This is a genomic window from Corynebacterium sp. 22-2729 (assembly GCF_053479475.1).
Genome location: NZ_JBRBCA010000002.1, coordinates 1 through 230,686 on the forward strand (window position 1 = coordinate 1; position 230,686 = coordinate 230,686).

The 230,686-nt window shown below is 59.6% G+C and carries 202 protein-coding genes, 9 tRNA genes, 1 other RNA gene and 1 pseudogene (1 of these 213 cut by a window edge); 80 read left to right on the forward strand and 133 right to left on the reverse strand.

Going from position 1 to position 230,686, the window contains the following annotated elements; genetic code table 11:
• The coding region (locus ACUY2T_RS01480; protein ID WP_434821247.1) for an IS3 family transposase at positions 1–92 on the forward strand (92 nt) is incomplete at its 5' end.
• Positions 93–188: 96 nt separating this feature from the next.
• On the opposite strand, the gene qcrB is transcribed toward ACUY2T_RS01480, so the two are convergent.
• The 4 genes from qcrB to ctaE form a co-directional block, all read right to left on the reverse strand.
• Positions 189–1,823, reverse strand: a complete 1,635-nt coding sequence (qcrB, locus tag ACUY2T_RS01485) for a cytochrome bc1 complex cytochrome b subunit (RefSeq protein WP_293791360.1) — start codon at positions 1,821–1,823, stop codon at positions 189–191.
• Positions 1,820–3,025 carry a cytochrome bc1 complex Rieske iron-sulfur subunit gene (gene qcrA, locus ACUY2T_RS01490; protein WP_448307169.1) on the reverse strand — a complete coding sequence of 402 codons (1,206 nt, stop codon included), beginning with the start codon at positions 3,023–3,025 and terminating at the stop codon, positions 1,820–1,822. The genes qcrB and qcrA overlap by 4 nt, the downstream gene beginning before the upstream one ends.
• Positions 3,022–3,921 (reverse strand): cytochrome bc1 complex diheme cytochrome c subunit, encoded by a 900-nt coding sequence (gene qcrC / locus ACUY2T_RS01495; RefSeq protein WP_293791362.1) that lies wholly within the window; start codon positions 3,919–3,921, stop codon positions 3,022–3,024. Before qcrC ends, qcrA begins: the two co-directional genes overlap by 4 nt.
• Before the next feature lie 98 nt (positions 3,922–4,019).
• The gene (gene ctaE / locus ACUY2T_RS01500) at positions 4,020–4,631 is read right to left on the reverse strand and encodes an aa3-type cytochrome oxidase subunit III (RefSeq protein ID WP_293791363.1); all 612 of its coding nucleotides are present in this window, start codon (positions 4,629–4,631) and stop codon (positions 4,020–4,022) included.
• Between the two features lie 387 nt (positions 4,632–5,018).
• Between ctaE and trpD the strand changes: the two genes are divergently transcribed.
• On the forward strand, positions 5,019–6,122 hold the full coding sequence (trpD, locus tag ACUY2T_RS01505; protein WP_448307172.1) for an anthranilate phosphoribosyltransferase: 1,104 nt from the start codon (positions 5,019–5,021) through the stop codon (positions 6,120–6,122).
• A gap of 76 nt (positions 6,123–6,198) precedes the next feature.
• On the opposite strand, the gene ctaF is transcribed toward trpD, so the two are convergent.
• The 3 genes from ctaF to ACUY2T_RS01520 form a co-directional block, all read right to left on the reverse strand.
• Positions 6,199–6,630 carry an aa3-type cytochrome oxidase subunit IV gene (ctaF, locus tag ACUY2T_RS01510; protein WP_448307173.1) on the reverse strand — a complete coding sequence of 144 codons (432 nt, stop codon included), beginning with the start codon at positions 6,628–6,630 and terminating at the stop codon, positions 6,199–6,201.
• A 39-nt stretch (positions 6,631–6,669) separates the two neighbouring features.
• The gene (gene ctaC / locus ACUY2T_RS01515) at positions 6,670–7,779 is read right to left on the reverse strand and encodes an aa3-type cytochrome oxidase subunit II (RefSeq protein ID WP_448307175.1); all 1,110 of its coding nucleotides are present in this window, start codon (positions 7,777–7,779) and stop codon (positions 6,670–6,672) included.
• 283 nt (positions 7,780–8,062) lie between these two features.
• The gene (locus ACUY2T_RS01520; protein ID WP_448307177.1) at positions 8,063–9,823 is read right to left on the reverse strand and encodes a pyruvate dehydrogenase; all 1,761 of its coding nucleotides are present in this window, start codon (positions 9,821–9,823) and stop codon (positions 8,063–8,065) included.
• A 170-nt stretch (positions 9,824–9,993) separates the two neighbouring features.
• On the opposite strand from ACUY2T_RS01520, the gene asnB reads away from it, so the two are divergent.
• On the forward strand, positions 9,994–11,931 hold the full coding sequence (gene asnB / locus ACUY2T_RS01525) for an asparagine synthase (glutamine-hydrolyzing) (protein WP_448307178.1): 1,938 nt from the start codon (positions 9,994–9,996) through the stop codon (positions 11,929–11,931).
• 93 nt (positions 11,932–12,024) lie between these two features.
• On the opposite strand, the gene ACUY2T_RS01530 is transcribed toward asnB, so the two are convergent.
• Positions 12,025–12,369 (reverse strand): HesB/IscA family protein, encoded by a 345-nt coding sequence (locus tag ACUY2T_RS01530; protein WP_293791760.1) that lies wholly within the window; start codon positions 12,367–12,369, stop codon positions 12,025–12,027.
• Between the two features lie 205 nt (positions 12,370–12,574).
• On the opposite strand from ACUY2T_RS01530, the gene ACUY2T_RS01535 reads away from it, so the two are divergent.
• Both ACUY2T_RS01535 and ACUY2T_RS01540 read left to right on the forward strand, forming a co-directional pair.
• The gene (locus ACUY2T_RS01535; protein ID WP_448307180.1) at positions 12,575–13,312 is read left to right on the forward strand and encodes a DUF3043 domain-containing protein; all 738 of its coding nucleotides are present in this window, start codon (positions 12,575–12,577) and stop codon (positions 13,310–13,312) included.
• Positions 13,313–13,333: 21 nt separating this feature from the next.
• Complete coding sequence (locus ACUY2T_RS01540; RefSeq protein WP_448307181.1) at positions 13,334–14,338, forward strand: nicotinate-nucleotide--dimethylbenzimidazole phosphoribosyltransferase; 1,005 nt, start codon at positions 13,334–13,336, stop codon at positions 14,336–14,338.
• Here the strand turns inward: ACUY2T_RS01540 and ACUY2T_RS01545 are convergent.
• The gene (locus ACUY2T_RS01545) at positions 14,305–15,483 is read right to left on the reverse strand and encodes a branched-chain amino acid aminotransferase (RefSeq protein WP_293791764.1); all 1,179 of its coding nucleotides are present in this window, start codon (positions 15,481–15,483) and stop codon (positions 14,305–14,307) included. The genes ACUY2T_RS01540 and ACUY2T_RS01545 overlap by 34 nt on opposite strands.
• 237 nt (positions 15,484–15,720) lie before the next feature.
• Here ACUY2T_RS01545 and ACUY2T_RS01550 point away from each other — a divergent pair, with 237 nt between their 5' ends.
• A complete protein-coding gene (locus tag ACUY2T_RS01550) occupies positions 15,721–17,421 on the forward strand; it encodes a leucyl aminopeptidase (RefSeq protein WP_448307183.1) in 1,701 nt (566 codons plus the stop codon).
• Positions 17,422–17,442: 21 nt separating this feature from the next.
• On the opposite strand, the gene ACUY2T_RS01555 is transcribed toward ACUY2T_RS01550, so the two are convergent.
• Positions 17,443–17,841 carry an oxidoreductase gene (locus tag ACUY2T_RS01555; protein ID WP_293791766.1) on the reverse strand — a complete coding sequence of 133 codons (399 nt, stop codon included), beginning with the start codon at positions 17,839–17,841 and terminating at the stop codon, positions 17,443–17,445.
• A 183-nt stretch (positions 17,842–18,024) separates the two neighbouring features.
• Between ACUY2T_RS01555 and sucB the strand changes: the two genes are divergently transcribed.
• From sucB to ACUY2T_RS01575, 4 genes are all read left to right on the forward strand, one after another.
• On the forward strand, positions 18,025–20,202 hold the full coding sequence (gene sucB / locus ACUY2T_RS01560; protein WP_448307185.1) for a 2-oxoglutarate dehydrogenase, E2 component, dihydrolipoamide succinyltransferase: 2,178 nt from the start codon (positions 18,025–18,027) through the stop codon (positions 20,200–20,202).
• Positions 20,203–20,704: 502 nt separating this feature from the next.
• Positions 20,705–21,526, forward strand: coding sequence for a lipoyl(octanoyl) transferase LipB (gene lipB / locus ACUY2T_RS01565; RefSeq protein WP_448307187.1), 822 nt, complete (start codon positions 20,705–20,707; stop codon positions 21,524–21,526).
• Positions 21,527–21,551: 25 nt separating this feature from the next.
• Positions 21,552–22,601, forward strand: coding sequence for a lipoyl synthase (gene lipA / locus ACUY2T_RS01570; protein ID WP_448307189.1), 1,050 nt, complete (start codon positions 21,552–21,554; stop codon positions 22,599–22,601).
• Between the two features lie 135 nt (positions 22,602–22,736).
• On the forward strand, positions 22,737–23,516 hold the full coding sequence (locus tag ACUY2T_RS01575; protein WP_287862450.1) for a DUF4191 domain-containing protein: 780 nt from the start codon (positions 22,737–22,739) through the stop codon (positions 23,514–23,516).
• Between the two features lie 3 nt (positions 23,517–23,519).
• Here ACUY2T_RS01575 and ACUY2T_RS01580 read toward each other — a convergent pair whose 3' ends face one another.
• On the reverse strand, positions 23,520–23,996 hold the full coding sequence (locus ACUY2T_RS01580; RefSeq protein ID WP_287862448.1) for an RDD family protein: 477 nt from the start codon (positions 23,994–23,996) through the stop codon (positions 23,520–23,522).
• A 154-nt stretch (positions 23,997–24,150) separates the two neighbouring features.
• Here ACUY2T_RS01580 and glnA point away from each other — a divergent pair, with 154 nt between their 5' ends.
• The 4 genes from glnA (at position 24,151) to ACUY2T_RS01600 (ending at position 29,729) form a co-directional block, all read left to right on the forward strand.
• The gene (gene glnA, locus ACUY2T_RS01585) at positions 24,151–25,587 is read left to right on the forward strand and encodes a type I glutamate--ammonia ligase (protein WP_293791769.1); all 1,437 of its coding nucleotides are present in this window, start codon (positions 24,151–24,153) and stop codon (positions 25,585–25,587) included.
• A 465-nt stretch (positions 25,588–26,052) separates the two neighbouring features.
• Complete coding sequence (locus ACUY2T_RS01590) at positions 26,053–26,553, forward strand: VIT1/CCC1 transporter family protein (protein WP_448307472.1); 501 nt, start codon at positions 26,053–26,055, stop codon at positions 26,551–26,553.
• A 171-nt stretch (positions 26,554–26,724) separates the two neighbouring features.
• Positions 26,725–27,597 carry an ATP-binding cassette domain-containing protein gene (locus tag ACUY2T_RS01595; RefSeq protein WP_293791775.1) on the forward strand — a complete coding sequence of 291 codons (873 nt, stop codon included), beginning with the start codon at positions 26,725–26,727 and terminating at the stop codon, positions 27,595–27,597.
• On the forward strand, positions 27,597–29,729 hold the full coding sequence (locus ACUY2T_RS01600; RefSeq protein WP_448307192.1) for a YhgE/Pip family protein: 2,133 nt from the start codon (positions 27,597–27,599) through the stop codon (positions 29,727–29,729). The genes ACUY2T_RS01595 and ACUY2T_RS01600 overlap by 1 nt, the downstream gene beginning before the upstream one ends.
• Here ACUY2T_RS01600 and ACUY2T_RS01605 read toward each other — a convergent pair.
• The 3 genes from ACUY2T_RS01605 to ACUY2T_RS01615 all read right to left on the reverse strand — a co-directional run bounded on the left by ACUY2T_RS01605 (position 29,726) and on the right by ACUY2T_RS01615 (position 32,484).
• Positions 29,726–30,361: a DUF421 domain-containing protein gene (locus tag ACUY2T_RS01605; protein ID WP_293791778.1), complete on the reverse strand. Its 636-nt coding sequence runs from the start codon at positions 30,359–30,361 to the stop codon at positions 29,726–29,728. The genes ACUY2T_RS01600 and ACUY2T_RS01605 overlap by 4 nt on opposite strands.
• An 11-nt stretch (positions 30,362–30,372) precedes the next feature.
• On the reverse strand, positions 30,373–31,602 hold the full coding sequence (locus tag ACUY2T_RS01610) for a YkvI family membrane protein (protein ID WP_448307194.1): 1,230 nt from the start codon (positions 31,600–31,602) through the stop codon (positions 30,373–30,375).
• An 81-nt stretch (positions 31,603–31,683) separates the two neighbouring features.
• Positions 31,684–32,484, reverse strand: a complete 801-nt coding sequence (locus tag ACUY2T_RS01615) for a fructosamine kinase family protein (RefSeq protein ID WP_448307196.1) — start codon at positions 32,482–32,484, stop codon at positions 31,684–31,686.
• A 159-nt stretch (positions 32,485–32,643) separates the two neighbouring features.
• Here ACUY2T_RS01615 and ACUY2T_RS01620 point away from each other — a divergent pair, with 159 nt between their 5' ends.
• The 5 genes from ACUY2T_RS01620 (at position 32,644) to ACUY2T_RS01640 (ending at position 36,542) form a co-directional block, all read left to right on the forward strand.
• On the forward strand, positions 32,644–33,120 hold the full coding sequence (locus tag ACUY2T_RS01620) for a cupin domain-containing protein (protein ID WP_448307198.1): 477 nt from the start codon (positions 32,644–32,646) through the stop codon (positions 33,118–33,120).
• A 218-nt stretch (positions 33,121–33,338) separates the two neighbouring features.
• Complete coding sequence (gene bioB / locus ACUY2T_RS01625; RefSeq protein WP_448307200.1) at positions 33,339–34,367, forward strand: biotin synthase BioB; 1,029 nt, start codon at positions 33,339–33,341, stop codon at positions 34,365–34,367.
• Positions 34,368–34,377: 10 nt separating this feature from the next.
• Positions 34,378–34,665: a biotin synthase auxiliary protein BsaP gene (gene bsaP, locus ACUY2T_RS01630; RefSeq protein WP_448307202.1), complete on the forward strand. Its 288-nt coding sequence runs from the start codon at positions 34,378–34,380 to the stop codon at positions 34,663–34,665.
• A gap of 74 nt (positions 34,666–34,739) precedes the next feature.
• Positions 34,740–35,132, forward strand: coding sequence for an SRPBCC family protein (locus ACUY2T_RS01635; RefSeq protein WP_448307204.1), 393 nt, complete (start codon positions 34,740–34,742; stop codon positions 35,130–35,132).
• Between the two features lie 15 nt (positions 35,133–35,147).
• Positions 35,148–36,542: a hypothetical protein gene (locus tag ACUY2T_RS01640; RefSeq protein WP_448307205.1), complete on the forward strand. Its 1,395-nt coding sequence runs from the start codon at positions 35,148–35,150 to the stop codon at positions 36,540–36,542.
• Here ACUY2T_RS01640 and ACUY2T_RS01645 read toward each other — a convergent pair.
• Positions 36,472–37,740, reverse strand: a complete 1,269-nt coding sequence (locus tag ACUY2T_RS01645; RefSeq protein WP_448307206.1) for an MFS transporter — start codon at positions 37,738–37,740, stop codon at positions 36,472–36,474. The genes ACUY2T_RS01640 and ACUY2T_RS01645 overlap by 71 nt on opposite strands.
• Positions 37,741–37,784: 44 nt before the next feature.
• On the opposite strand from ACUY2T_RS01645, the gene ACUY2T_RS01650 reads away from it, so the two are divergent.
• Entirely contained in the window at positions 37,785–38,591 is an 807-nt protein-coding gene (locus ACUY2T_RS01650) for a sortase (protein WP_448307207.1), read from the forward strand.
• Here the strand turns inward: ACUY2T_RS01650 and ACUY2T_RS01655 are convergent.
• Together ACUY2T_RS01655 and ACUY2T_RS01660 are read right to left on the reverse strand one after the other, a co-directional pair.
• A complete protein-coding gene (locus ACUY2T_RS01655; protein WP_448307208.1) occupies positions 38,588–41,632 on the reverse strand; it encodes a bifunctional [glutamine synthetase] adenylyltransferase/[glutamine synthetase]-adenylyl-L-tyrosine phosphorylase in 3,045 nt (1,014 codons plus the stop codon). The genes ACUY2T_RS01650 and ACUY2T_RS01655 overlap by 4 nt on opposite strands.
• Positions 41,633–41,694: 62 nt before the next feature.
• Positions 41,695–43,032, reverse strand: coding sequence for a glutamine synthetase family protein (locus ACUY2T_RS01660; protein ID WP_448307210.1), 1,338 nt, complete (start codon positions 43,030–43,032; stop codon positions 41,695–41,697).
• Between the two features lie 132 nt (positions 43,033–43,164).
• Between ACUY2T_RS01660 and panB the strand changes: the two genes are divergently transcribed.
• Positions 43,165–44,016 carry a 3-methyl-2-oxobutanoate hydroxymethyltransferase gene (gene panB / locus ACUY2T_RS01665; protein WP_448307212.1) on the forward strand — a complete coding sequence of 284 codons (852 nt, stop codon included), beginning with the start codon at positions 43,165–43,167 and terminating at the stop codon, positions 44,014–44,016.
• Between the two features lie 262 nt (positions 44,017–44,278).
• Here the strand turns inward: panB and ACUY2T_RS01670 are convergent, their stop codons facing one another.
• The 8 genes from ACUY2T_RS01670 to ACUY2T_RS01705 form a co-directional block, all read right to left on the reverse strand.
• Complete coding sequence (locus tag ACUY2T_RS01670; RefSeq protein ID WP_448307213.1) at positions 44,279–45,097, reverse strand: hypothetical protein; 819 nt, start codon at positions 45,095–45,097, stop codon at positions 44,279–44,281.
• 102 nt (positions 45,098–45,199) lie between these two features.
• Positions 45,200–45,529 (reverse strand): DUF202 domain-containing protein, encoded by a 330-nt coding sequence (locus ACUY2T_RS01675; protein ID WP_448307215.1) that lies wholly within the window; start codon positions 45,527–45,529, stop codon positions 45,200–45,202.
• A gap of 60 nt (positions 45,530–45,589) precedes the next feature.
• On the reverse strand, positions 45,590–46,045 hold the full coding sequence (locus ACUY2T_RS01680; protein ID WP_448307217.1) for a YidH family protein: 456 nt from the start codon (positions 46,043–46,045) through the stop codon (positions 45,590–45,592).
• On the reverse strand, positions 46,035–46,226 hold the full coding sequence (locus tag ACUY2T_RS01685; RefSeq protein ID WP_448307219.1) for an SPOR domain-containing protein: 192 nt from the start codon (positions 46,224–46,226) through the stop codon (positions 46,035–46,037). Before ACUY2T_RS01685 ends, ACUY2T_RS01680 begins: the two co-directional genes overlap by 11 nt.
• A 38-nt stretch (positions 46,227–46,264) precedes the next feature.
• Entirely contained in the window at positions 46,265–47,821 is a 1,557-nt protein-coding gene (locus tag ACUY2T_RS01690; RefSeq protein WP_448307221.1) for an RNB domain-containing ribonuclease, read from the reverse strand.
• 59 nt (positions 47,822–47,880) lie between these two features.
• Positions 47,881–48,348, reverse strand: an RNA gene (gene rnpB, locus ACUY2T_RS01695) — RNase P RNA component class A.
• A gap of 28 nt (positions 48,349–48,376) precedes the next feature.
• Positions 48,377–49,696 (reverse strand): bifunctional RNase H/acid phosphatase, encoded by a 1,320-nt coding sequence (locus ACUY2T_RS01700; RefSeq protein WP_448307223.1) that lies wholly within the window; start codon positions 49,694–49,696, stop codon positions 48,377–48,379.
• A 108-nt stretch (positions 49,697–49,804) separates the two neighbouring features.
• Complete coding sequence (locus tag ACUY2T_RS01705) at positions 49,805–50,986, reverse strand: Nif3-like dinuclear metal center hexameric protein (RefSeq protein ID WP_448307225.1); 1,182 nt, start codon at positions 50,984–50,986, stop codon at positions 49,805–49,807.
• A 68-nt stretch (positions 50,987–51,054) separates the two neighbouring features.
• On the opposite strand from ACUY2T_RS01705, the gene ACUY2T_RS01710 reads away from it, so the two are divergent.
• Together ACUY2T_RS01710 and ACUY2T_RS01715 are read left to right on the forward strand one after the other, a co-directional pair.
• A complete protein-coding gene (locus ACUY2T_RS01710; protein WP_448307227.1) occupies positions 51,055–51,771 on the forward strand; it encodes an HAD hydrolase-like protein in 717 nt (238 codons plus the stop codon).
• A gap of 103 nt (positions 51,772–51,874) precedes the next feature.
• Positions 51,875–52,430: pseudogene (locus ACUY2T_RS01715) on the forward strand (low molecular weight protein-tyrosine-phosphatase).
• 290 nt (positions 52,431–52,720) lie between these two features.
• Here the strand turns inward: ACUY2T_RS01715 and ACUY2T_RS01720 are convergent.
• From ACUY2T_RS01720 to ACUY2T_RS01730, 3 genes are all read right to left on the reverse strand, one after another.
• Positions 52,721–53,803: an SURF1 family cytochrome oxidase biogenesis protein gene (locus tag ACUY2T_RS01720; RefSeq protein ID WP_448307229.1), complete on the reverse strand. Its 1,083-nt coding sequence runs from the start codon at positions 53,801–53,803 to the stop codon at positions 52,721–52,723.
• Positions 53,804–53,921: 118 nt separating this feature from the next.
• A tRNA-Val gene (locus ACUY2T_RS01725) sits at positions 53,922–53,994 on the reverse strand.
• 154 nt (positions 53,995–54,148) lie between these two features.
• Positions 54,149–54,526 carry a DUF3052 domain-containing protein gene (locus ACUY2T_RS01730; protein ID WP_448307473.1) on the reverse strand — a complete coding sequence of 126 codons (378 nt, stop codon included), beginning with the start codon at positions 54,524–54,526 and terminating at the stop codon, positions 54,149–54,151.
• Positions 54,527–54,874: 348 nt separating this feature from the next.
• On the opposite strand from ACUY2T_RS01730, the gene aceE reads away from it, so the two are divergent.
• On the forward strand, positions 54,875–57,631 hold the full coding sequence (gene aceE, locus ACUY2T_RS01735) for a pyruvate dehydrogenase (acetyl-transferring), homodimeric type (protein ID WP_448307231.1): 2,757 nt from the start codon (positions 54,875–54,877) through the stop codon (positions 57,629–57,631).
• Here aceE and ACUY2T_RS01740 read toward each other — a convergent pair.
• On the reverse strand, positions 57,628–58,641 hold the full coding sequence (locus ACUY2T_RS01740; RefSeq protein ID WP_448307233.1) for an alpha/beta fold hydrolase: 1,014 nt from the start codon (positions 58,639–58,641) through the stop codon (positions 57,628–57,630). The two genes, aceE and ACUY2T_RS01740, sit on opposite strands and share 4 nt — an antisense overlap.
• A 161-nt stretch (positions 58,642–58,802) precedes the next feature.
• On the opposite strand from ACUY2T_RS01740, the gene ACUY2T_RS01745 reads away from it, so the two are divergent.
• On the forward strand, positions 58,803–59,159 hold the full coding sequence (locus tag ACUY2T_RS01745; RefSeq protein WP_448307235.1) for an acyl carrier protein: 357 nt from the start codon (positions 58,803–58,805) through the stop codon (positions 59,157–59,159).
• Positions 59,156–60,028, forward strand: coding sequence for a serine hydrolase domain-containing protein (locus ACUY2T_RS01750; protein WP_448307237.1), 873 nt, complete (start codon positions 59,156–59,158; stop codon positions 60,026–60,028). Before ACUY2T_RS01745 ends, ACUY2T_RS01750 begins: the two co-directional genes overlap by 4 nt.
• Positions 60,029–60,063: 35 nt before the next feature.
• Here ACUY2T_RS01750 and ACUY2T_RS01755 read toward each other — a convergent pair whose 3' ends face one another.
• Genes ACUY2T_RS01755 through ACUY2T_RS01775 form a run of 5 tightly spaced genes read right to left on the reverse strand, consistent with a single transcriptional unit; the run spans position 60,064 to position 63,544 of the window.
• Positions 60,064–61,002 (reverse strand): amino acid ABC transporter permease, encoded by a 939-nt coding sequence (locus ACUY2T_RS01755; protein WP_448307239.1) that lies wholly within the window; start codon positions 61,000–61,002, stop codon positions 60,064–60,066.
• Positions 61,002–61,688 carry an amino acid ABC transporter permease gene (locus ACUY2T_RS01760; RefSeq protein WP_293791814.1) on the reverse strand — a complete coding sequence of 229 codons (687 nt, stop codon included), beginning with the start codon at positions 61,686–61,688 and terminating at the stop codon, positions 61,002–61,004. The genes ACUY2T_RS01755 and ACUY2T_RS01760 overlap by 1 nt, the downstream gene beginning before the upstream one ends.
• Positions 61,689–61,705: 17 nt before the next feature.
• Complete coding sequence (locus ACUY2T_RS01765) at positions 61,706–62,602, reverse strand: glutamate ABC transporter substrate-binding protein (RefSeq protein ID WP_448307241.1); 897 nt, start codon at positions 62,600–62,602, stop codon at positions 61,706–61,708.
• Between the two features lie 20 nt (positions 62,603–62,622).
• Complete coding sequence (locus ACUY2T_RS01770; protein ID WP_448307474.1) at positions 62,623–63,351, reverse strand: amino acid ABC transporter ATP-binding protein; 729 nt, start codon at positions 63,349–63,351, stop codon at positions 62,623–62,625.
• 37 nt (positions 63,352–63,388) lie between these two features.
• Complete coding sequence (locus ACUY2T_RS01775) at positions 63,389–63,544, reverse strand: hypothetical protein (protein ID WP_434817488.1); 156 nt, start codon at positions 63,542–63,544, stop codon at positions 63,389–63,391.
• Between ACUY2T_RS01775 and ACUY2T_RS01780 the strand changes: the two genes are divergently transcribed.
• Positions 63,543–64,220: a nitroreductase gene (locus ACUY2T_RS01780; RefSeq protein ID WP_448307244.1), complete on the forward strand. Its 678-nt coding sequence runs from the start codon at positions 63,543–63,545 to the stop codon at positions 64,218–64,220. The genes ACUY2T_RS01775 and ACUY2T_RS01780 overlap by 2 nt on opposite strands.
• An 84-nt stretch (positions 64,221–64,304) precedes the next feature.
• Here the strand turns inward: ACUY2T_RS01780 and ACUY2T_RS01785 are convergent, their stop codons facing one another.
• Both ACUY2T_RS01785 and ACUY2T_RS01790 read right to left on the reverse strand, forming a co-directional pair.
• A complete protein-coding gene (locus ACUY2T_RS01785) occupies positions 64,305–66,419 on the reverse strand; it encodes a restriction endonuclease (protein WP_448307246.1) in 2,115 nt (704 codons plus the stop codon).
• A 369-nt stretch (positions 66,420–66,788) separates the two neighbouring features.
• Positions 66,789–66,862: transfer RNA gene (locus tag ACUY2T_RS01790), tRNA-Ile, on the reverse strand.
• Between the two features lie 213 nt (positions 66,863–67,075).
• Between ACUY2T_RS01790 and ACUY2T_RS01795 the strand changes: the two genes are divergently transcribed.
• Positions 67,076–67,148, forward strand: a tRNA-Asn gene (locus ACUY2T_RS01795).
• Positions 67,149–67,238: 90 nt separating this feature from the next.
• Here ACUY2T_RS01795 and ACUY2T_RS01800 read toward each other — a convergent pair.
• Entirely contained in the window at positions 67,239–70,061 is a 2,823-nt protein-coding gene (locus ACUY2T_RS01800) for an exonuclease domain-containing protein (RefSeq protein ID WP_448307248.1), read from the reverse strand.
• Positions 70,062–70,317: 256 nt separating this feature from the next.
• Between ACUY2T_RS01800 and ACUY2T_RS01805 the strand changes: the two genes are divergently transcribed.
• Positions 70,318–70,929 carry an Ltp family lipoprotein gene (locus ACUY2T_RS01805; protein WP_434818937.1) on the forward strand — a complete coding sequence of 204 codons (612 nt, stop codon included), beginning with the start codon at positions 70,318–70,320 and terminating at the stop codon, positions 70,927–70,929.
• 46 nt (positions 70,930–70,975) lie between these two features.
• Here the strand turns inward: ACUY2T_RS01805 and ACUY2T_RS01810 are convergent, their stop codons facing one another.
• From ACUY2T_RS01810 to ACUY2T_RS01825, 4 genes are read right to left on the reverse strand one after another with little or no spacing between them, the layout of a single operon-like run.
• On the reverse strand, positions 70,976–71,254 hold the full coding sequence (locus ACUY2T_RS01810; RefSeq protein WP_448307249.1) for a metal-sensitive transcriptional regulator: 279 nt from the start codon (positions 71,252–71,254) through the stop codon (positions 70,976–70,978).
• Positions 71,254–73,371, reverse strand: a complete 2,118-nt coding sequence (locus tag ACUY2T_RS01815) for a heavy metal translocating P-type ATPase (protein ID WP_448307251.1) — start codon at positions 73,369–73,371, stop codon at positions 71,254–71,256. Before ACUY2T_RS01815 ends, ACUY2T_RS01810 begins: the two co-directional genes overlap by 1 nt.
• A 25-nt stretch (positions 73,372–73,396) precedes the next feature.
• A complete protein-coding gene (locus ACUY2T_RS01820) occupies positions 73,397–74,038 on the reverse strand; it encodes an MBL fold metallo-hydrolase (protein WP_448307253.1) in 642 nt (213 codons plus the stop codon).
• Between the two features lie 41 nt (positions 74,039–74,079).
• Positions 74,080–75,180 carry an S-(hydroxymethyl)mycothiol dehydrogenase gene (locus ACUY2T_RS01825; protein WP_448307255.1) on the reverse strand — a complete coding sequence of 367 codons (1,101 nt, stop codon included), beginning with the start codon at positions 75,178–75,180 and terminating at the stop codon, positions 74,080–74,082.
• Between the two features lie 94 nt (positions 75,181–75,274).
• Here ACUY2T_RS01825 and ACUY2T_RS01830 point away from each other — a divergent pair, with 94 nt between their 5' ends.
• Positions 75,275–75,598 (forward strand): hypothetical protein, encoded by a 324-nt coding sequence (locus ACUY2T_RS01830; RefSeq protein ID WP_034977113.1) that lies wholly within the window; start codon positions 75,275–75,277, stop codon positions 75,596–75,598.
• A 12-nt stretch (positions 75,599–75,610) separates the two neighbouring features.
• Here the strand turns inward: ACUY2T_RS01830 and dnaG are convergent, their stop codons facing one another.
• Positions 75,611–77,584 (reverse strand): DNA primase, encoded by a 1,974-nt coding sequence (gene dnaG, locus ACUY2T_RS01835; protein ID WP_448307257.1) that lies wholly within the window; start codon positions 77,582–77,584, stop codon positions 75,611–75,613.
• 158 nt (positions 77,585–77,742) lie between these two features.
• Between dnaG and ACUY2T_RS01840 the strand changes: the two genes are divergently transcribed.
• Both ACUY2T_RS01840 and ACUY2T_RS01845 read left to right on the forward strand, forming a co-directional pair.
• A complete protein-coding gene (locus ACUY2T_RS01840) occupies positions 77,743–79,560 on the forward strand; it encodes a GMC oxidoreductase (RefSeq protein WP_448307259.1) in 1,818 nt (605 codons plus the stop codon).
• 10 nt (positions 79,561–79,570) lie between these two features.
• A complete protein-coding gene (locus tag ACUY2T_RS01845) occupies positions 79,571–80,038 on the forward strand; it encodes a ribonuclease domain-containing protein (protein ID WP_448307261.1) in 468 nt (155 codons plus the stop codon).
• A gap of 34 nt (positions 80,039–80,072) precedes the next feature.
• On the opposite strand, the gene ACUY2T_RS01850 is transcribed toward ACUY2T_RS01845, so the two are convergent.
• Together ACUY2T_RS01850 and ACUY2T_RS01855 are read right to left on the reverse strand one after the other, a co-directional pair.
• Positions 80,073–81,371, reverse strand: a complete 1,299-nt coding sequence (locus ACUY2T_RS01850; protein ID WP_448307263.1) for a deoxyguanosinetriphosphate triphosphohydrolase — start codon at positions 81,369–81,371, stop codon at positions 80,073–80,075.
• A 10-nt stretch (positions 81,372–81,381) separates the two neighbouring features.
• Entirely contained in the window at positions 81,382–82,005 is a 624-nt protein-coding gene (locus ACUY2T_RS01855) for a YdcF family protein (protein ID WP_448307265.1), read from the reverse strand.
• A gap of 50 nt (positions 82,006–82,055) precedes the next feature.
• Here ACUY2T_RS01855 and ACUY2T_RS01860 point away from each other — a divergent pair, with 50 nt between their 5' ends.
• Positions 82,056–84,056: a TPM domain-containing protein gene (locus ACUY2T_RS01860; protein WP_448307267.1), complete on the forward strand. Its 2,001-nt coding sequence runs from the start codon at positions 82,056–82,058 to the stop codon at positions 84,054–84,056.
• A gap of 398 nt (positions 84,057–84,454) precedes the next feature.
• Here the strand turns inward: ACUY2T_RS01860 and ACUY2T_RS01865 are convergent, their stop codons facing one another.
• From ACUY2T_RS01865 to ACUY2T_RS01875, 3 genes are all read right to left on the reverse strand, one after another.
• Positions 84,455–86,035: an inorganic phosphate transporter gene (locus ACUY2T_RS01865; RefSeq protein WP_448307475.1), complete on the reverse strand. Its 1,581-nt coding sequence runs from the start codon at positions 86,033–86,035 to the stop codon at positions 84,455–84,457.
• 192 nt (positions 86,036–86,227) lie between these two features.
• On the reverse strand, positions 86,228–86,872 hold the full coding sequence (locus ACUY2T_RS01870; protein WP_448307269.1) for a hypothetical protein: 645 nt from the start codon (positions 86,870–86,872) through the stop codon (positions 86,228–86,230).
• A gap of 2 nt (positions 86,873–86,874) precedes the next feature.
• Positions 86,875–88,254, reverse strand: a complete 1,380-nt coding sequence (locus ACUY2T_RS01875) for a glycine--tRNA ligase (RefSeq protein ID WP_448307271.1) — start codon at positions 88,252–88,254, stop codon at positions 86,875–86,877.
• Between the two features lie 510 nt (positions 88,255–88,764).
• Between ACUY2T_RS01875 and ACUY2T_RS01880 the strand changes: the two genes are divergently transcribed.
• Positions 88,765–89,202, forward strand: coding sequence for a Fur family transcriptional regulator (locus ACUY2T_RS01880; RefSeq protein WP_293791376.1), 438 nt, complete (start codon positions 88,765–88,767; stop codon positions 89,200–89,202).
• Here ACUY2T_RS01880 and ACUY2T_RS01885 read toward each other — a convergent pair.
• From ACUY2T_RS01885 to ACUY2T_RS01955, 15 genes are all read right to left on the reverse strand, one after another.
• On the reverse strand, positions 89,199–90,359 hold the full coding sequence (locus ACUY2T_RS01885; protein WP_448307273.1) for a VIT1/CCC1 transporter family protein: 1,161 nt from the start codon (positions 90,357–90,359) through the stop codon (positions 89,199–89,201). The two genes, ACUY2T_RS01880 and ACUY2T_RS01885, sit on opposite strands and share 4 nt — an antisense overlap.
• Positions 90,360–90,364: 5 nt before the next feature.
• Positions 90,365–91,114: an isoprenyl transferase gene (locus tag ACUY2T_RS01890; RefSeq protein WP_293791377.1), complete on the reverse strand. Its 750-nt coding sequence runs from the start codon at positions 91,112–91,114 to the stop codon at positions 90,365–90,367.
• 92 nt (positions 91,115–91,206) lie between these two features.
• Positions 91,207–91,956 carry a DNA repair protein RecO gene (recO, locus tag ACUY2T_RS01895; protein WP_448307275.1) on the reverse strand — a complete coding sequence of 250 codons (750 nt, stop codon included), beginning with the start codon at positions 91,954–91,956 and terminating at the stop codon, positions 91,207–91,209.
• 17 nt (positions 91,957–91,973) lie between these two features.
• Complete coding sequence (locus ACUY2T_RS01900; RefSeq protein ID WP_448307277.1) at positions 91,974–92,363, reverse strand: DUF4282 domain-containing protein; 390 nt, start codon at positions 92,361–92,363, stop codon at positions 91,974–91,976.
• Between the two features lie 3 nt (positions 92,364–92,366).
• A complete protein-coding gene (locus ACUY2T_RS01905; RefSeq protein ID WP_448307279.1) occupies positions 92,367–93,026 on the reverse strand; it encodes a DUF4282 domain-containing protein in 660 nt (219 codons plus the stop codon).
• Between the two features lie 171 nt (positions 93,027–93,197).
• On the reverse strand, positions 93,198–94,154 hold the full coding sequence (gene era / locus ACUY2T_RS01910; protein ID WP_448307476.1) for a GTPase Era: 957 nt from the start codon (positions 94,152–94,154) through the stop codon (positions 93,198–93,200).
• 64 nt (positions 94,155–94,218) lie between these two features.
• Entirely contained in the window at positions 94,219–95,610 is a 1,392-nt protein-coding gene (locus ACUY2T_RS01915; RefSeq protein WP_448307281.1) for a hemolysin family protein, read from the reverse strand.
• Between the two features lie 22 nt (positions 95,611–95,632).
• Positions 95,633–96,181, reverse strand: a complete 549-nt coding sequence (gene ybeY, locus ACUY2T_RS01920) for an rRNA maturation RNase YbeY (protein WP_293791383.1) — start codon at positions 96,179–96,181, stop codon at positions 95,633–95,635.
• A 35-nt stretch (positions 96,182–96,216) separates the two neighbouring features.
• Positions 96,217–97,212 (reverse strand): PhoH family protein, encoded by a 996-nt coding sequence (locus ACUY2T_RS01925; RefSeq protein ID WP_448307284.1) that lies wholly within the window; start codon positions 97,210–97,212, stop codon positions 96,217–96,219.
• Positions 97,213–97,223: 11 nt separating this feature from the next.
• Positions 97,224–98,036: a 16S rRNA (uracil(1498)-N(3))-methyltransferase gene (locus tag ACUY2T_RS01930; protein ID WP_448307286.1), complete on the reverse strand. Its 813-nt coding sequence runs from the start codon at positions 98,034–98,036 to the stop codon at positions 97,224–97,226.
• Positions 98,037–98,039: 3 nt separating this feature from the next.
• On the reverse strand, positions 98,040–99,182 hold the full coding sequence (dnaJ, locus tag ACUY2T_RS01935; RefSeq protein WP_293791386.1) for a molecular chaperone DnaJ: 1,143 nt from the start codon (positions 99,180–99,182) through the stop codon (positions 98,040–98,042).
• Positions 99,183–99,251: 69 nt separating this feature from the next.
• Positions 99,252–100,277, reverse strand: coding sequence for a heat-inducible transcriptional repressor HrcA (gene hrcA / locus ACUY2T_RS01940; RefSeq protein ID WP_293791387.1), 1,026 nt, complete (start codon positions 100,275–100,277; stop codon positions 99,252–99,254).
• Positions 100,278–100,310: 33 nt separating this feature from the next.
• A complete protein-coding gene (gene hemW, locus ACUY2T_RS01945) occupies positions 100,311–101,534 on the reverse strand; it encodes a radical SAM family heme chaperone HemW (protein ID WP_448307288.1) in 1,224 nt (407 codons plus the stop codon).
• A gap of 50 nt (positions 101,535–101,584) precedes the next feature.
• The gene (locus ACUY2T_RS01950) at positions 101,585–102,391 is read right to left on the reverse strand and encodes a hypothetical protein (RefSeq protein ID WP_448307290.1); all 807 of its coding nucleotides are present in this window, start codon (positions 102,389–102,391) and stop codon (positions 101,585–101,587) included.
• Positions 102,392–102,513: 122 nt separating this feature from the next.
• Positions 102,514–104,352, reverse strand: a complete 1,839-nt coding sequence (locus tag ACUY2T_RS01955) for an AMP-dependent synthetase/ligase (protein WP_293791390.1) — start codon at positions 104,350–104,352, stop codon at positions 102,514–102,516.
• 323 nt (positions 104,353–104,675) lie between these two features.
• On the opposite strand from ACUY2T_RS01955, the gene ACUY2T_RS01960 reads away from it, so the two are divergent.
• Positions 104,676–106,844 carry a 4-alpha-glucanotransferase gene (locus ACUY2T_RS01960; RefSeq protein ID WP_448307293.1) on the forward strand — a complete coding sequence of 723 codons (2,169 nt, stop codon included), beginning with the start codon at positions 104,676–104,678 and terminating at the stop codon, positions 106,842–106,844.
• 89 nt (positions 106,845–106,933) lie between these two features.
• Here the strand turns inward: ACUY2T_RS01960 and ACUY2T_RS01965 are convergent, their stop codons facing one another.
• Positions 106,934–107,191 carry a hypothetical protein gene (locus ACUY2T_RS01965; RefSeq protein ID WP_448307295.1) on the reverse strand — a complete coding sequence of 86 codons (258 nt, stop codon included), beginning with the start codon at positions 107,189–107,191 and terminating at the stop codon, positions 106,934–106,936.
• Positions 107,192–107,200: 9 nt separating this feature from the next.
• Positions 107,201–109,381, reverse strand: a complete 2,181-nt coding sequence (locus tag ACUY2T_RS01970) for a M3 family metallopeptidase (RefSeq protein ID WP_448307297.1) — start codon at positions 109,379–109,381, stop codon at positions 107,201–107,203.
• Here ACUY2T_RS01970 and ACUY2T_RS01975 point away from each other — a divergent pair.
• The 4 genes from ACUY2T_RS01975 (at position 109,380) to ACUY2T_RS01990 (ending at position 115,459) form a co-directional block, all read left to right on the forward strand.
• Positions 109,380–110,807 (forward strand): carboxylesterase family protein, encoded by a 1,428-nt coding sequence (locus ACUY2T_RS01975; RefSeq protein ID WP_448307299.1) that lies wholly within the window; start codon positions 109,380–109,382, stop codon positions 110,805–110,807. The genes ACUY2T_RS01970 and ACUY2T_RS01975 overlap by 2 nt on opposite strands.
• A gap of 168 nt (positions 110,808–110,975) precedes the next feature.
• Entirely contained in the window at positions 110,976–112,142 is a 1,167-nt protein-coding gene (locus tag ACUY2T_RS01980) for a MalY/PatB family protein (protein ID WP_448307477.1), read from the forward strand.
• An 11-nt stretch (positions 112,143–112,153) separates the two neighbouring features.
• Positions 112,154–114,061, forward strand: coding sequence for an ABC transporter ATP-binding protein (locus ACUY2T_RS01985; protein WP_448307301.1), 1,908 nt, complete (start codon positions 112,154–112,156; stop codon positions 114,059–114,061).
• Positions 114,062–114,070: 9 nt separating this feature from the next.
• Positions 114,071–115,459 (forward strand): aminotransferase class III-fold pyridoxal phosphate-dependent enzyme, encoded by a 1,389-nt coding sequence (locus ACUY2T_RS01990; protein ID WP_448307303.1) that lies wholly within the window; start codon positions 114,071–114,073, stop codon positions 115,457–115,459.
• A gap of 98 nt (positions 115,460–115,557) precedes the next feature.
• Here the strand turns inward: ACUY2T_RS01990 and ACUY2T_RS01995 are convergent, their stop codons facing one another.
• The 6 genes from ACUY2T_RS01995 to ACUY2T_RS02020 form a co-directional block, all read right to left on the reverse strand.
• Positions 115,558–115,755 (reverse strand): CsbD family protein, encoded by a 198-nt coding sequence (locus ACUY2T_RS01995; protein WP_448307478.1) that lies wholly within the window; start codon positions 115,753–115,755, stop codon positions 115,558–115,560.
• Between the two features lie 91 nt (positions 115,756–115,846).
• A complete protein-coding gene (locus tag ACUY2T_RS02000) occupies positions 115,847–116,701 on the reverse strand; it encodes a 3-hydroxybutyryl-CoA dehydrogenase (RefSeq protein WP_293791398.1) in 855 nt (284 codons plus the stop codon).
• Positions 116,702–116,800: 99 nt separating this feature from the next.
• Entirely contained in the window at positions 116,801–118,708 is a 1,908-nt protein-coding gene (locus tag ACUY2T_RS02005; RefSeq protein ID WP_448307306.1) for a BCCT family transporter, read from the reverse strand.
• Between the two features lie 372 nt (positions 118,709–119,080).
• Complete coding sequence (locus ACUY2T_RS02010; protein ID WP_448307308.1) at positions 119,081–119,980, reverse strand: hypothetical protein; 900 nt, start codon at positions 119,978–119,980, stop codon at positions 119,081–119,083.
• Positions 119,981–120,076: 96 nt separating this feature from the next.
• Positions 120,077–121,033, reverse strand: coding sequence for a hypothetical protein (locus tag ACUY2T_RS02015; RefSeq protein ID WP_448307310.1), 957 nt, complete (start codon positions 121,031–121,033; stop codon positions 120,077–120,079).
• 130 nt (positions 121,034–121,163) lie between these two features.
• The gene (locus ACUY2T_RS02020; protein ID WP_293791402.1) at positions 121,164–121,820 is read right to left on the reverse strand and encodes a metallophosphoesterase; all 657 of its coding nucleotides are present in this window, start codon (positions 121,818–121,820) and stop codon (positions 121,164–121,166) included.
• A 135-nt stretch (positions 121,821–121,955) separates the two neighbouring features.
• On the opposite strand from ACUY2T_RS02020, the gene ACUY2T_RS02025 reads away from it, so the two are divergent.
• From ACUY2T_RS02025 to ACUY2T_RS02045, 5 genes are read left to right on the forward strand one after another with little or no spacing between them, the layout of a single operon-like run.
• Entirely contained in the window at positions 121,956–122,921 is a 966-nt protein-coding gene (locus tag ACUY2T_RS02025) for a bile acid:sodium symporter family protein (RefSeq protein WP_448307313.1), read from the forward strand.
• Between the two features lie 21 nt (positions 122,922–122,942).
• Positions 122,943–123,872 carry an NADP-dependent oxidoreductase gene (locus ACUY2T_RS02030; RefSeq protein ID WP_448307314.1) on the forward strand — a complete coding sequence of 310 codons (930 nt, stop codon included), beginning with the start codon at positions 122,943–122,945 and terminating at the stop codon, positions 123,870–123,872.
• Between the two features lie 57 nt (positions 123,873–123,929).
• Positions 123,930–124,448: a hypothetical protein gene (locus tag ACUY2T_RS02035; protein WP_448307316.1), complete on the forward strand. Its 519-nt coding sequence runs from the start codon at positions 123,930–123,932 to the stop codon at positions 124,446–124,448.
• Between the two features lie 34 nt (positions 124,449–124,482).
• On the forward strand, positions 124,483–124,782 hold the full coding sequence (locus tag ACUY2T_RS02040) for a recombinase family protein (RefSeq protein WP_448307318.1): 300 nt from the start codon (positions 124,483–124,485) through the stop codon (positions 124,780–124,782).
• Positions 124,736–124,996, forward strand: a complete 261-nt coding sequence (locus ACUY2T_RS02045; RefSeq protein ID WP_249024838.1) for a recombinase family protein — start codon at positions 124,736–124,738, stop codon at positions 124,994–124,996. The genes ACUY2T_RS02040 and ACUY2T_RS02045 overlap by 47 nt, the downstream gene beginning before the upstream one ends.
• A 205-nt stretch (positions 124,997–125,201) precedes the next feature.
• Here ACUY2T_RS02045 and ACUY2T_RS02050 read toward each other — a convergent pair whose 3' ends face one another.
• The 4 genes from ACUY2T_RS02050 to ACUY2T_RS02065 form a co-directional block, all read right to left on the reverse strand.
• Positions 125,202–125,591, reverse strand: coding sequence for a hypothetical protein (locus tag ACUY2T_RS02050; RefSeq protein WP_143336417.1), 390 nt, complete (start codon positions 125,589–125,591; stop codon positions 125,202–125,204).
• A gap of 12 nt (positions 125,592–125,603) precedes the next feature.
• On the reverse strand, positions 125,604–127,148 hold the full coding sequence (locus ACUY2T_RS02055) for a hypothetical protein (protein WP_448307320.1): 1,545 nt from the start codon (positions 127,146–127,148) through the stop codon (positions 125,604–125,606).
• Positions 127,149–127,506: 358 nt separating this feature from the next.
• Complete coding sequence (locus ACUY2T_RS02060) at positions 127,507–127,806, reverse strand: hypothetical protein (protein WP_448307322.1); 300 nt, start codon at positions 127,804–127,806, stop codon at positions 127,507–127,509.
• A gap of 302 nt (positions 127,807–128,108) precedes the next feature.
• Positions 128,109–128,639 (reverse strand): hypothetical protein, encoded by a 531-nt coding sequence (locus ACUY2T_RS02065; RefSeq protein WP_448307324.1) that lies wholly within the window; start codon positions 128,637–128,639, stop codon positions 128,109–128,111.
• Positions 128,640–128,788: 149 nt separating this feature from the next.
• Between ACUY2T_RS02065 and ACUY2T_RS02070 the strand changes: the two genes are divergently transcribed.
• Positions 128,789–130,537, forward strand: coding sequence for an FUSC family protein (locus tag ACUY2T_RS02070; protein ID WP_448307326.1), 1,749 nt, complete (start codon positions 128,789–128,791; stop codon positions 130,535–130,537).
• A gap of 2 nt (positions 130,538–130,539) precedes the next feature.
• On the opposite strand, the gene lepA is transcribed toward ACUY2T_RS02070, so the two are convergent.
• Positions 130,540–132,390, reverse strand: a complete 1,851-nt coding sequence (gene lepA, locus ACUY2T_RS02075; protein ID WP_293791407.1) for a translation elongation factor 4 — start codon at positions 132,388–132,390, stop codon at positions 130,540–130,542.
• Positions 132,391–132,506: 116 nt separating this feature from the next.
• Here lepA and ACUY2T_RS02080 point away from each other — a divergent pair, with 116 nt between their 5' ends.
• The 3 genes from ACUY2T_RS02080 to ACUY2T_RS02090 all read left to right on the forward strand — a co-directional run bounded on the left by ACUY2T_RS02080 (position 132,507) and on the right by ACUY2T_RS02090 (position 134,839).
• On the forward strand, positions 132,507–133,106 hold the full coding sequence (locus tag ACUY2T_RS02080) for a type II toxin-antitoxin system PemK/MazF family toxin (RefSeq protein WP_293791408.1): 600 nt from the start codon (positions 132,507–132,509) through the stop codon (positions 133,104–133,106).
• 230 nt (positions 133,107–133,336) lie between these two features.
• Positions 133,337–133,600 carry a 30S ribosomal protein S20 gene (gene rpsT, locus ACUY2T_RS02085; RefSeq protein WP_005296442.1) on the forward strand — a complete coding sequence of 88 codons (264 nt, stop codon included), beginning with the start codon at positions 133,337–133,339 and terminating at the stop codon, positions 133,598–133,600.
• 201 nt (positions 133,601–133,801) lie between these two features.
• Positions 133,802–134,839, forward strand: coding sequence for an ADP-ribosylglycohydrolase family protein (locus ACUY2T_RS02090; protein WP_448307329.1), 1,038 nt, complete (start codon positions 133,802–133,804; stop codon positions 134,837–134,839).
• 18 nt (positions 134,840–134,857) lie between these two features.
• Here the strand turns inward: ACUY2T_RS02090 and holA are convergent, their stop codons facing one another.
• From holA to nadD, 7 genes are all read right to left on the reverse strand, one after another.
• Positions 134,858–135,847 carry a DNA polymerase III subunit delta gene (gene holA / locus ACUY2T_RS02095; RefSeq protein WP_448307331.1) on the reverse strand — a complete coding sequence of 330 codons (990 nt, stop codon included), beginning with the start codon at positions 135,845–135,847 and terminating at the stop codon, positions 134,858–134,860.
• Between the two features lie 35 nt (positions 135,848–135,882).
• On the reverse strand, positions 135,883–137,733 hold the full coding sequence (locus ACUY2T_RS02100) for a ComEC/Rec2 family competence protein (RefSeq protein WP_448307333.1): 1,851 nt from the start codon (positions 137,731–137,733) through the stop codon (positions 135,883–135,885).
• A 133-nt stretch (positions 137,734–137,866) separates the two neighbouring features.
• Positions 137,867–138,787, reverse strand: coding sequence for a ComEA family DNA-binding protein (locus ACUY2T_RS02105; RefSeq protein ID WP_293791412.1), 921 nt, complete (start codon positions 138,785–138,787; stop codon positions 137,867–137,869).
• A 134-nt stretch (positions 138,788–138,921) separates the two neighbouring features.
• Complete coding sequence (locus ACUY2T_RS02110) at positions 138,922–139,914, reverse strand: DegV family protein (RefSeq protein WP_293791413.1); 993 nt, start codon at positions 139,912–139,914, stop codon at positions 138,922–138,924.
• A 3-nt stretch (positions 139,915–139,917) separates the two neighbouring features.
• Entirely contained in the window at positions 139,918–140,727 is an 810-nt protein-coding gene (locus ACUY2T_RS02115; RefSeq protein WP_448307336.1) for a histidine phosphatase family protein, read from the reverse strand.
• Between the two features lie 14 nt (positions 140,728–140,741).
• Positions 140,742–141,215 carry a ribosome silencing factor gene (gene rsfS, locus ACUY2T_RS02120; protein ID WP_293791415.1) on the reverse strand — a complete coding sequence of 158 codons (474 nt, stop codon included), beginning with the start codon at positions 141,213–141,215 and terminating at the stop codon, positions 140,742–140,744.
• Positions 141,216–141,269: 54 nt separating this feature from the next.
• A complete protein-coding gene (gene nadD, locus ACUY2T_RS02125) occupies positions 141,270–141,908 on the reverse strand; it encodes a nicotinate-nucleotide adenylyltransferase (protein WP_293791467.1) in 639 nt (212 codons plus the stop codon).
• A gap of 132 nt (positions 141,909–142,040) precedes the next feature.
• Here nadD and ACUY2T_RS02130 point away from each other — a divergent pair, with 132 nt between their 5' ends.
• Positions 142,041–142,883, forward strand: coding sequence for a YwiC-like family protein (locus ACUY2T_RS02130; RefSeq protein ID WP_448307338.1), 843 nt, complete (start codon positions 142,041–142,043; stop codon positions 142,881–142,883).
• 57 nt (positions 142,884–142,940) lie between these two features.
• Here ACUY2T_RS02130 and ACUY2T_RS02135 read toward each other — a convergent pair whose 3' ends face one another.
• The 3 genes from ACUY2T_RS02135 to obgE form a co-directional block, all read right to left on the reverse strand.
• A complete protein-coding gene (locus ACUY2T_RS02135; RefSeq protein ID WP_448307339.1) occupies positions 142,941–144,245 on the reverse strand; it encodes a glutamate-5-semialdehyde dehydrogenase in 1,305 nt (434 codons plus the stop codon).
• Between the two features lie 19 nt (positions 144,246–144,264).
• A complete protein-coding gene (proB, locus tag ACUY2T_RS02140) occupies positions 144,265–145,524 on the reverse strand; it encodes a glutamate 5-kinase (protein ID WP_448307341.1) in 1,260 nt (419 codons plus the stop codon).
• A 140-nt stretch (positions 145,525–145,664) separates the two neighbouring features.
• Positions 145,665–147,176 carry a GTPase ObgE gene (gene obgE / locus ACUY2T_RS02145; protein ID WP_448307343.1) on the reverse strand — a complete coding sequence of 504 codons (1,512 nt, stop codon included), beginning with the start codon at positions 147,174–147,176 and terminating at the stop codon, positions 145,665–145,667.
• Positions 147,177–147,376: 200 nt separating this feature from the next.
• On the opposite strand from obgE, the gene ACUY2T_RS02150 reads away from it, so the two are divergent.
• Genes ACUY2T_RS02150 through ACUY2T_RS02160 form a run of 3 tightly spaced genes read left to right on the forward strand, consistent with a single transcriptional unit; the run spans position 147,377 to position 150,551 of the window.
• Positions 147,377–148,558, forward strand: coding sequence for an ABC transporter substrate-binding protein (locus tag ACUY2T_RS02150; protein ID WP_448307345.1), 1,182 nt, complete (start codon positions 147,377–147,379; stop codon positions 148,556–148,558).
• A gap of 37 nt (positions 148,559–148,595) precedes the next feature.
• A complete protein-coding gene (locus tag ACUY2T_RS02155; protein ID WP_448307347.1) occupies positions 148,596–149,762 on the forward strand; it encodes a FecCD family ABC transporter permease in 1,167 nt (388 codons plus the stop codon).
• Between the two features lie 3 nt (positions 149,763–149,765).
• Positions 149,766–150,551, forward strand: coding sequence for an ABC transporter ATP-binding protein (locus tag ACUY2T_RS02160; RefSeq protein WP_448307349.1), 786 nt, complete (start codon positions 149,766–149,768; stop codon positions 150,549–150,551).
• 183 nt (positions 150,552–150,734) lie between these two features.
• Here ACUY2T_RS02160 and rpmA read toward each other — a convergent pair whose 3' ends face one another.
• From rpmA to ACUY2T_RS02175, 3 genes are all read right to left on the reverse strand, one after another.
• A complete protein-coding gene (gene rpmA, locus ACUY2T_RS02165; protein WP_005296479.1) occupies positions 150,735–151,001 on the reverse strand; it encodes a 50S ribosomal protein L27 in 267 nt (88 codons plus the stop codon).
• Positions 151,002–151,046: 45 nt separating this feature from the next.
• Entirely contained in the window at positions 151,047–151,349 is a 303-nt protein-coding gene (gene rplU / locus ACUY2T_RS02170; RefSeq protein ID WP_273353719.1) for a 50S ribosomal protein L21, read from the reverse strand.
• A gap of 308 nt (positions 151,350–151,657) precedes the next feature.
• The gene (locus ACUY2T_RS02175; protein WP_448307351.1) at positions 151,658–154,981 is read right to left on the reverse strand and encodes an Rne/Rng family ribonuclease; all 3,324 of its coding nucleotides are present in this window, start codon (positions 154,979–154,981) and stop codon (positions 151,658–151,660) included.
• A gap of 151 nt (positions 154,982–155,132) precedes the next feature.
• On the opposite strand from ACUY2T_RS02175, the gene ACUY2T_RS02180 reads away from it, so the two are divergent.
• Positions 155,133–155,900 (forward strand): hypothetical protein, encoded by a 768-nt coding sequence (locus tag ACUY2T_RS02180; RefSeq protein WP_448307353.1) that lies wholly within the window; start codon positions 155,133–155,135, stop codon positions 155,898–155,900.
• Between the two features lie 86 nt (positions 155,901–155,986).
• Here the strand turns inward: ACUY2T_RS02180 and ndk are convergent, their stop codons facing one another.
• From ndk to ACUY2T_RS02215, 7 genes are all read right to left on the reverse strand, one after another.
• Positions 155,987–156,397 carry a nucleoside-diphosphate kinase gene (gene ndk / locus ACUY2T_RS02185; protein WP_293791427.1) on the reverse strand — a complete coding sequence of 137 codons (411 nt, stop codon included), beginning with the start codon at positions 156,395–156,397 and terminating at the stop codon, positions 155,987–155,989.
• A gap of 51 nt (positions 156,398–156,448) precedes the next feature.
• Positions 156,449–157,759, reverse strand: a complete 1,311-nt coding sequence (locus ACUY2T_RS02190) for a peptidoglycan recognition protein family protein (RefSeq protein WP_448307355.1) — start codon at positions 157,757–157,759, stop codon at positions 156,449–156,451.
• A gap of 112 nt (positions 157,760–157,871) precedes the next feature.
• Positions 157,872–158,360: a DUF4233 domain-containing protein gene (locus ACUY2T_RS02195; RefSeq protein ID WP_434824887.1), complete on the reverse strand. Its 489-nt coding sequence runs from the start codon at positions 158,358–158,360 to the stop codon at positions 157,872–157,874.
• 127 nt (positions 158,361–158,487) lie between these two features.
• On the reverse strand, positions 158,488–160,011 hold the full coding sequence (folC, locus tag ACUY2T_RS02200) for a bifunctional tetrahydrofolate synthase/dihydrofolate synthase (protein ID WP_448307357.1): 1,524 nt from the start codon (positions 160,009–160,011) through the stop codon (positions 158,488–158,490).
• Positions 160,008–162,779 carry a valine--tRNA ligase gene (locus ACUY2T_RS02205; protein WP_448307359.1) on the reverse strand — a complete coding sequence of 924 codons (2,772 nt, stop codon included), beginning with the start codon at positions 162,777–162,779 and terminating at the stop codon, positions 160,008–160,010. Before ACUY2T_RS02205 ends, folC begins: the two co-directional genes overlap by 4 nt.
• 36 nt (positions 162,780–162,815) lie before the next feature.
• On the reverse strand, positions 162,816–163,931 hold the full coding sequence (locus ACUY2T_RS02210) for an alpha/beta hydrolase (RefSeq protein ID WP_448307361.1): 1,116 nt from the start codon (positions 163,929–163,931) through the stop codon (positions 162,816–162,818).
• A gap of 68 nt (positions 163,932–163,999) precedes the next feature.
• On the reverse strand, positions 164,000–164,992 hold the full coding sequence (locus ACUY2T_RS02215; RefSeq protein WP_448307363.1) for a malate dehydrogenase: 993 nt from the start codon (positions 164,990–164,992) through the stop codon (positions 164,000–164,002).
• Positions 164,993–165,176: 184 nt separating this feature from the next.
• Here ACUY2T_RS02215 and ACUY2T_RS02220 point away from each other — a divergent pair, with 184 nt between their 5' ends.
• Complete coding sequence (locus ACUY2T_RS02220) at positions 165,177–165,986, forward strand: hypothetical protein (protein WP_448307365.1); 810 nt, start codon at positions 165,177–165,179, stop codon at positions 165,984–165,986.
• Here the strand turns inward: ACUY2T_RS02220 and clpX are convergent.
• From clpX to ACUY2T_RS02255, 7 genes are all read right to left on the reverse strand, one after another.
• Complete coding sequence (clpX, locus tag ACUY2T_RS02225; RefSeq protein WP_293791437.1) at positions 165,983–167,257, reverse strand: ATP-dependent Clp protease ATP-binding subunit ClpX; 1,275 nt, start codon at positions 167,255–167,257, stop codon at positions 165,983–165,985. The two genes, ACUY2T_RS02220 and clpX, sit on opposite strands and share 4 nt — an antisense overlap.
• 129 nt (positions 167,258–167,386) lie before the next feature.
• Entirely contained in the window at positions 167,387–169,465 is a 2,079-nt protein-coding gene (locus tag ACUY2T_RS02230; RefSeq protein WP_448307367.1) for an alkaline phosphatase D family protein, read from the reverse strand.
• Between the two features lie 137 nt (positions 169,466–169,602).
• On the reverse strand, positions 169,603–170,232 hold the full coding sequence (locus tag ACUY2T_RS02235) for an ATP-dependent Clp protease proteolytic subunit (RefSeq protein WP_005296507.1): 630 nt from the start codon (positions 170,230–170,232) through the stop codon (positions 169,603–169,605).
• A gap of 3 nt (positions 170,233–170,235) precedes the next feature.
• Positions 170,236–170,802 carry an ATP-dependent Clp protease proteolytic subunit gene (locus ACUY2T_RS02240; RefSeq protein ID WP_293791439.1) on the reverse strand — a complete coding sequence of 189 codons (567 nt, stop codon included), beginning with the start codon at positions 170,800–170,802 and terminating at the stop codon, positions 170,236–170,238.
• A 189-nt stretch (positions 170,803–170,991) separates the two neighbouring features.
• Positions 170,992–172,569, reverse strand: coding sequence for a trigger factor (gene tig / locus ACUY2T_RS02245; protein ID WP_448307370.1), 1,578 nt, complete (start codon positions 172,567–172,569; stop codon positions 170,992–170,994).
• 291 nt (positions 172,570–172,860) lie between these two features.
• A tRNA-Pro gene (locus ACUY2T_RS02250) sits at positions 172,861–172,934 on the reverse strand.
• A gap of 153 nt (positions 172,935–173,087) precedes the next feature.
• Positions 173,088–173,162: transfer RNA gene (locus ACUY2T_RS02255), tRNA-Gly, on the reverse strand.
• A 221-nt stretch (positions 173,163–173,383) separates the two neighbouring features.
• On the opposite strand from ACUY2T_RS02255, the gene ACUY2T_RS02260 reads away from it, so the two are divergent.
• Positions 173,384–173,620, forward strand: a complete 237-nt coding sequence (locus ACUY2T_RS02260) for a hypothetical protein (protein WP_448307371.1) — start codon at positions 173,384–173,386, stop codon at positions 173,618–173,620.
• Positions 173,621–173,635: 15 nt separating this feature from the next.
• On the opposite strand, the gene ACUY2T_RS02265 is transcribed toward ACUY2T_RS02260, so the two are convergent.
• Complete coding sequence (locus ACUY2T_RS02265) at positions 173,636–174,109, reverse strand: ribose-5-phosphate isomerase (protein ID WP_293791442.1); 474 nt, start codon at positions 174,107–174,109, stop codon at positions 173,636–173,638.
• Positions 174,110–174,198: 89 nt separating this feature from the next.
• A complete protein-coding gene (locus ACUY2T_RS02270) occupies positions 174,199–174,861 on the reverse strand; it encodes a mycothiol-dependent nitroreductase Rv2466c family protein (protein WP_448307373.1) in 663 nt (220 codons plus the stop codon).
• A 52-nt stretch (positions 174,862–174,913) separates the two neighbouring features.
• Between ACUY2T_RS02270 and pepN the strand changes: the two genes are divergently transcribed.
• From pepN to ACUY2T_RS02285, 3 genes are all read left to right on the forward strand, one after another.
• Positions 174,914–177,601 carry an aminopeptidase N gene (gene pepN / locus ACUY2T_RS02275; RefSeq protein ID WP_448307375.1) on the forward strand — a complete coding sequence of 896 codons (2,688 nt, stop codon included), beginning with the start codon at positions 174,914–174,916 and terminating at the stop codon, positions 177,599–177,601.
• Positions 177,602–177,671: 70 nt separating this feature from the next.
• Complete coding sequence (locus tag ACUY2T_RS02280; RefSeq protein WP_448307377.1) at positions 177,672–178,061, forward strand: globin; 390 nt, start codon at positions 177,672–177,674, stop codon at positions 178,059–178,061.
• A 2-nt stretch (positions 178,062–178,063) separates the two neighbouring features.
• The gene (locus ACUY2T_RS02285; RefSeq protein WP_448307379.1) at positions 178,064–178,858 is read left to right on the forward strand and encodes a TSUP family transporter; all 795 of its coding nucleotides are present in this window, start codon (positions 178,064–178,066) and stop codon (positions 178,856–178,858) included.
• A 21-nt stretch (positions 178,859–178,879) separates the two neighbouring features.
• Here the strand turns inward: ACUY2T_RS02285 and ACUY2T_RS02290 are convergent, their stop codons facing one another.
• From ACUY2T_RS02290 to ACUY2T_RS02310, 5 genes are all read right to left on the reverse strand, one after another.
• Positions 178,880–179,596 carry a hypothetical protein gene (locus tag ACUY2T_RS02290; protein ID WP_448307380.1) on the reverse strand — a complete coding sequence of 239 codons (717 nt, stop codon included), beginning with the start codon at positions 179,594–179,596 and terminating at the stop codon, positions 178,880–178,882.
• An 83-nt stretch (positions 179,597–179,679) separates the two neighbouring features.
• The gene (locus ACUY2T_RS02295) at positions 179,680–180,162 is read right to left on the reverse strand and encodes an acyl-CoA thioesterase (protein WP_448307382.1); all 483 of its coding nucleotides are present in this window, start codon (positions 180,160–180,162) and stop codon (positions 179,680–179,682) included.
• A gap of 113 nt (positions 180,163–180,275) precedes the next feature.
• On the reverse strand, positions 180,276–181,946 hold the full coding sequence (ettA, locus tag ACUY2T_RS02300; RefSeq protein ID WP_448307383.1) for an energy-dependent translational throttle protein EttA: 1,671 nt from the start codon (positions 181,944–181,946) through the stop codon (positions 180,276–180,278).
• A gap of 165 nt (positions 181,947–182,111) precedes the next feature.
• Positions 182,112–182,651, reverse strand: a complete 540-nt coding sequence (locus ACUY2T_RS02305) for a single-stranded DNA-binding protein (RefSeq protein WP_448307385.1) — start codon at positions 182,649–182,651, stop codon at positions 182,112–182,114.
• Positions 182,652–182,834: 183 nt separating this feature from the next.
• On the reverse strand, positions 182,835–185,045 hold the full coding sequence (locus ACUY2T_RS02310; RefSeq protein WP_448307387.1) for a cytochrome c oxidase assembly protein: 2,211 nt from the start codon (positions 185,043–185,045) through the stop codon (positions 182,835–182,837).
• A gap of 130 nt (positions 185,046–185,175) precedes the next feature.
• Between ACUY2T_RS02310 and ACUY2T_RS02315 the strand changes: the two genes are divergently transcribed.
• Positions 185,176–185,252, forward strand: a tRNA-Arg gene (locus tag ACUY2T_RS02315).
• A 178-nt stretch (positions 185,253–185,430) separates the two neighbouring features.
• Positions 185,431–186,936 (forward strand): ABC-F family ATP-binding cassette domain-containing protein, encoded by a 1,506-nt coding sequence (locus tag ACUY2T_RS02320; protein ID WP_448307389.1) that lies wholly within the window; start codon positions 185,431–185,433, stop codon positions 186,934–186,936.
• Between the two features lie 172 nt (positions 186,937–187,108).
• Here the strand turns inward: ACUY2T_RS02320 and ACUY2T_RS02325 are convergent, their stop codons facing one another.
• Entirely contained in the window at positions 187,109–187,963 is an 855-nt protein-coding gene (locus ACUY2T_RS02325; protein ID WP_448307391.1) for a DUF6882 domain-containing protein, read from the reverse strand.
• A 132-nt stretch (positions 187,964–188,095) separates the two neighbouring features.
• Here ACUY2T_RS02325 and ACUY2T_RS02330 point away from each other — a divergent pair, with 132 nt between their 5' ends.
• The 5 genes from ACUY2T_RS02330 (at position 188,096) to ACUY2T_RS02350 (ending at position 191,045) form a co-directional block, all read left to right on the forward strand.
• Positions 188,096–188,740, forward strand: coding sequence for a CPBP family intramembrane glutamic endopeptidase (locus ACUY2T_RS02330; RefSeq protein WP_448307393.1), 645 nt, complete (start codon positions 188,096–188,098; stop codon positions 188,738–188,740).
• A 113-nt stretch (positions 188,741–188,853) separates the two neighbouring features.
• The gene (gene cmrA / locus ACUY2T_RS02335) at positions 188,854–189,657 is read left to right on the forward strand and encodes a mycolate reductase (protein ID WP_448307479.1); all 804 of its coding nucleotides are present in this window, start codon (positions 188,854–188,856) and stop codon (positions 189,655–189,657) included.
• 58 nt (positions 189,658–189,715) lie between these two features.
• Entirely contained in the window at positions 189,716–190,348 is a 633-nt protein-coding gene (orn, locus tag ACUY2T_RS02340; RefSeq protein ID WP_448307395.1) for an oligoribonuclease, read from the forward strand.
• Between the two features lie 96 nt (positions 190,349–190,444).
• Positions 190,445–190,520 (forward strand) — tRNA-His (locus tag ACUY2T_RS02345).
• Between the two features lie 27 nt (positions 190,521–190,547).
• Complete coding sequence (locus ACUY2T_RS02350; protein WP_434827891.1) at positions 190,548–191,045, forward strand: flavin reductase; 498 nt, start codon at positions 190,548–190,550, stop codon at positions 191,043–191,045.
• A gap of 29 nt (positions 191,046–191,074) precedes the next feature.
• On the opposite strand, the gene ACUY2T_RS02355 is transcribed toward ACUY2T_RS02350, so the two are convergent.
• A complete protein-coding gene (locus tag ACUY2T_RS02355) occupies positions 191,075–191,296 on the reverse strand; it encodes a heavy-metal-associated domain-containing protein (protein ID WP_448307397.1) in 222 nt (73 codons plus the stop codon).
• Between the two features lie 382 nt (positions 191,297–191,678).
• Here ACUY2T_RS02355 and ACUY2T_RS02360 point away from each other — a divergent pair, with 382 nt between their 5' ends.
• Positions 191,679–192,554 carry a phytoene/squalene synthase family protein gene (locus tag ACUY2T_RS02360; RefSeq protein WP_448307399.1) on the forward strand — a complete coding sequence of 292 codons (876 nt, stop codon included), beginning with the start codon at positions 191,679–191,681 and terminating at the stop codon, positions 192,552–192,554.
• 20 nt (positions 192,555–192,574) lie between these two features.
• On the opposite strand, the gene ACUY2T_RS02365 is transcribed toward ACUY2T_RS02360, so the two are convergent.
• Positions 192,575–193,771, reverse strand: coding sequence for a L,D-transpeptidase (locus ACUY2T_RS02365; protein WP_448307401.1), 1,197 nt, complete (start codon positions 193,769–193,771; stop codon positions 192,575–192,577).
• 310 nt (positions 193,772–194,081) lie between these two features.
• On the opposite strand from ACUY2T_RS02365, the gene ACUY2T_RS02370 reads away from it, so the two are divergent.
• Positions 194,082–194,154, forward strand: a tRNA-Lys gene (locus ACUY2T_RS02370).
• Positions 194,155–194,311: 157 nt separating this feature from the next.
• A complete protein-coding gene (locus ACUY2T_RS02375) occupies positions 194,312–195,334 on the forward strand; it encodes an LLM class flavin-dependent oxidoreductase (protein ID WP_448307403.1) in 1,023 nt (340 codons plus the stop codon).
• A 21-nt stretch (positions 195,335–195,355) separates the two neighbouring features.
• Here the strand turns inward: ACUY2T_RS02375 and ACUY2T_RS02380 are convergent, their stop codons facing one another.
• Both ACUY2T_RS02380 and ACUY2T_RS02385 read right to left on the reverse strand, forming a co-directional pair.
• Positions 195,356–196,519, reverse strand: a complete 1,164-nt coding sequence (locus ACUY2T_RS02380; RefSeq protein ID WP_448307405.1) for an AbrB family transcriptional regulator — start codon at positions 196,517–196,519, stop codon at positions 195,356–195,358.
• Positions 196,520–196,529: 10 nt separating this feature from the next.
• Positions 196,530–196,808, reverse strand: a complete 279-nt coding sequence (locus tag ACUY2T_RS02385) for a DUF3618 domain-containing protein (RefSeq protein WP_293791462.1) — start codon at positions 196,806–196,808, stop codon at positions 196,530–196,532.
• Positions 196,809–196,896: 88 nt separating this feature from the next.
• Here ACUY2T_RS02385 and bcp point away from each other — a divergent pair, with 88 nt between their 5' ends.
• Together bcp and ACUY2T_RS02395 are read left to right on the forward strand one after the other, a co-directional pair.
• Positions 196,897–197,388 carry a thioredoxin-dependent thiol peroxidase gene (bcp, locus tag ACUY2T_RS02390; RefSeq protein ID WP_448307407.1) on the forward strand — a complete coding sequence of 164 codons (492 nt, stop codon included), beginning with the start codon at positions 196,897–196,899 and terminating at the stop codon, positions 197,386–197,388.
• Between the two features lie 147 nt (positions 197,389–197,535).
• Positions 197,536–198,878, forward strand: a protein-coding gene (locus ACUY2T_RS02395; RefSeq protein ID WP_448307408.1) for an IS3 family transposase whose coding sequence is annotated in 2 segments (ribosomal slippage) — positions 197,536–197,977 and positions 197,977–198,878 — 1,344 coding nt in all. Because the reading frame shifts where the segments join, the coding sequence is not laid out codon by codon here.
• Between the two features lie 58 nt (positions 198,879–198,936).
• Here the strand turns inward: ACUY2T_RS02395 and ACUY2T_RS02400 are convergent.
• A tRNA-Leu gene (locus ACUY2T_RS02400) sits at positions 198,937–199,018 on the reverse strand.
• Positions 199,019–199,137: 119 nt separating this feature from the next.
• On the opposite strand from ACUY2T_RS02400, the gene ACUY2T_RS02405 reads away from it, so the two are divergent.
• Together ACUY2T_RS02405 and ACUY2T_RS02410 are read left to right on the forward strand one after the other, a co-directional pair.
• Positions 199,138–199,602: a hypothetical protein gene (locus tag ACUY2T_RS02405; RefSeq protein ID WP_448307410.1), complete on the forward strand. Its 465-nt coding sequence runs from the start codon at positions 199,138–199,140 to the stop codon at positions 199,600–199,602.
• 3 nt (positions 199,603–199,605) lie between these two features.
• Entirely contained in the window at positions 199,606–199,971 is a 366-nt protein-coding gene (locus tag ACUY2T_RS02410; protein WP_448307412.1) for a DUF3817 domain-containing protein, read from the forward strand.
• A 50-nt stretch (positions 199,972–200,021) separates the two neighbouring features.
• On the opposite strand, the gene ACUY2T_RS02415 is transcribed toward ACUY2T_RS02410, so the two are convergent.
• The 8 genes from ACUY2T_RS02415 to clpS all read right to left on the reverse strand — a co-directional run bounded on the left by ACUY2T_RS02415 (position 200,022) and on the right by clpS (position 206,897).
• The gene (locus ACUY2T_RS02415; protein WP_448307413.1) at positions 200,022–201,416 is read right to left on the reverse strand and encodes an amidohydrolase; all 1,395 of its coding nucleotides are present in this window, start codon (positions 201,414–201,416) and stop codon (positions 200,022–200,024) included.
• A 106-nt stretch (positions 201,417–201,522) separates the two neighbouring features.
• Positions 201,523–202,176 carry a non-canonical purine NTP pyrophosphatase gene (locus ACUY2T_RS02420; protein ID WP_448307415.1) on the reverse strand — a complete coding sequence of 218 codons (654 nt, stop codon included), beginning with the start codon at positions 202,174–202,176 and terminating at the stop codon, positions 201,523–201,525.
• 46 nt (positions 202,177–202,222) lie between these two features.
• The gene (gene rph, locus ACUY2T_RS02425) at positions 202,223–202,984 is read right to left on the reverse strand and encodes a ribonuclease PH (protein ID WP_448307417.1); all 762 of its coding nucleotides are present in this window, start codon (positions 202,982–202,984) and stop codon (positions 202,223–202,225) included.
• Between the two features lie 32 nt (positions 202,985–203,016).
• Complete coding sequence (locus ACUY2T_RS02430; protein ID WP_448307419.1) at positions 203,017–203,853, reverse strand: MBL fold metallo-hydrolase; 837 nt, start codon at positions 203,851–203,853, stop codon at positions 203,017–203,019.
• Positions 203,854–204,015: 162 nt separating this feature from the next.
• The gene (murI, locus tag ACUY2T_RS02435; RefSeq protein ID WP_448307480.1) at positions 204,016–204,858 is read right to left on the reverse strand and encodes a glutamate racemase; all 843 of its coding nucleotides are present in this window, start codon (positions 204,856–204,858) and stop codon (positions 204,016–204,018) included.
• Positions 204,859–204,875: 17 nt separating this feature from the next.
• Positions 204,876–205,994 carry a P1 family peptidase gene (locus ACUY2T_RS02440; protein ID WP_448307421.1) on the reverse strand — a complete coding sequence of 373 codons (1,119 nt, stop codon included), beginning with the start codon at positions 205,992–205,994 and terminating at the stop codon, positions 204,876–204,878.
• Entirely contained in the window at positions 205,991–206,563 is a 573-nt protein-coding gene (locus tag ACUY2T_RS02445; RefSeq protein WP_293791860.1) for a DUF2017 domain-containing protein, read from the reverse strand. The genes ACUY2T_RS02440 and ACUY2T_RS02445 overlap by 4 nt, the downstream gene beginning before the upstream one ends.
• 28 nt (positions 206,564–206,591) lie before the next feature.
• Positions 206,592–206,897 carry an ATP-dependent Clp protease adapter ClpS gene (gene clpS, locus ACUY2T_RS02450; RefSeq protein WP_011273166.1) on the reverse strand — a complete coding sequence of 102 codons (306 nt, stop codon included), beginning with the start codon at positions 206,895–206,897 and terminating at the stop codon, positions 206,592–206,594.
• A 63-nt stretch (positions 206,898–206,960) separates the two neighbouring features.
• On the opposite strand from clpS, the gene ACUY2T_RS02455 reads away from it, so the two are divergent.
• Both ACUY2T_RS02455 and ACUY2T_RS02460 read left to right on the forward strand, forming a co-directional pair.
• A complete protein-coding gene (locus tag ACUY2T_RS02455; protein ID WP_293791861.1) occupies positions 206,961–208,304 on the forward strand; it encodes a nicotinate phosphoribosyltransferase in 1,344 nt (447 codons plus the stop codon).
• An 8-nt stretch (positions 208,305–208,312) separates the two neighbouring features.
• Entirely contained in the window at positions 208,313–210,376 is a 2,064-nt protein-coding gene (locus ACUY2T_RS02460) for an ATP-dependent DNA helicase (protein WP_448307424.1), read from the forward strand.
• 34 nt (positions 210,377–210,410) lie between these two features.
• Here ACUY2T_RS02460 and ACUY2T_RS02465 read toward each other — a convergent pair whose 3' ends face one another.
• A complete protein-coding gene (locus ACUY2T_RS02465; RefSeq protein ID WP_448307425.1) occupies positions 210,411–211,724 on the reverse strand; it encodes a hypothetical protein in 1,314 nt (437 codons plus the stop codon).
• Between the two features lie 321 nt (positions 211,725–212,045).
• Here ACUY2T_RS02465 and ACUY2T_RS02470 point away from each other — a divergent pair, with 321 nt between their 5' ends.
• The 3 genes from ACUY2T_RS02470 to ACUY2T_RS02480 all read left to right on the forward strand — a co-directional run bounded on the left by ACUY2T_RS02470 (position 212,046) and on the right by ACUY2T_RS02480 (position 217,556).
• Positions 212,046–213,917: a dynamin family protein gene (locus ACUY2T_RS02470; RefSeq protein ID WP_293791866.1), complete on the forward strand. Its 1,872-nt coding sequence runs from the start codon at positions 212,046–212,048 to the stop codon at positions 213,915–213,917.
• Between the two features lie 13 nt (positions 213,918–213,930).
• Positions 213,931–215,403 carry a GTPase gene (locus ACUY2T_RS02475; RefSeq protein WP_293791867.1) on the forward strand — a complete coding sequence of 491 codons (1,473 nt, stop codon included), beginning with the start codon at positions 213,931–213,933 and terminating at the stop codon, positions 215,401–215,403.
• 71 nt (positions 215,404–215,474) lie between these two features.
• Complete coding sequence (locus ACUY2T_RS02480; protein ID WP_448307428.1) at positions 215,475–217,556, forward strand: Hsp70 family protein; 2,082 nt, start codon at positions 215,475–215,477, stop codon at positions 217,554–217,556.
• A gap of 114 nt (positions 217,557–217,670) precedes the next feature.
• Here ACUY2T_RS02480 and ACUY2T_RS02485 read toward each other — a convergent pair whose 3' ends face one another.
• Both ACUY2T_RS02485 and ACUY2T_RS02490 read right to left on the reverse strand, forming a co-directional pair.
• The gene (locus tag ACUY2T_RS02485) at positions 217,671–218,243 is read right to left on the reverse strand and encodes an RNA polymerase sigma factor (RefSeq protein WP_293791869.1); all 573 of its coding nucleotides are present in this window, start codon (positions 218,241–218,243) and stop codon (positions 217,671–217,673) included.
• Between the two features lie 12 nt (positions 218,244–218,255).
• Positions 218,256–218,807, reverse strand: coding sequence for a hypothetical protein (locus ACUY2T_RS02490; RefSeq protein WP_448307430.1), 552 nt, complete (start codon positions 218,805–218,807; stop codon positions 218,256–218,258).
• A 321-nt stretch (positions 218,808–219,128) separates the two neighbouring features.
• Between ACUY2T_RS02490 and ACUY2T_RS02495 the strand changes: the two genes are divergently transcribed.
• Positions 219,129–220,706 (forward strand): AMP-binding protein, encoded by a 1,578-nt coding sequence (locus tag ACUY2T_RS02495; RefSeq protein WP_448307432.1) that lies wholly within the window; start codon positions 219,129–219,131, stop codon positions 220,704–220,706.
• Here the strand turns inward: ACUY2T_RS02495 and serB are convergent.
• From serB to nrdF, 3 genes are all read right to left on the reverse strand, one after another.
• Positions 220,703–222,067: a phosphoserine phosphatase SerB gene (gene serB / locus ACUY2T_RS02500; RefSeq protein WP_293791872.1), complete on the reverse strand. Its 1,365-nt coding sequence runs from the start codon at positions 222,065–222,067 to the stop codon at positions 220,703–220,705. The genes ACUY2T_RS02495 and serB overlap by 4 nt on opposite strands.
• A gap of 504 nt (positions 222,068–222,571) precedes the next feature.
• Positions 222,572–224,269: an aa3-type cytochrome oxidase subunit I gene (gene ctaD, locus ACUY2T_RS02505; protein WP_293791874.1), complete on the reverse strand. Its 1,698-nt coding sequence runs from the start codon at positions 224,267–224,269 to the stop codon at positions 222,572–222,574.
• Positions 224,270–224,517: 248 nt separating this feature from the next.
• Positions 224,518–225,513: a class 1b ribonucleoside-diphosphate reductase subunit beta gene (gene nrdF / locus ACUY2T_RS02510; RefSeq protein ID WP_034975901.1), complete on the reverse strand. Its 996-nt coding sequence runs from the start codon at positions 225,511–225,513 to the stop codon at positions 224,518–224,520.
• Between the two features lie 342 nt (positions 225,514–225,855).
• Here nrdF and ACUY2T_RS02515 point away from each other — a divergent pair, with 342 nt between their 5' ends.
• Complete coding sequence (locus ACUY2T_RS02515) at positions 225,856–226,344, forward strand: ferritin (RefSeq protein WP_011273156.1); 489 nt, start codon at positions 225,856–225,858, stop codon at positions 226,342–226,344.
• Positions 226,345–226,465: 121 nt separating this feature from the next.
• Here ACUY2T_RS02515 and nrdE read toward each other — a convergent pair whose 3' ends face one another.
• From nrdE to ykgO, 4 genes are all read right to left on the reverse strand, one after another.
• Entirely contained in the window at positions 226,466–228,628 is a 2,163-nt protein-coding gene (gene nrdE / locus ACUY2T_RS02520) for a class 1b ribonucleoside-diphosphate reductase subunit alpha (RefSeq protein WP_448307435.1), read from the reverse strand.
• 139 nt (positions 228,629–228,767) lie between these two features.
• Positions 228,768–229,211, reverse strand: a complete 444-nt coding sequence (nrdI, locus tag ACUY2T_RS02525) for a class Ib ribonucleoside-diphosphate reductase assembly flavoprotein NrdI (protein ID WP_448307437.1) — start codon at positions 229,209–229,211, stop codon at positions 228,768–228,770.
• Positions 229,212–229,300: 89 nt separating this feature from the next.
• On the reverse strand, positions 229,301–229,531 hold the full coding sequence (nrdH, locus tag ACUY2T_RS02530) for a glutaredoxin-like protein NrdH (protein ID WP_034984644.1): 231 nt from the start codon (positions 229,529–229,531) through the stop codon (positions 229,301–229,303).
• 466 nt (positions 229,532–229,997) lie between these two features.
• Positions 229,998–230,120, reverse strand: coding sequence for a type B 50S ribosomal protein L36 (gene ykgO / locus ACUY2T_RS02535; RefSeq protein ID WP_005511141.1), 123 nt, complete (start codon positions 230,118–230,120; stop codon positions 229,998–230,000).
• A 161-nt stretch (positions 230,121–230,281) separates the two neighbouring features.
• Here ykgO and nadE point away from each other — a divergent pair, with 161 nt between their 5' ends.
• Positions 230,282–230,686: the 5' end (the start) of an ammonia-dependent NAD(+) synthetase gene (nadE, locus tag ACUY2T_RS02540; protein WP_448307439.1), read on the forward strand. It continues 516 nt past the right edge of the window; the window shows 405 of its 921 coding nt (coding positions 1–405); its start codon is at positions 230,282–230,284; its stop codon lies off the right edge, out of view.

Consider the following 230,686-nt stretch of genomic DNA (forward strand, 5'->3'; position numbering starts at 1 on the left):
GGTGGTACAACACCGAACGCATCCAACAACGACTAAAGGGCCTGACCCCGATGCAATATCGGAATCAGACCCTTGAACCCCTCACCGCCTAGAATTAAACTAGTCCAACTTTCGGGGGCTAGTTCATCTTGGTGGACGGGATCTTCTCGAGCCTTATGTGAGAGCAGTTGAATCAGCTCGATGCGAGGTTACTTGTCGAGCTCCTCGTGGCGACGACGGTTCTCCTCGTTGAGACGCTCGAACATTTCCTTCTGCTCTGCGTGATTGTCGTGCTCGATGCGCTCCGCCTTCTCCACGATCTCTGGGGAATCCGGGGAGAAGAAGCCACCGCGACCAGGGTGACCGGCAGCGCCGAGCTCGTTCATGGTCTTCGGAACGTATGCACCCTGGTACTCCAGCGGAATCGGGTGGCCGTGCTCGTCGACCGGCCCCAGCGGCTGGTGGACCTCGATGAAGCCACCGGATGGCAGCTGGCGGATGGTACCGGTCTCAATGCCGTGCTCCAGAACCTCGCGGTCGGAGCGCTGCAGGGAGACGCACAGGCGGTACGTGATGAAGTACGCGATCGGAGGCAGCAATACCAGGCCGATACGACCCAGCCACGTCATCAGGTTCAGCGAGATCGTGAAGTGCATCGCCAGCAGGTCGTTACCACCGGAGATAGTCAGCAGCACGTAGAAGGTCAGTGCCATGACGCCCAGGGCGGTACGAACCGGAACGTCGCGCGGACGCTGCAAGAGGTTGTGGTGGGCGTCATCGCCGGTGAACTTCTGCTCGATCCACGGGTAGGTGAACAGCAGCACAACCAGGATGCCCAGCAGCAGAGCTACCCAGAACACAGCCGGAATGGTGTAGTTACCGAGGTACAGCTCCCATGCCGGCATGACACGCGCAGCACCGTCAGTCCACAGCATGTAGATATCCGGCTGAGAACCAGCAGAAACCTGGGAGGGGTTGTACGGGCCGAGGTTCCAGATGGCGTTGATCTGGAACAGACCAGCCATCAGAGCAACCACGCCGAAGGTGATCAGGCCGAAGGAAGCTGCCTTCAGACCGAACACCGGCAGAATACGAACGCCGACTACGTTGTTTTCGGTACGACCCGGTCCAGGGAACTGGGTGTGCTTCTGGTACCACACGAGTGCAAGGTGGGCAGCGATCAGTGCCAGCAGGATGCCCGGGATCAGAAGAACGTGGGCGATGTACAGGCGAGGAATAATGATCTCACCCGGGAAGTCGCCAGCGAACATGATCCAGTGCAGCCAGGTGCCGATAACCGGCAGGCCAACCATGATGGCGGACATAATGCGCAGACCAACACCGGAAAGCAGGTCATCCGGCAGGGAGTAGCCCATGAAGCCCTCAGCGACAGAGAGCAGAAGCAGGACACAGCCGATAACCCAGTTCGCCTCACGCGGCTTGCGGAATGCACCGGTGAAGAAGATGCGCAGCATGTGAACCATGATCGACACGGCAAACAGCAACGCAGCCCAGTGGTGAACCTGGCGGATGAACAAACCACCACGAACCTCGAAGGAGAGGTTCAGAGCGGTCTTGTAGGCGGCGGACATCTCTACACCATTTAGAGGTGCATAAGCGCCGTCGTAGATCACCTTCGACATGGAGGGGTCGAAGAACAGCGTCAGGTAAACACCCGACAGGATCAGGATGATGAAAGAGTACAGCGCGATCTCACCGAGCATGAACGACCAGTGAGTCGGGAATACCTTGTTGATTTGCGGGCGGATCAGGCCAGAGGCTGTGTACCGCTCGTCGATGTTGTTGGCCGCTTTAGCAGCGCGGCTCTGTTGTTTAGTGGTCATGAACGACGCTCCCAGAATGCCGGGCCGACAGGCTCGATGAAGTTACGGTCGGCGTACATGTATCCCTCTTCGTCAACCGAGATCGACAGCTCGGGCAGAGCACGGGCTGCCGGTCCGAAGATCGGCTTACCATGCTGCAGTGCATCGAACTGGGACTGGTGGCACGGGCAGAGGATGCGGTTGGTTTGCTGCTCATACAGGGACGTAGGGCAACCGATGTGAGTACAGATCTTGGAGTAGGCGAAGTAGTCGCCGTAGTGGAAGTCCTCCTGGCCTTCGCGCAAGATCGCCTTTGCGGCGTCTGCCTGGCGCAGGCGAATCAACATCACGGCGTTACGCGGGCCGTGGATGGAGTGCATGTGCTCCTCGTAAACGTCGCGGTTCTTGTCGAACTTGTCTCCGTCGTTGACCATCTCCTCGGTCAGCGGGAACACGGTCTCCATCGAAGCCGGATCCAGATCTTCCGGACGCATGCGGATCAGGCGGGAAACACCCTGAGTGCTGTAGTGCCCCTCGTGCTCCTCGGCAATTGCACCGGTATCGCGGCCCAGGTAGACCTTCTCGCCATGCTCCACCAGCGTCCAACCAGTAGTCCACAGGGTGCCGTCACCCTGGATACCCATGGCCTTGGCCTTCCAAGGGTTCTTAATGATGCCGCCGAGCGGCAGAGCGATGGTCAAGCCAGCCAGCACTGCACCAGCACCGGCCAGGCCAGCGATTACCGGACGACGACCCAGTGTGGAGGTCTTCCAGGAATCATTCAGCAGAGCGACCAGAGTACGACGGTCAACTTCCTCAGACGGACCATCGTGGCGAGTCTGCACCGAAATCTCTTCCGGAACGAAGCTCTTGGTGTAGGTAATGATGGCCGCACCCAGCAGCGTGATGCTCAGACCCGCGGTGAGGCCCAGTAGCGGGGTGTAGATCGAGTAGAGCCAGACGCCATCTTCAGCGAGGTGCTTGTACTCCCACGGCCAGAACAGGTAGACACCGATGAAAGCGATACCGAACAGAACCGACAGGGCCAGCATGATGGTGACCTTGCGGCTTGCGCGCTTTTCAGCGGGGTCGTTGGCGATCGGGAAGCGCTCCTTACGGTAGGCAACCGTTACACCGTCGAGCTCAGTACCCAGGCGGGCCAGCTCGTCATCGTTCATCTTCGACAGCTCTTCGTTGCTGTACTTCTTGTTGTGCTCACTCATGACCGCGATCCAATCCACATAGCGAAGGCAACGAGAACCACGATGCCAACGAACCACATCATCATGCCTTCAGTCACCGGGCCGATACCGCCCAGACCAAAACCACCCGGGTTCGGGGTTTCCTTGGCCGACTTCAGGTAGGCAATGATGTCCTTCTTCTCGTCAGCAGTCAGCTGGCGGTCAGAGAACTTCGGCATGTTCTGCGGGCCGGTCAGCATTGCCTGGTAAATCTCCTGCTCGTTGGCAGGAGCCAGAGCCGGAGCGTACTTACCACTGGACAGTGCGCCGCCCTTACCGGTGAAGTTGTGGCAAGATGCACAGTTCAGGCGGAACAGATCAGAACCACGGGCAACATCAGCCGGATCGATCTCGCCGTTCTTGTTATTGGAGCCACGCAGGGACTCCATTGCAATCTCACCGTTAGAGTCGCGGACAATACCCGGGCCGCCACCGTTTGCATTTACGTATGCGGCCAGCGCCAGAGCCTGCTGCTCGGAGTAGCGCGGGTTCTTGCGGCTTGCCTGAGCCTCGTTACGCAGCATCGGCATGCGGCCAGAGTGTACCTGGAAGTACACAGCGCCCTCACCGACACCGATCAGAGAAGGACCACGGTCCTTAACACCCTGCAGGTTTCCACCGTGACAGGTGATACAAGCAACCTCGTAGAGTTCCTTACCCTGCTTGGCCAGTTCCTCCGAGCTCTGCTCAGCAACGGCATTCTGTGCGTCAGGGGTCAATGCGTTGGCTAGGAAGCCCGCGCCCGTCAGCGCGAACAACAATGCCAACGCGCCAGCAAAGGCCTTACGGACCTTCCGGCGGCGGCGTGCCTTGGCGGCACTGCCCTTCGAACCAACGGAGCTCTGCTCCGTGGTCGCGTTGGTGGAGTTGATATCCATCTTGTTCCCTTATTAGTTAGTCAATGGAATTGCGATGGGCTGTAGGCCGACCCTCTTAAGCGAATGTCTTCGTGTTAAGAGGCACCGACCTGGCCGGCCTACTGAATGAAGTAAATAGTGATCCACAGGCCGATCCAGACGACGTCGACGAAGTGCCAGTAGTAGGACACAACGACGGCGGCGGTGGCCTGTGCCGGGGTGAACTTCGACTTGGCGGTCCTCAGCAGCACCACGATGAAGGCAATCACACCGGCGAGCACGTGCGCGCCGTGGAAGCCTGTCGTGATGAAGAAGACCGAACCATAGACGGAGCCCGGGATCGTCGTTCCATGCTGCACCAAGTGAACGTACTCGTAGCCCTGGCCAATAAGGAAGATAGTTCCCAACAGCGCGGACAATGCGTACCACTTGCGAAGCGCGAAGACGTCACCCCTCTCCGCCGCGAAGACGCCCCACTGAGCAGTGAACGAAGAACTGATCAGAATAATCGTGATCGCTGCCGCGAATGGCACGTTCAGCTCAGTGGGCTCAGACGGCCAATTGCCGCCAGAGTTGGCCTTGGACACGAAGTACATCGCGAAAAGGCCAGCGAAAAACATCAATTCCTGAGACAGGAACACAATCGTGCCGACACTGACCATATTGGGTCGGTTCAGTGTCGCAACACGATGTGGTGCTGCCATACCTGGGTTTTCAACTGCGCTCGTCACGCATAACAGTATGGCCGTTTAAAGCCCGATAGTCGATTCACTCCAGCAGTTTTCTGGAAGCTATCTGTAAAATCGCAGGTAAAACCTTGGATAACGCTTAAAGCCCACCCCGTTAGGGGTTAGCGGGAACTTTTATCCTCCCCCATCCGACGAGCTACATAACGACAGGTCAAAACCTACTTTCGTCAAGGGCGGACACGCCGCATACCCCACGATGGGGCTGCTCCCCTCCTACCCCTTTCACCTGAGCGGAACCTTCGAATATCTCCCCTGTAAGGGCGTCAACCCAAAAACTCCCCGTGCTACTACCCAACTAATAGACTGGTTAGTACAGAGCGATTTTGCTTATCACTTCTTTCTAGGACAGAAAGGCGCGTCGAAAGAACCATGGCCCCCACTACCCCACGTCCCGCAGACATCAGCGGTCTCTCCCCCGAACAACTACCGCCAAGCTACTTCACCCGGCCCGGCGTACTGGGGCGACTGGGCAATGGCCAGGAGCTGAGCGAATCGCAGGTGCGCTGGGCAATGCAACAGATCATGGAGGGTCACGCAACCGACGCACAGATTTCGGGATTTGCCTTCGGAATTCGAGTGCGCGGTATTACCGCTGCCGAGCTTGCCGCCGCTGCCGAGACAATGACCAGCTTCGCTACTTCAGTTGACTTTTCGGACGTGCCGAATTGCGTGGATATCGTCGGCACTGGCGGCGACGGTCATCACACTGTGAACATTTCCACAATGGCTTCGTTTATTGTTGCCGCCACGGGTGTTCCGGTAGTGAAGCACGGTAACCGCGCGGCAAGTTCGAAGTGTGGCGGTGCGGACATGTTGGAGGCTCTGGGCCTCGATATCGAGCGCTCTCCAGAGGCTATTCGCGACGACGCACACGAGACAGGTTTTGCCTTCATGTTCGCCAAAACCTACCACCCTGCGATGCGCTTCGCCGCCCCGGTACGCAGCCAGCTGGGCGCGCCAACCATCTTTAACCTCCTTGGTCCAATGACCAACCCCGCCTACCCCAAGTACGGTCTCATTGGCTGCGCTTTCAAGGAGTTCATGCCGATCATGGGTGGCGCTTTTGCCCGTCAGGGCAGCCGCGTACTCGTCGTTCGCGGCATGGACGGTATGGACGAAATCTCGGTGTGCACTCCTACCGAGGTCGTTACTGTTGACGCCGCAGGCCGCACCGGTGAAGAAGTCATTAACCCTCGCAATGTCGGACTCGACTTCTATGAGGATGGCAGCCTTGCCGGTGGCGATGCCAGCTATAACGCGGATGTGGCTGTGCGTCTGATGAAGGGCGAAATCACTGGCGCAATCAAGGATGCTGTCTTGATTAACGCCGCTGGTGCTTTGACGGCTGTGCGCGGATGGGAGGAGAAGGGATTCCAGGAGTCCCTATCTGAGCAAGTAGAGCACGCCCGGGAAGCACTGGAGTCCGGGGCTGCGTGGAAGCAGATGGAAAAGATCGTGGGACGGAAGTTCTAGCACACATAAGGAACTCCCCCTTCCGCTGCAACCTCGTGGGTTGGCGGAAGGGGGAGTTTTTAGTGAAGTGTGAAGTTTAGTGCTTCTCCGGCGGCAGGCCATACTGCAGGTTCAGCATCGTGGTTGCCCAGATCAGCATTGCTGCACCGAAGACAACCAGCCACAGGTGCCACCAGGCCAGACCTGCGCCCATCACGACGATGGAGACGGTCATCCAGAAGGGCCAGATGGAGCTTGCGGAGAAGAAGCCCAGCACACCAGCGCCGTCCTCGATCTCAGCCTCTTCCCAATCATCCGGGCCAATGTCGGTCTTAGACGACGTCAGGTGGAGGTAGCCAGCGAGCATGAAAGCCAGCAGGGTTGCCATCACCAGGCCGGTGCCACCGGCCCATTCAACGCCCATGACGTTGCCTGCATCGCTAACGGAGTGCGTAACGATGAAGTAGAACACCGTGACCACGGTGAAGAAAGTACCTATGCCGTAGAAAAGCTTTGCACCAGAAGTCATTTGCTTTATCTCTCTTTCTTCTTAACCTTGCGCTGCCACTTAAGCGGCGTTGCGATCCTTGTGGTTCTCTTCCGGGCTCCTGGTACCAGTGCGGTCGGAATTGAACGGGTGGGTGGAGGTTGCGTACGGCTGCTCGCCGATGGACTTCAGAGCCTCCGAGTTCGGTGCCTCAGGGTTGTCCTGGCGGAACTTCATGTACTGCTCGAACTTCTCCGGGGAGACAACGCGGAGTTCGAAGTTCATCATTGCGTGGTAAGTACCACACATCTCGGCACAGCGTCCGACGAACGCGCCTTCCTGATCGATGGACTCAACCTGGAAGATACGCTCAGAGCGGTTTGCTTCCGGGTGCGGGAAGACGTCGCGCTTGAACAGGAACTCCGGGATCCAGAAGGAGTGGACAACGTCAGCGGAAGCCAGGTTGAACTCAATCGGAGTGCCGGACGGGACGACCAGAACCGGAATCTCCTGGGTGGTGCCCACGGTCTCGATCTTGTCGAAGTTCAGATAGCTGTATTCATCCTTCGCGCGGCCGTGGATCGGCCCCGGAACCTGCTCGCCGTGCTTGTCCAGCTTCTTAGCGGGCTTCTTGGAATCCTCGGCGCGAGCCTGTGCTTCCTTGTCGGTGCCCTTGTACTCCTGGCCACCGTTCAGCTCTGCAGCAACGTGGCTGTAGCCGAACTTCCAGTTCCACTGGTAGCCAGTGACGTCGACGGTAACCTTCGGATCCTTATCCAGTGCGGTCGCACGATCCTGGGTCTGAACGTTGAAGAAGAACAGGGTACAGATGATCAGAACTGGCAGGGTGGTTAGAACGAGCTCCAGCGGAACGTTGTAACCAGTCTGGCGCGGGAACTCGTCCTCACCGCGCTTGGCGGCCTTCTTCGCGCTCGAGCGGCCCATGTTGACGAACAACAGAACCCACATGATGATGCCAATGATCCAGGCGACAACCCAGACCCATACCCACATGTTGCCCATTTCCTTGGACTCCGGGGTAATGCCCTTCGGCCAGCCCATTCGCAGAGCATCGAAGAACTTGTTTTCCGGTGGGGCGACAGTACAACCAGTCAACACTAGGCCAGCAAGACCCAGTACGCCGGCGAGGCCAATACGGCGAGTCAAACCGTGCTTATTTCGCTGTTCCACGCGAGTTTGCCTTCCTCATTCACACGTCACTTGCGTTGCAAGAACTGGGCTCTCACGCACACCTGCAGTTCGCGCGCGTTAGATAGTCTTACAACAACTTCACTTAAAGAACCTTAGACCATTGACAGGACATTGCCACCATCACGGAAGCGGAAATTCCCTTTTCGGGGTTGGCTACCGCTCCCATTGCCCCCACACGGGTTAGGCGGGAGCCCACACATGTGTGACTCCCGCCATAGGTAGGCCTGAAGAGGCACTCCTCAGAGTGCCTCACCCTTCTTGCTTAGAGCTTGTTGATCTCAATTGTGCCCGCCGCTCCGATGTTCCGGAGGTTGGCGCGTGCTAGGTCGACCATGCGTCCCACGCCACCGTCAAACACAGTGCGCGTAGCGGAGCGTGAGAAGCCCATCATCATCTCCCAGGTGATGTTCGGCGGCAGGCTCAGAGCGTTCGGGTCAGTAACGACATCCACCAGCACCGGCCCGTCATAAGCCAAGGCTTCCTTGATGCCCTTCTCGACATCCTGCGGATCCTCGATTCGGATCGTTTTAATGCCAATGGCCTCAGCGATCTTGGAGAAGTTCACGTGCTCGTGGTCAGTCTCATGTTCCGGCAGACCAGCGACCATCATCTCGAGCTTCACCATGCCCAGCGAGGAGTTGTTAAACACTACGATATTGACGGGCAGATCGTGGAGCTTTGCGGTCAGTAGTTCACCCATCAGCATGCCCAAACCACCGTCGCCGGAGAAGGAAATCACCTGGCGGTTCCGGTCCGCAGCCTGTGCGCCGAGTGCCTGCGGCAGCGCATTGGCCATCGTGCCGTGGCGGAAGGAGCCGATCTCCGTACGCTTACCATTCGGCGTGATGTAGCGAGCGCCCCATACATTGCACATACCGGTATCGATAGTGAAGATGGCATCTTCAGCTGCAAGACGGTCAATGGTATCCGCCACATACTCCGGGTGGATCGGCTTAGACTTGCCAGCCTTCTTCGTGTAGGCATCCACCACATGGTTCAGTGCACGAGCATGGTTACGCAACTGCTTATCCAGGAAGCTACGGTCAGTCTTTTCCTCGATGTGAGGCAGGATCGTATCAATCACAGCTCCGACGTCACCGACGACCGGGTAATTAATGGTTGTGCGGCGGCCAATGTGCGAGCCGTCGATATCCACCTGCGCCACGTTTCCGCTTGGCAGGAAGTCGTTGTATGGGAAGTCTGTGCCCAGCAGGATCAGCAAATCCGCGTCGTACATCGCTTCTCGGGCTGCTCCATAGCCCAGCAGACCGGACATACCGACGTCGAACGGGTTGTCGTACTGAATGTGCATCTTGCCGCCGAAAGCGTGGCCAATGGGAGACTTAATCTTCTCCGCAAGCTTGAGCACTTGCTCTCGGGAGTTCTTGACGCCCTCACCGCAGAACAAGGTGACAGTCTTAGCATCGTTAATAGCCTTGGCCAGGCGGGCTGCTTCCTCAGCATCCGGGTACAGCACGGGGCGACCCTTGGCATACACCGAACCGATAAAGCCTTCTTCCTCGATCGCCTGGGAGGATACATCGCCGGGGATAACCAGCACGCTTACACCGTTGCCAGCAAGGGTGGACTGGATCGCGTTGTGCAATACCTTGGGACCCTGCGCGGCAGAGTTAATCATCTCGCAGTATCCAGAGCACTCCTGGAAAATCTGCTCCGGGTGAGTCTCCTGGAAGAACTGGGTGCCGATCTGCACGCTCGGGATGTGAGAAGCAATGGCCAGAACCTTTGCACCATTTCGATGGGAATCGTATAGCCCCTGGATCAGGTGAGTATTGCCAGGGCCACAGGAAGCAGCACATACTGCCAATTCACCGGTAACGAGGGATTCAGCACCAGCGGCGAAGGCCGCAGATTCCTCGTTCCGAACGTGGATCCATTCAATAGAGGATTGACGAACCTCATCCACAATGGGGTTGAGGCTATCGCCTACCAATCCGAAGATTCGCTTAACGCCTTGATTTTCAAGAGTCTTTACTAATTGTGCTGCGAAGTTTGTTGCCATGCCACAAGGTTACGCGTGGCTATTCGGTAGCGCATTGGTTGCTGTAAAGTCTCACAGAATCCCAATTCTGTAATACAAATCACTTTTGAACGTAGGGATCCCCAGCAAACGAGCTTTCCCCGCCGTGGCAACTAGCCCACCTCTACCCCGCCCGCGTAAAGTCTGAACGCATGTGTGGATTGCTTGGAATCATTGCGGCGAATAACGACGCGGAAAACTTTGTCGATGCAGTAGAGGGTGCACTGCCCTGCATGCACCACCGTGGCCCGGACGATAGTGGCACCTGGCATGACCAAGATGTTGTCTTCGGCTTTAACCGGCTCTCCATCATCGATCTGGAGCACTCTCACCAGCCACTCCAGTGGGGCCCAGAGGACGAACCAAACCGTTATGCACTGACGTTTAACGGCGAGATCTACAACTATGTGGAGCTTCGAGAGGAACTCGAGCAAGCGGGCTATTCCTTTAATACTGAGGGTGACGGAGAGCCGATTGTTGTTGGCTTCCACCACTGGGGTGCCGACGTGGTGAATCATCTCCGCGGCATGTTTGGCTTTGCTGTGTGGGATTCCAAGGAAAAGAAGCTCTTTCTGGCTCGCGACCAATTCGGCATCAAGCCGATGTACATCGCCACTACAGAGGCGGGCACCGTTTTCGCCTCGGAGAAGAAGTGCATCCTGTCGATGGCCGAGCAGCTGGGGTTGAACCTCGACCTGGATATCCGCGCAATCGCTCACTACACGGATCTGCAGTACGTGCCGGAGCCGGAGAGCCTGCACAAGCACATTCGCCGTTTGGAATCCGGCAGCTATGGCTTCGTGGCACCCGGTGGCCAGATCGAGGAAACTCGTTGGTTCGAGCCTCGCTTCCCCGTTAAGAAGGTTGCAGCAGGCGATGAAGAAGCCGTTTTCCAGCGTATCGCGGAGGCCTTGGAGGATTCCGTGGCCAAGCACATGCGCGCAGACGTGACGGTCGGCTCCTTCCTTTCGGGAGGCATCGACTCCACCGCCATCGCCGCACTGGCAAAGCGTCACAACCCGGATCTGCTGACCTTCACCACCGGTTTCGAGCGTGAGGGGTACTCCGAGGTAGATGTAGCCGCCGAATCTGCCGCCGCCATCGGAGCCGAGCACATCGTGAAGGTCGTGAGCCCCGAGGAATATGCCGAGGCTATTCCGAAGATCATCTGGTACCTGGACGATCCGGTGGCCGATCCTTCTCTGGTTCCCCTGTACTTCGTTGCAGCCGAAGCCCGCAAGCACGTGAAGGTCGTGCTCTCCGGCGAGGGCGCCGACGAGCTCTTCGGCGGCTACACGATCTACAAGGAGCCGCTCAGCCTGGCACCTTTCGACAAGATCCCCTCCCCGCTGAAGCGAGTACTGGCTAGCGTGGGTAACGCGCTCCCCGAGGGCGTGCGCGGCAAGTCCCTGCTGCAACGCGGCACCATGCCGATGGAGGATCGTTACTACGGCAATGCGCGTTCCTTTAACTACCAGCAACTGGAGCGCGTGCTCCGCGAGATCCGCCCAGAGTGGGATCACCGCGAGGTCACCGCGCCGATTTACGCGAAGTCGCAGGACATGGATCCGGTTGCCCGCATGCAGCACCTGGATCTGTTTACCTGGATGCGCGGAGACATCCTGGTTAAGGCCGACAAGATCAACATGGCTAACTCCCTGGAGCTACGCGTGCCTTTCCTGGACAAGGTCGTTTTCGACGTGGCAGAGACTCTCCCCCACGAACTGAAGATCTCCCACGGCACTACCAAGTACGCCCTTCGTAAGGCTCTGGAACGTATCGTTCCCCCGCATGTTCTACACCGCAAGAAGCTGGGCTTCCCCGTGCCTATGCGCCACTGGCTCGCGGGCGATGAACTCTACGGCTGGGCCAAGGAGAACATCGAAGCTTCCCAGACCGACCACCTTTTCAACAAGGCCGAAGTCTTAAAGATGCTGGACGAGCATCGAGTGGCCATGAATACCGGCTCCGGCCCGGATCACTCGCGTCGCCTGTGGACCGTCATCGCGTTCATGGTCTGGCACGGTATCTTTGTCGAGGATCGTATCCACCCGAAGATCGATCAGCGCCAGTACCCGGTCGACCTGTAGAAGACCCCAAAACGCCCCCGAAGGAGTTCATCCCTCGGGGGCGTCAATAGTTTAAGGGCCTAAGCGAACTAGGCTAGCTGTTTAACTAGCTGCTTAGCTGAAGGAATCACCACAGGCACAGGAACCGGTGGCATTCGGATTATCGATGGTAAAGCCCTGAGACTCGATGGTGTCCGCAAAATCGATCTTCGCGCCCACCAGGTACGGGGAAGACATGCGGTCTACGACCAGATTCACGCCGTCGTACTCGTCAACTAGATCGCCATCCAGGGAACGATCATCGAAAAACAGCTGGTAACGCAGGCCGGCGCAGCCACCTGGCTGCACTGCGATACGCAGGGAAAGATCGTCGCGGCCCTCCTGTGCCAGCAGTGCGCTGGCCTTCTGCTGAGCGGCCTCGGTCAGCTCCACACCGGTGACCTTCTCCGGAGCAGTCATGTTGGTCCTCCTCATTCAACAAAAATGGCTTTACTCACAAGCCTTTGTTCACAAGCTACGCTTCATTGTTTCACAACGCCACTGCCCGTCCGCTTTATTCCCATGTTTGTTTCCTTCTTTATTGCAGTCTTAATTGCAGTAACTCCGCCACTGGGTTTTGGGTTTTGTTCCTCTGTGCTCCTGATCTAGCCTGTTACATGTGAAAATGCCATGGACAAAGCAGGAAAAGGCCACCACAACGGCTGACGTAGTTAGCGACGCAGACGAGGGCGTCGCAAAGCCAGAAGCAAAGGCAGAGGCAGAGACAAAAGGCGCGGCAGAGTCTCAGGAAAAGACCTCCAAGGCATATACGCCGAAGAAGGGCAAAGCGACCCCGAAGCGCAACGACCAGGAGCGCAAGCACGGCGTACGCCGTAGTGCCTACTCCGCCCCCAAAACGCCGGGCGAGGCCCGTAAGCAGCGCAAAGAACTCAAGGCCTCCATGTCCAAGGAAGAGTACAAGGCCATGAAGCAGCGCCAGCGGGACGAGGCGAACCGCGAACGCCGCCGCGCCAACGAGCGCATGATGGCTGGCGACGAGGACTACATGATGGATCGCGACAAGGGTCCGGAAAAGCGCTTTGTCCGCGATTGGGTCGATTCCCACCGTTACTTGTTGAACTTCTTCCTGCCGATGGCTGTGTTCGTTATCGCCATCATGATCTTTGGCATGTCCAATCCGAACGTGGCCAACTTGGCTTCCCTGGTGATGATGGTCGTGTTCCTCATCATGCTCGCCGAAGGGTTGTGGCTCGGTCGCCGCGTTAACCGTGAAGTCAACGAGCGCTTCCCGGATAACCCACACGGCAAGTTCTCGCTGGGCATGTACGCCTTTACCCGCGCGACTATGATCCGCCGCCTGCGCACCCCCGCCCCGCAGAAGCAGGTCGGCGACAGCGTCTAGTCAACATCTACACTTGTCCCCATGGCACCTTCGACCTCCGCTCCGATTTTCCCACCGATCGTCCCTCCGGACGAGGCAGCTCGTAGTCGTGCTGCGCAGCTCCGCAGTACAGCGCCGACTGGCGCAGGAATTCCGGCTGGGTCGCTAGGGAAGCTCGAAGATATTGCAGCTTGGGTGGCGGCGTGCCAAAACACCGCTCCCGCCGCCGCGCTGGATGCTGCGCGGATGGTGCTGGTCACGGGCGATCACGGAGTGGCCGAAGCACACCCGGAGATCTCAACTCTTCCCGCTGATTTCAACTCCCAGGTGCGCGACGGCATTCTCGACGGGCAAGCTCCACTCGTGGATGCCTGCAGGTCGGCGCAGGTCGCTCTTTCTCTTATCGACGCCGCACCGGATAAGCCCTCCGGTTCCATCGATACCGTGGATGCTTTGAACCCAGAAGAGTATGACGTTCATCTGGCGCGTGGCGTGCGGATCGCTGACGAGGAGGCTGACCAGGGCACATCGATCCTTTTGTTGGGTGATTTTGGACGCGGGCTCACCACCGTCGCCGCTGCCGTGATCGGCAGCGTGTGCAGCGTGGAGCCGGTGAAAATCATCGGCCGTGGTTCCGGTATCAGTGATGAATCGTGGAAGACGAAGGTCGCGGCTATCCGCGACGCAATGTTCCGCGTGCGCGATGACAAGGCTGTAGCTGCACGAGTTTTGCAGCGAATCGGTTCGGCGGATCTGGTGGTAATGGCGGGCATTTTGGCGCAATCCGCGGTCCGCCGCACGCCGGTGATTTTCGACGGCGTGGGCGCGACTGCTGCCGCTTTGTGCGCGCAAATGTTGGCGCCGGGTGCGGCTGCGTGGTGGATGGCCGCCTCACCGGGAACGGAGCCCGCTACTCTTTCCGCACTGAATGCGCTGGGGCTGGAACCGCTACTGGACTTGAAGATCGGCGCTGGCCAGGGACTCGGCGCCGTATTGGCGCTCCCTATGGTGCGCTACGCGGTGGCTGCCTGCTCTACCAACGTATAAAGCCAGCCGTGCTTATCGGCGACGCGGCCGTTCTGAATGCCCGTCAGCTGCTCGCGCAGGCGCATCGTCACAGGGCCAGTCTGGCCACCATTCACCTGGAACTCGCCGGACTTGTCCTTGACAGTACCGACCGGCGTAACGACTGCAGCGGTGCCACATGCAAATGCTTCGGTCATGACTCCGGACTTGGCAGCTTCCTTCCACTCGTCGGTGGAGATACGACGTTCCTCGACTTTGTATCCCAGGTCGCGTGCCAACTCCAGCAGGGACAGGCGGGTAACGCCCGGGAGTAGCGAACCGGACAGTTCCGGAGTAACTAGCGTGACCCCGCTGCTCCCCTGCTCGCCGTCTTCGCTACCGAAGACAAACGCCAGGTTCATGCCACCCATCTCCTCGATGTACTTGTGCTCGGTTGCGTCCAACCACACGACCTGGTCACAGCCTTCCTTCTGCGCGGAAGCCTGTGCCGCCAGGGATGCTGCATAGTTTCCAGCGAACTTCGCCGCACCGGTGCCACCGGGGGCGGCACGGGTGTAATCAGTGGACAGCCACACACTGACGGGGTTGATACCACCGGAGAAGTAGGCGCCAGCCGGGGAGGCAATCACGAAATAGGTGTAGCTGCTGGCCGGGTGCACGCCCAGGCCGATTTCGCGAGAGATCATGAAGGGGCGCAAGTATAGGGATTCCTCGCCGCCTCCTTGCGGAACCCAGCACTGGTCGATCTCCACGATCTGTCGCAGGGACTCCAGGAACAGCTCTTCCGGCAGCTCCGGCATGGCCATGCGGGTAGCGGAGTTCTGGAAACGACGAGCGTTTTGCTCCGGGCGGAAGGTGACAATCTTGCCATCCTCACCGCGATAAGCCTTCAGGCCTTCAAAGATGGCCTGCCCATAGTGGAACACGCTGGATGCTGGGTCCATCTGAATCTGCTGGTAAGGCTCCACACGGGCGTTGTGCCAGCCTTCGTCGACCGTCCAGTCGATAGCAACCATGTGGTCGGTGAAGTGGTTGCCGAACCCCGGTGCGGTGAGAATTTCGGCGATTCTCTCCTCAGTTGTCGGGTTCTCGTTGCGAGTAACGGTGAACTCCACCGGAGAAGCGTTCTGCTGTGCCTGTGAGTCTGTCTTCGGAGTGCTAGTCATGCACACCAGCGTACTCCGCCCCAGTTGAAAAGTGTGAGGAAGCTAACAATTCTTTTCATTAACCCCAGGGTTTTTGCACCCTCAGCCGTCGCGCAACTGTTTCTGGGTATTGTGAAAACAGTGAATAGAGACAGTGAATAGAGATCTTGTGCAGACGCACAAGCCGGCGCACAAGACGGCGCACAGAGCGACGTCATTAACGCCGTCCAAGACTTCGAAGGAGCAGTCGAAACAGTTATGACCACCAACATCACTGGCCTTCCCTCCCGTGGCCACATCCCGCAGATGTCGCTGGTTCAAACCAATTCCACGTTGGACGATGGCGCGACCGAAACCCCCTCGGTCATCGATACGCTGGTCATCCCGGTCTTCGAAGGTGAGGCTGGTCTGGAGCTCACCGGTGCTCCTATTGACGCCCTCACGGCCGAACAGCAGCTGGAAATGTGGAAGCTGCTGATCTCCGTAGGCGCAAAGGGCACGGCTGGTGAGGTCACGGTGGTACCGAACCTGTCAGCTGCGTCGCGAACCGATGTCGTTTCCACTGGCACCCTCTCCGCACAGCTACAGGAGTCCACGCAAGATCCGCAGACCGCCGGGGGCGTCGTCGAGGCCGGCGATGGAGTGCGTGGCCCGGAGAAGATCCTGGCAATCGGTATGGGACCAGCAGATGAAGTATCCGCGGAAGACGTCCGCGTGGCCGCAGGCGTGGCGTCGCGAAACATTAAGAACCCCAGCGCCAACCCTGCTGAAGGTGCCGACGGCGCACAGGGACAGGCACGTGGTGCGCGCGTCGTAAGTGCACTAGGGCTTCTCGGCGCAGAAGCCGCTTTGGTCGGCCATGCACTGGGCGCCTACGAATACCGCGGGCTGAAGTCGGTGACATCAACCCCGGCAATTGAATCGATCGAGGTGCTAACCGCTGAGGATCCGGCAGAGCTCCTCGAGCACGCGCTGGCAACGGTGCGCGCGGTGGCACTGGCGCGCGACCTCGTGAATACTCCCTCCAACGTGCTGTACCCCGAAAGCTATGCTGCCATCATCTCCGAGGCTGTTCAGCACGCGGACATCAGCGTCGAGGTGCTAGACGACGCAGCGCTGGAAGAGCAGGGGTTCGGCGGCATTCTGGGAGTAGGTAAGGGTTCTGCCCGTGGGCCGCGCCTGGTGCGTCTGGACTACAATCCTGACAAGATCGCCGATGATTCCCCGCGTGTGGCGCTGGTCGGCAAGGGCATCACCTTCGATACCGGCGGCATTTCCCTCAAGCCACCGGCAAAGATGTGGAACATGATCTCGGACATGGGCGGCTCCGCAGCAGTAGTTGCAGCAGTGATTGCCGCCGCCGAATTGAATATTCCCGTTCACGTCACCGCGACCATCCCGCTGGCAGAGAATATGCCCGGTGGAAATGCCACCCGGCCAGGCGACGTGCTTCGCCACTACGGTGGCACCACCACCGAGGTGTGGAACACCGACGCGGAAGGCCGCCTAGTACTGGCCGACGCAATCGTGCGAGCCTGCGAGGACAAGCCGGACTACCTGATTGAAACCGCCACCTTGACCGGTGCGCAGATTGTGGCCCTGGGCGAACGCACCCCGGGCATTATGGGGTCCATGGATTTCCGCGATCGGGTAGCGATGGTCTCCCAGCGGGTCGGCGATGCCGGTTGGCCCATGCCCCTGCCCGCGGAGCTGGGCGAAGCGCTGAAATCTGACGTGGCAGATATCAAGAACATCTCTGGTAACCGCTGGGGTGGCATGTCCGTGGCCGGCCACTACCTAAAGAAGTTCGTCCCCGAAGGCGTGCAGTGGGTGCACATTGACGTTGCTGGCCCGGCATACAACGATGGCGCCCCCTACGGCTACACACCGAAGCGCGCCACCGGCTCTCCAGTACGCACGATCATCGCGGCACTGGAAGACATTGCGCTTAAGGGCTAGCGTTCAAGGGCTAGGCAGGGGCTAATCGCCCTCTAGCTCGCTGCGTCGCTGCTCGAATTGGGCGCGCCGTTCGCGCTGTTCCAGACGCTTCTGGATGAGCCGATCGCGCTCAATGCGATCGCGCATCCGCTGCGGATAGCCGGTCTCCTCCGCGAAATACAGCGGAATCCCCACAGCCTGGGCCACCTTATCGATTCCCTTCGGCCCGCCGATGCGGCGACGCGTCCACTCCCCTTCGCTATCGACCAGCACCACGGACATCTCGTTAACGATTGTCTCGGGTTCCACGAAGCCTTCCACGCCGCGGCGTGCCCCCGCCCATTGCTGGAGGTAACTGAGGTCCTTGGGTCGGATAGTCTCCCCCGGTGCACGCGGTGGTCTGGTGGAGCTGTTTTTGTTCCGGCCGAAAAGATTAAACACGCTTAGCGATTCTAGTTCACGGACCCAGCGGTTCCCCAAAGGTGCGCGGGGCGTGAGGTGGCGTCAACAAAGAAGGGGTGAGGGGGCAGACAACGGTGGTGGGTCAAGGCGCGTAGACTTATGTAGTATTTCAACCAAATAACCACAGCTGATTTTCGTTTAGCTTGAGGAGCTTCAAACACCATGGCGTACTCCGTCGAAATGCCCGAACTGGGCGAGTCCGTAACCGAGGGCACCGTTACTCAGTGGCTGAAGAAGGTCGGAGACAAGGTCTCCGTTGACGAGCCGTTGCTTGAGGTATCGACCGACAAGGTTGATACGGAGATCCCTTCCCCCGCGAGTGGTGTGCTGCTGAAGATTATTGCCGAGGAAGACGACACCGTGGATGTCGGTGCCGTCATCGCGGAAATCGGCGAGGAGGGCGAGGAGCCTTCTGGTTCTGACGCCGACAGCTCCAGCGACGACGATTCCAGCGACGCTGCCGAGGAGTCCGGTGCTGAGAAGTCCGACTCCGACGACTCCGAGTCCGAGTCCTCTGACGACTCTGGCGCTGAATCCGGCTCTGGCTCCGGCGAGGCTGAGGACGTCACCATGCCGGAGCTCGGCGAGTCCGTCACCGAGGGCACCATCACCCAGTGGCTGAAGAAGGTCGGCGACAAGGTCGAGGTCGACGAGCCACTGCTGGAGGTCTCCACAGATAAGGTCGACACCGAGATCCCCTCCCCGGTCGCAGGCACCCTGGTAGAGATCCTGGCTAACGAAGACGACACTGTCGACGTCGGCGCAGTCATCGCTCGCATCGGCGACGAAAACGCTACTGCATTCAGCTCCAAGTCCGAGGACAAGAAGCAGGACGACAAGGCTGACGAAGCTAACAAGGCTGAGGAGAAGGCCGAGCCACAGGCCGAGGAGAAGAAGACTGACGAGGCTTCCGATAACTCTGGTTCCGCTTCCGGCGAGGCTGAGGACGTCACCATGCCGGAGCTCGGCGAGTCCGTCACCGAGGGCACCATCACCCAGTGGCTGAAGAAGGTCGGCGACAAGGTTGAGGTCGACGAGCCGCTGCTGGAGGTCTCCACCGATAAGGTCGACACCGAGATCCCCTCCCCGGTCGCAGGAACCCTGGTAGAGATCCTGGCCAACGAAGACGACACTGTCGACGTCGGTGCAGTCATCGCCCGCATCGGCGACGAAAACGCCAGTGCATCCAGCTCCAAGTCCGAGGACAAGAAGCAGGACGACAAGGCTGACGAAGCTAACGAGGCTGAGGAGAAGGCCGAGAACAAGAAGGCCGAGGACAAGGCCGAGCCACAGGCCGAGGAGAAGAAGGCAGAAGCTAAGCAGGCCGAGAAGAAGGCCGAAGCTAAGTCATCCAAGACGGATGCAAAGAAGTCGAAGCCTGCCGAGGGCAACCTCCCTTATGTCACTCCGCTGGTACGCAAGCTTGCTGAAAAGCATGGCGTCGATCTGTCTAGCGTCGAGGGAACCGGCGTCGGCGGCCGTATCCGCAAGCAGGACATCCTGGCAGCGGCGGAAGGCACCTCCGCATCTGGCTCCGCTGCATCTGATTCCTCTGCGAAGTCCGCTTCCCCAGCTGGTCCGCGAGCTTCCTCCTACAAGGTCGACCCGGCCAAGCAGGAGCTGCGTGGCACGACCAAGAAGGTCAGCCGTATCCGCGAGATCACCGCAAAGACCACCCTGGATTCCCTGCACGCAGCTGCTCAGCTGACGCAGGTTCACGAGGTCGACATGACTCACATCGCAGAACTGCGCAAGGCCAACAAGCAGGCCTTTGCAGATAAGCACGGTGTGAACCTGACCTACCTGCCGTTCTTCGCGAAGGCAGCGGTCGAGGCGCTGATCTCCCACCCGAATGTCAATGCTTCCTACAATGCAGAGACCAAGGAAATGACCTACCACGAGCGGGTGAACCTGGGCATTGCCGTGGATACGGAGGCTGGCCTGCTGAGCCCGGTTATCCACGATGCGCAGGATATGACCCTGCCGGAGCTGGCCAAGGCCATCGTGGACATTGCTGACCGCGCGCGCAACAAGAAGCTGAAGCCGAATGATCTGTCCGGCGGCACCTTCACCATCACCAATATCGGTTCTGAGGGAGCCCTGACAGATACTCCGATCCTGGTTCCGCCGCAGGCTGCCATGATCGGCACGGGTGCCATTGTGAAGCGTCCGGTTGTGCTGAGTGAGGATGACGGCGAGGCTATCGCCATCCGCCAGATGGTCTTCCTGCCGATGACCTACGATCACCAGGTGATTGACGGTGCCGATGCAGGCCGCTTCATGTCCACCCTGCGTGATCGCCTGGAGAACTCGGACTTCACCGAGGATCTGGAGCTCTAGGCTGTTAGCTGCTGCCCGCCATTAAGCGCCAGCTATCCTGGCAAAGCGTCGACCCCGCTTCCCGCGGGGTCGGCGTTCTGCATTGCGCGGCCTTTCCTGCCACTTCCCACCAGCCTCACCAGCCCCACCAACCTCACCAGCCTTGCCAGACAGACCCTCAGCCCGGTCACAGTAGGTGCCCGGACCCCCAAATGTCGTTAGATCGGGAATCTGTTAAAGACAACTATTCCCACTTATCCAAACGTGCAGGTCAGAGAGTTTCAGAATAATTGAATCCGGGTTCCCTTTTTGCAGAATCCCGATTCAACGACATTCGTCCGTTTCTCGGCCGCAAATGACGAGCACATGGTGACCTACAAGGTGCTTAACCACTCCGACAGTGATCACTCTCCGACAATGCCCACCCTCTGACAATGCTCACCCTCAGACAGCGCTCACCACCTGCGCCCTAACCTGCACCACCAGATCCAAGGCTCTTAACCGCTGGAGTACTATCGCCACCATGGGATTCCAGCAAGGCAGCATCCGCAAATCCAATGCAATCAGCAAATTCGGCGCAGGTAGTCCAGCCACCACACCCGCCGCAGGTACACCAGCCACCACACCTACCGCAGGCACACCAGCCACCACACCTGGCGCAGACACGCCAACCAGCGCCCCCGCCGCAGACATCGACATCCGCGACCTCGGCACCGTCGACTACGAATCCACCTGGCACCTCCAGGCGGATCTCGCCGCTCAGCGCGCCGAGGACAAAATCCCCGACACCATCCTTCTCCTCCAGCACCCGCCGACATACACCGCCGGCAAACGCACCCAAGATTCCGACCGCCCGACCAACGGCCTACCAGTCGTTGACGTCGACCGCGGAGGACGCATCACCTGGCACGGCCCCGGCCAGCTAGTCGCCTACCCCATCATCCAACTTGCCGACCCGGTGGACGTAGTCGACTACGTTCGCCGCCTCGAACAGGCGCTAATCCAAACCTGCGAAGACCTGGGCCTCCATGGCACGGGCCGCGTTGACGGACGTTCGGGCGTGTGGCTGCCTGCGGGCGTCATCAATAACGAGCTCAAGCCCGCACGAAAGATCGCCGCAATCGGCATCCGCGTCACCCGCGGCGTGACCATGCACGGTGTATCCCTGAACTGCGACAACACCATGGAGTACTACGACCACATTGTGCCCTGCGGACTGGCGGACGCGGGGGTCACGACCCTTACCGAAGAGTTGGGACGCAAGGTTAGTGTTTCTGACGCCCAGCCGCTGCTCGCCCGGCATCTCGTCGACGCGCTGAACGGCGACTTGCAGGTGGATTCCTAGGTACCCCCGGCGTAGGCTAGTCGCCATGAGTGTGACCGCAGATGGACGCCGGATGCTCCGCATCGAGGCGAAGAATGCCGAAACCCCCATCGAGTCGAAGCCTCGGTGGATCCGCACGACCGCCAAGGTCGGCCCGGAGTATCGGGACATTAAAAATCGCGTGAAGGGCGCTGGCCTACACACCGTGTGCCAGGAGGCTGGCTGCCCCAACATCAACGAGTGCTGGGAAGACCGCGAGGCGACATTCCTCATCGGTGGCGATACCTGCTCGCGACGCTGTGACTTCTGCCAGATTAAGTCTGGCCGCCCGTCCCCGCTGGATCGGGATGAACCGCGCCGCGTGGCGGAGAATGTGCGCGAGATGGGACTGCGTTACGCCACCATCACCGGCGTGACCCGCGATGACCTCGACGATGAGGGTGCATGGCTGTATGCCGAGGTCGTCAAGAAGATCCACGAGCTGAACCCCAACACGGGCGTGGAAAATCTGACGCCGGACTTCTCCAACCGCCCGGAACTGCTGAAGGTTGTTTTCGATTCTCAGCCGGAGGTGTTTGCACACAACCTGGAGACCGTCCCCCGTATCTTTAAGCGCATCCGCCCGGCCTTTAAGTACGACCGCTCCCTGGAAGTCATCCAGGCAGCACACGACTACGGTCTGGTGACGAAGTCCAACCTGATCCTCGGCATGGGCGAGAAGAAGGAGGAGGTGCGCGCGGCGATCAAGGATCTGGCCGATGCCGGCACGGATATTCTGACGATCACCCAGTACCTGCGCCCGTCTTCCATGCACCATCCGATCGAGCGCTGGGTTAAGCCGGAGGAGTTCATGGAGCATACCGATGCCGCTTACGAGTTGGGCATCAAGGCTGTCATGTCCGGCCCGTTGGTGCGTTCCTCCTACCGCGCTGGCCGCCTATACGCACAGGCCAAGCAGGCGCGTGGCGAGGCTATCCCAGAGAACCTGAAGCACCTGGAGGACACCCTGGATTCCACTACCTCCCAGGAAGCTTCTACTCTCTTGGAGCGCTACGGAGCTTCGGAAGATACGCCAGTTACCGCTTCGCGCCGCTAGGCCGGAGCCACAGTTCGCACTGAGGCTTCGTAGGCACTGAGGTCGGCGCCCACACCAGCGTCTGACCGAGGCAGCCAGTTAATCCACGGCGGGGCACTTTCGCCCCGCCTTTATTCATGCCTTATTGTTAAGTCCATGGCGAAGGATAAAAAGGACGTAAGAGTCAAGGAAGATAAGAAGGCTGCCAAGGCTGCAAAGAAGGAGCAGCGCAAGCAGACGCGCTCCCAGCTGTGGCAGGCCTTTAAGCTACAGAAGGGACGGGATAAGAAGCTTATCCCGTTCATGGTGTTGGCCTTCCTGATTCCCGTTGTGCTGATGCTGCTACTTAGCCTGGTGTTCGGCTGGTGGTGGCTGAACCTGATCGTAGGTATCTTCATCGGCGTCATCGCGGCAATGTGGACATTCTCCCGTCGTCTGCAGACCGGCGTGTACGACCAGATTGAGGGCGAAGCGGGAGCCGCTGCATGGGCTCTGACCAACATGCGTGATGGCGTAGGCATGAAGTGGATTACGGAGACCGGCGTGGCGTCGAACACCCATATGGACGCAGTGCACCGCGTGGTAGGCACCCCCGGCGTCGTGCTGGTTGGCGAGGGCTCCCCGCACCGACTGAAGCCGATGATGGCGCAGGAGCGGAAGAAGCTCGCCCGCATCCTCGGCAAAACCCCCATCTACGACGTCATCGTCGGCAATGAAGAGGGGCAGGTGCCGGTAAAGAAGCTGCAGAACCACCTGATGCGCATGCCGCGCAACATCAAGAAGAATGAGGTTGACGCCCTTAACTCCAAGGTTGAGTCGATCTCGCGACTAAGCAGCCCGAATAGCAACATGCCGAAGGGCCCCATGCCGAAGGGCGCAAAGATGTCCGGCATGAATCGCCGTGCCCGTCGCGCAGCGCAGCGCGGAAAGAAGTAACCCCTAGCGGGTGCGGATGACCGCGGTGCCGGTGGCGCGGTCATGCATGCCACGGCCATCGGTGTCTTGAATAATCGGGGGGAACAGGAAGACTGTCAGCAGCGCGCGGACTGCTGCGCGCCATAGGCCTACGCGCTGGTCGGGCTGATCAATGCGAGCCACACCGATGCCAAGGATGGCGTGCCCGGGTGACTGGGCGAACAGCCAGACGGTGAGGATGCGCCACACGATAAAGAAGATGATCGTGGCGGTAGCTGAATCGCCCAGCGCGGAAGTCATGGAGACGACAAACCACGCCAGGGCGTAGCAGGCCAGCCAGTCGATGGCCAGGGCACCGATGCGGGGGAACAAGGGGGAAAGAGAACCAGGTCCGTCCTTAGGGAGCCCGAGGCGGGCACCGGGGTATGGACTCAGTTCGGCGAGGTCTTCGTTTTCGCCTGGAACAAGGGGGCCTTCAAGCCAGCTACGCGATTCACTCATGATGGTTTAGAGCCTAGCGTCCCCCATGTTGGTGGCATAATTTTGTATATTTTTGCCTGAACCTTCGCCCAGTATGCGTAGGATCGATGGTGTTGCTTTTATATATTGTCGCAACAGTTTGAGATTCCCACTGCAAGGAACGGAAGAAAATACAGTGTCATTCAAGAGTGCAGAAGAAGTCGTCAAGTACATCAAGGACAACGACGTCGAGTTCGTGGACGTTCGCTTCACCGATGTGCCCGGTATCGAGCAGCACTTCACCATCCCTGCTTCGGAATTCGACGAGGATGCGATTGAGGAGGGCCTGGCCTTCGACGGTTCGTCCGTCCGTGGGTTCACGACCATTGAAGAGTCGGACATGAACCTGCTGCCAGATCTGCAGACTGCCCGGATCGATCCGTTCCGCAAGGCTAAGACGCTGAACGTGAAGTTCTTCGTCCACGATCCTTTTACCCGCGAGCCGTTCTCCCGCGACCCGCGTAACGTTGCCCGCAAGGCGGAGCAGTACCTGACCTCCACGGGCATTGCGGATACCTGCTTCTTCGGTGCAGAGGCCGAGTTCTACCTGTTCGACTCCGCTCGCTTCGAGACGGACACGAACCGTGCGTTCTACGAGCTGGACTCCGTTGAAGGTTGGTGGAACCGCGGTGCGGAGGTCAACCCGGACGGCACCCCGAACCTGGGCTACAAGACCCGTATGAAGGGCGGCTACTTCCCTGTTGCCCCGTACGACCACTACCAGGATCTCCGTGACGACATGTGCCGCAACCTGGCAAATGCCGACTTCAAGCTGGAGCGCGCCCACCACGAGGTTGGCACCGGTGGCCAGCAGGAGATCAACTACCAGTTCAACACCCTGCTCCACGCTGCGGATGATCTGCAGTCCTTCAAGTACATCATCAAGAACACCGCATGGCAGGCCGGCAAGTCCGCGACCTTCATGCCGAAGCCGCTGGCTGGCGACAACGGTTCGGGTATGCACGCCCACCAGTCGCTGTGGAAGGACGGCGAGCCGCTGTTCTACGATGAGTCCGGTTACGCCGGTCTGTCCGACATCGCTCGCTACTACATCGGCGGCATCCTGAAGCACGCTGGTGCGGTGCTGGCCTTCACCAACCCGACGCTGAACTCCTACCACCGTCTGGTTCCGGGCTTCGAGGCTCCGATTAACCTGGTTTACTCGCAGCGTAACCGCTCTGCTGCGGTCCGTATCCCGATCACCGGCTCCAATGCGAAGGCTAAGCGCATTGAGTTCCGCGCTCCGGACCCAAGTGGTAACCCGTACTTCGGCTTCGCCGCAATGATGCTGGCTGGCCTGGACGGCGTGAAGAACCGCATCGAGCCGCACGCTCCGGTGGATAAGGACCTCTACGAGCTGCCGCCGGAGGAAGCTAAGGATATCCCGCAGGCTCCGACCAGCCTGGAGGCTTCTCTGAAGGCTCTGGAGGAGGACAACGAGTTCCTGACCGAGGGCGGCGTATTCACCGACGATCTGATCGATACGTACATCTCCTACAAGTTCGACAATGAGATCGCACCTGTACGCCTGCGTCCGACCCCGCAGGAGTTCGAAATGTACTACGACTGCTAGTTGGCTGCTAGTCGTTTTTGCACCGACCGGTTGCCAGGCCGGTTGGTGCTCTGGCTTAGAGGCGAACTAAGGACTTTCGCCTAAGCCACCCCCGCCGAACAGCGAGCCCGTTCCATAAGTCAGCGCCAGCGCTGGTAGCTGCCAGGCTCGTTACCAAAATGGCCTCCCCCAACCCCAGCGTCACCTAACAAAAGATACCCTGACCTGCGTGAAGGTAGCCTTCCAATGCTTGTGGCGCCTCTCCAACCCGGCAATACTTGAGCCATGAGCACTTCAGTATCTTGTCCTTGTGATCGCTACTACGACGGCAGCTGCGTGGCCGTCGACGCGTGCGAGTGCCAGACCGTCACCATTGCGACGACTGAAGTGACCACCTCTGCCGCACGTGCCAAGCACACTGGACGCGCCGTGCAGGCCGAGCACGCCGCACATACAGAAACCCCCGAACAGAACGCGCACGCCACCGTGGACGACAACCACGGCGAAAGCCTCAACCGTCTGCGCGCGGCCGTCCTCGGCGCCAACGACGGTATCGTCTCCACCGCTGCTGTTCTCGTTGGTGTAGCCGGCGCCACCAGCAACCCGCAGACTATTGCCATGTCCGGCCTGGCAGCCGTCATCGGCGGTGCCGTCTCTATGGCCCTGGGCGAGTACGTCTCCGTTTCCTCGCAACGCGATTCCGAGCGCACCATGGGAATGAGCCAGCTCGTTAACCCATGGTCGGCAGGCATCGCCTCCTTCATTTCCTTCATCCTGGGCGCCGCATTACCTTTTGCTGCTGCCCTCTTCGCTCCCGTCGCCGTCATCTTCGGCGTGACCCTCGTGGCTCTGGCGCTCACCGGCGCCCTGTCGGCTCACCTAAGTAACGTGCCAAAGACCCGCGCAATACTGCGCATCGTGATTGGCGGAATGCTCGCCTTGGCGGTGACCTTCGCGGTCGGCAGCATCTTCGGGGCGGCAATATAGCCAAGCGGCTACTGCCCAACACACTATAAACTAAGCGCTATACGGCAACGTATAGCGCTATTTCGCCACACCACAACGAAAATTGACGAAATCGTCAAAATCTACAAAAATACCCAGGGTGTCTGATGAAATAGACCGCGCTTCCCACTCTCCAAGAAATCAGGTAAAGCCATGTCTTCCTATGCAGTAGAAGCCCAGGATCTCGAGCTTAAAGGCGATGAGGGCAAAGTATTCGGCCCCCTTAGCTTCGCCGTGCCCAGCCAGGGGCTAACCAATCTGCTCGGCAAGGGCGGCTCCGGCCGCACGGCTCTCGCCCTGGTTCTTTCGGGTCGCATGAAGCCCACGGGCGGCTCGCTGAGTGTTCTCGGCGAATCCAAGCCTCGCCCAATTCGCTCCCGCGTCGCCATCGCCGGCGTGGAGCAAATCGACCTATTAGAGCGTTCAGTTACTGTCCAGGACATCCTCACCGAGTCCCTGTCGTGGTCAAAGCACTGGTTCATGCCAATGGGTAAGGCCACCCAGGAAGATCTGGAGCGTATCTGCTCCCACGTCTACGGCGATCGTGACCTTCCCCCGCTGGATGCCTACATCTCCCAGTTGGACAATCTCGACAAGATCATGCTTCGCATCAGCTTGGCTTTATCGCCCGCTGATAACAAGCCCGTCGAACTGCTGATCATGGACGATATTGAGCAGGTACACGAAAACGATGACCGAGCAATTCTGCTACAGGTGCTCGAACGCCTGTCGGAAGATATTCCGGTGATCGTCAACTCCGCTAACCCAATTGTTGGCCCCGTTGCACCGAACAAGGTTATTGAAATTGACGCCAACGCTGGCCACACGCACCCGATTCATACCGGACTGTGCGAATACAGTGACCCGATGGATAGTGAACCGGCCTATAGCGGTTCCCAAGACAGTCCACATGACAATTCGGAACCCAATCCGGAAAACGATCCGGAATACGATCCAGAACTAGACGACCTCGACATCCCCGAAGACACCTCCACCCACATCGCAGAGCCAAAGGAGAACCGTTAATGCTCGCCGGATTCAAACTCAACAGCGAAATCCGCAGCTTCAAGCGCAACCGGTTGACGCGAATTGCACTCGTGATCCTGGTACTCATGCCGCTGCTGTACTCCGCCCTGTACCTCTGGGCGTTTTGGAACCCTTTTGGGCACCTCAACTCGCTTCCCGTCGCCCTGGTCAACAGTGATAAGGGCGCGAATGTGAAGGGCGAGCAGCTCCGCGCCGGCGATAAGGTGATCGAGGGCTTAAAGGAAAACGATCAGATCAGTTGGATCGAAACCGACGCCGAGGATGCCCGTAAGGGCGTGGAATCCGGCGAATACTATTTCTCGCTTGAGCTACCGGAGAACTTCTCCGAAGCCGTGGCCTCCCCCACCTCTGAAACCCCGGAGAAAGCCAACCTCATCAGCACGTACAACGACGCCAATGGCTATCTGTCCACCATGATCGGCCAGAACGTCATGCGTGAGGTCATCAGTGTCGTTGGCGACAAGATCAGCACCGAGGCCGTGGACAAGGTCCTGGTCGGCGTGGTCGATGCCGGCAGCGGTATGCAAAAGGCTGCTCTCGGAGCAGGTAAACTCGCCGACGGCACCGCTGAACTGAAGGACGGCTCCAGCAAACTCGACGACGGCGCGAACAAACTCTCCGACGGCATCTCCAAGGCCAAGGATGGCTCCGGCAAGTTGCGCAAGGGCGCGACTGAACTCGACGATGGTATTTCCAAGCTGCACGACGGTGCCGGCAAACTCTCTGACGGCACGGGCGAGCTGGCCACGAAGGTAAACGCTGCGGCAAACAAGCTCAACGGTCAAAGTGGAAAGCTAAATCAGCTGGAAACTGGCGTCGATAAGCTCGGCGACGGTGCAAGCCAGGTGAACGACGGCGTACAGAAGCTACGCAACAAGCTCGGCACCGTCACGAAGGTGCAAAGCGACCAAGCAACAAACCTGCGCAATATCTCCCGCGACCTGCGAGCCACCGGTCTGCCCTCCGCCATCAATGCGGCAAATGAACTGGACAAGGCAGCTAACTCTTTGGATACCCAGGGGCTGGGGCCGAAGTCTCAAAACGCGGCCGACCTCAAACGTCTGGCCGATGGCTCGGCGCAGCTGTCCTACCAGCTGAATGACCCGAATGCCCCACTGCGCAAGGGTGTCGGCGAGCTTTCCGGCCTGCCGGCACAGTTCAAGCAGCTGCAAGACGGCGTAAACAAGATCGACGATGGCGCGCAGACCCTGAACACCAAGCTCGGCGATGCCTCGGACGGCGCTGGCAAGTTGAAGGATGGCATCATCCAACTCGACGACGGCAACACCAAGCTAAAGGATGGTGCCGACCAGCTCACCGACGCAACCTCCAAGGCCAAGGATGGCACCGTCAAGCTCAATAATGGCGCCACCGAGCTGCGTGACAAGCTCTCCGATGGTGCCAAGCAGGTGCCGAAGTGGAACGAGGGGCAGCGCCTCGCCACCGCATCCACCATCGGCGGACCTGTGCAGATGCAGTCCGACAACGATTCCGGCACCAACACCTTCGGCGCCGGTATGGCACCGTTCTTCTTCAGTATGGCGCTCTTCATCGGCGGCATCATGGTGTACGTCATGATTAAGCCACTGCAGGCTCGCACGGTGAACTCCGGCGTGCACTCGTGGCGCGCGGCACTCTCCGGCTTCCTGCCAACCGGCATTATCGCCGTCCTGCAGGCCTGTGTAGTCGTGGCGGTAACTATCTGGGGCGTGGGTATGGATACCGCCAACATCCCAGGGCTATTCCTCTTCGCCGCACTCGTGGCGCTCGTGTGGATGCTGATGAACCAGGCCTTTATCGCCTTCCTGGGCCCCGGGCCAGGCAGAGTGGCGGCACTGGCGGTGCTAATGCTGCAAATCGTTGCCTCGGGTGGCCTCTACCCCATCGAGACCCAGAACAAGTTCTTCCAATTCCTGCACCCATTCGATCCGATGACATACACAGTCAACGGCTTCAGGCAGCTGATCTACGGCTTCTACGATGAACGCCTACCGATCGCAGTCGGAGTGCTGATACTGGTCGGACTCGGCGCCTTCCTGGTCACCACGCTATCGGCGCGCAGCCAGCAAACGTGGACCATGAAGCGACTGCATCCAGTACTGAACGCCTAAGGTTCGCTGGGCCGAGGGGGCGTCACTACCCTTTCGGCACCCTCCACTCCCAACAACAAAGAAGGGTCGATCTCGTGACCCTCGCGCAGGGTGGAGATGGAACCATTGGACTCCAGCACCATGCAAGCGACTTCGCTCATATCCCGCACCCCAGCCTTGCGCAACGCAGTAGCGATTGCATTGTCGGTAATGTGCTGACGCTTGAGTGTCTCCTCGACCAACTCGCCGTGAGCGACCAACACCGTCGGGGGCGGGTTAATTGTGCGACGCAACCCCACAACGTCCTGCACCACCCCGAAGATGGCCTCCATGCCCATGAGGGTAAGAAGGCCAATGACGCCCGCAGCTAATGACGGCGGGTGCCCCAGCACGGCACGGCCCGCTACAGCGCCGAACATAAAAATAACGACGGCATCGAAGCCCCCTAGCGGGCTCAAAATGCGCTGGCCAAAGAGCCTCACCGCAATGAGGAAAGTGAAGTAGATGCCGATTGCGGCGACCATCACAATCGGAATACGCCACAGTTCGATGCCGAGTTGTTCCTTCAGCACCGGCCCCCATCCCTGTGGCGGGGCGAGATCCGCAGAACTGATTGCAGCCGTCACATATGCGTCACAAATCTCGCCCAACATGGATATTTAGCCTACTGGTCGATCTCGTCTTTCACCTCGTCGGTGATGGTCTTGTGCAGCGTTTTATCGTCGATATTGGATTCGCCAACCAGCTTGCGCATCTCCTGGCGATCCTTTTCCGTGTAGTCGCTATCCTTATGCTCGCGCGCGTGGGCGAGCTCGTGGATACGGTCGCGGCGCTTAGCCTCCACGAAAATGCGACGGCGGGAGCGCACCCACCACGCGATCATGATGACGATCATCACAATGCCGATGTAGCCGATCACCGGGTAGACGTACGTCATCAAGGTGTCGAAGCCTACGAAGCTGATGCCATAGCCAATCAGCGTCACCACAACGAACACCGGACGGAAAGACTTGTCCGTGCTGGCGGTTAGGCGCTTACCCAGGGCATAAAACATGCCGATCGCCGTGTTGAAGATCATGAAGAAGATGATGATTGCCATGATCACGCCCAAGGTCGGGTGGACCTGATTCATCAATTCCAACATCGGCACATCGCTGCCGGACACCTTCTCAATGTTGAGGTACAGCGTGATAGCCGCGATGATCAGCATTACCGTGTACAGCGCGCCACCCATCAGGCCACCGATACCGGCCTCCTTCGGCGAGGCATAGTTACCGCCGATCACCAGGGACATCGATACACCCAGCAGTAGAGCCAGACCGTTGTAGTTCACGGCAGATAGGAACCACGGGGAAACCGGCGAATCTTCCGCCATAGCAGCTTCGCTCAGGTGGGAAGTATCGGCGGGCATGTGCATCATCGTGTAAACGAAGGCGAACACGACAGCCACGATGATCAGCGGAGTGAGCGCTCCGATCACCTGGCTAACCTTCTCCACATCCAGCATTCCGGCTGCTAGCACCACGCCGGTCATGATCAGCGCACCCGCCCAGGCTGGCAGGCCAAATTGCTGTTCCAGGTTGGAGCCCGCACCGGCGAGCATCACGAAACCAACGGCGAAAAGGGTCAGCGTTACAGAGATATCGAGGAACCGCGACACAATCGGATGCGCTACATTGCGGAACACCATCCGGTGCTCGTCGGCCAGGAAATAACTGCCGACCTGCAGGATCACACTGCCCGCGATAGTCATGACGATGCCGGCGAGCACGGCACCCCAGATTCCGTTCATTCCGAAGGAAACGAAGTACTGGATGACTTCTTGGCCAGTAGCGAAACCCGCGCCGACGGTTAGTCCGACGAAGGCCATAGCGATGGAGAATGTTCTCTTCACGCTTCAGGAACCCCTTTACGAAGATAGTTGTATTTTTAGTCCGAGAGTCGACCTTACTCCGCGGCCGCCTCTCGGGCACCTTTACAATGTGCGAATCACACGCGCCGCCGCCGCTTTAGCCTCCCCCACGTAGCCACCACCGAAAACTGCCGCATGGAGCCATAGAAGGTGCTGTTGATGCAGGTCAACACTTCGTGAACCTGTACCCCAACCAGGCTCTTCTGCACCCAGCACGCCCTGTTCACTTGCCACCTCAAAGTACGCGCCCTCGATGCAGCTTAAGTGCGGTGCACCGAATAGCCGTAGCGCCGCCAGATCAGCACGCGGATGCCCACCATGCGCGCTCGGGTCGATAAGGATTCCTCCTGTCCTATTTGTTGACGCCACCTTCCCCCACAACACATTCCCCGCCCACAGATCGCCGTGGATGCGGGCCGGAGGTGTGCCGTCATCCAACTGCCCGGCGCGCAAACTTTCTAGTAGCTGCGTGATCTCTGCTGGAGCATTGTCGAAGACTCGCTCGATCAGCGGTGCCAGGCACACGTTGGCATAAAACTCGCCCCAGTTTTCGTAAGGCTTGAGGGGAAGCTCCAAGAGGTTGTCGTTGGGGCCTTGGAATCCTGACTCTCCCGTCGGCGAGAAACCGAAGTGTGGCGCGGCCGCGGCGTGGGTTAACGCCAGCTTTCTTCCAAAATCTTCGGCCATGGCGCATGTGGGCGTCATCGAAGAAACACGATCAATCCCCAGACCGCGTTCATTGTGTTCGTGAACAGTGACGACGGGCACTCCGCTCGGAGCGTCGGCGAGCCAACGCAGGCCCGCGACTTCCCAGGCGCCAGGACGGCCGGGGTTGTCCTTCCAATAGATGTCAGAAGTAGCCATGCCTCCAGTGTTACAGGTTTGGCAGGACCAGGTAGCGGAGCTGCTACGCATCTGAGGCTCCTGAATCATCGACCTAGTATGGGTGGTGGAGGACGTCGCACCGGTAGGAGCTGGACGGTCAGCTCAACATCACCGGTGGGGCAATTCGGAAGGAGAATCATGAAGATTGTCGATAACGGACCAGAAGCCAACGTCTTTGACATTGAAACTGCCACCCGAGAAAACACCAACTACCGAACCACCGCATGGACGGGTAAGTACCTGCAGGTAACCCTCATGTCTATCGCTCCCGGCGATTCGATCGGCCTGGAGGTGCACCACGATACCGACCAGTTCCTGCGCCTAGATGCGGGAGTTGGCAAGTGCATCATGGGCCCCGACAAGGACAACATGACCATCCAGCAAGAGGTCTCCGACGGCTGGGCCGTACAGGTTCCGGCGGGCGTATGGCACGACATCATCAACACTGGTGAAGAGCCGATGCAGGTGTACGCCATCTACGCACCGAGCCACCACGCCAAGGGCATCGTTCAGGAAACGGCCGAGCAGGCAGAGCAGGACGAGGAATCCGGCAAGGACGTGCCACCGGAGTGGACGGTTCAGCCTTCCAACCAGCAGGCTGACGAGCACGCATAAAACTCGCTTGAGTTCTTTAATGTGGCGCTTCTTCTTGGGGAGGCGCCACATTTTCTTTGCACCGCGCATGTTCCCCGCTTGCTTCCCCACCCCCGCGAAGTTCCCTGAGCGCCCGGTATGTCGCACGCCGCAATGGCAGTAAGTTAGCATGTGAAACTAAACAGCGTTCAAGAGCGATACGCCACCATAACTCGCACGAGAACTAGAGGAGACCGACGATGACGACCACTGAAGCTACCAAGGCCACCGATACCCCCGAGATTCTAAAGCTCGCGCGCACGAAGGTGCTGGAAAATGGCGAGCCCCTGAACTACGAGGAAACCCTGCAGGTTCTGCAGCTCGGCGATGAGCACCTGGACGAGCTGCTAGACCTCGCCCACCAAGTGCGTCTGAAGTGGTGTGGTGATGCCGTGGAGATGGAGGGCATTATTTCCCTGCAGACTGGTGGCTGCCCCGAGGATTGCCACTTCTGCGCACAGTCGGGACTATTCGAATCTCCAGTGCGTTCCATCCAGTTGGACATTGCCCAGCTGATCGAGGCCGCAAAGCAGACCGCCAAGACCGGCGCCACTGAGTTCTGCATCGTCGCCGCCGTTAAGGGGCCTGACGAGGATCTGATGAACCAAATGGCTAAGGCTATCGCCGCCATCCAGGCAGAGGTGGACATCAACATCGCCGCCTCCATCGGCATCCTCACCCAGGAGCAGGTTGACCGCCTCAAGGAACTCGGTGTGCACCGCTACAACCACAACTTGGAGACCTGCAAGAGCTACTTCCCGGAAGTTGTTACGACCCACACGTGGGAGGAGCGCACCTCCACCCTGGAGATGGTGCGCGACGCAGGTATGGAAGTGTGCTGCGGCGGCATCGTCGGCATGGGCGAGACGGTCGAGCAGCGTGCAGAGTTCGCCATCGACCTGCAGAACCTCGATCCCACCGAAGTTCCGCTGAACTTCTTCGACCCGCGCCCGGGCACCCCCTTCGCCGATATCGAACCAATGCCCGTCAATGATGCGCTGCGCACCATCGGCGCCTTCCGTCTGGCGCTACCCCGCCAGCTTCTGCGTTTCGCCGGTGGTCGCGAGCTGACTCTGGGCGACCTGGGCGCAGAAAAGGGTCTACTCGGCGGCATTAATGCTGTTATTGTGGGCAACTACCTGACCACGCTGGGCCGCCCCGCTGAGCGCGACGTGGACATGCTCGGCAAGCTGCAGCTGCCGATCAAGGCTCTGAACGCAACGCTGTAGGCTCACCGCAATGTCCTCTAGTACTCCCCTCAGCGAACTCACCGCTCTCTATGTTCTCGGCGGTACTCCGCTGTATGACGCCCATACGGGCCAACCCCTCGATTCTTCTGATAAGTCTTTGCGCGTCGGCCGCGGGGCACTTGCACAGGCGAGTCGTGGGGCGGTGGCGGGTTTGGAACCGCCGCGCTTCTGCCCACTGTGTGGCCGCCGCATGAAGGTTCAGGTGAACCCGATGGGATGGACCGCAGAGTGTTCCCGGCATGGCGAGATGGATTCCGCACTGGTCATGGACGTTTAACGCGAACCCGACAGATTCTGCAGCGCGTTATCAACCTCACCGCAATGGGAGACCGCAGCCCACAGTGCAAGAAAATGATTGTGCTAAACCGTAAGCGCTCCAGCGGTTCGGGCAACTCGAGCAACTCCGGCAGCACCCCTACGCCAGGTACGATCTACCTCAACATCAATCGCCAAGGCTTATTGTGGTGGCCGACGTGGGCAGTAGTCACAGAAGTCGTGCCGGAGAAAGTCTTCGAGTTCAAGATCCCCCTCAACCGCTCGCGTTGGCGTTTCGAACTAGAGACTTCCGCCGACGGAACCGCCACGCTCACAGAGAAGCGGATCGTGGCAGGAGGGAAGACCTCACTGGTGTCGCGAGCGTTGGTGGCTGCATTTCTCGGTGGGGAGGAAAAATTCGAAGCTGGCCTTGCTCAAGGAATTCAGCAGACCATCCGTGCCATTGCTATGGAAGCAGAAGAGTCTTAGGTACAGTTCACTTCTGTGCATGATCAGCAAAACCTATCCTCCGCCCACTGGACTCGATCCCGAATCATCGGCGCGTGGGCGTTGGTGCAGGCGATTCTGATCAGCGTTTTGGTCTTCTGGCCTTTCGCCAAGGGCGATCCGCTGTATTACTTCCGTAATTCAGTACATGAGCCCACGAAACCACTCCACGGAGCGGTGCCACTCACTGAGTATCCGGATGCGGGATTATGGCCGGTACGCGCCATCGTGTGGCTGTGCGGCGACCACACCCACACATTCCTCGTCGTTTTTTCGGGCTTCTTGATCCTGCTCAGCACCGCATTCTTCTTCTATCTGCTGAATCAAAGCCATCGGGCGGCGTTATTCTGGACGGCTTTTTGCGCGGCTACAGGCCCCATTGCGTATTCCCGTCTGGATCTCATCCCTGGCCTCTTGGTGGCTATCGCTGCTGCTGCATTGTTCAATCACCCCAAGGTAGCCTCCGCACTATTGGGATTTGCGGCGATGTCGAAACTCTGGCCTGCTGCCCTTGCTGCCGGGCTCGTGGATAAGTGGAATCGCTCCACCACGTGGGCCCGTCTGGCCACGTTCGCCGGCACCATGGTGGTTGTCGGCCTGGTCACAGTACTGACGTCTGGTTGGGATCGTCTGGTCTCCCCACTCACTTACCAGGACGTCCGCGGCTTGCAGATCGAGTCGGTCCTCGCCACTCCCCTCATCCTCGCTGCTGTCTTTGCACCCGGCCAATGGCATATCGCGAAAGCCCCGTCGAAGAGCTTTGAGATTTTCGGCCCCGGCGTGGATCAAATGCTCACACTGAGTAGCATCCTTATGCTCGCCACAATGCTGTTCGGCCTGGGGTGGGCCTTGTGGCGCTTTATTTATGACGGCTGGTCCCCGCGAAGCACCAGCGCGTTCCTCCTGACGATGGTGCTACTCCTGATCGTCTCCAACAAGGTGTTCTCGCCACAGTACGTGGTGTGGTTCGGCCCCGTGCTGGCCGTGATGATCGCCAAGTTGCCGGCAGCTGCCCCTTCCGAGCAGGGCACCTCGGCACCACTATCCCGGTCAATGGTGTTCGGTAAGCACGAGATTCTCGGCTACCTGCCAGGCCTTAGCGTGCTCGCGGCAGCACTGACGATGGTGGTTTTCCCCTTCACCTATAACCTCCTTTTCGAAGGTCCACACTGGTTCGCAGCACTTGTGCTCACGGCACGGAACATCCTTATGGTCGTCATTACTTTCTCGACGCTGCGCCTCGCCATCCGCGAAGGGTTTAAGGACCTTCCGACAACGGAGGCGGTGGGCGTCCTCAAGAACAACCCCCTGAGAAACAGCCCTAAGAATGGCGCCGAACGTTTCGATCACGTGAAAGCCACATTCCGCAGAAGCCAAACGCCCACACAGTAGCCACGGCAATCCAGGCCACACCGAAGTCGCCCCACGTGTAATGCCCATCCGGAGCCCGCAGGTTGAGCAGCACGCCAACTGCCTGGGCGCCGATCATGCCCGCGATCCAGCCACCCATATTCGCCAAGCCGGTGCCGGTGGCGACGAAGCGGCGGTCCACTTTCTCGCGCACAGAATCAAAGCCCAGGTTCGCGACGGGGCCGGTGAAACCCATGATGATGTTAATCAGGCACGCAGCCCACAACACACCGGTGGGAGCAGCGGTAAAGAACCACAACCAGCCCAACCATCCGGTAACAGAAAAGAGCATCACGACCTGCATGCGGTGGTTGTAGAAGCGTGCAGAAAGCAGACCCACAATCGGCCCCACCATCACCGAGGCCAAGGTGCCAAGGGATAGTGCCAATCCAGCCTTATCCGCGGTCAGCCCCAGGCCAAGAGTCATGATCGGAAGCCCCCAGAGCAGGGTGAACACCACCAGCGCACCCAGACCCGTCCAGTGAACAAAGAAGCCGTGCCAGCACACGCGGTTGGTCAGCACATTAGCCAGGATCGTTTTAACGGACATCCGCTGCGTGGCCGCAGAGGGCTGCGTCGGGGCAGGCTTCGCAGTCTCCGGCGCATCTTTCACCAAAACCCCCGCTGCCAAGGCCACCAGCGCCCCCACTGCTCCAAGGCTGACGAACCCTACCTGCCAGCTTGTTGCGTGCAGCAAGCTCAAAAACGGCACCGCCGAGAGAAATTGGCCGAACTGCCCCACCGCGCCCGTCAGCTGACCCAACAGCGGGGCATGACGCAGTGGAATCCACGCGGGGATCAGGCGCATGACGGATAGGAAGGCCGTCGCATCGCCTGCACCGATGAGCATGCGGGCGCCGATCGCCACGGGGTAGCTGGAGGTGAAAGCCAGAGTCACCTGGCCTAGCGCCATCACGAAAGCACCGGCAACCATCAGCTTGCGCGGGCCAAAGCGATCCACCAGCAACCCCACCGGGATCTGGGCAAACGCGTACACGGCCAGCTGCAGTGTTGTGAACACGGCCAGCTGCGCGGCATTGATGTGGAAGCGGTCGATTGCGTCCACACTGGCCACGCCAAAGGAAGTGCGTCCCGTGACCGCCAGGGTGTAGCACAGCACCCCAGCTCCCCATACCAGCAGCGCGCGGCTGCTGAGTTTCTCTTTGTCTGTCACCGTCACGCGTCCTACGCTACTCGGTCGATATATGGATAAACTTATTCACTATGAGCTTTACCCGCCCTTTTACTAATCGCCGCCGAACTGTAGCCGCCGTTGTAGCTCTACTCGTCGTCATCGCACTGATTGTTTGGGCTGTTTTAGCTCTTTCGGGTGATGACACCCCCTCGGCCTCCAACGGTGCTAGCTCCAGTGAGGAGACTGGCAGCTCTGCATCTTCGAGCGCGGAGAAGCCCAACGACAAGAAGAAAGATAAAGACGGCAAGGATCACAAGGACGGGGACAAAGACAAGAAGAAGGATCCCTCACTTGTCCCGGGGCCACTCGGACAGAATGGTTCCTTCACCATGGACGGTCCCGCACCGGTGAATGGGGCGACATATGCCTCGATGCCCTATGCCCTACCGCTCAACCCAGCTGGCCCGCAGAACACGATGGTGCGCTGGGTAGATGGCTGGGGAGTCTCCCCGAACAATGCGGAAAAGGGCACAATGTATGTGCTGGGGCACGCCTGGGGCGCTGCTCCGTTGGTGTTTAACCCGCTGAGCGAAGCCGTGACTGCGGATGTGAACCTCAATGCTCCCCCGAAGAATGTCACCGGAACCGACGGTAAACCGGTGAAACGCTACTCCTCCGATATGCTTAATGGCGCCCGCATCACCATGCGCGATGGCGCGAACCACGGGCACACGTGGAAAGTCACCCGCAGCTGGCTGGTGGATAAGAACGAGGCGATCGTCGATCCGGACATCATGGACGACAAGCGACCAGGCCGCATTGTTTTGATCGCCTGCTCCGTTTCTGGTTCCAGCGACCTGGGCTACAACGTCATCGTCGAGGGGCAGCTGGACTAGCCACCGTAGTCAATGCCGACATCCTCACCCCAGAAGATCCGGTCGACCACGCGGTGTGCTTTGCGGGTCTTCTTAAGGTAGTCGTCAAGGAACTCCTGTGCCTGCTCTGGCTGCCAATGGGCCGCCGCCGCAACGTGACGAAGTTGGTCTCCGTGACTAGGCAACTGATCCTTGCGCTTACCCTTGACCAGCACAATTGCGTTGCGGGCGATGGTGGCGGTGATCCAGGAATCACGCAAGATTTCCGCATCGGCCTCGGCGATAAACTCACCGCTGGCCAGCTCGCGCAGCGTTTCTAGGGTGGAGGTGTTGCGCAGGTTCTGAGCATCATCGCCGTGCTGCATGGTAAGCAGCTGGACAGTCCACTCCACGTCGGTCAGCGCACCGCGGCCTAGCTTGGTGTGAGTTTTGCGGTCTGCACCCCGCGGCAAGCGTTCTGAATCCACGCGCGCCTTCATACGGCGAACCTCTTGCACGACCTTGTCGTCCACACCTCCCGGCGGATAGCGGAAGTCGTCGATCATGCGCAGGAACTCAATGCCCAGGTCTTTATCGCCGGCGATCCAGGTGGCACGCAACAGGGCTTGCATCTCCCACGTCTCGCCCCACTGTTCGTAGTAGCGGCGGTAGGAATCCAGCGTGCGCACGACCGGCCCGTTGCGTCCCTCGGGGCGCAGGTCAATGTCCACGTCCAATGGCGGATCCTGGCTGGGTCTGCCCAGGCGAGTTCGCACCGTGTCGCAAATATGAGTGGCCCACTTCAGCGCCTCTGATTCGTCGGCGCCTTCTACAGGCTGGGCGACGAACATCACGTCGGCGTCGGAACCATAGCCCAGCTCCGCGCCACCCAACCGTCCCATGCCAATAACGGTGATGCGGGCAGGCGCATTGGCTACGTTCTCGTCCTCCCAATAGCGAATCTCAGCGCGCAAAGCCGCTTCGAGTACCGCGTCCCACACCCAAGACAGGGAGACGCACACCTGCTCGACATCCATGAAGCCCAATAGATCGGCCGCTGCAATGCGGGCGAGCTCTGCTCGGCGGAGCGAACGCGCGACGGAGATGGCCTTGTCCGGGTGGCGATGTCTGCCTGCGGCGGCCACCAGGGAATGGGTAACAACCTGATGAGCCTGCTCCAGGAACTTCGGCCCGGTAGCGCCGTCGGAAAGCAGTTTCACCGAATCGACAGAGTTCAGGAACAGCTCCGAGGCATAGGGAGACGTGCCCAGGATGTGCATGAGGCGTTTGCCCACGATGTTTTCGTCGCGCAGCAGGCGCAAGAACCAGCTGTACTCATGCGCAGCCTCCGACATTTTGCGATAGTTCAGCAGGCCGGCATCCGGATCAACGGTTTTGCCGAGCCATTCCAGCAACGTGGGCAGGATGATGGCCTGGAGCTTTGCCTTGCGGCTCTTCCCCGCTGCTAGCGCACTCAAGTGCTCAAATGCACGATCCGGGTACGCATATCCCAAGGCGGCAAGCTGGCGCTTGGCGGCCTCCGGAGACAGGCGAATCGTATCTGCCTCCATCGCCGCCACCGAGGTAAGCAATGGGCGGTAGAACAGTTTCGAATGCAGGTGGCTGACCTGCAGGTTAACGCGCTTGACGTCCGCGGATAGCTGCTCGTCCATCGACCTGGTGCCCTCCGGTCGGCAGCCGGCTGTGCGGCCCAGCCATACACGTGCGCGGATGTCCTCCTTGGGCGGCAGGGTGTGGGTGCGCTTAAGACGCTGCAATTGCAGGCGGTGCTCAAGCAGGCGCATAAACGCATAGTCTTCCTGCAGGCTCTGGCAATCTGCCCGGCCGATATAGCCGCCCGCGGCCAGAGCATTCAATGCGGAGACGGTGGAGCGGGTACGCAAAGATTCGTCGGTGCGCCCGTGCACCATCTGCAGCAGTTGGACGGCGAACTCAATGTCACGCAAGCCGCCCGGCCCCAACTTCAACTCGCGGGCGCGGATATCATCCGGAATATTCTCAATTACGCGGCGGCGCATTGCCTGCACATCCGTCACGAAGTCCTCGCGCTCGGTAGCAGACCACACCTTGCTGGCCAGCGCATCGACGTACTCCTGCCCCAATGCCAGATCGCCCGTCATCGGGCGGGCCTTGAGCTGCGCCTGGAACTCCCAAGTCTCGGCCCAACGGTTGTAGTAGTTCACATGTGATTCCAGGGTGCGCACCAGCGCACCGCTCTTGCCCTCCGGGCGCAGTGCCGCATCCACCTCAAAGAACACGCGAGTGCCGATGTTGATGAACTCCCCTGCCCAGCGCGTGGCCTTCGGGTCTGCGGGCTCGGCAACAAAGATGACGTCCACGTCCGAGATGTAGTTCAACTCCTGCGCACCGCATTTGCCCATGGCTAGTACGGCAAGCCGGGCAGGTTCCTCGTCGGCGTCATAAACCTGCGCACAAGCCACTGCCAGCGCGGCGGTCAGGGCAGCGTCCGCAGCATCCGACAGACGTCGAGAGACCAGCTCGAAGCTGACTGGTTTGCATGGCTTCTGTCCGCGCTGAACAAAAGTGCCCGCCACATCCACAGCAGCGATGCGGGCCAGGATTGTGCGATAGGCAAGGCGCATGGCGTCGTCGGCCTGCGAACCGGTAACGGCAGCGCGGAACACCCGTTCACCCGCGCCCTCAACGCGCGTCGCCTCGACGCTGTCCAGCATCAGCTGCATCATCTCTTGAGAGGTGGGCATGCCCGATTCCAGCTGCTTCCACTCCTGCGGATGGGCGACAATGTGATCACCCAACATCGACGATGCACCGAAAAGCCCCAATAGCCGCACGGCGAAGGTGCGGGACTCGGCAATTCGATCCAGCAGCTCAGATGCCTCATCACCCAGTGCGTTCACCAGGCGGATCAGGTTATTCAGCGCCAGATCCGGGTCCCCCGTCGCCGCGAGAATCCACATCTGTTCGGCGTGTTTGGCGTCTACCCATCCCAGCTGTTGAAGGTCCTCCTGAGCCTTCGGGTGGGTAAGGCCCAAGTTGCGGGCGGTGGGCACGGAGGAACGCGAACTGCGGGGACGGGTCATGAGGTACGGGTGCTCCTGGGATCTAAGTGAAGGTGGGGCGTGAGGGCGTCACGAAAAAGGACCTAGAACGGCAGATTATTTCGCAGCTCCCACGGCGTGATCTGTGCTTGGTACTCGTACCACTCACGCCACTTGTTGCGTAGGAAGAACTCAAAGACGTGCTCGCCGAGGGCATCGGCGACCAGCTCGGAGCGCTCCATCTCTCGCAATGCGCTGTTTAGGTCGGAGGGCAGATCCTTGTAACCGGCGGCAATCCGCTCGCGGCGGGTCATCAGGGAAACGTCCTCCTCCGCTGGGGCAGGCAACTCGTAGTCATCCTTAATGCCCTTCAGGCCAGCTGCCAACAACACTGAATAAGCCAAGTACGGGTTGCAGGCGCTATCCGGCGAGCGCACCTCCACGCGACGGGATGCCGCTTTGTGCTGCGTGTACATCGGCAGGCGAACCATCGCTGAACGGTTCGACGCACCCCATGCCGCCGCGCGCGGAGCCTCATCGCCAGACGTAATGCGCTTGTACGAGTTCACCCATTGGTTGGTGACCGCAGAAATCTCCGGGGCATGCTCCAAGATGCCCGCGATGAAGGACTTCGCAGTTCTGGAAAGGCGCAACTCGTCATCCGGGTCGTGGAACGCATTGTTATCGCCCTCGAACAAGGACATGTGAGTGTGCATGGCCGAACCGGCGTGCTCCTGGAACGGCTTCGGCATGAACGTCGCAGCCACTCCATTGCGACGGGCGACCTGCTTGATCAGGTAGCGGAACGTCATTACGTTATCGGCCATTGTCAGCGCATCGGCGTAGCGCAGGTCGATCTCCTGCTGCCCCGGCGCGTTCTCGTGATGGGAAAACTCCACGGAGATTCCCATGTGCTCCAATGCGCTGATCGCATGGGCGCGGAAAGCCGGAGCATCGTCGGTGACGGCCTGGTCGAAGTAACCACCACTATCCGTCGGCACTGGCGGGTAGCCCTTCGTCTCCAGCTCCTTGACCAGGAAGAACTCGATCTCCGGGTGGACATAGCAGCTGAATCCCTGGTCCGCGGCAGCCTTGATTTGTCGGCGCAGCACCTGGCGCGGGTCTGCCCACGACGGCGTGCCATCCGGCATCGCAATATCGCAGAACATGCGTGCCGATAGCTCCCCGGTGTCGGATTTAAACGGCAGAATTTGGAACGTCGACGGGTCCGGCTGCGCAATAGTGTCAGACTCCGCAATACGGGAAAAGCCCTCGATCGCCGAACCGTCGAAGCCAATGCCCTCCTCAAAAGCTCCTTCTAGCTCTGCTGGCACCACTGCCACGGATTTCAGATACCCCTGGATATCTGTAAACCAAAGGCGAACAAAGCGGATGTCGCGTTCTTCCAGCGTGCGCAGAACATATTCCTGTTGGCGATTCATAGCCTCCATTGTAGAAGTTTCGCCCTGCCTGCTGTGCCACTCTGGCAATCGCTTCACCCAGGCACATTGGCAGGCCCCGTGCTGAGGCCGCTTCGTTGGGGAGGCCGAGGTGGCGTCACTATAGTGAACAGCATGACTGCAACATCTGGAACATCGGCCTCGACCCCCAACGGCTACCTGGTGCCCACCAAGAAGGTGCGCATCGCGGATCTGAAGGCGCGCAAGGGCTCCGGCGAGCCGTTCGCGATGCTGACGGCCTACGACTATTCCACCGCCGTGGCCTTTGCGGAGGCGGGCGTGGAGATCATGCTGGTCGGCGATTCTGCCGCGAATGTCGTCTTTGGCTATGACGCGACCCAGCGGATCAGTATGGATGAGATGGTGTACTTGGTCGCTGCCGTTGTGCGCGGCGCTGGTAATGCGGCTGTGGTTGCTGACCTGCCCTTCGGTACGTATGAGGCTTCGGACGAGCAGGCCGTGAAGGCTGCTTCCGAGATGCTGCACCGCACGGGCGCGCACGCCGTGAAGATCGAGGGTGGGGTGCGGATGGCGGATCGTATTCGCGCCATTACCGACGCCGGTATCTCCGTGTGTGCACACATCGGATTTACTCCGCAGTCGGTGAACCAGCTGGGCGGCTTCAAGGTGCAGGGCCGCGGTGCTGGCGCCGAGCAGTTGCTGGCTGATGCGCGTGCCGTGCAGGAAGCCGGTGCCGACATGGTTGTTCTGGAGATGGTGCCCGCGGACGTGGCTGCTTCGGTGACTAAGGAGCTGACCATACCGACGATTGGCATTGGCGCAGGTCCGGACTGCGATGGGCAGGTTCTGGTGTGGCACGACATGGCTGCATTCCCGGCTGGAGGTCACCGTCCGCGCTTCGCTAAGCAGTGGGCTTCGGTGGGGGCGGATCTGACCGCCGCTGCGGCGGCCTACAAGCGCGAGGTCGCTGAGGGGACGTTCCCGGCGGAGGAGCACTGCTTCTAGCTGTCATTTTGCCGACAGCCCTCGCCCTCACAGCCCCTTTCCCACACCCCATCAAAGACTAAATGTCGCTGAATCGGGATTCTGCTGCACCCCGGCAGGTCACACCCCCGAGCCCCAACTCTCTGACCTGCAGTTTCTCACACTTGCAAACCATAACCAATAACACATTCCCGATCTAGCGACATTCCGCACTTCGTGGCACCCAGCGTCCGCCAAAATCAATACCAAAATCCCATTTTGGCGAAACCAAACTTTATTGAAACTAGCTCTTGGTGGCGGCTCTCTCCATGACGTAGACGTGGAACCGGACCGCCAAACCTTCGTCCGCGGAGTTTTCCAGACTCACCCCCTCGGCTCTTCGGACAAAGCCTGGATCCTCACCGAACTTGAAAACCGGAGTTAGCTGATACGTCGTCCCGTCCTTTTCCGCAGCAACTGGTGAGACTTTATATCCACCACACAGTATGGACATCCCGTTTCTGTCCATTTGTTGTGGTGCACTATGGTCAGCTTCACTACGGTCAGCTTCTTGACCTGTACCTTTAGCAGTAGTTCTATCAGCTGACTTACCTTCGCAGCCGAGCAAATTGTATTGCTGCAGCTCACTGTTTTGTGACAGAGCGACAAGAATATCCTGGTGATATTTTTCTATGAACGTTGGCTTGCGCCGGTCCATCTTTACCCAGTCAGCAGATAAACCGTCAGCGACTATGGGGGTGCCCCCTCCCAACAAAGGCACCCCTCCCCCTTCACCATGCCTATCCATAGAGAATATTTTCGCAGATACCGGACCAGGGAAAACGACCAGCACGGTGGATACCGCAACAACAACGGCATATGTCGAAAAAATCACTGTCAAAGGAATCGCCAGGGAACCAGGCTGCCCATCAGGGTTTCTGCTATTCCGCGCATTCCGTGCTTTCCACCCAATCCGCGATGCGTAGACGATCAGCAAAACCCAAATCAAAAGGCTTGTACACGCACAGAAAAGAACGAAGGCATAAAACACCAAGTCAATAACATGGACCCCTGGTGCCACGTCAGAGACGTCGAAAGTCCTGTAGAAAACGTCAAAGTCCACAAACTCGCCTTTCTAGCTATTCCCTGCAATCCGCTCACCCGCCTCCGAACGCATGAAGCAAGGCAACTTGGTCAGGCGCCTAACTTGGTGGAGCGGTTGGGGTTAGATGGCGTCCAGAATAACGAAGGTGGCGGCGACCACGCCGCAGATCAGGACAGCCGCAGTCACCGCAACGACCGAGCCGACGTTTGCGGTGAGGCGTTCGGCGCGCAGGCCGGCGCTGAAGCGCAGGTAGCGGCGCCGTTGGGTCAGCAGAATCAGCGCCGCAAGCAGCACTAACACTCCCGCGGCGGGCAGAACGATCACGCCGTAGCGGCCGATCCACCGGAACAACATCGCGCTAACGACCAGCAGCGCCAGCACGGTGCGCTGCCACGACAGGCTGGTGCGCTCCGGCTGAAGCCCCAGGTCAGAGTGCGGGCGCTCGGGCACCTCCCGCGCACCCTGGCGTGAGACCTCCCGCGCAGCCCCAGGCACCGCCCGGCGCCTCACCTACAGCTCCATCCCAAAGTCGCCGAAGATCACAAACCCCAGCACAACCGCGCATGCCACCACGGCCACCCCCGCCAGAAAGGGCACGATCGCAGGTACGGGCAGAGCCTTCCCTGTCCGCATGGCACGCTCCACGCGAAGCCACCGCACCGCCGCCCCCAGACCGATCAGCATGCCAACGATCAGCACCAGCACGGCTGCGGTACTCCACAAATGCTCGGGTACGTCCGGCGAGCGGAACGCCTCCAGCGCCACCCCGCCAGCCAGAAACGCCAGGCTAGTGCGGATCCACGCCAAGAAGGTGCGTTCGTTCGCCAGGGTGAAGCGCGGGTCCGGCTCCTTCCCCTCCGGCAGTAGGGTCCGCGCCAGCCACGAACGCTCGTCCGTACTCGCGCTATCGCACCCAGCGTCCGCGCCATCGCACCCGGCGCCCGCGCTAGGATCCTTAGTCGTCATTCTCTTCCGCGTCGTATTCCTCGGCCTCCTTGGTGCGCTGCTGCGCAGTCTCAATGGCCGCCTGGGCCTCCTCACGAGAGCCGTATGGCCCCATGCGGTTCTCCCAGGCGCCGTCCTTGTCCTGGCTTACCTGGCCGGTTTTCGTGTCGTAGTACCACTTCTGCGCATCGTTTTCGCTCATAAACTCATGTGTACCACACGCGCCGGACAACCCCCGTTCTAATCGGCTGGCCAGGCGAAACGCACCTTTCGCTCTGCCGGATCGGCCTTAATCAGGGTTACTTTAATTGTTGACGCCTCGTCTGGGCCGCCCACACAAGTCGTCAAGATGGGCGGCTCCTCGACAAGAATCTTCGCGCTCTCCTTGCCTTCGCTATGCAGCACGGAGGCGTTGAAGTTCTGGCCCACCCACGGGTGCAAAACGACCGCCTCGGTGAGCCCCAAGCAGGCGCGATCGACGGCGCTGGCTGTCTGACCGCTGGATTTCATCGTGCCGAGGACGTGTTCCACATTGGCGGTAACCCATTCCGGGATCGGTTCGGAGTTTGCGATGGCCAGGCAGACCTCCGTAGCGAAGCGGTCCACCAGGCGCCGCAGTGGCGCGGTGACGTGCGCATAGTGGCCGCCGATGCCAGCGTGAATGCTGGGCTCTACGGCAGCAGCCTCGCCCGCGCTGGCCGCCCCGTCGGCACCTCCGGGCTCGGATGCGCCAGCCTCAGCACCCCCGCCAACCAGCCCGAAGTGCTGATACCCCGCCCCGCGCAGAAGACTCTGCGCGTCACGCATGAGTGCCATGCCACGCGGCGTGGAGGCGTCAATATCAGCTAGCAACTCCCCAATCGATCGCCCCGCGCGATCGAACCCTAACGCCCGCGCGCCGTGGTCGAAGGCGGCAATTTCCTTCTCCCCGGCGGGCGGTAGGGTGCGCAGGATACCCACGCCCGCGCGCACCATCATCTCGCCCGCGCACATACCGGCAAGCAGCGACAGTTCAGCGTTGAAGTCGTTCATCTCCAACCGCTCGTCGATCTCCAATTCGTACCGCTCGGAGCCGTCCTCAGCTTCTACACGCTCCACCGAAATGGAGGGCAACCGCAGGTTTATTGCCTGACGCCGCAGGTCAGATCCCTGGCGCGCGCGACCAACTTCGGGCAACTGCGCGATAGCGGGGTGCAAAGTGCCGCCCTTCATGTCCGCTTCCACCTCTGTGTAATCAAAGCGCTTCACGGAACGAATCAGCGCGCGGTACACGGTGCAGTCCGCGACCTCACCGTCGGCGCGCAGCAAAATATCCCATACCACGGCCGGGCGAGTCTGATCCGGCAATAGCGAGGCACTCCCCTCCGAGAGCTCCGCCGGGTGCAGCCGGGTGGGCTCGTCCGGCAGGTACATGGTTTGGCCACGCTGGAGGGATTCCGCCATCAACGCCCCGGCTGGATCAACAAACGCAGCAACGTCCGCGATTGCATAAAGCACACGCCACCGCGCCGCATTACCTCCGCCGTCTGCGCTTGCTCCTCCGTCGGTCCCCGCCCCGCCGTCGCTGATCCCGCTTACAACACCCGGCGCGTCCTGAATATTCACCGCCTGATCCAAGTCCATCGAACCTGCGGGGTCGATCGTCACAAAAGGAATATCCCGCAGATCACGGCGCTGGTCTGCATGACGGTCCGTGGCCTGCAGCGCTTCGGCGTGAACGTCCTCGGGGAATCGTTCCGGCAGTTCGAATTCCTCTGCAATGGTGCGGAAGTTCAGCTCGGCGGCGAAAAGTTTCATGCCTCCAAGAGTGACACAACCGCGCCACCCCGGCCACGCCTAAGCCCCAAAAAATTTTTAAGTCGAGACAGCCTATGAGCCGGATTCTGTCCTATCCCCCGCACACCCCGCAGCACCTCGAAGGGCACGCCAGGAGTGCGTGAAGACGAGGCGATCATCCATCTGAACCCACCATTGCTGATGGGTTTCAAGCGGCCTACCTGCTCATGGTTGGGCGGGCAGCCCTAGAGCTACGCCGCACGCTGGTGCGCCATCTGGGATAGCGCGCGTGCGAGCACCTTGACCTTGCTCCCGGTGGGGTTTACCTAGCCACCCCAGTCACCTGGGGCGCTGGTGCGCTCTTACCGCACCTTTTCACCCTTACCCGCGCGTGGCGGGCGGTTTATTTTCTGTGGCACTGTTCCCGCGAGTCACCCCGGGTTGCTGTTAGCAACCACCGTTGCCCTGTGGAGTCCGGACTTTCCTCCGCGCCCGGCCTGCCCCGTGTGCAGGGTGGTTCCGCGCGCCGCGATCGCCCGACCGTCTCGACAAGGGTTAACTCTAGCGCACCACTTCTTAGTGAAGGTAGTGCGTGTCGTTGACCCGTCGCACCACGGCGCTGTCATTATTGACGCCCAGCTTGCCCGAACGAGCCATCTCATCTGGACCGAAGAGCTCAATGACGCTCAAACCTGCCAAGTCCAAGTGCAGCGTGCGATACAACGCACCACTTGTGCACAGTGCGTAGCGCAGCATGGACTTAATGGGAGTCACGTGGCTGACCACCACAACGTCCTCGCCCGGGTGGTTGCGCGCAACATCACGCAGGAAGGAGCGCACGCGGTCGAACACCTCGTCGGGGCTTTCGCCTCCGCTGGGTGCGACGGAGCTATCCCACAGGCAGGCATCGTGCTCTAAGGGGAACTGCTCCATGACCTCGGTGAAGGTGCGCCCTTCCCAGTCTCCAAAGTCCATCTCGATGAGAGACTCAGTAAATTGAATGCGCGATGTGGCCGCGCTGGTCTGTCCAATAGCCTCGACCACGGCCTCCGCTGTCTGGCGGGTGCGTTGCAGCGGGGAGCTGTACACAGCCACTGAACCAGGACTGGAGCTGGCAACTGCACCAGTTCCCCCGCTCGCCGGTCGCCCAGCCAGGCGCCCGGCCAACTGCCCGGCCACATAAGCAGCGGCCCGCTGGGCTTGCTCGCGCCCGTGAGCGGTCAGCTCCGGATCGGACAGCCCGGAGAACTGTCCCTGCACACTCATATCCGTCTGTCCGTGGCGCAGCACCCAGAGGCGGGTCGGCTCCCCTCCGGGGTGCCATTCCGGCGAGCTCGCGGCATCCGTCACAGCACCAGCGGAACTCTGCACACCAGCATCCTCTGCTGCGGTACTTGCAGCACCGGCATCCGCAGCACCCTGCTCTGGAGTGGCGGCCGATTGGAACGAAAGGGCGTCATCAAACCAGCGACCCCCAACCCGATCATCCATCGCACGATTGGCCAGCTCGTCGGCGCGCTTGTTCTGCGCTCGCGGCACCCAGTTGTAGGTGACGGCGGCGAGAGTGGCCTCAATATCCTTGACCCGCGCGGCCAGAGGCTTCATGTCAGGGTGCTTGATCTTCCAGCGCCCGCTCATCTGCTCAACGACAAGCTTGGAATCCATGCGCACCTCGATCTCCAGCTCACTCGGAGCTACCCCCTGGATTTCGGCAACGTCAATGGCTAGCTCCAGGGCATTGATCAGCCCCTGGTACTCCGCCACGTTGTTGGTGGCTTTGGCAATAAACTCCCAGCGTGCGGCTACCTCTTGGTCGCCGTCCAGCACCGAGCTTCCGCACCCCGCGATGCCCGGATTACCGCGGGAACCTCCATCGCACTCCACGTACAAGCGCATCCTGTATCACCCTCGATCACCCTTGTTCAACGAATCTTCAGGCCACTCTAGCGCAGCGGCAGGACATTAACTCTTGGGTGTCGGCAATCTCGTCTGCTTGGATGCTCGCTACTTCTCGTGCACGGTCCACGGATCAGTGCGTACGTCGATCACTGTGGTCTGTGCCTTCGTCGCCTTCTTTACGACGCCCTCCGCCTGCGAACACCACGGAAACTCACTAGCCCAGTGGGCAGTATCGATGACGGGGCATCCACCCATGCGCAAGTGTTCATCCACCGGGTGGTGGCGCAGATCGGAGGTCACGAAGCAGTCCACGTCCATCTTGGCGACTTGGCCCAGGAAACTGTCGCCGGCGCCACTGGCGACGGCGACGGTGCGGATCATGGCGTCCGGATCTCCAGCTGCACGCACACCCCATTCAGTGCTGGGCAGCCGCTCGGCCACCCGCGCGGTGAACTCCCGCAAGGTCATGGGCGTATCCAGCTCGCCGACGCGCCCAATGCCGAGTTGCTGGTCAGCGGGCGTGGGCAGGGAGGTTTCCACGCAATCATATGCCGGCTCCTCATAGGGGTGAGCCTTGATCAAAGCCGCGCGGATGGCCTCCCGCTTCGCGGCGGGGGCGACGAACTCGATGCGGACTTCTTCGACCGTTTCCACGTCTCCCACTACCCCGAGGTGCGGGTTCGCCCCTTCCGTAGGCAGAAACTGTCCAGTGACGGAGAACTCAAAGCATGCCTGCTCATAGTCGCCCTGTGCGCCGCCGCCTGCGGAAAAGATGGCGGACTTCACCGCAGGGGCGTCACTAAGAGGAACGGTGAAACCCCACTTATCTGTGCCGGAAGGAATCGGACGCAGCGCAGCACCCGGGGTTACCCCAAGGAGTTCGGCCAGGCGATCGTTGACGCCGGGGCGGGCGGAATCGGCATTTGTGTGCGCGGCGAACAGGGCGATACCGTGGCGGATGAGTTTGTGGACGATGCGGCCCTTCGGAGAATTCGCGGGCACGGCGGTGACCCCGCGGAGCAGGAGCGGATGGTGGACGACCAGCATCTGGGCGCCCAGCTCGATGGCGGAGTCCACTACGGCATCAGTGCAGTCCAGCGCGAAGGCAACCTTGTCGGCGGGCTCGGCGGGGTCGCCGCAGATCAGGCCGACCGCATCCCAGGATTCAGCGAGGTGGGGCGGGTAAGCAGCATCGAGGGCAGCGACGACGTCGGCGACGGTGGTTGCGGCAGTTTCGGCGGGCTGGGCAGGCTGAGCGGGCTGAGCGGTAGTTTCGGCAGCGGACACGAGGGTTCTCCTGGGACGGCTAAATCTTCTGTCCCACCCAGCCTAGCTAGATCTGACAGACTGGAAAGGTGCGCGATTTACCAATTCTGCTTATAGATGTAGACGGAACCTTGATGGATAGCTACCCCGGCATCCGCGCCAGCTTCGTTAAGGCGCTGGAAACACACGGGGTGCCGGTACCACCCGAGGAGCGGGTGCGGCAGATCCCCGGCCCGCCGATGGTCGAGACCCTGGCGGACATTGGGCTAGAAGGCGAACTGCTGCAGAAGGTCTTCGACACATATCTGGCAGACCAGCAGGATGGGCGCTGGCGCGAGGCCACCCCTTTCCCGGGAATGCGCAAGCTGCTGGAGAAGTGGTCCGGCGAGGGCATTGTGCTCTCCACGGCGACGTCGAAGTCCGAGGTTTCCGCAGAGCGGATCCTGCGCGAGCACGACATGATGAAGTACTTCGCGGTGCTCGGCGCTGCGCAGGAGGACGGCACCCGCCGCTCGAAAGCCGCCGTGATCGAATATGCGCTAGAGCAGCTGAAAGAGGCTGACGAGGTGCGCGAGCTGCTGGCTCATATGAGTGCGGAAGAGGGGCTGCAGGCCCTCGACCCGACGAAGATGCTGCTGATCGGTGACCGCATCCACGATGTGGAGGGCGCCGCGCAATCGGGCATTCCGACAGTGCTGGTGGGCTGGGGATACGGCTCGGATGAAGAGCGCGCAAAGGCCGCCTACACCGTAGACACTCCCGCGGAGCTGGACGCGCTGGTGCAGCGCTGGGCCAACGAGGGGTAAAGATCCGGGCTAGGAGGCCGCTCTAGAAGTCGGCTCTACGACTCAGGGCAAGAGAATCAGAGCAACAATCAAGACAAAAGAATCAGGGCAAGAAAGTATTTCAATGCACATTACTGTCGTTTGCACGGGCAATATCTGCCGTTCTCCGATGGGCGAGGTCATCCTCCGTGCTGGCCTCGAGGACGCCGGGATCGCCACCAGCAACTCCCCAGCCGCGGAATCCACTGGTGCTACCGGTTCCACTGGAGCTACCAGTTCCGCGGGTGCTGCCGGTTCCGCTGACGCACCCGTGACCCTGAACTCCTGCGGACTCGGCGGCTGGCACATCGGCGACGGCGCTGACGATCGGGCCGTGGACGAGTTGGCGTCATTGGGCTACGACGGCACCCCCCCACCGCGCGGCACAGCTCGGACCTGCGCATATGGGCGCCGACCTTTTCCTGGCCATGGACGACGGGCATGTGCGCGGCCTGCGCAATGCGGGTGTGGATGCGGATCGCATTCGCCTGTTCCGTAGCTTCGACGCCGACTCCCCCGCCGGTGCCGAAGTCGCCGACCCGTACTACGGCCACCGCTCGGATTTTGCCGAGGTCGGGCAGCAGATTGAGGCCGCTGTGCCGGGAATTGTCGCGTATGTGCAGGAGCAGCTAGGGCAGTAGGAAGTTGGCTGCGGTACTTGGTGGCTGACGGCGGCAATACCCGGGTACCCGACTGCCTGCCCCTGCCAAATGTCGCTAGATCGGGAATGTGTTACCACAAACCGTTTTCATCCAGATAAACCTGCAGGTCAGGACGTTGCGCAAATTTGCAAAACGATCCGAGCGCTGACAGATTCCCGATTCAACGACATTCCCACCCCTAGTAGCCCCACACATTCCCGATCTAACGACATCAGCATGAAAGACTCAGTGCGATACGCCCAAGCCTCCGGTGAGATTAACCGGCTGGCCTAGAAACGTTCCTTTCCACGCTTTTCGGCGCGGAGTTCCTCAAACCGGGAGCGGGTTCCTCCGTAACGATCAGCCAGGTCAGTGTGCTTTCTGGGCTCCTTTTGAGACTTCTCGCCGGAAGCACTTTCGTCCCTGATCAAGGAGGATTTCGCGTCGCTTCGCTGGGATTTGGCATCGGCTGCAGCAGCTGCTTCAGCACCATCACCGACGTCAGCGCCACCAGCACCGTCCCCGCCAGCATCCCCGCTGACCTGGGCATTGAGGCGGGCGACCTCGGCGCTTTCCTCGCGCTCACGCCGGCGCTCCCGCATCTCCGCATACACAAACCACCCCAGCCCCACCGGCGCCAGAATGCCGAACGCAATCCACTGAATCCCGTAGGACAAGTTCGTGCTGCCATCCAAATGAGGCAGTGGTAGCGCCTGCAGATCCGGCGCACCCGCACCGTCACCAGCCATGCCGTTCAGCCGATCCACGCTCTCCGAATCCAACTGCACATAATCCGCAGCCAGCTTCTCCTGCGTCGCCTCGGAAATCTGCTTCGTCGACATACCTGTGACCTGCGTATACCCTTGAGCCTTTGTTGGCTTCGCATCCGGCACAGCCTCGCTCATGCGGATAAACCCGGTCACTTTCACGTCGTCCCGCGGCGCATCCTTCAACCGCGGCGCAGCCCCGTTCCCCTCCACGGCAACCCACCCGCGATGCACCAGAACAGTCTGGCCACTGTCGAGGCGAAAGGGCGTCAACGATTGATAAGAATGAGTCGAGTCGACCGGACGGTTGCGCAGCAGCACCTCTTTGTTCGGCAGGAAATGGCCCTGTAGCGCGACTCTTGTCCATTCTTTTTCGACGCCCACTGATCCCCCTTCACCCGGGATCACCTCGTTGATCGGGGCAGGATCAACCTGCAGGGATTGTTCAAGACGCTGATTGAAGGCGTTTTTGTCCTTGTTCTTTCCCAGTTGCCAGGGGGCCAAGAAGCTGAATGCGGTGTAGGTGAAGGCGATGATAAGGATGGCAGTGATGACCCATCCGGGTGTGAGGAAGTTTCGCCAACCGCTGCGCTTCGTGGAAGTCATGAACCCCATTATTCTCACGACGCGCGAAGTGGCCAAATGTTTCCCCAGGCGCGCTAAGCAACCCTCCGATCAAAAACAAAACACCCCGCAGTCAAAAGTGACTGCGGGGTGAAATCTGTGCGCCCTGACGGGTTCGAACCGCCGACCTGCTGGGTGTAAACCAGCTGCTCTTCCAGCTGAGCTAAAGGCGCGCACTGCTTCGATTACATCGAAACCGCGACTTCGCTTGAAGCGTTAATGACTCTAGCACGCCCAATACCAAAACAACGAAACCGCAGGTAAAAGCGCCAAAAGCACCAAAAGCACGCAAGGTGATTAGCGCTAAATCGCTAACACTTAGGGAAATTAGCGCTTAGTGCCGGAGGAAACCAAGCAGGCGCCCTGCCAGTTCCCCAGGCGCTCGGACTTGGTCTGCACCAGGCCAGCCAGCTGCGCGGACTCGGCGATCACGCCCGGTTCCACTCGGCCAGCATCTGCCTTCGCGGGGGTCAGCAGCCAAATGCTGCCGTCCTCTCCCAGGCTGCGGGTCGCGTCGACTAGACCGTCGACCAAGTCGCCGTCCTCGTCGCGCCACCAGAGAAGTACAACGTCGACGACCTCGTCGGTGTCGATGTCCAACAGTGCGTCGCCAATAGCGTCTTCCAGGGCTTCGCTGATGCTGCTGTCACAGTCCTCGTCCCACCCGATCTCCTGGATCAGGTAGTCGGACTCCACGTTGAGCACCTTGGCCCAATCGCGTCCGTCCTGCGACTGTGCGCCTTTGGTGCCCTGTGCGCTCTTAGTGTCGATGCCGTGTGCACCGCCAGCGGAGCCTGCAGAGCTCGAAGCCGAACCGGGGGCTATTGCCACTGTTTTTTCGTACCTTTCTGGGAAAGCCAGCCGTGTATAGTTCCGCCGTCTAGCTAGTAGCGAAGTTATCGCAGCTGGTGTGGTTAAAAATCTTCATTTTTGAACCTAACACAATCCCGTTATCTCCGAAGGTTTTCTAACGGGACTTTGACGTAGTGTGGGAAACACAAGGGGCTTACCCTCAAGCGCCCGTAACCCATGGAACCTAGGAGGACGAAACACATGTCCGCTTCGGCAGAAGAAAACAATAGCGCTTACGATTCCAGCAACTTTGCTTTAATCCGCGATGGAGTGGCCTCGTACCTGGCCGACTCCGACCCGGAGGAAACCCAGGAATGGATGGATTCCCTGGACGGGCTGCTGGAATCCGCAGGCCCCGATCGCGGTCGCTACCTGATGTTGCGCCTGCTTGAACGTGCAACTGCCAAGCGAGTCCCCCTTCCTCCGCTGCTTTCCACCGACTACGTCAACACCATTCCCACCACCCAGGAACCGGAATTCCCCGGTGATGAGGAGATCGAAAAGCGCTACCGCCGTTGGATCCGCTGGAACGCGGCCATCATGGTGCACCGCGCGCAGCGCCCGGGTATTGGGGTGGGTGGACACATCTCCACCTACGCCGGCGCCGCCCCGCTGTACGAGGTCGGCCTGAACCACTTCTTCCGCGGCAAGGATCACCCAGGCGGCGGCGATCAGATTTTCTTCCAGGGTCACGCCTCCCCGGGCATGTACGCCCGTGCTTTCCTTGAGGGGCGCCTCAGCGAGGAGGACCTGGATGCCTTCCGCCAGGAGGCCTCCAAGCCCGGCCATGGCCTCCCCTCCTACCCGCACCCGCACGGCATGCCGGAGTTCTGGGAGTTCCCAACCGTTTCCATGGGTCTGGGTCCGATGGATGCCATCTACCAGGCGCGCTTCAACCGTTACCTGCATGACCGTGGCATCAAGGACACCTCCCAGCAGCACGTCTGGGCTTTCCTCGGCGATGGCGAGATGGATGAGCCGGAGTCTCGCGGCCTGATCCAAACCGCTGCGCTAAATAACCTGGATAACCTCACGTTCGTCATCAACTGCAACCTGCAGCGTCTGGACGGCCCGGTGCGCGGTAACACGAAGATTATCCAGGAGTTGGAGAGCTTCTTCCGCGGCGCGGGCTGGAATGTCATCAAGGTCGTGTGGGGTCGTGAGTGGGACGAGCTCTTCGCCCGCGACGAAGAGGGTGCCTTGGTTCACGCCATGAACACCACTCCGGATGGCGACTTCCAGACGTTCAAGGCCAACGACGGCGCATACGTCCGCGAGTACTTCTTCAACAAGGACCCGCGCACCGCCAAGCTGGTGGAAGACATGACGGACGAGGAGATCTGGCACCTGCGCCGCGGCGGCCACGACTACCGCAAGATTTACGCCGCCTACAAGCGTGCCCTGGAGACCAAGGATCAGCCGACCGTCATCCTGGCGCACACCATTAAGGGCTACGGCCTGGGCCACAACTTCGAGGGCCGTAATGCTACCCACCAGATGAAGAAGCTCACGCTGGACGATCTGAAGCTCTTCCGCGATAAGCAGGACATTCCGATCTCCGACGAGGAGCTGGAGAAGGATCCGTACCTGCCGCCGTACTTCCACCCCGGCCCGGACGCCGAGGAGATCAAGTACATGGTGAACCGCCGCAAGGAACTCGGCGGCTTCCTGCCGGAGCGCCGCGAAAAGTTCACCCCGCTGAAGATGCCGGATCTATCCATCGCCAAGCTGGCCCGCAAGGGTTCCGGCAAGCAGGAAGTCGCCACCACCATGGCGTTGGTCCGTGTGTTCAAGGATCTTATGCGCGACGATGAGCTGAAGAAGCGCATTGTGCCCATCGTGCCTGATGAGGCGCGTACTTTCGGCATGGACTCCTGGTTCCCGACGTTGAAGATCTACAACCCGCACGGCCAGAGCTATACGCCGGTGGATCACGACCTGATGCTTTCCTACCGCGAGGCCACGGACGGCCACATCCTGCACGAGGGCATTTCGGAGGCCGGTTCTCTGGCGTCCTTCATTGCCGCGGGCACCAGCTACGCCACGCACGGCGAGGTCATGATCCCGCTGTACATCTTCTACTCCATGTTCGGCTTCCAGCGCGTCGGCGATGAAATCTGGGCGGCGGGCGACCAGATGTCTCGCGGATTCCTGATCGGCGCCACCGCAGGCCGCACTACGCTGACAGGCGAGGGCTTGCAGCATATGGACGGCAACTCCCCCGTGTTGGCGTCCACAAACCCTGCCGTGGTGACCTACGACCCGGCGTTTGCCTTCGAGATCGCCCACATCGTGCACCGTGGCATCGAGCGCATGTACGGCGAGAACAGCAACGATGGCCGCGGCGAGGACGTGATCTACTACATCACGGCCTACAATGAGCCGATCCACCAGCCGGCGGAGCCGGAGGACCTCGACGTGGAGGGTCTGCACAAGGGCATTTACCTTTATGACGCCGCCTCGGATTCAGCGGAGCTGCAGGCCAATATTCTGGCCTCTGGCGTGGCCATGACGGCAGCGTTGAAGGCGAAGGAACTGCTGAAGGAGTTCGACGTCGACGCAAACGTGTTCTCTGTGACCAGCTGGAACGAGCTGGCCCGCGATGGCCAGGCCGTGGAGTTGGAGCAGCTTCGCGATCCGTCGGCGGAGCCACGCACTGCGTTCATCACTCAGCAGCTGGAGGCTGCGGAAGGTCCGTTCGTGGCCGTCAGCGACTACGCCACCACCGTGGCGGAGCAGGTACGCAAGTGGGTGCCGGGCGAATACGTGGTGCTGGGCGCCGATGGCTTCGGCTTTGCGGATACCCGCGAGGCAGCGCGCCGTTACTTCAACGTGGATGCTGAGTCCATCGTGGTGGGCGTGCTGCTGGGGCTGGCGCGCGAGGGCAAGATCGAGCGCTCTGTGGCTGCGGAGGCGGCCGAGCGTTTCCAGATCAACGACCCGACCGCTACCAACTAGCCCAGCAGGTTTAGTAGCGCCCGGTTGACATCCTCCGGGCGTTCAACCGGCAGCATGTGCCCGGACTCCGGGTATTCGTGCAGGTCGGCGCGGGGCCACAGCTCGTGGATGCGTCGGCTCTGGCTGGGTGGGGTGACGTCATCCATTGCGCCGACCAGAATCTCCCCGGGGATGTCGGCAAGCAACTCGGCGGTGGCGATTTCGTCGTGATCCGTCAGGTCGTCGAGGTAGCCCAGCAGGGTGGGCATGGGGGTGTTGGCGATCTCGTTGGCGTGGAAACTCAGCACATCGAAGTCGTCGGAGGCGCCGTCGTCCAACGAGCCGTGGTAAATAAAGGCGGCGATAACGGGCTTGATGGCCCACTCCACCAGGCTTTTTGCCCATTCCAATTGGCTGGGGCTCTGTGCCCCAAGCCAACGCACCGCGCGCACCAGCGGGGAGTGCAGAATCCGCGATACGCCCTTGGAGGCAAAGGTATCAATCGCCCCGTTGACCAGCGCAATGCCACCGATCCGCTGGCGGTCTTCCCTACTTAGGTGACGCAATACGCCCAGGACTATCATCGCGCCCATCGAGTGGCCAGCCAGGATCAGCCTGCCCGTGGGTGCAAGCGTACGGATGGTTTCGGCTAAGTCGATGGCGGTGCGTTCAATGTCCAAGCCCGGCATGGGCTGCGGGCCGTTCGGCCCAGGGGTGGTTTCGCTGGCGCCGTGGCCGCGCAGATCCGGCAGCAGGATGCGCAGGTTCGGTAGCTCGCGCACCGCGGCCAGTTGGAAAAACCAGGAGGCGGCCGTCAGGTTGAAGCCGTGTACGAGGATGAGGGTGGTGGGTGCGGACGAGGGGGCGTCCTTATAAGAAAAAGAGTAAGAACGCACCTCGTGGACCGCGACCTTGGCGCCGTCGTCCATGGCGAGGCGGTGGATCCACCGGGCGCGTGGCAGTCCGGGGACGGCGGGCGGGTCGCGCAGCACAATGCTGGCGAGGTTGCGGACGGCGGTGGTAAGACGCATGGGAAGGACCTCCGCAAGATTGTTAGGATGAGTGTACAAACGCCAAAGCGCGCACGACTTGGTCGAGCTGAAGCGAGCTATAGCGAGCTAACGGTTGCTATAGGTTTTGTAGCTTAGTGCGCAGCGCGCGGGTCGCGTTAGTTGCAGGAGAAGGAACGAAGATGGCTGAGGAAAACAACCAGCTGGCAGCAGCGCTGTCGAAGAAGTTGAAGCAGGACAGCGCCAACGCCGAGGCTGGCAATAAGGCTGACAGCAAGGCTAACTCTGCAGGCAAGGCTGGGAAGTCTGATAAAGCAGATAAGCGCGGAACCGTGCTCGACATCGTGGAGGACGCGACCGGCATCGAGCGCGACGAGTTGGAAGGCTCGAAGCGCCTGGGCGATGACCTGAACATCGACTCGCTCTCCCTGATGGATATTGCCGTGCGCTTGGAAGAGGAGTTCGGTGTGGAAGTGCCGGACGAGGACATCAACCGAGTGAAGACCATCGACGAGCTGGTTGGCCTGGTGGATAAGTGAGCGGACAAGTGAGTGCGGAGGCGGCTGGCACGGCCAGTGCTGTGGAGAACGTACTCGCCGAGCTGCAGGAATGGCCCGTAGACAACGTAGCCGCGGCGGCGCTGTGGGACGGCACTACGGCAACCTATGGTGACACAGCAGCGCGGTTCCCACTGGCCAGCGTGAGCAAGCTGATTACCGCCTATGCCACTCTGTTGGCCGTGGAGGAAGGCGCCTTCGAGCTGGATCAGCAGGTTCCGGCGGAGTTGCTGCCCGAGTTCGACGACCTGCCGACGGTGCGCGAGTTGCTGGCGCACACGAGTGGCATTGGTTTCCGCGGCCGCTCCCCGGAAAAGCCGCGCGGTGCTCGGAGGATCTACTCTTCGGCGGGCTACGAGGTGCTGGCGGACTTCATCGCCGCGGAAGCCGACATGCCTTTCGCGGACTACGTGGCCGAGGGCGTGTGCGCACCGTTGGGGATTGAGGTCACGGTCGAGGGCAGCGCGGGGCACGGTTTTTCCGCCTCGGTTGACGCTCTATCGGCGCTGTGTGCGGAATTTTTGACGCCCACAGTGTTGGCTCCCACCACCCTGCGCGAGGCGCTGGAACCGCAGTGGCCGGAGCTTTCCGGAGTAGTCCCCGGCTATGGAATGCAGAAGCCCTGCCCGTGGGGACTGGGCTTTGAACTGCACGGTGAGAAGTCGCCGCACTGGTTGGGCGAAAAGATGCCCGTGACGGTAGCGGGGCACTTCGGGCAGTCGGGAACATTCTTATGGTTCCACCCGGAAACAAAGAAAGCCGCCGTCGTCCTCACGGATGAGGACTTCGGCGACTGGGCCAAGCAGCGCTGGGATGGTTTCAACCAGCGACTGTGGGAGGCCATGGGTTAGGCCCGGCTGCGCTAGAGGCACAGCCGGGTAGGGGGTTATTCGAAGGTGGTACGCAGGTCCTTGTGGCCCTCTGCATGCCAGTCCACGTAGGCATTGTCCTTCGTCTCGATACCCTGTTCCTTCTCGTGCGGCACCTTTGCAACAATGTTGCGGCGTGCACGGCCAGAGCGCAGCTGGGATTCGATACGCTCGGCCAGCTTCGCCAGACCCATGTTGATCAGGATCATGATTACAGCAATCAGCATCAGCGCCGGGATCATCGCACCGTAGTACTCACCCAGCTGGCGGCCGGAGCGGACAACCTCCACGAAGCCGATCATGTAGCCCAGCGCGGAGTCCTTTAGCGCAATGACCATCTGGGAGATGATCGCAGGCAACATAGCTGCCACGGCCTGTGGCAGCAGGATCAGGAAGATGGACTGGCGGTGGCTCAAGCCCAAAGCGATAGCGGCTTCGCGCTGGCCGCGCGGTAGCGATTCGATACCGGAGCGCAGGGTCTCGGCGATCACGGAGCCGTTGTACATCGTCAGGCCGAACACCACTGCCGTGAAGCCTAGCCAGTTAGAAGGCACCAGCTGTAGCAGGGAGAATACGGCGTAGGCGAAAAGCATCAGCACCAGCACCGGGATGGAGCGGAAGAATTCCACGATGATGCCGCAGATCCAGCGGACCGGGGCGGCCATGGATAGGCGCCCCACGCCCAGCAGGGCGCCGATGGCAATAGCCAGGACAATGGAGACCACGGCCGCACCGATCGTGGAGATCAAACCGGGGATGATGTACGTCGTCCAGGTTGATCCTTCCAGGAAGAAGGACCACTTTGCGGATTCGAACTGGCCTTTCTCGTTGAGCTTCAAGCCAACTAGAACCAGGATCGCCGCGACTACTACGACCGTAATAACGGTCAGGATTGAGTTGAGCCTGCGGCCCTTGGGGCCTGGGGCGTCATACAAAACAGTTGCGCGTACAGACATTAGCGCTTCACCGCCCATCGCTTACCTGCCCAACCGAAGAACAAACCGGTGGGGAGCGTCAAGATAATAAACCCAATTGCGATGACTCCGAAGATCACCAGGATGTCGCTGGCGTAGTCCTCCGTCAGGGTCTTCATCAACAGGGAGGCCTCGGCCACACCAATCACGGATGCGATGGTGGTGTTCTTCGTCAACGCGATCAGAGTGTTGCCCAGTGGCACGATCGCGCCGCGCAGAGCCTGCGGGAAGATCACGTGGCGGAAGTTCTGACCAAAGCTAAGGCCCAGGGAACGGGCGGCTTCGGCCTGGCCGAAGGGCACGGTATTAATGCCGGAGCGTAGTGACTCGGCCACGAAGCAGGAGGTGTAGGCCACGAAGGCCAGAACCGCCAACCGGAAGTTCTGCTTTTCGATGAAGGAATCGTTCTCCACCGCCAGCAGCAGGCCGAGGTTGTAGTACAGACCCATGGAGGCCAGCAGAATGATCAACGTCAGCGGGGTGTTACGAACGATGTTGATGTACCACGCGGACAGGTTGCGCAGGATGGCCACGGGGCTCACGCGCATTGCGGTCAGGATGATTCCGAAGATCATTGATCCCACCGCAGAGAAGAACGTCAACTTGATGGTTACCCAGAATGCCGGTAGCAGTTCGGGCTTCATCTCGGACCATAGTTCGGGGTTCATAGTGCGTTCCTCCTTCCCTACTTCTTATCGACGAACGACAGGTCGCCGATCTCCGGCTTTTCACCGAGATCCACGTTGTCGCCCAGGTTCTTGGCGACGATCTTTTGGAACTCGCCGGAATCGTGCATTTCGTTCAGCGCTTCGTTGACCTCAGCCTTGGCTTCGTCATCGCCCTTGGGCAGGCCGATGCCGTAGCGCTCGTTGGTCCAGTAGCTACCGTCGTCCTTCTTGAGCTGGATCACGCTGTAGTTTTCGCCATAGCGCTGCTGGTAGCGCTGCGCGAAGCCCGCGAGAATGGTCGCGTCCGTAGTGGTTGCATCCACCACGCCCTGCTTCAGGCCCTCTGCACACGCGGCGTAGGTGTCGAACTCCTGCAGCTGCACTTCCGGCAGTGCGTCCTTCACCTTCTGTGCAGGGGTGGAGCCGGATACGGAGCACAGGCGAGTACCCGGTGCGATGTCCTTGAGCCCCTTGATGCCGGAATCTTCGCGTACCAGTAGCGCCTGGTGGGTCACCACGTACGGGCCGGCGAAGTCGACGGCCTTGAGGCGACCCTTATTGATGGAGTAGGTCGCGGTGATCATGTTGACCTCACCGTTGTTGATGAGGGTCTCGCGCTGCGCGGATGGGGTTTCGCGCCACTTGATTTCTGGCGTGGCCCAGCCGTGCTTCTTTGCGATGTATTCCACGACGTAGCGGGATACGTCGGTATCCAGGCCGGCGAATTGCTTATCGGGGGTGCGCTCGCCCAGGTTGGGTTGGTCGTATTTGGTGCCCAGGACAACGTGGCCGGATTCGATGTCCGCCAGTAGGTCGCGGGCGCCACCGGATCCACACGCGGCAAGCGTCACCACCGTTGTGGTGGCAACCACAGCAGCCGTGAGCCGCTTGATTGCGCTTTTCAAAGTAGACATGTGCAAACTCGCTTCCCGAACTAGTGGCTCACGATCTTCGCCAGGAAGTCCTTGGCGCGATCGGATTGCGGGTTCGTGAAGAAGGTCTCCGGGTCGGTGTCCTCGACGACGGCGCCATCGGCCATGAACAGGATGCGGTCGGCCACGCGGCGTGCGAAGCTCATCTCATGGGTGACGACCACCATGGTCATGCCGCCCTTAGCCAGGTCGGTCATGACGTCCAGGACCTCGTTGATCATCTCTGGGTCGAGGGCGGAGGTCGGCTCGTCGAAGAGCATTACCTTTGGATCCATGGCCAGTGCGCGGGCGATGGCCACGCGCTGCTGCTGGCCACCGGAAAGCTGTGCCGGGTACTTGTCAGCCTGCGCTGCGATGCCCACGCGATCCAGCAACTCGTCGGCGGTCTTGCGTGCGGCTTCCTTGCTGATCTTGCGGACTTTAGTGGGAGCCAGCGTCACGTTGTCCCGGATGGTCATGTGGCTGAACAGGTTGAACTGCTGGAACACCATGCCAACTTCTGCGCGGAGCTTGGCCAGGTCCTTGCCTTCTTCTGGCAGCAGTTCACCGTCGATGCGGATTTCGCCATCGTCGATGGTCTCGAGGCGGTTGATGGTGCGGCACAGCGTGGACTTACCGGATCCGGAGGGGCCGAGGATGACGACGACCTGACCTGCCGGTACTTCGAGGTTGATGTCCCGAAGGGCGTGGTACTCGCCGAAGTGCTTGTTCACTCCTTTGAGTTCAATCATTGGTTTGGAAACAGTGGGTGTAGACATAAAAGACATATTAAGTAATGCGCATCACTTTTAAGTAATCAAAGGAAGATGGCTCACCCTTGTTCGGCATTGTGTGGCGTTTTAGCTCTTCAAGCGGGGACGATGCCGGATGAAAGTCGGCGGGGTCGCTACTCAATGAAGCGGGGAGGCGTACGGTGGCGGTCATGAATTTTTCTGAATTTATACGTAACCGTCACTCCCCTCGCGCGTTCCTGCCGGACCCTATCCCGGCGGCGGACATCAAGGAGATTCTTCTTGACGCCCAATCCGCGCCCTCGAACTCCAACACACAGCCGTGGAATGTCCACGTGATTGGTGGCCAGAAGCTGAAGGACTTGAGCGCCGCCTTGATTGAGGAGTTCGACACCAATGGTCTGAACCCCGACTTCACTATTGACTATGGCGAGGGCGTGCACCCGCAGCGTTCGCAGGAGCTGGCGGCGAAGATGTACGGCCTGTTGGGCATTGCGCGTGAGGATAAGGAGGCGCGCACGGAGTTCGTCCGCGAGAACCTGCGTTTCTTTGGTGCGCCGTACTCGGCTTTGATGTTTATTCCGCCGATGGGCGACCGTATTCGCGCAGCGTTTGACCAGGGAACGTATGCGGAGAACTTCCTGCTTTCCCTGACTGCCCACGGCTACCACGGTGTGCCGCAGGGCATGATCTCGCTACTGGCGCCGACGGTGCGCGAGTTCCTGGGCGTGGATGAGGAGTACAAGCTGGTTACGGCACTGACCTTCGGCCAGGCGGATGAATCCAGCCCGGTGTTCAAGACGGACCCGGGTCGCGTGGCGCTCTCTGAGACCGTGACGGTGCACGGGATTGAGGGGTTGAGCTTGTAGGGCGTTAGCCCGGGATTGGGGCCACAAATCCCCCCACGTACGCAAATGCATCTTGTATGCCTTTTTCTAAGGAAAAATTGATGGCTATTCTTCTAAGTCAACAAGAGAAATCGATTTAACCAAACTGTTCAGTTTCTTGGTCAAAACCCTTGGTGTATCAATCAAGAAATACCTATCCTCTCTCTTGCCAACCACCCTCTTTTCAACACTTTCAATGAACGGATGCGACAAAAAGTCTAACGCTGATTTAATCTCCGAAATAGAAGGTTTAGATTCCACTTCGTCGCGCAACTTCAAATAGATATCGGATGCAGATAGTGCGCCACCCGTTACCACATCCTTTTCCCGAGCTTCCCCTGCCAAAGCCCCGACAATATGCCCTATCAACGCGAGCTGTCTTTCGCTTTGACCCCAACGCGCCTCTAACCGCCGTGCCGATTCGTCACCTGGAGTAACAAGATCAATGAACACAGAAGTAGATATTGGGCATTCACTATATCGCTGCAGGATATGAGCCAACTCATTTGTTGTCAGTAATCGTACCCCGTGCTCACGAGCACGGGACTGGATCCGACCAGCTTCAAAATTGGGCCCTACAACGACTACAAAATCCGCATTATGCTTCTGTTTGTGTTCACGCAGAGTGTCAAACGAGATTGCATTCTCTAAAACCTTTCCACTTGAAGCAGCTTTTGTATCGATAGCAACCTGCTTGATCTCCCCATCTTGATCATCAAGAGTCGCCAGAACGTCAGTTTGGCCACTTCCACCAATGTGACGCGTTTCAAAGCCTAGTGCCGAGAACACCTCTGCAACAGCCATCTCTAGGCGATCAGGATGAGCTGAATCAGTCGCACTCTCCTTCAAATCATAAATAAGCTTCTCGGCTAACCCCAAGACTCTCCTGCCACTGATTTCATTACACGGCTCTTCGCGTGAGGCCTCCGCGAAGGACTCTTCCGTCTGCTGCAAGCTAAAAACTGATGCAACCTTTTGACCTAGGGAAGTTGGCTTGTACCGCCAATTTGAATGCTCAAAAATAAGTCCAGCGGCAGAGAGGATTTGAAGTCTTGTTCTAACTCCTCCTACATCTTCGCGTTGAAACCCATAATGCTCTACAGCTGCGCGCGCGAGCTCTGGAGCCCTTGAGTACTCTCCAAGGAGTGGAATTATCTCCAGCACAAAAAGAAAGTGGGTGTGCAGGATCAGCGCAAGGTTGAAAGCTGTAGGGGATTCCAACCAGGATTTTCCTATCAAGGTCGGCTCAAAGCGATTATATCCGCATTGCTCAATCAATCCTGCTGCTGTTAATGTTGTTAAACTAGCACTAAAAGAACTAGCTGACACGCGAAATTCGTTTTGAGCAAATGTAAACAAATCATCTCTACTGATTTCCGGCGAACTAGCATTGACCAGGTTTAGCAATGCTTGAACCGCATCCATCCCCCCTCCGCCTCGAGGTATATAACCGAGCGAGGCACGGCGCTCCGATAGTTTCGCATCATTCAAAGATTCGAGCACTTCAAGAATTGATTCCGGGATTGCAGGTAAATCCACATCTTCTGCAGACTTACCCTCATCGATCCTCCTTGGTGGGAAACCTAAAACCAAATGCTTCTGAACATCCTCACCAAGAGAAGTCAGTCCGTAACTTGTATTGGTGTAAAACTCTGTGACCCCCAACGAGGAAAACCACATTAGCCGTCGAAGGACTTGATCCGTTGTTTGCCAAGGAAGATCGTACTTCTGCGAAGCTACCAAGCGAAGTTCTTCAGATGTTTTAGCTCCGTCAGCTAACTCTCTCAATAGTTCGCCGATAAAGCGCATTCTTCGGTGGAATAGCGCTATAAGGACGAAAGGATCGTTAGTATGAAGCCACTGATCAGCTTCACGGCTCACGGCCACATGCCCTTTATCCACTCGGTCAACTAATCCTGCTGGAGAAACCTGCTTAACGGCATCTTTGATTGTTCTAGCTACGCCATCATCGAATTTCACAAGCTCAGTATCGAGACCAGCGCATTCATCAATTGTCGTCAGCAGCACTCGCAGGGAGTTAAGTTGATTATTCCCACCGCCAGGCAAATACGGCATGGCTGAACTTCGAGAAGCCCAAGGGAGAGGTTCAACTGACCAATATTCCACTTTAAAATCTTTCATTCTCCGAATGATAAAACCGAATTCTTTATTATTGCTCATAACGGTTTCACCGCTTAACTCATTTAATGATTTCTTTGCATTTTAGATACGATGCTGTAAACAATCAACGATCTTACTGGGGAGCAGCTAGGCCTCTCCTCCCACTTCAGCTCAGCCCGCCGGAACCTCTCTTCGCAGGAACGCCAGCTACTCCTCAATAATCTCCGAGAACAGCGGCTCCACGTACGGGTCGAAGTGGCCGCCCTCGTGAATGTGCACCGTTGCACTCCGAACCTTGCCACGACTTTGAGGGTGACATTTGTTGGAGTGACGGCGTCATTAGACATCACCTGAAAAGAGCCAGGCAGCAAGCATTCCTGCCAGACGAACAGGGCACCCCTTCCGGCATGCCCTTTTTATGCGATCTTGTGGGGCCAGCGGGGCTCGAACCCGCGACCAGCGGATTATGAGTCCGCGGCTCTAACCGACTGAGCTATAGCCCCAGTAAAGCCATGCCACTCTACGAAAAGCGGCTCGCTCACAGAAGATTCAACCACACTGCCCTGCACACGCACGCATATACCCCACCTTCGGTGCTTTATACGCGTTTAACTACCCTTCTGAACTGCCGATTTGTTTGTTTGCACCACTGGCATATAGAGTATGTTCTCGTTGCACAGGGCAAGGGCATTCGCCCCGAAGCTCATACAACTTAATCCCCTATAGCTCAGTTGGCAGAGCATTCGACTGTTAATCGAAAGGTCACTGGTTCGAGCCCAGTTGGGGGAGCAGATAACAAGCCCCAATCGGCTGCACTACGCAGGCGGTTGGGGCTTTCGCGTTCGAGCTATAGCCAAAGCGGAAGCTGCTACTTCCCCACTACACCCACAGCCCCTCAAGCACATCCACCACTTCACCTGCACCCCGGTGGCGGACACGCGCCAGAATCTTGCGCCGTGGCGCCCCTGAACGCAAGCCCAGAGCCTGGGCAATCCGGGCCTCCAGTTCCGCTTCTGTTCCCTCCGGCGATTCGCCCATGTACTCCGCTACTCCGGCCAGTCCAGTCGCACCCGTTAACCCCGCAGCACGGCGAACCTCGAACCACTGCCCCTCGTGTACGTCAACCCAGGCACGGTCTCCAGGTTGCAAGCCAAGGGCGTCACAAAACCGCTTAATAGAACCCAACGAATGCATGGTCGCCCAATAGACCTTCTGCGGGCCCAATTCACTCGGTATCTCCAGCGGCTCCCCGTAGCGCACACCCAGCATGGCGGTCAGACCACTCGGCACCGGACAACCGGATCCACGCAGGTGATCCGGGGTGACCGTCAGCAGTAGCTGCCACCGGCCATCGCGCATGTACATGCGATCAGATTCCTCGGGCGTGCCATTATTCACGTTTTCCGATACTCGGGGAATCACTAGGCCATCAACCAGTTCAAAGTCGCCCTCCGCGGCGTAGACCCGAACCGAATTCTCGGCCACCCCAAACTTCTTCGGCAGCTCATCCAGTAGGTCGGCCAGCGGCACACCAGCCTCGCCGGCGGCCACGGCTCGCTGCACGCGCAGCCCAATGGCATCCTTCAAGGAGGAATACTCCTCGCCACCCCAGCGTCGCAGCGCCCACTCGTCCATACTCGTGCGCATCAACTCGTCGTTCGCATTCAGCGCGTTGCGGAACGACCGCTCCGTGCGCCCCTGCCCCACGGCCTTATAGATTTCAGCCACACTCATTGGAACACCCCGGATGGAAAGGATGCCCGCTGCCCGCGCCGGGAGCGAACCGACGCGCGTCAGCACATGGCCCTCCAGCACCTGGTAGCCGCACTGCCGCAGCCATTCTGTCAGCAGCGCCGGGGTTAGATCCGTCTGCAGCTCGTCCAACCGCACCACGCCCTCCGCGTTCGTGCGTTCCTGCAGCAGCTCCTTGGTGCGTGCCGCAGCCGTCTTGAGGTTCGGGAAGCACACCCATCCCTTCTCCACCAGGAAGGAGTCGTCTAACCGGTCCAAAATCAGCCATAGGGGCGCGCCCCACCATTCCACCTGTTCGTCCAACTCGGGGTGGCTGTCCACAATCTGCTGCAGCGTACTTACCGGGTAGGCCTGGGCACGAATCGCCTCAATCAGCTCCGCGATTGGCCCAGCCTTCGCAACCTCCTTCAGCCGCTTCACCACAGCCCTTTCGATCTGCCGCACGCGCTCACGCGTCACGCCAATCTTGAGCCCCAACTGATCTAGTGTCTTTGGCTTCACAGCTGCGAAGCGCTCCTGCAGGATTAGTTGTTCGCGCGCATCCGCATTCGCAAAGAACTCTGACAGCACGACCACCGCCGGTGCTTCCTCGTTGCTGTAAGTAGCTTCTTCAGGCTCTTCGTAGAATGACGCCCCCTCGCCCGCGTCTTCATACAAATTCCACTGAAGGGCGCTGACCGCATCTACCTGCGCAGAGGAGGCACGATCCGCCACGTCCATCTCACCGAGCAAGCGTGCGAAGGCAGCCTCGTTGACGATGGGCACACCGATCTCGAGTGCCTTACGGGCTTTCCCGCTTCGCGACTCCGGGTCTGCGGCGACCAATAGTTTCGACTTTTTCGTCACTCCTCCAACGGTCAGCCCAGCTTCGACTGCGCGAGTTTCCCACGTCTCGCGCGGCAGCTCCATCGCCCCAGTGAAGGTCACCCGGTCGCCCGCTTTAAGTGCGAATTTCTCCGTGCAGGACTCATGCTCGACCTCTGGCTGGCGTACCTTAGGCTCAACGACTCCCGGCCCTTGCAGAACCTCATCTACAACGCTCTGATCCACCCCGAGGGATTCCGCTACCCCCTCCAGCTCCATGCGCTCGTCATCTGTGACCACACCATCAGCCCATGCCAACAGACCTAGCTGGCGCACGAAGTTCACGTGAAGTTCGCGGGCCTCTTCTTGCCCAATTCCCAGATCCCGGGCTGATTCCTTTAACTGCTCAATTTCGCCAGTTGTGAGTACCCGATCCAACATTGCACGTTCCAGCAGCTCCAAGTAGCTGTCCACGTTGGGGAAGCCCTTAAACGGCACGCCGGAGGCGAGATCGCGTACCCACGCGCCCGGCTGTGTCCGCCCTTCCCCACGCGGCACCGGTGTGGCCACCGGCAGAGATGCTCCCAGCGCTCGCAGTGCCTCCACCGGCTGTACGCCATTGATGCGCACATTGCCGGTGGCGATGTAGTGGCCGAGGAGTTCCGCCGTCGCCATCGCATCGCCCAGCGCAGAGTGGGGCCAGTCGTTGCTCAGGCCGGCGTAGGCAAGCGCGGAGTCCAAGCTACGTCCCGACGATCGGTGCACCCGGCCGGTGATAAGCATCGTGCAGACGAAATTATCGATCAGGTTCAATCCGCGGATGCCAGCCCGCTCAAATTCCTGGCGCACCATGCGCGCATCGAAGGCAGCGTTGTGAGCCACGAAGATGCGTCCATCCAGCTCATGCGACAGAGCCGAGGAAATGTCGTCGAACGTTGGCGCTGTGGCCACGTCGACCGCCTTGATCCCATGCACCCACGAGTTGGGGATGTCCCGCTCTGGGTTGATGAGGGTAGACCAGGTTTTGGTTACGGAACCTGTGGCGTCAACATGAACAACAGCGACCTCCACAATCCGATCGTGTTTGCCGAAACCCGTCGTCTCCACGTCGAGAACTGCAAACTGGGGTTGGGTGGGGCTGGACATGTGAGTGTTTTTCGCTTTCTGCCGTATCGGAAGCCCGCATGAAAGGGCACCATTCGGGTAGGTAGTCGTGGAGCTCTGATTCAAAATGATATGGAAATCACCTAATAGTCAACCACCAAACCAGTACAACTTGTTGGTAAGGAGCCAGCCACCGGGAACAAAACACCCCGCCCAGCGAATCCCTAACTACAGCCGGGCAAAGTGCCTGCGCCACTTGACCCCTTACTCCCCTTTCGAATCCCAGGAATCTAGACAGATGAACTCCCCCGACAAAGCTCCTAAAAACAAGCTCGCTTTCCTCCTCATCGGCGCCATTGTCCTTATCGGCATTGCTGTCGCCGCAATTTGGTACACGACGAACGAGAAAGACCACAACCAGGACGGCGAGGCGAAACCCGCTGTGACGTCCACTGAGAACTCAGACGGTGGCACAGACGGCGAAACCTCCGAAGCTAACAGTGGCGCCATGGATTCCACTGCTTCCACGGCTCCCGCCGTTCCAGCAGCTTCCGGTGCGACGTCCGGCGCTCCGGGAATTCCCACCGACTTGGAAGATCCGAATCTCATCCCGCCCGTCGACAAATCCAAGACTCAGCAAGAAGCCGATGATGCCGCCCAGATGGCTCTAGATTTCTTCTCTTCCGAAAAGATGCTTCGCTTCCAATTGAAAATGCAAGGCTTCTCCGAAGAGCAGATTAAAAAGTCCATCGAAAAACTCGCCCCAGACTGGAACCAGCAAGCTCTAAAGGCCGCGCGCAAGATCAACGAGCAGGGTCCGCCGCTGCCGAAAGACCAGCTCAAGTACATGCTGAAGGTTCATCAACGCTTTACCGAGGAGCAGGCCCAGTACGCCATCGACCACCTGTAACGCAGCCCTGCCCCCTGCCCCTGCTAACCCCTACCTACCCAGCAACCTACCGAACCAACCGCTTCACGGCCTGGGATACCTCCGCCAACTTCTCCTCGGCCTCTTCTCCCCCAGCCTCCGCGGCGTGCCGCACACAGTGATTCATGTGGTCGTCCAGCAACCCCAGCGCCACGCCCTTTAGCGCAGACTGCAGCGCGCTGCCCTGCGTGAGAATGTCGATGCAATACTGCTCCTCATCCACCATCCGCTGCAGCCCGCGCACCTGACCTTCGATCCGCTTCAGCCGCGCCAGGTAACGTTCCTTATCGCTCAAGTACCCGTGCATTATTTGAATCCTTTCAGCCGCAGACTGTTGCTTACCACAAACACACTAGATAGCGCCATCGCCGCCCCGGCCAGCATCGGGTTCAGCAACCCGAATGCGGCCAGCGGGATCGCTGCGACGTTGTAGGCAAACGCCCAGAACAGGTTCATCTTGATCGTCCGCAGCGTCTTTCGTGCCAGTCGCAGCGCATCAGCCACGGCCAGCAGATCGTCGCGCATCACCGTAATGTCCGCCGCCTCAATCGCCGCGTCCGTACCCGAGCCCATCGCAATTCCCAGGTCCGCGCTCGCCAGTGCCGCCGCATCATTCACCCCGTCGCCGACCATCGCCACATTCTGCAGCGAGCGGATGTGCGCCACCTTGTCCTCCGGCATCACCCCGGCGATCACCTCGTCGATGCCGACCTCGCGCGCCACGGCGTCCGCCACCTGCTGATTATCGCCAGTCAACAGCACGGTCTTTAAGCCCATCTCGTGCATCTTCCGTACCGCTTCGGCACTGGTGGGCCGCACTGTATCGGCCACGCTGATGGTGCCGATCGCCCGCCCATCCGCGCTCACCTTGACTGTGGTTGCCTTATTTGTGGACGCCCCCTCGTCCCCACGGCCAACCCGTATCACCTGGCTCTCTACGGTCCCCTCCACGCCGTGTCCAGGCAGATTCTTAAAGCCGGTGACCTCCGGCAGGCCACCAAACTCCTCCCGGCCGGCCTCTGCAATGGCCCGGCCAATGGGGTGCTCCGAGTACGCCTCCACCGCCGCAGCTGCGCGCAGAACCTCCTCGCGATTGCCGCCTGCCTGCTCCACATCGACTACCCGCATCGTGCCCGTCGTCACCGTGCCGGTCTTATCCATCACAACGGTGGTGATGGCATGCGCGCCCTCCAAAACCTCGGGTCCGCGAATCAGAATGCCCTGCTCGGCTCCACGGCCCGTGCCAACGAGGAGCGCTGTGGGCGTCGCTAAACCAAGAGCGCAAGGGCACGCGATAATCAGCACCGCGACCGCATTGCTGAAGCCCGCGAACAGCAGCGTTAACAGCGCAATCACGATGACGATCGGAACGAAAATGCCGGAGACCTTATCAGCCAGGCGCTGCACGTCGGCCTTACCAGACTGGGCCTCGTCGATCAGCTTGGCCATCTGCGCGAGTTTCGTCTGCTCGCCCACATGGGTGGCTTCCACAACTAGGCGACCGGAGGTGTTGATGGTGGCACCCGTGACCTCATCGCCGGGGCCAACGTCAACTGGTACGGACTCGCCGGTGAGCATGGACTGATCAATGGCGGACGTGCCGTCCAGGATGCGGCCGTCCGTGGCGATCTTCTCGCCCGGGCGGGCCAGGAACCGGTCGCCGATCTGCAGCTGCTCGATGGGGAGCAACGTTTCCCCACCATCCCGCAGCACGGTGACCTGCTTGGCGCCCATGTCCGTCAGCGCGCGGATGGCATCCCCGGCGCGCTGCTTGGAGCGCTTCTCAAAGTACCGGCCCGCCAATACGAACGTCACCACGCCCGCAGCGACCTCGAAGTAGATGTCCCCCATCGGGTCGCCCGCGTGGTTCAGGATGGACCAGCCGTGGCGCATGCCGGGATCGCCAGCGTGGCCGAAGAACAGCGCATACAGCGACCACAGATAGGCCGCCGAGGTGCCGACGGTGATGAGGGTATCCATCGTCGCCGCACCGTGCTTCAGGTTCACCCACGTGGCCTTGTGGAAAGGCCAGCCCGCCCACAAGATCACCGGGGTGGCCAGGGCGAAGCTGATCCACTGCCAGTAGTCGAACTGCAGCGGCGGGATCATCGCCAGCAGGATAACCGGGGTGGCCAACGCGATGGCGACCACTAGGCGGCGCTTCAGGCCGCGCAGCTCCTTGGCGGCCGGGTCGTCGGCGGGTGCTACCGGCGCGGGCACGCTACCGCCGTAGCCGAGCTTCTCCACAATGGCGATGTAGGCGTTCGCGTCAGTGGCCGCCCCCTCCCCCGTTTCAATGTGCGCCTTCTCGGTGGCGTAGTTGACGGTGGCAGTCACGCCCTCCTGCTTGTTTAGCTTCTTCTCAATGCGATTCGCACAAGAAGCGCAGGTCATACCTGTGATGTCAAGATCTATTATAGCCATGCCCCCAGTATACCCCTAGGGGGTATCAGTATCCACGTTCGATGTACTCCTCGATGCGCGCGGCCTCAGCACCCACTGTGGTGGTATCGCCGTGGCCGGGGTACACCTTCATATCGTGCGGCAGCTTAAACACCGTCGACTGCAGCGATTCGATGATCGTCGGGAAGCTGGAGTATTTGCGTCCCGTTGCTCCCGGCCCACCGTTGAACAGCGTGTCGCCGGATAGCAGCGCGTTGCGCCCCGGAACTTCTACGACAATGCAGCCCGGCGAATGCCCCGGGGTGTGGAACAGGCGCACGCCCCAATTCGCCCAGCGCGGGTCCGCTGCGTCGATTGGGGTGAAGGGGGCATCGCCATTGGATTCCTCCCACAGCATCTGGTCGTTCGGGTGCAGGTAGACCTCTACGCCCCACTTCTGCGCCAGCTCCGGGGCCAGCTCGCAGTGGTCGTTGTGCGCATGGGTCAGCAGAATCGCTTCCACGGTGCGGTCGCCTACGTGGTCGATCACTGCCTGCGCGTCGTGTGCCGGATCCACCACGATGCAACGGTCGCCCTCGGCAAGCAGGTAGACGTTGTTATCCACGTCCCACTCGCCGCCGTCTAGCCGGAACTTCCCGGAGGTCACAAACTGCTCGATCTGCGGGTTTTCAAACTTCTGCTCGCTCATGTCTTACCTCTCTTGGTCTCTGACGCTGCGTCGTGCGCGGCTTACTTGAACTCCACTACGGAACGCAGAACCTCGCCCTGCTTCATCTTCTCGAAGGCCTCTTCCACCCCATCAATGCCGATGCGCTCGTCCACGAAGCGATCCAGCGGGAAGCGGCCCTCCTGGTACAGGTCCACGTACATCGGGAAGTCGCGCTCCGGCAGGCAGTCGCCATACCAAGAGGACTTCAGCGCACCACCGTGGCTGAACACGTCCAGGAACGGCAGCTCCAGAGTCATCTCCGGAGTCGGCACGCCCACCAGCACCACACGGCCAGCCAGGTCTCGCAGGTAGAACGCCTGCTTAAACGTCTGCGGCACGCCCACGGCGTCCACCACCACGTCCACGCCGAATCCCCCGTTGATCTCCTGGACCTTCGCCACCAGCTCTTCGTCCGAAAGCTCCGAGCTGTTGATCGTGTGGGTTGCACCGAACTCCTCAACGGCACGGGCGAGTTTGGCGTCCGAAATATCGATAGCAATGATCTTCGTCGCACCTGCAACGGCTGCACCGGCGATCGCGGCCATGCCCACGCCACCTACACCGATGACGGCGATGGATTCGCCGCGCTTGACCTCACCGGTGTTCACTGCGGCACCGAGGCCGGCCATGACGCCACATCCCAGCAGACCCGCAACGGCAGGATCGGCATCCGGATTCACCTTGGTGCACTGTCCTTCGTGAACCAGCGTCTTTTCAGCGAAAGCTCCAATACCCAGGGCGGCCTCTAGCTCCGTGCCATCGGCCAGGGTCATCTTCTTCGAGGCATTGTGGGTATCGAAGCAGTACTTCGGCTCGCCCTTCTTGCAGGCGCGACACTGGCCGCACACGGCGCGCCAGTTCAGCACCACATAGTCGCCGACCTCCACGTGGGTCACGCGGTCACCGACCTGCTCAACCACGCCGGCGGCCTCATGCCCCAGCAAGAATGGGTAGTCGTCGGTGATGCCGCCATCGCGGTAGGCCAGGTCGGTGTGGCACACGCCGCAGGCCTGGATGCGCACGATCACGTCGTTATCGCCCGGGTCGGGAATCACAATGTCAGTCAGTTCGACGGGTTCGTTTTTCGCGCGGGAAATTACCGCTTTAACAGTTGTAGTCATGTCACCCACTGTACTAGCTTCTTTGCCTTTGGTGGGTTCGCGTAAGCTTGAGCTATTAGCTAACGCAACCAACGCAAACCTCCAAGGAGCCAACATGATCCAGCTCGTCGTCGGCGCCGCCGCGGGTTACTTGATGGGCACGAAGGCCGGTCGCCGTCGCTACGAACAGATCCGCCGTGGCTATCAGACCGCAGTGAACTCGGATATCACCAAGGCAGTTGTGCGTTCCGGCCGTAAGGCACTGGCCAACCGGCTGGATCCGGAACCGCGCATGCACGAGGTGCGCGATCTGAACCGCTCCACCCGCGATTCACTGGGTGAGGGCCACACCATCGTCGAGGCGGATGATGTGCACCCAAATGACCGCATTGAATCGCCCAAGGGAGCACCGAAGAACCCCTTTAAGAAGAAGCGTTAGCGCGTAACTTTACTAGCGCGTAAAGTCGCCGAAATCCGCCGCGCGCTCATGCAGCGAGCGGCGGTATTTCTCCAGTGCAATCACATCCGCAAACAGCGCGTTGTACTCCTCTTTCTGCAGGTCGGGGCGCATACGCTGCATTCTGGACTTCATATCCGCGATCTCGCTGCCCACCCAGCGTTCCTGCATCCGCGCCATGATCGCATCGGCGTAATAGGGCAGCCGTTCCGGCGGGCAATGCAGATCCTCCACCGCCAGCTCCGAAACCACAGCCGCCCCCATCGGGTCCTGCATCTGGGTTGCGACCTTTTCAATCCAACCTGGCCCACCGTCGTTGTTCGCCGCCCCTCCGAGCGACGCCACCGCCTCCGCCATCGCCACGTATGTCGGATGCACAAAGCTCTCCGGGGGCATGAGGTCGAAAATGGTGGAAGCTAGCTGCGGTTCCTGCAAAGCTAGCTTCATCACCTCGCGCGGACCTTCCAAAAAGTCATCGTTCGGATTGGGGCGCTCCATACCCTTGACCACGTGCAAGTTGGGGCCGGTTGCATTTCCTGCACCGCCAGCGCCAGTACCACTCTGGGCTGCCACGCCATTAACCTGGCCGGCGCCCTTCTTCAGCTTTAGGTTTGGCCGCTGTCCGCCAGACTTTCGCGCCTCCTTGCGCACCTCGTCCAGAACATCATTGGGGTTATCCCAGCCCACCCAGCCCGCGGCCTGGCGCGCGTATTCATCGCGCAGTGCCTCATCTTTAATTCCCGTAAGCACCGGCACCATGCGCCGCAATGCGTGCACTCGGCCATCAATGCTGGCCGTATCGTAATCCGCGATGAGCGTGCGGATCACGAACTCGAACATTGGAATGCGGGAGGCCACCAGCTCGCGCACCGCCGCATCCCCGCGCTTGATGCGCACATCACATGGATCCTGCCCGCCCGGCGCGACCGTCACATAGCTCCGGCCTGCGAACTGCTGGTCTCCCTCGAAGGCACGCATCGCTGCCTTTTGTCCGGCCTCATCACCGTCGAAGGTGTAAATGATCTCCCCGCGGAAGAACTGGTCGTCCAGCATAAACCTCCGCAGGGCTGCCAAGTGCTCCCCACCGAACGCGGTACCACAGGCAGCTACTGCGGTATCCACCCCGGCGGCATGCATGGCCATGACATCCGTGTAGCCCTCCACCACTACGGCCTGGTGCTTGGCCACGATATTTCGCTTCGCCTGGTCGATACCAAACAGCACCTTCGACTTCTTGTACAGCATCGTCTCTGGTGTATTCAGGTATTTGCCCAGCTTGTCATCGTCGAAGAGCTTGCGGGCACCGAAGCCGATCACATCGCCACTGACCGAGCGAATTGGCCACAGCAGGCGACGGTGGAAGCGGTCGATCGGGCCACGCTTGCCCATGCGACCCAGGCCCGCCGCCTCGATCTCCTTGAAGGAAAAGCCTTTCTGCTGCAGATGCTTGGTCAGCCGATCCCACCCGGCTGGTGCATACCCGCAGCCAAACTGCTCGGCGTGTTCCAGGGTGAAACCTCGCTCCAAAAGGAAGTTACGGGCGACATCCGCGCCTTCGGCGTCACCAAGAAACTCCTTGCGGTAGAAGTCAAAGGCCGCCTTGTTCGCGGCGACCAACCTGCGCCGCGTACCGGGCTCCTCCCGGTTGCCCGGCCCGCCGCCTTCGTAGTTGATGCGGTAGCCGATGCGCTCGGCGCACGCCTCCACGGCCTCGGGGAAGGACATGTGTTCCATCAGCATAAGGAACTTGAAGACGTCGCCGCCCTGGTCGGTGGAGAAACAGTGGAAGTAGCCGTGGTTCGGGCGGACGTGGAACGAGGGAGTCTTTTCGTCCTTAAAGGGGCTAAGGCCCTTCATGGAATCGACGCCACCCGGTTTGAGCTGCACATACTCCCCCACTACCTCTTCGATGGGGGTTTGCTCTCGAATTGCTTCGATATCCCGCTCCGGAATCCTGCCCTTAGCCATAGCCACATGCTAGTACAACCCCCGGACAGCCTGGATCGGGCAGCATTCCGGCGCCGGAAAGCTATTTTTCTTAAACAACACATCACGGCTATTCGTGGCGCTAACGTGATCAAAATAGGATCTACATCACACAAATGGAAGAGGGATGGTTGACTACCATGTCCAGCTCGACGACTAATGCAACGCCGAACCCAGCACCGAACTCACTCAACTCCACCGGCGCAGCCGACTCTGCTGAAACAAACGGCGGCGCCACCCCTGCCAATCACTACGATGTGCTGGTTATCGGCTCCGGCTTCGGCGGCTCCACCACCGCCCTGCGGTTGGTGGAGAAAGGATACAAGGTCGGCATCCTCGAAGCCGGTCGGCGTTTCAAGGACGAGGAGTTCGCCAAGAACTCCTGGCACCTCAAAGACTTCCTGTGGATGCCACACATCGGCTTGTACGGCATTCAGCGCATCCACCTGCTCAAAGACGTCATGATCCTGGCCGGCGCGGGCGTGGGCGGCGGCTCGCTGAACTACGCGAACACGCTCTACCAACCGGGCGAAGCCTACTTTAACGACAAGCAGTGGAACACCATCACCGACTGGGAAGACGAGCTCACCCCCTACTACCAGCAGGCACAAAAGATGCTAGGCGTGGTGGAAAACCCCACCATGACCCCCGCCGATGTGTACTCCAAAAAGGTAGCCGAGGAGATGGGCGTGGGCCACACATTCCGCATGGCTCCCGTCGGAGTCTTCTTTGGAGAAAAGGTCGGGTTGAAAGGTAAGCCGCGAGAGACTGTGGCTGACCCCTACTTTGGTGGCGTCGGCCCCGATAGAACCGCCTGCCACGAGTGCGGCGAGTGCATGACCGGCTGCCGTCACGGGGCGAAAAACACCCTGCTGAAGAACTACCTCTACCTGGCCGAAAAAGGTGGGGCGAAGGTGCACGACCGCACCACCGTCACCGACATTACCTTCGACGGCACCACGTGGACCGTGCAGGCCAAGCAGACCGGGCCGATCACCAAACGCAACCCCCAAACCAGCACGTTTACCGCCGATAACCTTGTGGTAGCCGCAGGCACTTGGGGTACCCAGAACCTGCTGCATCGACAGAAGGCCAATGGCAACCTGCCGAAGCTCTCGGAGAAACTGGGGCACCTCACACGCACAAACTCCGAAGCACTGCTGGGTGCGAATCGCTCCGACTACTCCCCTGACACGGATTTCTCGGAGGGCGTGGCCATCACCTCGTCCTACTTCCCCGCCCCGGATACGCACATCGAGCCGGTTCGCTACGGCAAGGGCTCCAACGCCATGGGCTTGCTGCAGACCCTGATGACCGATGGCGATAAGCTGCAGCCACGCATCCTGGAGTTCATCAAGCAGATCTTCCTGCAATACAAAGCCATTCCGCGCCTGATTAACCTCAACAGGTGGTCGCAGCGTACCGTCATCAACCTGGTGATGCAGACCCGAGATAACTCGCTACGCACGTTCCTCCGCAAGGTCGGCCCGTTCAACATGCTGAGCTCCGAACAAGGCACCGGCGAGCCCAACCCCACATGGATCCCAGAGGGCAACGCCGCCACCCGCATCCTCGCGAAGATGCTTCCGAAGGGCGTGGCCGGTGGCGTGTGGTCGGAGGTCTTTAATATTCCGCTGACCGCGCACTTCCTGGGCGGCTGCGTTATCGGCTCTTCTCCTGAGCACGGCGTGGTGGACCCGTATCACCGTGCGTGGGGCTACCCGAGTTTGTTCATTACCGACGGTTCGGCAATTACCGCGAACCCGGGCGTGAACCCCTCCCTTTCCATCACCGCCAATGCCGAACGCGCCGCCGCCATGTGGCCGAACAAGGGCGAGGCTGACCCGCGTCCCCCGCAGTCCGAGGGCTACCGTCGTATCGACCCGGTGCAGCCGAAGAATCCGATGGTTCCAGACGACGCTCCAGCCGCTCTCCGCCTGCCTCTGCGCGTGCTCTAAACTCTTCCCTATGTCTCAGGGAAGTTTGCAGCAGCTGTTGCCCAAAAAGTGGGCCAAGTACGCCACCCCGGTCGTCGGCGCGGCAATCGTCGCGGCTGGTTGGTTCGGCATTCAAGGTGGGGACGACAACGGCGGTTCTAGCGGTTCTAGCAGCGCTAAAAGCTCTAGTAGCGACGCCGACACCTGCACCGTCGACGCCCTCCCACCGGAGGCTAAGAAGCAGATCGACGATATCTTGCAGGACGCCCCGCCAGACGACGGGGAGGCCGACGGCAAGCACTTCGGCAACTACGAGGGTCTGCTGCCGAAAAAGAAGAGCAGCTACTACCGCGAATACACGGTGAAGACCCCGGGGATTAACCACCGTGGCGAGCGCCGCATCGTCGTCGGCGGGGGCACCAAGACTGATCCGGAGGTGTGGTACTACACCTCCGACCACTTCGAGAGCTTCTGCACCATCCCCGACGCAGAGGACTAGCGGGGGGGCGCTCAGCCCACGCTGGCCTTCCTTCCTAGGCCCAGGCCGCACTCATCCCACTGGCATGCTTGTCCAGCCGCTCAAGTCGGGATTCCGTCAGCGACGCAACCTGGTCAATGACTACGCGGAGAGCTTCGCGATCGGAGGAGGCGGCGTCAAACCACGAAGAGAACATCGGATCCAACGCGCCCGAACCGCCGCGCCACAGGTAGTCCGTGACACGGAAGATGCGCTCGCGCTGGCGCTGCTGGTTAGCCAGATGCTGGGTTTCGTCCATCACGTAAAGCACCGCGACGGACTTCAACAGCGTGACCTCGGCCTGGACGGGCTGCGGGATCACCAGATCAGCAGCGTAGCGGCCCAGCGCACCCTCTCCGAACTGCTGGCGCGTACCCGTCACCGCAGCAGTGACGAAGCGGGAAACCAACTCAGAGGTCATGGCCTTCAACGCCGCCAGATCCTGCAACGAACCGCCGAAATCGGCAGCGCGGGAGACGAGGGTCATGGCTCGCAAGCGATCCGCTGCCTCCAACAGCTCCTCCGGGGTGCCGCCGAAAACACGGGCACCCTTTTCGGCCAGAGCCGCCAGCTCTACCAGGTCCCACAGCACATTTAGGTTGATGCGCCGGGAAAGAATGCCATCCTCCACGTCGTGCACCGAATACGCCACATCGTCGGACCAATCCATGATCTGCGCTTCCAGACACTTCCGGCCCTCCGGAGCACCTTCGCGGATCCACGCTAGGGTCTCCACATCCTCCGCATAGGCGGAGTACTTAGTGCGCTTGTTGCCCTGCTCGTCGACCGGCCCCCAGGGGTATTTGCAGGCGGCATCCAGGCTCGCGCGGGTGAGGTTCAGGCCGTAGGACACGGGCGCGCCTCCCGCGGAATCATCTGTGCCCTCCAGCACCTTCGGCTCTAGCCGAGCCAGAATGCGCAGCGTCTGCGCATTGCCTTCAAAGCCTCCGCACTCGGCGGCAGCCTCATCCAGCGCGCGTTCGCCATTGTGGCCATACGGCGGATGCCCGATGTCATGGCTCAAGCCCGCCAGCTCCGTCAGATCCGGGTCTGCGCCAAGGGTCTTGCCGATCCCCCGGGCAATCTGCGCCACCTCCAGCGAGTGTGTCAGCCTCGTACGTGGTGTGTCCCCCGACCCCGGCCCCACCACCTGGGTCTTATCCGCCAGTCGCCGCAGCGCTGCGGAGTGCAGCACTCGCGCCCGGTCGCGGTCGAAGCTATCGCGCCCGTCCACCACTGCTCCGGGCAGCCCCAGAGTTTTCGGACTATCGGGCAGCCGCCGCTGGCGGTCATGATCGCTGTAGGAGTAACGCATAACTTCTTTCTTATTTCTCAAAGGCCTCGTAATAAAGCATGCCTAAGGTCTCGTGCAGGATCGAGTTGAACTGCGAACTGCGGGTAAACACCGACGGCCCCTGGCGCGTCGGGCTCGCCCATGCATTCATTCCCTGGTCGCGCACCATACGGGTGGCGCGCAGTGAGTGCGCCGGATCTGTCACCACTACAGATGACTGCCAACCATTTTCCTTTGCCACGTCGGCGAAAGCCTTCGCGGAGGCCAGCGTATCGGCCCCCTCTGCCACCGAAACCACCGCCGATTCCGGGATATCGAAGTTCTCCACCAAGTAGTTCTTACCTGACTCGGCCTCGGTGAATTCGTCGCCCTCGGCCTTGCCGCCGACGGTGACGATCGTCGGAGCCACTCCCTCCTCATACAGCTTCGCTGCGTGGTTTAGCCTTGAGGCGAACCAGTTCGATGGATTGCCGTCATACTGCGCCGCGCCGAGTACAAAGATCGTATCCGCAGGTCGCCGGTCATCCGACCGGGCAAAGTGCCACACTTGAAAGGCCGTCACTCCACACACGCCCGCCGCGATCAGGATGATGCTCAGCAGCGTGATAAAGAAGTACTTCACCGCGCGCCTCGCCGGATGCCGTGCTTTTGCCATGCGCAAAACCATACGCGGTTTCCCCTGTCTTTTTGGTTAAGGTGGGCTGTATGAAACCGACTTTTTCCCCTACTCGTTTCCTGGCGATCCTAGCCGCCGGCGCCGTGCTCGGATTTGGCTCCTTTCTTATTGACGCCCCCTCGGCCTCAGCAGCCACCGCCACCAGCGAGGTAGAGCTCTCATCCCAGCTTGTTGACAAGTCCGGGGTGTTGTCTGAAAAGGAAAAATCGGACATTTCGGCGTCATTAAAAGAAGCGACCAAGAAATCCGGCAAGAAGCTCTATATAGTCTTCGTCCCCAGCGCATCAGGTGACATCACGAAAATGGCCGAACAGCTGCGCGCACAGGACGGCACCGGCAATGTGATTGTGCTGGCCGTAGCGACGGAATCGCGACAGGTCGGCTACGCCGCAGGAAACGACGTGAAGACTAGCGACGCGGAGAAGATTCAAAGCGCGGCGCGGGAGCACTTTGCCGACGATGACTGGGCCGGTGGCGCGCAAGCAGCAGTTGACAAGCTGACGGGCAAGACGTCCACGGCAACGAAAGTATGGATCGGCGCCGGAGCAGCCGGTGTAGTTGGCGCGGGCGCCGGGGCCGCGCTATGGACCCGCCGCAATCGCAAGAAGACGCACACCCAGCAGCTGGAGACAGCCCGCGAGATCGATCCGGGCAACATCGACGACCTGTACAAGCAGCCCACGGAAGTACTGCGCGAACTAGCGGAAGAAGAGCTGACCAGCACCGATGAATCCATTCGCAAGGGTGAAGAGGAGCTTTCCGTGGCCCGTGGCGAGTTCGGTGAGGAGCGGACCCGCGAGCTGGAGAAAGCTCTGAAGCACAGCCGCTCGACACTGAACAAGGCGTATAGCATTCACGAGCGGCTGCGCTCCGGGCTGGTGTCGACGGAGCCAGAGGAACGCGATCTGCTGATCGAGATTGTCTCTAGCTGTGGGCAGGCCGACGACAATCTGGATGCGCAGGCCGCCAAGTATGCCGAACTGCGCCAGAAGCTGATGAACGCGCCGGAGCTCGTGGATAAGCTAACCCAGACCAGCATTAGCCTGCACAATCGCATTCCCAATGCCCGGCAGATTCTCACTGACGTTGAGACGCGGGTGGACCCGGAGCTGCTGGAATCCGTGCGCCACAACCCGGACATTGCCGAGGACGAAGTCGCGGAAGCCGAAAAGGCGATCGACACTGCACGGGGTTTGCTGGATAAGCCCGCTGGCCAGCAGGGCGGTCTGATCGACGCGCTGGGAGCGGCGCGGATGGCTTTGCAGCAGGCGGATTCGCAGCTGCTGGCGGTAGAGCGTGCGGAAGAGCACCTGCGGTCGGCACAATCTAACCTGCCGGCACTGATTACCGAGGTGGAAGGCGAGATTGACGAGGCCCGCCAGCTGGAGAAGTCCGGTGCGGAGATAGACCGGGCAGGATTGCAGTCGGCTGTGGGACAGGCACGTGCGGCTCTGGAGAAGGCGCGATCTTATGGGTCGACTGATCCGCTGGGGTGCTACTCCGAGCTGTTGGAAGCTGATGGTGCGCTGGATATTCAACTGGACGAAGCGCGCGGCAAGGCCGATGACTTTAACCGGACTGTGGATCTGGTGGACCGGACGATCATGGATGCATCGCAGCGGTTGGAGGGCGTGGAGGATTTGATCCGCAACCGCCGGCGAATTATTGGCGTGGATACGCGCACGTCCGCGCAGGCAGCACGAACTGCCTTGGATGAGGCGACGCGGTTGCGTGCGGAGGATCCGAAGCATGCACTGCGTGAAGCCCAGCGGGCAAGCCAGCTGGCACAACAGGCAACTCGCCAGGCGCGGAAGGACGTGAATGACTTCAATAGGCGCAATGGTGGGGGCTTCGGCGGCTATGGCAGCGGAGGCAGCGGCAACTTTGTGACCGGTATGGTTCTGGGCTCGCTGCTGAGCGGAAACGGTGGTTTCGGCGGCGGTTTCGGTGGCGGCTTTGGTGGCGGTTTCGGCGGCGGGGGCGGCTTCGGTGGCGGTGATTTCGGAGGCAGCGGCTCTTCCAGCTTCTAACTGGATGGGGCTGGCGCCTCCTGCCCAAGGTCCCCGCTCGCACCAGGTCACTCAGATAAATTTTTGTCCCATTAACCCCTTCAGGAACGGGCGAGGCGGAATGCTGCCGGGTCAATATTCCCAAATGTCGCTAGATCGGGAATCTGTTATTGCGAATCATTTTCACCCAAAGAAGACAGCAGGTCAGCGAGTTGGTCGAAAAATAGAACCTGGATTCAAATTTTCAGATTCCCGATCTAGCGACATTTCCCCTCACACAGCCCCCCAGCCTTCCAAACCGCACAGACTGCACACCACACCGCGCAGCCTTCAGCCACACAGCACAGCCTTCCGCCACACAGCACAAAGGCGCGCCCCGCAGGACGCGCCCCTGAAAACTAATCCCAAACAGTAGCTCGCTAGAACACCACGCGCAGCACGGAAACAGTACCGCTGGCGATAATTGCAGCAGCCGGAAGGGTGATTACCCAAGCCAGAGCGATGGGCTTCATCAGGCCCCAGTTGGCGTCCTTGTTGACCAGGCCAACGCCCAGGACAGCACCGATCAGAATGTGAGTGGAGGAAACCGGCAGCCCCAGGACGGATGCGCCCATCACCACGGCAGCTGCAGACAGCTCTGCAGCAAAACCAGAGGCCGGGTGCATCTTGGTCAGGCCGGAACCAACAGTGCGGATAACGAATCGCCCGATGAACCACAGTCCGACAATCAAGGCGACACCCATGGCAACCATGACTGGCAAAGCCACGCCAGATTCCTCAGAAATGGTGTTCGTCTTCAGCACGTCCAGCACTGCAACGAACGGCCCAAGCGCATTAGCAATGTCGTTGGATCCGTGGCTGAAAGCAAAGGCAGATGCGGTGAACACCTGCATCCAGCTGAACAGAAGGAATGTAGAACGGCTCAGAGCATGCTTCTTGAGAGTGCGCGAGAAGATGTAGACAGCCATCCAAACAACAGCTGCAACCATGCCCATGATCAGGAAGTTGCCCAAGCTGGACAGCTCCAGGTTCATGTTCTTCAGGCCCTTAAACAGCAGCATCGCGGAAATAATGATGGAACCGCCAGCGGCCAGCAGTGGCACCCAAGTGTCCAAGGCGTGGTGCGCCTCGACTTCTTCCGCAGACTTATTGATGCGGTGCAGCTTCTTGTAGTAGTCGGACTCCAGATCATCCTCTGTAAAGCCCTGCTCGCGCATCGTCGTCGAGTCACGGATCATCGCATCGGTAAGAGCCAGTCGCTCATCTTCGCTCAGCTGTCCGAAGGCCAGCTTATGCTGAATGTTCAGCTCCTTCTTTTCCTTCTTGATCTCATCGAGGCGCTGATCAGCCAGCTCGTTGTAAACAAGAATGCCGCGCTTAATTGCGCCGTAGAGAAGATATGCAACAATGCCACCAAGCGCCGGGGACAGAACCCAGGAGATTGCGATCTTGCCAACCGCACCCCACTGAACCATGGACCATCCACCAGTGCCCGTAATGAAACCAACAGTCAAGGCAGCGCCAACGATACCTCCGACAATGGAGTGAGTAGTGGACACCGGCCACCCCATGCGGGTAGCAACCAGCAGCCATACAGCAGCGCCCAGCAGCGAGGCCATCATGATGTAGGCGAAGTTCATCGGCTCAAGGTTGTCGATCGCCCCCAAGTCGACAATGCCGGAACGAACTGTATCCGTCACCTCGCCACCAGCCAGGACAGCGCCGGAAACCTCGAAGATAGCGGCCACGACAAGAGCCTGTTTCATGCTCAAGGTGCCCGCACCCACGGAAGTACCGAAGGAGTTCGCCACGTCGTTACCACCAATATTGAACGCCATAAAGACGGCGAAAATGATGGTGGTGATTAGCACGATGAAGCTAGCGTTTTCTCCAACGTAATCATGCGCCCACAGGGTAAAAGTCACCAAAGTGACGGCCATCAAGCCGCCGAAGAATAGGTGCCACCAAGTATTATTCTCATCTTCCGGCACTGGGGTGATGCCGTCGGGCGACGCGGCAACAGCTTTTTGGGTTGTCGTCGACAAGATTCCTCCAAAACGTCAAGGTAAAAGACCATATCCACATTGACTGATGGAGGTAAAAAGGACGAGTTCTGATAGTTAACTGCGGATTAACGCGAATTGAACTCTTACTATCCTTTTTGCAAACATTAAGCGCTTACGATCAGTACTTTAGACAAACCCAATCCAGTAGAGCACCACAATCGGAATGCACAGCAGCAGCGCAATCGTAACCGCCCACGAGGAGCTAATCATCCGCGTTTCCATGCACAACCGAGCCGCCCAGGAAACGAACACTCGCACGTCAATCGGCAGCTTCTCCCCCGGCCCTTCGAACTCCACGTGAAGGTTCCGCAGGCCGCGGTTTTCGCTGGAAAACTGCCCTGCCTTCTCACCATCAATATCGAGCACGAAGTTCTTCTTCGTCTCCGCGATAATGGCAATGCGGTGGCGATCCGCCTGCACCTCATAGCGCTCCGACTTGCCGAAGCTCTTGCCGTCACCGGTCACTGTCCAGGTGCCAGTCTGGGTCGTCGCAGAGGCAGTCGCTGCCTTCTTGACGCCACCTTCTGCAACCTTGCCCGCATCTTCGGCGTCGTGGCTACCTTCACCAGCCCGGGCTTTTGCATCATGGCCGTCTTTGCCACCGCGATCATCCGGGCCGTGCAGCTGCCACGTGTCACCGCCGAAACGGATGTTCGCAACTCCTCGCTCGTCGGCGTACTCCGCCACCTTCACCAGGTCGTTGCTAGGACCTTCATAGATGGGGAATGTATGCCCGTCGCTCGGCAGCCCCCAGCGAATATCACTCGACATATTTAGCAGCCCGCCAGGCGCTCAGCGAAGTAGCTCTGCAGGTCTTCGATCTTGATGCGCTCCTGCTCCATTGTGTCGCGCTCGCGAACGGTCACCGCATTATCCTCCAAGGTGTCGAAGTCGACGGTGACGCAGAACGGGGTGCCGATCTCATCCTGGCGGCGGTAGCGACGGCCAATTGCGCCGGAGGTGTCGTAGTCGACATTCCAGAAGCCGCGCAGCTGATCAGCCAGCTTCTCAGCAGTCGGCGTCAGCGTCTCCTTCTTGGACAAAGGCAGAACGGCGATCTTTACGGGAGACAGACGACGATCCAGCTTCAGTACCGTGCGGGTGTCGGTTCCGCCCTTCGCATTCGGTACTTCTTCCTCCGTGTAGGCGTCAACAAGGAAGGCCATCATCGCACGACCCAGGCCGGCGGCAGGCTCGATGGTGTACGGGATCCAACGCTCTTCTGCATTCTGATCGTAGAAGCTGAGGTCCTCGCCCGAGCCTTCGGAGTGAACACGCAGATCGTAGTCGGTGCGGTTGGCCACGCCTTCGAGCTCGCCCCACTTGGAGCCGTTGAAATGGAATGCGTACTCCACGTCGACGGTGCGCTTGGAGTAGTGGGAGAGCTTTTCCTTCGGGTGCTCATATAGGCGCAGGTTGTCGGGGTTGATCCCCAAGTCGATGTACCACTGGTGGCGGTCATCGATCCAGTACTGGTGCCACTCTTCGTCCTCGCCCGGCTTGACGAAGAACTCCATCTCCATCTGCTCGAACTCGCGGGTGCGGAAGATGAAGTTACCTGGGGTGATCTCGTTACGGAAAGACTTTCCGACCTGCGCGATGCCGAAAGGTGGCTTCTGACGAGAGGTCGTCATCACATTCTTGAAGTTCGTGAAGATACCCTGTGCAGTCTCCGGGCGCAGGTAGTGCAGGCCTTCCTCGTCGTCCACCGGCCCCAGGAAGGTCTTCAGCAGACCAGAGAACGCCTTCGGCTCGGTCCACGCGCCAGGCTGGCCGGTCTCCGGGTCGTTAATGTCGGCCAGGCCGTTCTCCGGTGGGTGGCCGTGCTTCTCCTCATAGGCCTCCAGTAGGTGGTCAGCACGGTAGCGCTTGTGGGTGTGCAACGACTCGACCAGCGGATCTGTAAATACTTCAACGTGCCCGGACACTTCCCACACGCGCTTAGGCAGGATCACGGAAGAATCCAGGCCGACAACGTCGCGACGGGAGGTGACCATGTGGCGCCACCACTGACGCTTGATGTTCTCCTTCAGCTCCACGCCAAGCGGGCCATAATCCCAGGCGGAGCGGGTTCCGCCGTAGATCTCGCCGCAGGGATACACCAGACCCCTGCGCTTGGCTAGGTTGACGACGGAATCAATGGTGCTTGCCATGGTTGGCGTGTCTCCTTAGTCGGGATGGGCTTCGGAATGTGAAGGTTCAGCTTTACAGCTGTCGTGCCCCACATCTTAGCCTGTCCCAGGCGAAAGCCAACGCTCGGGGGTAGCACGCCTCAAGCTGTATTCGGGAGGTGTTTCAGAAAATAAAAAAGAACCCGCGGTTTAGGGGGGGTAATGACCGCGGGTTCCGGCCACGCTGTCCTCATAAAGAGAATGGGGCCTGGTTCCCATTAGCAGGGAGCTGCGAGGGGGGGGATTACGCGCTCCCAAGGGAACTGCCTCAAATCTAGCCCTTGGGTTTACCGAAAGTCAAGCGTCTGAAAGACATTGCTTAGACATTATTTTAGGGCGCGTTTCCCCCCCTTTCCCATCAAATATACGCTCACACGAAAACCACTTATCGAAAACTTATTGAAAACTGCACTCAAAGTACCTAGTCTGGATAGATATCGCAGAGCAGTTCCCGTACCTAAAACTCACTCCCACCTAAGGAGCCAGCTCATCGTGAGCACGCCAGTGACCAATAAGCTTCCCAAAATCGGCCAGCGCAACACCCGCCAGCGACGCGCGGTCGCGGAGATCCTCGAAGGGCTCACAACCTTCAGCAGCGCCCAGGATATCCACCAAAAATTGGTCGACCAGGAACACAAGGTTGGTCTGACCACCGTCTACCGTACGCTGCAGCAAATGGCAGATGCGGGTGCCATCGACACATTGCACGATGATTCCGGTGAGACCCTATACCGCGCCTGCGCCACTGACGATCACCACCATCACCTGGTGTGCACCTCGTGCCGGCGCACCGTGGAAATCGACGGAGGCCCCGTCGAGGAGTGGGCTGCGGAAACCGCCAGGAAGTTCGGCTACGAAAAGTCCGGCCACACCGCCGAGATCTTCGGCCTGTGCGGCGACTGCCAGAAGAAAGCCGCCCAAAAGAACTAGACGTTAAAAAGCGAGCCAAGCAGGTACGTCGCCCCGGCAGCGCCGAAACCGATCAGCAGCTGACGCAGCGCGCGCCGCCCCGGCTCCACGCCAGATAGCAAGCCCACCAAAGACCCGGTGAACATCAGGGCAAGCCCCACCACCACACAAGCTACGATCGCCGCAGCCGAGCCAGACATGCCGAAGATATACGGCAGCACTGGGATCAAGGCACCGACTGCGAAACACAGGAAGCTGGATATCGCAGCGGATAAGCCCGACCCGCCTTCCTCATGATCGCCGTACACGACGCTACCCTTCTCGGCGTCGAAAGGCTGCTCGCCGACTGGCTTATTCGTCTCCAAGATTGAATCAAAAACCCGGCGCGCACGGGTGGCGGCTTCTTCCTCACTCATGCCGCGCGCCCGGTATACCAGCGCCAGTTCGTTCTGGTTCACGTCCAAGTTCGGCAGTGAACGGCTGGCATTGGGATCCGGAGCATTGGCACCCAGCAGCTCCTTTTGGGATGTCACCGAGACGTACTCACCCGCTGCCATCGACAAGGCACCGGCCAACAGACCCGCGATACCCGTGACCAACACCAGGTGAGACGATCCACCTGTACCGACCATGCCCAGCACCAGGGCCAAGTTCGAGACCAGGCCGTCATTGGCACCAAAAATCGCCGCCCGGAAATCACCTGACATGCGGGCGCGACCGCGCGCCGCCAGGCCCCGGACGACCTCCGCGTGAATCGCTTCATCAGCAGCCAACTGGTCGGAAGCATCTTTATCGGACACGTACTCATTACGCTGTTCGGACGACTGCATCAGAGCCAACACGAACACAGAGCCGAAGCGTCTGGCCATCCACGCCTTCATGCGTGTATCCAAGCTGGCTTTACGCGGCAGCCCCACGTACTCGCCCAGGCGATTCTTCCAATATGCCTCGTGGCGGGCCTCAGCTTCTGCCAGGCCAAGCAGAATCTCGCGTTCCTCGCCGGTCCGTTTGCGTGCCAATTCGCGGTACACAGCACCCTCGGCGCGCTCGTTGGCTAGGTATTGCTGCCAGCGCGCGATCTGCCGCTTCGTCGGTTGCGGCTGTCCCGCCATTTCTTCACCTGTACCGTTCGCATCACCATTACCGCTCGCATCACCATTACCGTTCACCTCGTTCATGGCGTTCACTTCACTCCCCCGAAGCGTCGGTCGCGCTTGGCGAACTCCAACACCGCCGCACGCAAATGGTTGGGCGTGTAATCGGGGAATAGCACATCCTGGTACACCATCTCTGCGTAGGTGGACTGCCAGGGTAGGAAGTTCGAGGTACGCATCTCCCCCGACGGGCGCAGGAACAGATCCACATCCGGCATGTCGGGTTCGTCCAGATACCGTGCGAATGTCTTCTCGTTAATCTGGCGGGGCTTTAGTTTCCCCGACTTCACGTCTTCGGCGATCAGCCGGGCGGCATCCGCAATCTCCGCACGGCCGCCGTAGTTCACGCACATGCCCAGGGTCATGGTCGTGTTATTCTTCGTCAGCTCCTCGGCCTGTTCCAACTCCGAAATCACTGTGCGCCACAGGCGCGGGCGTCGCCCCACCCAGCGAATCCGCACGCCCAGGTTGTTGAGGTAGTCACGCTGCCTCCGCAGCACATCCCGGTTGAACCCCATCAAGAAACGAACCTCATCGGCCGACCGGCGCCAGTTCTCCGTGGAGAAAGCATAGGCAGACAAATAGTCCACCCCCAGCTCAATGCATTCCTCCACCAGAGACATTAAAACGCCTTCGCCTCGACGATGCCCCTCGGTGCGGGGCATGCCACGCTCCTGTGCCCAGCGCCCATTGCCGTCCATCACCAATGCGATGTGCTTCGGGCGGAGCTCCTGTGGAATCTCGGAGCGATCGACATGCGGATACTCGGTGCTACTCACCTGTACCATTTTGCCACACAGCTTTCCCCTGCCCTAGCCCCGCAAATCCAATGCGAGCCCCAACCCTAGCCGCCCATCTGAGGCGAGCGTTTCTATAGTGCTGCAAATGCCGGGCAGCTGACCTCGAGTTGTTGGCGGACATGAGCCAGCAGCAAACGATGCGATTGTGCGGCGATGTCCTGCGCCTGCTGGTTGCGGATTTCTTGGGCTGCTTGGTCGTGACGCCCCTTTTTCAGTAGCCACAGCAGGTGTACCGCCGCCGAGGGAGGCGTGAACGCGCCTGGAGGTCTGCAGGTCACGCACACCGCGCCTCCTGCCGCAGGATGGAATGCCCGGTGGGGTCCACGCTTCCCGCACTGCGCACAGTCGACCAAGCTGGGTTCCCAACCGGCGATCTCAAGCCCGTGCAAAACGAACTCGTCGGCTACGCAAATTGGAGGTAGATCGGAGGTAGTGAGCTGCTGGAGTGCGGCGTCCAAAAGCACAAAGATCGAGTCTGACGAAGAGGGTTCAGCGGAGAAGACCTGAGCCATCTCCAGCATCGCCGCGCCCGCGTAAAAGCGATCAACATCTGCGACGATCGGCGAAGCATAGGTGGCGACGGTCTCGGCGTCGGTGATGTTTGCCAGCGTGCGCCCGGGGTAAATTTGCACATCAACGCGGGAAAAGCGATCCAGCCGGGCACCGAAACGGGAGCGAGTTTTACGGATTCCCTTCGCTACAGCGCGTACCAGGCCGTGTTCCTTTGTCAGCAGAACGAGGATCAGGTCGGCCTCACCCAATTTGTATGTGCGAAGCACAAAGGCCTCGTCCCGAAAGCTGGGACGAGACCTTCTACTCATAAAGAGCAAGTATAGCGTTAGGCCGGCAGACCCCGCTGCTTGATGCGACCCCAAGCGGCAGCCGTGTTGACCAGTGCGATGACAATCTCCAGCGTCATGCGGATAACCGCAAGGTTGATCAGCGCTTGGACGAAAATGATTGCGGTTCTGACGAGATTCTGAACTACGAGAAGCCCGCCGGAATTCTCGGAATCCGTGTCGCCATTCGTGCCAGTATCCTCAAAGTTCATTTCCTGCCCCGCAGTCGAGGAGGGGACAATGTCTGTCCACGTGGTCAGCAGTGCCAACACCACCCACAATACGACAATGACGATTGCGATGATGTACAGAACTCGGATGAACGACTTGGATGCGTATTTAGTAAACCCCAGGTCGAAGAGTGCGGAAAAGAAGGATTCGTTCTTCATCTGCTAGCTCCCGATGGTGGAGTTACGCGCCTGCCGCTCGTCGATGGACTGCACCGACTGTGCAGTACGGATGATGGAAACGGCGACCTCCAGTCCGACGCGGTAGAACGCCAGCCAGGCAATGGCACCAAGGATAACCAGCGGCAGTGCAATGATCACGAGGAGGATCGACGAGGAATCCTGGGCCATAGCGGCCAGGAGACCAATGATGGCCAGCACCACGAACAGGCCGACGACGATCATCAGCAGGGTGTACAGCACCTTCACGACGGATGGGGTGACATAGCGAGTAAAGCTGAAATCAAATAGTGCGGAGAAGAATCCGTCCTTGTCGGCACCTGTCGAGTTCGCGATGGTCTGGTTCGGGTAAACGGCCCAGTTATTTGCATTCGAGTCCTGGCCGAATCCACCCTGCGGATTTTGCTGACCGTACTGGTCATAGGCGCCCGGTACACTCTGCTCGTAGGAACCCTGTGGATATGCCTGGGTGGAATCCTGCCCAAATGGCTGGCCGTAGTCCTGGCCGTAGATCTGACCGCCCTGGCCAAGATCCTGAGTCTGATCCTGTCCAGGCGCATTGTAGTCAGCGCCGTTGTTTGCGGCACCGTCCGCGGAGTGCTTGCCGGAGCCTTCAGAGCCGTAGGGGTTAGACGGAGTCGTCACGAGTAGCCTTTCCTCTTAGCGCGCGAGCTGTCTTGGGTAATAGCTCGCAGCGCAAGTCATTCGAAATAGTTTTAAGTCGAGCCCAAAAAATAGATTTCAGCGCTCGAGGCTTTCACGCTATCGCAATTTTGCTTCTACCGCTGAGGAACAAGTTGAGGATCAAGCGGGACGCTAGAAACCCATCCGCCCCAGTTGCTTCGGGTCAGACTGCCAGTTCTTCGCAACCTTGATATGCACGTCCAAGTAGATGTTCTGGTCCAGCATCTTCACGATCTCCAGTCGTGAACGGTGGACGATGCGAGACAGGCGCCGCCCGTCCTTGCCACGCAGGATCGACTTCTGCCCCTCGCGCTCTACGTAGATTACGGCGTGCACGTCCAGCACACCTTCGCGCTGGGGATTAGGCACGACCTCCTCAATCTGCACCGCCACGGAGTGCGGCAATTCGTCGTGTAACCCTTCCAACGCCGCCTCGCGGATCAGCTCCGCCATGCGAGTATCCCGGTCATCGTCGGTCACGTGATCGTCCGGGTAGAACTTCGGCCCCTCGGGGAGCTTGTCACGCAGCACATCGAGAAGCACGTCTAGCTGCACCTGCTTGGTGGAGGAAACCGGCACTACGTCCGCCCCATCCAAAAGCTCGTGCAATGCCAACAGTTGGGCACCGACCTGATCCTTGGAGACCTTGTCCAGCTTGGTGACCACACCGATCAGCGGGGTTTTCGGCGCGACATTGCGTACGGCGTCCACAATCCAGCGATCCCCGGGGCCGATCTTCTCGTCCGCGGGTACGCACATCGCAATCACATCGACGTCCGAGTACGTCTCCTTAACCACCTCATTCAACCGCTCACCAAGCAGCGTGCGCGGGCGGTGCAAACCGGGGGTGTCCACCAGGATGATCTGTGCGTCGTCGCGGTGCACAATGCCACGGATGGGGTGGCGGGTGGTCTCCGGTTGGTTCGCAGTGATGGCGATCTTCTCCCCCACCAGCGCATTTGTCAGTGTGGACTTGCCAGTGTTCGGGCGGCCTACAAAGCTCACAAACCCGGAGCGGAAGCCCTCCGGCGCGCGGTATTCCTCCGGTACCTGCATCTCCTCCGGCGCCACGCCAGCTCCTTCCGGCATGCCCGCAGCCGGGTCGAAGGGGTCTTCGGGGATATAAGGATCGTTCATGGTCATCAAGTATCCCTTATCCCTGGTCTTTATCGCTAACGCTGTCGTCATGGGAGGCGTTGAGGTGCGACGCCGCCACGGCCATTCCCTCCCCAGCTTCACCAACGCGGCCCTCCGCTCCATCCGGCTGTTCGCGGTAAACCACTGCAGAGCGGATCTTCACACGTCCTCGACGATTGCGCCCACCCTCATAGCGGAAATGCAGACCCGCGGTGGAAATTTCCGCTCCGGGAATCGGCACCCTGCCCAGCTCAAATGCCCCGAGTCCGTAGACCGTTTCCACTTCCTCGTGCTGTTCCTCGCTGAACTCCACATCCTCGAAGAGTTCCTCCAGCTCCTCTAAGGAAAGGCGCGCCTGTACCCGGTAGCTGCCGTCCTCCAACGGTTCGATGGGAGCTTGCTCCGTCAGGTCGTACTCGTCGGTGATTTCGCCGACGATCTCTTCCAAAATGTCCTCAATGGAGATCAACCCGGCTACCGCACCGTACTCGTCGATCAGCATGGCGATATGCACCTGATCGCGCTGCATGTCCTCCAGCAGATCATCCAACTTCTTGGAATCGGGCACGAATACTGCCGCTCGCATGCAGTCCTTCACTAGCTTGGAATTACCGCCATCGGACATGTGATAGGTCTCTGCGATGAGGTCTTTGAGGTAAATGACGCCCACAATGTCATCCACGTCCTCGCCCACCACCGGCAGACGGGAAAGCCCGGTGCGCACGCACAAACTAGTGGCCTGGCCAGCCGTTTTATCCGCTTCGATCCAGACCATCTCCGGTCGCGGCACCATCACGGAACGCGCCGAGGTGTCGGCGAGATCAAAGACGGATTGGATCATGCGCCGTTCGTCGAGCTCCACCACGCCGCGTTCCGACGCAATGTCCACCATCTCGCGCAGCTCGATTTCCGAGACGAAGGGGCCATCGCGGAAGCCCCGACCGGGCGTCAGCACATTACCGGTCCGCACCAGCAGCTTGGCGATGGGCCCTAGCAGCTTGGATACGCCCAACAAGATCGGAGCGGTGGCCAGGCTGATGGTATACGGGTTTTGACGGCCAAGGGTGCGGGAAAGCACCCCGATCAGGATGAATGTCAGCAGCGTGACAATCAGAATGGCCGTGGCGAAAGCCCAGTTGCGCGATCCCATGAGCGTCACACACGCCGAGGCTGCCAGCACCGCACCAGATACCTCACAGATGGTGCGCAACAGTACGAGCAGGTTGATATGCCCGGCACGCCCCTCCAACACTCGCTCCAGCCTGGGCGCCCCCGCGCGATCCTCCTTCACCAGGTTTTCCACCCGTGCGGGGGAAATAGAAGAAACAGCGGTTTCCACCAGCGACAGCACACCGCCGAGGAAAAGCGCGAGGATTGCGAAGGGGATGGATAAGGGGATGTCGATCATCACTAAAAGTTTCTAAAACTTCCTATTTCTGGGTATCGTCGCGGTCCGCCGCGCTGGGGAACGCCCCAGCACCCGTCGGTTTCGGAGCGAAATGCACCCCGCGTTCTTCCTGGGAGTCGTACCAATTCGCCAGAATCTCGTTCTGGAGCGCGAACATTTTCTGTTCCTCGTCGGGAGTGACGTGATCGAAGCCCAGCAGGTGCAGCACACCGTGGACGGTCAGGAGGTCCAGCTCGTGAGCCAAGGAGTGACCCGCGCGGGTGGCTTGTCCCTCAGCGAAGTCGGGGCACAGCATGATGTCCCCCAGCATCGCCGGGGAGGGTTCCGCGGCATCTTTGCGCCCCCAACCTGGCGTCAATTCGTCCATAGGAAAGCTCATCACATCGGTAGGACCGGGCAGGTCCATCCAACGAACGTGCAGGTCCTCGATGGTTTCAAGATCAACTATGTGGATGGATAGCTCGGCAGCAGGGTGGACGTCGAGAGTCCACAGTGCGTAGCGAGCAACGTCGATCAGTTCCTCCTCATTGACCTCGCCCCGGCCGGATTCGTTAAAAACTTCGATGCTCATGGATGCTTGCCTCTCGGTGGTTGTGTGTCCCGCTGCTAGATTTCATTTTCCATCTCGTAGGTGCCGTAAGCCTCCACGATCTTGGAAACCAACCGGTGGCGCACCACGTCGTCGGAATCCAGGTTAATGATCGATACGCCATCCACGCCGGTGAGCACCTGGCGGGCAACCTTCAAACCAGACTCCTGGCGATTCGGCAGATCCACCTGGCTGAGGTCGCCGGTGATAACCATCTTGGAGCCAAAGCCCAAGCGGGTGAGAAACATCTTCATCTGCGCCGGGGTGGTGTTCTGAGCTTCGTCCAAGACCACGAAGGAATCATTGAGGGTGCGACCACGCATGTAGGCCAGTGGTGCCACCTCAATCACGCCTGTTTCCATCAACCGCGGGATCGTCTCGGGATCCACCATCTCCCGCAGAGCATCGTGCAGTGGGCGCAAGTATGGGTCGATTTTGTCGCTCAGCGTACCGGGCAGAAAACCTAGCTTCTCCCCTGCCTCCACGGCCGGGCGGGTCAGGATAATGCGATTAACGTCCTTGGCCTGCAGGGCCTGCACCGCCTTGGCCATCGCCAGATACGTCTTACCGGTACCGGCCGGGCCGATGCCGAAAACGATGGAGTCCTCATCAATGGCTTCCACATACTCCCGCTGTCCGGGAGTTTTCGGGCGCACCGCCTTGCCACGGTAGGAGACAATGGGAGCCATGTCGCCGCTGGAAACCAGCGCCGGAGCCTGTTTTTCCACCAGCGTGATCGCGCGCTTGGTGGCCGCAGGATCCACAACGTGGCCGCGTTCCACCAGGTTGATCATCTCCTGCAGCACTCGGCGGGCTTGGGAGACCTCGGAGGCCTCGCCCCGGATGGTCACGCGATTGCCGCGGGTGAGGATGTCTGCTTCAAAGGCGTGCTCCAGCACCCGCAGATTCTCATCTGCCGGGCCAGCGACGCCTACGACAGAATCCGGGTCTAGCTCCACTGTGGAGCTGGCTACGCGGGGGCGTGGCGACCTCACGGAGTTTGTAGGAGTCATGTGTATAGATCCTACCGCCAACGCTCAGTGACAGCGCCGATGGCGCCCAGGGCTACTGCTGCGGCTGTTGCGGTGCGCAGAACCTCTGGACCCAGGCGAACCGGCACCGCACCCAAGTCTGCAAACTCTTTAAGCTCCTCCGGGCTAATACCACCTTCCGGACCGACAACCAGAGCCAGCTCTGTTACTGAGCCGGTCTCTGTGATTCCAATTCCAGCGGCGCCGGTTTCAGCCATCGCTGCCTGCACCACAGCTGGCAGCGGTTCGGTGGCCTCTTCATGCAGCACCAACACCCGCGTCGTGGCTGCAGAATCCACGGCAGAGTCGACGGCAGACTCAGCCAGTCCCAGCAGTTGTGCCAGCTCCTGCGGGCTGCGCACCAGGCCGGTGACCTCTGGAATCTGCAAGCGACGAGACTGCTTCGCCGCTGCGCGCGCTGCATTCTCCCACTTTGCGTGCGCCTTGGCCTCCTTGCCGTCCCACTTGGCAATCGCCCGCCGGGCTGCCCACGGCACAATTCGATCCGCGCCCGCCTGCACCATCAAATCCACCGCCAACTCCGCCCGGTCGGATTTGGGAATTGCCTGCACCACCGTCACCCGCGGGTGTGGGGCGGGAAGGTCGAGAATGCCGGTGACCTCCACGGTGGCGTCACCAAGAAAAGAACCCTGAACTGCACGGGTGGTGCCATCGGTGACGACCAACCCCTCGCCCACCTCCAGGCGTTTAACGGAGGCGTGCTTTGCCTCCGCACCAGTCAGGCGAAAGCGATCGCCCGTGGCGACGGGCTCCGGGATGGGGTGGATAAACACCGGGTCCGTCATGGGTTAGCGACCAAACTTCGAGCGCAGGCGGGAGAAGAACCCGCTGTCTGATGCGTCCTTGGTGGTCACACCGGCGTGCTGGTTGCTCGCTTCGCGCAGCTTTTCCAGCAGGTCGCGCTGCTTGTGGTTCAGGTCGGTGGGGATCATGACCTCCACGTGGGCGATCAGCGACCCGTGGCCCTCGCGGCGCAGGTGGGGCATGCCCTTGTCCGATAGGCGGATGGTGGCATCCGGTTGGGTGCCGGCTGCGATATCGACGGTGGTAATGGAGTCATCCAGCAGCTTGACCTCTACCGACGTACCCAGTGCAGCTTCCACAGCTGGCACCTGCAGGTTGACGTGCAGGTCATCGGACTCCCGGATGAAGTACGGGTGCTCAGAAGTGTGCACCTCCACGTAGAGATCGCCAGCAGGGCCGCCGCCCGGGCCTACTTCGCCCTTGCCGCTCATGCGCAGGCGCATGCCGTCGGAAATACCAGCGGGAATGGAAACTTTGAGGGTCTGGCGGTCGCGCACGCGGCCGTCCCCCGCACAGTTTTCGCACGGGTCCTTGATGATTTCGCCTGTGCCGGCGCAACGGTGGCACGCGCGACGAACCTGCACGCGCCCCAGCATAGAGTTCTGTAGTTCCATCACCTCGCCTGCGCCCTGGCAGGTGGGGCAAGTCACCGGCGCGGACTTGGAGGCCGAACCAGTGCCATCGCAGACATCGCACAGCACAGCGGTCTCCACAGTGATGTCGCGATCAATGCCAGAGTAGATTTCCTCCAATGTGGCCTCGATACGCACCAAAGCATCGTTGCCGCGGCGTACGCGGGACTCGCGTGGCCCGCGCTGGCCACCCCCGCCGAAGAATGCGTCGAAGATGTCCCCCAGGCCACCGCCCCCGAAACCGCCGAATCCGCCGGCACCTGGCTGGCCAAAGCCTTGCTCCTCCGGGTCACCGCCCGCATCCACGATCTGACGCTTCTGCGGGTCCGTCAATACCTCCTGGGCAAGGGAGATCTCACGGAACTTCTCCGCGGCCTCCTCCGAAGGGTTAACGTCCGGGTGGTACTTTCGCGCCAGGCGACGGTACGCCTTTTTAATTTCGGCGTCCGTAGCGTCGCGATCCACACCGAGGATTCCGTAATAATCTCGAGCCACGTTGAGCGGGTCCTTTTCGCGTGTTTACTGAGTCTTTTGTTCTAAACCAACTGCACCAGTCTACTATTCCTACTCCTCGCTCAAAATCCGCGAGACGTAGTGCGCCACTGCTGTCACCGAGGAAATCGTGCCCGAGTAGTCCAAATGTGTCGGCCCCACCACGCCCATGCCACCGAGCACCGCGTTGGCGTTGCCATACCCGGCGGAAACGACCGAAGCGCCACGCAGTTCTTCATCTTCGTTTTCCTCACCGATACTCACCTGAACCTGGAGGTCGCGCACGCTGTTCAGCAGTTTAAGCACCACGACCTGCTCCTCCAGAGCCTCCACCACGGGGCTCAGTTCGGACGTGCGCATAAGGTTCGGGGTACCCGCCAAAATCAGGCGGTCGTTCGGACGCTCCAGCAGCGTCTCCACCAGCACGGTCGTCACCACGAGCGCCACGTCCCGCAGCTCTTCCGGCATACTGTTGCCCTTGGCTTCGCTGGCTAGGGCGGCAATGTTTGTGCATGCATCGTCGAGGGTGCGCCCCACCATCGCGGAGTTCACCAGATCGCGTAAGCGTGGCAGGTCGTCATCGCTTATCGGTTGGCCCAGGTCGACATTGCGCTGATCCACGCGGCCCGTGTCGGTAATCAGCACCAGCAGAATGCGGTGGCTACCCAATTTCACCAACTCGCAGTGCTTTACCCGCCCGCGCCGTAGATCCGGCATCTGCACCACCGCCACCTGGCGGGTGAGCTGCGAAAGTAGCTGCACACTGCGGCGCAGCACATCCTCCAGGTCCACACCGTGTTCCAAGAAATCCAGGATGGCACGCCTCTCGGGCGTACTCAGCGGCTTGACCTCATGGATGCCGTCGACGAAACGACGGTACCCCTTCACAGTGGGGATGCGCCCGGAGGAGGCATGCTGTTGCGTGATATACCCCTCAGCCTCCAGCACCGCCATATCGTTGCGGATCGTGGCGGAGGAAACCCCCAACTGGTGCCTATCCACCAGCATCTTGGAACCCACCGGCTCGTGCGAGGCGATGAAGTCGCTAACAATCGCCCGCAGCACCTGGTTTCTTCTGTGTTCCGTTCCGCTGGACATGTTCTTCACCCCTTCTGTGAGCTTGTGTGGCATTTATAGCCCGAGCGCCAGCACGATATCCGTGACGATTCCATCGGCTAGGTAGCGCCCTTTATCCGTCAATATTAGGCGCTCACCGCGTTTATCTAGCAGGCCCAGGCCCGTATAGCGCTCGATTACCTGTTCCAACTCGGCGTTTCCCTGGCTCCCCGCCAGTTCGGTCAGCGCCAGTCCCTCGGCCAGGCGGAGCCGCAGCATTACCTGCTCGGTACGCAGATCTGCGTTGCTTAGGCGCTCGGTGGTCACTACCGACCCGGGCACGGGCAGGCCGTCCTTTATTGTTGACGCCCCCTCGTTCTCAGCCAATAACCCTTCCCAATAGGTCGCCGGACGTTTTGCATTCACAAGCCTCACCAAGCCAGACTCGCTGTGCTTCTCCCCGCGCAACTGCACACATCCGTGGGCGCCGGGGCCTGCACCCCACCACTGTCCGGAACGCCAATAGATCAGGTTGTGCTGGCACTCCCCGCCTGGCTTCGCCCAGTTCGAAACCTCGTACCAGGAAAAGCCGGCCTGCCGCAGACGGGAGTCGATGGCGTCATAACGATCCGCAAGGGTGTCCTCGCCCGGGGCGGGTAGCTCACCACGGCGCACTTTCCGGGCCATGGCCGTGCCGTCTTCAACAATGAGGGAATAGGCGGAAACGTGGTCAACGTCAGCCTCCAGCACCGCGTCGAGGGTACGGCTTAAGTCCTCATCCGTCTCCGTGGGAGTGCCATAGATAACGTCCAGGTTGATGTGCTCAAAGCCCGCCTGTTTAGCCTCCCGTGTGGCCACAATAGGCCGCCCTGGGGTGTGTTGGCGTTCCAGCACTTTCAGTACATGTCCTACGGCGGACTGCATGCCTAAGGAAATGCGGTTGAAGCCAGCCTCCCGCAGCTGCACGAAGAACTCCGGACTGGTGGATTCCGGGTTGGCTTCTGTAGTGACCTCAGCATCCGCCGCCAATCCGATCGTGCGACGAGCCGCGTCCAGTGCGCGGGTCAGACCCTCGTGCCCCAGCATGGATGGCGTGCCACCACCGAAGAATACGGTCTGTACCTCGCCGGGATAATCCCACACTTCAGCGGCGATCTCTAGCTCGCGTTCCAACGCATTCAAATAGCCGGGGATGGTATTGCCCTCAGCCGCGCCGAGTTCCTGTGGCGTGTAGGTGTTGAAGTCGCAGTAGCCACAGCGGGTGGAGCAAAAAGGAACGTGAATATAAAGGCCGTGCATGTTGTGCGAGTCTACTTGGCTCGCACCAGTGGTCACGTGGTCAGGTAAAACTACACAGCAGTGCCGCGCTTGCGGCGCTGTAGACGGCCAACGATCTCCTCGATTCGCGCGCGTTCTTCCAAAAACTCCGGCGGAGCTTCACCGCGCATCCCCGCAGCCAACTCCGGTTGGCGAGCAATCACTTCACGCCACTTGGCCGCCAGTTCGATCGTGCGCTGTTCCGCCTTTACATACACCTGAGGAAGCAAAACGGACTGCGATTCCAAAGCACACTGGGTCTGGTTGATCACCCACTCTTCCACCTCACGCAGATCCGCGCGGATGTGCTCGGCTCGTTCGCGCAGCCACATGCGCCAGGAAGCGGTAGAGGCCATCGTCGCTGGAGCCTGGTCGGCAGATACCTCGGCATCCTCTGTCCCAAAGGAACGTTGCGCGGCACTGGAGTGGGAGGCGGCGGAGGTGGTGGCGTCATCAAAAGAACGACGAGCCGACGCAGCAGACGTACCGGGCTTTTTGTGCATGAAGCTCAGCGTGCGCCCGGGGTGCGGATAGTCTCCACTAGTAGTGCTGGCGAGGGTACGCGGGGTGCGGGAGCGCGTGATGCCCGACATGCTGCCCGCCCGCACGCCAGAGACGAAAGCCTGACGCAGACCGTTGAGTTCGGAGAGACCAGGGCGGACTTCGGCGCGCCCTTCCGCGACGATCTCTTCCAATTCAAGGAGACAATCCTCGACCAGGTCGGCATCCCAATCGGCTATGGCCTGGGAGACATGGTTGATGTGGTCGGCGATCTCGTCACCGATGTCATAGATATTTTGGGTGAGCTCGCGAACGCGCAGGGCAGCATCGTAGTGCACGCGTTCTCCTCTCCCCGAGCCCGTCAAAGCCCATGTTTCGGTTAATACCGCAGACAACTTTAAAACACGAACACCGACCGCGCGCGGAGGCGTGGCCGGTGTCTTAGGGCGGATTTCTTAACTTATTTTGAGTTGTAGATCCATGCGATATCGTCGGCGAAGTTCTTGGCAACTACGAAACGCTTTAGCTTCAGCGACGGGGTCACTTCGTCCTTGTCCTCGGTGAAGTCACGGTGGACGATGCGGAACTTCTTAATGCCTTCTGCGTGGGAGACGGTGGAGTTAGCCTCGTTGATCGCGTCCTGGATTTCGGAGCGCAGGACCGGGTTCTTTGCCAGCTCGCGGATTGAAACGTTTTCGGCAATGCCGTTGTTTTCCTTCCACTTCTTGACGGCTTCCTCGTCCAAGGAAATCAAGGCGCCAACGAACTTCTGGTCGTCGCCGACAACCATGGCCTGGGAGATCAGCGGAGCGGAGCGCAGGATATCCTCCATCGGGCCGGGCGAGACATTCTTGCCGCCGGCGGTGACGATGATCTCCTTCTTGCGACCCGTGATCTTTAGGTGGCCGGTGGGCAGCAGCTTGCCGAGGTCACCGGTGCGGTAGAAGCCATCCTCGTCGAAGGACTCGGCGGTGGCCTCCTCGTTTTCCCAGTAACCGGCGAAGACCATGTCACCCTTCAGCAAAACCTCGCCATCCTCGGCAATCTTCACTGTGATGCCACCGAGCGGGCGGCCGACGGTGCCGATGATGTTGTCCGGGGCGAAGTTGGTGCAGGCAGCGGCAGTGCACTCGGTCAGGCCGTAGCCCTCGTAAACGTTCAGGCCTACGCCACGGAAGAAGTGCATGAGTTCCGGGTTGAGCGCAGAACCGCCGGAAATGGCGTAGTCCAGCTCGCCGCCCATGGCCTCGCGAACCTTGGAGTAGACCAGCTTGTCGCCAATTGCGCGGTTGATCTTCTGCTTTAGCGTCGGCCCCTCGTCGGTGTCGAGAGCATGCGAGTAGTCGACTGCGGCGCGTTCTGCGAAGTTGAAGATCTTGGCCTTGACGCCACCACCTTCAGTGGCCTTGGACTTCACTCCCGCGTGCACCTTTTCAAAGATGCGCGGCACAGAGCAGATCAGGTTCGGCTTGGTGCGCTGGAACTCCGCAACGAGGGTGCTCATGTCGCTCCAGTGCGTCTGGGTTGCCCCGCCGACGGTGGCAGCGTGTGCCATAGCGCGAGAGAACACGTGAGCCAGCGGCAGGAAGGTCAGCTTGCGGTAACCGAATGCGGCGGCACGACCCACCGGGTGGGTCAGGATAGCGCGGGCTTCTGCCAGCCAATTGTGGTGGGTCAGCTTGCAGCCTTTTGGGCGACCCGTGGTGCCGGAGGTGTAAACGATAGAGGCGACATCCGAATCGCGAGTGTTGGCAATGCGCTCCTCCAACACGTCCTGTTGGATGCCGGCTTCCTTACCGTCGTTCACGAGGATGTCGATGGCACCGCTGTTGATCTCCAGCACGCGGTTAAGGTGCGCGGAGGTATCGCCTTCTGGACGGTCGCCATCCTTGACGAAAGTGGACAGGCGAGTGAAGTGGCCGGACTTTTCTGCAATGGCGAACTTGGCGCCGGAGTTCCCTACAATCCACTCACACTGGGAGGTGGAAGACGAGGGGTAGATCGGCACGGTGATCGCACCGGCGGCCCAGATGGCGTAGTCCAAAACGGTCCACTCATAGCGGGTGTCGGACATGATGACCACGCGATCGCCAACTTCTACGCCGTTGGCAACCAGACCCTTGGCTACGGAGTAAACATCATCCAGGAAGTCGGCAACGGTAACGTCTACCCATTCGAAGTTCAGCGGACGCTTGAAGAGCACCCCATCTGGGGACTGTGTTCCAAGATCACGCACTGCCGAGAGGCAGGTCTCGTGCTCGTCGATCGTATATAGGGCCTCAGAGGTGTACTCCGTCATGCTGCTCCCTTTGCTCATATCCTGACAGTTGCCTGACCTGGGTTTTTACGCGAAACGCGGGCATAATCTCGAGGTGGAGAACCCACGCGCTCTACGTGATTAATACTTCTACAACCATATATGAGTGGTGTGTATCACGCTGAACCTTTATAAAAATACCCCGTCACACTACAGGCACAACGACGGGTTTACCTACAGGCGCAGTTAGGGGCGCATATAAGCGAACGCGCTTGTTTCCCCTTTAGTGCCTCCAGTTGGTGCCTCCAGGTGCCTCTAGGTGTTCTTACGAAAAAGAGTGGAAGAAGCGCCTCTTACCCTGCACAATGGCAGATGTGACTAGCTCTGTGGAACCCGGCGGAACAAACGCCTCCGACGTCAATGCAATTCTCAACGAATTGGCCGCCGAATGCGGCGTAGCCACCTGGTACATCGGCCAAAACGGCCAGCGAGTGGAGGTGGCGAGCAGCACGGTTCTCTTCGCTCTGCGCGAATTAGGTCTGAATCTGCCCGAGAATGCCTCGGATCTCACCGAAAGTGCAGTTCAAGCCGCCACTGAGGATCTACTGCGCTCCCGCTATAGCCGCATGATCGCCCCCACCATCACCGCCATTGCAGACCGGCCCCGCACCCTACATGTCCACTGCATCGACGGCGAATCCCTACAGGTTCAAATCCACACCGAAGAGGGCGAGAGCATTGACCTCGAACAGCTCAACGAGTGGGTAGATCCCATCACAGTGGGCAGTGAGGCCAACCCGACAACTTTCGGCACCGCCACCTTCCAGATGCCTGCCCTCCCCGCAGGCTGGCACGAAATCACCGCCCAGGCTGAATCCACTCAGGCACGCTCCACCTTGCTGGTTTCGCCTCAATCCCTGGAACTGCCTGACGCGCCGCGAACAGGTGTCATGGCACAGCTATATTCTCTGCGCGACAAGGATGCGTGGGGCGTCGGCGACTACGGCACTCTGGAAGCTTTGGGGGAATCCCTGCAGAAACTCGGCGGAGCGGACTTTGTGCTGGTGAACCCCATGCACGCGGCGGAGGCTGCTCCCCCGGTGGAGGATTCCCCCTACCTGCCTACCACTCGCCGCTACACCAACCCGATCTACATCCGGGTAGAAAACACGCCGGAGTACGCTGCACACCCCGAGCTGCACGCAACAATTGCGGAGCTTGCCGCCCCGCTGAAGAAGCGCAACCACTCCGCTGATCTATTGGAGCGAGACCCCGTAGTGGCGTCCAAAATCAAGGCCCTGCACCTGCTGTACACCGCAGGCATCGGCGACGACCGTGCTGAACAACTACGCAGCTTCATCGAACGAGAAGGTGAAGGAATAGTCGGCTTTGCGAACTGGTGCGAGCGCGCCGCTAATGATCCAGCCCTAACCAGCGAGTTCTTCGCCTGGATGCAGATGCTTTGCCAGGAGCAGGAGCTGCACGCGCAAAATGCCCTCACCGAAAATATGAGCATTGGCCTGATGGCCGATCTGGCCGTGGGCGTGCACCCCGGTGGCGCGGACGCTCAGATTCTGGCGGACGTGCTGGCGCCGGGCGCTAGCGTGGGTGCGCCGCCGGATGGCTACAACCAACAAGGCCAGGACTGGTCCCAGCCACCGTGGCATCCGTGGAAGCTGGCGGAGGAAGGCTACCGCCCCTGGCGCGACATGCTGCGCACCATCCTGCGCACTGCCGGCGGTATCCGCATCGACCACGTTCTGGGGCTTTTCCGCCTGTGGTGGATCCCACGGATGGAATCGCCCACCCTGGGTACCTACGTCACCTACGACCATGAGGCGCTGGTCGGAGCGCTGGTTTTGGAAGCCCACCGCGCCGGTGCTGTAGTCGTGGGTGAGGATCTGGGAACTTTTGAGCCATGGGTACAGGACTACCTGGCCAGCCGTGGCGTGATGGGCACTTCGATCGTGTGGTTTGAAGGCGACGCCAACGGGGCGAAGTCACCAGACGCTTACCGCCGTACCTGCCTGACCTCCGTGACTACACACGACCTGCCGCCCACCGCCAGCTATCTGCGCGGCGGACACATCGACCTGCGCGAGGAATTAGGTGTGCTAACCCGCAGCTCGGACGACGAGTTTGCGGAGGATGCGGCATGGCAGGTCGACGTACTGGGTACCATCGCCCGCCACGGTGCCTTCCATGGCATGGAGTGCGAGGAGTACTTCCTGAACGAGCTGCGCCAGGAGTTGGACGATCCCCGGCACGGTCGGGAACGCCGCCCGGATGTGTCCTATATCCTGCGCGCCATGCACCGCTATATTGCACAGACGCCTTCGCTGTTGCGTTACGCGGCCTTGGTGGACTTGGTCGGCGATGTGCGTGCACAAAACCAGCCGGGCACTACGCAGGATCTTTACCCGAATTGGCGTGTGCCGCTGTGTGATGGGCAGGGCAATCCGGTGCTGGTGGAGGATCTGGCGGACATGCCGCTGGCGCGCGAGGTACTGGCCGCTACGCGCGGTGAAGACTAAAAGAAGCTGGTTGCTAGCCAGGCTACGAGCAGTAGAACCAGCAGCAATGCCAGAGCCTGGCGCACCTTGGAGTGGTGTTTCATAGCTGGTTAATCCTCCTGCCTGCGAGTGTGTTCTTCGTCTGTCGTGCCGCCTGCCTCGGTCGGCAGTGGCGCGCTACTGCGGCTTGCCCACAATTCGCGGAGGGAAAGTGCACCGTGCACGCGATCTTCCTCCGCGTTGGAGGGGAAAATCCGCAGCGCAATCATCTGCCATATTAAGGCCAGCACCGCGCAAACAACGAATAGCGCCAGGAAAACCAGCGGTGTTTGGATCCATACCGGCGCGTTGATCAGCCATTCCATCATTTGTGACGCCTACCCCTGGCTCAGTCCGCGGCGCTGCAGAAGCGGCTGCACACTTCGCTGCTGGCCACGGAACATCCAGAATGCATCCTCGAAGTCGATGCTGGCACCGCGCGAAAGAATGATGCGACGGAAGCGTTCGCCCGCGAAGCGGACATCGTCTGCATCGAGGTCGGTGGTGGCGTCGGCATCCCCAGCGCCGTGATCCCCAGCGTTGGACTCCCCGACCGCGGCGCCGGTGTCGATGAACGCTTGGAAACCATCCGCGTCCAGCACCTCAGCCCAGAGGTAGCTCCAATAGTCTGCCGAGTAGCCACCAGCGAAAATGTGGTTGAAGTAGGTGGAACGATAGCGCGGGGCAAGGGCTCCGTTGACATCCACCCCAGCATTTTCCAACGCTTCGGCCTCGAAGGATTCAACCTGTGCAGATGCATCATCGGTGGCGGCAAGCTTTTCCGCCTCCGCTGCGGAGAGCTTGTGCCAAGCCAGATCCAGCCAGCAGGCAGCCAGGAACTCGGTCGTGGCCATGCCCTGCCCCCACTTGGCCTGTGCGCGGATGGCAGCGACGAACTCGTCGCTGATGACCTCCCCGGTGTCCACGTGGCGGGCGTAGTTGCGCAGCACGGCAGGCTCCAGAGCCCAGTTCTCGTTGATCTGGCTGGGAAATTCCACAAAGTCGCGGGGCACGTTCGTGCCAGAGAGGGTGGGGTAACGCACGTCGGACAGCAACCCGTGCAGGGCGTGGCCGAACTCGTGGAACACGGTTTGCACCTCGTCCAGAGTCAGCAGTGCTTGCTCGCCTTCGGCGGGCTCGGCAATGTTCATAACATTGACCACCACCGGAGCCTGGCCAAGCAGGTTGGACTGCTCAACAAAAGAGTTCATCCACGCGCCGCCGCGTTTCGTGGGACGGGCGTACATGTCAGTGAGCAACAAGCCGATGCCAACAGGCGCGTCTGTGTCCGTTGTGTCTTCTGTGCCCTCTGTAACCTCCCACACCTGCACACCCGGCGCGTAACCGGCCAGGTCGGGGCGTTCGCGCACGTCGATGCCGTAGAGACGCTTGGCTGCGAAGAAGGCCCCGTCCACCAGCACCTGCTCCAGCGGGAAGTATTTCTTCAGCTCCGCTTCGTCCACGGCGAGTTCCTCGGCGCGCAGCTTGGCATCCCAATACGGCCAGTCGGCTCCGCCGAGCCCCGTTGTGTTCGCGCTGTGTGCCGCGCCTTCCGCTTCGCTGATGGCCATGGTGTCTACAGCCATCTTGTCTGCGGCTCGCTTGAACTCACCCTGAGCATTCGCCACAGCAGCGGGCGTCACTTGGTTGAGCAACTCCTCGACCGCGGCCAGGCTTCCTGCGGTTTCTGCTGCGGCGACGAACTCTGCGTGGTTGGCGAACCCCAATAGTTCGGCACGCTGGGCGCGCAGGCGAACAATCTGCAGTAGCGTCCCTTCGTTACCGCTACCGGCTGCGCGATTCAGTGATGCTTCGTGCACCTTTGCGCGCGCTGCTGGGTTATCGAGAGATTCCAGCACTGGCTGGACACTCGGCAGCCCCAGGCGAATTAGCCAGCCCTCTTCCCCGCGTTCGGCAGCAGCCTTGGCAAAGTACTCCTTATCCGCCGCGCTGAGTCCCGCAACTTCGGCCTCATCTGTCAGCAGCACCGCCGCTGACTCAGTGGCGGTCTGGAGCTGCGCGCCAAAGGAAGTGGTCAGCTCGGCCAGCTTTGTATCAATGTCCCGCAGAGTTGCGCGCTGTTCGTCGTCTAGTTCTGCGCCGCCGCGGATAAAGCGCTTTTTCAACTCGCGCAGCAGAGCCTCTTCTTCGCTACCTTCTGGCTGCGTCGGCAAAGCGCACATACGCTCCCATAGCTTCCGGTTCAGCCAGATTTCGCTGAAGTGCCGTGCCAACTCGGGGCTTATCGTCGCTTCGATCTCGCGCACTTCGTCGGTGGCATTCGTGCCTGCATAGTTGAATGCGATGGCCAGCACGCGCTGCAGCATCTGGCCAGATGCCTCCCATGCCTCCGCGGTGTTTTCCCACGTGGGTTCCTCGGGGTTATCCGCTATAGCTGCGATTTCCGCCGCATGGTCGTCCAGCGCGGTTCGGAAGGCAGGCACCAGCTCGGCGAGGTTGATGGCTGCAAAGTCCGGCAATTCATATGGCAGTTCGGAAGCGTTTTGGAGGTAATCCATGGTCTCCCACTCTAACCTGGAGGCCATGGATTACGTTGATGTGGCCATCAATCAAGGCACCGTGCGCGGCTATGCCATTGACTCCGGGGTCGGTTCCATCTTGCGCTTCCAAGCCATCCCCTATGCAGCAAGCGATCGTTTCGCCCCACCGGGTACTGCCCCTTCTTTTTCTTTTTTAGACGCCCATTCCTCCACCACCTCAACCCGCCAATCCCTATCTATCTCCTGTCCGGCCAGCGCCCCTGGTTCCACCGCGAACATGCCCGTCATCGTGTTTATCCACGGTGGTCGCTATGAGCAAGGGCACGCTGATGACCCGTGGTACCAGGGAATTCGCTTTGCCGAGGATGGTTGTGTTTTCGTCAGCGTGAACTACCGCTACCGGCTGGAGGGCTTTTTGCCACTACTGGACGAGGATCACCCGGCCGACGTGGATGGTTTTGCGGACCCGAATACCGAACCGGAGTACTACCGCGGGGCAGAGGACATCGTCGCCGCCTTGCAGTGGGTGCGTAGCAACATCTCTGCATTCGGGGGTGATCCAAATCAAGTGACCTTGATGGGACAGTCCGCCGGCGGAGCACTGGCAGCGTGGACCTTATGCAACTCCCGCACGACCAACCTAGTGCATCGAGCCGTGATCCTAAGCCCAGGCTTTCCACGGGTAGGTTGGCCACGCCGCGAACATGTGGCGCGAGCGGTTCTCGGGGGCCCGCTGACCAGGAAACACCTCGGCGGGCTTTCCTCTGCCCAATTGCAGCGTGCATACCGTAGATATGCCCGGATCTACGGCACGGACTGCGCTGTGGGACCATACCCCTTCCGTCCCGAGGCGATGCGCGATATCCCCCTTTTGATCGGCACCTTGCGCGAGGAGTTTGTGCAAATGCCCACTGCCCGTACGGTCGACAGAAGGTTGCGTTCCAAGAACCCGCTGGTGCGGCAAGCTGCCAAGCTCGTGGCTCTTTATTTTGAGCGAGCGTTGCAGGCACGGGCGCGATGGGCGTCACCGCATCCGATGGGCATGGCCATCGGGGATTCGATGATTAAGCGCTGGGCCGTAGCGATCATGGAGGCGAAGCACGACACGACCTGGGCCTATGAGTTTCACGGGAGCCAATCGGCATGGCATTGCGCGGATCTGCCTTTGGTTTTTGACGCCCTCAACGTCTCCCCGAAAGCCGTGAAGCATTTCTGCGGCGAATCCGCGCCCGAGCGCTTGCAACCGCTGGCAACGGAGTTTCACGGGATCGTCGCGCGCTTCGCCCGCGGAGAGGATCCGGAGTGGGAGACCTATGGGAAGAAGCGAAACGTGCGGCGCTTCGATACGGATGCGTCTGCTCGCGGTGAGGTGACCTGTGAGGTAGCCGAAGATGCTTACCGGGATATCCGTGAGGATTATCCGGAGCTCTACCCGAACAATTAGCTAGCAAAACAAGAACCATACTAGACAGCTCGGTCTAGAGTGCTAGGGTGGATAGCCATGAACGCTTCCTCCTCAAACACCGATCCCCAGAATGGCTCTCAGGGCTCCCCACACTCCCCCAACGACGTCACCTTCCACGACGTCGACACTCTCCGCGCCCGCGGCACAATGAAGTGGACCGTCTACGACGAGGACGTACTGCCCCTGTGGGTCGCCGAAACCGATTTCGACACCTGTCCCGCCGTCAAGCAGGCCATCCAGGCGGGCGTGGATCGCGAGTACTTCGGCTACGAGCGCCGCAATGGTTCGGTACAGAAGGCTCTAGCGGGCTTCCTGGATCGCCGCTTCGGTTGGCAGATCGACCCGGCATGGGTGCGACTAGTACCCGATGTCGTTAAAGGCGTGGCAGCGGCCATTGACGAATTGACGCCGCAGGGCTCCGATGTAATCGTCCCCGTGCCGAGCTATCACCCGTTCTTCGACGTGCCAAGTGCCATAAACCGACCGAAGGTCGAGGTCGCGATGACCAAGGTAGAGAAGCAGGGAACTGAAGAGTGGGCATTTGATCTCGCCGCACTGGAGAAGGCCTTTGCCAGCACCGCGAACCCTGCGGGCGTGGGCGCGCTGATCGTGTGCAATCCGTATAACCCACTGGGGCGCGCATGGCGCCCCGAAGAGTTGGAGAAGCTAGTGGAGCTGGCGGACAAATACGACGTTAGGCTGATCTCCGACGAAATCCATGCACCGGTTGTTTATGCACCGCACAAACACACTCCCCTCGCGTCGCTGAGTGATACCGCCGCACGGGTAACGGTGACGGTACTGGCAACGTCGAAAGGCTGGAATACCGCGGGCCTGCACTGCGCCCAGATGATCTTTACAAACCCGGACGACCGCGAAGTGATGGCTAAGGTCAGCCCGCTGCGTACTGGCTCTGCTTCCACCCTGGGGCAGGTGGCCGCCGAGGCTGCTTACACAGACGGCGAGGCTTGGCTGGCCAGCGAACTGGAGTATCTGCAGGGCAACCTCGATCTGCTTGAGCGCCGACTGCCAGAGGTACTTCCCGGCGCGAAGTTCATCCGCCCCGAGGCCAGCTTCCTCCTCTGGGTAGACCTCCGCGATGTTCCAGGACTGAATGAAAACCCAGGCAAGAAGCTGCTGGAAGGGGCGCGGGTGGCCTTCAACGAGGGCTCCATGTTCGGCACGCAAGGTGCAGGCCATGTGCGCATCAATTTCGGTACTTCCCGGGAAATCCTGAACGAGGCTCTAGACCGCATCGGGAATTTCGCTGAGACCGAATTAGCTGAATTAGCTAAGGCCAACGTGAACAATTAACTTGGCAAGGTGTGATTAAAGCTTTTAGCCGCATCCTGCGCTCAACGAAGGAACTCTGGCCTTTCTACATCGTGGTGATGATCACCAGCATCGTCACCGCAGGTCTGGCCTTGGCTACACCTTTCTTGGTGAAGCTGGCCACCGACACCATCGTCGATACCGTCGGGGGCGGCGGGGCTTCCGACGCTGCCATTGAGAATGCGACAAAAACCGTCATCTGGTTGGCCGTCGGTCTGCTGGCTGTGGAGCTGGCCAACACCATCATCCACAACATCGGCGGATGGTTCGGTGATGTTATGGCGATGCGAATGCGGCAGATCCTTTCCAACCGTTATTACGCCAAGCTGCTGGCCTTACCTCAGGGCTACTACGACAAGCAGGTGACGGGCACAATCATCTCCCGGCTGGATCGCTCCATCCTGGGTCTGACGGATTTCATTAAATCCTTCGCCAACAACTTCTTTTCCATGCTGATCACCGTCAGCATGATCCTGGTAATCACCGCACTCTATTACTGGCCACTGGCCTTGCTGCTGGCGTTTATTTTCCCCCTTTATCTGTATCTGACGATGCTGACCTCCAAGAAGTGGATGGTGTGGGAAAAGGAAAAGAACGAGCACATCGACGTCGCCCAAGGGCGCTTCGCCGAGGTCATCGGCCAGGTGAAGGTGGTGAAGTCCTTCGTCTCCGAGCTGCGCGAGCTGCGGCTATTCCAAAAACACTTCGCCGATACGATCCAGCTCACCCGCGAACAATCACGCTGGTGGCACTTTATGGACATTCTGCGCATGGGCGGGATGAACATCATCTTCTTCGCCATCTACCTGATGCTGTTCTGGCGCACTCTCCACGGCAACTTCAGCCTCGGCGACATGGTGCTGCTGCTGCAATACGTAGTGATGGCTCGCCAGCCTGTCGGAATGATGAGCTGGATGGTCGATACTGCCCAGCGCGCTGCCGCCGGTTCTCGCGAGTACTTCAAAACAATGGAGGAGCTGGAGGAGCCCTCGGCTACTGCTCCCCTGCTGGAAGCCGCCCGCCCAGGTGGACCCATGCTGGTCTCCCAGGAGGACGTGGATCATGCGGTGCATCCGCAGCTTTCCGCTCCAGCAGATGGCCCGGTAATCGACTTCGATCACGTCAGCTTCGAATACATCAAGGGCGAGCCTGTCATTCACCAGGTCAGCTTCCAGGCAAACAAGGGTGATCAGGTCGCACTTGTCGGTGAATCCGGCGGAGGCAAATCCACCCTCGTTAACCTCCTACTAGGCCTCTACCGCCCCACCGAGGGACAGCTCCGGGTCTGCGGCAAGGACGTCGCCAACATGACGGCAGCCGAACTGCGCAGCTCTGTCGGTGTGGTGTTCCAAGAGCCTGCCCTTTTTTCTGGCACGGTGCGGGAAAACATTGCTTATGCAAAGCCCGACGCCACGGATCAGGAGATCGAGGACGTGGCCAAGCGCGCCTTCGCCCATGACTTCATCATGCACTTCAAGGACGGGTACGACACTCTCATTGGAGAGCGCGGCCTGCGCCTTTCCGGTGGTCAAAAGCAGCGCATCGCCGTTGCCCGAGCCATGCTAAAAGACGCTCCGGTGCTGATCCTCGACGAAGCTACCTCCGCGCTTGATACCAAGGCCGAGCGCGTGGTGCAGGCCGGGCTGAACGAGCTGATGGTCGGACGCACCACCATCGTTATCGCCCACCGCCTGTCCACAATTGCCGACGTTGACAAGATCGTCACCCTAGACAAGGGACATGTCTGCGAAGTCGGCTCCCCCGCGGAACTTGCGACCAGTGGTGGCATCTACAACGAGCTACTGCAACTCACCAGCTCCTCCTCCGCCGCCGACCGGGCACGGTTGAAGCGCTTCGGTTTCAGTGACTTTGCGTCTGAAGACGACGACACGGAGGAGTAGCCTGGGAGAATGACTGAATTCCCCCCTAACATCACCGAGTTCACTACCTTCGACGGCGCACGTGTTGGCGTCGGCACCGAAGAAGCACAAGCCGCAGAACAACAGGTACGCGACAACGACAGTAACTACGTTTTCCACAGCTGGTCAGCGCAAGAGAAGATCAACCCGCAGCCGCTCAGCCACGCGGAGGGCGTGTGGATCTACGACTACCAGGGCAACGGTTACCTGGACCTGGGCAGCCAGCTGGTCAGCGCCAACCTGGGCCACGCCCACCCGAAGCTGGTAGAGGCAATTCAGCAGCAGGCCACCCGCATCACCAACCAGAACCCCGCGTTCTCCAATGACGTGCGCAGCGAGCTGGCCAAGGAAATCGTGGAGCAGGCGCAGGGCGACTTCTCTCACGTGTTCTTCACCAACGGCGGCGCGGACGCTATCGAGCACGCCATCCGCATGGCACGCCTGACCACTGGCAAGTCCAAGATCCTGACGGCTTACCGCAGCTACCACGGCGCTACCGGCTCCGCGATTATGGCCACCGGCGAAGCACGCCGCCACGGCAACCCCACGACCGACGGCGACGTGAAGCACTTCTGGGGTCCATTCCTGTACCGCAGCGCCTTCTACTCCACCACACAGGAGGAAGAATGCGCTCGTGCTCTTCAGTCGCTGGAAGAGACGCTGGTCTACGAGGACAACGTAGCTGCCGTTTTGATCGAGTCCGTTGTGGGCTCTAGTGGCATCATCGTCCCGCCGGAGGGCTTCCTGCAGGGCGTGCGCGAAATCTGCGACCGCCACGGCGCGCTGTACATCGCGGACGAGGTCATGGTCGGCTTTGGCCGTACCGGCAAGATGTTCGCGTACGAGCACGGCGGCCCGGACCTGCAGCCGGATCTTGTTACCTTCGCCAAGGGCGTGAACTCCGGCATGGCACCGCTTGGTGGCGTGATGATGAACGAGGCCGTTTACCAGCGTTTTGCAGAAAAGCCTTACCCGGGCGGGCTGACCTATTCTGGCCACCCACTGGCGGCGGCTCCTGGCCTGGCCGCGCAGAAGGTGTACCGCGAGGAGAAAATCTTCGAGCAGGTCGCCGACCTGGGCGAGCGCGTTATCGCCCCGGCCATGGAAAAGATCGCGGAAAACCACCCAAGCGTGGGCAATGTCCGCGGCAAGGGCTTCTTCTGGGCCATCGAGTTCGTTAGCGACCAAGAGGCCAAGACCCCGATGGGTGCCGAGGCTATGGGTGCATTCGGCGCGGAGCTCAAGAAGGCTGGCATCTGGCCGATGGTTTCCGGGCACCGCCTTCACTTCGCGCCACCGCTGATTACCACCGAGGAGCAGCTGGACTGGGCGCTGGAGGTTGTCGATCGTGCTGCGTCCGTCGTTGACCAGGCGCTATAAGCACCCCATCACTTCTGCCCCTGACTTTAAAGGGGCATAGCAAAAGTCCCGGCTGAAAGTTTTTCAGCCGGGACTTTAGGCTTTTAGCCTTTAGCTTTTTACTTCTGAGCGTCGCCCAGAACCTTGTTGACAGCGTCCGAAGCCTTGTCCTTCAGCTCGTTGGCCTTGTCCTTGATGTCGGACTTGGTCTGATCCGCACGACCCTCGTTGGCCAGGTCGTTGTTGTCGGTAGCCTCGCCAGCAGCCTCCTTGGCCTTGCCTGCGGCGCCTTCTGCCTTGTTCTTCAGATCGTCGATAGACATATGTTGACCTTTCCTTTCGTCTGGTTTCGCTTGGCTAGGTAGGGCGAAATTTGTAGCCCTTATTTACCTATCAAGCGCTGTGCGATTAATTGTACTCGTAAAAGCCCTTGCCCGACTTGCGTCCGGTGTGGCCCGCGGTGACCATACGACGCAGCAGCGGCGGGCAGGCGTAGCTCGGGTCGCCGAACTCCTTGTACATGACGTCAGCGATGAAGGCGCAGGTATCCAAGCCCACCATGTCGGCCAGGGTCAGCGGGCCCATCGGGTGGTTGGCGCCCAGCTTCATGCCGGTATCGATATCCTCCGGGGTTGCCACACCGTTTTCCACCATGCGCACGGCGGAGAGCATGTACGGAACCAGCAGGAAGTTCACGATGAAGCCAGAACGGTCCTTCGCGCGGATGGCCTGCTTGCCCAGCTTCTCGGTGGCGTAGGTCTGCGCGATCTCAACAGCGTCCTCGTCGGTGGTCAGCGCTGGGATGACTTCCACCAGTGGCAGCACCGGAACGGGGTTGAAGAAGTGCAGACCCAGTACGCGGCCCGGGTTCTTGGTGGCACTGGCGATCGTCTGGATCGGCAGAGAGGACGTGTTGGAGCACAGTGGTGCCTTCTTGTCCTCGACGATCTCGTCCAGCTTGGCGAAGACATCCTTCTTGATGTCTTCGTTTTCAATGATCGCTTCCATGACCAGCTCGCGGTCTGCGAAGTCCTCTAGCTTGGTGGTAAAGGTCAGGCGGCTCAGCGCAGCGTCACGATCCTCCTCGGATAGCTTGCCACGGCTCACGGCCTTCTCCAGGGACTTTTCGATGCGTGCCTTACCCGCATCGGCAAACTCCTGCTTAGCCTCCCACACCAGCACGTCGCTGCCGGCCTTGGCGGCAACCTCTGCAATGCCAGATCCCATCAGACCTGCACCGATAACACCTACACGCTGAACCATGGTCACTCCTTTTTATAGGTTTATTCGTACTTGATCCAGCCTACCGATGTTGCTCGTACGGATGTGCCCAATGCCATTCCTCGGCTCTGTTCTTATTGCCTACTGCCTACTGACGCCCTTATCCTCCGCTGCGTCATCGTCAGCAACTGGCTCTTCCGTGATCAACTCGCCTTCCTGGTCGTACATCGGGCGGGCGGGAGAGCTTTCCGCATCGTGATCTACATCGCCCACAACTCCCAGGTCACCTTCAATACGCACATTGCCAGGGATAATGAGGTTTCCTTCCGCATCATATTCGAAGCGTGCATGCTCCTTACCCTCGTTGTCGTAACCAGGAGCAGGACGCGACTCGTGCTCGGCCAGCTTCTCCGCCGAGTCAGTCTTACCCCACTGGCGTGACGGCGGTTCGGGGCGTGCCGCGGCATCGTCATTCATGCCTTTAACGAGCGAGTACATCATGACGAAGTTAAAGAGTACGAATGGGAAGCCAATGATGATAACGGTCTGCTGGAGCGCATCGATTCCCGCATCGGGCGCCATGATCAGGATGGAGCCTGCGACTGCACCGATCATGATGCACCACAGCAGTCGGTAGATCAGCGGAGTCTTGCCCTCTTCACCGGCAGCGAACATGTCGTTGATCAGTGCTGCAGAGTCGATGGAAGTGACGAAGAAGATGGTGATCACGAAGAGCGCCAGGATGCTGGTGGCCAGCGTCCACGGGAAGTGTTCCAAGAAGACAAACAATGCCGTAGCTGGGTCACCCTGTTCCACAATGGGGTTGGTAAGTACGCCCGGCTCTTTCTTTTCAATATCCAGACCCGAGTAACCGAAGACAGCGAACCAAAGAATCGTGAAGGCCGTCGGAAGCAGCAAAACGCCACCGATGAACTCGCGGACAGTGCGACCACGGGAGATGCGGGCAACGAACATGCCCACGAACGGGGACCAGCAAATCGTCCATGCCCAGTAGAAGACCGTCCACTTACCCTGCCAGCCAGGATTCACCTGCTGAGAATCGGACCAGAACATGATCTTCGGCAGATATTCCGCATACAGGCTGGTGGCATCCATCGTGCCGCGCAAAAGCAGCAGCGTCGGGCCGGTCAAAAGCACAAAAACCATCAGCAGAGTCGCAGCGAGAATATTGATATTCGACAGCCACTTAATGCCCTTAGACAGACCGGTGGATACTGAGATTGACGACGCCACAACAATGACCACCAGAATAAGAATCTGTACCCATGCGACAGTCTGTGCGCCGAAAACCTTGGACAGACCAGAGTTAATCTGCAACGTACCGAGGCCGACCGACACCGCGATGCCGAAAACGGTACCGATGATAGACAGGGCGTCGATTAGCTTTCCGGGCCAAGAGTAGATACGGGCGCCGAGGATCGGTGCGAAGATACTGGATACACGCGGCGGTAGGTGACGCTTGTAGATGAAATACCCCAGGGCAAGGCCGGGCAGGGCGAAGATAACCCACATGTGCAGGCCAAAGTGATACAGAGTGAAGCCCATCGCCTCACCGATAGCTTCGGAGCTCATCGGTTCAGCATCCTGCATGGGCACGTTGACAACGTGGTTCATGGGTTCAGCCACACCGTAGAACATCAGCACAGCACCGAGGCCACCGGCGAAGAGCATGGCGAACCACGAGAGGGTTCGGAAGGCTGGTTCTTCTCCCTCAACGCCAAGTCTCATGCGACCGAAGCGCGAAACGAACAGCACCATGAGGAAGAGGAAAGCCAGCGAGATGCTGCCGATGTAGAGCCAGTTGAAGTTTTCCAACAACCAGTTCGACCCCGTCGACAGGCTCGCAGCAGCCTTGTCCTTGAAGATGATGGCGTAGGCCACGAAGCCCACGATGAAGCCACAGGCGACCCAGAAGATCAGTGGATCAACTTTGACCTTTTCTGCATTCGCCACTTTGGCTGCGTCGGAATCCTTGCTTGTGCTGCCTGCCGAACCTGCAGCCGTAGAAGTAGACTTTGCGCCTTCCATTGCGGGATCACACCCCATTTTCTTTTCTGTCGTATGTAGAGGAAGCTCGAGCCTCAACCCTAGCGTCTTGACCAGACTCATTTGCTCGCAACGTACCTTTAGCCGAAAAGAGAGGCCTTCAAAGAGCGTTTTTATGCTCTCGAGCCTGTCGGCGAAACAATAAACAATGCGTAGAGAGCTTGCAGATCACACACAGGTAGTTTCCAGGAAGGCTGTTTAGATTAGTTACCAGTGGTCGACAGAAAGGATCCAAATACGAACGGTCATTCTCCTCTTGAAACGTCAGCAAGAAACCCCCAGGTTGTAAGTTCGCCTGGGGGTTTCTTGTGTTCGTTTTTGCCGATCGTTTGCCAGTTACTAGACGGGCTGGAGCTAGCTCGGGATTCCCGAAGGCTCGATGGGATTCTCGCTGAGGCTGCTCATCAGATCCTCGAGGTCACTTAAGTTTTCGTCCAGCATGTCCTCAAATTCCGAAAGATCAGTGCCGTACGTCGGACTGTATTCGGTCGGCAACGGAAGGTTAGGCGCTGATGTCTTCTGCTCTGGCGAATCGGAGTCACCGTTGTCGCCCTCCCCTGTCGTGTTCGTGGGCTGGGACTCCGATGTGCTTGGCTTTTTCTCTCCCCCTTCATCGTCGCCGGAGACTGCGTTATAAATCAGCACACCGCCAACCACGAGGGCGATGAGGACTAAGAGGCCGATCACGATTTTGGCTACGCCACCGTTGCCGCCCTGTGGGTTGGGGTTGCCCTGTCCATAAGGCTGGCCAAATGGCTGCGCAGCCGGGCCAAATCCCTGCTGGCCTGGCTGCCCGTAGGGGCTCTGTCCGTAACCTTGCTGACCATAACCCTGCTGGACATAGCCTTGCTGGCCATACCCTTGCTGGCCGTAACTCTGCTGGCCACTGCCGACCTGGGGGTTATATCCCTGGTTACCGTAAGGATCATTTCCAAATGTATTGCCCGGCGCGCCTGCCTGGGCACTCCCCTGTGCCCCAGCGCCATTCTGCGTGCCGAACGAACCTGCGTACTGGCCACCCTGCCCATTGTTGGTTCCAGAGGATCCAAACACCTGAGTGCTCTGGTCATCCTGGCGCCGATACTGCGGCGGCTCAGGCGCATTTGCCCCGTTGCTATCTGCGGTACTGCCACCGTTGGGCGCAGAGTACGGAGATGCGTTTGCTGCGCCCATGTATTCGGTACGGTCATTCGGGTTGTTCCCGTTCGTTCCGCCACCGCCACTATTAAAAGGATTGTTGTCCTGTGGTGCCATTCTTCTTAAAAACCTTTCGTCAACCGTTTGCGATCAGCCCGAGACAAGAGCTCTCTCAGGCCGATCTATACGGCCTCTAGGCTTCGAGCCTTAAGACTAGCGTAGGTAACGCGCCGCTGCGCGAGTATCTGCGTTCTGTACTGCACGGTCGCCCCAGGAGAAAGAAGCGACGGTATAGCCATTACCGAACGATGCTGAGGCCCGGGTCTGCGGACCGTAATCGGACCATCCCCATTTTGTGCCATTGACGCCCGGCAGGTGCACCGTGCCCCAGTTTTGGCGAGTGCCATCTGCTGCTACCGGGCTGGCGGTGCGCATCCAGTGCAGTACCAAAGATCGCGGGTGGCGGATGCGAAGCTTGTGGAGGAAGTTCGCGGTATCAGTAGCAGACGTGTAGGAATTACCCCAGTGTGCGGCCGCTCGGGTATTACGTAGGCCGTATTCACGGGCGATAGTGCTAATTGCTCGCGGGTACTTCCGGTTGATCTTGGAAGCAGCTCCATCATCGGAGAAGCGGATCATACGCTCGGCCAGGTAGCGATCCGAGTTGCTGTGGTCGCCGTAGCGCAGTACGTAGTCAGCCATATACAGCTTCACAATAGATAGGCCTGGTCGTGCCTGGTCTGCGTTCGGAGTCTTTGCGATGCCATTGTTAGTGACAACAGCCAATGAGGTGCGAGCTGGAACGTTGTGGATCGTGCGCACCTGGTAACCGCGGTTCGGGCCTGGCGCGGGGCGGTGCGGAGCTGGTGCCGGGCGGTGCGGAGCCGAGGAACCTGGGATCTGATTAGCCGACATGCCCAGCTTGTTCAGGGCATCTTCCACAGCCTGCGGAACCGGCGGCAGCTTTGGCGCCGGTGGAAGCGGCGGCAGAGCCGGCATCTGAGAACCCGCGGGCGGGCCAGCGGGGGCAGCGTTAGCTGGAGCGGCGATTCCTGCCATGCTCACGGTTGCCGTGAGGGCGGCGGTAGCAACCCCTTTAGTTAGGTGAGAGCGAGAATCCTTGGCCGCATGCCGTGGCCGATAGGTGTACTGGGAAAAGTTGAATGTCATAACCTCTAGTCCCGATTGTTCGTTTCGTCGTGCGCTGACGAGTGGGCGTCATAAAAATCCACCTAGGACATCTAGGCGAGAAAACACAATATGAATATACATAAGCGACGACTTATGCACGGGTTAAAGGCTATGCGTCGCGGTAAAGCAGCTCCATTACCTCCTCATAGGGGGCGGGCTGCAGATTCCATGCATCGACGCCAACGTCAACCTGCCCAGGGCCAGTAATTGGAGTAGCGGAATGCAGATGCCCGTGAATTACATATGGCACATCGAGTCGTAGATAGTCGTAGCGGGATTCCATCCCCTCGTGATCCTGGCCGGGGCGCGGGAAATGGCACAACCAGGCAACCTCGGTGTCTGCCTTCTTGGCAAGGTCCTCGTTGTCCGCCACTCCGTCGCCGTCCGGGTCCCATGGCACCACACACTGATAGGGCTGAACGGAATCGAACACCTCAAGGAACCTCCGCTGACGTCGGGCACTGTTGGCATGCAGCGGATGGCATGTGTCGTGATTGCCCGCGATGAGGTGAGCAGTTATGTCCAGGTCAGAAAAAGCGTCCCGTAGCAGGTCTAGCGCCCTTTCCTCCTGTGGACCCCACCCGGAGGAAATATCTCCGAGTACCCAGAGCGTATCGCCAGAGCGCAGTGCGGCTGTGAGATTGGCGAGGATCGTGTCGTCATGCCGGGCGACTTCTTCCTCTTTCTCGCCGAAGCCACGCAGCCCAGCGACGAACGGATGGCCAAGGTGTAGGTCGCTGGTAAACCAAGTGCGGGGTTGGCTCATGGTCACTCCTTCGGGGCGATGCAAGGTCTCGGTGTCTGTGTGTAACCACTGTAACCCGTCCGCTTGCTTGCCTCTTATAGCCACCAATACCAGCAAATTTCATATTTTGAGACTTCTATCCCATATAGTGGATGTATGACGGTCAAAGAGAAGCAGAGAAGCAACACAACCAACTCATCCGAGGAACGCTCCGCAACCATTGCCGTATGGGCTTTCCCCGCGTTTATCTTGATCGGCGCAGGCCTAGCACTGGCCAGCCCGGGCACCTTCACTCCCCTGGCTGCACACATCTCCACGATGATCGCCATCATCATGCTGTGCATGGGACTGACGCTTACGCTGCCTGACTTCGCGCTGGTCATAAAGCGCCCCATGCCGATCTTCATCGGTGTACTGGCACAATTCGTCATCATGCCGCTGGGCGCGGTGGCCGTGGCCAAGCTGCTGGGGCTGAACCCAATGCTGGCGATCGGTTTGCTCATGCTGGGGTCCGTCCCGGGCGGCACTACGTCCAACGTTGTGTCCTACCTAGCCAAGGGTGACGTTGCACTGTCTGTGACCATGACCTCCGTCTCCACGATCCTCTCCCCGATCGTCACCCCGGTGATTATGCTGCTGCTGGCGGGCGAGGAGACCCCGGTGGACGGCACGTCTATGGCGTGGAGTCTGGTCCAGACCGTGCTGCTGCCCGTCATCGGTGGTCTGGTCATCCGTGTGATTTTCGACCGCATTGTCCAAGTCCTGCTGCCGATCCTGCCGTGGCTGTCCATCATCGCCATCGGCGGTGTGGTCTTCCCCGCCGTGGCTAAGTCTTCAGAGACCCTGATGAATGTCGGCGTAACTGTCCTGGTCGCCGTTATTATCCACAACACCATCGGCTACCTCCTGGGCTACTTTGCCGCCCGCGCTACCGGCGAATCCCCGGCTGTGTGCCGCACCACCGCCATCGAGGTTGCCACGCAATCCGCTGGCCTGGCCTCGGGCATGTCTGGCAAGTACTGGGCCCCGGAGGCCGCCATCCCCGGTGCGGTCGCAGCAGTGTGGCACAACATCTCCGGCGCTCTGTTCGCCTTCCTCATGCGCCGCTTCGCCAAGAACTAGCGGACCTCTACCATGGGATTCATGCGTATTTTCGGCTTTGAATCCTTCGGCGGCCCCGAGGTCGCCCACTTCCTCGACGTCGCCGACCCCACCTGGCAGCCCGGCAGCGTGCTGATCCGCCCCACGGCGATCAGCCTGAACCCCGGCGATATCAAGGTGCGCAACGGCCAGCGCCAGAGTTCCTTCCCGGTCTCTTTCCCTATGGCGATGGGTCGCGAGGCCGCCGGGATCGTCGTGGAGGCCGATCCCTCTACCGGTTTTTCGCCGGGCGATCACGTCTTCGGGTCGGCTTTCTCCGGCACCGGTGCTGCGAGTGATTCTTTTGTTCTTTTGGACGCCACCTCGACCGCAACTATCCCCAGCGGTGTAGAGGCCACGGATGCGGCCTGCCTCCCCGCGGCTGCAGGGACCGCTTACGACGCTTTGGCGGAACTGCACGACCTGGAAACCTGGCCGGATGAGGGCGCCCGTCTGCTGGTGATCGGCGCGGGCGGTGGCGTGGGCACGCATGCTCTGCAGTTAGCGCGGCATTTCGACATTGAGGTCATCGGCATCGCCAGTGCTCGCAAAAAGGTACTGGTAGAGCGCCTGGGGGCGCGCTTTATGGATACCGCAGAGCTGGGCAAGACCGGTTCCCACGTCACCGTCCCACCGGTAGACGGCATTCTGGATCTGGTCGGCGGCGAAGTTCTGGAGGGGCTGGCACATCTTGCACCGGAGGGCGCGATCCGCAGCGCCGCAGACAAGCAGCTGGCCGCCCGCCTGGGTGGCAGTGGCATCACTCGAATCCGCACCCAGGAGCGTTTCGCGGAGCTCGCCCGCTTGGTCGCGGACGGCGCGATGCGCCCGGTGATCGGCAGAGAGCTACCTTTCAGCGCCGCCGCTGAGGGCTACCAGGAGGTCGAGTCGGGCCACGCGCTGGGAAAGGTTGTTCTCACTGTGAATGACTAGCGGAAGCGCTAGGCTTCTTCATTAATACGACTCATTCCTTTACTTAAGGACGTTTTCATGAAGCGTATATCTGCCCTAGCCCTACTCACCGTCGCCGCGATGGGGTTAAGCGCCTGCGGATCTGAAGATTCCAACGATGCCGCCGACTCAGGCAGCGCCGCCAACGCCTCTGCACAGCAGAATTCGGCAGCTAAGGATGAAAACTCTAATAAGGACGACTCCAAGAAGGGTTCTGAGGCAGACGAAACCACACGCGCTAAGTCCACCAAGAAGTCCGGCCCCAACCCCACCCCACCGGCTTCAAACCACGGTTCCGGTCACAGCTCTGCCACAGAAAGCAACAACCGCGCAGCTGAGCCGACGCGAGGCAAACGCAAACGTCCCTCTTCCAACGGGGGAAGTGCTTACCCGCGAAATGACTGCGGGGTCACTGCAAATGGCGCTGAGATCAGCGTTCCTCTCCAAACATCATGCGAGTTCGCTGATGCGATTTACGCAGAGGCATTGAAACCCACCTACGCCTATAGGTCTAGCAACCCTAACGTGACGGCTGTACCCCAAGCGAACACTTTGTGAATGACAAGATTTCCTGTTGGCTAGGGTTGGCTCCATGACTAACGGAACAGAACCGTCACTGCCTCTAGAGATCACGGAACAGTTGGGTGTGATCTCGGGGCAAAAGGTGGGTTATGCCCGGGTGAGCTCGAAAGATCAGAATCTTGATCGCCAGATTGAGCAACTCAAGGCGGAGAAGGTCTTCACCTATTACACAGATAGGGCTAGTGGTGGTTCACGAAAGCGGCCTAGTCTTGATGAAGCGATGCGGTATGTCCGTGCGGGGGATCAGCTTGTGGTCGCCGTCGATGGATCGGTGCGCGCGGTCCTTAACGGATCTGTATGCCATTGTTGACGAGTTAGTCAGCAAAGGGGTGTCGGTGGAGTTCCTCAAGGAGGGACAGATCTACTCGAAGGACTCCACCCCGATCGCCAAGCTGATGCTCGGGCTGCTGGGTTCGGTGGCGGAATTTGAACGCTCAATCATTAGGGAGCGTCAAGCCGAGGGGATTGCTCGAGCGAGGGGTGTACAAAGGTCGTGCCCGCGCGCTTACTGCGGAGCAGGTTGATCAGGCACATGCATGGGTGGATGCTGGTGTACCGAAAGCGGAAGTCGCACGACGTTTTGAAGGTAGGGCGAACAACGCTGTATAGCCGCTTTGGCAAGCCAACGCGAACTACGGATTTGGCTTAAGGAGACCATGGTCAGGTCGATCATATCGATAGCGGACTTGGATAATCTGACCTATTATAGCAGTAGTCAAACAGTATGGATTATCTTAATAGAGAAATCAAATAGAACCTAACGACCATGGAGAACCCTGCCAACAGGAGGACTTCGCCGACTAAAAATATGAGACCTCCGCCAATGTTAGGGCTATTGTCTTCCATGCTTTTAACAAGTACGACAGCCACCGCTCCAGCGGCAATGATCGCCCACCCTGTAGCGATTTTATTTGGGACAATTACCGCAAGAAAAATGCCCAAAAGGGCAGAAATTGCCGAGATTATTACAAGAGATTGATTGAAGGAATCAAAAAACTGGCTCTCCGTACCGTAAGATGGGTCATAAAAAGGCATTATGATCCATCTTGATAAGCCAAACAAGGACAGAGAAATAAGAATAAGTTCAATGATCGGCAAGAAAAGAATGCGCTTTATCAAATTAATTATTCCCTAAAAATCATGAGGAGCATTCTTTACGACTTGATAGTAAACCTGGGCTACATTTCCGCACCGATACCTATCTACACTGTATCGTGAGTATACACCTTCGCAGGTTAGCAATAGCTGCGAGTGGAACCTTTCATCACAAAATGATTGGGTCCTTTCTCCTCGAGAAACAGCCTGGTAGCACATATCATGAATAGCGCAAGGTCCTCTGAAATCTGCATTCTTTACTCCTCCAGAGTATTCATCAGGGCTAGATGTGCAGTAGTCGTTTAGATTTCCTCTATGCCAGTCATATAAATAGTAGCTAGGGACTGGAATGATTGTCACTACCTCTTTTCCGCCCACTACACGAGAATCTCTAGTTTCTGCATTGGCGACAAGGACATTTCGTGCGCCTATCTCCACATTCCCCCCACTGGCCAACTCAGGATAAAGAGCAACTAGTTTATCGTTAAGTAGCTTCTCTCCCACTCGTGTAGTGGCGGTGTTTCCTAGGTACACACTTAGATCCAGTCGACTTTTTGAGAAGTTTTGAACAACATTTCCTTTACTGTCCAAAAATTGTTCGGAAGTAGGGTATCCATAGATACCTTGCTCACGTCCGCTCGCTTCCCAGATCAACTGCTGTGCTCCCACAACGCTATGTGCTCCATATTGTGGGTGCCAGTAGATCTTCCCGCGGGTGAAGTTATGGAACCGTCCGATGCCGTCAGGGGTTTTTGTTTCATCACCTGTGGGATAGCCAAGCGGGCCTTTTTCTGCCCCGGTTTGCACCCACTTGTCGTAGATCGCCCCGTGGATTGTGGCCAGTCCTGCCAATGAGCCGTAGATGTGGCCGTGCTCGAAGGATTGCTTACGCCCGATACTGCCAGACAGGCCAAATTCGTCAGTGGTGGGGTAACCTAGCGGTCCACGTTCCCATCCGATACGTGCCCAAGCGACAGAGAAGTGCGTGGTGATCGAATGAGCACCGGTATTAGGGTGCCAGTAGATGAATCCGTTGACGAACTCGTTGCGGCGCCCCACACCATCGGGAACCTTCAGTTCGTCGGATTTTGGCCAGGTTAGGAAGCTTTGTGGTCCGCCGAGGGAGTCGTACTTTTCGCGGATCTTTCCGCAGACCTTGAACGGGCTGGGCCAGTACGTTCGGCACGTATCGACAACGGCAAAAGTCTGGATCCCAGAGCGTGCCTGTGTGGCCTGTTCTTTAGCTTCTTGGACCTCGGCGCGGTTGGCCTGTTCTTTGGTGAAACCACCAGGGATTTCTTCTTTATCGGAACGCATCTGTCCTGGGATGACTTTGCTTTTGGGGTTGATGGTGGGGTGCCAGTTTTTGCCCGCTTGGTTATCTACGTTGTTGTCGTCGAAGCCTGGTTCTGCCGGTTCGAGATCTTCGCGCCCGGGTGCGACGTAATCGGCGTTGTTGTCGGCTGGTGTGCTGGCGGCTGCTGGTGGTTGTGCGGGCTGAGCTTGCACGGTGGGGGTGAAGCCGATGCCGAGGGTGAGGGCGAATAGGAGAGTGGTGATAGTGCGAGATGGTCTGGCCATGTTGGGTCATCTTTCGCTGTGGTGAATGGTTAGAAATGAACTTAGCGCAAGATAGTTCCTTTGGGGATGAAAAATGGTTGAATAGTTGGGAAATCTTGTAAATATGCAGGAAGATTCCTGAAATTATTCTGCATGGCTGTTTGTCGACAGTCTATTCAGCGCTATATCTGTTCTTCTTATATATGGAATAGGTGAGCGGCCGGGAGAGGGGTGCGATGCGACGTGCCGTGAAAGAGATGCGAACTCCCCGGACTTTCCTCATATCTCGAGCCAGGCATACTCGGAGGCAATCGACGTGTGGCATTGTTCACCCCGATAGCCACGTATCCGGCAGCAGCCTCAAGTACTGCCCCCGCTTTCAAGCGGCGTCCGGTTTTCCCTTCCCCATCATCTGCACTACGTGTTCAGTGCCCAAGTCGATCAGTGCCGACAGATTATTAATCGCACTCGGGTTCGCGGAACGGAAGGCCTGCACGCGGTTCCCGACGCCTTTGCCAGGTGTAGCGGAGTCGTATTGGGCCTGGATTGAGAACACAGCATCGATAAGGGCTGTACTGATCTCCTGGGGGTAACCACCGCGGTAGGCGGTGAAGTTTGATTCGGGGATGTGGCGGGTTGCGGCAATGACAGCGTCAAGCTGGGCCGAGGTTATGGTCATGCCTTTGAGATCTCCGTATCAGTGGTATTTGGTACGCCTACGTGGGCTGCATTGATCCCTAAAGCGAAGTAGTACTGTACCCCATGCGAACATCACGGTCACTGACCCCGATTCCGGTGATACTCATGCGATGGACTGCCGCGTGGGCTCGGACGGTAGCACTCTAACTTGTCAGGTAGGCAAATCGAACGATTACGACTTTGGGGCAGACTTCGCCCTGAAGCAAAAGATGTGGTTCGACTGCCTCACAATCGCCACTCCCCAGTAGGACTCCCCCGCGCCCTTCACGGATCAGGCGAACGCTAGGCAGGGGTCAGCGCACCGGCAGTAGCGATCACCGCGAACTCCGCGATCCAGATCCACAGCCAGGGGCGCTTCGGCAGCAGAGGCAGCTCGTCGGCCATAGACGGTCGCGCGAAGATGGACTTCGTTGCCGGGTCGAAGGATTCCAATACTTCCCGGTAGTCGGATTCCGTGGCCGCCCACTGCCGAACCGCCTTGGTATCGCGGTTGTTCGCATACATCCAAAACAGCGCCGGACCGGCAAAGATGAGGAAGTACAGCACGGCAAGCAGAACTTTTAGTCCCCCACTTGCTTCTTCCATGGAGCCGAGGAAAATCCCGAAGAGCATCACCACACCCAGGATCAACGCCAGCCACGCCGCGATTTTCTTTGCAGCGTTCGGGCGGTACTTCGACAACCGAATCCGGCGAGCCTCCAGATCCTGCTCATCAGAAGTACGCACGACCTGCCCATCGTGCGGATCCTCGTCGGGCATCCAACCAACAAGATAATCCTTTTCGCCCGGGCGCTGCGGTTCCTTGTAACTCATGGACCTCAGTGTAGGCACTGCGCCGGACAGCCCACAGCTCATCGTTCGATTTCGAGGACTACACTGTGAATGTCCCCAAGGGACTGCCTCTTTGATTGTCCCTTGAATGCCCTATTTCACCGACGCATAAGAGGAAAAACAAAGACACAGTGAGCCAAACCAGCCCAGACAAGCAGCCCTCCTCGCCATCACCGCTATCCCCAAAGCCTCCGCGTAACCCCGCGGAGTTCCCCATCCCCCAACGTCCAAGCGCGTGGGAACTGTTCACCACCTTCAACTCGAAGGCAGCAGGCTGGGCTGGTGGACTGCGAGCGGCACTGTCACTGCTGATTCCCGGCACTATCGCCTGGTCACTGGGCCATACCGACGCGATGTTGCTAGTCGCCGGTGGCGCGTTCACCGTCATCTACGGCGGCAACCTGCCGTACCGCATCCGACTGAAGGTGATGGCATTCTCCGCCGTCCTGCTGGCCGCCTGTCCCACCATCGCCGCATGGCTGGGCAAGATGATGTGGGAGCACATAGATTCCGGTGGCTCGCACTGGTGGCTACTCATCGCCGGCGTGTACTGCACCTTCCTCTCCGGCGTGTTCACCTACGCCCAAAATGCACTACGCCTGCCACCACCGGGTGGGTTCTTCATCGTCATTGTCTCCGGCGGTGCGACGATGATCGCCCGCAACGACCTTAACCCTCTGGCCATCGGCGGCTGGAGCTTGTTCGGCGCGTTCGTCGCCGTGCTTGTGGGTATGTTCCCCGCCCTGTTCAACCCACATGGCCCGGAGCAGCAGGCCATCCGCACGCTCAACAACGCAGTGGCGGACTTCGCAGAAGACCCAACTCCCGGCAACTACTACCTGGCCCGCACTTCCCTCTCCGAGGCCTGGTCGGCGCTGATGGGGGCTGGCATCGTCTCCGCCGGCAAGGTCGTCCGCGAATCGCAACGCGACCTGGTGGTGCAGGTACAGCAAGCCCGCCAACAGTTGATGGCCATCAGTGCCCGCACGGGCTACGTGGATACGGACGAAGACTTCTCCGATACCAACGGCATGGTTGATCCCACCCGCATAGCCATCCCGCACCGCCAGCCATCCGTGAAGTACCGCTTCGGTCGGTCTTTGAACATCCATAGCCAGGCGGAGCTCAGCATGGAAAAGGTGGTGCTGGCCAGCCTGACCTCTTGCGCCCTCACCATCTGGCTGGGGCTGGATCGCCCCGACTGGGGTGTGATTACCGCTCTGCTGATCCTGCAGTGGGGCCCGGAGAAAGTCCCCGGCACCATCCGCGGCCTCCACCGACTCCTAGGATCCGTGCTGGGCATCGGCCTGTTCGCCATCGCCCATGCTTTCCAGATCGGCGGCCTCCCCCTGCTGTTCTTGCTGGCCATCTGCCAATTCGCCGCCGAGTTCTTCATTGCCAAGAACTATGCCTTCACCGTCATCTTCACCACCCCCATGGCACTGATGATGGGCAACTCAATGGAACGCCCGCTCGGCGACGTGGTCGTCGATCGCCTCGCCGAAGTGTGCGTTGCGGTTATCTGCTCGTTTATCTTCCTGTGGCTCTGGCGCACTACATCTGACGCCCACTATCACCGCCGCCTGGTAGGCCATTGCGAAGCGGCAATGGGTGCACTGCTGGGCGCGTTGCTGATCACCCCGCCAGATCGCGCGCTCTACGCACGCCGTGATCTGCAATTCGAGCTGCTCAGCGAACGCAAGCACATGATGAAGATGATTAACAACAACTCCACCTATGCGCGGCAATTGTGGGCCAAGCACAACCAGCTACAGCTCACCGGATACACCCTGCTGGATTATTGCAATGCGCATGGGGACGAAGATCTCTCCCTCAACGAGCTGAACCGCCTGGCCGCGGCGGTACGGCAGCTGGACTGAGCCTAGTCGGCGTCGGTAGACAGCGCAGCAACGAAGGCCTCCTGCGGCACAGAGACCGAACCGATGGCCTTCATGCGCTTCTTGCCTTCCTTTTGCTTTTCCAGCAGCTTGCGCTTACGCGACACGTCGCCGCCATAGCACTTGGACAGCACGTCCTTGCGCAGGGCACGGATGTTCTCGCGGGCGATAATCTTGGAACCGATGGCGGCCTGCACCGGCACTTCAAACTGCTGGCGCGGGATCAGTTCCTTCAGCTTCACCGTCATCTTGTTGCCGTACCAGTGCGCGTTGTCGCGGTGCACGATTGCGCTGAACGCATCCACGGGGTCGCCTTGCAGCAGGATGTCCACCTTCACCAGGTCGGCCAGCTGCTCGCCGGCTTCTTCATAGTTCAGCGAGGCATAGCCCTTCGTGCGGGACTTCAGCTGGTCAAAGAAATCAAAGATAATCTCGCCCAGCGGCATGGTGTAGCGCAGCTCCACGCGGTCCTCGGACAGGTAGTCCATGCCGCCCATTTGGCCGCGCTTCGACTGACATAGTTCCATGGTGGAGCCCAAGAACTCCGAGGGCACGATCACGGTCATCTTCACGATCGGCTCATATACCTCGCGCATCTTGCCACCCGGCCAATCCGAGGGGTTGCGAACGTACACTTCCTTGCCGTCTTCCTTCACCACACGGTAGACCACTGACGGCGCAGTGGAGATCAGATCCAGGCCGAACTCGCGTTCCAGGCGTGTGCGGGTGATTTCCATGTGCAGCAGCCCGAGGAAGCCACAGCGGAAACCAAATCCCAGGGCTACCGACGTCTCTGGCTCAAAGGTTAGGGATGCATCGTTGAGCTGCAGTTTTTCGATGGCTTCGCGCAGATCCGGGTACTGATCGGCGCTGATCGGGAACAGACCGGAGTACACCATCGGGGTTGGCTCCTGGTAGCCCTTCAGCGGCACCTCGGCACCGTTGGTGGCCCAGGTAATCGTGTCACCGACCTTGGACTGACGGACGTCCTTCACACCAGTGATGATGTAACCGACCTCGCCCACGCCCAGGCCCTTGGTCTTCGTCGGCTCCGGGGAGACCACGCCGATCTCTAGCGTCTCGTGGGTCGCGCCAGTACTCATCATCTGGATTTTCTGGCGCGATTCCAGCCGACCGTCCATCATGCGTACATACGTCACCACACCGCGGTAGATGTCGTACACACTGTCGAAGATCATGGCACGGGCCGGGGCATCGGCATCACCCACTGGCGGTGGCACCAGCTCACATACCTTGTCCAGGAGCTCCGGCACGCCCTCGCCAGTCTTGCCGGATACGCGCAGCACTTCTTCCGGCTCGCAACCGATGATGTGGGCAAGTTCCAGGGAGTACTTTTCTGGATCTGCTGCTGGCAGGTCAATCTTGTTCAGAACCGGAATGATTTCCAGATCGTTTTCCATCGCCAGGTACAGGTTCGCCAGCGTCTGTGCCTCGATACCCTGGGCCGCATCGACCAGCAGGATGCATCCCTCACACGCTTCGAGGGCGCGGGAGACCTCATAGGTAAAGTCCACGTGGCCGGGCGTATCGATCAAGTGCATCACTAGCTCTTCGCCCGCGTGCGCACCGGTCTTCGGCACCCACGGCAGGCGTACGTTCTGTGCCTTGATAGTGATGCCACGCTCGCGCTCAATATCCATGTTGTCCAGGTACTGGTCGCGCATATCGCGATCTTCGACCACGCCGGACATCTGCAGGATACGGTCGGCCAGGGTCGACTTGCCATGGTCAATGTGGGCAATGATGCAGAAGTTACGAATCCTCTCGGGATCCGTAAACGTCTGTGTGGCGTAATTCTTCTGCTTGGCTGCCATTTGCCCTCCTCTTTCGCTTACGCGTAACCCTACTATGTATCTACCCAGAAGTAGCAGACGGGGTTTAGCTGCCACCTAGCTACCTGGAAGTGTTTTGTTCAGGTAATCTTTTATCCATGTCTGGTTCGGAAGCAAGTGATATGAAAGTGACGCCCCCACGTGGGAAATCACACAACCTCTTCGGAGCCATCGCAGAATTCTTCCAACAGTTTTATATTCACCACTTCACGCGCAAGAAGGCGCTGAAACGCGGCATCGGGGAGCTCCATACCCACCTGGGCATGGGTGGACAGTTCGCGGCGGCGATGAATTCGCGCGAAGAGACCATCAAAACCCCCAGCCGGGACCTTGCCCGTGCAGTAACTTATGTCCCGGATATGGACGGTCAGGCCGACGCAGGCGAAGTCGTCTGGGCAAATATTCGACCAAAGAAGGGCATGATCCCGGAGCTGCGTGCGGTGCTGGTGGTAGGACGCAACCACCACCGACTACTCACCCTTCTGATTTCCTCCCGAGACGACTACGGTAACCAAGCCAACTGGATCCCCGTAGGCACCGGCCCGTGGAGCTCGGATGCAGATAGGGATAGCTGGGTTCGTATGGATAAGGTGCTGGAAGTGCCGGAAACACTAATCCAACGCCGGGGCATTCCCCTGCCTGCCCGACGCTTTGAACGTGTCGCCAATGAGCTGCGGCAAGTTTATGGCTGGAGCTAACTGGCGGGATTTTGTCTTTTCCAATCACCAACTGCTAACATTTTTCGAGTTCACGGTGCTATCCAGAGTAACTCCGCTACTGGGCGCCTAGCGTCTGCACTGCAGGCCACGCCGCATCCCGCAGGACCTTGGGTGGGATGTTAGAGATCGCGAGGCCGTTGAGGGAGCCCGTTTCCCTGATGAACAGAACATTTTTACCGAAGACTTTTTGAAAGAAGAGGCACGCCACCATGGCAAACATCAAGCAGCAGAAGAAGCGCGTTCTCACCAACGAGATCGCTCGTAAGCGCAACCAGGCTATCCGCTCCCGTCTGCGCACCGAGACTCGCAAGTTCAACGCCGCCGTTGAGGCTGGCGACAAGGAGGCCGCAGAGGCACAGCTGCGCGTCGCTTCCCGCTTCTACGACAAGGCTGTCACCAAGGGCACCATCCACCGCAACAACGCGGCTAACAAGAAGTCCGGCATGGCCGCTCGCTTCAACAAGATGGCTTAAGGATCCTTTTCAAAGGTTTCCACCCGCTCTTTGCGTAAAAATAACCCGCACCTTCTACACGGGGTTGAGATGTTGCGTCACAAAGCAGCAACAGCAACCACCTTGCCTGGGTGCGGGTTTTCATTATGCCCTAAGCTAGTGATCTAGCTATCCAGGATTGTGAGCCTTAAGTTTTAGTTTTCGAAGGAGTTCGACAAAGGGATGAAGGATCGCTTCCGCTCAGCCCTGCTCGGCACCGCTTTGGGCGATGCATGGGGCTATCCGTACCAAAACCCACCGCAGCCAGACCGCACCCCCCTGCCGGAGCAGCTGGTTATCACCGACGATACGCAAATGACGCTGGCTCTCTGCGCCGCGATGCTGGACATCGACCGGGACAACCTGGATCGTGAGGAAGGCATGCAGGCCATCGGTCAGCAGTTCATCAACTATCACGCCGACCCGGACTACGATCGCTCCCCCGGTGCTTCGACGACCGAATCGCTGGATCGTCTAAGCCAACTCGGTGCCGAGCACTGGGACGATGTGGCTTCGCACTCCGGAGGCGCAGGTGCCGTGATGCGTGTGGCCGCAAGCGCACTGCTAGCCCCGTCGGATCAGAGCGTCGGCTGGTCGGTGCTCCAGGGCGTGATTACCCATGATTCGGGTGTGGCTCGCGCTGCGTGTGCAGTAATGGCCTGCCTGATGTCTGCCCGAAAGGGCGCCAATCTCTTGGACGTGGCCGGGGGTCTGGCCGGTGATGAAAACTTCGACAACGACAATCTGCTGACAAACGAGGAAAAATCCGACATCCTCAAGGATCTGGATACGGCACTTATTACGGATCTAACCGGTCCTGATGTGCCGCTAAGCGAGTTGATTTCCCGCGTGGATGCTGTGCGAGAGCATCTGCATCCGTTCCTGGAGCAGGGAGATTTTGAGGAGCTGTACCGGCACCGCAGGAAGTTTGTGCAAATCCTCGGCCAGGGGTGGGACGCAGGTTCCTGCACGGCTTCTGCCCTGCTGCTGACGCAGTTGTACTTGGATCACCGAGAACAGTACGCCCCGCATGATTTCCTGCATGTGGCAGTTAACTGGCCGGGAAACCGCAATACCCGCACGTCGCTGACTGGTGCGCTAATCGGCTCCCACCTGGAAGGCGGAGTGGACGACTGGGAGAGTTCGCGCGAGTACCATTTTGAAACCCGCTATGATGACGCGGTTCACTGTGGCTTGTGGAAGGGCTTTAACCTGCGCTAATCCCCAGGCACACCTGCGCTAACGTCGCCCTGCAATGTGTGCGATCTGGCGCACGGCGTCCTCCACGGCATAGTCGGGGTCGGCGCTATGGCCTTTCACACCTGCATCCAGGTTTGCTGTGATTTGCACCGCCTGGGCGATCATGGGGGTGGTCCAGCGCCGCGCAGTGCGGATAGTCTTGTCCAACTTCCACGGTGCCATGCCAAACTTCGCCGCATCGCGGCGGGAGTTAATATTTCCGACACCCGCTACCTTCGCAATATCCGCCACGGCGGAGCTTAGCGCGCTCGCAAGAAGGACCGGAGCCACTCCCAACTGAAGCGCCCGGCGCGCCAAAGCCACGGCGGCTCGGACGTTTCCGGCAATGGCATAATCGGCAACCTCAAACCCACTGACCTCGGCTTTCCCTTGGTAGTACCGCTTCACTGCGGTTGCATCGACCTGCCCGTCGGTATCAGCGATGAGCTGGCTGATGGCGCTGGCCAACTGCCGCAGGTCACTTCCAACCACGTCCAGCAAAAGTTCACATGTTTCGCGGGTCACGCGCGCACCCTGAGAGCGGAATTCCTGGTCGATAAATGCCAGCTGCTCGCGGCCTTTTAGCTCCCCGGCTTGGAATACCACGGCACCAAGCTTCGGCCAGCTGTCCACGAGTTTCTTGTTGCGTCCCTTGCCGGTGTGCACGATGATCAACACCACGCCATCTGCCGGGTCTTTAATGGCCTGCTCAAGCAGTCCGATGATCTCCTTACCCGTGTCCTCTACGCCGGTGACCACCACGATGCGGTCTTCGGCGAACAGACTGGGGCTGAGCAGTTCGGCCAGCTCAGGGGCACTGAGTTCCGAGGCTTTACGCATCTCTACTGGTAAGTTCGGATCCCCGCTGGCTGCCCGTGCCTGTTCTACAATGCCTTGCCTGCGCCGTTCGGCGAGGAAGTCGTCGCCCCCGACGATCATGTTGATGGGTGCGGGGTGCTCAGGGGCGGGCGCAGCGGCGGGCACATTCATAGTTTCGATCTTGCCAGATCCCCGCCCATGGATCCCTAACGGATCTCTAGGTTGTCTTTGCATGGGTAGTGCACCGGTACCCCATTGGGCATAAAACTTGGTCTGTCGTGGGGTTTGCCACACTGCGTTACTATCACCGCGACCTTTCCTGTCCCGCCGGCTCTCCCCACTGCCACCTCTATTTCTTGCTGTTGCCGCAGTGCCTGCGCATCATCGCGCACCCGAATCACGATTTTGTCGCGGAGTTCTATCGGCCCACTTACAAGCGCTGCGGGTGTTTCTGGCTTTTCTAGCTTTAGGACGCCTCCTCGTCCCCATGCCCCCAATATCACTAGGCCCCATAGCACCGTTGCCCAGCACCACCGAAGTCTGCGCCAGTGCCGAAAGAAACGCACGCTGAGCAACAGCAATGCAAGCAATCCGGTAGCCACACCTGCCCACGTCCATCCACCTGGGGTGGCGAGCATCGGGACACTGGAGCCAATGCTTGCCACCCGTAGAATCCAGGCTGCACAAGGCACGGCTGGGGCAATGATGATCGTGGCCAACGGTGCCGTCACCGGCGGGTAGATCGCGGCCACGAGCGCGGCCGCCAGACCCAGCACAGTAATGATGGGAACCGCCGCTGTCACCGCCAAATTGCATGCCACGGCTACCAGCGAAACTTTGCCTGTCATGTGAATGATGATCGGTATGGTCACAAGATCCGCAGCGATGGCCACCAACACCATGCGCACCAGCATTGCCTGCAACTGTGTGGGATGGCCGTTTATGGATAACCACGGAATCAGTGTCATCCGTGTCAGTACGGCTTTTGACCACCATGGCAACACCACAACAATTCCCGCCGTCGCTGCACCAGACAGCACGAAGGCATAGCTGATTGACATCTCCGGAAAGATCACCATCAGCAGAATCACCGCCGCGCAGAGAGAGGCGATCACATCCGTCCACCGGGCGGAGGCTACGGCGCACAGCCCAACACTGCCCATAATGGCAGCCCGCAGAACACTTGCTTCCGGCCCGACCAGCAGTACGAAAACCACCAGGGCCACCCCAGCTACCGCCAGCCGAGTAAGCCGTCCCGCTTTGCATGCCGTTGCTAGAACCAGGGCTGCGCCAGTAACCACTGCGACATTGGAGCCAGAAACCGCGCTGAGGTGACTTAGCCCAGTGACGGTGAATTGATTACGCAATGTGGAATCTTGCATGCTGACATCCCCCATCACCATGCCAGGCAGAATCTTTCCGGTATCCCACGGCAAATCAGCGCACAATCCATGAAAGCTGGAGCGCAACCAGCTGGTGATGCGCCACAGTCCTTCCGGACCAGTGATATTCTCCGGTGCACGCGTGGCCGAGAGCGTGAGGGGAAGCATCTCCGCGCCTTGGCTGGGACGTGCGGTGGCTGCGATGTCGAAGCTCATTCCGGGTTGCAGCTCAGTGAAATCGCTGAGTGTTCCGTTACCCGCCTCAGCCAAATCCGGGCGTAGGAAGAGCGGCACCTCGCCTAGGCCATGCACGTTCACGGGAACCATCACCGTTCCCTCCGCCACCTGTTTCGGTAATCCGGCCACAGTCACGCTCTCCCGCACACTGCCTGTGCCTGTGGAGAGGTTTCGCAGTTGCAGTTGGGCGTCAATAAGTAGGATCCGCAACCACGTACCCAGCCCGACTGTGCTGGCGGTGGCACCGACAACAGCAACGCTTCGCGGGAGCATCCGCCACGGTCGCCCGCGCAAGCTCCTGCGAAGATAAAGCCACCCTGCAACGCTCATGACCGTGACTACGCTGCCAAACGCGAGAGGCCAAGAGCTGCGGGTCAGGATGATCGCGGCGGCCATCAGCCAGCACGCAAGGGCAACCGGCACGAGCCGCACATCCATACCCCGAGCTTTGGTGACCGCCTCCGGAGTGAATGGCTCTGGAGTGAAAGGATCTGGAGTAGCTGACCTCGGCAGAAACAGCTCAGCGCCTGCGGATCCCTGGGATCGACGGAACGCCGGGGATGTCGACTTTCTAGAGGGTAACGGCATCGCGCATTGCCTCGAACTTCGCAGGTCCGATCCCTCGGACCTCCAAAAGCTGCTCCACGCTGGTAAAAGGGCCATTGGAATCGCGCCAGGCGATGATGGCCTCGGCTGTTGCTGGGCCGATACCGCTGATTGTTTCCAGCTGTGTGGAATCCGCGGTGTTGAGGTTCACCTTGCCCTCTGCACCCTCCGCGCCCGCTGTGCCACCTCTACCCCCTGCGTTCCCCGTATTTCCAGCAGTGCCCGCATTACCGGCGCTAGCGCCCTTCGCCCCGGCGCCTCCCGGTGCGGAGACGGCTCCGCCTGCGTAGACCACTCGCGAACCGCGATCATCCACCACGATCTGCATACCATCGCCGACGGGTTCAGCGAGGTTGATGCCTAACACCACCGACTTTGGCAGTCCTCCACCGGCGGCCTCAATCGCTTCCCCTACGCGCGTACTGGACTTCAACCTCAGCAGGCCAGGACGGCGCACCATCCCCTGCACGCTGACTACAACATCCTGTTCGTCGCCCTTGTCATCTGCTCCAGCTCCCCCAGCGCTTCCTTGGCCATCGCCCATGCCACCGGGGACATGTTCCGACTGTTCAACACCTTGTACCACAGGGGCGGGTGAGGTTCCTGAAGCACCAACAGCCGGCCCACTAGTGCCTGCAAGAAGTTCGGTTCCGCTCGCTTCCGACGCACCATTCTCACCCCCGCGCTGGCAGGCGAACAGCGTCACGCAAATCAGTACCGCCACTACAACGAGACCGATCAGTGCCCGGGAGGCTCTTCCGCCAATGACTGCATGGGTGTCCAAATCGACATTGGAGAGTTCATGCTCCGGCATTGGCTGGGCCAACGCTTCAGCGCGTGCGCGTACTTTTTCTACGGAACTCTGCCGCATTCGTCGTGTAGACATGCGCCGAGCACACCATACGAGTTAGGCATCGTGGCCTTGCATGACAGCTTGCCAACAGCAAAAGCCCAGAGGGCTGTGGAAAACGTGCAGCCTGTGGAAAACAGTGACTGACGCACTACGCTTTCGCTAAGGGGTCAGTCCGCTTTCTTCTTGTCTGTGCTCTTCTTGTCAGTGTTCGTCTTGTCTGCGGGCTCGTTAGCCTCAGCAGACTCAGTTAGTTCGGCCTTTCCCTGCATGGTCGCCGCCACCCCCAGTGCGCCTTGCCCCACGTGCAACTGCAGCACTTCGGGGATGTTAACAATGCGTACCTCTACCTGCGGTAACGACTTCCAGGTCTCTATGCGAACCTGCCTGCGCAGACCATGCGGGCGCGGCTCTGGTTGCTCAGTTGGTGCCTTGAGCTGGTTGAGATCCTCCACCATCTCCCCGATCCGCGCCGATAGATCCACGGCCTGCTCCTCGGCATCGCTATGGTGCACGGCGATGTGAACGGCCCGAGGGTTCCCACTGGCCTGTACTGCCTCGTCTATCACTAGTCGGCGAACGAAATTCACCACCCGATCCATGGCCTTGGCCTGGGTGCGGGTTTTAGCTGCCAGCGTCAATTTTCCCTCGGCCAGCTGCAGGATCGGCTTAATCGCGAGCGTAGAGGTCAGGAGCGCCTGCCCCACCGACAGTCGTCCACCCTTGCGGAGCACGTCCAATTGATGGACGTATAACCACAGCGAAGAATTCTGCAGTGACTCCTCGGCCACCGCCACCACAGCATCCAGATCCGCCCCCTGTTGCGCAGCCTCGGCGGCATTTAAAGCGGCAAAGCCCAACACCATGCCGATATTCTTCGTATCCAGAACCCGTACCTGACCGTCGAACACTCCTGCAGCAACGCAAGCATTGGCATAGGTTGCGGAAAGCTGCTTGGAAAGGTGCAGCGCCAGCACGCCTTCATCCCCGCCGCGCTCCAAAAGCCGGGCATAGCTCGCGGTCAGCTCCAAGGAGCTGAGACTCGAGGTGGTTTGTTCTTCACCCTCGCCCTCAACATGAAGATCCAGGACCGTTATGCCGGCCTTTTTAGCTACATCCTCCGGCAGACAGCAAGAGGAATCAGTGACAATCTGGACAGTCACTTCCTACCTACCTTCGCTGGAATCGCGCACAGAGGAAGTGGTGGCGTCGCTACCCAAAGAACTAGAAGAACCACCTGGCAGCGCCCCCTCATCCGGGCTTGCGTCGGTGGCTACGCCAAGGTTCCACCCCTCCAGATGCCACTGCGGAAGCACCCACCAGTCCTCACGGGTGGAAGCAACCAGAGGCACCGTTGAACCGTCGACGGCCACCGGATTAGTGCCCTTGGCCTCGCCGGTAAAACGCGGGCGAGCCAGCAACTGTGACCAGCAAGCATTTCCCAGGCCGGTGAATACCGGGTAGTAACGCACCGGCAGATCCAGCAGGCGTGCGGTCAAAGCACCGATCGTCCCACCATGGGCAACGATCATCACATCGCCTTCATCAAACGTGTCTGTAGCCATGATCTCCTCGATCACGGCATTTGCTCGCTCCGCAACCTCCAAGCGCGTCTCGCCTCCCGGCGGTGCCCACTGTGGATCATGGCGCCAATAAGCCCGTTGCCCTGGAAACTCACGGTCAACGTCCTCGCGCGAGGCGCCCTGCCATTGCCCCAGATCCGTCTCCCGCAAACGCACGTCGGTCGTAACCTCGCAACCGAAAGGCTCAGCAAGGATCAGCGCAGTATCGTAGGCGCGGCGCAAGTCGCTGGAGATGACCCGCGCAATCCGCTTGTCCCCTAGCATCTGCGCCGTCACCTTGGCCTGCTGTACTCCCACTTGAGAAAGATCGGTGTCCAGCTGTCCCTGCATACGCCCCGTGGCGTTATATTCCGTCTGCCCGTGACGGACCAAGTAGACCCTGCGCTCACGCATGAACGGCCTGGCGCTTAGAGTTCGTCCGCGTCCGGGGCAGGCCCGGCCAACGGAAGGTCGTCAATGCTAGTGGCTTCCAGCACGTCCACGTCTACGTCGGCATCCCAGTTGCCGCCGCGATCCAGCTGCTCCACGCCTTCCACCTCGATCTGTGGGGCGTCTCGCCACAGACGATCCAGTGCGTAGAATTCGCGCTCTTGCTTGCGCTGCACATGCACTACAACATTGCCATAATCCAACAACACCCAATGCCCTTCGCCGCGACCTTCGCGGCGAGTCGGCTTTGGCCCGTCCTGGCCCACTTCGTACTCCACCTCGTCGACGATGGAGTTAACCATGCGCTCATTATCGCCACTGACGATGACGAATACGTCGGTGATGGCCAAGCGATCCGAGACATCGAGAACCAGGATGTCCTCCCCCAGCTTCTCAGCCGCTGCGCGCGCCGCCACTCCGGCGAGCGCGATAGATTCTGCGGTGGCAGTCAAAAAATCAGCCCTTCATTATTGGTTAAAAACAAATCCAGTTTAGCAACCCACCAGCTATTCGCTGGAAACGTACATGCCGTGCTTGGCGATGTACTGCACCACGCCATCGGGCACCAAGTACCACACTGGGCGTCCACTGGTAGCCCGCTCCCGCACGTCGGTGGAGCTAATGGCCATCGCAGGAATCTCGACCAAGGACAGGCGCCCCGCCGATACTTCCTTCGACAGCGGGTCATCGCTATCGTCATCACCCTTGGGTAGTTCGTAGCCGGGGCGAGTCACTCCCACGAAGTGCGCTAGATCGAAGATCTTCTCCCAGTCCCGCCATGTGACGATCTTCTGCAGCGCATCTGCACCGGTAATAAAGAACAGCTCGGCTTCAGGGTATTGGGCGCGAATATCAGCAAGGGTGTCCACGGTGTACGTATCCCCGCCACGGTCGATATCCACACGGGATACCAGGAAGCGCGGGTTGGAGGCCGTCGCAATGACGGTCATGAGGTATCGGTCCTCGGCCGCAGATACCCGCTTGTGCCTTTTCTGCCATGGCTGTCCGGTCGGTACAAAAACCACCACATCCAGGTCGAAAAGGTCCGCAACCTCGCTACCAGCAACCAGGTGCCCATTGTGGATCGGGTCGAACGTGCCACCCATGATGCCGACCCGGGTGGGCTGTGTGGTGGTCTTTTGCACTGTTGTTTCTACCTTCTCAACTTCCTTCACCAGGTCTTTTTCTTTCCGTTCGGAAGATTCTAATCTGGAGGGGTACGGGCGAACGATTGCCCAAAATTATAGGTCAAAGCGCAAGGAGTGTCCGATCTAGCGATGAGAACCAATCCTTGGGTTCCGAACCAGCACGGCGCGTGGGCAATGCTTTTCCTTCCTATTGTCACGGGGCTAATCACCGCTGACGTCATTGCACCGTCCTATGGCAATCCCGTCCAGTGGTTGGCGCTAACTTTCATGCCACTGGCCTGGATCTTCGGGTACTTCACCTATTTCGCCTTTGGTTTGTGGTTCAAGACTCGCAACCCGACGCGACGTCGTGCTTATCTGTGGCCGACTCTGACCTACGGCGCGCTGACGGCCACGTTCGCCGCAATCGTTCTCTATCTGCAGCCACGGCTGCTGTGGTGGACAGTTGCCTTCGTGCCGTTGATCGCCATTGCCCTCATGGAGGTTTTTCGACGGCGCCCCCGCAGCCTCATGTCCGGCATAGCCACCACGATCGCGAGCGCATTGATGTACATCGTTGCAGTCTCTGCCAGTGGCTTTTCCATCCTGCCGTGGTTCTTCAGCGAAGCTCCAGTGGCGGTCTGGGTAACCACATTGACCATTGGCCTTTATTTCACTGGCACGATCTTCTACGTCAAGACGATCATCCGCGAGCGCGATAATGCCCCCTTCGAGCGCATTTCCCTGCGCTATCACCGTATCGCGTTGCTGGTCACGCTGATCACTGCCACCGCAGCGGCGTTGGACGGTGGCTATACGGCCAGCGCACCGCTGATGATCCTGCTCATGGCCGCAGCTACCCTACGCGCCAAGCTTGTGCCACCGATCGCGAAGGCTAACCCCCGCGAGTGGACGCCTAAGAAGGTTGGCATGTGGGAGGTTCCGCTGTGTCTGGTTCTGGCTCTCGGCGCGAGCTTAACGCTCGTGGTGTAGCTGTCTTTTTGTGACGCCCACTTCTCAAACGGAAAAGTAGGCGTCACAACCAGACGGCTATGGGCGTACCTGGCCTTCGCCGTTGATGATCCACTTGGTGCTCGTGAGTTCCGGCAGCCCCATCGGACCGCGGGCGTGCAGCTTTTGGGTGGAAATGCCGATCTCCGCGCCAAAGCCGAACATCTCTCCATCCGTCCAGGCGGTAGAGGTGTTAATAGAAACAGCCGCTGCATCGACGTACTGCTCGAAGTAACTGGTGGTCTTGTAATCGCGGGCAGCAATGCCCTCCGTGTGGCTGGTACCGAAGCGATTGATGTGCGTTACGGCTTCCTCTACACCATCAACGATGGCAACGGCGATATCGAAGCTGAGGTATTCGTCGGTCCAGTCGCTCTCCTCGGCCTGGACAACATCGTTGATCAACGGATCCAGCTGCTTCTTCTCGCCGTGCAGGGTTACGCCTGCCTTCTGCAGCTCTTCCAGAACATAGATCTTATCCGGATCCGGCAGGGCGGAATCCAGCAGCAGAACCTCGGTGGCGTTGCACACGGAGCAGCGACGGGTCTTGCCGTTGATGACGAGCTTCGTCGCCTCCTCGATATCCGCCGAAGAGTCGATGTAAAAGTGGCAGTTTCCGGTGCCGGTTTCAATGGTCGGGACGGTCGCACCCAGCACAACCGCGTTAATTAGCCCGGCTCCACCGCGCGGAATGACCAGGTCCACCAGGCCACGGGCGGTAATGAGATCCTGCACCGAATCGTGAGTATCACACGGCAGCAGCTGCACCAGCTCGCGAGGCAGGTCGTGGGACTCGGCCACGTCCTGGAGGATCTGCACCAGCTTCTGATTGGTGTGGCGGGCAGACTTGGAGCCGCGCAGCAGTGGCACGTTACCGGACTTGATAGCCAGACCAAAAGCATCGACGGTGACGTTTGGGCGAGCTTCGTACACCATTCCCATCACGCCCAGGGGTACACGCACCTGCTTCATGCGCAAACCGTTGGGGCGAGTGTGGCCGCGAACAATCTCACCCACAGGATCGGACAGGCCGATGACCTGTCGCAATCCTCCGGCGATACCGGCGATACGCTCGGTATCCAGAGCCAGACGATCCAGCAGGGAGTCGGCAAAGCCGCGCTCCTTGCCGGCTTCGATGTCCTTCTCGTTGGCGGCGATGATATCCGCCGCGTTGGCCTCCAGCGCGTCAGCAGCTGCGGCCAACAGATCGTTCTTCTGCTGAGTATTGAGCAGCAGCTGGGAGCTAACCTCCTTGGCCTTCTTGGCCTTGGCTAGAACTTCGTCACGTTCTGCCTGACGTTCCGGGGACAGAGTGTTCTCTTTAGCGTCGTTGGAGTTTGTCATACCAACCCATGCTAGCGAACTAGCCCTTGAGCTGCGCTCGGTTCGAATAATGGGACATGTAGTCGGCGTGTACCACCGGCCTGCGGGCGAACTCCGGCAGGTCGGAGGTTGACTGGCCGATCAAGTCGTGCAGCATGGCGGAATCGTAGGCAACTTCGCCACGGCCAACGATCTTGCCGTCCGGGCCGACCAGATCCACCACATCCCGCTGCGAGAAGTCACCATCGACCTTGGTAATTCCCACGGAAAGCAGGGACTTGTGGCGCTCTGTTACGGCACGTACCGCGCCGGCGTCCAGGTGTAGCTGACCATGGGAATCCGCTGCGTAGAGCACCCAGAACTTCCAGGCACTCAGGCGATCCTGATCCGGCCAGAAGCAAGTTCCAACCTCTGCAGTATCCAGCGCGGCACCGATGTTTTCCGTCGAGGTTAGCAACACAGGCACGCCTGCGCGGGAGGCAAGGCGAGCTGCAGATACCTTCGCGGCCATACCGCCGGTTCCCAGTCGCCCACCATCGCCAGCCGCTACGCCTTTAAGATCCTTGGAAGTCCTCACTTCAGCGATAAACTGCGCGCCTGGCTCGGCTGGGTTGCGATCATAAAGGCCATCCACATCGGATAGCAGAACGCAGGCATCCGCGAAGGCCAAGTGGCTCACGAGCGCAGCCAGGCGGTCGTTATCGCCGAAGCGCATTTCGGACGTCGCAACCGTATCGTTCTCGTTGACAATCGGCACAGCCTTGAGCTGGCGCAAGCGGTCAATGGTGCGCTGGGCATTACGGGCACGGTCGCGCTCTGCGGCGTCGGAAGCAGTAAGAAGAACCTGGCCGATAGTTCGGCCGTAACGGGCGAAGCTTCGCGCCCATTCCTGAGCCAGCAGCACTTGGCCGACGGATGCGGCTGCCTGTTTTGTAGCCAAGTCGGTGGGGCGTTGTGAGAGTTCCAGCGGCCCCATTCCGCAGGCCACCGCGCCAGAGGATACGACAATGACGTCCGTATCGCGCGCCATTCGCGCTTCCAGTGCATCGGCGATCATGTCGATCTGATTCGGGTCAACCCGACCCTCATCATCGGTCAGCGAGGAGGAGCCAATCTTTACCACGAGGCGGCGGGCATGAGCGATGTCGCTACGGACATCGGAATTGTGGCCCATCGCCGGGTCATCTTCATCGGCCTCTGGCTCGGGAAACTCGATCGACGTCGCAGGAACCACCGGCCCCGGTTCGTGCACCGGCCTCTGACCGTAGGTGGGCACAGGCGCCACGGGTTCGGGGGTCACCTCCCCCCCGGTCCGGCGTAGCTAAACGCGGACTGGGCTGAACTGAACTCTTTTTCGGCTTCAAAGTCGGAATCGGAGGATGACATACAACCCAGTATGCCAGCCCCCGCTCGCACCTTGTGCGGATTAGCGCAAGGCGACTACCCCTGCCAACGCTCGCGCTCTGCGACTTCCCCATCACCAAAATCATTCTCATCGATGAGGCCACGACGGGCCTGGGAAGCACGCTTGCGCTCTTCCGGAGTAGCGCGGGTGGTCTGCTCAAGGCGTGCATCGGTGCCACGCCCACTGCGCATAACGTCCACACCAGCGGCGGTCTGCGGATCCCATTCGAACGTGATCTCGCCGATCGTGACCTCGCTGCCGGCATCGGCGCCAGCCTTGTAGAGTTCCTGCTCCACTCCTGCCTTCGCCAAACGGTCGGCAAGGTAGCCGACGGCTTCGTCGTTTTCGAAGTCGGTTTGGCGGATCCACCGCTCAATCTTCTCGCCGCGCACAATGTAGGCATCTTCGGCGGATGGATCGACTTCGACCTCGAACTCGGCAAAGCGTCCACCGCTGCGCTTTCGCAGCCCCTTCGGGGTAATGACCTGTGCCGGCTTCTCCTCCACGGGATGCGCCTTGCGATGGGCCTTCACAATATCCATCAGCGCATACTTCAGTGCATCAAGTCCTTGATGCGCAACGGTGGAAATGCGGAAGATCGGCCAACCGAACTCTTTAAGCTCTTCTTCCTGTAGGTCGGCCATGTCCGAAGCATCTGGCACGTCCATCTTGTTGAGGATGATGACGCGGGGACGCTCACGCAGGTCACCCAACCCGGAGTCGCTCGCCAGCTCCTCCTGATAGTTCGCCAGTTCTTTTTCCAGCGCCTTGATGTCAGCTACGGGATTGCGGTCTGCTTCGAGCGAGGCGGCGTCGACAACATGAGCCAGAACCGCGGTGCGCTCGATGTGGCGCAAGAAGTCCAGCCCCAGTCCCTTGCCTTCGCTGGCGCCGGGGATAAGGCCCGGAACGTCGGCGATGGTGAAAACCTCGTGGCCGAGGTTCACCACACCCAGGTTGGGAACCAGAGTCGTAAATGGGTAGTCCGCGATCTTTGGCTTAGCTGCGGAGAGCACGGAAATCAGTGAACTCTTACCCGCCGAGGGAAAACCCACCAGTCCGACGTCGGCCATGGACTTAAGCTCTAGGGTGATGTCTTTGGTCTCGCCAGGCTCACCGAGTAGCGCGAATCCTGGGGCTATTCTGCTTTTGGACGCCAACGCCGCGTTTCCCAGTCCACCGTGCCCACCCGCGGCGACGATCATCCGCGTTCCCCTGCCAGTCAGGTCCGCAATTGCTTCCCCGTCTGAGTTCAGTACGACTGTTCCTTCGGGAACCTGAAGCACAAGATCTTCACCGCGGGCGCCGTGTCGATGATCGCCGGCGCCGTTGTTTCCGCGCGGAGCCTTGATATGCGGGTGGAAGTGAAAGTCCAGAAGGGTATGGACTTGTGGAGAGACTTCCAAAATGATGTCCCCACCGTGGCCACCGTTGCCTCCATCGGGGCCTCCAAGGGGTACGAACTTTTCACGGTGAACGGAGGCACAGCCGTGGCCACCGTCACCGGCCTGCAGGTGCAGCACTACGCGATCAACGAATTGTGGCATGACGTTCCTTTCACCCCAATTGAATCTTCGAGCTCCGAGTCTATAGGGGATTTCAACATCAACCTAAAGAACAGCTTCCGCGGCTCTTTATTTTTCCTTGCCACGATCATGATTTATAGTTAGCCTACCCTTGCATTCAGTAAGGGTTGGCTAACTTTATGTTCTTGTTGGCCTACTCACCCCCACGTAAAGGACTCACTATGCGTTTTTCTCCTCTGCGCAAGCTCTGCGCAGGAGTCATTGGAGCTACCCTCGCACTGGGACTCGCAGCCTGCGGTGCGTCAGGAGTAGTTGATTCTAACTCTGACGCGAATGGAGCTGGTGGATCAGTCACGGTCACTGACGTCACTGGCCGCCAGGTCAGCTTCGACCACAAACCAGAAAGAATCCTTCTCGCAGAAGGCCGCGGCCTGTTCGCCACCTCCATCCTCAATAAGGAGGATCCCATGGAAAAAGTCGTGGCGATCGGCTCCGACCTGCACAAGGCTGCCCCCTCCTATGAGGAGAAACTTGCTGCAACACATAAAGATTTAAAGGATCTACCGACGGTGGGCAATATCGCACAGGGCGACGTGAGCGTAGAAAGTCTGCTATCCCACAAACCAGATGTCACCGTGCTCACCCTGGATCACAAGAAAGCTGCCGAAGAATCCGGCCTGCTGACAAAAATGGACCAGGCCGGCCTGAAGTATGTGTTCACCGACTTCCGCCAAAAGCCACTGGAGAACACCACGAAGACTATGGATCTCTACGGTCAGCTCTTTGGCAAGGAAGACAAGGCCAAGGAGTTCAACGACTTCTACAGCGCCAAGGTCAAGGACATCACCGACCGCGCCAGCGCCGCAAAGAACAAACCAAAGACACTGGTGTGGCAGGCGGCAGGAATGAAGGATTGCTGCGCCACGGTGAAGGAATCCAACCTCGGCGACCTCGTGAACGCCGCCGGTGGCGAAAACCTGGGCGACAGCCTGCTGGAGTCCGAATCTGGTGACCTGACCGCAGAGAAGATCATTTCTGAACAGCCCGAGCAGATCATCGCCACCGGCGGCGCCTGGGCTAAGGACCCGGAGAAGCCGGAGGTCCTCCCCCACGTGGAGCTCGGCTACAAAGCTAAGCCCAACGTCTCCGAGAAGACGCTCCAAGGTCTTCTGGAAACTCCAGGCTTCACAGCTCTAAAGGCTCCTAAGGAAGGCAAGCTACACGGGGTTTATCACCAGTTCTACGATTCCCCGCTGAACGTGTTCGCTCTCGAGCAATTCGCCAAGTGGCTCCAGCCGGAGACCTTCAAGGATCTCGATCCACAGCGCGACTTTGCTGACTTCCACAAGAAGTGGCTCCCGTTTGAGTATTCCGGAACGTTCTTCACGTCAATCAAGAACTAACGCGATCCATTAAGTAAGTCGACCCAGAAGTAATTCGATGTCTCACCTAGTTACCTCAGAAGAAAAATCGGCAGCGCAAGCCATCCAAGCCGCCGATTCGTCAGACATAACCCCGGTTGCAAATGCAAACGACGATGCGGAATCCGGCGCTTCCCCCGCAGCCAACGAGGTTATCCAGCACTATCGCCGTCAGTCACGGCGCAAGATTCTAGCGATCGTCGCATTGACGATCGCAGCGCTCGTGGCTTTTGCCATCGCCACCATTGTTGGCCCTATCGACCTCAGCCTCTCCGAGCTGTGGAATGGGCTTTTTAATCCCGATGGCGTAGACGAGACCACCCGCACAGTGCTGTGGAACCTACGACTGCCAGCTGCAGTTATGGCAGTGCTCATCGGAGCTTCACTGTCGCTTTCTGGGGCACATATGCAGACCATTCTGGATAACCCGCTTGCCGAGCCGTTCACCCTGGGAATCTCCGCGGCGGCCGCTTTTGGTGGTGCGGCATCGATCGTTATGGGCTGGACCGTACTGGCAAACCCGCAATTCAACCTCGCCGCCGTGGCGTGGGTAACTTCGCTGATCGCGGTCTTCGTCGTAGCTGGCGCCGCCGTCTGGCGCGGAGCCAGCGCCGAATCGATGATCCTCTTAGGCATTGCCCTTGTTTTCCTGTTCCAGGCACTGCTCTCCTTAATGCAGTACCGCGCGACCACTGAGGCTTTGCAGCAGATCGTTTTTTGGACAATGGGCTCTTTGCAGCGCGCTACCTGGACCTCTAACGCGATCATCCTGGGATCCCTGGCAATTGCAATCCCGTTCACAATCTTTAACTCGTGGAAGCTCACCGCATTGCGGTTGGGCGACGACCGAGCGGCTGCACTGGGAATCAACGTCCAGCGCCTGCGCGTCTCCACCCTGGTCGTGTCTTCGCTGTTGGCAGCCAGCGCGGTGGCTTTTGCTGGCGTGATCGGCTTCATCGGCCTGGTTGGCCCACACGTAGCACGCATGCTTGTAGGCGAGGATCAGCGTTACTTCGCTCCTGCCTCTATGGCCGCCGGTGCTCTACTGCTGGCAGCCGCCCACGCAGTCTCCATTACGATCGTTCCGGGTGTTGCCGTACCGATCGGGATCATCACTTCCCTGGTTGGCGTGCCCTTCTTCCTCGTGCTGATCTTTGCTCGCCGACGCACTCTCTGGGGGTCTTAATTCATGCTCACTCTCGACGACATTCATGTCCGTTATGGCAAACGCCCTGTGCTGAAGGGAGTATCGGCTTCCGGCTTCGAGCCGAGAACGATTACGGGCCTCTTGGGGCCTAACGCCGCTGGCAAGTCCACCCTGGTGAAAACGATCGCAGGGATACAGAAGGCGTCACAAGGCACCTGTAGCATCACCGTCGACGGCAAAGAACTCACTGGCGGCGCGCGGCGCGAGGCGATCGGCTATGTGCCGCAGGACTTGCTGTCCAGCGCTACCCTGACGGCTTTCGAGTCGATCCTCGTGGCCACTCGCCGTTCGTCGCGCGCGTTTGCACACAGCGGCGCTGGAAGCAGCTCTGCCGCTCGTGCCCAGGAGCTCGCAGCCTCGGTGATGGAGCGCCTCGGCATTACACACCTGGCATCACGCCATGTTCATGAGCTCTCTGGCGGTCAGCGGCAGCTGGTTGCCGTCGGGCAGATGCTGGTGCGCGAGCCTGAGGTGCTTCTTCTTGACGAGCCAACGTCCGCATTGGATCTGCGGCACCAGGTGGAGCTGTTGAAGCTCATTCGCCGTGAAGTAAGCCGGAATGATTCCGTGGCTCTGATTGCGATTCACGATCTCAACCTCGCTGCACGCTACTGTGATCGTCTGATCGTGCTCCACCAGGGGCGCCTCATGGCGCAGGGTCGGCCTTCCGAGGTGCTTACCCCAGGTTTGCTAGAGGAAGTATACGGGCTGCGGGCGAAGGTGCTGGATGATGACAGCACGCCCGTCATTTGCCCCGTCGAAGAGTAATACCGCCCTGCCTAGCAGGCTCCCCATATCTACCCCCAAAAGCCCCGGTGCAACGGGGCTTTTTCATTGCACTGTTCTTTCCTCAACGGCCTGATTGTAGATACAAAAAGTCCAGTGCACGCATCTTGTGCGTCCACTGGACTTCTTTGGCGTTATAAGGCTTTTGCCTTAGGCGCGTCAGGTCTAGGCCTCGACTGCCTCGTTCTCGACGATGTTCACCACGCGACGACGACGCTTGGTAGCGAACTGTACGGCGCCGGCTTTCAGAGCGAACAGAGTGTCGTCGCCACCGCGACCGACGTTCTCACCCGGGTGGAAAGAGGTACCACGCTGGCGGATCAGGATCTCGCCGGCCTTGACCTGCTGGCCGCCGAAGCGCTTTACACCGAGACGCTTGGACTCGGAGTCACGGCCGTTGTTGGAGCTAGATGCACCCTTCTTGTGTGCCATTTGTCTCTCCCTCCTTAAGGAAGATTATTGAAGTGTCTCGGTAGTTTACTTGATACCGGTGACCTTCAGAACCGTGAGGGTCTGACGGTGGCCGAAACGGCGCTTGTAACCGGTCTTGTTGCGGTAGTGCATACCACGGATCTTCGGTCCGCGGACGTGCTCTACGATCTCAGCGTTGACGTTGACAGATGCCAGCTTGTCACCGGTGGTGACGTTTGCGCCATCGACGACGAGAACCGGGGTGAGAGCCACGGACGAACCCGGCTCACCCTCGATCTTCTCGACCTTGACGAGGTCACCTTCGGCAACCTTGTACTGCTTTCCGCCGGTCTTGACGATCGCGTACATGTAGGGCTACCCCTTTAATTTCTCTTATCGGCTCAGGCAGCCTCCTTCTTAAGCCGAAGGCCATCGTGCACGCGATGGAGCCCTTCACCCTTAAAGGAAGCATCCTGACTGTTACTTTTGCTTAGCTGCGTCCGTTCCCCCGAAAATCGGAGCACACCATGCGAACGCACCAAGCTGGGTAGCGAGTACATTCGCACAGTCCCCGACGACGCGCGCGTTAAAGCTGGTCACCGGCGGAACGAACAGCGACTGGTTAAGACTACCCGGTCAGAGGGGTAAAAACCAAATCCCTTTGCTTTCGCTCGAAACTAATTCTTCTTCCGCACCACTCGACGGCGACGCCCCCGCGAACGGGTGTTCTTCGAGGCACTTTCGGTGCTTTCTTTCTCGACGCCGAAGTCCTCCGGCCGTGGAGCAACATCAGACTTAGAGTTGCCACGTGTCCGGCGCTTACGGCGTGGAGATTCGTCGAACTCGCGCTTGGCTTCCTCATAGTTGGAAGGCCGGCTAGCGGATTTGTCGGCGTCATCCACAGAAGAACGAGCAGCGCGATCAGCATGAGCTACGCGGGCGTTCTGGGCAGTTGCCTGGCGCGAGCGCACTACACGACGACGGCGGCGACGACTCGACGCAGATGCACGGTCGGTAGTCCCACTGTCCTTTGCTGAACTTTCACTGGCCGAGCTATCAGGCGCAGCATTGTGCGCAGAGTTAGGCGCGGTGTTAGGCGCAGCATTGTCGGCAGCCGAAGGCTCGTCTGGATCCGCCTGGGCAGAACGCTTCCGAGCACCAGCCACAATGCTCTCAATATCGCCGGTGCTTCCAGTACGACCAGCGCTTCGAGGCTGGCCACGGCGAACTACGCGACGGCGTACTCGCCGGCGAGTGCTCTGCGAGACGGTCTCACGCTGATCCTGTGGCTCCTGCGACTCTTGAGCTTCTTGCGGAACCTGCTGCTCGTGCTGTTCCTGCTGCTGGCGCTGTTTGCGATCCTGTCGATCTTGCTTTTGCTGCTTTTTCGCGTTGTCTTGGTGCTTGCCCTGCTGCTTGTTTTGCTGCTTGTCCTGGTGTTTGTCTTGGTGCTTACCTTGGTTCTTGGCCTGTTGGCGCTCCTTGCGGTGCCCGTGATCCCGGCGCGGCTCCGGATCCTTCTGCTCCACAGGATCCGGGTGCATGATGAACCCGCGACCATCACAGGCCTCACATGGGGTAGCGAACGTCTCCAGCAGGCCGGTGCCCAGACGCTTACGGGTCAGCTGCACCAGCCCCAGCGACGTCACCTCCCCCAGCTTGTGACGAGTACGGTCGCGTCCCAGGAACTCAGACAAGCGACGCAGCACCAGATCCTGGTTTTGCTGCAGGAGCATGTCGATGAAGTCCACCACGATCATGCCGCCGATGTCGCGCAGGCGCAGCTGGCGCACAATTTCCTCTGCCGCCTCCAAGTTGTTCTCGGTGACGGTGGCCTCCAGATTTCCGCCCGAACCGACGAACGATCCCGTGTTGACGTCAATGACCGTCATCGCCTCGGTGTGGTCGATTACCAGATAGCCGCCCGACGGTAGCCACACCTTGCGGGCCATTGCCTTTTCCAGCTGCTGATCCAGGTCCAGCGGTGCGAAGGCGTCCTGACCGTCATGCTGCCCACGGTTCCACTTGTGAACTCGCTCCATCAGCTCCGGGGAAGTTCGTCCCAGATAGTCGCGCACGGCCTTCCAAGACTTGTCGCCGTCGATGACGAGCTCGGAGAAGTCTGCATTGAAGACATCGCGTACCACTTGGATAAGCATGTTCGGCTCTTCATAGAGCGTCACAGGCTTCGCGCCCTTGGACTCGCGCTCCTTATTCTCCAGGTTGCGGATTTCCTCCCAGCGCTTCTGCAAACGCTGAACGTCCTCAGTGATCTGCTCTTCGGTCGCATTTTCCGCAGCAGTGCGGATGATCGCGCCGCCATCACCGGCGATAACCTCACCCAAAATGTCCTTGAGGCGCTTGCGCTCGCCAACAGGCAGCTTGCGCGAAATTCCCGCAGTGGTACCCGCTGGGAAGAACACCAGGTAGCGGCCCGCAAAACTAATGCGGTTGGTCAGACGTGCACCCTTATGCCCGATCGGGTCCTTCAGCACCTGGACCAGAATCTGGTCTCCCGGACGCAGAGCTTGGTCGATCTTGCGGTTCTTAGAATGCAGGTGCGGCGAGCGCCAATCCATCTCGCCCGCATACAGCACGGCATTGCGCCCTGTACCAATATCCACGAAGGCAGCTTCCATGCTGCCCAGGACGTTTTGCACACGACCGAGGTACACATTGCCGATCAGCGACTGGTGTGTAGCATCTGCCACGAAGTGTTCAACCAGCTGGCCGTCTTCTACCACGCCGACCTGCGTCATCATGCCCTTGTGGTCGGTGCGCTGCGCATCGCGGACGATCATCGTGCGCTCGACCGACTCGCGTCGTGCCAGGAATTCCGCCCGGGTGATGGCCTTGTAGTTCTTGTCACGGTTCTTCGCGCGCCAGCGTCGCTGCGACTCAAGACGCGTGGAGCCCTTGAGCTTCACCGGCTCGTCCACCATGTCTTCGGTGGAGCGCTCGGCGGGGTGCAGATCCTCAGGTGCAGTGACCTTTGCTACCTCTTCGGCCTTGTTTTGCTTCTTGCCGTCTCGCTTCGCATCGTTCTTGTTTTTCGACGCCCGCATCTCCGCTTGGCGCACGCTTCCCACGCGACGAACGACGCGCCGGACTCGACGGCGACGAGTCGGCTGCTCGGTATTCTCTGCGGACACTGGCGCCTTATCGTCCCCTTCGGGCACTGGCGCCTTATCGTCCCCTTCGGACACTGGCGCCTTATCGTCCCCTTCGGGCACCTCAGGCTCTACCTGCTCAGGCTCCGCAGTCTTCGCCGGCTCCTCCGCCTTTCTCTGCGTCGACTTCTTCACTACACGCTTGGCAGTGCGCTTTGCTGTGCGCTTCGCGGGGCGCTTGGACGACTTCTTTCCTGCGTCTTCATCGCGGTTTTCCGACTTATCTTCAGCCGCTGCACTAGCCGCAACTACTGCCGCTTCTTCCGGCGCGGTATCCGCCACAGCCTCCGGGCTTTCCTGCTGAACGGGGTTAGGCTTCTCAACTGCCTTTTCAGCTGGCTTATTTACAGACTTCTTCGTGGTCCTCTTAGCGGTCTTCTTCGTGCTCTTCTTTGCAGGCTTCTGCTCAGCGACCTCTTCCGCCTGCTTTTCGGTCGACTTTTTGGCGGCCTTCTTCGCAACCGACTTTTTTGCAGTCTTCTTGGCGGTTTTCTTGGCTGCGTCCTTGGTAGCTTTTTTGGCCGTGGTCTTCTTGGCAGGTTCCTTCGGCTCTTCGGAGGCTTCAGAAACCTCCGTTTCCGCAACCTTCTCATCCGGCTGAGAGGACTGTCCGCTGGAGCTAAGGGCGTCCAGAACAGAAAAGACCTGCGCCTTCGTCAACGTTGAAGCGGTCTTTTTCCCCTCAATACCGTGGTCCGCAAGTACAGCCAGGAAGTCCGTCGCCCGGATCCCCAACTGCTTAGCAACGGTGTGGACGCGAACCTTCTCCCCCACACTTTCTCGATCAATTTTCGCAGCCTGCGCTGCAATTTCCGGGCTAGTAGTCGCCACGAAATCTCCTTATAAAGTCTTCAAAGTTTGCCTGATCGTTGTGCCGCATCGTCGTTGTGGGCATTCGATCCGTCCCTATTGTCTCACATCCACCCGCTCATGCAGTGAACAAGCACGAGCGAAGCAAAGCCGGACTGTTACGCTTTACGCTATGGCCACCCCCGCACAGCCTTCCGTACCTTTCGACAGCACAGTGCTCTTAGACGTTGCCAGCAGCACTCGCCCAAGCAAGGGTGCGCAATTGGCCGTGGCAGTCGCATTCGGCATCATGATGTTTATTCTGTGCTCGCCCATTTCCGGCCCGCTACCAGCGCTGGGTATCGCGGTGTCTGCTATCGTCGCCGGAATTCTTTGGTGGCGCTATCTGCGACGCAACGGCCTCCGCGGCAACGACTATTCCCCTCTGAAGACCGACGCCGAAGCCGCCCGCACCCCGTTCAGCTGGAAGGAGGAAGGCCGCCTCGTTCTACTCCTTGCCCTCTTTTTCGGTGCAGCGCAGTTCGCACCGCTTTTTTCCGACCACATTGGGCTGGCCTATGCCGGAGTTGTCGCGCTCCTCACAGTGGGGTTGACGTACTGGATCATTACTTTTGACGCCTGGCGCCCAGCCCACTACACCATCCCAGAGAAGCTAGACCAGGGAATCCGGGTCGAAAAGCCCGCCGAATGGTTGCAGGCGTTCCTGTACTGCCGCCGCTGTGTGCCCGGTGGGCTGCAGATCCTCAGCGATACGCTGAAACGCGATCTCGCGCACTACGGTTGGACTGCTAGCGACGTAGACACTGCGCTAAACAAGCTGGTTAAGCAGGGCAACGCAGTAAAGATCCGCGAACTCCGCTCTACCGACGGGACGCAGAATTGGCTAACGCTGACTGAGGAAGGTTCGCGGGAGTTTCAAAAGCGCTACCAGGCAAGCTAAAACAATCTACCCTGTGACCTTTAACTCTTACGAATAAAAGAAACCGCGGATGCGATTGCGTCCGCGGTTTCTTTGCAAGCTGCTGTTTACAGGTTCGGGAACCAGATGCCAATCTCGCGCTCTGCGGACTCCGGGGAGTCAGAGCCGTGAACAACGTTCTCCGCAACAGAGAGTGCGAAGTCGCCGCGGATGGTGCCAGGGGTGGCCTTGGATACTGGATCGGTGCCGCCAGCCAGCTGACGCCAAGCTTCGATGGCGCGCTCGCCCTCTACGATGCCTGCTACCAGCGGAGCAGAGGTGATGAAGTCCACCAGCTCGCCGAAGAAAGGCTTATCGGAGTGCTCGGCGTAGTGCTTCTCCGCAGTCTCACGATCAGCGGTACGCAGGTCCAGCTCCACAAGCTTCAGACCCTTCTTTTCGATGCGAGAGATAATTTCGCCCACGTGGCCGTTCTTAACACCATCGGGCTTGATCAGAATCAGAGTGCGTTCAGTCATGTCAGCAATTCTACACATGGCCACCCCGTGTGCAGTGCGACACCTGCAGCGTTATACGCGACTGCGCACCTGATCCATCAGCGCGTACGCACGGTCACCCGGGCACGCCGTTGCGGTAGATACGTCACCCCAGTCACGATGGCCCGTAATGGTTCGGCGTGTCAGATTCAGGCGGGCGGCATTGTTTACATAACGCACGCTGCCACGTGGATCCAGACGCAAGCCACGGCACAGGTGCCCCAGAACCCGCACGAGAGAATTGATAGCGGCGGGGGTCGGAGTTTGCGTCATAAAGTTACCGAGCAAACACACACCAATGTTTCCATCATTCGCGTTGTACACGTGACCTGCGGTGACCGACATTGGCGTACCGCCCAAGCTACCCGGTTGGAATACAGCCTGGCCATCCATACCGGTGGAACGCCCTTGGAACACGGTGCCATCGGGGGCGATCAGCAGGTGATAACCGATATCGCCCCAGCCACGACCGCCGTTAGCGCTGGAGGCGTGGAAACCATAGATACTGCGGACATTCGCAGCGTAATCACCGTTGGCCGGGGTGGCCATTGCGGTGTGGTGCACGGTAATCAACTGCGCGCGAGTGAAGCGGGGCGTCCACCCCATCAGCGCTTCATTCGCACCCCACTCGCGGCGAGAAACCACACGCAGGCCATCAATGACATTCGCTCCACCACCGGCAGGCGCACCCGGAGCGGGCAATCCCGGAACTGCCAACCCGCTGGAGGCAAGAATGCCAGCGATGGTTCCCGCAAGAGCTAGCGAACCCGCTACACCCGCAGCGCCAGTTTCCAAGCTGCTCTGCAGCTCCGCCGGATTAGAAGGCAGATTTATCGGCGCGGCATAAGGCGCAATTCCAGCGCCAAAGATCTGCTCCTCCTGCCCCTTGGGGGCTTCCACAATGTGTAGGTGCAAGCGCGTTGCGGGGTCGTTTGCTTCACCGGGCAGCCACACGGCGGTAGCACCCTCCGGCAGTTCGACGGGATCGGACTTCAGCGCAGAATCATCTTCGCGGTCGTGCGCCTCAGCATGTACAGGGCGATCCTCGGTGCGCCCGCCGGCGAACTCGAAGCGCAGGGTTGCCTGCGCCCCCTCAGGCGCAGCGGGTGGAAAGGTAATCGTGAGGTACCCGGTACCGCCGGGAAGCTGGCCTTTTTGGTTGACGCCGATTCCCGTCCCCGTGAAAGCTTCTGGCTCACTTGGGGTCGGTACTTCGGCGGGGTGGGTGTTATCGGCGGAGGAAAAGACCCCCATGTTGTTGCGGTTAGCGAAGAGGAAAGTGCCACCAACTGCGGCACCTAGGGCGGTGGAAGAGCGGAAGAATGCACGGCGCGTCAACGTCATGCCCGCATAATAAACCACATTCGGGGGTAGTGGACACCTTACCCCCTTCTAAGGGTATTCCCAGGTGAGTGTTGCGGATGTTAAAGCTGTTGCAAATGTGGCGTCATGAAGATCAGTCCGCGGGGGTAGCCGGACGCCGCACATTTCCTTCTTCGTCGAGGTGCTGCGAAGGCAGCAAACCACGCTGCATACGCCGCATCAGGTTCGAACGTAGGTGGTAGATGTACCACCAGCACAGGGCAAAGATCACGCCCATGGCGCCCATCGCCGGGTGCACGATAAAGCCCGCAACAGCTAACACCTGCAACCCAATATTCAACCAGTCCGCCCACTTAAGCTTCTGCAGGAAAGCCGCGACGATCATGGCCACTCCCAAGCCGATCACGTAGACCATATTGAACGTCGTGGCCGAGGCACCAGCATCTACGCGGGTAATTACGGTAAGCACCAGCAGGATCACGATGGCTTCCATGATGTGAGTGCCGGCCATGACTCCTCGCAGACCCTTCAGCGGATCGTTGGCCGGCGCCTGGCCGGGACCAAGTGGGCCGTACTCGCCCTGCTCATCAGCCTTATTGCGCTTGTGAGAGTTCTGTGCCACGGTTTCTGCAGCTCCTTGCTCGCTCTTCTTTTGACGCACTCATAATTGTCTTAAGCCGTCAGCCCTATTAGACCCAATTAGACCCAGCAAGACCTAATCGGAACTCGGCAGCGCCGCGTCGAACGCCTTAGGCTGGCTCTTTGCCAAATAGCGTGCGCGCCTCGCCAGCGGTCACCACCGAGCCAGTGATCAGTACGCCTGCACCAGACAGCACGCCATCTTCGTCATCCTCGGCCAGTTGCGTAGCCAGCTCCACGGCACCCGGCAGGTTGGTAGCTACGTGCACACGCTCCTCGCCGAAAGCGTCACGCGCATACTCCGCCAACACATCCACAGGCAACGCGCGCGGAGAGTTCACCTCGGTCACCACAACCTCGTCCATCACAGGTTCGAGTGCAGCGAGGATGCCCCGGGCGTCCTTGTCCCCTAGCACACCCACCACGCCGATCAGTTTGCGAAATTCAAAGTCGCGGTCGATCGCCGCCGCCAGCGCTTTCGCGCCGTGGGGGTTGTGCGAGGCGTCAATAAATACACTCGGGGTGGAACGCACCCGCTCAAGACGGCCGGGCGAGGCGACGGAAGCGAAACCTTTTCGCACCGTATCCACATCTAGCTGACGCTTCGCACCGGCGCCGAAGAAAGCCTCCACTGCCGCCAGCGCTACGGCAGCATTGCGCGCCTGATGTTCACCAGACAGTGGCAGGAAAATGTCCTCGTACTCGCCAGCCAATCCGCGAATCGTCAGACTCTGACCGCCTACGGCAATGCGGCTGGATACCACACCGAATTCGCTGCCAGCGCGGGCTACTGCAGAATCCTTCGCTACGGCTTCTTCCAAAACCACGCGCATCGCTTCGGGCTCCTGCTCCGCAACAATGGTCACGTTATCCGGCGGGGTCAGCAGGTCATCAGCATCCCACCGGGTCTTAATGATGCCGGCCTTCTCACCTGCAATCTGCTCGAGGGTGTCACCCAGGTAATCCATGTGATCCAGGCCGATGGGCGTAATCACCGCGACATCGGAGTTCACCACGTTGGTCGCATCCCAGCGTCCACCCATGCCGGTTTCGATAATGGCCACGTCCACCGGAGCATCGGCGAAGGCCGCATAGGCCATGGCCACGAGCACCTCGAACTTGCTCATCTGCGGACCGCCTTCGGCTTGGCTTTTCGCATCCACCATCTCCACCATCGGCTGGATGTCACGCCACGTGTCCACGTAGTCGCGCGGGTGCATCGGGCGGCCGTCAATGGCGATGCGCTCAGTCACGATCTGCAGATGCGGGCTGGTGGTGCGCCCGGTTCGGCGGTGGAACGCCCGCATCAGAGACTCGATCATCCGCACTACGGAGGTCTTGCCATTCGTCCCGGCCACATGGATCGCAGGGAACGTCCGCTCGGGGTGGCCAAGCAGATCCATCAGCAACTCCACGCGCTCCAGCGTCGGGTCGATCTTCGTCTCGGGCCAACGCTGGTTCAGCTCCGCATCGACCTCTGCCAAAGCCGCTAGATCGTCGGGGGTGATGGGCCTTTCTGGGGTTGACGCCCCCTCAGCCTCATCGGCGCCCAAATGGTCGAGGGGCAGAGCCAGGCCGGCCTCGTCGAGGGTCACCTCATCTGGGTAGTTTTCCCCAGTTGTCTCTTCGGTCATGCCTGTGGCAGGCCTTCCAGTCGGGTGGTAATGCGATCGAACTCTTCCTGCGCCACACGCTGGCGCTCGCGGATGCCTTCGACGACCTTCTCCGGCGCCTTGGAAAGGAAGTTCTCATTACCCAGCTTCTTCGCTGCGTTGTCGAGTTCCTTCTGTGCAGCCGCCAGATCCTTCTCCAGGCGCTTGCGCTCGGCAGCCACGTCGACGGTGCCGGAGGTATCCAGTTGTACCGCAATGGTCGCCTGAGACAGGCGCACCTCAATGGAGGCAGTCTCCGTGAATCCCTCAGCAGGGGTCTCCAGGCGCACCAGGGAACGCACGGCTTCTTCAAATTCGACCAAGTCGGCAGCGGCGAAGTCCAGCGAAGCAGGTACCTTCTGGGAGGGCTTCACGCCCTGATCACTGCGGAAACGACGCAGCTCCGTGACCAGCTTGTCGACGTCTGCCATGCGGCGTACTGCATCGGCATCCGTCTCTACGCCCCCATTGGTCAGATCAGCGCCTGGCCACTCGGCGGTGACCAGGGAATCGGAGTAGCCCTCTTCCCCATCGGTCAGCGCCTTCCACAGCGTTTCGGTCACGAAAGGCATGGCGGGGTGCAGCAGACGCAGTACCGCATCCAGTACTCGTCCCAACACGATCTGCGTATTAATGCCGCGCTGCACTTGTTCTTGCGTAGCGCTATCCCAATCGCGCGGGATCTGCACCTTTGCGATTTCCAGGTACCAGTCACAGAACTCGCCCCAAGCAAAACGGTAAAGGTTCTCGTTGGCCAGGGAGAACTCGTAGCGATCCAGTGCATCGTCGACCAGCTGGCGTACTTCCTCCAGGCGGTCCAAAATCCAGCGGTCGGCATCCGTCAGGGTCTCGCGGGCGGGCAGCTCGCCGACGTGCGCGCCGTTCATCAACGCGAACTTCGTGGCGTTGTACAACTTGGTGGCAAAGTTACGGGAAGACTGTGCCGCATCCTCGCCCACCGGCAGATCAGAGCCCGGGTTAGCACCACGAGCCAGGGTAAAGCGCAGCGCATCCGCACCGTAATCGCGTACCCAATCCATCGGGTCAATGCCGTTACCCAAGGACTTGGACATCTTACGGCCATGCTCGTCTCGTACCAGGCCGTGCAGGAAAATATCCTTAAACGGAATCTGCGGGCGTCCCTCGTTGCCCGTGCCCAGCACCTCAGTAGTGTGCTTGGAGGCAAAGGTGGCGAACATCATCATTCGCGCAACCCAGAAGAACAGAATGTCGTAGCCCGTCACCAGCACGCTGGTGGGATAGAACTTCTCCAGCTCCGGGGTCTTATCCGGCCAACCCATCGTGGAGAACGGCCACAGAGCGGAGCTGAACCACGTGTCCAGCACGTCCTCATCCTGACGCCATCCCTCGCCCGTCGGAGCTTCGTCATCCGGACCACAGCACACGATCTCGCCGTTCGGCCCGTACCAGATCGGGATGCGGTGGCCCCACCACAGCTGGCGAGAAATACACCAGTCGTGCATGTCATCCACCCAGTCGAACCAGCGTGGTTCCTGGGAGGCTGGGTGAATTACCGAATCGCCAGACCGGATTGCATCGCCGGACATCTTTGCCAGCTCGTCCACCTTGACGAACCACTGCTCGGACAGGCGCGGTTCCACAGCTTCCTTGGATCGCTCGGAGTGCCCCACACTGTGCACATAGGGAAACTTACGTGCCACGATGCGCCCCTGCTCTTGAAGTGCCAGGCGAATCTTCTCTCGCGCTTCATAGCGTTCCATGCCGTCGAACTCGGTGCCCGTGCCCGCGATGTGACCAGTTTCGTCCATAATCACCGGCATCGGCAGGTCGTGGCGCTGCCCCATCGCAAAGTCATTCGGGTCATGTGCCGGGGTGATCTTCACAGCACCGGTACCGAACTCGGGATCTACGTAATCGTCAGCAACCACGATCATCTGGCGATCCGGCAAAAACGGGTGCGGCAGGCTCTTACCCACCAGATCCGCATAGCGCTCATCCTCTGGGTGCACAGCTACAGCCACGTCACCCAGCATTGTTTCCACACGCGTCGTCGCAACAATCACGTGTGGTTCGGCATCGTCCAGAGAGCCATAGCGGATGCTAACCAGCTCACCCTCATCCTCGGAATACACGACCTCAATGTCAGAGATTGCGGTCTGTAGCACAGGAGACCAGTTCACCATGCGGTTCGCACGGTAGATCAAGCCGGCGTCAAAAAGTTCCTTAAACATGGTCTGCACGGCGCGGGAGAGGCCATCATCCAACGTGAAGCGCTCGCGGGACCAGTCCACGGAATCACCAATGGCACGCATCTGGCGCTGGATCACGCCACCGTACTGTTCCTTCCACTCCCAGACCTTGTCGATAAAGTCCTCGCGGCCGTAGTCGAAGCGATCCTTACCCTCAGATTCCTTGAGGTTAGCCTCCACCTTGGTCTGAGTAGCGATACCTGCATGGTCGGAACCCGGGAGCCAGAGAACTTCAAAGCCCTGCATGCGCTTACGGCGGGCCATCGCATCCATCAGCGTGTGGTCCAGCGCGTGGCCCATGTGCAGCTGACCAGTCACGTTTGGCGGTGGCAGCACAATGCTGAACGGGGGCTTATCGCTGGCAGGGTCAGCCTTGAAGTAGCCGGAATCCACCCACCCCTGGTACAGGTTTTCCTCTACCGCGGCGGGGTTCCATGCCGCAGGTAGCTGTGCCGAGCGGTCAGCACCAATCGTGTTAGAGCCATTTGCCTTAGAACTGGAGTCACTCACGCTAGCCAAGTCTAGTAGACGGCTCGGACACGTCGTACACCCCGCCTACATCTCGAGCGCCGCCCGCAACACTCCCGCCGCTTCATCCAGTGCTCGCCCCGCATTGCGCCATACGCCCGTAGAATTCACGAACGGGTGGATCAGGCCGGGGTGGCGTCGGAAAGAAACCAGCACACCTGCCTTCCGCAGCTTCTCCGCGTAAGCCGCACCTTCGTCACGCAGCGGGTCGAACCCAGCGACGGCAACATAGGCCGGAGCCAGACCGCTCACATCGTCAGCCAGCAGCGGAGAAACATCCGGATCCCTACGCTGTGCCTCGTCGGTCAGATATTGATCGCGATACCACTGCATATGCGCATGAGTTAGGAAGTACCCCTTGGCGAACTCGCGATGACTAGGGGTATCGAGTGTCGAAAGGTCCGTCACCGGCACAAAAAGCAGTTGCGCCCGCGGCTGCTCCGCCCCTTCCCGCTTGCGGCGCAGGCACACCACTGCGGCGAGGTTGCCTCCTGCCGAATCGCCGCCGACGGCCACCCTTTTCTTATTGACGCCCTTAACCTCCCCCACCATCGCCGCCTCAACCACGGCACAGCAGTCGTCGGGCGCGGCGGGGAAAGGATGTTCCGGAGCCAGACGATAGTCAACGGAGAGCACAGCCACGCGGGCTCGTTCACAAAGCCAGCGGCACGTGGAATCGTGGGAATCGAGGGAACCAACGACCCAGCCGCCACCGTGGAAGTACACCAGGGTGGGCAGCTCCACTTCCGGTGAGGCCGCGCCGGTGGGTCGATAGTGGCGGACTCGCACGCCGCGGATATGTTCCTCCACAACCGAGCCGACGGAGGGCACATGCCCGCCACCCAGGTAGGCGGAACTCTCCACGACCTCGCGGGTCTTGTCTACTGGTTGCTTGGAGTAGTCATCGGGGTGGATCAGGTTGAGGGTCAGGATCGACGCACGGACATCAGCATCCAGGCGATCACCCTCGGAGTTGGTGCGAGTGCCCAGCACCCGCAGAATTGGTTCCGGAATCCCCGGCAGCAGCCACCCGGCGCGGGCGGTGAGTTGGCTGAACAGAGACTGTTGGAGGAGTTGGGAATGGACCGGCGCGGGGCGGTCGGTGTGGTCGGTGGGATCAGTGCGGTAAGTGGGGGCTGTCATGCCTAACATAAAACCACCCGACCAACAGGCCAGGTGGCGATATGCGCAAAAAAGTTTGGTTCGTGAAACTACAGCAGGCCAGCAGCCTCTACCGCAGCCTTTTCTTCCTGCAGCTCCTTCACGTTCGCGTCGATGCGCTCCTGCTGAGCCGGGCTGATCTCCAGACCCTGCACGATTTCCCACTCACCGTTAACGGAACGGCAAGGGAAGGAGAACACGAGGCCTTCTGGAATGCCGTAGGAACCGTCGGAAGGCAGTGCTACAGAAACCCAGTCGCCCTCAGGAGTGCCGTTCACCCAATCGCGCATGTGATCCAGTGCGCCGTTAGCAGCAGAGGCTGCGGAGGAGCGTCCGCGTACCTCGATGATCTCCGCACCGCGCTTGGCTACGCGCGGAATGAACTCTTCATCGACCCAGGACTCTTCCAGCTTGTCAGCAATTTTCTCGCCGTTCAGGGTCAGCTCGGCCACGTCGGGGAACTGGGTGGCGGAGTGGTTACCCCACACGATCATGTTCTTCAGGTCACGTACGGCCACATCCAGCTTCTCTGCTACCTGCGCCAGACCACGGTTGTGATCGAGGCGGGTGAGGGCAGTCACGCGGCGGGGGTCCAGCCCCTTCGCATGAGCGGCAACAATGGCGGCGTTGGTGTTCGCCGGGTTACCAACCACGATCACGCGCACATCATCGGCTGCGTGCTCGGCGATGGCTTTGCCTTGTGGGCCGAAGATCTTGCCGTTAGCAGCCAGAAGATCAGCGCGCTCCTCGCCCTTCTGGCGTGGCTTGGCGCCCACCAGGAACACCGCGTTAGCTCCCTTGAAGCCTTCGTTGATATCCGAAGTGATGGTGACCTCGCCCAATAGCGGGTAGGCGCAATCCGACAGTTCGAGGGCTACCCCACGAGCTGCCTGCACACCGCTCTCGGTCTCCAACAAACGCAGGTTAACCACGCGATCGCCGAATACTTCACCTTTGGCGATACGGAAGAGCAGGGAGTAGCCGATCTGGCCGCCGGCACCCGTAACGGTGACAGTGACGGCGTTCTGGTTATTGGTGGTCACGCGGGGCTCCTTAAGAGTGTTTTTGAAGATGTTCTCTAATCCCTTCCCACTGTAATAACCCACCCGGACAGCTGCAGGACTCGTTCTACTCGGCCCTGTAGAAGCACCGCGAACCACCCCCGCACGTGCCAGTTTTCGGTACACGTCGCTGCATTTTCACCCCCTTCACAGATAAACTATTCAGGTGCAAAACAAGCCCCACCTCCCCGCCTCTGCGGCCTGGTATGGACTCGGCGACAAGCAGTACATCCAGGCCATGAACGCCACCGTAAACATCGCTGTGCGGGTCGGTGCTGCCTTTACTCCCCAGCACTTGGCCGCCATTGCGCAGGCAGCCCGCCTGTCGCCAACGTGTGAGTTGCTCAGTTCCCCCGATCGCCTTATCGAAGAAGCGCTACGCTATGCACATTCTTCCATCTGGCCAGTGCCGCTCAATGGCTACGACAATCCGGAGATGGATCGCTCTCCCGTTCGTGAAATGCGAAACCTGGTCGGCGCGACGTACACCCGGTTTGCTACTCACCCCAATGCGGTGCGCCTCATTGTCGCGGAGAACCTGCTAGGTGATCCGCAGCTCGTACACCGCGTCGGCGTATTGGAGGATTCCCCTGTCGTGCTGCACATCGATCGTGTGCTCATGCGTGGCCACGATATCGGCGCCTTCCGCAGTGGAGTGTCCGCGGAAGATACTTATGTACTGATCACTTCGCTATGTTCTTTCGCCGTCACCCAAGGGGCGACCTTCCACGCTCTCTACGGCATGGATTCCAACACTGCCGATAATGAGGCTGGACTGCAAAGGCTTACCTGTGACGCGGTTATTGCCTTCCTCGCCACCACGATGCCAACGACCCAGGGCACGTCCTACACCCACGCGTCCCATTCTTCGGTGCTCGGTTCTTCCGTTGCCGCGTCCCTGTACCGCGATTGGCGGGACGAGGATGGGGAGGGCGATGACGCCCCCTCGGCGTCATCGGACCTCTATCACGACTAGGCGCTCTTCTTATCCCGCTTCGCCACTTCTTCATGGCTCAGCCGCGTCGGCTCTGCCTCGCCTCGTGCGCAAGCGCCGGTGATGATGACCTCACCGGTTTCTTCATCCTCTGGGATGCTGAACATAGTCGGCAGCAACAGAGTCTCCATGATGGAGCGCAAGCCACGGGCTCCGGTTTCGCGGGCTAGAGCCTTCTGTGCGATCTCCTGGAGTGCGTCCTCCTCAAAAGTCAGGCGCACTCCATCCATCTCGAACAGACGCTGGTACTGGCGTACCAGGGAGTTCTTCGGCTCGGTCAGGACGCGAACCAAAGCTTCCTCGTCCAGGTGGCCGACGTGGGTCAGCACCGGCAGACGACCAATCAGTTCAGGGATCAGGCCGAATTTCACCAAGTCCTCCGGCTCCACAAATTGGAACGGATTCGGGTCTTCCTCAGACTTTGCGCTGATCTCCGCACCGAAGCCCAGTCCCTTCTTGCCACGACGCTCGGCAATGACGTTCTCCAGCCCGGAGAATGCTCCAGCAACAATGAACAGCACGTTCTTGGTATCGAACTGGATGAACTCTTGGTTCGGGTGCTTGCGCCCACCCTGTGGTGGTACAGCGGCAACAGTGCCTTCCAAAATCTTCAGCAGCGCCTGCTGCACTCCCTCGCCCGAAACATCTCGGGTGATGGACGGGTTCTCCGACTTGCGGGAGATCTTGTCTACCTCGTCGACGTAGATGATGCCACGCTGTGCCTTTGCTACATCAAAATCAGCGGCCTGCAAAAGCTTCAGCAGAATGTTTTCTACGTCTTCACCGACATAGCCAGCTTCGGTCAAACTGGTGGCGTCGGCAATGGCGAAAGGCACATCGAGCATGCGGGCGAGCGACTGCGCCAGATAGGTCTTGCCCGAGCCAGTAGGCCCCAGCATGAGAATGTTGGACTTCGCTAGCTCCACCTCATCGTCAGAGCGACGCGCCGCAGCGTTGGACTCTTCCACCTGGATGCGCTTGTAGTGGTTGTACACAGCCACAGCCAGGGTGCGCTTGGCTTCGTCCTGGCCGATCACATAGTTATCGAGGAACTCTGCGATGGCGGCAGGCTTCGGCAGCTTTGCCGACCCCTCAGTGGGGTCGACTGCAAGCAGTTCCTCTTCGATGATCTCGTTACAAAGCTCGATACATTCATCGCAAATGTATACACCAGGGCCGGCAATCAGCTTGCGAACCTGTTTTTGGCTCTTTCCACAAAAAGAGCACTTCAGGAGCTCTGCGCTTTCAGGCATGTGGGTTATCAGGCTTTCTTGGATAGGGGAACTTGGGGGACAGCTAGGTTAGCACCCTCATAGGCCTTCAACTCTACAGCGCCACGCCAAATTCGCTTCGAACCTTCAAGCCCCGCGAGTCTCCTGCCTCTAGTCTATCTGCGGGTTCATCCGCACTGTCTCGGCAGCCGGAGCCTGCGCAGACTGACGAGTTCCGCGGGTGGGCTCCACGGGCAAGCCGTGTAGCGTTATCGCATCAATTTGCTGCTTATAACGCGGTGGGTGAGAAGACCGGTCGTCGTGCGCCCAAGCAATCATTTGATGCCCCAGAACGTCGTTTGCACGCGGGTTGAACTTATCCTGCCACCAGTATTCGAAGATGGCGGACTCTCTCGTTAGGTGCACAATGCCGTAGCCGTGATCTGCCCACTCCATGAACTGCGCGGACGGATTTAGATTCAGCAGAGCCTGCTCCGCTGCACGAGTAGCTGTTACCACAGTTGCAGACCCAACCGGGAGGGCACCCGCGATCGCGTCATCTGCTCCACCACGCCCCATGGAGCTAGGTGCAAATTCCACACCTGCGGAGTACTTACGGGCATTCGTCCGCGCACTGTTCCCTGTCGCAACACGTACCGCGCCTGCGTTCCGATTGCCCTGCTGTGCACCGGAACGGCGATTGTTACCCGCCGGCCCCGGGTAGTACGGGTTGAATGGAGTGGAGGCCGAAAGAATGTCCGACCCGAGGTTGCCGTGTGCATCTCCGGAGACCATCACGGAGTTCGGTACATCTAGGCGCAACAGCTCCACAATCGCTTTCTTCTCCTCCGGATACTTCGACCACCGACTCAGCCCAAACTTAGCCTTGGTAGCGCCTGTGGAGCCTTCCACAATGTCGGGTGTATCCATCGGCGAAAACCACGCCTGATTAGCAATGACCTTCCACAGCACACCACGATTCTCCGCACCTCGGAGAGCTTCTGATAGCCAATCGAATTGAGTCTTCCCCAGCAGCGTTGGCGCGCCGACCTTGATATGACTCAGGTGCGAGTTGTCCAACTCCCGCCCGTATCGGGGCAGTCCCAGCTGCGCATCGATTGCAGAAATAGATAGCAAGTCCCCGTAGTCCAGGCTGCGATAGCAGAGGGTAACGTCCTCTGGCTCTGGGTAGCTTCCGTCGTCCACCAGAAGAAACTCGCCGCTACCGTCGGCTTTCACCGGGCGCGAGGGAGTCCATTCCCAAAATGCCCGACAGGTGTCTTCGAGCGTGACGGTCTCTTCAATAGGGATCTCAGGGACCTCTAGTTCGTTGCCGTAGTTGGGATCTACATCATGGTTGTCCCACACGATCATCCAGGGATGTTGCTGGTGTGCGGCTACAAACTTGGGATCTGAGCGGTAAAGGGCGTAGCGGCGTCGAACCTCATCGAGATTCTTCCAATCGCGGTTATCGGGGTGTGTGAGATGGCTAAATGGCACGCGCGAGCGCACAGCCTCATTACCATCGACGAAATCGTAGAGGTAGTCGCCAAGGTGTATAACCAAGTCCACGTCGTTGCGATCTGCAAGCAGCTGCAGCCCTGTCCAGTAGGAGGACCAATAACTGGTGCAGCTCATTACGGCCAGGCGAGCCTCAGAGGAACCAGGCTTTATCGCAGTGCGGGTTCGCCCAATGATCGAGTTCTTACCATCGTGACTGAACTGGTAATAGTAGGTCGTTTCAGCGTCGAGCCCGGTGACGTCGACCTTAATGGTCCAGTCGTGCGCTGCGACTGCTTTTTGGGTTCCCGACGCCACCACGTCCGTCATTTCCGGATTCCTCGAAACGGTCCAGGCGACCTCCGGTTCGGCGCCTGCGGGGTTTGCACCCGGCGCACCATCCGGGTCACGTTCTTCGAGAGTAATGCGAGTCCAGATGATCACTCGATCCTGCAGTGGATCTCCGGAAGACACACCGTGGATAAACGGCCAGGGAGTGCAACCCGGGTAATCGTCGACGGGCACGGTGCCATCAGTTACCACCTGTTTAGGAAGTTTGTTCGTCCCGAGATACTGGTCATTCCCCTGCAAAGAGCCGGTGTAGCTCAACGGCCCCAATGAACCCGTGGCCGATCCAACCTGAGCGCGAGCAATGGCGCGGGAGTTTGCGGTAATACCTGCAAACCCAGCCGCAGTACCTAGCAGGCCTCCGAGGACAGTTCGACGATTAAACTTCTTTCGATTCTCCACACAGAAAACGCTAGAGTGGCTGGCTTAATAAAGAGTGAACCCTACGTGTATGAATCCAGAACTAGTCCAGAATCCCCACGTAGGGTTGTCTTTTCGTAGCGTGCCTCTGGGCGTCACCACAAAAATTGCGGCGAGTGCTACTTCTGTGCCGAGAGCTTGCGGTAGTCGAAAACCTGATCGACGATGCCGTATTCCTTGGCCTCCTCGGCCGTCAGGATTTTGTCGCGGTCGGTATCAATGCGCACCTGCTCGGCGGACTTGCCCGTGTGACGAGCCAGCGTTTCCTCCATGAGCTTACGCATACGCTCAATTTCCTTAGCCTGGATCTCCAGGTCGGAAACCTGACCCTGTACCCCACCGGTGGCGGGCTGGTGAATCAGCACACGAGCGTTGGGCAGAGCCGCGCGCTTGCCGGGGGTACCGGCTGCCAACAGCACTGCAGCTGCACTGGCAGCCTGGCCAAGGCATACGGTCTGCACGTCCGGACGGACGTACTGCATAGTGTCGTAGATCGCCATCAGGCTGGTGAAAGAACCGCCGGGAGAATTGATGTACATCGTGATATCCCGATCGGGGTCAAGCCCCTCCAGTACCAACAGCTGCGCCATGATGTCGTTAGCGGAAGCATCGTCGACCTGAGTACCCAGGAAGATAATGCGTTCCTCGAACAGCTTGTTATAGGGGTTGGATTCCTTCGCGCCGTAGCTGGAGTGCTCCACGAACGACGGCAGGATGTATCGCATTTCTGGCATCTGCATCTCTGACATGTCTTAGCTCTCCTTCGCAGAGGTGATGACGTGGTCGACGAAACCGTATTCCTTAGCCTGCTCCGCGGTGAACCAGCGGTCACGGTCGGAATCCTTGGTGATCTGTTCCACCGTCTGGCCGGTGAACTCCGCAATCAGCTCCGCCATTTCGCGCTTGGTGTAAGCGAACTGCTCCGCCTGGATGGCGATGTCGGCTGCGGTGCCACCCACGCCTGCGGAAGGCTGGTGCATCATAATGCGAGCGTGCGGCAGAGCATAGCGCTTACCCTTCGTACCTGCGGAGAGCAGGAACTGACCCATCGACGCCGCCAGACCCATCCCGTAGGTAGCGATGTCGCACGGCGCGTACTTCATCGTGTCGTAAATTGCCATGCCCGCGGTGACGGAACCACCCGGGGAGTTGATGTACAGGCTGATGTCGCGCGTCGGATCCTCTGCGGACAGCAGCAGAATCTGGGCGCACAGCTCGTTGGCGATGTCGTCATCAACCTGGCTGCCCAGGAAGATAATGCGCTCGCGCAGCAGGCGCTCGTAAACCGAGTCTCTGTGATTGGGGTTTTCCGAACTCAACTTCGCTCCTTGCAGAAAGTATGACGAAAGTTCACTTTTGTATGCGCCCCAGCCTAGTCACACCCATGGGCAAAACGGGTGTCCTGGCGGGGTTGTTCGCTGTCAGCGCACGGCAGGCCGCGGGTCGCCAACCGCAGAATAAAGAAAACCGCCGGAACCTCAGAGAGATCCGGCGGGAAAGGAAACTATTTAGTCTTCCTTCTTCTCCGCTGCCTTCTTGGTGGTCTTCTTGGCAGTGGACTTCTTGGTGGTCGACTTCTTAGCCGTGCCCTTCTTGGCAGTGGACTTCTTGGTGGTCGACTTCTTAGCCGTGCTCTTCTTGGTGGTCGACTTCTTAGCCGTGCTCTTCTTGGCAGTGGACTTCTTGGTGGTCGACTTCTTGGCAGGAGCCTTCTTCGGCTTCTCTTCAGCCTCCTCAGCCTTCTCGGCATCAGCCTTGTCAGCCTCTACATCACCGAAGTACTCCTTCGGATCCACGTCAGCGCCGTCGGTATCCTTCACGGTGGTCTTGGCAATGTTCAGCGCCAAAGCCTTGCCACGGCGAACATCAGCAAACAAGCTGCCCAGCTGGCCTGCCTGCTGTAGCTGCATAATGAACTGGTTCGGATCCATGCCGTACTGGTTTGCAGTGAAGGCGATGTGATCCATCAGCTCTTCCTGTGAAACCTCTGGCTGCTCAACATCAGCAACGGCATCCAGGAAGAGCTGGGTACGTACGGAATCCTCGGCAGAGCTGCGAGCGTCCTCTTCGAACTTCTCGCGGGTCATATCCTGGGCGGCGAGCATGGACTCGAAGACCTTCTCATCGCCACCGAACTGCTGAATGATCTGCTGAATCTGAGCGTCGACCTGATCCTTAACAACAGCCTCAGGCAACTCGAACTCGGTCTTCTCCAGCGCTGCGGCCAGAACCTTATCGCGGATCTCGCCAGCCTGGGTGTTCTTCAGCTGTTGCTCGACCTGTCCCTTCAGGGACTCCTTGAGCTCTTCCAAAGTGTCGAACTCGCTGGCCAGCTGCGCGAAGTCATCGTCCAGCTCCGGCAGTTCGCGCTCCTTAACGGAACCGACCTTGACGGTAACCTCTGCCTCTTCGTTGGCGTGCTCGCCGGCGACCAACTTGGAGGTGAAGGTGGACTCTTCGCCAGCCTTCATACCAACCAGAGCGTCATCCAGTCCCTCGATCAGGGAATCGTTACCAACCTCGTGGGACAGCCCTTCGGTGGTTGCCTCGTCAACAGCCTCGCCATCGATGGTGGCGGACAAGTCGATAGAGACGAAGTCGCCCTTCTTCACGGCACGATCAGCCGGCTTCAGGGTGCCGAAGCGAGCCTGCAGGTTCTTCAGCTCCGCATCGATGGCCTCGTCATCAGCCTTCAGCGACGCAACCTCAACGGAGATGTCAGAGAAATCCGGCACCTCAATCTCCGGGCGAACATCAACCTCAGCGGTGAAGGTAACGTGCTTGCCATCCTCCAGCTCGGCGATCTCGATCTCCGGCTGGCCGAGAGCCTTCACGTCGTTCTCCTCGACAGCCTGGCTGTAGCGAGAAGGCAGCATCTCGTTGATGACCTGATCCAGGACAACACCACGGCCCAGGCGAGCTTCCAGAATCTTCGCCGGAACCTTGCCCTTGCGGAAGCCAGGCATGTTTACCTGCTGCGCGAGGGTGGCGTAGGCCTTGTCGAACTCTGGCTTAAGCTCCTCGAATGGAACCTCAATCGTGAGCTTGGTGCGGGTGGCGCTCAGCTTTTCTACAGAGCTCTTCACGAATGCACACTCCTGTGTATTGATAGCTTCTTGGGCGCCACGGTCGTCATTCGTCTCGCAGCACCTATACGGTCGGTGCCCAATTTTATAGAACCAATGGCGAGCGCAACACGCGGGGGTCAGTTTTCCGTACTCCCCAGCCAAAACCCCAGCCGAAATCTCTACGGAAAACTCAACAAATCAAAAGCTCGCATTTCCCCCAGCCATACAGCTCGCGAGCACCATTCCGCCACTTCACGGCACCGAGCCGGAAGGTGGCGTCACCAACAAAAAGGGTGAAAATAAAAAATGTCGGGATAACAGGATTTGAACCTGCGACCCCTCGCTCCCAAAGCGAGTGCGCTACCAAACTGCGCCATATCCCGATTCTGAACATCCCACGGAGACGGCACCTATAGGCGCACGCACACACGCGAACGTTGCGCCCGTTACTTTACTGTCTACAGACCGAGAAATACAAAACGGCAGCTCCCCCGTCATCGCGACCATGCGCAATGAAAAGAGAACTGCCGAAAATTTGGAGGGAATGACGGGAATCGAACCCGCGTCTTCAGCTTGGAAGGCTGAGGTATTAGCCACTATACGACATTCCCATTGCGAACTCGCCTGCGAAGTTTACAAGAAATCTGCCACGCAGATCTACTCCGCCAGCGGGATTCCGCTTCGTCCAGTGATGTTACACCATACCCCCCACTGCCCTGCAAAATCATTTGAAAATATGGCCTTCAACCTGCATTGTTGCGGGGGTATGCAGGTGTAGAAGAACAACATTTCCAATTGTGGGCAGCATCCTAGCGGAGTAAATTCTAGTTTTATGGAACCAATTATTGTGGACAAGAAAACCGGCACGGAGCTCTGGACCGCATCACAGTGCGCTGAGTTTTCCGGGACCGCACGTGGCACCTTTACCAGCTACGCAGGACGTGGCCGCGCACCGCAGCCAGCGACCAAGTACCACGGACTCACGCTGTGGGATTCCAACATTGTGAAGGAATGGCAAGCAAAACGCGGTGGCGCACCGATCGAATCGGACGCCACCGCGAATAATTAAAAGTCCAGTTTGTTACTAGTTTTCTGGCAGCGCAGGAGCCTCACCCGTGCGCTCGTACTCAGCCAGGATGTCGATGCGGCGCTGATGGCGCTCGGCCTCCGACCACGGCTGGGAAACAAAAGCATCCACAATCGCCAGCGCTTCCTCCTCGGAGTGCATGCGACCGCCCAGCCCGATGAGCTGGGCGTTGTTGTGTTCACGGGCTAGTTTGGCGGTCTCCACGGACCAGGCGAGGGCGCAGCGAGCCCCCGGAACCTTGTTCGCGGCGATCTGCTCGCCATTTCCAGAGCCGCCGAGCACGATGCCCAAAGAGCCCTCATCTTCCACCACGGACTTTGCCGCTGCGATACAGAAGGCCGGGTAGTCATCGTTGGCGTCGTAGGTGTGGGCGCCACAGTCCACAACCTCAAAGCCCTTGGAGTTCAAGTGATCCTTAATCACGTTCTTCATCTCAAAACCGGCATGATCTGCACCTAGGTAAATACGCATGGTGCCCAGTTTAGCCGGTCAAGACGTGCGGGCTGCGCCTTAGCACTGCACCTGCACTACACCAGCGTCGCACGAGCGCTACTACAGCACTACTCCGCTACCGGCGATTCGGTGCGGGAACGCTTCAGCTCAAAGAAGTGCGGATTTGCTGCCAAGGTCACGGATGCATCGAACAGCTTGCCAGCCTCTTCGCCACGCGGGATGCGGGTGATCACCGGACCGAAGAAGGCCACATTACCCAGCTGCACCACCGGAGTACCTACTTCATCGCCCACCAACTCAATGGCTTTGTCCTGCGACTCGCGCAGCTGTGCCTCGTACGAGCCCTCCTCGTCGGCACTTAGGTGTCCGTACTTCGCCAGGTCTGCGGGCAGCTCAGCTTCCTCCAGAGATTCGGCAATAAGCTCGTCGTAGCCATGCGGATCGGTCGCGTCCGCACGCTGTTCATTGTGGATCTTGGTGCCCATTGCGGTGTACCAGGCAGAGAGCTTCTCCGGGTGGTTCTGCCAGATTGCTGTAGCCACGCGCGCCGGCGCCCAAGCAGCGTCCATTTTCTCGCGGTAGTCCGGATCCAGATCGCGCCCCTCGTTCAGTACGGAAAGGCTCATCGGCTGGAATTTGACCTCCACGTCGCGCACCTCCTGTACCTCAAGCAGCCAGCGGCTAGTTACCCAGGCAAAGGGGCAAATCGCGTCGAAGAACATGGTTACGGTCTGTGTTTGTGTTTCAGTCATGTCACCCACTCTAGCCATCTAGCGCCATCACGCGCCGGGGTTGTCCGGGCTGCCTACTAGGGTGGTCTGCATGAGTTCCATAAACCTAACCCGTACAGAAGCCGAGCACCGCGTAAGCCTCATCAGCGATGTTCACTACACCATCCAACTCGACCTCACCGGCGGCGAGCAGCCCGATAACAAGTACTTTCGCTCGCTGACGCGCATCAGCTTCACCTCTGACGCCGGGTCTACCTTTCTCGACCTGCGCGCTGACTCGCTGCTGCGGGCAGAGCTCGATGGCGAAGCGCTCGGTGGTTTTACCTATGACGCCGCAGCGGGGATTCCGCTGGAAGGCCTGCCCAGCGGCCAGCACGAGGTAGTAGTAGAAGCGGAGATCCCCTACTCCAGCACGGGCCAGGGCCTGCACCGCTTCTTCGACCCCAGCGATAACCAGGCTTATATGTACACCCAGTTTGAAACGGCGGATGCCAAGCGGGTCTTCGCTTGCTTCGACCAGCCGGATATCAAGGCGACGTACGACGTGGAGCTGACCACTCCCGCCGAGTGGACTGTGGTGACGAACAATGAGGTTGCTGTAGAGGAGGTTGAGGGCGTCCAAAGCAAACAGCACAGGGCTAGTGTGGACTACCTGTTGTCTACCTACCTCATTGCGTTTTGCGTTGGACCGTGGCACGTGGTGCGCGACGAGTGGCGGGGCACGATCACTGAGCACCCGGAGACCGTAGAAGCGCTGAGCAACAATCCACTGGGTGAGAACCTCCAGACCAGCGGGGAAATGCGAGTTCCTCTCGCGCTATTCTGCCGTCAGTCGCTGGCGGAATATCTGGATGCCGATGAGCTTTTTGAGGTGACGAAGCAAGGCTTCGACTACTACGCAGATAAGTTCGGCATTGGCTACCCGTTCTACAAGTACGATCAAATCTTCTGCCCGGAGTACAACATGGGCGCGATGGAAAATGCGGGTGCGGTGACGATCCGCGACGAGTACATCTTCCGCTCCGCGGCCAGCCATTACCAGTACGAGCGCCGTGCGGATACGATCTTGCACGAGCTGGCGCACATGTGGTTCGGCGACTTGGTGACGATGAAGTGGTGGGATGACCTGTGGTTGAACGAATCCTTCGCTACTTGGTCTGCGGCCATGAGCCAGGCCGGCGCGACGAAGTATGACACGGCGTGGGTGACCTTCAACAGCAAGGAAAAAGCCTGGGCATATGCGCAGGATCAGCTTTCCTCTACCCACCCAGTGTTCTCCGATGCAGGCGATATTGAGACGGTGGAGGCCAACTTCGACGGCATCACCTATGCCAAGGGTGCCAGTGTGCTGAAGCAACTGGCGGCGTACGTGGGGCTGGAGGAGTTCTTTGCGGGCATCCGCGCGCACTTCGCCTCTCACGCCTGGGGTAATGCGACGTTTGCGGATCTACTGGGAGCTTTGGAAAAGGCATCGGGTCGCGACTTGTCCGATTGGTCGAATCAGTGGCTACGAACCACGGGCATTAATACGCTGACTCCGGCCTTCGACGTGGCCGACGGATCCTACACTTCCTTCGCCGTAGAACAGTCTGGCGCACAGCCCGGCGCGGGTGAGACTCGTACTCACCGCATTGCCGTGGGCATTTACAACTTTGATGACGCTGGCGCTTTACAGCGCACCAAGCGGGTGGAGCTGGACATTTCCGGCGAGAGCACCGAGGTGCCGGAGCTGGTTGGTGTCCCTGCTGGTGACATGGTGCTGGTTAATGACGACGACCTGGCCTACGGCAACATGGCGCTGGATGAGGCGTCACTGACCACAGCGATCGGAGGCGAGGAGGTGCCGAACATTGCCCGCATTGCTGATCCGATGGCACGCGCCCTGGTGTGGTCTGCTGCCTGGCAGATGACGCGCAATGCGAATATGCGGGCACGTGACTTTATCCGCCTGGTCGCTGGTGGCGCGGTGGAGGAAACGGAGCTGGCAGTGTTGGAGCAGATCCTGGCTCAGGCACGCTCGGCAGCTGAGAATTATGCGGCCGCGGATTGGACGGATGAAGGCTGGACGCAACTGCGCGAGGCTTTCCTAGCTGCGGCGCACAAGACTAGCGGCCCGGCGCAATTGGCATTTGTCCGCGCGTTCGTGGGCTGTGTGCACTCCGCAGAGTCGGCTTCTGTTCTGCGCGCACTGCTGGGCGAAACTGGCGCATCGGAAGGCGATGGCGAAACGATCCCTGGGCTCAACGTGGACCAGGATCTGCGTTGGGCAGTGATCATTGCGCTTACCGCTGCTGCCCGCGCCACTGGAGAATCCACTGCACAGGTAGAGGCGCGCATCGCCGCCGAAGAGTCCAAGGACAACTCCTCCAGTGGTGCAGCATTGGCGCTGCAGGCCCGCTCCTCCATACCGGATGAGCAGACCAAGCAGCAGGTCTGGCGTGCGTTGACCGTGGAAGCGCCACAGCAGAGCAACCTGAGCCTGCGCCACCGCAACGCGGGCCTTGTGCACGTCGGCCACGGCGACCTGCTGCAGCAGTTCAGCGAGGATTACATCGCCCACGCCGTGGAGTACTGGAAGTCACTGAACTCCGAGATGGCACTGCGCACCCTGGAGGGCATTTACCCCACTTGGGATCACAGCGAATCCACGGATGCCGCCATTGCCGAACTCGTGCAGGCCGAGGACACCCCGAGTGGTCTCCGCCGCGTGCTTTCCGAGGGACGCGACCGGGTGGCTCGCGCCAAGGCCGCTCAGGCTTTCGACGCGAAGGCTCACTAGAAGGCTCGCGAAAGAACCAAAGGATCAGTAACTGGGCTGTTCACGCTCTACAAACAGATAAGGTTGAGGCATGACTTCTAGCTTCTACGACGCTGTTGGTGAGGAAACGTTTCGCGCCATCGTGCACGAGTTCTATCGCCAGGTTCGCACCGACGATATCCTTAGGCCGATGTACCCGGAGGACGACCTCGAGGGCGCCGAAGATCGCCTGCGCTGGTTCCTGGTGCAGTATTGGGGCGGCCCTGCAGAGTTCAACGCTCGACGCGGCCACCCTCGCCTGCGGATGCGCCACGCCCCTTTCCGCATCGATACGGCCGCCCGCGACCGCTGGCTTGAGCTCATGGGCAACGCCTTGGCCACCATCGACCGCGAGCAACTGCCCGATGAGCACCGCGCGGCAATGTGGGATCACATGGAAAGAGTCGCGCACATGCTGGTGAATACCCCTGACGAGATCTAAGGATGCTAGCCGAGCTTTCCGCCGAAACATTTTCGATCCTCGCGGTGGGGTCCTTCGTTGCAGGGACGATCGATGCCATCGTCGGCGGAGGCGGACTGATCCTCATTCCCCTGATTCTGATCGTCGCACCAGCAACACCCGAAGCCGCAGCAATGGCAACGAACAAACTTGCGGCTGTTTTCGGAACTTCATCTGCCGTCGCTCGCATGCTGCGGGCATCCGATATTCGCCAGAAAATCGACCGCAAACTGGTGGCGTTTGGGGTGCCGCTCGCTTTCGCCTGTGCGGCGTCGGGTGCGCTCTTGGTATCGATGCTGAGCTCCGAGGCGCTAAGGCCTCTGGTGATCTTCCTTCTGCTGGCAGTCGGAACCTATGTTGCCTTCAACCCCGGCTTCGGTAAACCTCAACATGCATCGGCACAGAACCGCCACCGCTGGCTCGTAGGACTCTTCGCAGTCGGAATTATCGCCACCTACGACGGTTTCTTCGGACCGGGCACAGGCACGTTCCTGATCATCGCGTTCACGGCACTTCTCAGCAAGTCCTTCGTGGAGTCTGCCGTCCTAGCAAAGATCATCAACATCGCCACCAACTTGGGCGCCCTTACCGTATTCGCCATCGGCGGCCACGTGATCTGGCTCTTCGGTCTGGCCTTGGCGGCCTTTAACGTAGCCGGTGCACAAGTCGGAGCACGTCTTGTTCTATCCAAAGGAACGGGCTTCGTACGCATTGCATTGCTAGTTATCGTCGTAGTTATGAGCGTCAAATTGGGCTACGACATTTACGCCGGTTCCTAGGTCGCCTAAGTCTTCGCGGCCCTAGCGCGGTCCGGGAACCCGCGCCAGCCCACCGGGTCGTGGCGCATATACGCTTCCCACCAGCGCGTCAATGCGGATCCAACTCCCACCGGCGCTCACGCGAACGAAGTCATAGTCCCGCAGCTTCTCCCCAGGCTCTGGAACCAAACGCAGGCCGCCGAGCGCCGCGATGGTTCGGCCTTCGAGCGCGACGGAGGTGGTGGCGTCGCTACCGTCCGAGCGTTTCACCGAAAGAACCTGCTGTTCCAGCAGGCTACGGGCGATGCCCATGGGGCCAGAGTTCGCTTCATTTTCCGCTGCCATATCTGCGTGCAGTGTGCGCACCACGCTTCCCGGCACCGTGTCGATCAGCTCAAACCCCTGCTGCGGAGGCAGCGACCCCATCCACATCAAATCCATGTCCGCTCCCAGGTCCAGGAGCTGCTGGCCGGGTTCAAACGCAACGATTGCCCCCAGTGCCTCGCTAGCATAGGCCACGGAACCTGTCTTACCCGCGCCGCTTACCTGCCCTGGTACACGCACAGAAACAACGCAGCCTAGTGGCGTCGAAATAAAAAGATCCGTCGACCGCTCCCCCACAGCACCTAAGCGCACGAGCGCACCCGGATCCATCACCAGCGCGCGTTTCATCACTGCGCCTGCGCGCCGCGTGGCGCTCACCGCCGCGGTCGCGGATCGCGAGTCAACTATTCCCTGCAGATCGATTGTGACGCCCATAATTCCCCCACCTTAGCCCCTCCCTCCGAGCCAAAGCTCGCATAGGTGAGTAGCGCAACATCTAGCAACGCATTATCGCTCAGCTAGTAGCGGGCGGCGGTGGCAGCTTGGCTGGTGACGACTTCCTCGTCACCGGGAATGAGGAAAAGATTAAGGTTATGGATGTCCTGCTCATTCCATTCGCGGGACTTGCCACTCATCACGTCGATTCCCACCATCACGGCATCGATAGTGCAGGTCACTCGCCCGATGGAATCCTGGATTACCTGGCGCATTGTGCAGGACTTACGTCCCACGCCGATGAAGTAGGAGGCGACGGCCACTTCCGACTCCCCCGGCGACAGGGGGTACGGGTAGTCGATGGTGGTGTGGCGCGCGAACATCGGGGGAACCGCTATGTCCATCTCCATCAGCACGTCTTTGAGGAAGACCATTCGCGCGTCTTGGCCAAATTCCAGGTATCTTGCGTTGTTGACGTGCTGGTATTGGTCGAAATCGGACCACCGGAGTTCGCGGTGGCATGTGTGCCAGCGAGTCCCGGTGGGCTCGTGGTCGATGAAGGGCATTGCGTTTAAAACCTCGCTTTGAACCTCACAAGTAACTTTTGTTTCGTGAACCAATCTTGCCACACCCTTCACATTGGTTCACGTTGTTACACGGTTTTAAGCGAGGAAAACACCTAGCGAGTCAGCTTGCGGTGCGTCACGCGGTGCGGGCGTGCAGCCTCCGGGCCAAGGCGATCGACCTTGTTCTTCTCGTAATCCTCGAAGTTACCCTCGAACCAGTACCACTGCCCCTCGGCAACGTTGCCTTCCCAAGCCAGGATGTGAGTACAGGTGCGATCCAGGAACCAGCGGTCGTGCGAAATGACCACGGCGCAGCCCGGGAACTGCTGCAGAGCGTTCTCCAGGGAGGACAGGGTCTCGACGTCCAGGTCGTTAGTCGGCTCATCCAGCAGGATCAGGTTGCCGCCCTGCTTCAGCGTCAGTGCCAGGTTCAGGCGGTTGCGCTCACCGCCGGACAGCACCTTGGAAGGCTTCTGCTGGTCCGGGCCCTTGAAGCCGAACGCGGACAGGTACGCGCGGGAAGGCATTTCGTTCTGGCCGACGTGGATGTAGTCCAGGCCGTCGGAAACGACCTCCCAGACGGTCTGCTCCGGGTCGATGTTCTCGCGGTTCTGGTCCACGTAGCTCAGCTGCACGGTGGAGCCGACCTTCACTTCGCCAGAATCCGGCTCTTCCAGGCCAACGATGGTCTTAAACAGGGTGGTCTTACCCACACCGTTCGGACCGATGACGCCCACGATGCCGTTGCGCGGCAGGGTGAACGACAGGTCCTTGATCAGGGTGCGGCCGTCGAATCCCTTGTTCAGATCCTTGACCTCGACCACCTGGTTGCCCAGGCGTGGCGGGGTCGGAATCTGGATCTCTTCGAAGTCCAGCTTCTTGTACTTCTCCGCCTCGGCTGCCATCTCCTCGTAGCGCTGCAGACGCGCCTTGTTCTTCGCCTGGCGAGCCTTCGCACCGGAGCGGACCCACTGCAGCTCTTCCTTGAGTCGCTTCTGCAGCTTCGCGTCCTTCTTACCGGCGACCTCCAGGCGCTTGGCCTTGGTCTCCAGGTAGGTGGAGTAGTTGCCCTCGTAGGGGTACAGCTTGCCGCGGTCGACCTCACAGATCCAGCCGGCGACGTGGTCCAGGAAGTAGCGGTCGTGGGTGACGGCCAGGACGGCACCCTTGTAGTCCTTCAGGTGCTGCTCCAGCCACAGCACGGACTCGGCGTCCAGGTGGTTAGTGGGCTCGTCGAGCAGCAGCAGGTCCGGCTCGGAAAGCAGCAGCTTCGCCAGGGCCACGCGGCGGCGCTCACCACCGGAGAGGTGGGTCACCGGCTCATCGGACGGCGGGCAGCGCAGCGCTTCCATGGCCTGCTCGATCTTGGAGTCCAGCTCCCACGCATCTGCAGCGTCGATCTTCTCCTGCAGAGTCGTCATCTCTTCCATCAACTCGTCGGTGTAGTTGGTGGCCATTTCTTCGGCGATCTCTTCGTAGCGCTGGCGGATTTCGAAGATCTCGCCCATGCCCTCTTCGACGTTCTGGCGAACGGTCTTTTCCTCGTTCAGCGGCGGCTCCTGTAGCAGGATGCCGACGGTTGCGCCGGGGTCCAGGAAAGCCTCGCCGTTGGAGGGCTGGTCGATGCCAGCCATGATCTTCAGGATGGAGGACTTACCTGCACCGTTCGGGCCCACCACGCCGATCTTGGCGCCGGGGTAGAACGCCATCGTGACGTTATCCAGGATGACTTTGTCGCCGTGCGCCTTGCGCACGTTCTTCATGGTGTAAATGAACTCGCCCACGGTGAACTCTTTTGACCTTTCGTGGTTAGTGTCCCAATGTATTCGCCCACCCAGTGTACGTGGTGCCACCGTGCGAAGGCCGACCTGGGCTACTCCCCCGAGCAGCCCAGGTCGGCCTCACCCTTTAGCGCCCATTATGCGCCCATTAAGCGCTTGGCTTGCCGCTTAGAACGCAGGTTCCACTTCCTCTTCCTGGCCGCCTGCGCCGACTCCCACCAGCTCCGGCGAGCCGCTGGGGTTCTCCGCAGAGTTCTGCACTGCACCCATCTCCGCAGCCTGCCCAACAGCCTGCCCAGCACCCTGCTGCGCGTTCTGCTCCACTGCCTTGCGGACGTTCACCAACACGTTCCGGGCGCTCAGGTCCGGACCCACGTGAGTCGCACGCACGCGCAGCACGCTGCGGGTCACGGGCTGGCCATCTTCGCCGTTGGCTTCCCACGTGCTCTGCACGATGCGTCCGACGACGATCACGGACATCCCCTTGCACACCGTCGCGCTGACGTTGTCGCCCAGCGCTCCCCAGCACTGCACTTCCATGTAGCACGGGTCGCCGTCCTTCCACTGCCCGTCCGCGCCTTGGTAGCGGTGGTTCATCGCCACGCGGAACGTGGTGAGTGTGGGCCCGCCGTCCAGCCCTTTGATCCGAATCTGCGGGTGGTCAACCGCGTTCCCCACCAGATATGCCTGCGCCAGATTGTTGCTCATCTGACTTGTCCCCTTCCTTGTTGTCGCACCGAAGCTTGTTCCCCGGCGCGTGGCTTTATTGTTAGCGCGTTTCGGGGTTTTTCTTTTTCTTCGTGACGCCACCCTGTGGACAACTCTGCCCTTCAAAGGCGCTTATCCACAGGCTGGAAGGAAGGGGGTTGACAGTTCGCGGCCGGGTGTGCGTTAGTCCGACTTTTTGTGTTCTTGCCTGTACTTGGCCTTGTGCTGCGACTTGTGTTTGGCCGAGTGCAGCGTGCTCTGAATGTCCTGGTCGTGGTAATCATCGCCGTAGTACGCGCGGTTGCCGGTATCGATCTGCCCGCTAGAGAGCCCAGCCAGCATCGCGTTGTACGCCTCCAGCTCTTCGTCACCCGTGCGCTCTTCACGGCGGTCGAAGCGCTTGGCCTCGCGCCGGTCAGAGCGCAGCCATTGGAACCCGTGGGCGATGGAAACCACCAGCAGCGGAATTTCGCCCAGAGCCCAGGTGATGCTGCCGCCCAGGTACTGCTGGTGGTCCAGGTCCACTGGGAATGGGAAGTCCAGCTGGTTGTAGAACTCTGCGTTCAGCGGCTCGGAAATTTGCATCATTGCGATACCGAACCATGCGTGGAAGGTCACCATCGCAAATAGAGTCAGCATCTTGATGAACGGCGAGAGGTTCCGCGGTGCGGCATCCACGCCGATGATCACCCAATAGAAGATGTACCCCGAGATGATGAAGTGCAGCATCATGAACAGGTGCCCGGCATGCTCACCCGCGATGGCGTCAAAAAGCGGCGAAAGATAGAGGTAATAGAAGCCGACAACGAACTGCGTTCCGGCGACGATAGGGTGCGTCAGGAAGCGCGAGAAGGGGTTGTTGATGAACACGACCAACCATTCGCGCGGGCCGGGCACGCCGTTGCGACCGGCGGCGGGCAGGGCGCGCAGCAGGAGCGTCATGGGGCCACCGAGGACCCAGAACACGGGCACGGCCATGGAGAGAATGACGTGCTGCAGCATATGCGGGCCGAACAGCGCCATGGAGTACATGCCCAGGCCGGAGCTGGTGGCGAACAGCAAGGTGACGTTGCCGGCAGTCCACCAGATCAGGCGCTGGATGGGCCACTCGATGCCGCGCTTCCGGATGCTCCACCAGGCCCACATGTACCCGGCCTGGAGGAGGATCGCACCCACGCCGAAGATGAGGTCCAGGCGGAACATGGTGAAGTAGCGCCCGATACTTGGCGGCTCGGTGAGGGTGTAGCCCAGCAGTACGTCCTGCTGCGTGAGGTCAATGACCTGCTCGATCGGCGGCGGGATGCGGCCGAGGGACACGGCGATGCCGATGGTGGCGGCCATGATGAAGATTTCCAGGGCAGCGAAGCGGATGAACGGCTTGCGCTGGGCACTAGTGGTCTTGCCGCTTTCGCCCTCGCCGTCGCGCAGCTTCGGGATGATGCGGGAGCGCTGCTCCCAACCGAACCAGGCCAGGAACAAAGTCATGACCATTTTTGCGACGATGACCAGGCCGTACTGGGTGGTGAAGAGCTCGTCCAGATGGACGCGCAGCAGTGCATTGATGAAGCCGGAGATCGCAACGGCGATGATGCAAAACAGCGCCAGGGTGCTGTAGCGCTGGACGAGGAGGGCCAGGTGCGGGCCGCGGCGCTTCGCGTGCGCCAGCAGGGCCAGCAAGCCACCCACCCACAGCGAGACGCAGATGATGTGCCAGAGCAGCGAGTTCACACCGTAGTCGTGGTTACCGCCCGCCGCGGAGTGCCCCTCCAGCGCCAGCGGAATCAGCGAAAGGACCGACAGCGCCAGGAAGATCGGCTGCCAGATCCACTTCCGCGTGAGCAGAGACAGCCCACCGGCCACGCCAGCGAAGATGGCAACCCAGAGCCAAGCCTTTGACGCCGACACCTGATCCAGCGCAATCCCCCAGTACTCGGGCTTAAGAACCTCTGTGAGGGGGCTACCGGAAATGTCCGACATGTACATGGGGATCAGCAGGAACGACAGGAGTGCGAAGCCGATCATTCCCCAGGTGCCCGTGCGGGCGGCACGGAAGCCGTCGAGCGTAAGGTACCCCTGCTTATCCGGGGGCGTGCCGAAGGCGGACATAAGGAATCCGCCGAGCCCCAGGCAGCCGATAAAGATCGCCGCGCCGCGGACGAAGGGCAGGCCGACGGTAGTCAGCGGGCCGGGATCCGGAATGCCCAGCAGGGCGAGCGATTCGCCGAGGAAGGAGTAGCCGATGACCGCGCCGAAACACCCGGCGACGAGAGCGCCGATGAGGTACACGAGGCCGGGGCTGCCCAGCTTCGCGGGCTGGGTCGGGGTTTGCGCTTCCGCCTGTGCGGGCTTGGCTGGCGCTTCTTGCTTAGCTTCCTGATCTGCCTGGGAGGACATGTTTCGAACCTTACCCTGCGCTCCGGACAGGGTGAACTTCCTGCTTTTGTGATGTTGGTTGCGTCACAGCGGCGGCATGGCTGCCCCGCGATTTCAGTGCGCGGGCACGTGCATTATTATCTACTCGTATGCCTCCGTAGCTCAGTGGATTAGAGCAGTGGGTTTCTACCCCATGTGTCGCGGGTTCGAGTCCTGCCGGGGGCGCCATTGTCCTGACCTCGGACAACTGTTCGTTTGGGGTGTACCCCAGCAGACCATCATGCGCACTTCTACAGTTAGTGAGCATTGACACTCAGATTGGTTTGAAGTACGGTTTCGCCCTATGAAGATCCGTTCCTAATTCGACGCTCCCTTAATCATCGTTGGCTCGAAGGCGGAACTTGGCATGCATATTTCTTTTTCCCATCTCTCTTTTACCTGGCCAGACGGCGCTCCTTGTTTCTCAGATTTAAGCGCCACATTCGGCGCGCATTTCACCGGCCTTGTCGGTGCTAATGGCTCAGGAAAATCGACTCTCGCTAAGGTGTTGGCCGGCATCTATCAACCCACTTCTGGTACCGTTACGGCCCCTAAAATCGGCTACCTAGACCAAGATCTAGGGCTCAAAGTGACCGATACCATCGCAGACGTATTCAAGGCCCGCGAGATTTTAGATGCCCTAGCGGAAATCGAAGCGGGCAACTACTCCGAGGAACTCGCGGCCATCGTTGCTGACAACTGGGATCTCAAGGAGAGGATCCAGGCCGCTCTTAGCGCGTCGGGATTGAACTTTTCCCTTTCTCGCAGCGTCGGCAACTTGTCGGGAGGAGAGGCCGTCGCTGTGGCGCTGACGGCACTGTTTTTCTCCCAACCAGAGATGATCATTCTTGATGAACCCACGAACAATCTCGACGCCGCTGCCAGGGAGCGCCTCCTGCATATGATTGACGCTTCCCCGGCGCCCATGGTGGTCATCTCGCATGATCGGGAGCTGCTCAACCACGCCGACGAGATAGCTGAGCTCTATCACGGATCATTACGTATGTTTAGCGGGAACTTTGAGCACTACCGTCAAACCATCGACCACGAACAGGAAACCGTGCGGGCCGAAGTAAGTGAGGCCAAAGCCTCCTATCACAAGGAAGTTCGCCAACGTGCCGAGATGCAGACACGGCTTGCCCGTAACGCCCGCCGAGGTAAAGAGTTCGCTACCTCCAAACGCAAGCCTGGTATGGCCATGGGAAATGATAAGAACCGATCCCAGGTCTCGTCAGCCAAGCGTGCCCGTGATGCCGCAGCCTCGGTGTCACAAGCTCGGGAAGGTTATGACTTAGCACAACTTAGGTTGCGGGAGGACACTCACGTTCACATCGAGCTTCCCGATACCAGCCTACCCAATGCCACGCGGGTTCTGAGCAGCGAGCTGTTGACAATCGTCGGCCCCGAACGCGTCCGACTCGCCGGTGCCAATGGGTCGGGAAAAACTACGTTTCTCAACCGGATTGCCAGCGGCGACGTCGACTATGCGCTTCCCCGCGGCTATTTACGTCAACGCATCACATTGCCAGCGGACAAGAGTGTGTGGGAGCTGGTCGCGGAAAGCAATCCGCAGGCTGACCCGCAGTTTATCCGCGACAAGCTAGCACAACTGTTGTTCCAGAATGACAGTGTCCACGCGCCAGTGGGGCAACTTTCCGGAGGCGAGCGGTTCCGTGCCGAGTGCGCACGCGTGCTGCTTGCTTCCCCCGCACCGCAGTTCCTGCTACTAGACGAGCCGACTAACAACTTGGATATCCCCACCGTGGACTGGCTTGTCGACGTCCTCTCCGCTTACCGCGGAGCGTTACTCGTCGTCAGCCACGATGAACACTTCTGTTCGCGCCTTTCGCTGGATCGCACCATCGAGCTTTAAACGCACTTTGCAATGGGCCAGTCGGCACACGAAAACGGGCGCATAATCGACACCTCAAATGTGCTCAGGCAGTGCTGTTATACGTCGCGGCATCATGGACAAACTGGCGTCTCGGTTTTTCTTTTCCGGGGCGCCGGTTTCGTTTCTTAGCTTGGGTGTCTGACGGATTTCGTCAGGCACCTTCTTCTGTAAGCAGCCCCTTCTTGCCAAGCTCTGCGATCGTGCCGTCTTCGTTGAAGCTCAACTCCACCACGAAGAAGCGTCCCTCGCTGTCCGCAATCTTCCACGCGCGTTGCTTGTTGTCCGGCTCGATTTCCTCGACCGTCCAGTCCTCGCGCTGATAAGCAATCCCTTCGATGCTCCACACCGGATCGTCGCATTCCAACAATATGGCGTCGAACTTGACGAACATCACCGACAGATCCGTCTCCTCCATCGGTGGGTTGAACGAATCCATCAAGTAAATCCGGATCTCGGATTCGTCTTCGCTCGGAATGCTTGCGTAACAAGCATGCGAACCAAATATTTCGAACGCGCTATCCCCTACATCCTCCGAAACGGCTGCCGCTGCGATTGACTGCGCATACAGCTCGTCGTCTTCTTCGCCTTCCTCATTTTCTGTGTCTTCCCCGCTACCCGATTCAGCTTCATCGCCGTCCCACTCGGGAACCTCGTAAGGCACAACTGGGGTCGTAAACCCTGGCAGGTCTTGTTCCTCACCCCATTCGCGCATCACTTCCGCAGCAAGGCGCCGACCAAGTTCTGCAGCTCCGGAAACAGCCGCTTCATCGGCCCATTCCCACTTAAGAGTCGCAGACTCCACGTCAACGGTAGCGACTAGCTCCACTCGAGCATTGGCGAGCTTAACCCGCCCCTGAAACTGGTAGTACTGCTCGCCTTCAATTTCGCCTACGGCAATTCCCCAGTCATCGCCAACGCGGTCTTCGATCTGTTCCATGATGTGCTCACAGCGCGCATGGGCGTACAGCGCAGCGTGTTGTCCAACTCTGCGAATATCGGGAATCATGTGATTAAACTAACACCGCCCAGTTCAGCTCGCTGAGCCTGTTTCATACAGCCCATGCTTCACGCAGCCTCACCTGCGAAAGGATCCATGACCTACCGACAACTAACCCCTCCTCGTACTAAGGACGCATTAGTGTCCGTAGCAGCTCTCCTCTCCGCTTACGGGCTCCTCGCAGTCCAGGCGTTGGGCTTGGCAAAGCTCTCCCTGGACAAGGGAGTAGTCCTCGGCGCTCTGCCATTCATGCTCATCATCGCCCTCGGCCTGCCCACCTGGCTTTTGGTTCGCTACCTGCGGAAACAGGACATCGAAACTGGCTTCACTTCACTCTCTAAAAGAGGTTGGCATCTGCTCTGGCAGACTCCAGTGGCAATCATCGCAGCCGGCGCTGCCACGGCATTTGTCGCCTCAATCTTGGGAATGGAAAATGGCGAGCGTTCCTCGACCTTGACTAGCGCAGGCGAATCCGGGCAGACCCTCCCCATCCTCCTCGTCCTCCTGGCGTATCTGCTGCTTGGTCCGTTCCTCGAGGAGTTGGTCTTCCGTCGGGTTCTCATGGGCTACTTCGACACGCTAATGCCAGCTGCCCTGAGTGTCCTGTTCAGCTCACTGCTTTTCGGTCTGGCTCACGTCTCCCCGCCGGCTATCCTCTTTACGGCCTTCCTCGGCATCTCTTGCGCACTGATCACCAGGTGGCACGGCACACTATGGGCGGGATTCATCGTTCATATGCTGAACAACCTGGTCGTCGGGCTACTCGTCTTCGGAGTCGCTGGCTAAGCCTCTTGTCCGCACCGCCCGCTATGGTTGTAGCCATGACTGCGAATAGCCGCTTTAACCCTATTGACGCCCTCCGTTCCCTCCCCCTGGGCAAGCCCCAGAAGTCCGAGGAGCTGGACCTCCCCGCCCCCACCCCGGGGTCCTACGCTGTGATCACCGGCGCTTCCTCCGGCATCGGCAAGGCCATCGCCGAGGAGCTCGCCCGGCGCGGCTACGACCTGCTCCTGGTCGCCCGCACTGTGGCCCCCATGCAGGAGATTGCGGACGCATTCCCTAACCGCGACGTGCAAATCCGCTCCGTCGACCTGGCGGATGCCTCCGCCCGCGCAGAGCTGCTGGAGGAGCTGCGCACCACCCCGGTCAGCATCATCATCAACTCCGCGGGCATTGCTACCTTCGGCCAGTTCAAGGACCTCGACTGGGATTACGAGCGCCTGCAGTTCGAGCTCAACGCCACCGCGCTCTACGAACTCACCCAGGCCGTGCTCCCCGGCATGCTGGAGCGTGGCGAGGGCGGCATCGTCAACGTCGGCTCCGCCGCCGGCAACATGGCCATCCCCGGAAACGCCACCTACGTCGGCACCAAGGCGATGGTGAACACCTTCACCGAGTCCCTGCACTACGAGCTCAAGGATCACGGCATTAAGTGCACGCTCCTGGCACCCGGGCCGGTGCGCGAAGCCCGCAAGGAGGACGAGCAGCTCACCGAAGTCGACGATGCCGTACCGGATTTCCTCTGGACCACCTATGAAGACTGCGCCATCGACACCCTGGTCGCCCTGTCCAAGAACAAGCTGCGCGTAGTCCCCGGCCCACTGTCTAAGGCCATGAATTTCGTCTCCACCTACCTGCCGCGGAAAGTCACCGCGCCCATCGTCGGAAAGTTCTACGCCCAAATGGCAACCGAAAGCGACTGATTCCGAGGGGGCGTCACCAAAAACGACATAGAATTATCAACAACAGAAAGGAACCTCCGTGAACACCACCCCGAACCAAGTTGCCAAGAACGATCGACTCGTGTGGGTCGACTGCGAAATGACGGGCCTCGACCCGGACCAACACGTGCTGGTAGAGATCGCAGTGATCGTGACGGATGCGGACCTGACCCCGCTCGACGAGGGACTGGACGTGGTGATCCACGCAACCGAGCGAGACCTAGCTCGAATGGATGCCGTCGTGACGAAGATGCACGGCGAATCCGGACTGACGGAACAGATCCGCGCCTCCGACGTCACGCTGGAAGAAGCCGAAGAACAAGTCCTAGAGTACGTGAAGAAGCACGTCCCCACCGCAGGTGTCGCACCGCTGGCAGGCAACAGCATCAGCGTCGACCGGAAGTTCATCACCCGATATATGCCACACCTAGACCAGTACCTGCACTACCGCATGATCGACGTCTCCAGCCTGAAGGAGCTCGCCCGCCGCTGGTACCCGCACGTGTACAACGGCCAGCCCGCCAAGGGCATGACGCACCGGGCGCTGGCGGACATCAAGGAGTCCATCCGCGAACTGGATTTCTACCGCCGCGCAATGCTGGTGGAGGCCGACCCGGCCAATGCAGACGTGAACGCCGCCGCGAAGGCAGCGACGGAACGCTTCCCGATCTAGCACCATTTTAACCCGCGTTCAGGCCTCCCGAACTGGCCTTTTGGTTAAGGCACGGGGTGTCGGCTAACATGAAATCCGCTGTTTTCAACAGCAATGGTGACTGTAGTTCAGCTGGTAGAGCACTAGGTTGTGATCCTAGGTGTCGCGGGTTCGAGTCCCGTCAGTCACCCCAAATTTTTTTAAAGGTCTAGTGATGCTAATGAGTAACACCGATCTTCAAACAGCGTTTCGGGATGTCTTCCGCGGACACCCAGCGGGGGTAACGCTAATCACCGCAACCGTCGACGGCGAGCCCGTCGGCCTCACGGCATCGTCGGTTTCCTCGCTTTCACTCGACCCACTCTCGATCAGTTTCTCGCTGATGAAGCGCACGGGTTCGGCTGGCAAATTACTGCGGTCGAGCAGCATGTTGGTGCACTTTCTTAGTGACGCCCAGTCCCCCATCGCGCACTCCTTCGCCACGTCGGGCGCGGACCGCTTCGCGGAATCTCAAGGGTGGGTAACCGCGGAGACTGGCGAGCCGCTACTTCCGAACTCCCGAGCCGTGATCCGCGCACGGATTTCAGATACCGCACAGGCCGGGGAGGCCACGCTGGTGGCCGCGGAGGTGTTGGATGTATCGGAGACTTCCGCCGATTCCGCGCTACTCTTCCTGGGACACGAGTTCTACAGCATCGACGGCCTGCAGCCCTTCTAGCGGCGGGCGCTCCCGCCTGGCCCACTCCCCTACGCGCGGCGAATAGCTTCGTAGCCCGCCTCGTCGACAGCATCGATAACTTGCTGATCGCTGAGCTCGCCAGCAGTTGCATCATGCTCAAACGTCAGCAGCCCCTTGTCTGCACTGACCTCGATGTTCGTAACGCCCGGAAGGTTCGCGACCTCCTCCTTTACGGCGTTTTCACAGTGTCCGCAGCTCATACCCTTGACGTCGTAGCTGTATGTGGTCATGCTGGAAGCCTCTCTTTCCATAGCTTTATTTCTCTGCTTTATTTTTCTGGCGCCTAGGAAGCGCTCGGTATGCACAACATCTCGCAGGGAACATTCATTCCGCGGGACCTCGCACTAGCCAGCGCATCCAGCGGCTCACGGCGCCGATACGCGCCACGATACGTGCGATCCCCCGCCCTCTCAGAGGGCAAATGTCCAAAATCAACGGGTTAACGCGAAAAGTAGAAAAATCGCAAAATTCGCACCCCCTCTGACCTGCACAAATAGAATAGTTATGTTTTAAGATATGGAATTTTGGACATCTGACCCAAACCACCAATCCACCGGGGCCTGAACCACCACCCCACAGGCACTCCTCCCCCATGGGATAGCATTATCAACCATGGCCCGCATCCACCACACCCCCGCCGCGCTGTACACGCAGGCCTCTACCTCCGCGGCCGCCAGCTTTATCCGCCATTACTCCACCAGCTTTTACCTGGCCAGCGAACTCCTCGCACCAACCGTCAGACTACACATCCGCAACATCTATGCCCTCGCTCGCATCGCAGACGAAATCGTCGACGGTACGGCTGAGGCGCTTAGCCAGCCGGCCTGCGGCGTCCAAAAGACCCTCGACGACTACGAACACACCACCCTCGCGGCGCTAGACACCGGCTTCAGCACCGACCCCATCGCGCACGCGTTCGCCCTCACGGCGCGCTGGGCTGGATTCGACCGCGCCTGGACGGTGGACTTCTTCGCGTCCATGCGTTCTGACGCCCCCAGCGCCAAATCCTTGCCTCTCCGCGCATACGTGCACGGCTCCGCGAGCGTGATCGGCTGGATGTGCAACGCGGTATTCGCAGCTCACGCCGCCGAAGCAGGGCGCCCGCTGACCCCGGAGCAGCGCGCGGAGACTGATGCGGGAGCCTACGCGCTGGGTAGCGCCTTCCAAAAGGTGAACTTCCTGCGGGATTACCAGGAAGATACGGTCGGTTTGCAGCGTTCCTATCTGCCAAAACTCACAGAGGAATCAAAGGCCAAGCTTGTCGCAGAGATCCGCGAGGAACTTGCCCAGGCTTATGCGACCATGCACTTGCTGCCGCTATCAGCCCGCGTGGGCGTTGTCGGGGCGCACGATCTCTTCGCTGCGCTGAATGAGCGGCTCGCCCGCACCTCCGTCGAGCAACTAAAAACGGCCCGCGTGCAAGTGCCGCGAGCCGAGAAGGCGAGGATTATCGCGCGTGCCCTCCCCCGCGCTGCACGCCTGCGTTAGGCGCGCGGCTAGCTCCAGCGCTAGCCGTTAGCGTTGCCGGCCTTCCAGGTATTCCACGGGATGTTCCAGTCGCCCAACCCGTCGACACCATTCAGAGTCTCTCCCTGGGTGTTCTTCACCTCAACAATGTCGCCACGCTTCATGTTGTTAAACACCCAGGCGGCGTTTTCCACGGACACATTCACACAACCGTGGGAAGTATTGGTGTTGCCCTGTGCGTACACGCTCCACGGAGCCGCATGGATGTAAATACCCGAGTAGCTCATCTGCGTCGCGTACTGCACGTCAGTCTTGTACGACCCCGCGCCGGTCAGGCCGAACGTCGAGGAATCCATGGTCAGCGTCTCAAACTGATCGCCGATGATGTACTTACCATTCGGCGTGGGGTACTCGTAGTCCCTTCCCAAGGAAACCGGCATGGTCTGCAGAGTCTTGCCGTTCTTCTTGATGGTCATCATCTTCGTGTTGTCATCCACGACCGCGCGCACGTCATCGCCGATGGTGAACTTTGCACTGCGGTCCTCCCCGCCATACACACCTTCGCCGAGCTTGGTGCCATACAGGTTGGCCTTCACCTTCACTTTGGTGCCTGGCTTCCAATAGTCCTTGGGGCGCCAGCGGAGGTTCTGGGGCGAGATCCAGTAGAAAGCACCTTCCACCTTCGGCGTGGTCTCCACTGTGATGGCATCCTCGACTGCCTTGCGGTCCTCCACTGGGGCGTCGAAGTACAGGGCGATGGTCTGGCCGATGCCAACGGTCGAACCGTCGAGCGGGGCCAGCGCGCCGTTGAGTGTCGTGGCCGGGGAGACGGTCGTAAAGGTCTGCTTAAGTTGCTTATCGCCGGACTTCGCGGTCAGGGTGTATGTGCGCGAGTAGCCGAGTTTCGTGGGCACGGTCCACTTGGTCTTGTCGTCGTTGTACTTGCCCTTAATTTTCTCGCCCGCGTCGTTCGTCAGCGAGACCTTGTCGATCTTCTGGCTACCTTTAACCTGCACATGCTCGGAGACGTCGACATCAGTGCCACCGTCCTTCATGTTGGAGGTCAGTTCGATGTTCTTCTTTTCGCCTTCACCGTCGCTCGTCGAGGCGTTCGAACTGATCTTCGGATCGTCGTTATGGTCGATCGTGCACGATGCGGTGAAAGCGACCAGGGCAACGCTTAGCGACGCCGCAGTGATCCGTGAAAAGGTTTGACCCAAAACCTTGGTGCTGCGCAAGTCTTACTCCAAGAAAGAAATGTGTGTGTAGAAAATGTGACTGTCCTAAACCATAACGGTTGCTGTTGGAGGAACGTTAGTGATTTGACCGGGTTTCAGCTGTTCGTAGCGTAAACGTTATAAACGGTGGCGATACCTCCTGGCTTGTATTCGTGCACTCGCTTCCGCCAGGCTGTCCACTCTTGCAGCTAACTTCTAGCCACGCTTGCGGACTGCCAATTATCCGCCCCGACCAGGCGATTTGTGTTGTACACACACCAAGGTATAAAGTTTTCCACGTTGCCGAGGCGCACAGCGCTTCGAATAACGCGGGCTATTAGCTCAATTGGCAGAGCAGCTGACTCTTAATCAGCGGGTTCGGGGTTCGAGTCCCTGATAGCCCACACTCTCACCCCCATCGGGATCAGTCCCGGTGGGGGTTTTGTCTTACCTACCCCCGACCAGCGCCAGCGGAATAACCGCCCCACCACGGTGGTTATCGTCTGTAAAGGATCCCCAAACCCTAAAGCAGGCTCACACCAAGGAGGCATCCAAACCACTATGACGGACACCACGACTCACGAGAACTCCCTTGCCCCTCTGAGCTTGCTGGACTTCGCCACCGTCTACAAGGGCGAGCGCCCCGCCGACGCATTCAACCGCTCCGTCCAGTGGGCCCAGCAAGCCGAGAAGCTCGGTTTCAAGCGCATCTGGTACTCAGAGCACCACAACATGAAATCCATCGCCAGCTCCTCGCCCGCCGTCCTCATTGCACACATTGCGGCTAAGACCTCCACGATTAACTTGGGCGCCGGTGGCGTCATGCTCCCGAACCACGCCCCGCTCGTCATCGCCGAGCAGTTCGGCACCCTCGCAGAGCTCCACCCGGGCCGCATTGATCTCGGCCTCGGCCGCGCCCCCGGCACCGACCAAATGACCCTCCGTGCCCTGCGCCGCGAGCCTTCCGCGGCGGAGACCTTCCCGCAAGACGTCGCCGAACTCAACGGCTACCTCAACGGCGAGTCCAAGATCCCCGGTGTTGTAGCCGTCCCCGGCATGGGCACTAATGTGCCACTGTACATCCTGGGTTCCTCCCTATTCGGCGCACAGCTGGCTGCACACCTAGGCCTGCCTTACAGCTTCGCCAGCCACTTTGCGCCCGCCGCTCTCACGCAGGCCGTGCAGGTCTACCGAGACAACTACCAGCCCTCGGAACGCCACCCGGAACCTTATGTCATTGCCGCAGTAAACGTCACCGCCGCCGATTCCCAAGAAGAGGCCGATGAGCAGTGGCGCCAGGTCTGCCGCAACCGCGTGCGCGTTATGGCGGGTCGTGGCCGCAGCCTTACGGAGGAGGAGCTGGATATGCTTATCGATTCCCCCGCCGGCCAGCAGATCCTGGATATGTTGCGCTACTCCGCCGTCGGCACGCGCGACGTCGTCCGTCGTTACCTCGAGGAGTTCCGTACTCACGCCCAAGCCGACGAGCTCATGGTCTCGCTGCAGTCGCCGTCGACCGCGGAATCCCTGCGGTCTATGGAAATTCTTGCGGACGCCGCCTCACTCTCCCCCGCCCAGCACTAACCACTAGGTTCCTAGGACTTACTACCCCTGGCGTTGCGTCTCACGCGGCTCCGGCCGCCCGTCTGCCGCGCCCGGGCCAAACACCAGCCGAATGATCTGCGGCGCGTAGGCGCCCACCACCAACATGGCGATCATGCGCATTACTTGAATGACCGTGACGATCGGCTGGCTGCCCGCGTCGTGCGCGAATGCGAGGACTGCGTAGATGCCGCCAGGCACGGTGGCAAGGTAGGCGTCCAAAACCTTGAAGTCCCATAATCCCGCGATGGCGAAGGCCGTGCCGATAGAGCTGGCGATCATTAGGGCGATCACCCCCAGAATGACGGGCAGAGCCTTCACGAACTGCCGTAGCGCGCCCTTTGTCAGAGTGCCGCCGGCCTGCACGCCGACGAGCGCATAGGCCAGCTTCTCCAGCAGCCCGTTCGGCGCAATGAACTCGTGCGGCACGCTGAAGACCATCACGCCGATCATGGCGAAAGCAATACTCAGCAGCAGGTACGGCGAGCTGATACTGAACCACCGCGCCGTCAGCCGCGTAAACGCCCACACGGCCAGCCCCACTACCACCGCACCGACCACGCCTTGCCAGTTCGTCTGTAGGCCGTCGAGGAGGCTTTCTTTTCCTGTTGACGCCCCCTCCGCCGCGTCTGCTTCGTCGCCCCCGACTTGGGAAAGCAGGGTGACCAGCCCGGGCAGGGTCAAGACGATAATGGATACGCGCAGGTACTGCGTCAAGGTGACAAAGCGCGTGTCCGCATTCAGCTCGCGGGAGAGCATCACCATTGCGCTGGCCCCGCCTGCGAGCGTGGCCAGGACGGAGGTGGCCGGGCCGACCCGGTGAATGCGCACCAACAGCCAGGAGGCCAACAGGCACACCGCCAGCGTAACCACCAGTGACATGGCGGTGGGTCCGGCATAGGAGGCAATGGTGCCGACGTTGATAGTCGTCAGAGGCGAGGAACACAAAAGGGCGATGATCACCTGGGAGGGGATCATCGCCTTCTTGGGCGGGCTGACCTGCCGGTCGCTGAAAATGGCATAAATGCCGAAGACGATCAGGAAAGAAAAAATCCACGCGGCAGGAACCCCCACCGCTTCGCAGGCGAAACCTGCGCCGATCGAAAATATGGTCAGCAGACCAAGCGTGGCCAGCTTCTTAGGGCTGGGCAGCGCCAGATTTTGCAACGCTACCCGCTTAGCGGGTTGCAGCCAGCAGGCGCTGGATTTCCTTGATCTGCTTCTTTTCCTTGCGCTTGGAGCCGATCGCCAATGCGGTCAGCAGTGCAACACCGGCGACAACGCCACCGATGATCATCTGCACCTTCGGCTCCTTGAGGGTGTTCACGGCCTGGCCGCGAGCGTCATCCGCCAGGTTCTTCGGATCTGCACGGACGGACAGCTCCTCCAGCGTCCGTCCCAGCTGGCTGCGGGTGCGTTCAATGTCGCGCTGGATGGCATCGATGCTACGGGCCACGGAAGTTTCTCCCTTTTTCGAACGTTTAATTGCTACCTGAACATTGTAAATGATCCAGCCCGTCAACGCTTTCGCTAGGGTGGGGTGCATGACTGAGAACAGCAATTCCACCGCAAACGAGCCCACCCGACTGCAGGTCGGCGACAAGGCTCCAGAGTTTTCTCTGCCCAGCGATTCCGGCAAGAACGTGAGTCTGGCGGACTACGCGGGCCGCAAGGTGATCGTGTACTTCTACCCCAAGGCTGATACTCCCGGCTGCACCACCGAGGCCTGCGATTTCCGCGATTCCCTCACCGAGCTCAACGGTCAGGGTGTCGATGTAGTCGGCATTTCTCCCGACAAGGTAGAAGCCCTGGAGAAGTTCCGCGATAAGTACGAGCTGAGCTTCCCCCTTCTGTCCGACGCCGACAAGTCCGTCATGAAAGCCTATGGCGCATTTGGGGAGAAGAAGAACTACGGGAAGGTTGTTCAGGGCGTGATCCGCTCCACGTTCGTCATCGACGAGGAAGGCAAGATCGCCGTGGCGAAGTACAACGTGAAGGCCACCGGCCACGTTGCACGCATCGCCAAGGAGCTCTAACGCGCGATCATTCGCACATGCGACCGCACTCCCCTTGTACTAGCGGGCGCAAATAAGTCGGAAATGAACACAGCCCCGCTATGTCTGAACTGCTCCCCATTAGTTGGACTGAGAAATCAGTTACCGACTAGTGGGGAGTAGTTTTCATTGAGAGCACGAAGTTCGCTAAGTGAGCATCAGCGCGAGCAGTTGGTTGAACTATTTGAGCAAGGCATGGGTTATACAGCCGCTGCCAATGCCCTTGGTGTCTCCAAGTATGCCGCCCGTATGCTCTGTCGTCGGTTTAAGCTGCATGGCAGGCTATGTCTTGTGGAGAAACCGATTAAGCAGCAGTACTCGTTCGAGGTCAAGAAGGAAGTTGTCCAACGCTATCTTGCCGGCGAGACAAAGATGGATCTTGCGCGTGAGTTTGGCCTGTCGTCAGATCAGCTGGTCAGTTATTGGTCGCGGCAATGGCGTAACGGTGGCGATGAGGCGTTAAAACCGAAGCCGAAGGGCAGACCCAAAGGCTCGGCTGTGCCAAAGCCGCTGACCGAAGAGGAGAAGCTGCGGCGCCGGATCGCGCGATTGGAAGCGGAAAACGCGTACTTAAAAAAATTGCGGGACTTGAGGAATCAGGGACGCGCCTGAAAGTCCAGGCGATTGTCATCCTCAAGTCGCACCACCGCTTGGAGTACCTCCTAGAGGCAGCAGGTATCCCACGGTCGACGTTCTTCTACCACCAGAAACGCCTCGGCCAGCCAGATAAGCACGCCGAGCTCAAAGACGCGATCCGGGCAAGTTTTGAACGTAACAAGCATCGCTACGGCTATCGACGAGTGCTACTTGACCTGCGTAACCAGGGGTGGGTGGTCAACCACAAACTCGTCTACAAACTCATGCGTGAGATGGGCATTCGAGCCAAGATCCGCCAACGTAGACCTTATGTTTCCTACACCGGGACGATCAGCCACATCGCTGACAACAAACTTGACCGCAAGTTCACCCCGGATCAGCCAAACACCGTCTTTGTCAGCGACGTCACCGAGTTCAGGGTCGCAGGCCGCAAAGTGTATTTGTCGCCGGTGATGGACCTGTTCGACCGCTCAATCGTCGCCCACACCGTGGCTACATCACCGTCGACAGCGTTGACCACCGATTCTTTGTCCAAGGCGATCGCGGCGAGTGCGCCTGAACCCGGGTGGATGATGCACACTGACCAAGGCTTCCAGTACCAGCACGCCTCCTGGCGCGATCTGATCGGTGACAACGGCGGTGTTCAGTCGATGTCGCGTAAAGCCAACTGTTCCGACAACGCGGTCATGGAGAACTTCTTCGGGCACTTGAAAACCGAGATGTACCACGGTGAAGTCTTCGACACGGTCGCAGAGTTCAACCAAGCGATCGACGAGTACATCGGGTGGTACAACACCGAACGCGTCCAACAACGACTCAAGGGCCTGACCCCGATGCAATATCGGAATCAGACCCTTGAAGCCCTAACCGCCTAGAATTAAACCAGTCCAACTTTCGGGGGCCAGTTCAGTCAAGCGGGGCTGTAAGAGTTTGTGCGCCTGGGGAGACTTGAACTCCCACGTCATAAGACACTGGAACCTAAATCCAGCGCGTCTGCCAATTCCGCCACAGGCGCAAAAAGAACGCGGATAACCGCGCTTCCCCTTTTATGCTAGCAAGCGAGCCAGCATAAAAAGAAATTAGGTGGATTAAGTGGATTAGGTGGCACAGCCCTGACGGGTAGAATGTGGCTCTGTGAACGAACACTCCGAGGTAGACGAAACAACTCACCCGTTTCCGCTGCGCGTTCGCATTATTCAAATCATCTTCCTAGTGCTCGCGGTGATCGCCACCTTGCTGCTGGCGTGGTGGCAGTGGAGCCGTTGGCAATCTAATGGCGGTAGCTTCCAGAACTTGGGATATGCCATCCAGTGGCCAATCTTTGGCATCTTCTTCGTCGTGGCGTACCGCAAGTACATCCAATACGAAAAGGAGCGGCTGCAGGGCGACATCTCCCCTGCTGCTCCTACTCAGCCGACTGATGAAATCACCGAGGTACCGCAGGACTTCCTGCAGGCTGAAGGAGCCGAAGACGTATTTGTGGATGATAGGCGTAAGCAGGCGCGTATGAGGGCGTCACACAACGGGGCGTACGAGGGCAATGCCGGTAGTGACGGCAGCGACAGTAACGAACAAGAAACTAAGAAAGAGGGACGCTAAGCAATGAGCAACGAGCAGACGACGGCGATTCACCCGGAGCGTCGCGCGCGGGTGGCGAAGTCGCTGAAGGTGTACTCCGTGGCGGCGGTCGTGACCGGTATCTGGCTGCTGATTCTGGTGGCCGAGATGATCCTTAAGCGCTTGGTGCTGGGCGCCGACAATACTCCGGAGTGGTTTAGCTACATCGGCCCGGCGCATGGCGTGGTGTTTATGATCTACGTGATCTGCTGCCTGGATCTAGGCACGAAGGCCCGCTGGGAGCCCGCGAAGTGGCTGACCACAATGCTCGCGGGTGTGGTACCTTTCCTGAGCTTCGTCGTGGAGAAGAAGCGCCGCGAGGAAGTTAAGGCGACTTTCCACCTGGACTAGCTTCCGGGTGCATGCTGCGCGGTACCGTGTGTATCCAACGCAATGCGCGACTACTCGACCAGCGAGGTCTCCACGGCGACTGCGTCGATCTCCTCGTCGGTGGGCACGGGCGCACCCATGGCGTGTGGCTCGGCCTCCGGCTTCTCCCACTCGGATTGCAGGCACGCCAGGATCGCGACCGCAGCCGCGCGCGTAGAGACTTGCAGGGTGGAAAGATCCGGCAGGAAACCGGGGTTGTGGTTGGTGGGGATGTCGATATCCAACCGCCCGGCGGCCTCGGCACGCTGCCACTGGCGGCGTGGGGTAATGCCGATAGTCCACAGCATGTAGGGGCAGCCAAAGGACTTCGGGATCACGGAGAAGTCCTCGGAGGCGGTCCAAGGCTCCATCTCTAGGGAATCCTCACCGAAGGAGCTGTCGAAGTGGGGGCGGACAACGTCATAGACCTCGGGGGCGTTGTCGGTAGCACCCAGCAGGCCGACGAATTTGAAATCCGGCTCGCGGTCGGCGCCGGCTCCCATGGCCTCGGCGCGTACCACGCGCTTGATCGCATCCACACACTTTTGGCGCAGCTCCTCGTCGTAGAAGCGGCAGGAAAGAGAGATTTTCGCGGAATCCGGGATCACGTTATTCGCCTTGCCAGCTTCCACCGAGGCGACGGTGATCACAGCGAATTTATTCGGCGGCACCTCGCGGGAAACAATCGTCTGCAGCTTCATCACTGTCGACGCCGCCAGCACCACCGGATCCACAGATCGGTGCGGCATGGAAGCATGCGCGCCGCGGCCATAGAGAGTGATTTCGATAGTGGTGGAGGAAGTCATCACCGGCCCCGGCGCGGAGTACACATGCCCCGCTGGCCCGGCCACAATGTGCTGTGCCAGGCATACATCGGGGCGGGGAATGATGCGCCCCAAACCGTCGGAGACCATCTTGTGCGCACCGATTGACGCCTCTTCCGCCGGTTGGAACAATGCCACGACCGTACCGGACCAGTGTGCGCGTTCTTCGTCGAGAATGCGCATAGCGCCTAATAGGCTGGTGGTGTGCTGGTCGTGGCCACAGGCGTGCATGGTGGCCACGCGCTCACCGGAGGCGTTGAGCTGCGAATAAGTGGAGGCATAGTCCACGCCGGTTTTCTCCGCTACGGGCAGGCCATCGAAATCGGCGCGCATCAGCACCGTCGGCCCTTCGCCGTTTTCCAGCACAGCGGTGATGCCGTAGCCGCCGATTTTGGTTGTGATCTCCCAGTTCGGGAAGGCCTCCAATTCCTTGGCGATCGTCTGTGCGGTCACTTCCTCTGCGCCCGAGAGCTCAGGGTGCTGGTGGAAGAATTTGTAGACGTCCTCCAGCCAACTGAGGTCAGCTTGCGATCCGGCCACAATGCCGCTGGGGCTGGTGGGGCTGAAGGTGGCCTGGTCGCTGTCAGTGCCGGGGGCGGTCACGCGGAGGAGTCCTTTCACTAGTTAGTTGTTCGGGCTTGTGCCTTGCCCCATCATACGTGGCTTAACCCCGCTTCCGTGACGGGCGAGGCTACATCTTTGCGGAACTTTAATCCGCTAGTTGCGCCAGGATTTCCACCAGTTGACGCAGGGCTTTACCGCGGTGGGAAACCGCATCCTTCTGCTCCGCCGTTAGTTCGCCCGCAGACTTGCCCGCTAGCTCTTGTTCCTGGCCCGCTGGCAACTCGTCGGGTGCGAACAACGGGTCATAGCCGAAACCACCCTCACCCTGCTCGGCGCGCAGCACGCGGCCGTACCAGCGACCTTCCACAGCGTATTCGGTCTCCATGCCACGCTCGGCCGCCACTTCAGCGGGTAGTTGCAGCACGCAGGCGGATACGAAATGCGCCCCGCGCCGCTCGTCCGGCACATCGCCCATCTGCGCTAACAGAAGGTCATTGTTTGCTTTGTCGTCGCCATGACCACCGGACCAGCGGGCGCTCAGCACTCCTGGCATCCCATTGAGCGCATCCACGGCCAGCCCGGAATCATCCGCGATGGTTGGCAGGCCCGCGTGCCGCACGCCGTCGTTAGTCTTAATTCGCGCGTTGTCCGCGAACGTCGCGCCGGTCTCCGGGGTCTCTGGGTATTCCGGCACATCACCCAGCCCCACTAGTTCGACACCGGTTACGTTTGCCGCTTCCAGCATGCGGTTCAGCTCGGCCAGCTTCTTCTTATTCCTTGAGGCAACCAGTACTCGCATGGCTACTCCTCCCCTGTCGCTTGTCGTAATCCTTTAGAGCGATTCCTTAAAGCTCCTGCGCCAGCGCCGCTCGCTGCGCCTCAATGAGTTCCCGGAGGCCACCTTCAGCCAAGTCCAGCAACGTATTCAGCTCTTCGCGCGTGAACTCCGCAGCTTCGCCGGTGCCCTGGATCTCCACGAACCGTCCCTCAGCCGTCATCGCCACATTCATGTCCACGTCCGCCCGAGAGTCCTCCTCATAAGGCAGGTCGAGGCACGGCACGCCGTCGATGATGCCCACGGAGACTGCCGCGACAGGTGCGCGAAGCGGTTGCCCGGGTACGACGCCCCTCGCTTGCAACACCGCCAAAGCATCAGCCAGCGCCACGTATGCGCCAGTGATGGCTGCGGTGCGAGTACCACCGTCGGCCTGCAGAACATCGCAGTCGATATTGACTGTGTTTTCTCCCAGCTCCTTCAGGTCCACGGCGGCGCGTAGCGCGCGGCCGACAAGGCGGGAGATTTCCTGGGTACGCCCCTTGACTTTGCCCTTCATGGACTCGCGGGGCATACGCTCGTGGGTAGAGGCTGGCAGCATGGCGTATTCGGCGGTCAGCCAACCTTCACCGGAATCCTTCTTGAACCGTGGCACGCCTTCCTCGACGCTGGCGGTGCACATCACGCGGGTGTTGCCAAATTCCACCAACACGCTACCTGCGGGGTTGCTGGTGAATCCTCGAGTGATACGCACCGGGCGAAGTTCATTGGTGGCACGACCGTCAGCGCGGGTGAAGTTGCTTGGGTTGTTCTCTGCGTTGGAGTTCGTCATGGGGCTTTAGTTTACTAGCTGCCCCGGACGGGCTACTCCCCTATGGTGAGGCGCATACCCGGGCGAGCAACCAGGATCTCTCCGTCGTAGTGGCGGGCAGCGCCGCGGACTGCGCCCTCTGCGTCTCCCCACGGCGGGATGTGGGTAAGTACCAGCTTGCCGACTCCGGCAGCCTGGGCAGCGCGGCCTGCGTCCTCGCCGGAAATGTGCATACCGGTGGGCTGGCCTTCGGAGTTTTCACCCCAGGTGGCTTCGCAGAGGAATACGTCTGCTCCCGCTGCGATGTGGGCCAGGTTGTCGGTCCAGGCAGTGTCCCCCGAGTACACCAGGGAGTTACCTGCGTTGTCTTCCACGCGCAGTAGGTAGGCCTCCGTGGGGTGTACGGCGGTGGCTGCGTAGATCGTAAATGGCCCAATGGGGTGGGCTGGATACGTGCTGGCGTCAAAAGGCCCTTCGCCGACGTTATAGGTGGCGATATCGAAAGTATCGGTGAAATCATCGGGGTTTTCGGGTGCATCGGCGCCAGCGGCGGAGAGGTGCTTGCAGGCGATGGCAGGGCCGAGTAGCTGGTGACGGTGTGGCGCGGGCGCGGTGGGGTGGAATCGACGCCAGACCAGCAATGATGGGAAGTCTAGGCAATGGTCGGCATGCATGTGGCTAAAGGCGACATGGCACGCGGAAGGGTCGATCCCTTCGGCGCGTTGCATTGCGCTGAGTACGCCGGGGCCACAGTCAAGGAGGACGTCGGCCGTGGCGGGAGGGGTGCTGTGCTTAGTTGTGCGGGCAGCCGTTTGGCGGACAATGTAGCCCGACGCGGCGCTGTCGGGTCCCTCGACGCTTCCGGAGCATCCCAGCACTACCAGTTCCATAGCTTGTCATTCTGCCACGAAGAGGTGGTGAATGTGTGAAAGGGCGACCACCGTGGTGTCGGTGGTTCTTGCGTGCACGCCTACTCCTCTGCATAATCGCGGCAAGCCATCCGGCATCATCGCAAGGGCTGACACCGCCGCTAACTCTTGGTCTGTTCTCTCTTAGCGCACCATTTCCGGAATCTGCGACACAGAAGTGATCGCAGGCCCCAAGAACCGGCCAGCCAACTTCGCGAACCTCTGGGGATCGCCTGTCGACTCAAAGGAAAGCTCTACGGCACGCCCAGGGTTCTCATCAGCCAATAGCCCCTGTTCCGCTAACGTTCGATAAACAGTCTTCGCTGTTTCTTCCGCACTATTAATCAGCGTGACATTATCCCCCATCACCAGCTGCACCACCCCCGCAAGCAGCGGATAGTGCGTGCACCCCAGCACCAATGTATCCACCTCCGCCACCTTGAGTGGCTCTAGGTAGTTTTCCGCCAGCCCCATCAGTTGCCGTCCGCTGGTCATTCCGCGCTCCACGAAAGGCACAAATTGCGGACAGGCCTGCGCGTACGCCTCCACTCCTGGAATCGCAGCAAAGAGATCCTGGTAAGACCTACTGCTCACCGTCGCCTGGGTGCCAATAACACCGATTTTTCCATTGCGAGTTGCCGCTGCTGCGCGCCGCACCGCGGGCAAAATCACTTCAATGACGGGAATGGAGTATCTTTCTCGCGCATCTCTAATAAACGCCGACGAAGCAGAATTACACGCCACCACAATCATCTTGCAGCCTCGCTCCGCCAATTTATCCGCAATCCTGATCGATAATTCTCTCACCTGCGCCAGCGGTTTATCCCCGTACGGCGAGTTCGCCGTGTCACCGATGTACACCAGGTTCTCATGTGGCAAAAGATCCACGATCGCCCGTGCGACCGTCAAGCCACCGACTCCCGAATCAAACACACCGATCGGCGCATAGTTCGCCGGTTCTGCTCCGCGTTCCGAAGCTCCTACCATGAACTCAGCCACGTTCCTTATCCACCTCGAACCACATCACGCCAGCTCTGCACCCCGAAGGCTGTCTCTGCCGCCAGCACCGCATGCACAATCGCCCGTTCCACAGTGTTCGCCACTGTGGCCGACAACATACTCATAGCGATATCGTCTACGGCCGTCCCCTCCCCAGTCGCCATCGCAAACAGCGTATCGCCATCCATCGGCATATGGGCAGGTCGAATAGCCCGCGCAATCCCATCATGCCCGGCCAGCGCCAACCTCTTCGCCTGCGCCTTCGTCAAAGGCGCGTCCGTCGCCACCACCCCGATTGTCGTATTGAGCCTCGGCGCCAGCATCTCTTCCGTTATCTTCGTGCCGAGCACGTTCCGGTTCTTTAGTCTTTCGACGCCCTCAGCGCCCACCGCCCCACCATCAACGAGGCCGTCCACGAGTCCGTAGCGTGCGAATTCTCCATCCAACTCTGCAGAAACACCCCACGGGATACCGGAGACCGGATCAAAAACTGCCCCCTGTGGGTTCACCACAATGCCAACTGCCACAGTCACCCCGGCTAAAGGAGTATCTGCAGGAAATACCGCACTGGCCTGCCCAAAACCGCCTTTAAGCGCACCTGCGGATGCACCCAACCCCGCCCCGACATTGCCATTTTCCGCTATGTCGCGTGTGTCCACTGCCTCCACAACATCAAGTGCCGCCGCCGTCGCTGCAACCCCCGTAGCCGCATCCGGCCGAGAATCCCAGCGCCCCAGAAGCAGATCAAAGATCACTGCTCCCGGCACAATCGGCACCAATTTGTCCGGGTGCTCAGGTCCCAGCACAGGAAAGCCAATTCCTCTGCGCTCTAATTCGGCCATCGCCCCCGTGAGGGCGTCAAGACCAAAGGCAGAGCCACCACAAAGACCAATAGCGTGCACGGCCTGCACCGTATTGTGGGGCTCCAAAAGATCTGTCTCCCGGGTGCCCGGGCCGCCTCCCCGCACATCAACGCTGGCGGTGGCGGACTTCGGCGCAACAATCATGGTGACGCCCGAATCGCCGGCACCGTCCTCGCACACGGCGTGCCCCACTCCAATGCCTGCTACATCAGCTAAGGAATTTGTGGGCCCGGGCGTGCAGCCAAAGAGTTCCACACTCATTGTTCGCCCATCATCGCCGAAAGCAGACTGTCTTGGTGGTACCCCAGCCAATCCAGGTAGTTCTGCGCAGCCATTGCCTGGTCGGAGTTTTCGCCCTCGCCTATCAGGTCCTTCTTGAACTCCTCAAACTGCGCCGAGTGGTACAGGCGAATATCGTTAATCGCACTCAGCCACGGTTGAACCTCATCCTGCGTCAACGAGACATTTACGGAACCATTGGGTCCCAGGTAGTCCACCACAAAGCGCAGGTTCGTCAGCTTCGACTTGATGATTTCCGTCTCGTTCAGCTGGCGAGTCAGGGCTGCATCCCCTTCGACTTCCTCGTCGCCTTCGCGAAAGAAGCTCGGCAGCAGCCGCGCCAACCCCGGATCTTTCGGGGCATCGGAGTGCCCGCTGGCCATGCCCGTCAGCTCCGCCAGCTCGTCCTTCGGCGCCGTCCGAGCGCGCTCCATCAGCTTGTCGGAAACCGCCACCGCCGAATCACCTAGCATCTCGCGTTCGAGTGGCTCTAGCTGCGTATTGAAGCGCGTACCACGCAACAAACTGCTCTTCTTCGTCCACGGCTCCATGGTGTTCTTCCTTCTTTCTTTGTGACGCCTACCCGTCCGCCCGCTGCATCGTCGCCCACAGCCCGGCGGTCTGCAGTTTCTTTACGTCCCCCTCAACCTTGTCCCGTTCACCGGAGCTCACCACGGCTTTCCCCTCGGTGTGCACCTGCATCATCAGCTCGGTGGCACGCTTGCGCGAATAGCCCAGCACCGTCTGGAAGACATAGGTCACATAGCTCATCAGGTTCACCGGATCGTCCCAACAAATGCACATCCACGGCAGGTTGGGCTCCGTTAGTGTCTCAGGCAATTTGTCCGCTACGGGCGTAGCGGCGGGAGCAGCTGGAGAAGTCATAGTTCCCAGAGTACCCACATTGGTCATCTTCGCTGCCGGGTCCGTGGACAAGCGTGGACTAGCATGGAGCGGGTGAACGATAACACCACAGAAACCACGGGGTCCCGCACCCGCTCCTCCGCGCTTCTGACGGACAAGTACGAATTGACCATGCTCGAGGCGGCCATCCTCGATGGCACGGTGAACCGCAGCTGTACCTTCGAGGTCTTCACCCGACGCCTACCCAACGAGCGTCGCTATGGCGTGATCGCAGGTACCGCTCGCGTTCTCAGCGCGGTACGCGACTTCGTGTTCACCGACCAACAGTTGGATCGAATTGACTTCCTACGGGACGAAACCCTGGAGTATCTGCGTAATTTCCGGTTTTCCGGCCACATTGATGGCTACCGGGAAGGCGAATTGTACTTCCCACACTCCCCTGTACTGACGGTGCGCGGAACGTTCGGCGAATGCGTGATCCTGGAAACGGTAATCCTATCCATCCTGAATATGGACTCCGCTGTCGCAAGTGCCGCTGCCCGCATGGTCACCGCCGCGGGCGAGCGTCCGATTATCGACATGGGCGCCCGTCGTACCCACGAATACGCAGCGGTCACCTCCGCGCGTGCTGCTTACCTGGCTGGCTTTGTGGCGACCTCAAACATGGAGGCTGCGCAGCGTTATGGCATCCCTGCCTCCGGCACTGCGGCGCACGCGTGGACCCTGCTGCACACTCGCCCTGACGGAACGCCAGACGAACTTTCCGCCTTTAAAGCGCAGGTCGCTGCACTCGGCACCGACACCACCCTGCTGATAGATACCTATGACATCACCCAAGGCGTGGACAACGCCATCGCCGCAGCCGGCACCGAGCTCGGCGCCGTGCGCATCGATTCCGGTGATCTCGGTGTGCTTACCCGGCGCGTGCGCCGCCAGCTAGATTCGCTTGGAGCAACTAACACCAAGATCGTTGTGTCCTCCGACATGGATGAGTTCTCCATTGCCGCGCTGCGCAGCGAGCCTGTGGATTCCTTTGGCGTCGGCACCTCGGTGGTTACGGGATCCGGTGCACCGACCGCTGGATTGGTCTACAAGCTTGTGGAGGTCGACGGAGTGCCCGTCGCCAAGCGCTCTCGCGGCAAGGCCAGCCTGGGCGGGGCGAAGGACGCTGCACGTTTTAGCCGCCCGTCCGGCACCGCTGTGGAGGAAGTCACCTTCCCCATGGGTAGCGATCTGCCCCAAGCCGATGGACTTAACAGCACCCAATTAACCATCCCGATGGTTCGCGATGGCGAGCTGGTGGAAGGGCTGCACACCTTGGAAGAGTCCCGCGCCCACTGCGCCCAGCAGCTCGTGTCTCTGCCGTGGGAAGGCCTTGCTCTCACCCGTGACGAGCCCGCCCTGCAGGTACGCCACATCAAGGCTTAAAGGTTCGCATGACCTCCAACGTCCTCGACCTGCTGAGCCTCGCCGTCGCCGACCTCGGCGGGGCTCCGCGCCCCGGACAGCAGAAAATGGCCACCGCCGTAGCCGATGCGATAGACAAGGAACACCACCTTGCGGTGCAGGCCGGCACCGGTACCGGTAAGTCCCTGGCCTATCTGATCCCCAGCATCGCCGCGGCCATGGATTCCGCGTACCCCGTTATCGTCTCCACCGCGACGATCGCTCTGCAGCGCCAGCTCGTGGAACGTGACCTGCCACGCCTGGCTAAGGCTCTCGAACCGGAGCTTCCCCGCCCCTTGGAGTTCGCTATTCAAAAAGGGCGTGGCAACTACTTGTGCCTCAACAAGGTTTCCAATGCACAGACCGATAGCGGCGTGGAGGAAGCCGAAGAATCCCTGCTGGATCGCTCGCAGCTCTCCGCCACCGGTGCGCAGGTCGCCCGCCTGCACGAATGGGCAGGAGAAACTGAAGATGGCGACCGCGATAACCTTCCCCAAGGCGTGAGCGACCGTGCTTGGCGCCAGGTCAGTGTCTCCTCCCGCGAATGCCTCGGTGCTACTCGCTGTCCCTTTGGAGAACAGTGCTTTGCTGAGCGCGCCCGGAATCGCGCCGCAGACGCCGACATCGTCGTCACCAACCACGCCTTGCTGGCGATTGACGCTCTTGTGGACGCCCCCGTGTTGCCTGATCACGACACCGTCATCGTGGACGAAGCCCACGAACTAGAAGACCGTATTACCTCCGTCGCCACAGCGGAACTCTCCCCCACCTCCATCGCCGTGCTGGCGAAGCGCGCTGCGAAGTTGACAGTGTCCGGTGCCGATGCCGCAGGGGATGCCCTGGCCGAAGCAGGTGACAGGTGGACTGAGGCGCTTAAAACGGAGACGGCGGCGTCCAAAAGCAACGACCGTTTCGGCACGGGCATCGAGGGGCGCTGGACGGGGGTGCCGGAGAACCTACAGGTGCCGCTCGCAGCCCTGCGAGATGCGGCATGGAAAACGAACCGACAGGTCAGCGGCATTCCCGCATCCGAGTTTGCGAATGATTCGCAAAAGGCCGCCGAACGGCTGGCGGTGATTGTGGCGACCGAGGAACTCAACGATACGTGCGTGCGGATCCTCAATGCCTCTCGCGTCGGCGAGGGTACTGATGATCCCCAGGGCGAGGACAGCACGACCGCTGAGGATCTCCTCGGCGAAGACGTGGTCTGGTACACAGCTGATTCCGGCACGCATGGTCCAAAGCATGTGGTGCGCGTTGCCCCGCTGAGCGTAGCGGACCTGCTGCGCCAACGACTTTTTGGCCGCAACACGGTAATCCTCACTTCGGCCACGCTGGCTCTGGGAGGAAAGTTCACATCCATGCTGGCTCGCTGGGGACTTCCCAAGAACACCGCCACGCTAGATGCCGGCACGCCCTTTGATGCCCGCACCCACGGCATTCTCTACGTCGCCCGGCATCTGCCACCACCGGGGCGCGACGGCGCCAGCGATGCCTCCGTAGACGAAGCCGCCCAGCTCATCAACGCCGCGGGCGGACGCACCCTGGGGCTTTTCAGCTCCAGGCGCGCTGCCGAAGACATGGCCGACCAGCTGCGCACGGTGGTACCCTACGACATCCTGCTGCAAGGTGAGGATTCGATGTCCACGTTGGTGGAGAAATTCCGCAAGAACCAGTCAGCGTGCCTCTTCGGCACTCTAGGGCTGTGGCAGGGTGTGGATGTACCGGGCAAGTCGCTTTCCCTTGTACTCATCGACCGCATCCCCTTCCCCCGACCCGACGATCCACTTCAGCAGGCTCGGCAAGAAGCTGCCGACCAACGCGGTGGCAGCGGCTTTATGGAGGTTGCCGCGAACCACGCAGCTCTGCTCATGGCTCAGGGCGCTGGCCGACTGCTGCGCTCGGTCGACGATCGCGGTGTGGTAGCAGTGCTGGATCAGCGCCTGGAAACAAAACGCTACGGCAGCTACATACGCCGTTCCATGCCAGATTTTTGGTACACGACAAAAGGCGACACAGTGCGGGGTGCACTGCGCCGCCTTGTTGCGGACTAACTGGCTGGCGCCAGCTACTTCCTCAGGCTAGGTCTTAGGCCAGGTCTGCGCTGTCGTCGCCAGCTGGAGCCGGCTGGTCTGCGCCACCGCCGAGCAGGTCATCGATGGTCGGTGCAACGTCCTCGGTGTATACGTCCTCGGAGGACTCGTATACGCCATCGTTGTCGTAGTCGTGAACCTTGGAGTCGCCGATGCCGTCGAAGTCGTTGTCCAGCAGAGCCTCGTCGGTCAAGCCGTCGTTGTCGATGTCCTCGTGCGCCTGGTCGACCCGACCGTCGGCATTGGTGTCTAGGTAGACAGTGTCACCCTGGTCGTCGCCGTCGGTGTCCAGTTCAACAGTGTCGATCTTGCCGTCGTTGTCGCTGTCGTAGGTAATGCCGTCAGAGAGGCCGTCGCCATCCAGGTCTACGTACTCCCCGCCGTCCGGAGCGGTTTCGCCTGCGCCGGTGGACTGCAGGTTGGAGCTACCAGCTGCACCTGCAGCGTCTGCCGGTGCGTCGCCCTCGGAGGCCTCCTTCGGTGCTTCTTCCTTAGGGGCATCTTCCTTCGGTGCCTCTTCCTTCGGTGCCTCTTCCTTCGGCGCCTCTTCCTTCGGCGCCTCTTCCTTCGGTGCCTCTTCCTTCGGAGCAGCAGCTGCATCCGGTGCTGCCGCCGCTTCCGGAGCTGCACCCTGCGCTTGCGTCTGACCAGCCGGCGCGCCGGCGCCACCCGTGGAGTTCCAGATGTCGTCGCCTACGGCCTTCTGTGCTGCGGTCGGAGCACCCTCACCGTAGGAGCCGTCGATGATGCCATTCTCGTCAGAGTCATACTCAGAGTAGTCGGAGATCCCGTCGCCGTCGGTATCGTAACCAACGCTGTCAACCTTGCCGTCGCTGTCGTAGTCGTAAGCAGTGACGTCGTATTCTCCGTCGGCGTTGGTGTCAAACTTCACGTTGTCGGTCGCACCGTCGCTGTCGTAGTCGGTTGCCTTGGTGTCCATCATGCCGTCGTTGGTGGTGTCCGATTCCACGTGGTCGACCACGCCGTCACCGTCAATGTCCTGGTAGACCGTGTCGACGATACCGTCCTGGTCGTAGTCCATCTCCGCGCGGTCGGTCACCTTGTCGCCGTCCTTGTCGTAGACCGTGCCATCCGGGCGACCGTCGCCGTTGATGTCTACCTGGTAGGTGTCCTTCTCGCCGTCACCGTTGGTGTCCTGTGCACCGACGATGTTGCCCTCAACCATGTTGCCGTTAGCGTCCAGTACGTCCCAGCGGCCCAGGGAGTGCTCCGCGCTGCCAGCGTTGCCGGGGGTGGTCATGCCGTTGTTGTTGCCGGTGTTGCCGTTGTTCAGGTTCTCGTTGGACATTGTGTGTGTTTCCTTTCAGTATCTGTAGCCGGGTGCGTGGCTTGCAGTGTTGCTCTTAGTATCCTTCAGGCTCTTTCTCGCTGCCTGTCGGTTATTGAATGGCCAACCCCCAGCAGATGTTCCTTGGGGGTATTTGTTCTGGACGCCCCCTCACCCCAAATCCACTGTTATCCCTGGTATTAGGGCATTTCCGCCAATTGAATCCGAAACGTAATTTCGGGGGTAATAACAAACAACCCGAACCTTGCAGATTCCCGAAGCCATAGTTTGTCGGCATACTAGAATGGCATTTGCACACCAAGCAGAAAGGCGATTATTACCGTGACCCCCACCTTGAACGCGTCGGGCCGCTCACCTCAGGCCAGCGTCGAACGCGGGGCCACCATCGCCAGAAAATACAAGATGCACGATGTTGCGGATCGTGTACAAAGACTCGTCAATGCGAAGTACCGCACCTCAGCCGTCGTTATCATCGGCGAGGTCAAGCGTGGCAAATCCTCCCTCGTCAATGCCCTGGTTGGCAGGCGTGATTTACTTCCGGTGGACGTCATTACCACGACCAGCGCCCCGATTCGCATTCACACGGAACCCGACCAAGGTGACGACCAACCAGTGCTGGCACGTCTTGTACGCGGCACGAAACATGATCCGATTGACCCATCTGAACTGAAGAATTGGGTGACCCAGGAGGCAGTTGATGCCATCAACCAAGCTCCGAAGGACAGTAAGGAAGTAGCCTCTCTTCCGAGTGCCGCTGAGCTGCTGGTTCCCTACTCTGGTCTGGGCAAAGTGACAATCATTGATACCCCTGGCGTAGGCGGACTCGATGAGCATGCGGTGGCAGCCTCCCTCACTGAAGCCCGCAACGCCGGCGTGTTGCTTATGGTTTGCGATGCGTCCACTCCGATCACCGCACCAGAAATGGATATCTTGCGCCGTGCACGCGAGCAGGTCGGAAGCGTCATCGTTGCAGTCACCAAGACGGACAAAAATGTTCGCCGCTGGCGTTCCATCGTCGCCGATGACCAACGCCTTATCGCCGAGCACTTGGGGCTGGACATCCCAGTCATTGGTGTGTCTTCGTTGCGGGCATTGGACGCGGTGGAATTGGCGTCACCAGAAAAAAGAAGAGAGATCGAACGCCGGTGCGGCATTGCTGAGCTGCGTCAACAGATCATCGATCATGTGAACTCGCCGGGCAACCTCGGAACCGTGACCGCGCTGGAGATCACCAAGTCCACGATGCAGACGATCACGACGGACATCCAGCGCGACATCAAGCTATACGACAAAACAAGCGACGCCGTCGGGGAGCTCGAGGTGGAAAAGCGCAGACTGGAAGCTTTCCGCGACTCCACCAGCGAGTGGGAGCAGCTTTTCATGCGCGATATTCAGCTGAGCCGCAACAAGGTTTCCGCTGGAATGGACGCGGCACTGACGGATGTGAAGACGCGTTGGACAAACCGCATTAACTCCGAAGGAATGCGCGTTTTGCGCAGTAAACCGCAGGTATTTACCAGCCAAATTGAGATCGAGCTGCGGCAAATCATGGAGCGAACCGTGATGTCGATGGTCGGCGAGGTTCTGGCGCGCGCCAACCAATTGTTCCAAGGCCGCCAGGACATGGTGGACCAGGTGCAGCAGCAAATCTTCGCCGCGATGGCTCCGCCGCAGTCGCTGAGCCATGATGTGGAAAAGAAGACCACGGGGTTGGTGGATCCCTCAATGCTGACCATGGGTCTGGTGGGTGCGGGTGCACTGACGGTGGTTATCCCCTTCGCACCAGTTGCCGCGGCTGCCTGGATCGGCGTGAACATGGGCTATCGCGCGATGCGCAACGGTAAGCAGTATCTGCTGTCTTGGTTGCGCGAGACCATCGCGACGACTCGCACGTCCATCAACCGCATGATCGACATCACCATTACCACGGGCAGGACGGAGATCTTGCTGCGTCATCGTTCCGCCATCCGACACGAGCAGCGCAACCTGCAGGGCAAGATCGAATCCGCCCAAAAGATCGCCCGCGAGTCCGAAGCCCAGCGCAAACAGACAATCTCCCGGTTGAAAAAGAACCTGGATATCGTCAATCAGACCATTAGCGAGCTGGACGAGCATCTGGAAACTCTGAAGGCACGGTCGGGCTCCCGAATTGCTCAACAAGGCGTACCGGTATCAGCACCAGCCAGAATGTAAGGAGGGGACGTAGATGACCCAGGAGAATCAGATTCGGTCGGCCTCTGCGCACCTGAGCCAGCGTGTGTCCGACCTGACCCTGCTGCTAACGCAGGCGGTGGATGCCTTAGCCGGCGGTTCACCGGATCTCGCCGCCCGCGCCAATGAGCTGCGCCTCATGGTTACGCGCCCGCCGCGAGTAGCCATTGTTGGTCGTTTGAAGTCCGGCAAGTCCACACTGGTTAATGCACTTACCGAGAATCTCATTGCCGCCACCGGTGCCCTGGAATGCACCATGGCTGTCAGCATGTATCACAGCGGCGCGCCCGCCCGCGCCGAGATTCACACTGTCGACGGGCAGGTTCTCCGCGTACCGCTCAACAACGGTCCGTTGAACGCCCTTGGGGTACCGCTTAACCAAGTCGACTATATTGACCAGTTTCTGCCCAACCGACGGCTAGAAGAACTCACCCTGATCGATACGCCTGGTACTGCCACCCTGACGGTAGAAAACGAAGAACGCACGCGACGCGTTCTCGTCGACGGGCAGCAGGATACGCGCCGCGCAAGTGGTTGGGCCGACTGCCTTGTCTTTTTGTCGGACTCCGCGCCGCGCGAAGACGAAAAGCAGTTCCTTTCCCAGTTGGGTATGACGCCCCTTAATACAGTGGGCATCCTTTCCCGTGCGGATTCTTTCGGCTCCGGTGCTTTCGGCCCTATCGATCCGCTGCAGCACGCGCGCCAGCACGCCGACAGTATTCAAAAGAAGCTGGTGAGCACGGTGCAGCGCACCATTCCGCTCTCGGGTCTGATGGCCGAATCGGCACTGACGGGCAAGGTCACTGGCGAAGTGGCTCGACAGCTGAGCATGTTGGCGCATTTGGATCGAGAAGGGCTGCTTGACCTTTTAGAGGCCGAAGATCCGTCCCAGATCGTGCCGAATTTCACGGCAACTACCCGCGACAATCTCCTGGACGTCATGGGTGAATACGGTGTGTTTGCTGGGCGCAGCATCGCCGCCGAGGGCGGAGCGCCTGCACTTGTGAACTGGATGGTAGAAACTTCCGGTGTGTCGGAGCTCGTGCACCTCCTCACCGGCGACATCACCTACTTCGCTGTACTTCAGCGCGCAGCAAGAATGCTGGATGTGTTGGACGACCTGGCCTCCAACCACCCAGACCTCCAGCACGTGCGGTGGGTGCAGTCGGTGACCCTGGCTCAGCCGGGAATGCACTTCGTCATGCTGTACCGCAGCTACCGCAATACGTATGCAACCACCCCTGATTCGCGCCTTCTTCCGCTGCTTCGAGCCGCAGTGACAGCCGGCCACCCCGCCGAAACCGTGAGATTGCCTCGCGAAACGCCGATCGAGCAAGTCCGTGATGCAATTGAAAATCAAATCGCGGAACTCCAGCAAATGTCCATGTCTCCGCTGTCTGCGGCGGAAGACGAGGCGCGCGAACGTCTGCTGGGTTCTTTCCAATCGGCATTACAAGCAACACATTAAGCGCCAGATAAGGCGTTACAGTGTAAGCTACTTATGCCTTAAAAACATGTAATTCAGGAGCTGTACTTTTCATGACCAACGCATGGCACCTGGCAATCGACTTCGGAACCTCGAATACGGCTGCCGCGCACCAAAGCCCGATGGGTCGAGACATCACTGCCCTCGCGTTGACGCACCGCTCCAACATTATGCCTTCTGCGGTGTTTCTCGATTCCTCGACCGGCGCCCATGCCGCCAACGATGGCGAACCGAAACTGCTTAATGGTGACTCCGCCCTGGCTCGTGGCCGTCGTGATCCCTCGCGCCTGCTCCTCAGCCCGAAGCGCTACATCGACCACGACGAGATACAGCTCGCAGCTCGCGATCTCCCACTAACGAAGGTTGTGGGCTCCGTGCTGGGTGCCGTACTCCGCTCCGGCAAGGCTCAGCATGCCAACCAGGATCCCGCGACGGTCACCCTTACTCACCCGGAGGCCTGGTCTGCGCACTCCGTAGATCAGCTGAAGCGAAGTGCCGTCGCCGCAGGTATTCCGGAACAGAACCTGCGCGTGCTTTCCGAGCCGCGCGCTGCTGCTATCCACTACGCCTCGCAACAGTCCGTCTCGCCAGGCTCGCACGTCGCAGTGTTTGACTTCGGTGGCGGCACCTTGGACATTGCAGTGCTGCAGGCGAAGCAGGACGGCAACTTCGAGGTCGTGGCGGCCAAGGGCGATAACAGCCTCGGCGGCCGCACAATCGACAACCTGATGTACCGCTGGGTTCTGGATCAGCTGGAACACGATGACCCGGATCTGGCTGACTACGTGCGCTCCTCCCCGATCACCACGGTGCATGCACTGGAATCCAGTATTCGCGAGGCCAAGGAGATCCTGTCAGATACCTCCTCCGCAACGATCAGCGTTTCTACTCCCCACGGGGAAACCGACTTGCTGATCACCCGCGACGAGTTCAACGGCATCATTGAGCAATCCATTATGCGTTGCGTCGAGTTGACCCGTGCTGCTCTGACCCAAGCGGGCGTCGATTCCACGAAGACCCCGATTTACATGACCGGCGGATCGTCGCGTATTCCATTTGTTCAGGATCGGCTGGGTGAAGTCGGCACGGTCATGACGCTCGACGACCCGAAGACCGTGGTGAGCCGCGGCGCACTGGCTGCGACGCTGCGTGGGTTTACCGGTGGCGCTCCGGCTCAAGGCATGCGCCCGGGTGGTTCCGCTGGACATACCAGCGCTGCCAATGCAGGTGCCGGTGCCGGTGCTGCGGCAGCTGCTGCACGCCCCGGCCAGCCTGATCCGGCAACTTCTTCCGGCATGTCCCGCCCATATCAGAACCCGACTCAGAGTCCGAATAGCGGTTCTCACCAAGGCACGTCCAACGCGACGCAATCGTTCAGCCGTCCGCCGCAGACCGCGGCTTTCGCTCCAAGTTCGGTCAATTCCTACGGCTCTAGCAACTTCGCCGGTTCTCATACTTCCGCTAGCGCAGTGAAATCGAAGAAGTCCAACACTCCAGTGGTGGTCACGGCGTGCCTGGCAATCCTCGCAGTGGTCGTGGCCGTAGGATTCGTCGTTTTCAGCAGTGGTGGCAATGATGGAAACGGAAGTGGTGACGACGGAGGAAATCCGCCCTTTACTGAGGCCAGCCCTTACACCCCAACGAGTACGCCGTACGAGTCGGACTCTTACAAGCCACTGAGTTCCCTCCTGCCCGATGTTAAAGACTATATGCCGACAGGCTTCTACAACCGCCTCACTAGCTGCGATACCAAGGCTAAAAAGCCCTTCTCCCTCAGTGATGCGTTCGAATCCATGGATACGGAGATGTATTCTTGCCTCCCCGAGAGTAGTTCTGTCAAGGATCACTCTTCCGAGTCGATGTACACCGGCTTTAAGTACATTCAAACTGGTGACGATGGTCAGAAGGTCTACGACCACGCCCAGAGCTCAACATTAAAGGGCAAGACTCTGCAGCAAGCAGGCAATGGCTGGCCTGAAATCATCTATTATTCCGGTGGCAAATACTCGATTCCCGATGCCCTCGCTTGGTACCCGGAGAAAAAGGCAGCCATCGTGATCCATGGGCAGCTCGATCAAACCGAGGATCAAACCAAGGAAATGCTGAAGTTCTTCAACCTCATGCCACAGGGCTAGCCGTTTCCACGAACTAGAGCCCCACAACGCCGAGCACGTGTTCAGCGTTGTGGGGCTATTACTTTCTTGAGGGGAACGTAAAGGGGACTTGGTGAGTCGAGGAGGCCGCCCTACCTATGCGCTAGTGACGCCAGCCTCCACCAATGCCGCCTTTAGCTTCGCACGGGCACGGTTAATGCGTGATTTGACCGTTTGAATCGGAATCCCCTGGTGGGCAGCAATGTCCTGGTAGCTCATGCCGGTGTATTCCCGCAGCACGATGACTTCACGGAAATCATCCGGCAACTGAGCTAGCGCCTCTCGAACAACCATTGCAGAGGTCACCTGAGACCCCACCTCCGGGGTCAGAGCGACCTCATCCGCACCTGCGTCTTCCTCCGGCACATCCCGGCGCGAGCGGACGATCTGCAGCGCTGCATTAGAGGCAATGCGGTACGCCCACGTGGAGAACCGCGCGCGTCCATCAAACTTCTCAATGTTCTTCCACGCTGAAGTCAAAGCGTTTTGCAGGGCATCTTCTGCGTCAGCGCGATTGCCCGTAATGGACAAGCAAACAGAAAACATCCTCCCCCAAGCCTGGCGCGCCAGGCGCGCAAAAGCCTGCTGGTCACCCTCATGGGCTTTGGCCAGCAGGTCGCGCTCCTCGTCGCGGGTGAGTTCTTGCCTTACGGTGTTGCTAGTCGACAATTCCGCCACCCCTTACATTCCGCTGAGGTCGGTCAGATCGTCGGGGTGATCGTCCCCATAATGATCGCTGTATGCATCATCAAGGTCACCATCCAGGCCGTCGCCCAGATCGTTGAGATCCTCCAGATCGTCCGTGGCAGCCGGATCATCCGGGGTCTCCTGACTTTCCGTGCCAGCGGTCAGATCGTCTGGAAGTTCATCGCCAGTATCGGGGTTACTATCCGAAGCCTCACTGGGGAGATCGTCCACCGAGGTGGCGTCATCCAAAGTCGAAGAAGAACCGTCGAGATCCGTAAGGTCAACTTCGTCAGAAGCATCCTCCGCGGGGAAGGAATCCAAATCGGGGATGAGATCCCCCTCTGGCATCTCGGTATTCGGGTCGACAGCCACGTCAAACATTTGGTTAAACATGTCGTCGAGCTCCTGTTCCGAAAAACCGGATCCCGAGCCTAGCTGAGCGTCGTTGCCGAAAAGCTCCTCCAGGGAGGGCAGAATTGGGGTGTCTGCCTCGGCGCCAGCGGATGGGCCAACCATGTGTCCTCCGTTATCGATCGAGTCGCTCATCGTTCACCTCCTTTCCACCAACAACAGCGAAACAACAAGACTGCACTGAAGCTGGTCATGCAGGTAGCAGAAAACCGCTTCAGGACAGCTATGTAATGCATGCGGCAGGCAGAAGGTTCCCGCGAGCAATAAAAGAACTGCTTTAAAAGATTATGCACCATGTTGCACATAGTTCAACAGGAAAACCTTGATGACCAGCTGGTTGGTTTAACACCAACCCAAACGTTAGACAACCAAAACCAAAGAAGTGACGCCGGTAACAGCATACGGCGACTAGAGTGGGGAGGAAGAACAACCGCGTACGGATAGGAGCCCGCCGCAATGCCCATTAAGAGCGACCGCCCAGACATCGAACTCAGCCCGCTGGGGCTCTACGATTACATCTTCGGCAACCTCTCCACCGAGGAGGAAGACCGGGTCGCCGTCATCGACATTGCCGATGGCTCCGAAACGACGTTTGCCCAGCTGCAGAACTACATTGAGTCCACGGCGGGCTGGCTAGCCAGCAAGGGCATCAAAAAGGGAGACGTAGTAGCGCTACACCTTCCCAACTCCTTGAACTTTATCGTCGCAGCGTACGGCCTGTGGCGCATTGGTGCAGTTCCTTCTCCCCTATCTCTGCTTTCTACGCCGGAAAGCGTGACGGAGCAGGTGAAGGACTCTGGCGCGAAGATGCTGCTCACCGTTGCCGCGCTTGGTGACGCCTCGGCTCAGGGGGCTAAGGATGCAGGAATCGAGGAGGACAACATCGTCTTCCTGGATACATCGAAGGGCATGCAACAGATTATGGCGGAGCGCCGCACGGCTCCCGCGGTGGAGATTAACCCGGATGAGGATCTGGCAGTACTCCCCTACTCCTCTGGTACCACCGGGTTGCCAAAGGGAGTGCGTTTGATGCACCGTCAGTTGGTTGCGAACGTACAGCAGGGGCAAGACATTCACCTTGTGCGCCCGGAGGACAAGGTTTACGCCGTGCTGCCGTTCTTCCACATCTACGGTCTGACCGCTCTGGTGAACCTGGCATTGGCGCAGCGCGCCACGCTGGTCGTTGTACCGCGCTTCGAGCTACAGAGCTTCCTGGAGCACCACCAGAAGTTCGGGGTAACGTTTACTCTGATCGCGCCGCCTATTGCAGTCCAGCTGGCCAAGCACCCCATGGTGGATAACTACGACCTTTCTCAAATGCGCAGCTTCTTTAGCGGAGCTGCGACATTGGATGAGGAACTGGCCTTGGCGTTGGAAAAGCGCCTGGGCATCCATGTGCAGCAGGGCTATGGCATGACTGAGACTTCACCGCTGGCACATGCCAACGTATCCAAGGACATTAACCGTGGTTCCATCGGCAAGCCTTGCGCAAACACGGAAAGCAAGCTGGTGAATCCGGAAACCCTGGAAGAGATCCCGCTGCCCGCGGAGGGTGTCTCCGAGGTCGGTGAGCTCTGGGTTCGCGGCCCGCAGATTATGGCCGGATACCTGAACAAGCCGGAGGAAACCGCAGCCGCGCTACCGGGCGACGGTTGGCTGCGCACTGGCGATCTGGCTAACTCCGATCCAGAGGGCAACGTCCATATTGTGGATCGCTTGAAGGAGCTGATCAAGTACAAGGGCTACCAAGTTCCGCCCGCAGAGCTAGAGTCCGTACTGTTGAGCCACCCCGAGATCGCCGATGCCGCCGTCGTCGGCGTACATCGCGCTTCAGATGGTGAAGAGCTGCCGAAGGCATTCGTTGTTGCCCAGCGAGGATCTGCACTCAACGAGCAGCAGGTAATGGATTTCGTTGCGGAGCGCGTGGCTCCCTACAAGAAGATTCGCATTGTGGAATTCGTGCAGGGAATCCCCAAGTCCTCCACCGGTAAGATCCTTCGCCGCGAGCTCCGCGAGCGCGACGGCGTCAATTAATCTTCGACGATAGGTACGCGGCGGTAAGTACCGTCGCGTAGATCCGCATCCTCGATTTCGTGGCGGGAAATCCCCAGGATGAACAGCACCTGATCGAGGAAGGGGTAGTTCACCGAGGTATCGGCGATCTCCTTGAGCGCTGGCTTTGCATTGAACGCAATGCCCAGACCCGCGGTAGACAGCATGTCAATGTCGTTGGCACCATCGCCTACGGCGACGGTCTGGTTCAACTTAATTCCGTTGGACCAAGCAAATTCCTTCAGGCTCTCAGCCTTGGCCTGGCGGTCGATCACAGGGCCGATGACCCGACCAGTAAGCTTGCCATCAATAATTTCAAGGGTGTTGGCGCGGGCGAAGTCCAGGTCCAACTCGCGTGCCAGTGGTTCGATGACCTGGATAAAACCACCGGAAACCACACCCGTTTTGTACCCCAAGCGCTTCAAGGTGCGGATAGTCGTGCGGGCACCGGGGGTCAGCTGAATGTCACGTGCTACTTTCTCCACCACTGAGGCTTCCAAACCGGCCAGTGCCTTGACGCGCTCGTGGAGGGATTCAGCGAAGTCTAACTCGCCACGCATGGCGCGTTCTGTGACCGCGGCAACCTCCGCTTCGCGGCCTGCGTAGGCGGCCAGCATCTCAATGACTTCGTGCTGAATAAGGGTCGAATCAACATCGAAGCAGATGAGGCGTTTGGCGCGGCGGGACAACCCCGCGCGCTCGATAGCGATATCCACTCCTACCTCCGTCGTGAGCGTTGCAAGTGCCTTGCGCAGGGGCACACCGCCACCGGGTGCTGGGTTGGCGACTGTAAGGCTCAGCTCCAGCCCAGTGACTGGGTAGTCGGCAATACCGGTAATCGTGTCGATGTTCGCACCGTAGTCAGCCAGAGTTTGGCCGATGCGGGAAATATGAGTCGCAGTCAGCGGACGTCCCAGCACGACCATCACGTGCGTCGAGTGCGGGCGCGTGCTCGACAGATTATCGTCGGCTTCGACGCTGACTCGCATTCCATAGGATGCGAGAGTTTCCTCCAGCCCTTCGCCGAGAGGCTCTAGGTCTTCTTGTCCGACGCCCACTAGCGCCGCCAGCGATAGCTTTCCTCGGAAGACTGACTGTTCAATGTCGAGGAGTTGAACCCCGTAGGAGGATAGTACGCGGAAGAAGGCCGCGGATACGCCCGGCCGATCGGGCCCGGTGACCGTGATGACACTGGGAGCTAAGCCTTCCTGCAGGGTGTCCTCCAGGGCGATCTCGAAGTGCGGATCGTCGGCGAGTGCAGCGCGCGAGGCGGCCTGGGACGACGTGGACGACTGCTGATTGGCGGGAGAGTTGGAGTTGCTGGCGTTATTTGAGGTAGTCACGGGCTATATTGTCCCACTTCCCTACGAGAAGTGATAACTGAACCTGAACAGCTCACCATTTCACGCTCCCCACCTTCAAACTCGCAGTAGTTTCGGCGTCTTTTTTGTAGCGATGTGGAAGGCGCGATCTTGGAGGTCTTAGGCCCCACCACAATCACCACGATTCAGCACCATAATGTCGCTGAATCGGGAATCTGCCCGCGCAAGATCACGCGTGGCAAAAATCGAAAGCGTTTGACCTGCCCTTTTGTTTATTGTTCTCCATTTTCATTTAGCAAGTTCTCAATCTAACGACATTCTTCATCTAAGTCATGGAGCTTCCGAGGGCTTTCACTAAACCTGCGGACATACGAAAATCCACACCCTGCGTAGTTAGGGTGTGGATTCAGTGTGCGACTTCCAGAGGAGGAAGCGGTATTGCAGCCTCTACCTGCTCGGCCGCCAGGGACCTAGCGACTGCGCTGGGCAGTCGCAGAGGTGAGGTGGCGTCACCAGACTGTGCATTTAGAAGTGGCGACCGACATGAGCCTCGTCGCGCATACGCTTAACCATGTGCGGGTGGTGCAACTCGAACGCCGGACGCTCGGAGCGGATACGAGGCATGGAGGTGAAGTTGTGGCGCGGGGGCGGGCAGGAGGTTGCCCACTCCAGGGAGTTGCCGTAGCCCCACGGATCGTCCACGGTAACGACCTCGCCGTAGCGGTAGGACTTGAACACGTTCCACAGGAACGGGATCATCGAGATCGCCAGGATGCAGGCACCCACGGTGGAGACCTGGTTCAGGGTCGTGAAACCATCGGTCGGCAGGTAGTCAGCGTAACGACGCGGCATACCCATGTTGCCCAGCCAGTGCTGAATCAAGAACGTGGTGTGGAAGCCGATGGTGACCAGCCAGAAGTGGATCTTGCCCAGCTTCTCGTCCAGCATGCGCCCGGTCATCTTCGGGAACCAGAAGTAAACGCCTGCGAAGGAAGCGTAGGTCACGGTACCGAACAGGGTGTAGTGGAAGTGAGCGACCACGAAGTAGGAGTCCGAAACGTGGAAGTCCAGCGCCGGGGAGGCCAGCATAACACCGGTCAGACCACCGAACAGGAAGGTGGCGAAGAAGCCAATGGCGAAGACCATCGGGGTCTCGAAGGTCAGGCGACCCTTCCACATGGTGCCCAGCCAGTTGAAGAACTTCATACCGGTCGGCACACCGATCAGGAACGTCATGAAGGAGAAGAACGGCAGCAGCACGGCGCCGGTCACGAACATGTGGTGTGCCCACACAGCCATGGACAGTGCAGCAATCGACAGGGTTGCGAACACCAGGCCAACGTAGCCGAACATCGGCTTGCGGGAGAACACCGGGAAAACCTCAGACACGATACCGAAGAACGGCAGTGCCAGGACGTACACCTCAGGGTGACCGAAGAACCAGAAGAGGTGCTGCCACAGAATAGCGCCACCGTTGCCGGCGTCGTAGATGTGGCCACCCAGCTTGCGGTCGTAGAACACACCAAGTGCAGCTGCAGTCAGGAGCGGGAAGATCAGCAGAACCAGCAGAGAGGTAACGAAGATGTTCCAGGTGAAGATCGGCATGCGGAACATGGTCATACCCGGTGCGCGGAGGCACAGGATGGTGGTGATCATGTTCACGGCGGAGGCGATGGTACCGATACCACCGACGCCGACACCCAGGATCCACAGTTCAGAGCCCACACCCGGAGAGTGCGTAACGTCTGCCAGCGGCATGTACATCGTCCAACCGAAGTCTGCTGCACCACCCGGAGTCAGGAAGCCGAGCAGCATCACGACACCACCAGCGGTGGTCATCCAGAAGCCGAAGGCGTTCAGACGGGGGAAAGCCACGTCAGGGGCGCCGATCTGTAGCGGCATGATGTAGTTCGCGAAACCGAACACCATCGGAGAGCCGTACAGCAGCAGCATGATCGTGCCGTGCATCGTGAACAGCTGGTTGAACTGCTCGTTGGACAGGAATTGCTGACCCGGCTCGAAGAGCTCAATACGGATCAACAGGGCCATCAAGCCACCAATCATGAAGAAGGTGAAGGACATGATTAGGTACATGATGCCCAGGAGCTTGTGGTCGGTCGTGGTCAGCATCTTCCATGCGAGGTTGCCACGTGGCACCTCACCGAAAGGCGCAGGCCGAGCCGGGGAAACCTCATGGCTTTCCCTTGGCGCTACTGCGGTCATATTCTTCCTCCTGACTACGCGTGACCTGCCTTTATTCACCTGCAAGCTCTAGCTAACTCACAGGATCCTTCAGGCAAGCCACCCAAAAGAATGTTTCGTCTGCACCGTTCCCGCGTGGTCGATTTCGTCAATAACCGACCAGAACGGACACAGAATGTTTACATAGTATCCCGTTACTGCGATTTTCAATAGCCCGGGACGAGGCCAAAGCAGCAGAACCCACGTTTTCGGGGGTGCTGCCTCGCTGTTTAGAAGTCCCAATCGTCGTCGACCGTATTCTCGGCCTTACCTATTACATAAGAGGAACCAGAACCGGAGAAGAAGTCGTGGTTCTCGTCGCCACCCGGGTTCAGAGCCGAGAGGATCGCCGGAGACACACGAGTCTCGTCCGCCGGGAACAGCCCTTCGTAGCCCAGGTTGTTCAGCGCCTTGTTTGCGTTGTAGCGCAAGAAGCGCTTGACGTCCTCTGTCCAGCCGAGATCGTCATAAAGATCCTCGGTGTACTGTGCCTCGTTGTCGTACAACTCCAGCAGTAGGTCGAAGGTGTGCTCCTTCAACTCTTCCTGGCGCTCCGGGGTCTCCTTCTCCAGAGCGCGCTGGTACTTGTAGCCAATGTAGTAACCGTGCACAGACTCATCGCGAATGATCAGGCGGATAATGTCTGCGGTGTTGGTCAGCTTCGCGTGCGAGGACCAGTACATCGGAAGGTAGAAACCGGAGTAGAAGAGGAAGCTCTCCAGCAGCACAGAGGCAATCTTCTTCTTCATCGGATCGTCGCCCTCATAGAAGTCGAGAATGATCTTTGCCTTGTTTTGCAGCTTCTCGTTCTCTTCGGACCAACGGAAGGCGTCGTTAATCTCAGGCGTAGAGGCCAGCGTCATAAAGATAGAGGAATAAGACTTCGCGTGAACGCTCTCCATAAAGGAAATATTCGTAAAGACGGCTTCCTCGTGTGGAGTGGCAGCATCCTCGATCAGCTTTACTGCACCAACTGTGCCCTGAATCGTATCCAGCATGGTCAGGCCGGTGAACACACGCATGGTGGCCTGCTTCTCCATGTCATTTAGTGTGGACCAGCTGGGGACGTCGTTGGACAGTGGCACCTTTTCGGGCAGCCAGAAGTTGGCAGTGAGGCGATCCCACACCTCCAGGTCCTTGTCATCTGGGATGCTGTTCCAGTTGATGGCGGATACCGGATCGCCGTCGACGCGGTGTACGGGAGTGTGGGGTGCGTGCGCACTCATCGCTTACGTGTCTCCTTCTCACAGAACGTGCTGATTTTCTTGCTGTCCCTCAGCTTGTGCACTTCGCCCCATCGTACCCCGTTTCCGCGACGCGCCTACCCCTCGGCCACCACCCCCATTTTGGGGGGTCTTTCTTAATGACGCCCTCAGCGCGCGCTGGAGCCGATTTCAGCCCAGAGCTGTGGGCGTCACTACCTAAAGAGCACGTCAGGATTGGTTTACAGGGCAACCTAAGTAAAGACAGCCTCACCGACTATACAATAGGCTCTGACCTGCATTGATAATATAAGGGTAGCCTGCGTTTGCTAGCCGATTGGATAAACCCTGAGTACGGTGAGCTGCATGGAAATCAACGAGAAGTTTCAGAAGCAATTGAACGAACAGGTCACCGCCGAGCACCAGGCTGCGCTGGTTTACACCCAGCTGGCTTATGAGCTGGACCGCCTCTCCTTCGACGGCATGAGCAGCTGGATGCAGGCACAGGCCGATGAGGAGCGCGAGCACGCTCAGAAGTTCGCACAGCACCTGCTGGACCGCGACGCGCGCGTGGACATCGAGACTGTTGAGATGCCTTCCCTGAAGATCTCCACCCCGCTGGATGCCTTCGAGGCTTCCCTCGAGCACGAGCGTAAGGTCTCCGCACTGATCCGCGATCTGGTGAAGACCGCCGACGAGGTTGGCGACATTGACTCCCGCAACCTGCTGAACTTCTTCCTGGAGGAGCAGATCGAGGAGGAAGCTACAGTAAGCAACATCATCGACCGCATCAAGCTGGTGGGCAACGATGGTTCCGGCCTGCTGCGCATCGACGCAGAGCTGGGCAACCGCTAGCAACCATTAACAAGGCCACTCAACGGCCAATAACAAAAGCCGACTGGGATTCCTCCCAGTCGGCTTTTTCATGCTCGGTGGAGGCCGCCCTCCACCTAGAGCAGGCCGCTCCCCTCCCCACTTAGAGCATGCAGCTCACGCAGCCCTCAACCTCGGTGCCGGTCAAGGCCGTCTGGCGGAGGCGGATGTAGTAGATCGTCTTGATCCCCTTGCGCCACGCATAGATCTGCGCACGGTTGATGTCGCGCGTGGTGGCGGTGTCCTTGAAGAACAGGGTCAGCGATAGGCCCTGATCCACGTACTTCGTCGCGACTGCGTAAGTGTCGATGATCTTTTCGTAGCCGATCTCGTACGCGTCCTCGTAGTACTCCAGGTTGTCGTTCGTCATGTACGGAGCTGGGTAGTACACGCGACCGATCTTGCCTTCCTTACGAATTTCGATCTTGGAGGCGATCGGGTGAATCGAGGATGTGGAGTTGTTGATGTAGGAGATGGAACCCGTCGGCGGAATGGCCTGCAGGTTTCGATTGTACAGGCCGTGAACCTGCACATCGTCCTTCAGCTGTTGCCAGTCCTGCGCGGTTGGGACCTGGATGCTGGAGTTGCCGATGATTTGGCGGATGCGCTCCGTCTTCGGCGCGAACTCCGCCGGATCGTAGTGGTCGAAGAACTCGCCGCTGGCGTAATCGGAGTTTTCGAAGTTGTGGAACTTCTCGCCACGCTCCTGGGCGATCTTGTTGGATGCCTTCAGAGCTTCGTACATCACTGCTGCGAAGTATGCATTGGTGAAGTCCAGAGCTTCTTCTGAACCGTAGTGGATGTGCTCGCGCCCCAGGAAGCCATGCAGGTTCATCTGTCCCAGGCCAATGGCGTGGGAGTTGTCGTTACCCTGGCGAACCGAAGGAACCGAGTCGATGGAGGTTTGATCTGCCACTGCGGTCAGGCCGCGAATCGCGGTCTCGATGGTCTTAGAGAAGTCCGCAGAGTCCATGACCTTCGCGATGTTCATGGAGCCCAGGTTGCAGGAGATGTCATCGCCGATGGTCTTGTACGTCAGATCAGCGTTGAACTCCGATGGGGTCGAAACCTGCAGAATTTCGGAGCACAGGTTGGAGTGCGTGATACGACCTTCGATCGGGTTGGCCTTGTTCACCGTGTCCTCAAACATGATGTACGGGTAGCCCGACTCGAACTGGATCTCCGCCAGCGTTTGGAAGAACGCGCGCGCATTGATCTTGGACTTACGGATGCGCGGATCCTCCACCATCTCCTCGTAGTGCTCGGTGATGGAGACATCGGCAAATGGCTTGCCGTAGACGCGTTCAACGTCGTACGGGCTGAACAGATACATGTCGTCATTGCGCTTGGCCAGCTCAAAGGTGATATCCGGGATGACCACTCCCAGAGAGAGCGTCTTAATACGGATCTTTTCATCCGCATTCTCGCGCTTGGTGTCCAGGAAGCGCAGGATATCCGGGTGGTGTGCGTGGAGATATACTGCGCCGGCACCCTGACGGGCACCCAGCTGGTTGGCGTAGCTAAAGGCATCTTCCAGCAGCTTCATCACGGGGATCACACCGGAGGATTGGTTCTCGATGTGCTTAATCGGCGCACCGGCCTCGCGCACATTCGACAGCAACAGTGCTACGCCACCGCCGCGCTTGGATAGTTGCAGCGCGGAGTTAATGGATCGGCCAATCGACTCCATGTTGTCCTCAATGCGCAGGAGGAAGCAGGACACCGGCTCCCCGCGCTGCTTCTTGCCAATGTTGAGGAAGGTGGGCGTTGCAGGCTGGAAGCGACCGTCCATGATCTCGTCGACGAGGTTCGACGCCAACTCGGTATCCCCTGCTGCTAGCCCCAGTGCGACCATGCATACGCGGTCTTCGAAACGTTCCAAGTAGCGGCGTCCGTCGAAGGTTTTCAGCGTATAGGAGGTGTAGTACTTGTACGCGCCCAGGAAGGACTGGAAGCGGAATTTCTTGGCATAAGCCTGCTTAAACAGGGACTTTACGAAACTGAACTCGTACTGATTCAACACCGCAGGATCGTAGTACTCGTTGTCCACGAGGTACTTGATCTTCTCTTCCAAGTCGTGGAAGTACACAGTGTTCTGATTCACGTGCTGCAGGAAGTACTGGTTAGCAGCCTCACGATCCTTGTCGAACTGGATCTCTCCCGCGTCGTTGTACAGGTTCAACATTGCGTTCAGAGCGTGATAATCCAGCTGCTCCCGCTGGTCAACGGGCTCCTGGACGGTCTTTCCAATCTCGGTGCCAGTCATGTGTTTTGTGTTCTCCTCAAAAACTCGCGCTAAGAAAGTCTATTCGCGCCTATGTATTCGTTTCGATTCTAATCAGTGCCCCGGACATGCGCGGGGCGGATGCGGAGCTCTTACTCCGCTGGCTTTTCAACCCGCTGTGTCAGCTTGCTAACTCCCAGCGTCCTTCGTTTCGCAAAGAAGCCTCGAACTCCGCCAAGCCTGCACGCACCCTTTGGACGTCCTCCTCGGTTCCCATCAGTTCAAAGCGATATAGATAGGGAACTTGGCACTTGGCGGAGATCACCTCCCCGGCCTTTCCGAAGTCAGCTCCGAAGTTGATGTTGCCGGAGGCGATCACGCCGCGCAGCCACTTACGGTTTTGCTCCACATTGAGGAACTTGATCACCTGTTTCGGCACTGGGCGCGAAAACTCTCCTGTCATCCCTGCTCCCCCGCCATACGTTGGCAATATCAGGACATGTGGTTGGTCGACCAGCAAGGGGGCGTCGCTACGCTTAAGCGGAATGCGACTAGAAGGTAGACCGAGCTTCCGTACAAAGCGGTGAGTGTTCTCTGTCGTGGAGGAAAAATACGTGATCAGCATTGAGCCTCATCCTAAACAGCAATGCACATAGTCAGTGGTGCGCTAAAAAGAGCCTCCACCGGAGATGGTGAAGGCAATTGGCGCGCAGATTAGGCAGCCTCTGCGGTCAGGGTGCGAATGCGATCGGGGCGGAAGCCGGACCAGTGATCTTCGCCAGCAACAACCACAGGTGCCTGCAGGTGGCCCAGCGCCATGACGTAGTCGCGAGCTTCATCGTCGAGGCTGATGTCCACGAGTTCGTAATCAAGACCGGCCTTGTCGAGAGCCTTCTTGGTGGCGTTGCACTGAACACATGCGGGCTTGGTGTAGACGGTGATCATGGTGGCTGTCATTCTCCTGAATACTTCAAAAATACTTCGGATTGTTCGGCCCGGCGACAATGATTTCTATGGGCGCTATCGGTGTAGGTTTTCGTCAGTGTACGTCTGGCGGGGCTTATGTACCGCGCCTCTCGTTGACTTGCTTAAGACTACACATCACAAGCGTGTAAGACAACCGCAAAAACACAACATTTTGGGTCGCAATTAATCACTGAACACTACATCTAGTAGTTACAAGTTGAGTATTCGCAGGTGGTAGATTTTCCCACCACTACATCTAGCCACATGAAAAACATGCATGTAATTTCAAAGCAAGGATTACGCCAAACAGAGAAGCCATCTGTGAGCTGGCAAAAGCCCCTCAAGCCATGTCTTTGCCGCCCCCAAGCAATAAAAATCCCCCGCCTCACGCAACAGTGCGCGAGCACTGAAACGAAAAGACGGGGGAAGGTGGAACCCTCTGGCTTTAGCCCTGGCGAGCCTTGAAGCGAGGTTCCTTCTTGTTGATCACGTAGACCTTACCGCGGCGACGAACGACCTGAGCGCCCGGCTTGTTCTTCAGCGACCGAAGGGACTTGCGGACCTTCATCGGGCGCTCCTTTCCTCATCGACTTTCTTTACATCGCCAGGCAACGCAGGCTAAAAACCCGCTTATGCCGCCCGGCACAAACACAAACGATGAGTCTACCCACCGACTCACTCAAAACCAAATAGGTGCATAAGCTGACGGACGGTCTAGCATCGGAAGGCATGAGCCCTTCACCTGAAAAGTCCACCGGCATCCCCAGCCCCTCCCACACCGCGAATGCGCGCCCTCTGCACGCGCGCATTGTCGAAGAACTGGGGGTTCGCTCCACTATCGACCCGGCCGCTGAAGTGGAACGTCGTGTGCAGTTCATCGCCAACTATCTGCAGGCCACACGCACCCGAACCCTAGTGCTGGGCATCTCCGGCGGCCAGGACTCCACGCTCGCAGGCAAGCTATGCCAGTTAGCATGTGATCGCCTCAATGAACAGGCCGCCAAGGACCAAGCTGCCGATCAGCCATACCGTTTCTGCGCCGTGCGCCTGCCCTATGGAGTCCAGGCAGACGAGGACGACGCACAGATTGCGCTGGAGTTTATCGCACCGAGTATGGGCGTCACCGTCAACATT

Excerpts from the sequence above, each read along its gene's own strand:
- qcrB (WP_293791360.1), bottom strand. The coding sequence starts at position 1,823 with ATGACCACTAAACAACAGAGCCGCGCTGCTAAAGCGGCCAACAACATC.
- qcrA (WP_448307169.1), bottom strand. The coding sequence starts at position 3,025 with ATGAGTGAGCACAACAAGAAGTACAGCAACGAAGAGCTGTCGAAGATG.
- qcrC (WP_293791362.1), bottom strand. The coding sequence starts at position 3,921 with ATGGATATCAACTCCACCAACGCGACCACGGAGCAGAGCTCCGTTGGT.
- trpD (WP_448307172.1), top strand. The coding sequence starts at position 5,019 with ATGGCCCCCACTACCCCACGTCCCGCAGACATCAGCGGTCTCTCCCCC.
- ctaF (WP_448307173.1), bottom strand. The coding sequence starts at position 6,630 with ATGACTTCTGGTGCAAAGCTTTTCTACGGCATAGGTACTTTCTTCACC.
- ACUY2T_RS01520 (WP_448307177.1), bottom strand. The coding sequence starts at position 9,823 with ATGGCAACAAACTTCGCAGCACAATTAGTAAAGACTCTTGAAAATCAA.
- asnB (WP_448307178.1), top strand. The coding sequence starts at position 9,994 with ATGTGTGGATTGCTTGGAATCATTGCGGCGAATAACGACGCGGAAAAC.
- ACUY2T_RS01530 (WP_293791760.1), bottom strand. The coding sequence starts at position 12,369 with ATGACTGCTCCGGAGAAGGTCACCGGTGTGGAGCTGACCGAGGCCGCT.
- ACUY2T_RS01535 (WP_448307180.1), top strand. The coding sequence starts at position 12,575 with ATGCCATGGACAAAGCAGGAAAAGGCCACCACAACGGCTGACGTAGTT.
- ACUY2T_RS01540 (WP_448307181.1), top strand. The coding sequence starts at position 13,334 with ATGGCACCTTCGACCTCCGCTCCGATTTTCCCACCGATCGTCCCTCCG.
- ACUY2T_RS01545 (WP_293791764.1), bottom strand. The coding sequence starts at position 15,483 with ATGACTAGCACTCCGAAGACAGACTCACAGGCACAGCAGAACGCTTCT.
- ACUY2T_RS01550 (WP_448307183.1), top strand. The coding sequence starts at position 15,721 with ATGACCACCAACATCACTGGCCTTCCCTCCCGTGGCCACATCCCGCAG.
- sucB (WP_448307185.1), top strand. The coding sequence starts at position 18,025 with ATGGCGTACTCCGTCGAAATGCCCGAACTGGGCGAGTCCGTAACCGAG.
- lipB (WP_448307187.1), top strand. The coding sequence starts at position 20,705 with ATGGGATTCCAGCAAGGCAGCATCCGCAAATCCAATGCAATCAGCAAA.
- lipA (WP_448307189.1), top strand. The coding sequence starts at position 21,552 with ATGAGTGTGACCGCAGATGGACGCCGGATGCTCCGCATCGAGGCGAAG.
- ACUY2T_RS01575 (WP_287862450.1), top strand. The coding sequence starts at position 22,737 with ATGGCGAAGGATAAAAAGGACGTAAGAGTCAAGGAAGATAAGAAGGCT.
- ACUY2T_RS01580 (WP_287862448.1), bottom strand. The coding sequence starts at position 23,996 with ATGAGTGAATCGCGTAGCTGGCTTGAAGGCCCCCTTGTTCCAGGCGAA.
- ACUY2T_RS01595 (WP_293791775.1), top strand. The coding sequence starts at position 26,725 with ATGTCTTCCTATGCAGTAGAAGCCCAGGATCTCGAGCTTAAAGGCGAT.
- ACUY2T_RS01600 (WP_448307192.1), top strand. The coding sequence starts at position 27,597 with ATGCTCGCCGGATTCAAACTCAACAGCGAAATCCGCAGCTTCAAGCGC.
- ACUY2T_RS01605 (WP_293791778.1), bottom strand. The coding sequence starts at position 30,361 with ATGTTGGGCGAGATTTGTGACGCATATGTGACGGCTGCAATCAGTTCT.
- ACUY2T_RS01615 (WP_448307196.1), bottom strand. The coding sequence starts at position 32,484 with ATGGCTACTTCTGACATCTATTGGAAGGACAACCCCGGCCGTCCTGGC.
- ACUY2T_RS01620 (WP_448307198.1), top strand. The coding sequence starts at position 32,644 with ATGAAGATTGTCGATAACGGACCAGAAGCCAACGTCTTTGACATTGAA.
- bioB (WP_448307200.1), top strand. The coding sequence starts at position 33,339 with ATGACGACCACTGAAGCTACCAAGGCCACCGATACCCCCGAGATTCTA.
- bsaP (WP_448307202.1), top strand. The coding sequence starts at position 34,378 with ATGTCCTCTAGTACTCCCCTCAGCGAACTCACCGCTCTCTATGTTCTC.
- ACUY2T_RS01635 (WP_448307204.1), top strand. The coding sequence starts at position 34,740 with ATGATTGTGCTAAACCGTAAGCGCTCCAGCGGTTCGGGCAACTCGAGC.
- ACUY2T_RS01650 (WP_448307207.1), top strand. The coding sequence starts at position 37,785 with ATGAGCTTTACCCGCCCTTTTACTAATCGCCGCCGAACTGTAGCCGCC.
- ACUY2T_RS01655 (WP_448307208.1), bottom strand. The coding sequence starts at position 41,632 with ATGACCCGTCCCCGCAGTTCGCGTTCCTCCGTGCCCACCGCCCGCAAC.
- ACUY2T_RS01660 (WP_448307210.1), bottom strand. The coding sequence starts at position 43,032 with ATGAATCGCCAACAGGAATATGTTCTGCGCACGCTGGAAGAACGCGAC.
- panB (WP_448307212.1), top strand. The coding sequence starts at position 43,165 with ATGACTGCAACATCTGGAACATCGGCCTCGACCCCCAACGGCTACCTG.
- ACUY2T_RS01680 (WP_448307217.1), bottom strand. The coding sequence starts at position 46,045 with ATGACGACTAAGGATCCTAGCGCGGGCGCCGGGTGCGATGGCGCGGAC.
- ACUY2T_RS01685 (WP_448307219.1), bottom strand. The coding sequence starts at position 46,226 with ATGAGCGAAAACGATGCGCAGAAGTGGTACTACGACACGAAAACCGGC.
- ACUY2T_RS01690 (WP_448307221.1), bottom strand. The coding sequence starts at position 47,821 with ATGAAACTTTTCGCCGCCGAGCTGAACTTCCGCACCATTGCAGAGGAA.
- ACUY2T_RS01700 (WP_448307223.1), bottom strand. The coding sequence starts at position 49,696 with ATGCGCTTGTACGTGGAGTGCGATGGAGGTTCCCGCGGTAATCCGGGC.
- ACUY2T_RS01720 (WP_448307229.1), bottom strand. The coding sequence starts at position 53,803 with ATGACTTCCACGAAGCGCAGCGGTTGGCGAAACTTCCTCACACCCGGA.
- aceE (WP_448307231.1), top strand. The coding sequence starts at position 54,875 with ATGTCCGCTTCGGCAGAAGAAAACAATAGCGCTTACGATTCCAGCAAC.
- ACUY2T_RS01740 (WP_448307233.1), bottom strand. The coding sequence starts at position 58,641 with ATGCGTCTTACCACCGCCGTCCGCAACCTCGCCAGCATTGTGCTGCGC.
- ACUY2T_RS01745 (WP_448307235.1), top strand. The coding sequence starts at position 58,803 with ATGGCTGAGGAAAACAACCAGCTGGCAGCAGCGCTGTCGAAGAAGTTG.
- ACUY2T_RS01755 (WP_448307239.1), bottom strand. The coding sequence starts at position 61,002 with ATGTCTGTACGCGCAACTGTTTTGTATGACGCCCCAGGCCCCAAGGGC.
- ACUY2T_RS01760 (WP_293791814.1), bottom strand. The coding sequence starts at position 61,688 with ATGAACCCCGAACTATGGTCCGAGATGAAGCCCGAACTGCTACCGGCA.
- ACUY2T_RS01765 (WP_448307241.1), bottom strand. The coding sequence starts at position 62,602 with ATGTCTACTTTGAAAAGCGCAATCAAGCGGCTCACGGCTGCTGTGGTT.
- ACUY2T_RS01770 (WP_448307474.1), bottom strand. The coding sequence starts at position 63,351 with ATGATTGAACTCAAAGGAGTGAACAAGCACTTCGGCGAGTACCACGCC.
- ACUY2T_RS01780 (WP_448307244.1), top strand. The coding sequence starts at position 63,543 with ATGAATTTTTCTGAATTTATACGTAACCGTCACTCCCCTCGCGCGTTC.
- ACUY2T_RS01775 (WP_434817488.1), bottom strand. The coding sequence starts at position 63,544 with ATGACCGCCACCGTACGCCTCCCCGCTTCATTGAGTAGCGACCCCGCC.
- ACUY2T_RS01785 (WP_448307246.1), bottom strand. The coding sequence starts at position 66,419 with ATGAGCAATAATAAAGAATTCGGTTTTATCATTCGGAGAATGAAAGAT.
- ACUY2T_RS01800 (WP_448307248.1), bottom strand. The coding sequence starts at position 70,061 with ATGTCCAGCCCCACCCAACCCCAGTTTGCAGTTCTCGACGTGGAGACG.
- ACUY2T_RS01805 (WP_434818937.1), top strand. The coding sequence starts at position 70,318 with ATGAACTCCCCCGACAAAGCTCCTAAAAACAAGCTCGCTTTCCTCCTC.
- ACUY2T_RS01810 (WP_448307249.1), bottom strand. The coding sequence starts at position 71,254 with ATGCACGGGTACTTGAGCGATAAGGAACGTTACCTGGCGCGGCTGAAG.
- ACUY2T_RS01815 (WP_448307251.1), bottom strand. The coding sequence starts at position 73,371 with ATGGCTATAATAGATCTTGACATCACAGGTATGACCTGCGCTTCTTGT.
- ACUY2T_RS01820 (WP_448307253.1), bottom strand. The coding sequence starts at position 74,038 with ATGAGCGAGCAGAAGTTTGAAAACCCGCAGATCGAGCAGTTTGTGACC.
- ACUY2T_RS01825 (WP_448307255.1), bottom strand. The coding sequence starts at position 75,180 with ATGACTACAACTGTTAAAGCGGTAATTTCCCGCGCGAAAAACGAACCC.
- ACUY2T_RS01830 (WP_034977113.1), top strand. The coding sequence starts at position 75,275 with ATGATCCAGCTCGTCGTCGGCGCCGCCGCGGGTTACTTGATGGGCACG.
- dnaG (WP_448307257.1), bottom strand. The coding sequence starts at position 77,584 with ATGGCTAAGGGCAGGATTCCGGAGCGGGATATCGAAGCAATTCGAGAG.
- ACUY2T_RS01840 (WP_448307259.1), top strand. The coding sequence starts at position 77,743 with ATGTCCAGCTCGACGACTAATGCAACGCCGAACCCAGCACCGAACTCA.
- ACUY2T_RS01845 (WP_448307261.1), top strand. The coding sequence starts at position 79,571 with ATGTCTCAGGGAAGTTTGCAGCAGCTGTTGCCCAAAAAGTGGGCCAAG.
- ACUY2T_RS01850 (WP_448307263.1), bottom strand. The coding sequence starts at position 81,371 with ATGCGTTACTCCTACAGCGATCATGACCGCCAGCGGCGGCTGCCCGAT.
- ACUY2T_RS01855 (WP_448307265.1), bottom strand. The coding sequence starts at position 82,005 with ATGGCAAAAGCACGGCATCCGGCGAGGCGCGCGGTGAAGTACTTCTTT.
- ACUY2T_RS01860 (WP_448307267.1), top strand. The coding sequence starts at position 82,056 with ATGAAACCGACTTTTTCCCCTACTCGTTTCCTGGCGATCCTAGCCGCC.
- ACUY2T_RS01870 (WP_448307269.1), bottom strand. The coding sequence starts at position 86,872 with ATGTCGAGTGATATTCGCTGGGGGCTGCCGAGCGACGGGCATACATTC.
- ACUY2T_RS01875 (WP_448307271.1), bottom strand. The coding sequence starts at position 88,254 with ATGGCAAGCACCATTGATTCCGTCGTCAACCTAGCCAAGCGCAGGGGT.
- ACUY2T_RS01885 (WP_448307273.1), bottom strand. The coding sequence starts at position 90,359 with ATGAACGAGGTGAACGGTAATGGTGATGCGAGCGGTAATGGTGATGCG.
- recO (WP_448307275.1), bottom strand. The coding sequence starts at position 91,956 with ATGAGTAGAAGGTCTCGTCCCAGCTTTCGGGACGAGGCCTTTGTGCTT.
- ACUY2T_RS01900 (WP_448307277.1), bottom strand. The coding sequence starts at position 92,363 with ATGAAGAACGAATCCTTCTTTTCCGCACTCTTCGACCTGGGGTTTACT.
- era (WP_448307476.1), bottom strand. The coding sequence starts at position 94,154 with ATGCCGGAAGGAGCTGGCGTGGCGCCGGAGGAGATGCAGGTACCGGAG.
- ACUY2T_RS01915 (WP_448307281.1), bottom strand. The coding sequence starts at position 95,610 with ATGATCGACATCCCCTTATCCATCCCCTTCGCAATCCTCGCGCTTTTC.
- ybeY (WP_293791383.1), bottom strand. The coding sequence starts at position 96,181 with ATGAGCATCGAAGTTTTTAACGAATCCGGCCGGGGCGAGGTCAATGAG.
- ACUY2T_RS01925 (WP_448307284.1), bottom strand. The coding sequence starts at position 97,212 with ATGACTCCTACAAACTCCGTGAGGTCGCCACGCCCCCGCGTAGCCAGC.
- ACUY2T_RS01930 (WP_448307286.1), bottom strand. The coding sequence starts at position 98,036 with ATGACGGACCCGGTGTTTATCCACCCCATCCCGGAGCCCGTCGCCACG.
- hrcA (WP_293791387.1), bottom strand. The coding sequence starts at position 100,277 with ATGTCCAGCGGAACGGAACACAGAAGAAACCAGGTGCTGCGGGCGATT.
- hemW (WP_448307288.1), bottom strand. The coding sequence starts at position 101,534 with ATGCACGGCCTTTATATTCACGTTCCTTTTTGCTCCACCCGCTGTGGC.
- ACUY2T_RS01955 (WP_293791390.1), bottom strand. The coding sequence starts at position 104,352 with ATGACGGAGTACACCTCTGAGGCCCTATATACGATCGACGAGCACGAG.
- ACUY2T_RS01960 (WP_448307293.1), top strand. The coding sequence starts at position 104,676 with ATGGCAGATGTGACTAGCTCTGTGGAACCCGGCGGAACAAACGCCTCC.
- ACUY2T_RS01965 (WP_448307295.1), bottom strand. The coding sequence starts at position 107,191 with ATGATGGAATGGCTGATCAACGCGCCGGTATGGATCCAAACACCGCTG.
- ACUY2T_RS01975 (WP_448307299.1), top strand. The coding sequence starts at position 109,380 with ATGGTCTCCCACTCTAACCTGGAGGCCATGGATTACGTTGATGTGGCC.
- ACUY2T_RS01970 (WP_448307297.1), bottom strand. The coding sequence starts at position 109,381 with ATGGATTACCTCCAAAACGCTTCCGAACTGCCATATGAATTGCCGGAC.
- ACUY2T_RS01980 (WP_448307477.1), top strand. The coding sequence starts at position 110,976 with ATGAAGTGGACCGTCTACGACGAGGACGTACTGCCCCTGTGGGTCGCC.
- ACUY2T_RS01990 (WP_448307303.1), top strand. The coding sequence starts at position 114,071 with ATGACTGAATTCCCCCCTAACATCACCGAGTTCACTACCTTCGACGGC.
- ACUY2T_RS02000 (WP_293791398.1), bottom strand. The coding sequence starts at position 116,701 with ATGGTTCAGCGTGTAGGTGTTATCGGTGCAGGTCTGATGGGATCTGGC.
- ACUY2T_RS02005 (WP_448307306.1), bottom strand. The coding sequence starts at position 118,708 with ATGGAAGGCGCAAAGTCTACTTCTACGGCTGCAGGTTCGGCAGGCAGC.
- ACUY2T_RS02010 (WP_448307308.1), bottom strand. The coding sequence starts at position 119,980 with ATGGCACCACAGGACAACAATCCTTTTAATAGTGGCGGTGGCGGAACG.
- ACUY2T_RS02015 (WP_448307310.1), bottom strand. The coding sequence starts at position 121,033 with ATGACATTCAACTTTTCCCAGTACACCTATCGGCCACGGCATGCGGCC.
- ACUY2T_RS02020 (WP_293791402.1), bottom strand. The coding sequence starts at position 121,820 with ATGAGCCAACCCCGCACTTGGTTTACCAGCGACCTACACCTTGGCCAT.
- ACUY2T_RS02025 (WP_448307313.1), top strand. The coding sequence starts at position 121,956 with ATGACGGTCAAAGAGAAGCAGAGAAGCAACACAACCAACTCATCCGAG.
- ACUY2T_RS02030 (WP_448307314.1), top strand. The coding sequence starts at position 122,943 with ATGCGTATTTTCGGCTTTGAATCCTTCGGCGGCCCCGAGGTCGCCCAC.
- ACUY2T_RS02035 (WP_448307316.1), top strand. The coding sequence starts at position 123,930 with ATGAAGCGTATATCTGCCCTAGCCCTACTCACCGTCGCCGCGATGGGG.
- ACUY2T_RS02040 (WP_448307318.1), top strand. The coding sequence starts at position 124,483 with ATGACTAACGGAACAGAACCGTCACTGCCTCTAGAGATCACGGAACAG.
- ACUY2T_RS02045 (WP_249024838.1), top strand. The coding sequence starts at position 124,736 with ATGGATCGGTGCGCGCGGTCCTTAACGGATCTGTATGCCATTGTTGAC.
- ACUY2T_RS02055 (WP_448307320.1), bottom strand. The coding sequence starts at position 127,148 with ATGGCCAGACCATCTCGCACTATCACCACTCTCCTATTCGCCCTCACC.
- ACUY2T_RS02060 (WP_448307322.1), bottom strand. The coding sequence starts at position 127,806 with ATGACCATAACCTCGGCCCAGCTTGACGCTGTCATTGCCGCAACCCGC.
- ACUY2T_RS02065 (WP_448307324.1), bottom strand. The coding sequence starts at position 128,639 with ATGAGTTACAAGGAACCGCAGCGCCCGGGCGAAAAGGATTATCTTGTT.
- lepA (WP_293791407.1), bottom strand. The coding sequence starts at position 132,390 with ATGGCAGCCAAGCAGAAGAATTACGCCACACAGACGTTTACGGATCCC.
- ACUY2T_RS02080 (WP_293791408.1), top strand. The coding sequence starts at position 132,507 with ATGTCTGGTTCGGAAGCAAGTGATATGAAAGTGACGCCCCCACGTGGG.
- rpsT (WP_005296442.1), top strand. The coding sequence starts at position 133,337 with ATGGCAAACATCAAGCAGCAGAAGAAGCGCGTTCTCACCAACGAGATC.
- ACUY2T_RS02090 (WP_448307329.1), top strand. The coding sequence starts at position 133,802 with ATGAAGGATCGCTTCCGCTCAGCCCTGCTCGGCACCGCTTTGGGCGAT.
- holA (WP_448307331.1), bottom strand. The coding sequence starts at position 135,847 with ATGAATGTGCCCGCCGCTGCGCCCGCCCCTGAGCACCCCGCACCCATC.
- ACUY2T_RS02100 (WP_448307333.1), bottom strand. The coding sequence starts at position 137,733 with ATGGATGTGCGGCTCGTGCCGGTTGCCCTTGCGTGCTGGCTGATGGCC.
- ACUY2T_RS02105 (WP_293791412.1), bottom strand. The coding sequence starts at position 138,787 with ATGTCTACACGACGAATGCGGCAGAGTTCCGTAGAAAAAGTACGCGCA.
- ACUY2T_RS02115 (WP_448307336.1), bottom strand. The coding sequence starts at position 140,727 with ATGCGTGAGCGCAGGGTCTACTTGGTCCGTCACGGGCAGACGGAATAT.
- ACUY2T_RS02130 (WP_448307338.1), top strand. The coding sequence starts at position 142,041 with ATGAGAACCAATCCTTGGGTTCCGAACCAGCACGGCGCGTGGGCAATG.
- ACUY2T_RS02135 (WP_448307339.1), bottom strand. The coding sequence starts at position 144,245 with ATGACAAACTCCAACGACGCTAAAGAGAACACTCTGTCCCCGGAACGT.
- obgE (WP_448307343.1), bottom strand. The coding sequence starts at position 147,176 with ATGCCACAATTCGTTGATCGCGTAGTGCTGCACCTGCAGGCCGGTGAC.
- ACUY2T_RS02150 (WP_448307345.1), top strand. The coding sequence starts at position 147,377 with ATGCGTTTTTCTCCTCTGCGCAAGCTCTGCGCAGGAGTCATTGGAGCT.
- ACUY2T_RS02155 (WP_448307347.1), top strand. The coding sequence starts at position 148,596 with ATGTCTCACCTAGTTACCTCAGAAGAAAAATCGGCAGCGCAAGCCATC.
- ACUY2T_RS02160 (WP_448307349.1), top strand. The coding sequence starts at position 149,766 with ATGCTCACTCTCGACGACATTCATGTCCGTTATGGCAAACGCCCTGTG.
- rpmA (WP_005296479.1), bottom strand. The coding sequence starts at position 151,001 with ATGGCACACAAGAAGGGTGCATCTAGCTCCAACAACGGCCGTGACTCC.
- rplU (WP_273353719.1), bottom strand. The coding sequence starts at position 151,349 with ATGTACGCGATCGTCAAGACCGGCGGAAAGCAGTACAAGGTTGCCGAA.
- ACUY2T_RS02180 (WP_448307353.1), top strand. The coding sequence starts at position 155,133 with ATGGCCACCCCCGCACAGCCTTCCGTACCTTTCGACAGCACAGTGCTC.
- ndk (WP_293791427.1), bottom strand. The coding sequence starts at position 156,397 with ATGACTGAACGCACTCTGATTCTGATCAAGCCCGATGGTGTTAAGAAC.
- ACUY2T_RS02190 (WP_448307355.1), bottom strand. The coding sequence starts at position 157,759 with ATGACGTTGACGCGCCGTGCATTCTTCCGCTCTTCCACCGCCCTAGGT.
- folC (WP_448307357.1), bottom strand. The coding sequence starts at position 160,011 with ATGACCGAAGAGACAACTGGGGAAAACTACCCAGATGAGGTGACCCTC.
- ACUY2T_RS02210 (WP_448307361.1), bottom strand. The coding sequence starts at position 163,931 with ATGACAGCCCCCACTTACCGCACTGATCCCACCGACCACACCGACCGC.
- clpX (WP_293791437.1), bottom strand. The coding sequence starts at position 167,257 with ATGCCTGAAAGCGCAGAGCTCCTGAAGTGCTCTTTTTGTGGAAAGAGC.
- ACUY2T_RS02235 (WP_005296507.1), bottom strand. The coding sequence starts at position 170,232 with ATGTCAGAGATGCAGATGCCAGAAATGCGATACATCCTGCCGTCGTTC.
- ACUY2T_RS02260 (WP_448307371.1), top strand. The coding sequence starts at position 173,384 with ATGGAACCAATTATTGTGGACAAGAAAACCGGCACGGAGCTCTGGACC.
- ACUY2T_RS02265 (WP_293791442.1), bottom strand. The coding sequence starts at position 174,109 with ATGCGTATTTACCTAGGTGCAGATCATGCCGGTTTTGAGATGAAGAAC.
- ACUY2T_RS02270 (WP_448307373.1), bottom strand. The coding sequence starts at position 174,861 with ATGGCTAGAGTGGGTGACATGACTGAAACACAAACACAGACCGTAACC.
- pepN (WP_448307375.1), top strand. The coding sequence starts at position 174,914 with ATGAGTTCCATAAACCTAACCCGTACAGAAGCCGAGCACCGCGTAAGC.
- ACUY2T_RS02280 (WP_448307377.1), top strand. The coding sequence starts at position 177,672 with ATGACTTCTAGCTTCTACGACGCTGTTGGTGAGGAAACGTTTCGCGCC.
- ACUY2T_RS02285 (WP_448307379.1), top strand. The coding sequence starts at position 178,064 with ATGCTAGCCGAGCTTTCCGCCGAAACATTTTCGATCCTCGCGGTGGGG.
- ACUY2T_RS02290 (WP_448307380.1), bottom strand. The coding sequence starts at position 179,596 with ATGGGCGTCACAATCGATCTGCAGGGAATAGTTGACTCGCGATCCGCG.
- ACUY2T_RS02295 (WP_448307382.1), bottom strand. The coding sequence starts at position 180,162 with ATGCCCTTCATCGACCACGAGCCCACCGGGACTCGCTGGCACACATGC.
- ACUY2T_RS02305 (WP_448307385.1), bottom strand. The coding sequence starts at position 182,651 with ATGAGCAACAATCTGGCGCAGGCATATCTGGTGGGGAACGCGGTTGAC.
- ACUY2T_RS02310 (WP_448307387.1), bottom strand. The coding sequence starts at position 185,045 with ATGTCCTCCCAGGCAGATCAGGAAGCTAAGCAAGAAGCGCCAGCCAAG.
- ACUY2T_RS02320 (WP_448307389.1), top strand. The coding sequence starts at position 185,431 with ATGCATATTTCTTTTTCCCATCTCTCTTTTACCTGGCCAGACGGCGCT.
- ACUY2T_RS02325 (WP_448307391.1), bottom strand. The coding sequence starts at position 187,963 with ATGATTCCCGATATTCGCAGAGTTGGACAACACGCTGCGCTGTACGCC.
- ACUY2T_RS02350 (WP_434827891.1), top strand. The coding sequence starts at position 190,548 with ATGAGTAACACCGATCTTCAAACAGCGTTTCGGGATGTCTTCCGCGGA.
- ACUY2T_RS02355 (WP_448307397.1), bottom strand. The coding sequence starts at position 191,296 with ATGACCACATACAGCTACGACGTCAAGGGTATGAGCTGCGGACACTGT.
- ACUY2T_RS02360 (WP_448307399.1), top strand. The coding sequence starts at position 191,679 with ATGGCCCGCATCCACCACACCCCCGCCGCGCTGTACACGCAGGCCTCT.
- ACUY2T_RS02375 (WP_448307403.1), top strand. The coding sequence starts at position 194,312 with ATGACGGACACCACGACTCACGAGAACTCCCTTGCCCCTCTGAGCTTG.
- bcp (WP_448307407.1), top strand. The coding sequence starts at position 196,897 with ATGACTGAGAACAGCAATTCCACCGCAAACGAGCCCACCCGACTGCAG.
- ACUY2T_RS02410 (WP_448307412.1), top strand. The coding sequence starts at position 199,606 with ATGAGCAACGAGCAGACGACGGCGATTCACCCGGAGCGTCGCGCGCGG.
- ACUY2T_RS02420 (WP_448307415.1), bottom strand. The coding sequence starts at position 202,176 with ATGCGAGTACTGGTTGCCTCAAGGAATAAGAAGAAGCTGGCCGAGCTG.
- rph (WP_448307417.1), bottom strand. The coding sequence starts at position 202,984 with ATGACGAACTCCAACGCAGAGAACAACCCAAGCAACTTCACCCGCGCT.
- ACUY2T_RS02430 (WP_448307419.1), bottom strand. The coding sequence starts at position 203,853 with ATGGAACTGGTAGTGCTGGGATGCTCCGGAAGCGTCGAGGGACCCGAC.
- murI (WP_448307480.1), bottom strand. The coding sequence starts at position 204,858 with ATGGTAGGAGCTTCGGAACGCGGAGCAGAACCGGCGAACTATGCGCCG.
- ACUY2T_RS02440 (WP_448307421.1), bottom strand. The coding sequence starts at position 205,994 with ATGAGTGTGGAACTCTTTGGCTGCACGCCCGGGCCCACAAATTCCTTA.
- ACUY2T_RS02445 (WP_293791860.1), bottom strand. The coding sequence starts at position 206,563 with ATGGAGCCGTGGACGAAGAAGAGCAGTTTGTTGCGTGGTACGCGCTTC.
- clpS (WP_011273166.1), bottom strand. The coding sequence starts at position 206,897 with ATGACTTCTCCAGCTGCTCCCGCCGCTACGCCCGTAGCGGACAAATTG.
- ACUY2T_RS02455 (WP_293791861.1), top strand. The coding sequence starts at position 206,961 with ATGGAGCGGGTGAACGATAACACCACAGAAACCACGGGGTCCCGCACC.
- ACUY2T_RS02460 (WP_448307424.1), top strand. The coding sequence starts at position 208,313 with ATGACCTCCAACGTCCTCGACCTGCTGAGCCTCGCCGTCGCCGACCTC.
- ACUY2T_RS02465 (WP_448307425.1), bottom strand. The coding sequence starts at position 211,724 with ATGTCCAACGAGAACCTGAACAACGGCAACACCGGCAACAACAACGGC.
- ACUY2T_RS02475 (WP_293791867.1), top strand. The coding sequence starts at position 213,931 with ATGACCCAGGAGAATCAGATTCGGTCGGCCTCTGCGCACCTGAGCCAG.
- ACUY2T_RS02480 (WP_448307428.1), top strand. The coding sequence starts at position 215,475 with ATGACCAACGCATGGCACCTGGCAATCGACTTCGGAACCTCGAATACG.
- ACUY2T_RS02490 (WP_448307430.1), bottom strand. The coding sequence starts at position 218,807 with ATGAGCGACTCGATCGATAACGGAGGACACATGGTTGGCCCATCCGCT.
- ACUY2T_RS02495 (WP_448307432.1), top strand. The coding sequence starts at position 219,129 with ATGCCCATTAAGAGCGACCGCCCAGACATCGAACTCAGCCCGCTGGGG.
- ctaD (WP_293791874.1), bottom strand. The coding sequence starts at position 224,269 with ATGACCGCAGTAGCGCCAAGGGAAAGCCATGAGGTTTCCCCGGCTCGG.
- nrdF (WP_034975901.1), bottom strand. The coding sequence starts at position 225,513 with ATGAGTGCGCACGCACCCCACACTCCCGTACACCGCGTCGACGGCGAT.
- ACUY2T_RS02515 (WP_011273156.1), top strand. The coding sequence starts at position 225,856 with ATGGAAATCAACGAGAAGTTTCAGAAGCAATTGAACGAACAGGTCACC.
- nrdE (WP_448307435.1), bottom strand. The coding sequence starts at position 228,628 with ATGACTGGCACCGAGATTGGAAAGACCGTCCAGGAGCCCGTTGACCAG.
- nrdI (WP_448307437.1), bottom strand. The coding sequence starts at position 229,211 with ATGCTGATCACGTATTTTTCCTCCACGACAGAGAACACTCACCGCTTT.
- nrdH (WP_034984644.1), bottom strand. The coding sequence starts at position 229,531 with ATGATCACCGTCTACACCAAGCCCGCATGTGTTCAGTGCAACGCCACC.
- ykgO (WP_005511141.1), bottom strand. The coding sequence starts at position 230,120 with ATGAAGGTCCGCAAGTCCCTTCGGTCGCTGAAGAACAAGCCGGGCGCT.